Source organism: Bacillus sp. CGMCC 1.60114, from assembly GCF_042676365.1.
Lineage (GTDB): Bacteria > Bacillota > Bacilli > Bacillales > Bacillaceae_G > Bacillus_A > Bacillus_A rhizoplanae_A.
In genome coordinates this window covers 1-211,840 of sequence record NZ_JBHTHG010000108.1, presented here as the reverse complement: position 1 = coordinate 211,840, position 211,840 = coordinate 1, and the positions used below count along the sequence as shown (strand labels likewise).

Below are 211,840 nucleotides of genomic sequence, written 5' to 3'. Positions count from 1 at the left end.
CTTCTTGTACATCCAATTCTTCCGTCTCTAAAGATAACTCGATTTCTCCTGTTTCCTTAGATTCTTCAGCTTCAAATGTTTCTTCTTGCATAACAGCTTCTTCTATCTCTGAAAATCCTTCTACTACTTCTATTTCCTCAGGCGCTTCTTGTGCTTCTTCTTGTGCTTCTTCTTGTGCTTCTTCTTGTACATCCAATTCTTCTGTCTCTGAAGATAACTCTACTACTTCTATTTCCTGAGGCTCTTCAACTTCTTCTGTTTCTTCTTGTACATCCAATTCTTCTGTCTCTGAAAATAACTTGATTTCTTCTATTTCCTGAGACACTTCTGTTTCTTCTTGTACATTCGATTCTTTCGTCTCTGAAGATAACTCGATTTCTTCTATTTCCTGAGACACTTCCACTGCTTCTGTTTCTTCTTGTACATCCAATTCTTCCGTCTCTAAAGATAACTCGATTTCTCCTGTTTCCTTAGATTCTTCAGCTTCAAATGTTTCTTCTTGCATAACAGCTTCTTCTTGTACATCCAATTCTTCTGTCCCTGAAGATAACTCTACTACTTCTATTTCCTGAGGCTCTTCAACTTCTTCTGTTTCCTCTTGTACATTCGATTCTTCCGTCTCTGAAGATAACTCGATTTCTTCTATTTCCTGGGACACTTCTGCTTCTTCTGTTTCTTCTTGTACATTCGATTCTTCCGTCTCTGAAGATAACTCGATTTCTTCTATTTCCTGAGACGCTTCAGCTTCTTGTACTTCTTCTTGCATAACAGACTCTTCTATTCTCTCAACTTCTTCTTTCATTTCAAATTCTGACTCTACAGCAATAGATTCATGTAATTCATTTTCACCTTGAGCCACAACTGCTTCACTTTCAAATAAATAGATTTGCTGACTAGAATCTTCCTTTAACACCACAGCATCTTGAGACGTATTCGCATGTTCTGCATCATGATTATGTAGCACTGTTTCATCGAATGTTGCTTCATTTTGCACAGGTATAAGTTCTGCTTCATTTTTCTCTAACCATGTATCAACAACAGACTTCTTAACTTCCGCTTCAATTCGTGTAGACTCTACTTGATTTTGTCCTGGTAGAACATCTTGTGATGAATCATAAAACGCATAGCCATTCTTCTCAAACCATACATCAACAACTGCTTTTCCTTCTATTGATATCTCAATATCTTCTCGTTGTTGTTTCTTACTTTCAGTATGTTCTTGTCCCCCTACTTCCGGGCGTTTATACCCAAAAATCGGAGAAACTACTTCTGTTGGACGAAACGGTCTTCGGTGACTTTCTTCTACAGAAGTAGGCTTTGCTTCCCTTACCTCTTGAATAATCGGTTCAATCTGTGTCTCTTTTTGTATTTCTTCTACTCGTCTTGATTGTCGTCTTTCTCGAATTGGTATTTCTTGTATAGCACGCTCCTCTATACGAGGCGATTTCATTGTGTTCTCCTCAAATCCTCCGTCAGGAATTAATGGAAAACGAAAATTCCTGCTCGCATGCTGCTTAGACACTTGCAGCTCATCTTCTCGTTTTTTAGAGTAGTAGTTTACACGAGGAGTGTGCGAAGTAACCTTTTTCTCTACAGGAGTCTCTATTTCTCCCAATGCTGTTGCTTCATTTTCTTCCTCTTTTTTAAAAAGCTTTTTCATCCAATCTAGCATGCTTACCACTCTTTCTACTAAATAGTAACACCCTTTATTGTATCAGTATTCGGCAAAAAGTGCAGATGAAATTGCTTTCAAATTATTTACAGAAAAATAAAAAAGATTACAAAATGAAAACAGTTTCATATGATATGGATCAAAAAAAATTCACCCCGCATTAACGGTGGATGAAGAACCCCCCCACTGATGGAAGTTTCACTCTATCCCTTACTTACCCGGTAACCCTCAACACTATCTGCTACACTTTGCAATAAAGAACGTAAATAATTCTCATCCGATAATTTTTTGTCTTCTTCCGGATTCGACATGAAGCCTAACTCTAATAAAACTCCCGGCACTTCCGCCCAGTTAAATCCAGACAAATCATCACGAAATTTAATTCCGTTTACTTGTGCGTTACTGTTTTCCTTCACTTTATTCACAATGAACTCGGAAGCGGTTAAACTCTCTTGATAAATGTTTTTTGTAAAAGCATTCTCTTTTGACGGTGTTAACACTGCAAAGCCTTTTTGCGCTTCATTTTCCGAACCATCTGCATGAATTCGTATAAATAAATTCGCATGATGTTCATTGGCGATTGCCGCCCTTTCTTTATTGCTTATATTCACATCATGTGTCGTTCTTGTCATGACCACTTCAATACCTTTTGCCTCTAACATTTCTTTTAATAACAAAGAGGCTTCTAAATTCAGTTCGTACTCTCGTTTTTTTGTCACAACACCTGTTGTTCCATCTGTTACTTTATATTTTTGTGTCGTTGCTCCTGGACCAATCGGCTCTAACTCTAGATTCGCTTTTCGCTGATGGCCTGGATCAATGCACACAATAAATTTTGGTTTCTCTGGTACGGTTGCTGGCGCAGGCTCTTCTTTCAGTTGCTGCGCTTTCGTTTCATCGTTTTGTACAGGAGTAGATGAATGCGTTTCATCTACTTTTTTTTCTTCCTGAGAAGATTGCTCTGCTTCTTTCTTAGGTGATGTTTTTCCAGTCTCCTTCGTGCACCCTATCATAGAGAATACAGCTACTATTATGATAGAAACAATTCTTATGTACTTCATACCATTCCCCTTATCATATTTTTCTAGATTTTAACTAATCTGCTTTATAAATACAATTGTTTTCAAAACTCATCTAAAAAAAGATAGCCTCATCATACGATGAGGCTATCTTCCTTCTTAATCCGGTTCTAACGGATAATATGTTTAAAATTTAAACTCTTGTCCAACTTCATAGCTGTCTTCTAGTACAAGAATTCCTTTTTCTTGTGGAGCATCTGGAAGCTCTAATTCACGTGCTGAGCAAATCATTCCTGAAGATGGAATACCGCGAAGCTCTGCTGGTTTAATTAACATACCGCTTGGCATTACTGCACCGATTTTCGCAACAACTACTTTTTGGCCTGCGTCAACGTTTGGTGCACCGCATACGATTTGTAATGTTTCTGTACCAACTTCAACTTTACATACATTTAATTTATCTGCGTTTGGATGTTTTTCTTTTTCAGCTACGTAACCAACAACAAATTTTGGTGAAAGATCTGCTTCTACTTTTTCTGTAAAATCGTTCTTTGCTAAAATTTCATTAATCTTTTCAACAAGCTCTTTTGTTAATGTAAGATTACCTGTTTCTGTTACTTCCATATAAGAAGAAGCATTAAAAATGTTGAAGCCTGCTGTTACATTGCTTTCACGATCGAAAACGCGCGCTACATCTCCTTTACGCTCAAATGTACGGTTTTCTAATGTAATATCTTGCAGGGCAACAATTAATGTATCCCCAATACCTTCAAGGTTATAAAAAACGTTCACTTTGTTCATCCTTTCTCTTTTTCACTTCGTTCCTTCCGATTTTTCGCCAAAATAAAGATTGGTTCGAAATTACCATCCTCATATACGAATGAAAGTGATGTAATCGGAACATGACCTTCTGCAAAAAACTTCATTGTCATTTGTGCAATAATATCATAACCGATTTTGTTCTCGATATCAGCAACAATTAATACATCTTGGTGTGGAACTGCAATAACCATATCACCTGAAATTTGTTTACGCATCTCTCGTAATAACGCATCGTTTAAAATACGGCTCGCGTCATACCCGTCATTTGTATTTAAGAAATAAAACGTATTGCCAGCGACTTCATCTCGCTTAAAATCAGCGCGTAAAGAACGAACGTTGAACAATGCCATTTCACGCACTTGTTCTTCTGTCATCCCAAGTTTTTGTAACAAGTGCTGATCAATAAGGCGATATGTTTTATCTGAATCTAGTGCATAGTAAATACGCGTTTCTGCTGTATGCTCTGTCATGACAAACGGATTTCCTTTTTCCGCTTCTTTCGGAAAGGACGTTGAACGAATGACCGGCAAAATTTTCGCCGTACTTTTTACTTCTTTATGCATTGCAACGAGCGCTTCTTCTACGTAATATACAACTTCATCAATTGCCTTCTCTTTCTTTACCTCCCACTTCGCTACGATACCCGGAAGAGAAACCGTAATTCCCTTTTTCGTATCTGTCTGTTCAATGCGAAGTGTCTCTTTTTCACTATCGTACTGAAAATTCCACTCTGCTCTTTCAAGGCGCTTTATGAGCTCGTCTTTCATCTTTTTACTCGTCATTTTCATATGATGTACCTCCCTTCCGAAAAAAACAACCTCCACATGTGAAGACAGAGGTTGTTTTTCGCATTGTAATTGGCTGGAAACGTCTTATCCCGCTATTCTTTGGCAGTAAGATCCCTCGAGGAAAATCGGGGATAACTGTCCGTAAAAGCCCGATTGGTGAAAGCTTTCCATCAGCGGGGGAACCTCCCTCCACTGATGGAAGTTTCACTTTATTTTAAGCCTTCAATAAACTCTTCAATTTGCTCTTGTGTTTTACGATCTTTATTTACGTAACGACCAATTTCTTCTCCCTTATTGTAAGCGACAAAGCTTGGGATACCAAATACGTCTAATTTGATGCATAGGTCGATATACTCATCACGATCTACATAATAGAAAGAGAACTCGCTATATTTTTCTTCTACTTCCGGCATAAATGGATCGATAAAACGGCAATCTGGGCACCAGTCTGCTGAGAATAAAAAGATCACTTTCTCCTCGTTTTTCAATTCTTGAAATTGTTCCATGCTTTCTAATGATTTCATCTATAATTCCTCCCTAAAAAAGAAGTGTGTATTTACTTATCTAATCTTCCTTTATACTACCATACATGAAATACGGTGCAAGGTTTATGCTTCATTTCTGTCATACATATATTGTCCAACTAATAGCTTCACAACATGCACAAACAAATCAGTACGATCTACGTAATTGTTTGTAAAAATGCCGATTGCTCCTTCATGGCTGCGAATATCATGCCGCTTTGTATAGTCTTCCATCACTTCACTTAATTCTTTTCCTTCTTCAAGAGGCTGAATAAATTCATCTGGCAGTCTCATACGCGCTCCGCCTGCGGTAAATAGCTTGCCTTCTTTCGTTGCTAAAGCACCCCAATTACACATAAACAAACCGTGTTCCGTGTGCATCACACCGCCTTCTAAACCAATTCCAATATCCACTTTTCCTTCTGCTAATGCTAATTTTGCCCGGTTACTTGCCCCTTGCAGCGTTTCTTCATCAGAAAACGGCTGCGCTGACACATGAGATGGTACAGACAATGAAATCATTTCAGCATCTGGTAGCACTTGCTGAACAGCATTTACTTTTGTTTGATTTTTTGATCCGACTGCTACTCTCACTGTTAAACCTCCTAATTTAAAAAGAAAAGGCCGCATTTGGCCTTTTCCACATTATACATTTTGCTTAATTGTTTCAAACGTTGTTTTATCTGTTGCTTTTACTAAATGAATCAGCAATTCTTTCGCTGCTGCGTAATCATCAACATGTAAAATCGAAGCATGTGTATGAATGTAACGTGCGCATACACCGATAACAGCTGATGGCACGCCAGAATTGCTTGTATGTACGCGTCCTGCATCTGTACCGCCTTGTGATACAAAGTACTGATACGGAATGTTATGCGTTTCTGCTGTATCTAAAATAAATTCACGAATTCCGCGGTGTGTTACCATAGAACGATCATACAAACGAAGCACAGCACCTTTTCCGATTTGACCAAACTGCGTTTTATCTCCTGATGCATCGTTTGCTGGTCCTGCATCTAACGCATAGAAAATATCTGGTTGAATCATATTCGCTGCTGTTTGTGCACCGCGAAGGCCGACTTCTTCTTGTACAGTTGCACCAGAATATAGCGTGTTTGGTAATTTTTCATCTTTTAACTCTTTTAACAATTCAATCGCAAGGCCGCAGCCATAACGGTTATCCCAAGCTTTCGCCATAATTTTCTTTGGGTTTGCCATTGGTGTAAACGGGCAAATTGGCACAATTTGTTGGCCAGGTTTCACGCCAATTTCATCTGCTTCTTCGCGGCTATCTACACCGATATCAATTAACATATTTTTTATATCCATTGGTCTCGCGCGTTGTTCGTCACTTAATAAGTGAGGAGGAACAGAACCTACTACACCGATAATCGGTCCATTATCTGTCATAATTTGTACGCGCTGCGCTAGTAACACTTGGCTCCACCAGCCGCCTAATGTTTGAAAACGAACCATTCCGTTTCTCGTAATTTGTGTTACCATAAAGCCAACTTCATCCATATGACCAGCTACAAGAACGCGCGGTCCATTTTCGTCACCCTTTTTTAAACCGAAGATACTTCCTAAACGATCTTGCACAATTTCATCGGAGTATTTGCTCAGTTCTTGCTTCATAAAACGACGCACATTATGCTCAAATCCAGAAGCGCCTTGCAGTTCTGTTAACGTACGAAATAGCTCCACTGTCTCTTTATTCATCGCGTTATCCTTCCTTCAATTCAATAATAGAATCACTCTTTTCATTGTAACGAAATTTTCGAAATCTTTCTAGTTTCTTCTTTTTTCTTCAGAATTGCATTATACTTATGTATGATAAACTATTTTTAGGATAGAGGTGAATACATGAACTGGAAAAGCTTACTAGCTGGTGTTGGTATAGGGTTTGCCGCTGGATATGTTGTTGCGAATAAAGTACAAGAACAAGCACACATTTCTTCTGAAAAAGCATTAAAAATGGTAAAACAAGCATTAAGTCATAAAGGTGAAATTACAGGTTCTTGGGTCCATATGGTCCCAGAGACGTTTGAAAAATATGATGTTACTTATGATGTATACCGTGGTGGTATTACAACGTTATTACACGATGTACAAGAACGATTTGAATTTTTAGTAGATGCAAAAACAGGTACAATTTTAGAAGTAAAAATTGCTTAATTTCAAGTCAGACTTTCATAAAAAGGGTGCAGAAATAAATCTGCACCTTTTGTTATATTCTTTCAATAATTGTTGCCGTTGACATCCCGTGTCCGATACAAATCGTAAGCAACCCGTATCTTCCATTTCTTCTTTCTAGTTCATGAAGAAGGGAAGTCATTAATTTCACACCTGTTGCTCCAAGCGGATGCCCTAATGCAATAGCACCGCCATTTACATTTACTTTATGTAAATCTGCCTCCATTTCTTTCTGCCACGCTAGAACAACGGAAGCAAATGCTTCATTAATTTCTACTAAGTCCATATCATGAATCGTTAAGTTTGATTTTTGCAGTACTTTTTTCGTTGCCGGAATAACTCCAGTAAGTCCCATTGTAGGATCTGAGCCAACGACAACTTGATTCACAATTCGCGCACGTGCTTTATATCCTAACTCTTTCGCTTTTTCACTATCCATTAAAAGAATCGCCGCTGCTCCGTCACTAATTTGACTTGCATTGCCTGCTGTAATCGATCCATCCTCCTTGAACACGGCCTTTAAATTTGCCAATGCTTCAGGAGATGTATTCGCTCTCGGTCCTTCATCATTTGAAACGAGTATTGCATTTCCTTCCTTATCGATCCCATTTACTGGTACAATTTCTCGCTTAAAGTAGCCTGCTTCTATTGCCTGTAGTGCGCGCTGATGACTCTCAAAGGCATAGCTATCTAAGTGCTCCCTTGTAATTCCATATTTTTCAGCAATCATTTCTGCTGATACACCTTGATGTACAATTTCATATTTTGCATGAAGACTGCTCGGAATTGTATTTGCATTGCCATCGCTTAAAATTGGCACTTTCGTCATATGCTCAACACCAGCAGCAATGGTAATATCCATGTCACCAGATTTAATTTCTTGTGCCGCAAAATGGATCGCTTGTTGCCCTGAACCGCAAAGCCTATTAATCGTTACAGCAGGAACTGTAATCGGAAAATTCGCTTCTAGTGCGGCAAGTCTACCAATATTAAAGGCTTGCTCAGCAATCGTCGTCACACATCCCATTACAATATCTTCTACAATTCCTTTTTCGATATTTGCACGTTTTGTAACTTCATTCAGCGCCACCGCTGCAAGTTGCACTGGATGTAGTTCACGAAAAGCACCATTTCTTTTTCCAACTGGAGTGCGTACTGCTTCAACAATAACGACTTCTCGACTCATATTTTCTCTCCCACTTTCCCCTTTTGATAATCATAAAATCCTTTTCCCGTTTTACGGCCAAGATGTCCTGCCTCTACAAGTTTTACAAGTGTTTGCGGAGCGCGGAATCTATCACCAAACGCTTCGCTTAAACCTTGACTTGCAAATAACAATGTATCTAATCCAACATAATCTGCTAACTCAAATGGACCCATTGGATAGTTCAGGCCGAGTTTAATTGCTTTATCGATTTCCTCTTTACTTCCTACACCTTCTTCATACATACGCATACACTCTAACAAATGCACTGCAATTGCTCTTGAAGTAACAAATCCTTGCATGTCTTTCACAACAACTGTTTCTTTTCCAATCTCTTCTGCTAATTCTTTTACTGCTTGTATTGTATGTTCCTCTGTATCAACCCCTTTCACAATTTCAATAAGTTTCATAATAGGCGCTGGATTAAACCAATGCATCCCCACCACTTTTTCAGAGCGGTTTGTTGCGCTTGCAATCGCAGTTACACTTAATTCAGATGTATTTGTTGCAAGAATCGTAGACTTAGAGGTATAAGTATCTAATTGTTTAAAAATCTCTTTTTTCAGCTGCAAATTTTCAGGTGCGGCTTCAATTACAAGCTCTACCTCTTTACATGCTTCCTCTAAGGTAATGGTAGAAACAATGTTAGCGAGAACTTGATCTTTGTCTTCTTCGCTCATACGCCCGGCTTTCACAAAACGTTCTAGGCTTGCTGTAATCACCTTGTATGCTTTTTGTAAACTTTCTTCCGATACATCATACATTTTCACACACTTTCCGCCCATTGCTAATGATTGGACAATACCGCTTCCCATGATTCCAGCACCGATTACTGCAATATTTTGAATCATCATTTTCCCCCTTCTTCTTTCATGACAACCCCATATTTTTTGCGATAATACTTTTCATAATTTCGTTTGTCCCGGCGTAAATGGCGCTTACTGGAATATCACGGTACCGCCTTGCAATCTCGTATTCTTCCATATATCCATATCCACCGTGTAGTTGCATGCACTCTGCCGCGACTTTTTTCGCAAGATCTGTTAACCACCACTTCGCCATCGATACCTTAGTCACGATGCTTTCACCATGCATATGTGCTCTAATACATTCATCAATAAATGTGCGGCCAATTTCAATTTCTGTATACATTTCGGCAAGCCTGAATTGAACAGTTTGAAAATCACTTATACTCTTCCCAAATGCTTTTCGCCCTTTTACATACTCCTTTGTTAAACGCAGCATCACTTCTGCTGCAGTTATGGCAGCAATCGCGACAATGAGACGTTCTTGCTGCAACTTATCCATTAAATAATAGAAACCCTTTCCTTCTTCTCCTAACAAATTAGAGGCAGGAACTTTCACATCTTCAAAAATAAGTTCCGATGTATCTTGGCTATGTAATCCAACCTTCTCTAGCTTTTTCCCTCTCTTAAATCCTTCCATTCCTCTCTCTAAAACGAGTAAACTCATTCCTTTATACGCTGGCTTTACAGAAGAATCCGTCTTACAAACAACAACGACTAAATCTGCATGAATGCCATTTGTAATGAATGTTTTTTCTCCATTTACAACATAATGATCTCCTTCTTTTCGTGCCGTTGTACGAATACCAGCTAAATCAGAACCCGCTCCCGGTTCCGTCATCGCAATGGCGGTAATATATTCACCGCTCACACATTTTGGGAGCCAACGTTGCTTTTGCTCTTCTGTTCCATATGCCGTTAAATAAGGAACGACAATATCATTATGGAGACCAATTCCCACTAAGCTCGAACCAACCTTTTCTAACTCTTCATTTATCACAACTGAATATCCAAAATCTGCTCCAGCTCCGCCGTATTTCTCCTCAACCATCGGACAAAGAAAGCCGTTTTGGCCCATTTTCTCCCATAAGGACCTCGGAATAATACCGTCTTTCTCCCATTGGTTATAGTGCGGATACGCTTCCTTTTCTAAAAATTTACGGAAGGCATCACGAAAAATGTGATGCTCCTCCTCCAAATATGCATGCTTCATCGTCTTCTCCCCTTATTCTTTCACCTCTGTCCCTTCACTACGTAAAATAAACTTTTGAATTTTCCCGCTCGCATTTCTCGGCAGTTGCTCCGTAAATACATATCGGCGCGGGCGTTTATAATCAGCGAGTTTATCGCTTTTTTTACAATATTCATCTAATATTTCTTCTGTAAGAGACTCATCTTTCAAAACGACATACGCCACGACACGCTGCCCCCACAACTCATCCTTCTCCCCAAGCACCGCAACGTCTAACACACTTGCATGCGTATACAAAAAGTCCTCTACTTCACGCGGATAAATATTCTCACCGCCGCTCACGACCATATCATCAACACGGTCTGCAACGTATAAATACCCGTCTCTATCTACATAACCTAAATCGCCTGAATGATACCACCCTTTATATAATGCCTTTTCTGTTGCTTCTTTATTGTTGTGGTACCCCGCCATTACGCATGAACCTCTCATAATAATTTCTCCAATTTCATATGGAGGTAACACATCATCCGGATCAGACGGTCCATCATCGTTCGGACGAACAATGCGAATTTCATGGTTATATCCAGCCTTTCCTGCCGAACCCACTTTTGAAAGTTGCTCATACTCACGCAAAAATGTAACGGCCGGTCCCATTTCCGTCATTCCGTAAGCCTGTACTAACGAAACATTCAACTTTTCATCGCAAGCTGTTACGAGCGCAGGTGCCATCGAAGCCGCTCCGTATAAACCGTATTGAAGTGAGGATAAATCATACTGTGATAAGTCTTCTTGCAGCAACATATTCCACATTGTAGGTGCCGCAAACATAACCGTCACCTTTTCACTTTGAATCGTCTCCAAGACAAGCTTTGCATCAAAATGATGAAGAATGATGTTTGTTGCACCGCTATGTACTCTTGGAATAAAGCAACAATGAAGCTCTGCGCAGTGAAACATCGGCGCTGTTACAAGACCGCGGCTTTTTTCCTTGTAATGTAAATAAGCAACGCCCATCAAGCTTTGATCAATAATTTCCCTGTGACGATGAAGCACACCTTTTGGATGACCAGTTGTTCCGCTTGTATACATAATGGAACAAATATCATCTTCTTTTACTTCTACTTTTTCAAAATGCGGCGTGGCACTACATACTTTTTCTTCATAAGAAATAGAAAACGTCGGCTGATCTTGATCAATATACCAAAACTGAATGTGAGGAAATTGTGTATGAATACTTTGTACTTGAGAGGATAATTGCTGTTCAAAAAGTACGATTTTAGGAGAAGCATCTTCTAATATGTAAGCAAGTTCTTGCGGTTTTAACCGAAAATTAATTGGGTTGAATACAGCCCCAATTTTTGCACAGGCAAAACATGTTGTTGCCAGCGCACTACTATTAAAAAGAAATGTCGAAACGCGGTCACCCTTTCGTATCCCGCTTTGTTGAAGTGCATGGGCAAGTTTGTTTACCTGCTCATTCCACTCTGCATACGTCCAGCGAATCTGTTTTTCGGGCTCAACAATTGCTTCCTTATCCGAATAGCTTCCAACCGTTAATTCCAGCAGTTTCCCAATGGTCATATACACGATACATTTCCCCTCTCCATTCGTTAAAACGCTTTCATTTTTTCGTTATCTTCTTTTAAAAAACGGACTAGCTTGGGGCTATTATAACAATTTTCAGAATGTTTTAGAGACGAACATTTCGACAAATAGTTACAATAAAACGTTAGACAGCTACCTTCTAAGAAAAAGGAGAGCATTCTTTGCTCTCCTTTTCCTACACCTATTCATATTATTGAATAATCCGTACTATTAGTTTAAGCGAACAAATTTATCTTCCGCTAATCTTCTTTCTTTTTTCGGAGAATAACTAATTCCTACAAACACTAGCAAAATTCCAAGAAGTTGATAGACATCAGGACGGTAATTCAAAATAGTAACATCCAGTAAGATTGCAACAATTGGATCAATAAAGACTAAAATAGCAATTGTTTGAGCCTTTAATTCTCGCAAACTACTAAAAAACAAATAAAACACGAATCCCGTATGAATAAATCCTGTAACAATGATATAGAGCCAATTTTCAGTGGTAAGATGCGTAAACTTTGACCAATCTACGAATGGAATCAATAATAAAACACCCAAACCCGTTTGAATAACGGTCGTTAACAACGGACTAAGTGTTTGAATTCCTTTTCCGGTGATTGAAGTAAGAGCATAGAAGAGTGCTGCTGCAAACGCCCATAAAACGCCTGTAGATAAAAATCCAGCAACGGTTGTATGTTGATGAATCCCTCCGACTAACAGTGTTCCTGCAAAACAAATAAAGAAGAATATCAATCCTGTTCCTGTTATTTTTTCTTTAAAGATAAAAGAACCTAATAAAAGCACAATAACAGGTGCTAAATGATAAATGGATATTGCCACAGTAATGGGCATTACTTCAATAGAGCGAAAGAAAAAGACCCAGTTTATAATAAGAAACACACCACATAATAAAGCAAGTAAGTACTCTCGGCGCGGAATAAAACTTTTATGCTGCTGTTTTGTTGTTAATGTGTGAAACCCCCATATTGCTCCTAAAAGAATACTTGCACAGAGGCAACGTACAAAAACCAATTCAATCGATGGGAGGCCTGTTTTTATCGAAAATAAACCGATTGAACCAAAGATAGCCATAGAGGCGGCAAATTTTAGTTTTGCATACATCTAATTCCCCTCCAAAGTCGTTATAATTATAACGACTCTTGTTTTATGATAAAAAACAGCCCTATACTAAGCTGTTTTTTCCTGTCATGACATGAATTAAATCTTCCCTTGTCTTCCATAGCCCCTCTAACTTTTCAGGACCGTATGCAGTTGTAATCTCTTCTACCATAATGTCGTGCCTAATATATTCAGTAGCAATCAGAACAAGAGCAGGATCAGTTGACTTTACAGCCCATTCTGAACCTCTATCGCTAAACTTAGCAATTAACGCTTCTTCTTCATCCCGAATGAGAATAGTCAAATACCCGCCCATACGTTTACTCACAATGTCTGGTGCCATGTAATTATGATGATACGTGTGCCCCAGCGTCTTATCTTTAGCTCCGAATAAAACCGTAAAAATGGGAATCGTCCCTTCTTTTTCTCGAACAGCTTTTTCAATGTCTTTCACAATAGGAGACCAAATCGATAACCAAAGTTCTTTTTTTGCAGATCGAATCATCGAAATCATTTCTTGAACAATATGTTCATACTGAACAATTCTAGTCACAACGTCCACTTTCTGATCACTTTCTAACGTTGTGAGAGAAGATTCTAGCACTTCTAATGATGTATTCATCTCTTCTTTCAACCTAGCAAGCAATTGCTTCGGCTCAACTGGTTTATAAACAATTGGATCAGAGGGAACAGTTTGAATTGCTCCTTTATCAAGTAATTTTCCTAATACCTCATAAATCATTGAGCGCGGGACGCCAGAACGCTTACTTAATTCATAGCCAGTGATGGCTGGTGATTTCAATAAACCTATATAGGCCTTACACTCGTATTTTGAAAATCCATGTTTTTGCAATTCAATAATTGCTTTCTCTTCCATAAGCCCTCCTAATAGTAGTTATTGTATTAACTACTATAAATCATCCACTATAAATTGTCTATAATTTCAGATAATTAATACATGAAAAAGTATCGATCAGTATAGACCGATACTTTTATTCATATGAGCTATCTTTTCCTTTATATATCGGCTTCATATTAATGTTCGCAAATCGGAATTTATCCACATGTATCGCCGCTTTCTTTTCTTCAACTGCTATATCATGCTTTTTCTGCTGGATAGGAATAATTCTTGTATTATACTGTTCTTTTATTCCTTGAATCATGAAATTTAAAACAAAAATTGATATTGTAAAAGCTACTAGCGGCGCCAATATAATCCATGGTGCTGTTAATAATTCATTTTTATTTAATCCGATTAATCCCGACCACTCATTTGTAAGGGAAAATGTAGCGGAACCACTCTCATCCTGCACCACTTTTCTTCCACCAATTAATACTTTAAAAAAGCCCATATGTATGAGCAGTGTAAATAACTGAACAGCTTGTTGAAGAAAAAGAATCACAAGAATTTCTTTCAAATACAGCCAAATATGCTTTCGAAACACATGCATTTTTCTAGCACCGAGCACAATGGAACTTGTAATATATTCTTTTCTCATAAAAAGGTTTATTTCCTGGCTAATGTAAAGAATGAGATTTGGCAATGTGACGATAGAAAGAATGAGAAATTGTTTAATGACAATAGCTTCCTTAAAACCTGTCTGCTCGCTTTCCACCATCAACGGCAACATAAACAAAATAACTAAAATAACTGTCGGAACATAGAAATATACCTTACATACTTTTTCAATGAACTTTTGCACTGGAGATGGTGTATATGCTAGTAAACTACCCAATAATGTTCCTAATACTAGCTGAATAAAACAGATTCCAAATACAAATAAAATGGTGAACTTTGCGCCAATAATGAGTTTAAAGAATAAGTTATATCCGCTTCGATCTGATCCAAACGGAGGCATCAGCAACGGATTAAACGGTGCGCTTTGCGAAACATTACCGTTAACATCTTTCATTAACAATTGTGTCTGAGAATACAAATCTTTTCCGTACCATGTGAATAAAAAACTAGCTAACACAAGTCCACCGAAAAAAGAAAGGCCTATCCAAAAACGTTTAGAATGGAACATACTATTTTTCATTCACAAGCCCTCCTGTTGTACGCTTTACTTGGAAATGAGCAATTGTAAACACGACATAAAATGGAATAAATAATAAAAAGATCCACCGTGCTACCGTTACAGGATTTAAAGCAAATGGCTTTAAAATAAATGACATATATCCATTAATATTGAAAGCAGCCTCCACAAGCAGAAGACTTGAAATTATAAATAGAAATGTAGATTGCAAATGATTGAATAAATGATAAATTACATTTCGAAACAAATGAACCAATAAAATATATCTTCTACTCAAGCCCTTTGCACGGGCAAGTTCTACATACGGCTTATTCTGTTCATCTAATAAAAATAAAACCATAATACGGAAAAAGTGAAGAGCAGGTACAATGCTCATCGTAACAATCGGTAAAAAATAGGCTTGTTTACTACCATATGCGTAAATATTTACAAAATTTATCCCTGTTTGTTTAAATACCCAAACAAAAAATATTTGTAGCATAAAAATTAATAACAAATCAGGAATAGATTCAATCAACACTAAACATCGCTCAATTGCTTTTTTCACTCTCAAAGAAGAGAGTACATAACAAAAGGAAAGACACGTCGCAATTAAAACTGTTAAACAAGTAGATGCTAGTAGAATAATACCCGAATATATATACGGCTCCCGAATCATATCCCAAAAAGAAATTTGGCGCATAGCCATAGGATTTACAGCATCTTCCGGAATAAATAACTTTTGTAAAAAGGTAGTAAAACTAAGTGTATTGCTCTCTATAAAGACAAACGGTACGTAACTAATCACAGCAATCACAATGATACAAATACAAAATTCCATACATTTCTCAATGAAAAACCCTTTCATTGAGAATCCCCTTGCGTCATTATTTCCAAAATCAAATAAGTTACATAATCGTTAGCCATTAAGCTATCACCTAATGACTAACAATCTTTCATTACACTTCGCTTGGTACTTCTACTTCTTCGCGTTCTAATTTTTCTACCATATGCCCTTCTTCATCCCATTTCACAGCGCGGTAATATGCATCGTGGTAGAACGTAAACCATGCTTTCTGCTCTGTTCCGTATTTCATCCATTTTTGTTTATTCTCAATTGACGTCATTGGATAATCATCATACGCCATGACCCACAATACATTTTGATGCGCATGCGTTGGCATTAGGTCTGCTAAATGCAGGAATGTTTCATTTTGACTTTGTGCAACGACAACCGCATGTCCATCGCTATGTCCGCCTGTATGAACCATTCGAATTTCATCTGTAACATTTACTTCTTCCGTAAACAGCCGTACTTGATGTACAATTGGCTCCCAATTTTCTTTCCAATATGTATTGCGTGAGCGGATATTCGGATTTCTCATTTCGTCCCATTCTGTTTGTGATACATATATTTTTGCATTGGGAAACGTCGGGATAAGCTTTTCACCTTCCCATTTTGTTAAACCAGATGCATGATCAAAATGAAGATGCGTCATAAGAATATACTGAATATCTTCCGCTTTCAAACCAAGTTGAGTGAGCGATTGTTCAACAGATGACTCTTCAGTCACCCCTTGATTTCGCTTCATTTTCTCATTCATTTTATTGTTGCCTATCCCTGAATCTATGAGCATATTTCCATCTTTCGTTTGCAGCAGCAATGGATCTGTTCGTAAATAAATTTGATTTTTATCGTTATGGCTATATTTGCGTGACCAAAGTGCTTTCGGTACAACGCCAAACATCGCTCCGCCATCTAAATGCGTATTTCCGCCCCGCAGCCACGTTACCTGTATATCTCCAACTTTTAAATGTTCCATTTTTTGTATGCCCCCTTTTCCTTTTATGTTATCATATAATTCAGAAAAGTAGTCTATCGAAGAAAAAAGAGGCATTCCTATGAGACTAACCAACAAACAAGACATTATTCAATTAATAAAAGAAGATACATGGATGATGGACATATTACAAACTGCTAAACAATTAAATCTACCTGACTGGTGGATTTGTGCTGGAGTTATCCGTTCAAAAGTATGGGACACTCTGCACGGATTTGAAGAAAGAACGCCCCTTCCAGATGTTGATGTTATTTATTTTGATGCTGAACATATTGATGAGTTGGAAGAAAAGAAATACGAACAACAACTGCTCAATATGTCTCCAAATGTACCATGGTCTGTTAAAAACGAAGCAAGAATGCACATCATTAATAACATGCCGCCCTACTCTTCTTCTATAAATGCCATCTCTAAATTTCCAGAAACAGCAACCGCTCTAGGTATGAAACTAAATGAAAAGGATGAAATTGTATTGGCTACTCCTTGTGGTGTACAAGATGTACTTAACTTAGAACTTAGACCGACTCCTTATTTTGAAAAAACAGAAGAACTTTCAAAAATTTATGAAGAACGTTTACTTAAGAAGAAGTGGCAAGAGAAATGGAGTAAAGTGCAGGTTTTTTATCATTCAACACTCTATAAATGAGAGAAGTCTTTTATAAGAAGGTATATCATAATTCCTATATTAATTTTTCTGACCCTATTTCTTCTTATCATATTAAATTATAATTTCATTTCACCATCGTGATTTAGTATCACCTTGATTAAAATTATTTCCTTCTTCACTAACAAGTTGTTATGTGCAAGAAAAAAGATGAATGGGGAATTATAATATCGTTTCCTAATATTTCACTATACATCTAAAGAGGAGTTAATCTATGCATAAGCGGAAATATATTATAGTTACTTTTTTAGTTGCTGTTATAATTTATAATTTTACTTCAGCCCCCTCAATTCAAGCGATGGAGAACTCTTCTTCTCCGAATTACAATCATTCAACAAATCATTTACCGCAGCAAGTAAACTGGAAACTAGTTGAGAAAGCAATGGGGCAATCAGGTGTGATGAAGCCAGGTGAAGTCTTTTATATCAGCCTTCCACGTAATGACTTACAAGTAAGTGTAAAGGGAATACCAATCCGGCCTAGTTTAGCCTTGGGAGGCTGGACAGCTTTTAAACAAATGGGTAATCAAACGATGGTTATGGGTGATTTAGTTCTTGCAGAAAATGAAGTTCAACCTGTCATGGATCAACTTTTCCATCAAGGAATTCAAGTTTCTGCACTACATAATCATTTGCTTGGAGAGTCACCGCGTATTATGTACTTGCACGTTAAGGGGTATGGTGATCCAGTTCAATTAGCTAAAGCGATTAGATCCGCAATGGAACTAACAACAATACCATGGAACAATAAATTACCGAATGATTCGCATGCCTTTTCTATTGATAAACAGAGGCTTGATAAAATATTTAGACATAAAGGTACAGTTAGTGGTGGTGTTTATCACGTAAGTATTCCCCGATTAGAAAAAATCATGGAAAATGGCATGGAAATTCCTCCTGCTATGGGGGTAGCAACAGCAATCAATTTTCAGCCGACGAAAAATGGGAAAGCAGCCATAACTGGTGATTTTGTGCTTACTGCTGAAGAAGTACATCCTGTTGCAAGTACGTTACGTAAACACGGTATTGAAGTAACTGCTATACATAATCACATGTTAACCGAGAATCCCCGACTATTTTTTATGCATTTTTGGGCAAATGACGATCCAATCAAATTAGCTAAAGCACTGCGTGAAGCCATAGACAAAACTCATAGTATGTAGACTGTTTCGTTCGAATGATAAGTGGGATTTCAATTAAAAAACAGATAAAGTGAAACTTTCATCAGTGGGGGCTTACTGCCCGTTAATGCAGGATAAATTCATAAAAAACGCTATTCTCTCCGTATGTTTCCACAAAAGAATAGCGTTTTTTCTTTATATAAATACAAACTCGTTTTAAACTATTAAATCAAAGTATGCCCACCTTCAACATGAAGAACCGTCCCCGTAACAAAACCATTCTGCATTGCATATAGTACAGCTTGTGCCACATCTTCAGCTTGACCTACTCGCCTTGCAGGAAGTTTGTTTCCTAAGTCAGTATAGAATTTGTTGCGCGCCTCTTCTGCCATTTTACTGCGTGACGGTGTATCAATAATTCCTGGAGAAACAACATTCACCCGAATAGGAGCTAACTCTAACGCTAACGTTTGGCCAAGATTGGAAACGGCCGCATTAACTGCACCGAGCGTTGCAGACCCAATCATGGATTTATAAGCAACAACTCCGGAAAATAAAGTAATAGAGCCATTCTCAGCAATCTTTGGTGCACCATATTTCGCGGAATAAAATTGCCCCCAAAATTTGTTTTCAAATAACTGGCGTGCTGCGGCTGTATCTGTGTCAATAAAAGAACCCCCTGATGTTTCTGCCGCTGTAACAACCAAATGATCAATTGTACCTACTTGTTCAAAAAAGGACTGAACTTGTTGTTCTTGCGTCGTATCAAGGGTATAAGCAGTTATGTTCCCTCCTAACTGATCCTTCGCTCTCTGCAACTTTTCCTCTGAACGACTAGCAATGATAACTTCAGCTCCTTGCAAGAGTGCTAGTCTCGCTGTTTCTAAACCAATACCAGAACTTCCGCCAATAATTACAATTTTTTTATTGTTTAACATGTTCATTTCCCCCAGTTTTTCTTGTTTTGTTTTGCTGAGGTTATTGTATTTCCAAAACTTTCTTTTTGGAAGTAGTGATATTTAATTCACATAGTTACATTTTAGAAAGTTTCTTTTTTGACAAGAAATGTACGCATAAAAAAATTGTCTTTCATAATAAAAAAGACCATGAAGGCCTTTTTATTTGCTTTTAAATCATTTTATAAAGTTAACCCAAATCTCTTTAATTCAATGAAAATATGTTCTAAACGTTTTCCTTTGTCTGTTAATGTGTATTCAACACGCGGAGGAACTTCTGGATATACCTTTCTTTCCACGATCCCTTGCGCTTCAAGTTCCTTCAGACGGAGAGAGAGGGTCTTCGGACTAATTCCATCCATCGATTTTTGTAAATCACTAAATCGCATCGTTCCTTCAATAAGAAGATCGCGAATAATTAAAAAAGTCCATTTTGTCCCGATTACATCTAGTGTTTTCGCAATAGGACAAATTTGTCCTGGTGTTCCTTTTGTTAATTTAATTGGCTCCATATTCTCCATTGAAACACGCTCCTGAAAAATTTTTTTACATTATTTTTCTTTATGCTATCACAATTCTATCCTTATGGTAACTATATGAAATAAATATCACTACTTCCCAAAAGGAATCAACTGTACATACAATATTAATAGCGACTAGACGCTATTTCTAAACTAAGGAGGCGATAAAATGAGTACAGAACACCGAAAAAGTAAACGGCCACCGGCACTGATTTCTCTCTTAATAAGTATCTTCGGGATCACGATTCTGATGACCGCGTGTAATACGCAAACATCAGAATACAAGACTGCTGCACCAGCAAAGAAAGATATTCAACTGTTGAAGGATTTTCCTCAACCTAAATCAATGACCATAGATCCTTCATTAGATCAAAAGAAAGCTACAGAGATGGTTCATGCTGCGCAGCGCTTTTATGCATTTTGGAACAGCGGCAACGAAACTCTGATCCCGCAAACTGTTACAACAAATTTCGTTGATAACACGTTACCAAAGGGACGCCCTCAAGGACCAAAAGGCTTAGCATTTGCATCAAGCAATTTTCGTAAAGCCGTGCCGGACTTACAATGTAACATCGAGGACTTATTAGTAACTGGGGACAAAGTAACAGCTCGGCTATCATTCACTGGAACACATAAAGGGGATTTTGGAGAGAAAAAACCAACTGGTAAAGCTGTTAACTTCTTTGCGATTGATATTTTACGAATTAAAGATGGAAAGATTGTTGAAGATTGGCACTTAGAAGATAATCTAACTCTTATGCAACAGCTCGGCGTCATACCTGAAAATTAATCTTTAGAACCCATAACACATTTATAAAATAAAGGGGATAAATAAAATGAAAAATATACTAATTATCAATGGTCATCAAACATACAGATCAGCGGAAGGAAAACTAAACAAAACATTAACAGACAACATGGTGAATATATTAAATCCTGAGAATCATGTACAAACAACAGTCATTCAAAACGGATATGATATCGAAGAAGAACAAAACAAGTTTTTATGGGCTGATATTGTCATCTACCAAACGCCTATTTATTGGTTCAATGTGCCAGGATCACTGAAAACATATATGGATAAAGTATATGCTTACGGGTTATTTTTCAAAGGATCCGAGCAATACGGCAGAGGCGGTTTATTAACTGACAAACATTATATGTTTTCAACTACATGGAATGCTCCTGAAAAAGCATTTAACGATCCAGCACAGTTCTTTGGAGGAAAAAGCTTAGAAGACGCACTCAGTCATTTACACCGAACACAAGAATTTATCGGTATGAAACCTTTAAAGAGCTTTGCTTGCTATGATGTAATAAAGAACCCAGACATTGATAAATTTATATCTGAACTGAATACTCACCTAGAAGAAATATTACCGCTGTAATTCACTTTCAAATTAGAAAAGCCCCCTTCAGAAAAAACTGAAGGGGGCTTGCAAATTAAAATCAGTTTTAATACGTACCCCATCTAAATTCCTGTTACTTAATCGTTCCCATTCCTGCAACTGTTACACTTACCTTGACATTTACATCTCCCTTTGCAAATGCCTTCCCCCATTGATTTTGGACCTTTTTCCACTCTGGATATGTGTAAGATCTCGCATATTTGCCAAATCCAAAAGGATCGATTTCGGCGTCTTGTATTTTCTTTATTAAGTGCTTGAAATCAGCTTCCAGCTTAGTTTCAATCGCTTTTTGCAGCTTCTCTGCATCCTTTCTAGTATTGAATGAAAAAAGCCGTTCTGTAATGACGATTCTCATCTTTACATCTGTATTAAATATAAAATGCCCGTCATATTTTGCCTTTGTCTTTACCTTGATGTTTTGAGCAGAGAAGCTTATCCAATCTTTATTATGATCATCCGATTTTGACTTGATTGCAATTGTAAATGGAAATTCACCTTTATTTTCGTTCTGTAAAATACGTAACAGCATACTTTCATCCGGTGTTAACGTTAATTTATATCTTCCTTTTGCATCCAACAAGGCTGTTCCTGTCAACCATACTCTCTTCTTTTTTTTCATCTCGGTGATACTTGCTGTCATCCCTTTTTCTTTCGTTTGTTCACGCAATTCTTGAAGAGTTGTTCTTACCGCGATATTTCTTATAGAAGCGGTATCAACTAATTTTGCTAAATATAAGGGAAGTCGAGGTTTATCTTTTGGATTATAAAACATTACATCCGAAACAGGTCCATCTACAGCAACAACCCGCGCAGTAACTGTATTTTTTGGATCTCGATAAAATGGGTCAAGGTACTCTTGCCAGTTTTTTCGTTTCAGCAGCCGCTTCCCAACTAAGAAGACTTGCGTTTTGCTTCCCGATGTTAGCGCCATAACCGTAGCATCAAATTTCTCTCTAGATTTTCGAACTGTAACAGATTTCACAGCAGCATTTTCCTCTTTCTGCTTTGCTTCTTTATTAAAAACAGGACTTGACATGTATACCAATAAATTATCATTATCATCTAAATCAATACCTAATGTAAGAGTAAGGGAAACATCTTCAACACTTGTTTGATCAAAACATCCCGCCATCATGAACGTTAATAGCAGAACACAACATAGTACCTTCCTTCTCAACGTATTCCCCCCTGATGATACTTCTCATATACCCAGCTGTATATCCATAAAATAACAGGTGCCATATACGTCAATGCTAATCCGGCATTTGATACTGCCTGTTGCCAAACCTCTGATTCATTCCAAGTAGGATGCTTCCAAAATATGAAGCCAATAATGAACAATAATAGAACAATAACATCAGAGCTATGGTCTTGTTTTCCACGTAATTGACTAGAACAAAATACAGCGCAGTATGTGCAAGGAATCCACGCTTTGGAAACAACCATTAAGTAAATAGCCAATAAAACCATGTCAAAACGTTCTAAAAAACGAAATTCAATTACCTTAAGCAAGTTCAATACTGGTTGGTTAAATTCTGTAATGCTATCAGGACTAAAATAGGCAAAGCAAATAAGAGTGGTAAAGAGATAAAATAACGTCGACAAAATATTCGCAATCACAATTCCATGGACGGCGTATTGCTTTTTTTGTAGAAAAGGATATAAAAAGAATGCAATATCAAATCCTAAAAAGGTAAAAACAGTAGTCGGCACAGCCTTTAATACTGATCCCCACCCGTCTTTCAGTAACGGAAAGAAATGGAGCCAATTACTACTTTCTCTTAGCGGTATCAAAAAAAACAGTGCAATCCAAAATGTCATATAAAAAACGAGTTCGTTGTATCTTCCTATAATATGAATGCCGTTGCGTGCAACAAAAAAAGTAGGAATTGCGAACAAAAATATAATGATATAGTCAGGTGTTTTCGGCAGAAGCCAGCCTTTAAGATAAAGCATGGCGTTTACAAGAACGATACCGGAATAAAAAATAAAGTATATCATGTAAATAACGACTATGACTTTCCCAGCTATTTTTCCAAATAACCGTATAAGAATGTCGCAAAGCGTGTCATCAGGGTATCTTTGAGATGTTTTAACTATAAATATACCGGCTATTGTAGATAATAATCCCCCAATAAGTATAGCTATCCATCCATCTGTTCCAGCTTTTTCCGCAAGAACTCGTGGAAGCGATAAAACCCCTGTTCCCACCTGCATTCCATTGATTAAAAAAATATATTGCATAAGAGTAATTTCATTGTAAGCATACTTTTTCATAACTTCACCTTTTATTCTGATTTTTCCCTTGGCGAATAGATTGAATAGCTCTAGCACCTTTAGGACGACTTCTCATTGTCCATAAAGGAAAACGTATAAAAGCATCCTTCATATCCGTAAAGCGAAAAGGTGCCAACGGAGTACCATAAGGAGTACCTAACGATTCAAGGCTTATTAAATGCGCAACTAATGTCATCCATCCAATAACGATTCCTACAATTCCAAACATGGCAGCTAATAGCATCATAGGAAATCGCAGTATTCTAATTGCTGAACCCATATCATAATTTGGAATAATAAAAGAAGCGATAGCTGTAACAGCAACGACAATAATCATAATATTGCTTACAACTCCCGCCTGAACAGCGGCCTGCCCAATGATAATTCCGCCTACAATTCCAACTGTTTGACCGATAGGAGTAGGTAACCGCAAAGCCGCTTCCCTCATCATTTCCAAGGTCATTTCCATAAGCAGCGCTTCCATAACAGGTGAAAATGGAACAGTCGCTCTGAATTCGGCAATAGATAAAAAAAGTGGCACAGGAATGACTTCAAAATTAAAAGAAATAAAGGCAACATAACTTGCGGGGAAAAATAGAACGACTATAAAAGCTATGAAACGAAGCATACGGATAAGCGAAGCGACTAACCAACGTGTACCGTAATCATCGACACCATGAAAAAAAGATATAAAATTTACAGGAGCAATCACTACATTGGGAGAACGGTCCACAACAGTCACAAATCTTCCTTGAAGAATGTGAGATACGGCCAAATCCAGCCTTTCAGTGAGCATAAATTGCGGAAACGGTGAATAGGGATTATCTTCAATGAATTCGATAAATTCTCCGGCACTACCGACTGCGTCCACTGTAATATCTTGAATTCTTGTTTCCAGTTCTTTCAGTACGTCTTCAGAAGCTACATCTTTCAAATATAAAATGGAAACCTTTGTTTTTCCTCGCATACCGATTATCATTTCTTTTAACATTAATTCTTCATTAGGAATACATCTCCGAATTAATGCAATATTTTGCCTTGCATCTTCTACAAACGCTTGATGCGCACCTTTTAAAGATATTTCATTCCTAGGATCTTCAATATTTCTTTGCGGCCATCCTTTCGTATCTAATTGATGTGCCGTAGTCTGACCTTGAATAAATAAAATGCTATCTCCTTGCAAAATAGCATTTTCGATTTGTCTCCATGTATCAACGATTTCAACCTGGGCTAATGTAATAGGCAGTTCCGTATTCGAATCACCGGCGCTATGCATCAAAGGACTTAAAACATGGTTTTGAATCGATTGCTTGTCTGTTAATCCGGACAAGTAGACCAAGGCTGCTTCTAATCCGTCTGTGGTCATTTGAAACCGGCGAATCACCAAATCAGGAGATTGATGAAAGAACTGCTGAAGCTGAGCAATATTCTTAGATAGATCAGTTTCGAGAAAGGAGTCCTGTATGTTTTTTTCCTGAAAATCAGTATTGTCGTGTATTGGAAAAGAATTTAAATTGCGTCTACCTTTTAACCGGTTCAGAAAATTAACCATGAATTCCAGCCCTTTCTACATGCGTTCCATATTATTTTTTAGTATGTATTCTTCAAGGAAAAATATTCTAATAACCATTCTGGCTCATCGTTTACGAACTAACAGTCCTCTTAACCAAATCTCCAAAACAAAAAAACACCTCATTTTGGGAATGAGGTGTTTTTTTCGTATGTTGAATATTGTCGACTGGTCGCTATATTGTAAAAAACGCCGATATATTTGTTCTACGCTACCTACTCTATTTCCCACTATATACCTTTGGACATTCATCTCCACTGGGTTCGTAAAAACAATGATTCTTATATTGTCCTGCATGAGGTTGATCCCACCACGTAGGAGGACAACTGCCAACTGGGCGAAAAAACCAAAGAGAATATACACCTGGCCATATACGAGCATAATTTAAACATTTTCTTGCCATTGCTTTGTCGCTCTCTCTTGCCCGTTGATAAAAATACCCTTTCGTCACTGCTTCAAATCCACCTGGCTGCTGATACACCATTTGCTGAATATTTGTAATTTGTTTAAAATCTAAACAATTACACATTACACGATTCACACCAACTGTTCCTACTGCCATCATCCCTTGTTGCCCTTCACCTTCTGCTTCTGCTCTCATAAGACGAGCAAGTAAATCGACATCACTTTCTGTATAGGCAATTCTTGTCACTATTATCCCTCCGTTCTCCCTAACACTATATGCAGCAAGAAGCATTTGTTTTAAAAAGACATGTTCCAAATAAAGTGAAACTTCCATCAGTGGGGATTTTCTTCATCCCCCGCTACCTATCTTCTTTGTTCTCTCAGAACCTTGAGGTGGGAGTCTTACTGCCCCAAAGTAGCGGGATAACAAAAAACCCGAATAGCGACTTGTTAACTTGTCGACTACTCGGGTTACAGTTAATAAATAATCTAATTATTTAACTCTTTGACGAAAGAATAGAATTCCACCTAAAACAAACATTATCAAAACTTAACCGTTTGCTGGAACTCATAATGTCTATATTCAACTACGAGTTCCAGCAAATTGTTTGTTACTCGCAATTTTTATTTTTTAATCCCTTTCATATACGCCGAAATATCAACCTTTAATGCTTGCGCTAAACGCATACCATACTCTCGATCTGCGCGGAAGAAGTTACAAATCGCAAGCAATTTTGTTTGTTCATGTACATCTTTTAAATCATTTGTTAGGTTCGCAATTAAGTTATCTTTTTCTTCTTGAGAGAATGAACGATAACGCTCACCAGCTTGTTGGAAATCATTTGGTTTCTCAATTTTTTCACGAGTTACATAACCTGTAAGTTTCATAGTTGAATCTCGATACGCTGGATCTTCAGTTGGATTTTCAGTATGACGACTTGGTTCATAATTGATTGTAGACGGTTGTTGATTTACTTGCATGAAACCATCACGTTGTTGGTTGTGTACAGCTGCATATGGACAGTTTACAGGTATTTGTAAATAATTTGCACCTAAGCGATAGCGCTGTGTATCCGGATAAGAGAATAATCGTCCTTGTAATAATTTATCCTCAGATGGTTCAATACCAGGCACAGTTGCGCTCGGTGAAAATGCCACTTGCTCTACTTCTGCAAAGAAATTTTTCGGGTTACGATTTAACGTCATTGTACCTACTTCAATTAATGGAAAACGGTCTTCTGGCCACATTTTTGTTGGATCTAGTGGATCAAACTCTAAAGAATCCATTTCATCTAGTTCCATGACTTGTACGTGAAGATCCCATTTTGGATAATTGCCACGCTCAATCGCATCAAATAAATCACGAGTTGCATGGTTAAAATCTTTGCCTTGCATTTGTTCTGCTTCTTTCGCATTAAAGTTACGTACATCTTGTTGTGGCTTCCAATGATATTTTACGTACACAATCTTGCCATCTTCGTTCACCCATTTAAATGCATGAACACCGAAGCCTTCCATTTGACGGTAGTTTGCAGGCGTACCGTAATCAGAGAATACCCATGTTAGCATATGAGTTGATTCTGGTGATAACGTCATGAAATCCCAGTAACGATCTGGTGTTTGAATATTTGTATTAGGTGCTGGTTTTAAAGAATGAACCATATCGGGGAATTTGATTGCATCACGAATGAAAAATACAGGTAAATGATTACCAACAAGATCATAGTTCCCTTCCTCTGTATAGAACTTCACCGCAAAGCCTCTTGGGTCACGAGCTGTTTCTGGAGAACCTTGACCATGAATAACAGTTGAGAAGCGAACAAATACAGGAATTTCTGTTTGTTCTTTCTGTAAAAATGCTGCTTTTGTATATTCTTTCATACTATTTTTTGTTACGAAAATACCATGGGCACCAGCACCACGCGCATGTACAACACGCTCAGGAATACGTTCACGATCAAAATGAGCTAACTTTTCTACTAAATGATAGTCCTCTAATAAGACTGGCCCACGGCGACCTGCTGTACGAGAATTTTGGTTATCCCCTACAGGAGCACCTTGGTTTGTTGTTAAACGATTATTAAGATTCATTTTTGAAATCCTCCTTTTAAATAACAATTATTTATTTAAAATTATTATAATCTAATTATTATTAAAAAGTGACTCCATTGTCAATTATTTATATAAAAATATTTTCACTTTTTTAAAACTATTACTACCAAATAATTACATCTTAGTCATCTCGCATATCTACTCTGTAATGTATAAAATAGCAAAGAAAGAATAGCGAACATACATGACAAACTTTAATTAACTGAATTTTCTGTATTTTTGATATGAAAGGGGAGGGTTTTCGCTATTCTCTCTTTGTGATTATCAGTTTAGCACTAAAAATACAACGCATCAATAAAAACAGTCAATATTCTGACAAATTCGACATTTATTGCGAGTACCATTACATATCTGCATCGATTAAGAGGCGTTAAGAGAAATTAGAACGATACTTGGAATCATTGAACTATCCCCACCTATCATGCTCATTTCTATTTAAAAAAGCTGTCTCAAAAGGTCGTTATTCAACGACCTTTTGAGACAGCTTACATGTACAACTTTATTTTGTTTTCATCAATACAACGCAATTTGCTTACCGGTCTTCCTACCTGTTGATAAACCATTTCATTTTCTAAAACTCCGATTTCAATTAAAAATAGGACATACTTTCGAATGGATACTCTTGAAATTCCAACTAATTGTGCCATTTCATCTGTTGTAAATTCTTTTCCATGAAGCGATTCTATTTGTTTCCAAACTAACTGCAATGTTTGTTTTGTTAACCCTTTTGGAAGTTTTTTACTTACAGGAGGTTCTACTTTTTCTTTTTGTAAAATCAATGCATCTAATTCAGATTGATTAATATTTTGTTGCTCCCTCATAAATCTAAATTTCTCACGATAAGCAGATAACGCTTCTTTAAAACGTTCGAATGTAAATGGTTTAATCAAATAGTCGACAACTCCATATTGCAGCGCTTTTTTTATACTCGCCATATCATGCACCGCTGAAATCATCATTACATCAATTTCTTTTTCCTTATTGCGAATATGCAATAGTAATTCAAATCCTGTATCATCAGGCATAAAGATATCAAGCAATATAAAATCTATACGAGATTTCTCTAGCACTTGTAACGCTTCATTTACAGAGTTAGCTATATGAACAAGTTCAAATCCGCCAATTTGTGCTAAATAATGCTTATTTAACATAGCTACCATTGGATCATCTTCTACAATCAAAACTTTAATCATCTTCCTATCTCATCCCTACTTTTATATGGTGCTTCAATGGTGATTGTCGTTCCCTTTCCTAACACTGAGTCAATATATATATTTCCTTTTAAACGCTCTATACTGTCCTTTACAAGATATAAACCATAACCTCGATTTTCCCCTTTTGTGGAATATCCTTTGATGAAGATTTTATCTATTTCATCTTTTTTGATTCCATGTCCTGTATCTGTAACTTTAACAATCAATTTATCATTATATTGAATGAAAAGATGTACTTGCTTAGACTCACAGTTTGCTATCGCATCTAATGCATTATCAATTAAATTTCCTACAATTGTAATGAGTTCATGATTAATGCTCTCATCAGCTGACTCTGGTAACTGGGAATCTTCGCTTATAATCAGTTCTATCCCCTTTTCTCTCGCATAGCTAAGCTTACCGAGCATAAACCCTGCTAACACAGGATTTTTTATTTTCCGCATCACATCACCAATTTCATATTGATGCTCTGACACCATGCTACTAATATACGTCTCTAATTGTTCATATTCCTTCATATGTGTTAACCCTAATACGACGTGCATCTGGTTCATAAATTCATGCGATTGTGCTCGCAAGGCATCTGCATATAACCGAATCCCCGTTAACTGCTCTGCTAGTTGCCTAATCTCTGTTTTATCACGAAAAGTTGCAATTGCACCAACAATTTCCCCCTTTACGTATAAAGGAACGCGGTTCGTAACAATTGTAATCCCATGTAAATTTTGTTCCTGATGAAGTTGCGCTACCCCCGTTTGTAATACCTCTTTTATACTTGAGTTCGGCATATACTTTACAATATCTTGACCAATAAAATTTTCTTTAATTCCACTTTTTTCAAATAACCGTTTCGCTTCGTTATTGATTAAAGTAACTCTCGCATCCTTATCGATAGCAATAATTCCTTCTTTGACAGATTGCAGCATCGTGTTCCGTTCTTCTAAAATTTTTGAGATTTCAATCGGTTCAAGACCTAATAAAATTTTCTTAATATGTCTAGCTAATAAAATAGCACCTATAATTCCAACTAAAATTCCAACACCTACACCGATGTAAATAATATATCTGCTCTCCTTGACCCTCTCTTTCACATTATCAGCTGAAATTCCGACAGCAACAACCCCTATTTGTTCTTTCGTTTCAGAAAAGATTGGTACAAATACTCGCATAGATTCCCCTAATGTTCCTTTTCCTATTGATACATATTCTTTTCCTTTCAAGGCTATGCGCTCATCGCCTCCAACAAAATGTTGACCGATTTTCCGAGGATCTGGATGAGATTTTCGTATCCCATTCATATCCATCACTACAATAAATTGAACACCTGTATTTTTTAAAAGCCTATTCGTATAAGTTTGGATTTCAGATGTATCTTTTCTTCCCGCTAAAGCATCAATTACGAGCGGTGAATTTGCCACAATACGTGCAATCACTTTTGCTTTTTCTGCTTGATTGTCTTCTGTCGTACGCTCGACATTATGACTAATTAAAATATCTGTTACAAGCAAAGAAAATGCAACAACAGCACATACTAGTACCGTAATCGTTGTACGTAAACCTAACGAATTTTTTCTTTTCCTCATCCCTCTACTATCTCCCTTTGTTCTTCTATATTACACGCGAAACCTATATTATTTAGTCTCTTTAATAAAAATAATATTTAGTATAATTGAGGTCATCTACATTCCTTTACTAGTTCCGATACAAATATACTACAGTTTCAAAAATTCCATACGGATTTCTAGATTCTAATGTAAAAATAAAGTGAAACTTCCAGCAGTATTTTTTCATCCCCCACTGATAGAAAGCCCGCTCAATCGAGCACCTGCCAGCAGTGATCCTCCACCTTTCTTCTTTGCTTTCTCAAAACCTTGAGATGAGAGTCTTACTGCCCGTTAATGCGGGATAAAATTTATTAAAAATCCATTTGACACCAAAGTGAATTATTAATAAAATAGTGTAAAATTACACCATAAAGAGATTTAACACTATGAAACAAAAAAACATGTATATACGATTATCTCTCATACAGTTAGTTCTTTTCGTACTTAACATATTTATTTTTTCCTCAACCATGCGATTTCTACCTTGGTATGTTGAAGATGCTGTAGGTTTTTTCGGGAACCTTATTACTGCTCCCTTACTATTAATTATTAGTTTAATTATGATATATCTTCAAAAAAGTAAAGGGTATGTAATAACAAAAATGAGATACATCATTCCTATTTTTACATCGATTTTTTCAATCTGTATCTTGTTCCTAAATATCACAGACTTATCCATTATAACAGCACTCATCCTTCATTTCGGAATGGTTATTATAACTATCATATTTTTGTTACAAGATTTCTTTAAACTTAGTACAAATTAGAATTTTAAATATAGATTCAAAAAAATGCGAATTAGAAAACTCTATTTCCAAAGATTATATTAGTAGTGTTTTTAAGCGTACAAAAAAGGTATCCATGATTGACAATGGATACCTTTTTAATTTAGCAAACTAAAAAATAACAATTTATAAAGTGAAACTTCCAGCAGTATTTTTTCATTCCTCGCTTTTCTCACAATCTTGAGGTGGGGGGCTTACTGCCCGTTAATACGGGATAAAAAATCCCCGCTGATTAAAGTTTTATTTTATTGTTCAATAGGATAACTTGGCATCGTTGTAATTTGTGCCACTCCTGATTCAATGGCTGCTTTTGCTACCGCAGTCAACAGATGATCTATTAAAGATTGTGACCATTAGAAAAAATCCCTTAACCGTTTTAGAGGCCATTCAAATTGAAATTGCACATTGCAGCAATCATTTAGGACAAATTCTGTATATCGGTAAACAAATGAAAGGTTCAGAATGGAAAATATTAAGCATTCCGAGAGGACAATCTAAAACTTTTATCCCGCATTAACAGGCAGTAAGACCCCTAATGATGGAAGTTTCACTTTATTAAATGAATACTCCTATGAATAATTCAGCACATAAAGGAGGTATAGATATGGACAAACCAATTGTGATTGAGGAGTATACGCCAAATTGGGCATTACAATTTAAAGAAGAACAAAAGATTATAAAAGATATTATAGGTAGTACAGCGCTTGCCATTGAACATATTGGAAGTACATCCGTTGAAGGATTAGGTGCTAAACCTATACTTGATATAATGGTTGGAGTTCGTGATCTTAGTGAAATAGACACATTTATTGAACCATTAGAAAAAATCGGATATGAGCATGTATTCCACCAAGAATTCCCTAATAGGAGATTCTTTAGAAAAGGATTGTGGAGAGCTGGAACGCATCATTTGCACATTTATAGATTCGGTAGTGACGAATGGGATAGTAACCTTTTATTTCGAGACTATTTAAGAAATCATCCTGATGTGCGTCAGCAATATAATCAGCTAAAAAAGGAATTAGCAAATAAACATCATTTTGATAGAGTTGCATATACAAATGCAAAAGCACCATTCATAACAAATATTATCCAAAAAGGAAAATTGTCGAATTAATAAGAAAATTGTCTATTTTTTGTTGCTTTATTTTATTTTTAGTGTTACACTTACAATCACAAAGAGAGAGTAACTAAAACCCTCTGTGTTCCAAGAAGTATAAATATTCACTTTTTCGCTTATTTACTCCTTTTTCACTTGTTTGACATGCGTGTGCATTTATCACTCTTTCTTTGCTGTTCTGTCATAGCAAACCAAATCCCTTGAATTTCTTGAGGTTATTTGGTTTGCTATGCATTTTGTCTAGTATTTAACTAGATTATTAACACAAAGATTTGTATGTTTTTTGCAATAGAAAAAGTCCCTTTAAATTTTCTGAAGGGACTTTTGTAGCGTTCTAGTTATATCGAGTATAAGTAAAAAGTTAAAAACTCAAAATGCGAACTGTTTTCTGCGTTGCATTTAATTCAACCGTCGCTCCAATTGGCATTGTTACAATAGAGTGTGTGTGACAGCAATCAAAATTCGCTAAAATAGGGATATCAAGGTCTCCGATTACTTCGAGTAAAATGTCATATGGTGTTAATCCTGTTCCTTGATCGTCAAACTGTTCATGCTTTCCTAAGATTACGCCGCTAACTTTATCAAAGGTACCATTTATTTTTAAGAAGCTAAAATGCTTTTCAACTAACGCTGCTGTTTTTTTACAGTCTTCGATCATTAAAATATCTCCCCTATTAATAGCAGGCATATACGGACTTCCCCATATACTTAACATTGTTGCTAAATTTCCAGCTATTAACCGACCTGTTGTTACACCTTCTTTTACACAAACCCATTCATTGAGATAACTTTTTTTGGAGCGATTTTGTGTCTGCCAATTTAATTGCTCATCTGTCCAAACAGGATATAACGGGTACTCATATGGAAGTGCTTCACTTTTTATTAGCATATCTTCAAATGACGAAAATGTATTATTCACATACGGAGGAAATTCTCCCAATGACGAAATTAGGGTAGGTCCATAAAATGTTTGAATACCTGTTTTAGCATAAATCCCCAACAAAATTGCTGTAACGTCTGAATATCCAACAAACATTTTAGGATGTTTTTTTATTGCTTCATAATCTAAATAAGGAAGTAAAGAATTTGAATTGCTTCCTCCAACAGACGACATAATACACTTAATTTCTGGATTTCGAATAAGTTCATTCAACTCTTGAGCACGATCCTTTATACTTCCAGATCGATACCCATCATGCTTTCCAGTAAGACTTCCATCAACGATACGAAATCCTTTACTTTCCATAAACTGTTTGGAACGTTTGAATCTATTAGGTGATGTATATGTACCCGGCAATGATGGTGAAAAAACACCTATTTGATCTCCTTTTTTTAACTGAAACAATCCTTTTCACTCCTATGTATTACATGTGATATCCACGTTTAATATGACTTAATAATAGTTTAGATGGTTCTGATGTAAAATGAAACTTCCATTAATCATTTTAAATTTATATATTAAATTGTGAAATAAGACGCTTTTCACATCAATTTACAAAAATGTCGAATTATAAAGAAAATTGTCTATTTTTTGTTGATTTATAATATTTTTAGTGATAAACTTATAACCATAAAGAAAGAGTAGAAAAAACCCTATAGCTTTAAATTTTTCTGAAAATTGAGTTTTTAAACCATTTCACTTTCATCGACAATCTTGTGCTTCTCTAACTCTTTCTTTTTATTTCCAAGAAGCTGTCACAAAGCTAGTACTTTGGGGCGGCTTCTTCACTTTCTCCCACACTACCTATAGGTAGTAAAGGCCCGACTAGGGCAAACTTTCCATCAGTGGTAGCTGAAGCTCCCCCCACTGATGGAAGTTTTATTTTATGTAACTTCCTCAAAAGAAAAAACCTGCGCATTATTGCACAGGTTCCGTACGATATTTTGCTTCAACGCGGTAAATGCGATTTCCCTTGCTTGAGAATTTTTCTTCGTATTCCGTCATAATATTGCCCTCAAAATCACTGTTGTGAAGATCTAAGCTAATAAACGGCAGCAGCATGCCATATTCCGCCATACTTGTAAGAGAGTATTCAAACAAGGTTTGGTTATCTGTTTTAAAGTGAATTTCTCCACCCTTTACAAGTACTGTTTCATAGTTGCGTAAAAACGTTTTATACGTTAAACGGCGTTTTTCATGACGATTCTTTGGCCATGGATCGGAGAAGTTTAAATACACGCGATCAATTTCATTCTCCGCGAAGAATACTGTTAAATCTTCTGCATCTTTATTAATTAATTTTAAATTCGGCACTGCTTCTTCAATTAGTTTATCAAGCGCATCTACAATTACACTTGTAAACTTCTCGATGCCAATGTAGTTTACATCTGGATTTGCTTTTGCCATTTCGTACATGAAGCGGCCGCGGCCTGTTCCAACTTCAATATGAATTGGATTGTCGTTACCAAATAATTCTTTCCATTTCCCGTTATGTTCTTCCGGATTTCCAATTACAAACTGCGAATATTCTTTCGTTCGGTCCATTGCATATGGTTTATGTCTTAAGCGCATAGTTCTCTCCCTCTCTGTGTTTCAAGATGTGTGTATCAAATAAAAAACCAAGTACGTACGAGCACTCGGTCCGTTTCTTTCAAGTATAAGATTTACTATTTTGATGGAAACTACAAAGTGTATTACATACAACTTCCATCAGCTCTTCGCTGACGGTTCATTACGCTCGTTTCATTGTTACGATAACAACTGAAAAGGATGTGTCAAAAATGCCACTTAATCATGAACATCAAATGGCAATCTTAAAAGACATCTTAGTCAATCATCAAAGTGATTGCTGTGGAACGGTTTCTGAGTGTGAACAATTAGAACGTCTCATTCAATCATTACTTGCAAATGACAATGTGAGCAATGAGGTCAAAACGATGTTAAACGATGTATATTACTATAGTCAATCGGGTAAATACTCTCCTGATTTAGACGGCCATATTTCTGGTCATCAAGAACAACTGTCACAATGGATTACAGGAATGGATAGTTTTTCTTAAATTATTCTGAAGCGAGTAGTTGCATTAAATATTGAAGCCAATATTCTGCTTCTACTTGCTTATTTTTTGCTGTGTACCATTGTACAAAAATCATACATTGCAGCGTAACATACCATTTCATACGGCTTAGCAAAGAATCAGTCAGTTCTAATCCGTAATGTTCAAGCCAGTCGTGCCATTCATCTCTTGGAATGTACCAATGAAGTAGCATCCCAATATCAAGAGCTGGATCTGCAATAATTGCTCCATCCCAATCAATCAAGAACAATTCATTATCATCTGTTAATAACCAATTGTTATGATTTACATCGCAATGACAAACAGCAAGATTATCAGATTCTACATGTTGAAGGGACTTTTGTAAATACTGAAGTCCTTTTTGAATGATTTCATTTTGCTTTACATCCTCTTGCAAGGTGAGAAGCACTTCTTCTAATATATCTTGTGCTTGTAGGGGCTGTTTCCCAAGCTTTTGAAGCATATGCACTAACGCTTCAGAAGAATGAATTTTTTTCAGCAAGGCTGCAACTCGCTTAGATTTCATATCTTCTGGCTCTAATCTTTGTCCTGGTAGCCACTTTTGTGCTGAAATAACATCACCATTTGTTAATCGCCTTGTCCAAAGTAGCTTCGGAACAATTCCTTCTGCTGACAATACCGCAAGAAAGGGCGATGAATTACGCTTTAAAAATAGTTTATGTTGTTCATTGTGCGCAATGTAAGCATCCCCTGTCGCCCCTCCGGCTGGTATAACCTTCCATTCTTCTCCTAACAATTGTTCCAACCATTCCATGTTCATTACCCGTTAACAATTCCTTATCTTTTATAGTTACGAAAAGAAACACCACAACATATTTCAAAACATGTTGAAGGTTTCCATCCATTCTGTTTCACTGTATGAAAACGAAAGAAAAGAGAAACAAACAAGCTGTTCACTCTTTTACTTTATTTTACAAAAGCAATATTATACTGGCAACTGATATGAATAGCCACCTTTGTCAATTCTACATTTATTATATTCGCATCGTCAAGGGTCGATTCGTCACATTTTCGCCAATATATAGGTACTAATCGGAGCAATCACAAATGTATCTCCATCAAATGAAGAAATTGGAACCTCTGCTGCCTTTATATCATTTGCAAGCACATGCCATATACCGCTATTTGGTAATGACACAGTTTGCTCCTCTGTTCCGTTATGAAAGAACACGACAATTTCTTTCCACATCCCAAACTGCTGCACATCCTGTAAATAATACCCAACAACAGAAGGAACTGTATTTAAGAAGGATATATACTGCTTAATTAGCTCAGAAGAAGCAAAACGAAATGCTCCGTGTGATTTTCTAATACGAATCATTCCTTTTATATAGGAAACATTTTCTTCTTCTCGCTCCTTTTGATCCCAGTCCATCTGATTAATGCAATCCGGGGCATTATAACTATTTTCATTTCCTTGTTTTGTACGGTAAAACTCTTGACCAGCATGTAAAAACGGAATACCTTGTGCTAATAATGTCATTGTTGTCGCGAGGCGATGACGACGTTTTTGCAACTGTTCCTCTTCTTTACTGCTGCCTGCAATCTTATCCCACATTGTCATGTTATCGTGACATTCTACATAATTAATACTTTGCACAGGTTCTGTAAATAAACTAGACGGCTTTAAATAAGGAATACTTCCTGTAAGTAAATATTGAATATGCTCTTTATTTGCTGTTTCACCAAGAGCGTAGCCTCCTTTTTGCACGTCAAATGTACTTCCCTTAATTCCATCTCGAAACTGATCATTAAACTGAGCAATGCATGGTATTTGGATTGCATTTTGCAACGTTGCTTTCTTATCGGTAGGAAGTGGTGTTTGCAAATCCCATCCTTCTCCTAGTAATATTACATGTTCTTTCACTGCATTTGTTTTTTCACGAATTTCGTTCATCGTGTCAACATCTAAGATACCCATCAAGTCGAAACGAAATCCGTCCACATTATATTCAGTTAACCAATATAATACCGAATCGACAATGAATTTACGTACCATATTACGCTCTGATGCAATATCATTTCCAACACCCGTCCCATTTGACGGCATTCCATTTTCATCGTGCCGAAAATAATACCCTGGTACAAGCTTTTCAAAAGAAGATGTTTCTCTTTCATATACATGGTTATAAACAACATCGATAATAACGCGTAGACCATTTCTATGAAGCGCTTGAATCATTTGTTTACATTCAACAATTCGGTTGTACGGATCAATCGGATTTGTTGCATAACTGCCATTTGGAACGTTGTAATATAACGGATTGTACCCCCAGTTATACGTTGTAAACGGCTGCTCCTCATCTACTCCGGCATAATGATGAATAGGTAATAATTCGATATGTGTAACTCCTAATTCTTTTATATAAGAAAGGGCTGTTAACGTCCCATCTTTTCCTACCGTTCCTTCTTCCGTTAAACCGAGATACTTTCCTTTATTACTCGCACCGCTATTACGATGAACCGTCACATCACGAATGTGTGTCTCATAAATAATGGCATCTGTCATAGAAGTCATTGGCGGTAACGGTTCATAGTCTTGTATATATGTTTTCGCAAGATTTACGACGATTCCATATGTGCCGTTTAAAGAAACTGATTTTGCATATGGATCGACCGCTTCTCGCCAAACTAGATTGACACAGACAAGAAATGTATATTGCGCACCGTCCCAGTCTCCCAGCAATTCATAGCACCAAACGCCTTTTTCTTGTCCATTCATTTCATAATCTGTATACACATCGGCGCTTTCATAAATACGAACTTTTGCTTTAGTGGCTGTTGGTGCCCACACTTTAAACTTCGTTTGATCCTTTGAATAAGAAGCTCCTAAATCATTTCCATCGTACATATATAACTCATCAAACTTCTCTGTTCGAATAACAGCACCCATCTGCAAATCTGTTTCTACACCGCGCTCATCACATATGATATAACACTGATTCAGTGTAATTGGCTCACTCACTTTACATTCATATTTTATTGCATGTGGAAGAGAGGTGATACGTTCGATCATGAGCTCCCATTCATTTGCACCTTGTTTTAAATGGAAGATGCTACTCATTCCGTACGCATGCGGAAGTAAAATTGTGATTTTATCCATTTCATCTAAATATGCTTCAAACGTACGCTGTATGTTTAACATATGTACTCACATCCTCCCAAGAGACATTCCATTTTCTATAGTATATTCAAAAAAACAGAAAACGTTTTCAAGCTTGTGCCTTATGTAAAGATATTTCATAGATTGCCTCGTACTTCGGCGCCTGATCCACATGCGTTTCGTATAATGTTACTGTTTCGACTTCAAATATACGCGGCGATACTAACGGAAGCTGGTTCTTATCAAAATCTTCTTCACCTCTCCATTTACGAGCTACGGTTATATGAGGATGATACGGACGTGTTTCTAATTGAAAACCATTTTGTTCACATATCGCATACACTTGTTTTTGTAAGTCAAATAAAGCCCTTTCTTCTTCCACTCCCACCCAAAAAACACGCGGCTGTTCTTTTCTGCCAAATGTATGAAATCCTTGCAATGTAAGTGAAAAACGTAAAATTTTAGTTAGTTGCTGCAAGTCTTGTTTCAATTTTTTAAGCTGCGTTTCCTCAGCACTTCCTAAAAACGAGAGCGTAATATGATAATCCTCTTTATGTACCCAGGAACGAAACGAGGTAAGTTCTTCTATTGCTTCTTTCCACTCCGCCAGCACATTCTTTATTTCATTTGGTAATTTCACTGCAATAAAATAATGTCTCGCCATCTTTTATAACTCCTTTGCCTGTTATTAAACTGTCTAACAAAATACATCCAAGCAGGACTTTTCACTATTATTAGTGTGAAACGTCTTCTTATTCTCCATACATACAAAAGAAGCCGCTCTCGTTGTAGAGAGCGGTTCATGTATTGTTGCTACTATTTCGCTAATTCATAAATAGCATGCGCATAAATAGCTGTTGCTTTTAGTAAATCTTCAATTTCAATATACTCATCTTTTTGATGCGCCAATTCTTCTTTTCCTGGGAATAGAGGACCGAACGCAACGCCCGCTTCTAATGAACGTGCATATGTACCGCCGCCAATTGCTAATAACTCTGCTTTTTCGCCTGTTTGCTCTTCGTATACACGCTGAAGTGTACGAATTAACACATGATCTTTATCTACGTGATGCGGGCGAGAGTCTGACATATTTGTTATAGCAAAGTTTTTTGCACTCACATAGTTCGTTAATGTTTGCAGCGTTCCTTCTAAGTTTGTTGTAACTGGATAACGAATATTTAATCCCAGTTTACCACCCTCTTCTTTCGTATAAGAAAGAAGACCAACGTTTACTGTTAATGGCCCTGTAATCTCATCTGCATAAGCAATGCCAGCTTTTTTCCCAAGCGTATCATTTGTGAATGTTTCCGCTGCTAGGCTAACAAATGCTGCACCTTGCTCATCTAAAGAAATTGTCGCTAAGAAGTTCGCAAGTGTTAATCCTGCATTTTCTCCTTGCTCAGGCGTAGAGCCGTGTGCAGAAATGCCTTTTACTTGCAGTGTAACTGTATTTCCTCCCACAATTGCTTTTCCATTTTTCTTTGCTTTTTGCACATATTGTTCATACTGACTTGCAAGTTCTGCTGCTTTTTCGCTCGTTACAACAGCTTCTGCAAAATCAGGAACCATATTTAAACGGCGGCCAGATGAAAATGATACTAATACATTCTCTCCTGCTGCATGTTCTTTTTTATTTTGAACAACATATAAATCACAAATTCCTTTTTCTGCATTAATAATTGGGAAATCTGCATCTGGTGCAAATCCCATTGTTGGCATTTCTTCATGTTTGAAATAATGATCCACGCACTTCCAATTACTTTCTTCATCTGTTCCTAAAATCATCCGAACACGTTTAGAAAGCGGCAACCCTAATTCTTTTACAATTTTCATTGCATAGTAAGCTGCCATTGTTGGCCCTTTATCATCAATTGCACCACGTGCAAAAATTTTACCATCGCGAATGTCCGCACTATATGCAGGAGTTGTCCAGCCGTCTCCTTCTGGTACAACATCAACATGACATAAAATACCAAGAAGTTCTTCTCCTTTTCCCATCTCTAAATGACCTGCGTATCCTTCTAAATTTTTAGAAAGAAATCCGTCAGCTTCTCCCTTATCCAGCATGAAAGATAATGCTTTTGCTACACCCTCGCCAAATGGTGCACCTTCTTTTGCCGTCTCTTCTTCCCATACACTTTTAATTTGTAAAAATTGCTGTACATCGTGAATAAGAGTATCTTTTCGTTTCTCTACTTCTTGCATCCAATTTATGTTTGTCATACCTTCACCTTCTTCTCTATTCTCTCTTTCATCATAGCAAACGATTTCTTATTATGCTAGCAAGGAAAGGATTAATACCGAACAATTTAAATATTTCAGATAATTAAAATTGGTTTTTTCTTATTTTTCTCAAAATTTTTTGCAGGAATTTGACGTTTTCCGTAGAAATTTAGTAAGATAGTTGATAAAGAGAAACAAAATATCAACAACTTTCTTTCTACAAACTCTATTACATGTTAAAATTTTGTAAAACTTGAGCAAGTTAGAGCATGATTTTTTTCATATGGAGTACAATGGAAGTAAAGACCTTCTTTCCTGAATGGGTCAAAAAACTTGTAGAGGAGTGGTTTTTTGATAAAACCTACAACTACTCGTATGCTAACACGCATTAAATCTATCTATATGTACATTAATGAGAAAGGCACCGTAACGACGCAAGACCTTGTAGATGAGTTCGGGATCACACCGCGAACGATACAGCGCGATCTGAATGTGTTGCAATTTAATGAACTCGTGTATAGCCCTTGCCGCGGTAAGTGGACAACAACAGGAAAGAAAGTGAGAATGACCTCGTGACAAATTTAACTTGATTTACAATATATCCCCTTTCTATACAGAGAAAGGGGATTCTTTTTCGTTATTGGAATCGGTCTCAGGGTACTATATTAATTCTCTAAACCCTCTGCTTGAGAATGATATGACTTCAGCATTTCTACTTCTTCATCTGTCAGCTCACGATATTGGCCAAGTTCTAATTCTTCATCTAACACTAAAGGTCCCATCTCTGTACGCTTTAAGTACACAACCTTTTTTCCAACTGCTTCAAACATGCGCTTTACTTGATGAAACTTTCCTTCTGTAATGACAAGTTCAATTTCAGAGACATCATCGCTTATTAGAATTGTCAGCTCTCCTGGCTTCGTTTCATATCCATCCTCTAAAATAACACCTTTTTTGAACGCTGCAACATCTTCTTCAGTAACTTTTCCAGCTACTCTCGCAAAATATTTTTTCGGTACGTGCTTTTTCGGAGACAGTAATTGATGTGCTAGCTTTCCATCATTCGTTAATAATAGAAAACCTTCCGTATCAATATCAAGTCTTCCAACTGGAAATGGATCGAAAATCGCATCTTCAATTTCTAATAAATCGACAACCGTTTCATGATTATCATCTTCTGTTGCAGAAATAACGCCTTGCGGTTTATGCATCATTAAGTATACAAACTCTTTATACTCAACTACTTCACCGTGAATCATAACCTCTTGTTCTTCCACATTCACATGATATTTCGCATCTTTCACCGGTACGCCATCTATTTTTACAATGCCGTCTTTTAATAATTTCTTCACTTCTTTTCGGCTACCATAGCCCATGTTTGCTAATAATTTATCTAATCTCATTGTTTCACACCTTCTTTTTATACTCAGAAAAAGAGAGGCGCACAATTACGCCCCTTTCGTTTTCACTTTAATCTTGAATCTACTACCAAGTTTACGCTGAATCTTCTCTAAAAATTCACCGCCAAGTACTCGTTCTATTACGCCTGTACGAAGTGTTAGATAGCCATATACAGCCGCTCCTCCCATTGCGCAAATGCCTACTGTAACCAATGCCGCAAAACGGCTTGTCTCATATGGAAGCATAAAGGAAAGGATCCATAATAATAGCTTTACAACAATCACCATCACAGCTGTTAATACTGCAATTTGAAACGTTCGTTTAAATACAAGTTCAAATGAAAAATGGGCATATTTTCGAATTTGTTTATTTGTATACCAAATGGATGCGAAGAATCCTACACCTGTTGCCACGACCGCACCGATTGTTCCAAAATAACGAATAAACAGCACATTACATAAGAATTTTAAAATAATCCCCATGCCAAGTGCAATAATCGCATGCTTTTGTTGATTAATTCCTTGCAAAATGGCTGATGTGACTGTGAATAATGCAAATAATAATGCGACTGGTGCATACCACATTAATACTTTTCCGCCAAGCGGATCAGCTTCATAAAATGCTGTATAAATCGGATAAGCCAAAGCGGAAATTCCAACGACAGCTGGTAATGTTAAAAACATATTCACTTGAAATGTTTGTGTAATTTGCTGTTTTAAATAACGGAACTTCCCTTCTGTAAACGACTTTGTAATCGCTGGTACAAGCGTTAAGCTAAATGCCGTTGCAAGCGATACTGGAATCATAATTAACTTATGTGTCCACATCGTAAAAATACCAAGAGCACGCTCTGCAATATCACCTTGTCCAATTGCCTGCATAATTGAGTTAAATGTTAACGCATCAATTTGCTGATAAAGCGGGATCGTTAATCCAACTACAACGTAAGGAATCGCATAAGCAAACAGCTCTTTAAATAGGTCAAATGTACGAACTGTTGATTCTGGTACTGTTTGATTCATAATATATTGATCTAAATGATGCTTTCGTTTCATCCAATACCAAATGAGCACAGCTAGTGCCCCGACGGCGGAAACAAACGCTGCAAATGTCGCCACACCAACTGCTGTTGCGACCGAACCCTTCAATACCTTTATTACGATAAAACTACCTGCAAGTAAAAATACGATACGAATAATTTGTTCAATAATTTGTGAAACAGTTGTCGGTCCCATTGATTGGTGACCTTGGAAGTAGCCGCGAATTAAACTCGCTGCTGGGACAACAATAAGTGCAAAGCTAACGAGACGAATAATCATTGTTACATCTTCTAAGCTGTTATGTAAACTCTGTTTCCCTAGCATTGCCTCAGCAAATAACGGCGCTGACATATACAATACGAAAAAGGAAAGAATCCCGCTCACAATCATCATAATCATACCTGAGCGAAACATTCTTCGGCTTGTTTTATAATCTCCAAGCGCATTATACTTCGAAACAAACTTCGAAACTGCAAGCGGCACTCCTGCCGTTGCGATACTTAAAAAAATTGTATACGGAATATATCCATACGTATACAGCGTCCCGCCTTCTGTACCAACTAACGCATGAAACGGAAAGACGTAAATCATACCGAGGAACTTTACTAAAAATGTCCCAAGCGTCACAATAAGCGTTCCGCGTAAAAATTTTGAATCGGACATAAAAAAATCCTCCTCCATTATTCAAAACGCTGAACTTAACTTTTGTATTGTACCACAATTTCTCATGTAAACAGTACCTTCCCTTATTTTTCTTTTCTATGAAAACGTGATATTCTTGAATGCAGCAAAACAAGAAAATGAGGTCGATTTATATGCATTATGATGTAATTGTCATCGGAGGAGGTCCTTCTGGATTAATGGCAGCAATCGGTGCTGCAGAAGAAGGTGCACGCGTCTTACTTCTTGATAAAGGCGATAAATTAGGAAGAAAGCTTGCGATTTCTGGTGGAGGACGCTGCAATGTGACAAACCGTCTCCCGCTTGATGAAATTGTAAAACATATTCCTGGAAATGGTCGTTTCTTATACAGCGCTTTTTCTATTTTTAATAATGAAGATATTATTCAGTTTTTCGAAAACCTTGGCGTGAAATTAAAAGAAGAAGATCACGGCCGCATGTTCCCAGTATCGAATAAAGCACAATCAGTAGTCGATGCTTTATTAACACGCTTAAAGGAACTGCGCGTTACGATTCGTACGAATCTTCCTGTTAAAACAGTAGAGTATGAAAACGGGCAAACAAAAGCGGTTATTCTGCAAAATGGAGAAATTCTTGAAACAAATCATGTTGTAATCGCTGTTGGTGGTAAATCTGTACCGCATACGGGCTCAACTGGTGATGGCTATGCTTGGGCTGAAAAAGCTGGACATACAATTACAGAACTATTCCCAACTGAGGTACCGATCCTTTCTAATGAACCATTTATTCGTGAACGAACATTACAGGGCTTGGCACTGCGTGATGTAGAACTAAGCGTGTTAAATCCAAAAGGAAAAGCTGTTATCTCTCATAAAATGGACATGCTCTTTACCCATTTCGGTATTTCTGGCCCAGCTGCTCTTCGCTGCAGTCAGTTTGTTGTGAAAACGATGAAAAAGTTCAAAACAAACATAGTAACAATGAGCATTGATGCACTGCCAGATGAAAATAGTGAACAACTCTTCCAGCGCATGATGAAACAAATAAAAGAAGAACCGAAAAAAGGATTGAAAAATGTACTGAAAGGTTATGTACCTGAACGTTATTTCTTATTCCTATTAGAAAAAAATGAAATTGACGGCAGTCAGCAATGCGGGCAAATTTCTCACGAAAAAATCCGTGCTCTTGCTACAGACTTTAAAGGCTTTACCTTTACCGTAAATGGAACGCAGCCTCTTGAAAAAGCGTTTGTAACAGGCGGTGGTGTTTCTGTCAAAGAAATTAATCCGAAAGAAATGTCATCAAAACTCATGAACGGCTTATATTTCTGCGGAGAAGTTCTTGATATTCACGGCTATACAGGCGGGTATAATATTACTTCTGCACTTATTACAGGCCGAATTGCTGGAATGACTGCTGGTCAAAATGCTAACATATAATAGTAAAAAATGTCAGATATTGTAAAATCACCGATGTATCAGTATGAAAGAAACAAAGGGGTAAACAGATGAGAAAAAAAGTTATGATATCTTTAATGTTAATGACATTCCTCTCCGCCGTTGAAGGAACAATCGTTAGCACAGCTGTACCTCGCATTACAAGCGAATTATCAGGCGTAGGCCTCGTAAGCTGGGTATATGCGATTTATATGTTAGCAACCGCAGTAACAACACCGATTTATGGGAAGTTAGCAGACTTATTTGGGCGTAAAAAGGTACTATTAATTGGTGCAACTATCTTTTTAATCGGCTCTACATTATGCGGCCTTGCAGCGACAATGGAACAATTAATTCTTTTCCGCGCCCTGCAAGGGTTAGGTGCAGGAGCTGTCATGCCAATTACAATGACTATTATTGGTGACTTATACAGCGAAGCAAAGGACAGAGCAAAAGCACAAGGGTGGCTGAGTGCTGTTTGGGGTGTATCTGGTGTTGTCGGACCATTAGTTGGCGGGTTTTTAGTCGATTCACTCTCTTGGCGTTATATCTTTTTCTTAAACATTCCATTTGGAATCTTTGCTTGTGTGATGATTGCGATTTCTTATAAAGAATCTATCACACCATCAAAACACCATATCGATTATCCAGGTGCTGTTATCTTCTCACTTAGTACGATTGCCTTACTTTATGCATTATTAACGGGAAGTCAGCATCAAAACTGGGGAGACATCACAATTATTGGCCTGCTGCTATTCGCAGTTGTCGCATTCATCATTTTCTTACTCATAGAAAAAAAATCACCAGAACCATTAATTCCATTAGAACTTTTCTCTAATCGAGCTGTATCTATTGTGAACGTATTAACGTTAATTGCTGGTGGTATGATTATTAGTATTACAATGTATCTTCCAATTTGGACCCAAGGTGTATTAGGCAAAAATGCAACAGAAGCCGGTTTGATTCTCATGCCAATTCCAGTCCTTTGGACAGTTGGAGCCATGCTATCTGGTAACTTAGTTGGCCGATTACAAACGAAACAAATTATTTTACTTGGCGGCAGCATTTTATCGGTTGCAACATTCCTATTATTTGCACTATCTACTCATTCGCACCCATCTCTCATTTATATCGCAATGGGTCTGTTTGGTTTAGGAATGGGACTTGTGACACCAATCTTTATGGTGACAATTCAAGCTTCTGTCCCTGCAAATAAACGCGGAACAGCGGTCGGTTTAAATACATTTATTAATACATTTAGCCAAACGCTAGGAGCAGCTGTATTTGGAACGATCTTCAATACAATGATTCACGGTGCAGGAAACGGAAATGTAAACTTAGTAACCTCAGAACACGGAAGTACCGTATCAGGATCGCAAGAAGTGTTAGCTTCTAGTGTTCATATTATCTTTAGCGGCACGTTTATATTAGCTGTTATGAGTTTACTCATTTCATGGTTACTCTTAAAACCGAACCAAGAAAATGCTGAATCACCTAAGCAAAAGGCTGTAAATAAGTAAAAAACTATTCATATCGTGTGTTGTCGAATGATCGATATATCGTAAAAAGCACCGATATATTCATATGAAAACGAGAATACAAAAAAGACGACTTCCCGTCGTCTTTTTTGTACTTTTTCTATTTAACTTCGGTATACAACCATTGCTGAGAAACAATAAATTTGACTCTCTTCATCATTGTTCGAAACCGATACTTGGTATTTAATATCTACAATTTGTTCTTCATCCATCTTCTTTAAAAAGACATTGATCGCCTCTTCTAAATCCTTTTCATGACTTTCATCAAATATCTTTACTCGAATCACATTAACACCATCCTAAGTCACAACCTTCTACTGCTGGACTATTATCTCGGCGCGTATCAATGATGCGATAAAACTTACCATCTTCATACAAATAACCATCTTCTAATACATACTGCTTCTCTTCAGTATAGACATAAAATTTACCAATCATAAATTTATTAGAGTATAATTCCAAATAATCTGTCTTAAATTTCGCTACTACCTTGTCTGTAATATCGATTTTAATTGTGCGACTCATCCCCCACCCCTCCTTTCGAAAAAGAACGGATTTGGTTTATTGTATTAAGAATTTTTTATTTTATGAATGAAATTTAAGAGGATATGCTAAGGAGAAAAGAAGAAACTTGAGGTAAACCTATAAACTATAAACAAAATAATCGTTCTCCGTTTTTAATAAAAATTTATAACAATAAATTTTGTAATATAGAACCCCCGCTCCGTTAATGAGCTTGCATCTTTAATCGCGAGAGCGCAATCCCTCTGTATTCATGAGTACAATTCTCCATCCATCAGGGTCTTCTATTGTAATTCCTTTTTCTTTCCAATAAGGATTTTCCGGCTCAACTTCATCATATCCCATTGTATTTAGTCTATGATGTATTTTTTCGATTTCACTTTTATCAGGAAAATAAAATACAAGTAAGTTATCTTTTGTTGGAGCAGGACATGGACTTCCATTCATATGCCTTGTAAACTCTAAATGATATTCTACACCAGGTAATCCAAACATTACCCCATCATAGTCTTCATGATTATGAAACTCGCCTATGCGTTTTAACCCCAATCCTTCTTCGTAAAACTTAATTACTTCTTCAAGTTTGTCTGTCGGTCTTGCTATTCTAAACTGAATCCATTTTTTCATATAAATTCCTCCCTCTATGAATTCAAGAGCACTTTCATCTACTACTACTATAAAATAGCGATATGCTTCTTAAAATCCCCCATTAGAGTTAGAACGAGGTACGAAAATAGGAGTATAAAACAATCTTTAAGAAATCAGTCTTCTTTTCAAAACAATATACACACTTAACAGCAACATATATCCAAAACTAGCAACCATAATGATAACTGGTATAGGATAAAATTTAGCTGCATATACAAAAAAATCGATTTGCAAGATGTCATGGGAATCTAAAACAGGCCCTTTGAAATAATTCGTAAACTTAGCGGAATATTTCCAGTCAAATGAATCCTCAATTAAATTACTTCCTTCATACCAACTGATAATAGTTGAAACGATGAAGAATATAAGAGCTACTCCGAATTGAACCATGTATCTTATTTTCACAGAACTCTCCTCTTTCTATGTATTGAAACGATAAGTGTTGTTACAATGTAAATAACAGTACTAGCTATTGCAAGAATAGAACCTTTATATTTTTGACATACAAATCCACCTCAACACAAAAATACATAATATCCCATATATTCATAATAGAGGTTGATAGAGTGTGGTTCAATATCCCATTTTATAATGGGGTAACACCACATGCCTATCAAGCCAACATCGATGATTTGAAATTTCATAAAAAAAGAGCTTATAGTAATATAAGCTCTTTTTTTGGTATTTAATTCTCTTAGGTTGATAGCAATATGATGCTATCTCTTAATTTTAAGATAGAAGTCCGAGATCTCTTCTATTATTGCCTAGGTTGTGATTTAACGCTTGTAAGATGAGCATCAAACATATCAATTATTTCAAGGAATCTATCAGCTTCACGGAAAACATGGTCTGCTAATAGTGGATGAATGATACTCTTTATTTTACATTGCTCAATTAAGTCACGTGCCGTTTTCTTAAAATCCCGAAGAGCTGTGACTGACACACGATTTTGATCCAGGAATTGATCTAAAAGAGGAACTGTTTGAGATTGTGGTTTCATAGATTCTAAGTCAATTGCTTGATACATCAATTGATCAAAATCATTGCTGAAATTCCGAGCCATATCTACAAGCTTTCTTTCCGATGGATCAAGAAGATGACCAATAAATTTAGCATGGTCTGCCATAATCCTTAAAAAGAAAACATTTTCTTTAATAATAGCATCAGGAAGAGCATCCAATTTACCTTCATTTAATTCAACTAAACGATTTCTAAAATAATTAGCTTCCCTACTTGTATGATCAACTAACAGTGGAAAATTATTTTGCCCTGGCAATTTACATGTGAGAATTAATCCTAGAATTTTTCGTTTAAATCCGAAAATATTAGTTGCAGCTTGTTGTACTTCTGAATTAAATCTTTTTATTTGTCCAGGATCTGTTTGATTTGTATAGGAATGTGCAATTTGTTCGATCTGTTCAAACAATCGGTAAAATTGATTAGCCTCTTGGATTAGTTGAGTATCCTCACATCTAAACCCCAATCGAAGAAATAAAGAATGCTCTTTCATGATTCTAGACCAAAAACGAATTTCATTTAATGATCGTTCAACAAACATTACAGATGTAACACCCGTATCAGGATGTATCCTATTCATTTTCAATCCCTCCAGTAATTACTATGCTAGTTCTATTCTTATGAATAGATATATAAAAATACCATCAATAAAAGCTCCGTCTGGCTATAAAAATAATCTTATTTTTTTCTATTCATCACAACATAAATAATCATTCTAATTTACTTACCAAACAGACGACTCCAAAGTGATTTCTTCTGTTCTGAAGCTGCTGCTATTAGGCGCTTGCGTTTTAATTATTAAAAACAAAAATAAGACAAAAAAGCTACCATTTAACAGCAAGAGGGATTTTCGTATTAACTTTATTCCGCTACTTTTGGGCAGTAAAACCCCACCTCAAGATTCAGAGAAAAGCAAAGAAGATAAGTGGGGGATAACTGCTGGCATGCGCCCGATTGGTTCAACTAACCATCAGTGAGGGATACCCCTCCACTGATGAAAATTTCACTTTATTTATCACCCGGAGCGGGCTGATCTACGCCCTTAATACGATGTTTATGTCCGTCATCTTCCGTCGTATAAAAATCGTAATAATGTACATGCATCCCATTTCCAACTGGAATTGCTGGTCCTGAGTACGCCTTATAATAGTGCGTATGCCCATCTTCGAACAAAACATATCCTTCTGTATAATGTATATGCCCACCCTCTTGTGTCTTAATAGGCGGAGATATTACATCTAGACATTGATGTACATGTCCTGCATCAACAGATGTATAATCCACTGACCCATGATTATGATGTGATACAAACCCAGAAACAAAATCATTTTTTCTTACCTTTCTCATTCCATCCATTCTCTTCATTCCCCTTATGTATAAAGTTACACTCTATAAACTAGTATGCTTATACTATCGAGATAATTCCTCTCTCATTTATCCTGCTGCTTTTGGAAAAGGGGAGCCTGATTGGTGAGAGCTTTCCATGAACAATCTCTCCTAAAAAATAGGCTCTGTTATAATATTTTGTTGATTTTCTGTAAACGTAAAGTAACTCCAAAATATACAATGAAAGTTAATTTTGGAGTTACTTTTTGTTTACTTCACTTTTTTCGGCACTCTGCATCTAGGTCTTGGCAAAAAAATAACGAATGAAGAAATTGAATTATCTTGTTTTCGAAATGGGATAGTAGAATTCACAGTGAAATGTAACATGATTCAATTTAGGGATTCATTATTTTCCACATCCAAAAAGGTCATAAGAGATTTTGATAGAAAAAAGTGGGATAGTGAAGAGATTGAAGAATTATGGAATTTAATAATTTATTTAGATAAATATCCTATCATTTGATATCTCTTATATAACTAACGAATGCGTTAGTTATACAACATTTAGAGGGTAATCATTTGATTATCCTCTATTTTATTAAAAAGGACTAATTGACTGTAAAAAAGAATAATAAAAAGAAGGTACGTGAAAAGTTTTAAATTTGATGAGAGGTGGAGATTCGTGAAAGTACACGATTGTCCTAATTGTAATACCTATAGTAGAGAATGTATTATTGTCATCCAAAATGCTCCGAACTTTTCGGAAGAGATATTAAAGTGCAGTATTTGTTCCTGGAGCGGTAAGTGGTCGGACATGACAGTGCGGGAGGTTATATTGCCGGCGATTCCAGGCGGGATAGAGATCCCTGGCGTCGAACCAATTACTGATTATTATGTACTTCATTCAGATCAAATTAGAATTACTTATACAGGAGGTTGTTGCCCTCATTGTGGTGGAAGTGACCCTTTATGCTGGTGCATGACTTAATAAACGATTACCATGAGACTCTTACTCGAAGTTGACGATTAGACAGTGCACTTACATTTACCTTAATTGTTTATATACCTTTATATATATCACTAATAGTTTATAACCTTATTGAACTAACGCATGCTTTAGTTCAATAAGATCGTGAAAGGACTGTCAAAATTTTGACAGTCCTTTTTTCAAATATTAAATATCAACATTTTTCTTTAACAGAGCCAAAAAATAAAAAAAAGGTGTCTCCAAAATTGCGACTTGGAAACACCCTCTTCTACTCTTTATCTATGATTTAGCATTGCAAGTAACTTTTCTTGACTATACATCCACACTGTAATAATTAAACAAGCAAGCGCTACTTCTGATAACGCCATAAATCCAATTGCATAGTGTCCTGTTAATTGAAATAGTAACGTTAAAATTAATGGTGGGAAGAAACCGCCAAGTCCCCCAAGTGCCGATACAAGACCGTTTACGATACCAGCTTGTTTCGAGAAATACATTGGTACAAGTTTAAAGATCGTTCCGTTTCCAATACCAGCGCAAAATGCAACTAATAAACAGCCAAATGTATATACGTGCATGCTTGGCATAAAGGATAAAATAATGCCTGATAATGTTAATCCAATAAACACAAAGATTAAAATTTTAAATGGATTAAATTTGTCACCAAGCCAACCCCCAATTGGACGCATGATTGTTGCTAGCACGATAAAACCTGCTGTGCGTAATCCAGCATCTACTTTAGCTAAGCCAAAGTGAGATACAAGAAAGTTCGGTAAATAAACTGTAAATGCGACGAACGAACCGAAAGTTAAGAAATAGAAAATACATAAGAACCAAAGTTTTTCATTTTTATATACACCTTTAATTTGTTCCATTAATGGTGTATTCACTTTTTTCTCGTTACGATCCCCTAACAGAAAATTGAGCAGTGCAAATGCAGCGAGTAAAATTAAGTACATTTGTACAGTCGTTCTCCAGCCAAATGAAGTTGCAAGTACTGGTGCAAGAAACGATGTAACCGCTGTTCCTGCATTTCCTACTCCATAAATTCCGTTTACAAAACCATGCTTTTCTTTCGGATAATATTTTGGAAGAGCTGTTACCCCAACAGAGAATACAGCACCACCAACTCCGGCAAATAAACCACCAATAATTAAATCTAGCATCGATGTTGCTTTACTAATATAGAAAACAGGGAATAATAGAATAATAAAACTAATAAAGAATAATTTTCTTGCTCCGAAACGATTTGTCCAGTAACCAATTGGAATGCGAAGAATAGATCCTAAAATAACTGGTACTGCTGTGACAAGAGAAATCTGTCCTGCTGTTAACGCAATGTCTGCTTTAATAAATGGCATTAAAGAAGATAAAATAACCCATACCATAAAGCCCATTACAAGATTTGAAGTTTGTAATCCTAACTGAAAATTCGGATTTTTCATCAGTCTCTCCTCCAATTTTGTTCAATATTTCACAATTTCTATTGCTTCCCTCCTACCTAATCACGATAGAGCGTGATTAGGCAGGAAAGAATCAGCCTCCACTTACCGGTGGAATCAATGCGACAACATCACCATCTTGAATGATATCATCTTCATTCACATATTCTTCATTAATTGCTACCATTGTGTGCTGTGAAAGGGATACATTGTAGTCTTTCATCACAAGTTCCTTCAATTCTGATACGGCAAGATTTTGTACATCGATTTGTAATCGATGCGCTCCAGCTTCTTCTTGTAAATGAGCAAATAATAATACTGTAATCATTTCATATTCTCCTTTCCTGGTTCTCCCTTTGGATACGACGTTTGTTCTAATTGATCACCAATCCATTTCTCACCGTCTTCCCAAAATTCTTTCTTCCAAATTGGAACAATTTGTTTAATACGCTCCATAATGTACTCATTTGCCTCATATGCCGCTTTTCGATGCGGCGTTGATACCGCAACAACTACGGCAATATCAGAAATTTGCAGTGTGCCAATGCGATGTGTAATCGCCACATGTGTTCCTGGCCATTTTTCTTTCGTTTCCTCACCAATTTTGGCAAGCATCTTTTCAGCCATCGAACGATATGCAGCATATTCTAAGTAAAGTGTACGGCGTCCTTTCGTAAACTCGCGCACTGTGCCAGTGAATGTCGTCACAGCACCGCATTCACGGCGAATGACTTTCTTTGTCACTTCTTCAATGGAAATGGGCGTATCCACTACTTCAAAATACGTATTTGTCATTTTGCATCCCTCATTCTTTGTACGAACCAATCTATATACTCTTCATCTTCTGTTATATGAAAAACTTTATAATTTTCGTGCCATGTTGTCGGTGCCTCATTCCATGTAATAACGGCGATCACATTTCCCACACTTTCTAATAAAGAGGCATCTTCCTCTGACCTAAGTAAAACAACTTTCGGGTATGGTTCTTTTTTATATCCTTCAACGATAATGACTTCTGCTTCAAAACATGTATATAAACGAATGATTTCTTCTAAAGACCAATGGCTCGCAGCAGATAAAGACAATAATCCGTCTCCTTCTACTGCACTGACGATCGCTCCAGCTTGGCGATGGCGTTCGCTATCTTTTTGCAGCGGCAGCTCTGGATATCCTCCGTGTCCATGATGCTTAATCGTCCCTACTCGCACACCTTCATTCGTTAACGCCTTAACCAGTTTCTCTGTCACTGTCGTCTTCCCGCTATTTTGATAACCTACGATTTGTAAGACTGGAACGGTTCTTTCCATGGCCACTCACTTCCTTGCTCTGCTTCTAGTAAAAGGACAGTAACAGTCATCCCCTCTTCAAAGCCGCGCGTACCACCTGGTAAGACGATAAACGCATTCGCATCAGCGAGTGAAGACACAGCACTTGATTTATCCAGTCCAACTGGCACTGCTTGCAGTTGTCCGTTTACTATTTCTACTTTTCCTCTAACAAAACGTGTAAATGGATTTGCTTTTGGAAACCCCTTCGTTAAAATGGCATCGCCGCGATACATATGAGGCTGCTTCCTATGTAGAAATGTCTGAACAATAGGACGCACAAACAATTCAAATCCAACATAGCAAGCAGACGGATTACCTGATAATCCAAATAATAATTTTCCGTTTACTTCCGCTACCGTCGTTACACTTCCTGGCCGCATCGCTACTTTATTGAACAGTACATGCGCTCCAAGCTTCTCATAAATAGCCGGTAAGTAATCATAATCTCCAACTGACACACCGCCTGTTGTAATGAGAATATCGACTTCTTCCATTGTCTTTTTTACCATTTCATAGCAAGTATCGAAGTCATCTGCGAATTGTCCATAATACCGGACAGTGCCGCCCGCTCGCATAATTTGCGCAGCAATCATATAGGAGTTGCTGTTACGAATTTTTCCCGGTTCAAGCGGCTCATGAACTTCTAACAGTTCACTTCCCGTTGTTACAATTCCAATAACGGGACGCCCTGCAACAGTTACTTCACTATAGCCAAACGTTGCAAGAAGCGCTGCCACTCCTGGATTAATCACTGTTCCCTTTTCCACAAGTACATCATGTTGCTTTACATCTTCACCTTTAAATGAAATATTATCGCCTGATTGAAACGGACGATTCAACTTCATATATGTTTTCTCGTCTTTTTGAAATCCTTCTGTAAGCTCAAGCATGACAACCGCATCACAACCAGTTGGAATCGCTGCACCGGTCATAATGCGCACCGCTTGAAATGCCTTCACTTCCTCTGTAAAAACAAAGCCCGCACCAATTTCTCCCACGACTTCAAATTCCACTGGATATTCAGAGCTCGCTTTCTTCGTATCTTCTGCGCGAATGGCAAAACCATCGTACGGAGACCGGTCGAAATGAGGAACATCATGATCCGCTACTACGTCTTCCCCAAGAATTCGTCCATAACTTTCTGTAAGCGGTACTCGCTCTGCGTCGCCATGTTTTGCATATTTCATCACATGTGCCACTGCATCGCTAACTGCAATTGGTATTCGTTTTTCTAGCATCATTTTCACCCCACATTTGCAAAATATCACATCTTCGTTACAATTTTTGTTGTACAATGCTAATCATAATAGCAATTACTTCAAGGAGGAATTTCATGTCTTCATTTACTCATTTTAATGATCAAGGCCGTGCCAAAATGGTCGATATTAGCGATAAGAAGATTACCGTGCGAACAGCTATCGCTCGTTCTAGCATCATAGTGACGAAAGAAATTTATGATAAAATTACCCATAATGAAATCGGAAAAGGCGATGTTCTAGCGGTTGCACAAATCGCTGGTATTATGGCAGCAAAGCGTACTTCTGATATCATTCCGATGTGTCATCCACTCCTTCTAAAAGGTGTTGATATTTCCTTTGACTGGAATATTGCAGATGAACAATATCGTTTACTTATTGAAGTAAAAGTGAAAACAGAGGGCAGCACCGGCGTTGAAATGGAAGCTTTAACTGCAGCTTCCGCTACCGCTCTTACCGTATATGACATGTGCAAAGCTGTCGATAAAGGCATGATCATCGGTGAAACATACTTACTTGAAAAAACAGGCGGCAAAAGCGGCGATTATACAAGAAATCAGTCTTAAACTCTTTCATCGAATCCAAGGGGGCGTCCCCTTGGATTCACCCTATATAACGAGCGTATAATCGCTTTGCCACTTGTATATCATTTGTACCATGAACAAAGGCTCGCCCATCTTGGAATAAAACAAAGCGATATTCATCGACATGAAATGATAATAAGTACGGTGTCCTCTGCATCGTTACGCTCTTTTGTAAGCGCTTTTCTATTTCTTCTAAGTTAAGAAGCTGATTTATGCCTGGGCGAATCTGAACTGTATTTCGACCGCACAGCACTTCTGTTTTCATTTGTGCCTCAAATGTTAAGCTTGGATATGTACGCAATTTACCGCAAGACAGACAATTCTCTTTTTTCTGCCTGTTTACTTTAAATGCCATATACTGATTGTTCCAAAGATCGAATGTTACCATCGTTTCCCGTAATGCTTCAAAATCTCCAACTAGTATTTTTAAAGCTTCTGCAACTTGATAAGCAACGACCATTTGCACAGCTGGTTGAATAATCCCCGCTGTATCACACGTTGCGCCGCTCGTTGGATGCTCCATTAAACATCGAAAACATGGTGTTTTCCCTGGGATAATCGTATACGTTACACCATAACTCCCTACACAACCACCGTATATCCACGGAACGTTATACTTATGTGAAATATCGTTAATAAGAAGACGCGTATCGAAATTATCTGTTGCATCTATGATTACATCCACGTTCTTAACAAGCTGTTCCATTTCTTGCACCGTTACATCTGTTACAACTGGCTCGATATCTACTTCAGAGTTAATCCGACTTAAATGCTGCGCCGCTGCAACTGCTTTCGGTACATAACGATTCGCATCTTCTTCTGTATATAATTGCTGCCTTTGTAAATTGCTCCACTCGACGTAATCACGATCCGCAATCGTCAACTTGCCAATTCCCGCCCGGACAAGCGCCTCGGCATTTGCCGCACCAAGTGCACCAGCGCCGATGATGAGTACGTGTTTTTCACCTAAATTTCGCTGGCCACTTTCACCAATATCAGAAAATAGTATTTGCCTTGAGTACCGCTCTTGCATCTAGACCCCTTCTTTCTTATCCGCCAATATATGACATTTCAATTTTCGGACGGTTATTTGCACTTTCTTCCGTTCGCTCATCTGAATAACGATCACTGCGCTTATTCCACACATCTTGCACGACTTGTAATAGTTTATCGTCGTCTATACCCCCGCGGAGCAGCGTTCGTAAATCTATTCCTGTTGTTGCAAATAAACATGTATAAAATTTACCTTCTGCTGAAATACGTGCTCTCGTACAAGAAGAGCAAAATGACTCAGAAACAGATGTGATAAAGCCGACTTCTGCCTCAGTTCCAACATATCGATAACGCTTTGCCACTTCACCAAAATAATGCGGATCTACTGGCTCAATTGGATACACACGGCCAATCATATCGATTAACTCTTTTTTCGTAATCACTTGTTTGAAATTCCAGCCGTTCGTACTCCCAACATCCATAAATTCGATAAAGCGAAGAGGAATGCACTGCTCTTTACAATAAGCGGCCATCTTCAAAATTTGGTTATCGTTCATTCCTTTTTTCACGACCATATTGATTTTCACTTCTAATCCGGCTGCCCTTGCTGCTTCAATTCCTCGTAATATAGGCTTCGTGCTTACATTGCGGCCGTTAATGCTTCGAAATACATCATCATCTAGTGCATCTAAACTGACGTTTACTCGCCCTAAACCAGCTTCTTTTAAAGCTTTCGCTTGCTTCGTTAAATGAATACCGTTCGTCGTTAGCCCAATATCTGTTAGACCTTCTAATTTTACAAGACGTTCTATGAGCTTTGGTAAATCTTTACGAAGTAACGGTTCGCCGCCAGTTAATCGAATTTTCTTGACACCCATGCGAACAAAAAGCTTAGCTACTCGCTCAATCTCATCAAATGTGAGTAAAAACTCATCTTTTAAAAACGCATAATCTGGTCCAAACACTTCAGCCGGCATACAATATGTGCATCGAAAATTACAACGATCAATAACAGAAATACGTAAATCTTGAAGCGGACGCTGCCATGCATCGAAAATCTTCTCAGTCATCTTCACCCCTCCTTCTTGTTGCATGTATATCTATTTTTATTTTATTTTATTATAATATATTTTTAAACGGGGTGTTTTTACCCAAAACTCTTTATCTTTTTTAACTGCCCTTCATTTGCCTTTATCATAAAAAAGAACGACAATCTATGTTGTGATATTTCTCACATCATATATACCATTCAAAAATTCTTCACAAATCTGTCCGTATTTTGTTCACATTGTATGAAATTCCTGATACCCAACCCATTACAAAAAAAGTGTACAATCTAAGTTGCACACTTTTTACTGCTTTTAATCCACTTATACTTGCGTCCGATATTCCTTCCCCCACTCACACATAAGCGTAATAATTGGCGTAAGGGATCTTCCGAAATTCGTTAAAGAATACTCCACTTTTGGCGGAACTTCTTTATATACCTCCCGATGAATTACACCTGCAGCCTCGAGCTCTCGTAACTGTCTTGTTAACATGCGCTGCGTTATGCCAGGCATTAATCGCAAAAATTGATTAAAACGAATTTCTTTCGCATTCATTAAATGAAACAAAATAACCCCTTTCCATTTCCCCCCAATTACATCTAGTGTTAACTCTACCGGACAACGATATATCTCTTCATTTTTCATTTCATCACTCTCCATTAGTATACAAATTGATACTATATGCTAAAAATGTGCGTACTTACATCATTTATTGTACTACTGTAGAATCTATTTTGTAATCAACTTACTATAAAAAAGCAAATTACGAAAAGGTGGTTATGTAAATGAAACATACAAAAGAAGGAATTTTAAAAGCTTATCACTTTAGACATGCGTGTAAAAAATTCGATGTAAATAAAAAAATCTCTGATGAAGATTTTCATTTCATTTTAGAAACTGGCCGACTTTCTCCAAGTTCATTTGGTTTTGAACCTTGGAAATTTGTTGTCATTCAAAATCAAGAACTTCGCGAAAAACTTCTCCCTGTAGCATGGGGGGCTCAAAAACAATTACCGACAGCAAGCCACTTTGTCGTTATATTAGCTCGTAAAAAAGAAGAAATGCTTTATAATTCTTCCTATATTTCGAATTTCATGAAAAATATTCAGAAGCTTCCAGAAGAAGTCATAGCAATGATGAGTGGCTTTTATAAGAAGTTTCAAGAATCTGATTTTCAATTATTAGAAAGCGATCGTGCAATGTTTGATTGGGCCTCTAAACAAACTTACATCGCTCTCGGTAATATGATGACTGCAGCTGCTCAGATTGGTATCGATTCTTGTCCAATTGAAGGATTCAATCCAGAAAAAGTAAATGCAGTTTTAAAAGAAGAAGGAATTATTTCAGATGATACATTTGGTGTCTCAGTTCTCGTTGCTTTTGGTTATCGCGCGGAAGAACCAAAACATGATAAAACGCGTCAATCAATGAATCAAGTTGTTGAATGGATTAAATAAAGAAAAAAGGTGCCTGCAACAGGCATCTTTTTTCTTTTCTAAAAGTACGCTTACTCACAGATAAAAATTACGATATCTCTTATACTACATTGAAAATATCTCTTGCATTTTCACTATATTTACATTCAAAATAAGAAATAGACTGTTCTGAAAAGAAAGGTGATTGCTGTGGCAAACAGTACGGCATTATCAAATGATTTAAAAGAATTGCTCGCATCTGTCGAATATAAAATGAAAGTAAGCAAAGCTAATTATATTTTCCAAGAAGGTATGGTGGCAAAAGAACTATACATTATTCACTCTGGAAAAGTACAAATTAGTAAAATTAGTGCCGATGGTCAAGAATTGACACTGCGCATTTGTTCGCAAAATGATATTATCGGAGAACTTACATTGTTTACAGAGGATGCCAAATATTTGTTAAATGCAAAAGTGCTTGAGCAGGCAGAAATTGGTGTCATTAAACGAGATGCATTAGAAAAAGCATTGCTGGAAAAACCAGCTCTTGCGTTTGAATTTATGAAGTGGGTTAGTGAGCATTTACGAAGAATGCAAACGAAGTTTCGTGATTTAGTATTGCATGGCAAAAAGGGAGCGCTCTATTCGACTCTCATTCGCATGACGAATAGTTATGGGGTTTTAAAAGAAGATGGTATTCTCATTGATCTTCCATTAACGAATCAAGAGCTTGCAAACTTCTGTGCAACCTCTCGTGAAAGTGTCAATCGCATGTTAAATGATTTAAAAAAACAAGGCATTATCTCCATTCATAAAGGAAAGATTACCATTCATAATTTACACTTTTTAAAATGTGCAATCGCTTGTGAAGATTGCCCTACCTCTATTTGTAGTATTGAGTAGCATCTCATTTAGATGCTGCTCTTTTTTTATTCTACATCTTAAACTTGTTTTGTAATGTGCAAAATGTCACATCTTCTCTTTTTTTCCCTTACACATTCATGAATTTTTGACAATCTGTTGAACTGTGATAGATATCACATCTCTATTTTGCACGCCCTCTTATAGTGAAAGTAAGCAAGAGAGACGCAATAAAGGAGTGAACAGTATGAAAAAGAAACCATCACCATTCATGCAACGTTTAAAATATTTTTCTCCAATAGATCGTTACAACGATAATCATACACAAGAAACATACGAAGACCGCGAATGGGAAAACGCTTATAGAAAGCGATGGCAGCATGATAAGGTGATCCGCTCCACGCATGGCGTAAACTGCACCGGTTCTTGCAGTTGGAACATTTACGTAAAAGATGGAATTGTAACTTGGGAAGGACAAGAGCTAAATTATCCGACTACTGGTCCTGATATGCCAGACTTTGAGCCACGCGGATGTCCGCGCGGAGCAAGCTTTTCTTGGTACATCTATAGCCCGCTTCGTGTGAAATACCCATATGTACGCGGCGTTCTTTGGAATATGTGGCAAGAAGAACTACAAAAACATGAATCACCGTTAGACGCTTGGAAAAGCATTGTTGAAAATCCAGAAAAAGCACGCACATATAAAGGGGCACGCGGAAAAGGCGGCTTCATTCGTGCAAATTGGGATGAGGTATTACAGCTTGTTGCTGCTTCCTTATTATATACAGTAATTAAGTACGGTCCGGATCGAAATGTCGGCTTCTCGCCAATTCCTGCGATGTCAATGTTAAGTCACGCAGCAGGCAGCCGCTTTATGCAGCTTATGGGCGGACCGATGCTTAGCTTCTACGATTGGTACGCTGACTTACCGCCAGCTTCACCGCAAATTTGGGGTGATCAAACAGATGTACCAGAAAGTAGTGATTGGTACAACGCCGGTTACATTATGACATGGGGTTCAAACGTACCAATGACAAGAACACCAGATGCCCACTTCTTAGCGGAAGTGCGCTATAAAGGAACGAAAGTCGTTTCTGTTAGCCCTGATTTTGCCGAATCAACAAAATTCGCTGATGACTGGATCAGTGTAAAACAAGGAACAGACGGTGCACTTGCAATGGCAATGGGGCACGTCATTTTACAAGAGTTTTACGTGGACAAACAAGTGGACTACTTCATAAATTATGCGAAACAATATACAGATTTCCCATTCCTTGTCACGTTAAAGCAACAAGGAGATCAATTTGTTGCAGATCGCTTCTTAAATGCTGCTGATATTGACCGGGAAACGAAGCTTGGCGAATGGAAACCTGTTCTTTGGAACGATAACGGTCATGATTTCGCTACGCCGCACGGCACAATGGGATCACGCTGGGATAACGAGAAGAAGTGGAACTTACGTTTAGAAGATGAACAAACAGGCGAAAAAATTGATCCGCGTCTTTCTTTACTTGGTATGGAGGATGCAATTGGAACTGTACAAATTCCGTACTTTTCTGATGACGGAAATGAAGTATTAGAACGTTCCATTCCAGTGAAAAAGATTACAACACCAAACGGAGATCTTTTCGTAACAACCGTCTATGATTTAACATTAGCAAACTACGGTGTAGACCGCGGTCTTGGCGGCCAAGAACCGAAGAGCTTTGATGAAGATGTTCCATTTACGCCAGCATGGCAAGAAAAAATGACAGGTGTAAAACGAGAACTTATTATTCAAATCGCTCGTGAATTTGCTCAAAATGCAGTTGATACAAATGGACGCTCAATGATTATTGTTGGCGCTGGTATTAACCATTGGTTTAACTCTGATACGATTTACCGCGCTGTGTTAAACCTTGTTCTTCTTGTTGGTGCACAAGGTGTAAACGGCGGCGGCTGGGCTCATTATGTCGGCCAAGAAAAATTACGCCCAGCAGAAGGTTGGCAAACCATCGCAACAGCAAAGGATTGGCAAGGCCCGCCGAAACTGCAAAACGGTACATCCTTCTTCTATTTCGTTACAGATCAGTGGCGCTATGAAGATACACCAGTTGGACATTTAGCATCGCCAGTTGTTGGCAATTCACGCTATCAACATCATGGTGATTACAATGTGTTAGCTGCTCGTCTTGGCTGGCTACCTTCTTATCCAACGTTCGAAAAGAATGGCATTGAACTATATAAAGAAGCGGTCGCTAGTGGCGCAACAACGGGGGAGGAAATCGGGAAATATGTTGCAGAGAAGCTAAAAAACAAAGAGCTCAAATTTGCGATTGAAGACCCAGATAACAAAAATAACTTCCCGCGCAACTTATTCGTATGGCGCGCGAACTTAATTTCAAGCTCTGGTAAAGGACACGAGTATTTCTTAAAACATTTATTAGGTACAACAAACGGATTAATGAACGACGATCATGATTCATTACGACCAGAGGAAATAAAGTGGCATGAAGAAGCACCTGAAGGAAAGCTAGATCTACTTATCAACTTAGATTTCCGCATGGCTGGAACAGCACTATACTCTGACATCGTTCTTCCTGCTTCCACGTGGTATGAAAAGCATGATTTAAGCAGTACAGATATGCATCCGTTCGTGCATCCATTTAACCCAGCAATCGGTTCACCGTGGGAAGCACGCTCTGACTGGGATATTTTCTGCTCCCTTTCAAAAGCAGTCTCTGATCTAGCACAAAAGTTAGACCTTGAGCCAATGAAAGAGATTGTTGCAACACCGCTTCTTCACGATACACCGCAAGAATTAGCGCAGCCGCTTGGACAAATTAAAGATTGGAGCAAAGGGGAATGTGAGCCAATCCCAGGCAAAACAATGCCGCAAATTCATGTTGTAGAACGTGACTATAAAACGATTTATGACAAAATGACCGCACTTGGACCAAACGTTGGAAAACAACCGATTGGTACAAAAGGTATCTCCTGGTCTGCGGAAAAAGAATACGAACAATTAAAGAGTAAATTAGGTGTAATTCGCGCTGATTCGATCGCGAAAGGATGCCCTGACATAACAGAAGCAATCAATGCCGCTGAAGCTGTATTAACCCTTTCTTCAACAACAAACGGTCATATGGCAGTAAAAGCATGGGAAGCGCTTGAAAAACAAACGGACTTACAACTTCGTGATTTAGCAGAAGAACGTGAAGAAGAATGCTTCACATTCGAACAAATTACAGCACAGCCAAAAACAGTTATTACATCCCCTGCTTTTAGTGGTTCAGAAAAAGGAGGACGCCGTTACTCACCGTTTACAACAAACGTAGAACGTCTTATTCCTTGGCGAACAATAACAGGACGTCAATCTTTCTACTTAGATCACGATATGATGAAAGAATTTGGCGAAACAATGGCAACGTTCAAACCAATTTTACAGCATAAACCGTTCCGTAAATCTCGCCCTGAAGTAGAAGGAAAAGAAATTACGCTGAACTATTTAACACCGCATAACAAGTGGTCCATTCATAGTATGTACTTTGATTCACTGCCGATGTTAACACTGTTCCGCGGCGGACCAACAGTATGGATGAATAAAGATGACGCTGCTGAAGCCGGTGTTGCTGATAATGACTGGATTGAATGCTTTAACCGAAACGGTGTCGTTGTTGCACGTGCTGTCGTAACACACCGCATGCCGCGTGGAATGGCCTTTATGCATCATGCACAAGATCGCCATATTAACGTGCCTGGTACGAACTTAACAAGTAACCGCGGAGGAACACATAATAGCCCGACACGTATTCACGTAAAACCAACGCATATGATTGGCGGATACGGCCAATTAAGCTACGGCTTTAACTACTATGGTCCAACAGGAAACCAACGTGACTTAAACGTCGTCATCCGCAAACTGAAGGAGGTAGATTGGCTTGAAGATTAAAGCGCAGGTCGGAATGGTAATGAACCTAGATAAATGCATCGGTTGCCACACTTGTAGCGTAACGTGCAAAAACACCTGGACGAATCGTCCAGGTGCTGAATATATGTACTTTAACAACGTAGAAACAAAACCGGGCATTGGCTATCCAAAACAATGGGAAGATCAAGAAAAATATAAAGGCGGCTGGGAGCTGAAAAATGGAGACCTTCAGTTAAAATCCGGTTCAAAAATGAAACGCCTCATGAACATTTTTCATAACCCGGATCAGCCAACAATTGATGATTACTTTGAGCCTTGGAACTATGATTATGAAACATTAACAAACAGTCCACAGCGAAAACATCAGCCAGTTGCTCACCCAAAATCAGCCATTACAGGTGAATTTATCGATAAAATTGAATGGGGACCAAACTGGGAAGATGATTTGGCGGGCGGACATGTAACAGGCTTACAAGATCCAAATGTCAAGAAAATGGAAGAAGAAATTAAAACGGATTTCGAAAATGTGTTCATGATGTACTTACCGCGTATTTGTGAACATTGCATCAATCCGCCGTGCGTCTCTTCTTGTCCATCTGGCTCTATGTATAAGCGCGATGAAGATGGAATTGTCCTAGTTGATCAAAACGCATGCCGCGCTTGGAGATTTTGTGTCTCTTCTTGTCCGTACAAAAAAGTGTATTTCAACTGGCAAACGAATAAAGCTGAAAAATGTACGATGTGTTTCCCGCGTATTGAAGCCGGTATGCCAACAATTTGTTCGGAAACATGCGTCGGACGCATTCGTTACATCGGGGTTATGTTATATGACGCTGATAAAGTAAAAGAAGCAGCATCTGTACCAGATGAAAAAGACTTATACCATTCTCAGCTTAACGTATTCTTAGATCCAAACGATCCAGAAATAGCCGCTGAAGCAAGGAAACAAGGTATTCCGGAAGAATGGATCAAAGCTGCTCAGCAATCACCTATTTATAAAATGATTATCGATTGGAAAATTGCTCTGCCACTTCATCCAGAGTATCGTACATTGCCAATGGTTTGGTACATCCCGCCATTAAGCCCAATTATGAACATGGTCGAAGGAAAAGGAAGCAACTGGCAAGCGGAAGAGATTTTCCCTGCTATTGATAATATGCGTATTCCGATTCAATATTTAGCAAACTTATTAACTGCAGGCGATGAATCTCATATTCGTCTAACATTGAAAAAAATGGCTGTTATGCGTACTCATATGAGAGCATTGCAAATAAATAAAGAACTAAATGAAGATGTATTAAAAGAACTGAACTTAACAAAAGAAGACATTGAAGATATGTACCGTCTTCTTGCGATTGCGAAATATAAAGATCGTTTCGTCATTCCAACTTCTCACCGCGAGCAAGTGGCAGACCTTTATAACGAGCAAGGAAGCTGCGGTCTTTCCTTTGCTGGTGGCCCCGGCTCTTGTATGACAATCTCTTAAAATAAAGGAGGTAACAACTATGAAACAAAGTTTACAAACAGCTTTTTCTTGTTCTTCCTTTCTTCTCTCCTATCCTGAACAGAGATGGAGAGAAGCACTTCCTTATTTACAGGATGATATTCAAACTATCCAACATGAGGAAATTCGTACTACTCTTACAACATTTATCGAACAAGCGAAGCAAAAAACAAATGACGAATTAATTGAAGCATATGTATATACATTTGATTTTGGTAAAAAAACAAATATGTATCTCACTTACATGAATACTGGTGAACAACGAGAACGAGGAATTGAACTGCTAGAACTAAAACAACACTACCAAAAAGCAGGCTTAGCCGTAACAGATAAAGAACTGCCTGATTATTTACCGCTTATGTTAGAGTTTCTCGCAAATGCCGAGGAAGAAGATAGCGAGCCGATTATGAAAAAATATGAAAATAATATCAAAGCACTGCATCAACAATTAAAAGACGCAAACAATATGTACGAACCAATTGTCCGATGCATCCTTACTGCTATTGGTGCGTGGCAGTATGAAATAAAATAGAAAGGAGTACGGCAAAGATGATGAATCAATTTTTATGGGTACTCTTTCCATATATCATTTTAGTCATTTTCATTGGCGGGCATATTTTTAGATATAACTACGATCAATTTGGTTGGACATCAAAATCTAGTGAACTATTAGAGAAGAAAATGCTCCGAATCGGAAGTTTATTATTTCATTTTGGTATTATGTTCGTAATTGGCGGGCATGTCATGGGAATTTTAATCCCCGAATCCGTCTATAGTTCCCTCGGCATTTCTGAACATACGTATCATATAATGGCAATCGGTTTCGGCCTTCCGGCAGGTATTGCTTCTGTAATCGGATTATTCATTTTAACGTATCGCCGCTTTACCGTAAAACGTATTATCGCAACAAGTACAACAGGAGACTACATTGCTCTCGTCATGTTGCTCATCGTAATGCTCGCAGGACTTTCTTCTACATTTTTAAATATTGATTCAAACGGTTTTGATTATCGAACAACGATTGGACCATGGTTCCGCAGCCTCTTTATTTTCCAACCTAAAGCCGAGTATATGGCAGAGGTACCAACTTGGTTTAAAATTCACATCGCTTCTGCTATGGGACTGTTTGCAACATGGCCATTTACAAGACTCGTTCATGTCTTTAGCGTTCCTGTGAAATATTTACGACGCAGCTATGTTATTTATCGAAAAAGAAAACCGATAGAGTCTAACGAAATAGAATTTTAATCAGCAACCGTTTTACGCGATAAAAAAATAGCACCTATCTCATCTGATTAGGTGCTATTTCATCTTTCATTTTCAATTCATTATTTCGTAAAGCTTTCTTCTTCCGAGTCATAATGATACGTTAAAGTATGCTGACCTGATGGAAGCCCCCATTCACTACTGCCTTCTGGGTTTGTTGAAATATTTAAGTATACTTTATTATCTTTTAATGTAATTTCAATCTTACCAGCATGTCCCCATCCATCATTATCAAAATTTAAGACTGCTTTATTATTTTGGAATGTTACAGTGTCATGAGCTGAAGCAAAGTGTGCAGCTCCTTGGGACATGTAACCTACTGCAACTTCTGCCTCGTTCCCAGATGTGAAATTAATTACTGTACTTAGATTCGTTGGAACTTGCTTCAAATCCTCAATATCTGCTGGCATTTCAACATTACTCCAAGCCCCATGATATTCGGTAAGACCATCTACATACACAGCATTCGGATCCCAAATACCGTCACTTGCTAAGTAGTACCACTTACCATTATCTTGAATCCAACCTGTTTGCATTGCTCCACTTCCATTGAAGTAATACCATGCTCCTCTTACTTGTTGCCAGCTCGTTTGCATTGCTCCACTTCCATTGAAGTAATACCATACGCCGCCTACTTGTTGCCAGCCCGTTTGCATTGCTCCGCTTCCGCTGAAGTAGTACCATGCTCCATTAATTGACTGCCAGCCCGTTTGCATTGCTCCGCTTCCGTTGAAGTAATACCATACTCCATTAATTGACTGCCAGCCTGTTTGCATTGCTCCATTTCCGTTGAAGTAGTACCATGCTCCATTAATTGACTGCCAGCCCGTTTGCATTGCTCCGTTTCCGTTGAAGTAATACCACACACCACTTATTTGTTTCCAACCGGTTTGTTTCACGCCGTTTTCATTGTAGTAATTCCATACAGAACCGTTTTGTTTCCAACCCGTTTGTACTGTTTGAGCTTGTTGCATCGCACCGTTTGCGCCAAGTGTATAACCGTCAATCGTTGTATTTGCTGCCATTTGGCCATTACTATAAAAATAGTACCAAGTACCATTAATAGCCTTCCAACCTGTCGCTTTCGCTCCATCTTTGTCATAGAAATACCATTTTCCATTATCCTGTTTCCAATTATTGTGATAATGATATTCTCCTGTTTCAAGTCCGTATTTCGCACAATTTGTATAACAATGATGTCCTCCGTTTGCATCTAATCCACCAGGACTTGCATATACAGATGTCGTTGATCCCACAATAGCTAGTCCAAATGTCATAGCTAACATTTTCATGCTTTTTTTCATATTTTCCCTTCCCCCTTCTATCTTTCTATGTATCAATCACCATTATATTACATCCAAATAATAGTAATAAAGATTTATTTTACCATAAAATAATATCCTAATAAAAAGAATAATAGATTTTCATTAATCTGTCGGAACTTGTATACACAAATATTGTAGCCATACTTCGCATACCTATCTCATTCTCACTCATCTATAATAAAGTGAAACTTTAATCAGTGGGGGTTTTCTTCATCCTCCACTGATTATCAGCCCTCACCAATCGGGCTTTTACGGGTAGTTTATCTCCCACCTAACTTCTTTAGAAAAGCGGAAGCGGCTCGCTCAGAATCGCAGGGCGTTGGAGCCTCCGACAGAGAGGCGTTTTTTGCCTCGTCCGAGGGGGCGAAACGACCAGAGATTCTAGCCGCTAGAGCTGGACAATGCTTTCACCGAATTTTGAGGTGGGAATATTACTGCCCACGAATAGCGGGATAAATGTTTTACAACAATGAAAAAGCATTCCTTTCATCGGAATGCTTTTTTCCTTATCCTACTATATAGTTGTACTATTCGCATTCAGAGGGGCCTGCAAAGTACCGGCCAGCCCTCTGCTAGTCTGAGCTGTCTGCGAAACATTAGTCATCCCGCTGTTATTCGGAGCTGCCTGCGAAACATTGGTCATCCCGCTGCTATTCTGGGCTGTCTGTGAAGCATTGGTCATCCCGCTGCTATTCTGAGCTGTCTGTGAAGCATTGGTCATCCCGCTGCTATTCTGGGCCCCCGGTAAAGCACCTGTCATCCCACTACTACTTGCAGCAGCACCTGTCAAGGTGCTACCTCGTGTAATAGTTGTTGTAATTGTGTCTCCTGGTCGTAAACAAACTTCATTTGTATTTCCGATAACGACTACAACATCCATACATGTTGGTCCTGTTGATCCGGTAAATGTTTTCGTTGCAACAAACGAAGTATCTCGTAAATTATCTCCTGTGAATATATTCCCAGAATTATTTACAATAACAAATTCTTTAATACAAACCCCCATCTTCATACAACCTTTCTATTTACACTCCTGCTGTTGAACTTATGTCCGCCGCAGTAAATTCAGTATTACCTCGTGGTGCTGTAAATGGCATTAACTTCCCATTTAACAATCTAGCAGAGCTTGATCCACCAGCTCCACTAAATCTCTTCAACGCAATAAACGGAGAAAGATCATAACAATTCCCCATATTGATTGGTCCTGTGTTGTTTATAACTTTAATTTTTCGAATAAGTGGATTCACCCGTAAGCCACCTTCCTTAACAATATCTCGTTCTTTCTACACTGTATGCAAAAGAAAAAAACTTGAAACGGACGCGTTTCAAGTTTTAAAAAATTATTCCTAACAGGGATCCCCCTGATGGAAGTTTCACTTTATTTAGTTTCACCTTCATACTGCATCATGCCGCCAACCATGTTTACTGTTTTATAACCTAGTTCATTTAAATAATGACAAACATTTTCACTGCGCACACCTGATCTACAAATAAAAATGTATTCATTTTCTTTATCAAAGAAGTCTACTTTATGCGGAATATCATTCATTTTAATATGAACCGCTTCTGGAATTTTCCCGTATTCTACTTCTTCATCTTCACGCACATCTACTAAAAATAACGTTTCCCCTTTTTCTAAACGCTCTTGTACTTCTTGTGGCCTAATTGTTTTAATTTCAGACATGGAACTGCCTCCTTCTTTCGATTCATTCTCAATTTTAGCATGCAACAGCTAGAAAACAAGATATGCACCCAAGTCTCATTAGAAAATCTTTGAAATTCGCTGATCCATAAATTGATGTACTTTTTTCGCAAACAAATGCGTCTCTAGTACACCTGCCATATGTCCATATATACTTTCAATCTCATACACTTCTGCAAACTTTCTATTCTTCCTCAATAATTCAACCATTTCATAATTATAACGAGAAGGCTGGAGTACATCTTGCTTACAAGGAATCATAAGAACACTCGCTTCTACTTGATGAAGCGCTTCTTCTAATGAAGAAAAACCGCGTGCAATATCGTGTAATAACGTTGCCTTTGCTGTATACATCCACGAATTCGCATCGACAAATGCAATATTATGTAATGTTACTTCGTTGATCTCTTCTTTAAATGAAGTTAATGTAAAGAAATCTTGATATGGTGCAGATTCTGCATAGCTCCGCGAAAATATCGTCTCATAATAATGCGCATCAAATGCGTTCATAAACATCATTTTAGCTGCTACATGCAGCCCTTTCATCGGCTGCTTCTCACCGTAATTTCCATTATTCCAAGCTGGATCTAATTGAATTGTATCTATTGCGTTTTGCAAGACATTAATAGACGTCACGATCGGATTTTGCGGATTTGTAATGACACCAATCATCCGCTCAAGCATATGCGGATAATGAACCGCCCATTGCTGTGCAATCATGCCTCCAGCTGATGGACCAATCACAGTATGCAATCTAGCAATCCCCATATGCTGTATTAATTCATATTGAATACGAGCCATATCAAGAAACGTGAAGACAGGAAAAGTCATCCCATATTCTGCACCTGTTTCTGGGTTTATCGTCTTTGGCCCTGTTGTCATAACATAAGGATTTTTCACTTGTACGTTACACAGATTGTCCATACAAATAACAAAATATTTATTTGTATCGATTGCCTTTCCTGGTCCGATTAACTCATCCCACCACCCTGGAACCTGGTCTTGCTCTGTATACTTTCCTGCTGCATGGCTCGTTGCACTAAAATAATGACATATTAAAACCGCATTTGACTTCTCACGGTTTAATGTACCGTATGTTTCATAACCAATTTGAATTGGGATGGACGCACCGTTTTCAAATGTGAATTTCTTTAATCTGAATTCTTGTTTTTCTACATACAACACCATTTTGCCCTCCTTACGTAACACTTTTCCCCATTTCTACTAGTACAAACAAAGTGTGATACTGAAGACAGAGCGAAAAAAGCCGCTGCAAATATATCCTTTGTTACAAGAATACACATACGTCATCATTAATTATATTTATTCGTACGATAGGGCATGATTTCCTTCTACCATAACCAAGCCATCTGTTTCACTTTTTTAAATACAAATATGTGCATAATATATAAAAATTCCCACAGACTAAAGTTATCTTATTTGGATAAAGAGGGAATACATATGTTTTTCAAATGGTTTCATAGAAAAAAGAACAGTACAGATACAACAAAGAAGGAACAAATGAAAGGCACGCAACAACCGAAACAGCAACAACCAGAGCAACAACAAGCTCAAGCAAACAAGCAACAGCCAGAACAACAACAAGCTCAAGCAAGTAAACAACAGCCAGAACAACAACAACCTCAAGCAAGTAAACAACAATCAAACAAACAATATTCCAAGCAAAGTAAAAACGGCATTTTCGATTTTAGTAAGCTAGAGCAACAACAAGCTCAAGCAAGTAAGCAACAGCCAGAACAGCAACAAGCTCAAGCAAGTAAGCAACAACCAGAACAACAACAAGCTCAGGCAAGTAAGCAACAGCCAGAACAGCAACAAGCTCAAGCAAGTAAGCAACAGCCAGAACAGCAACAAGCTCAAGCAAGTAAGCAACAACCAGAACAGCAACAAGCTCAAGCAAGTAAGCAACAGCCAGAGCAACAACAAGCCCAAGCAAGTAAGCAACAATCAAACAAACAATATTCCAAGCAAAGTAAAAACAGCATTTTCAATTTTAGTAAGCCAGAGCATGAAACAGCTCATTCACTACAAGAACTTTTTCAAAAATTACAAGAATCAAGCGATTTTGTTCGTTCTCATACTTCTGAAGATCCAGCTAAACCTTATTGGATTTCGTATTTTCGTACGTCAATGGATGGTATGAGATTACAAAATTATTTAATGCCTGCTTTATTACATCACACTGCACCAACACTAGAAGAAATAAAAGAAATGATTCCAATAAGCGGCCTTATCATTACGAGTGACGTAAAAAAAATTGAAGAAATGGTCCTAAAAGGTCACGCCATTATTCAACTGCAAGAGTATGATACGAAATGTCTACTTGCAAACATCGCAATTGAGAAATACAGATTACCGAGCATACCATTAAACGAATCAACCGTTACTGGACCGCAAGAAGGATTTGTAGAGGATATCGATACAAACATTAACCTTGTTCGTAAACGGTTGCCAGTTCTGGAATTAAAAACAAAAGAATTACTAATTGGAGAATTTTCAAAAACAAAGGTTGTAATGATGTATTTGGATAATATAGCAGAAAAAGAAACCATCACATATTTAGAAGATCTCCTGAACAAAATTCAATATGACCAAATTAATGATAGCAATTATATTGCTCATCTAATGGGCGATACATCTATTTTTCCAACTTTTATTACTACAGAACGTGCTGACCGTGTGAGCAGCGGGCTCGTTGACGGAAAAATTGCTATATTTGTCGATGGTGCACCAAATATTTTATTAGCACCTGTATCTCTACTGGATTTCTTCATCTCGCCTGAGGATTACAGTGTGTCATGGTTTTATGCAACCTTTTCTCGCTTATTACGTTTTATAGCAATTATTTTTTCAATTGCCGCAACACCTCTATATGTAGCGGTACTTAATTATCACTACGAATTGATTCCAAGTGACTTGCTGGAGACATTGATTTTATCGCGGGCACAGGTGCCATTCCCACCTTTAATAGAGGCTATTTTTTTAGAGTTAGCTATTGACCTTCTCCGTGAAGCAGGAGCACGTTTACCAATGAAGGTTGGACAAACACTCGGTATTGTAGGCGGTATCGTTATTGGACAAGCATCTGTACAAGCAGGATTAACAAGTAATATTTTGTTAATTATCGTCGCCTTATCAGCACTCGCATCATTTATTACACCGATTTATAAAATGGGCAATGCCGTTCGTGTACTTCGTTTTCCATTTCTAATACTCGCCGAGCTATGGGGACTATTAGGAATTTCAGTAGGATTTATCTTTCTTTTAACGCGACTTTTTCGATTATCGTCCCTTCGAAAGCCGTATGGTTTTTTTTATCCATTTCGGAAACAGTCAATAAAAGACTCACTCATACAACTACCCTTATCTGAAATAGATACGCGTAATATTCAATCAAGGCCGCAACATGTCGGTCGTTATGTAAAAGAAGTGTTTCAAAAACGCATGACAGATTTTGATGAGTAAGAAACGAGGAGAGCATATGAGTACAGTTAAAACAAATTATAAAGTATCTCCCATTTTTGTTTTTTTCTTAATCCATGGTGCTCAATTCGGTGTTGGGGTTCTCGGATTTGCGCGTATTATTGCAAAAGCTGCCGGATATGATGCATGGATGGGTGTAATTATAGCGGGGATAGGCGTTCACATTCTTATGTGGATGATGTATCGTCTATTAAGAAACGCAAATGGAAACTTGCTTACAGTGCATCAAAATATATTTGGAAAATGGCTAGGCAATGCATTCAATCTAATCTTTATGACATATTTCTTTCTAGACAGCGTATCCGTTATACGCACATATGTAGAAATTATTCAAGTTTGGATGTTTCCAACAGCATCTACATGGAAATTAACAATCTTTCTATGCATACTTAGCTATTATGTTATTTCATCTGGCTTTCGGGTTATGACTGGTATTTGTGTTATCTCCGTTGTTGCTACATGCGGATATATCATGATGCTGCTTATAACCACTAAATACGCTAATTTTGGAAACCTACTACCTATATTCTCTCATTCTTTTGGGGATATTTTAAAATCAGCTCAAGCGTCGACTTATACCATGATTGGCTTCGAACTCATTTTGATGATATATCCGTTTATCAAAACTCCGGAAAAATCTCATAAATTTGCGCAATATGGTGTTTTATTTTCTAACTTTTTATTTTTACTAAGTACCATTCTTGCCTTTGCGTTCTTTAGCGAAAAACAATTATCAAAAACAATTTGGTCACAGCTATCCATTTCACAAGTAATTCGTCTTCCTTTCATTGAGCGTCTAGAATATATTGTTATCTCCGGCTACGCAATCATTGCAATTACAAGTTTTATCTTACCATTATGGGGTGCAACAAGAGGATTTTATGAACTATTTCGCATAAAGCAGAAATATATATTAATTTCCTTATTATTTGTAACCGTCATTATTTCACAATTCCTAACGGAACGGCACGATATTAATAACTTTATTACTCATGTCTCAAAGGTAGATTTTTGGATTGTTTATGTGTACATCCCAGTTTTATTCCTTATAATGTGGGTGAAAAACAAATGGAAAACATCAAAAAGCAAGTAGTATTCCTTTTTAGTTTGTGCTTATTTTTTACAACAGCATGTGTGCCCAAAAGCATCGTTGATGATCTCAGTCTTATTCAAGGTTCTGTTTTTGATGTCGCTTCAGATACAGGCTCAAAGAAGGAAAAAGTAAAAGTGACTTACGTTTGTCCTATTCGAAAAAAAGGGAAAACAGTACAAGTACTTCAAGGATATGGAAATACAGTCAAACAAATTAAAGTAACAACTGCTTTAGAATCTGGAGAACCTCTTGCCAGCGGACAAATACGCGTTACTCTTTTTACAGAAAAATTAGCTAAAAAAGGACTCTCCAGCTTATTTGATACACTTATTCGTGATGTAAATATCGGAAACTTAGTATATGTTGGTCTAGTTGAAGGCGGAGGAAATGGAGAAGGTCAAAAACTACTATCAGGCCAATATGAAACAGCTTCTAACGTAGCAATCTACATGACAAAAATACTAGAACATAATATGAAAACAGGTGTATTACCAAAAGATAATTTACACCTTCAAGCTTTTCGCTATTACCGCGAAGGGCAAGATACGTATATGCCTATATTAAAAAAGAAAAAGAAAAGTATTAAAATTACGAGTATAGCTCTTTTCAAACAAGATAAATATGTAGGAAAAGTAGAAGAAAAAGATATGTTTCTTTTTAAAACACTGCTCGAAAAAAGTGAACTGGATTCACATGAATTTAAAACAAAATTAGGCTATACAATCATTAACAACATTCGTTCTTCTCCTTCTTACCATGTATATGTAAAGGGCGGCAAACCTTCCTTTTTTATTCAAGTAAAAATGAAAGCTCGCATTCAAGAGATTTCGGAGAATGTCAACTTAGAAAACCCAAAAAGTGTAGAAAAAATAAAAAAAGACATTGAAACAAACTTAAATAAAGATGGAGTAAAACTAATTAAAAAATTTCAATCGCTTGGTACAGACCCACTCGCTTTAGGAGCCAAATTTAAACAACACTACAGACCTTTTAAGTTAAAAGAGTGGAAAAAAATGTACAAAGATGTTCCTGTAAAAGTTAAATTTACAGTCGATATTACAAATTCAGGCGTTATTGAGTAACATAATTGATCCTCTTTCCTAAGATTAAATTAGATAGAGGATCTTTTTTAGTAAAAACAGAATTTAAGCCTCCCTAGCGTAAATCGTGTTACAATAAAAATCGGCAAAGAACGAGAAAGGATGAAACAACATGACAAACGAAAAAGGTTTAGATAAAGGATATGAGCTTGTTGCGAAAATGCATGAAGTATTCGGCCACCCAGTTGCTGATGCTCCAACAAAATTAACAGAAGAACGCGCAAAGATTCGTGCAAGCTTTATGCAAGAAGAACTAGAAGAATTCTTAGAAGCAAACACAGTAGAAGATCAATATGATGCATTAATTGACTTAATTTACTTTGCATTTGGAACGTTTGCAGAAATGGGTGTACGTCCTGATAAAGGTTTTGAGATCGTGAACAATGCAAACATGGCAAAATTATTCCCAGACGGTAAACCGCGCTTCCGCGAAGGTGATGGCAAGATTTTAAAACCTGAAGGATGGGAAGCACCAGAACCACAACTTCGTGCGGAAATTGAGCGTCAGCGTCAAGAAGCACTTGAAAAAGCAGGAAAATAATAGCGAAATCATGTCACATATCGTCGAAGGGTCTTTCTTTTATGGCGAAACGCCGTTATATCTTAAAAAGCACCGATATATTGATACTTTGAAAAAGAGCCATCTATATAGATGGCTCCTTTTGCATTATTTCTTCTTCGGTGCTGTTTTTTGACTTTGTTTCCCTTTAGAGAAATTAGATGAATCATCGAAGTTCGGTTGTTTTTGTCCAGCGTTATTGCTTCTTCCTTTACCCATATGTATACACCCCCTTTTTCTTTATCATTCCCAAATAAAAAATCTCCTTGCATAGAAGGAGATTTTCTTTAAGGAACTAACGTCCTATTCCATAGTTGTTTAATCTTACATTCTTCTGATATTAGCCTTGATGCGGCATACCTTGATGCGGCATGCCATAATGTTGGCCGTGATGATAACCATGATGAGGATAATAACCATGATGAGGATAATAGCCATGATGAGGATAACCATGATGATATGGATAATGTGGGTGATACCCCACATGATGATAGCCATAAGGATATCCTCCATGTGGATATCCTACTTGCGTTGTAGGGAATCCACCCATACCATATGGACTAATGATTTGTCGTTGTTCATTATAATTCATTTCGTTCACCTCTTCCTCACAATTTACTGTGTCGATGTTATCATATTGCAAAAAGAAAAATAGGTGTTTGTCTGCTCTAAAATTGAGCTCTTCCATCCTAGTTAGAACATAAAAAGAGCACCTAAAAAGGTGCCCTTTTTCATTAATTCGCTACGATATTTACAAGTTTCCCAGGAACAACAATTACTTTACGAACTGTTTTTCCTTCAACTTGCTCTTTAATTGCCTCAAGTGCAAGTTGTTCCATCTCTTCTTTTGATGCGTCTTTTTTCATTGTTAACTTCGCACGTACTTTACCCATGACTTGAACAACGATTTCAACTTCATCTTCTACAAGTTTAGACTCATCAAATGTTGGCCAGCTTACATATGTGATTGTTTCGTTATGTCCAAGCTTGCTCCAAAGCTCTTCCGCAACGTGCGGCGCAACTGGTGCTAACATTTTTACGAAACCTTCTACATATTCTTTCGGAAGGGTTTCTGCTTTATATGCATCGTTAATGAACATCATCATTTGAGAAATCGCAGTGTTAAAGCGAAGTTCTGCGTAGTCTTCTGTTACTTTCTTTACTGTTTGGTGATATACTTTTTCAAGATTTTTGTTTGCTGCATCTGTAATTTTTTCGCTTAGTTCACCATTGTCTTGAACAAATAGACGCCATACGCGATCTAAGAAACGACGAGCTCCATCAAGACCATTTTCAGACCAAGCAATTGAAGCATCTAATGGTCCCATAAACATTTCGTATAGACGAAGTGTATCTGCACCGTGGCTTGCTACGATATCATCAGGGTTTACAACGTTACCTTTTGATTTACTCATCTTCTCATTATTTTCACCTAGAATCATACCTTGGTTAAATAGTTGTTGGAATGGCTCTTTCGTTGGAACCACGCCTACATCATATAATACTTTATGCCAGAAGCGTGCATATAGTAAGTGAAGTACTGCATGCTCTGCACCGCCGATGTAAATATCGACTGGAAGCCATTGTTTAATTTTTTCTGGATCAGCAAGTGCTTCGCTGTTTTTCGGATCGATATAACGTAGGTAATACCAGCAGCTGCCTGCCCATTGCGGCATTGTGTTTGTCTCGCGGCGACCTTTCTTACCAGTCACTGGATCCACAACATTTACCCACTCATCAATGTTTGCAAGTGGAGATTCGCCTGTACCAGACGGACGAATGTTCTCTGTTTTTGGAAGAATTAATGGTAATTCTTCTTCTTTCACAGCTGACATTGTACCATCTTCCCAGTGAATAATTGGAATTGGCTCACCCCAGTAACGTTGACGGCTAAATAACCAATCACGTAAACGGTATGTTACTTTTTGATTTCCTGCACTCGTTACTTCAAGCCATTCAATCATTTTCGCAATTGCTTCTTCTTTATTTAAGCCATCTAAGAATGCAGAATTTACGTGAGCACCATCACCTGTATGTGCTTCTTTCGTAATGTCTCCGCCTTCTACAACTTCTTTCATTGGAAGCTCAAATGTTTTCGCAAACTCGTAATCACGCTCATCGTGTGCTGGAACTGCCATTACTGCACCTGTTCCGTAGCTAGCAAGCACATAGTCAGCGATCCAGATTGGTAATTTCTCACCGTTTACTGGGTTAATCGCATAAGCACCTGTGAATACGCCTGTTTTTTCTTTCGCAAGCTCTGTACGCTCTAAATCACTTTTCGCTTTTACAGAATCAATGTATGCTTCAACTGCTTCTTTTTGATCTGCAGTTGTAATTTCTGCCACAAGCGCGTGTTCTGGAGCAAGCACACAGTACGTTGCACCAAATAATGTATCTGGGCGCGTTGTAAATACAGTAAATTTCTCATCTGTACCGTCGATTTTGAAGTGTACTTCTGCACCTTCAGAACGACCGATCCAGTTGCGCTGCATATCTTTTAAGCTTTCTGGCCAATCAAGCTCATCTAAGTCTTCTAGTAAGCGATCTGCATAAGCTGTAATTTTAAGCATCCATTGTCTCATCGGACGACGCTCAACAGGATGTCCGCCGCGCTCACTCACGCCATCGATTACTTCTTCGTTCGCAAGTACAGTACCAAGTGCCGGGCACCAGTTTACTGGTACTTCATCCACGTAAGCTAAGCCTTTTTCATATAATTTTAGGAAGATCCATTGTGTCCATTTGTAATAGTTTGGATCTGTTGTATTTACTTCACGATCCCAATCATAAGAGAAACCTAATGATTTAATTTGATTGCGGAATGTGTTGATGTTTTTCTCTGTAAACTCTGCTGGGCTGTTTCCAGTATCAAGTGCGTATTGCTCTGCTGGAAGACCGAACGCATCCCATCCCATTGGATGAAGTACGTTATAGCCTTGCATACGTTTCATACGAGATAAAATATCCGTTGCTGTATATCCTTCTGGATGTCCTACGTGCAGCCCTGCACCTGATGGATATGGGAACATATCTAGTGCGTAAAATTTCGGTTTCTCTGTTTCATCTGGCGTACGGAATGTTTTATTCTCTTCCCAATACGCTTGCCACTTCTTCTCAATTTCTTGATGATTGAAGCTCATTAAACACCCTCCATTCAAATTCTATATATTTTCACCGCCAAAAATACAAAAAACCCCTCATCCCAGAAAAGGGACGAGAGGTTATAGATTCCCGCGGTACCACCCTAAATTAATGTCATAAAGGATGTTCAAAACGTCCGGTAAAGATAGCTATCGCATTTCTTCGTTACGTCGCCAGTCCGGTACTCATGTAGTCACTCTACACTCCGTGTCCTCCTGGCTTCCGTGCCTCGAACTGCTCTGCTCTCTTTATCCTCCTTTTTGAACAAGCACTAATATACATTCGCTTAGATCCGTAACGTGGATAGACGGCAAATCGCTACTTTCTTTCACGACTGCAACTCAAAGGCGAGTTCATAACGAAACGTGGATTGACTTGCACCAACCGTCAACTCTCTAAACCAGCTTCTATTACTACTACTCCTTATCACTGTTATTACATATGAGTTATTTAAAATATATTCTAAAACAAGTTACATGTTCCGTCAAACTAAACTGCAATTTTTTCTTCTACTGTTTCTTCAACCTGTACTCTCTTATCATAAATAGTCGTTGCGATAAATGCTACTACAAGCATTACCATTATAGCCATAAACAATACTTCCATATTATATAGGTCTACAATTGCTCCGCCGACAACTGGTCCAAACATTTTCCCAACAGTTGCTGCGCTATTTACAACGCCTTGATAAAAACCAAGCTTATCATTTGGTGCAAGGATATTCGCAATCGTTGGAACAGCTGGCCAAACAAATAATTCACCAATTGTTAAAGTTACCATTGCGACAAGGAACATTGAAAATTGCTGCGCTTGACTTAATACGATAAACGACACTGCGAAAATACCGATTCCGATCATAATTTGTTGTTTTAAAGAGCGTTTCATCGCACGAATAATCATACTTATTAATGGCTGCGCACAAACAATCATCGCCCCATTTATCGTCCATAATAAACTATAATGACGAAGACTAATATTCAACTCCTGCATATGCGTTGCAATCGCTCCTTGCCACTGTACATATGTAACCCAGCATAAAGCATATGCTACACATACAATAAGAAGCGCCTTGAATCCTGGTGTAAGTGACCAACCTTTTTTCGTTTTTTCTTTTACTTCTACACTCTTATCTTCCATACCACGGAATCCAATAAAAGCAATTACGAAGAAAATAAAGTATAAAACAAAGTTTGCTAAGAAAATATAATCAAAACGATAAGAAGCAACTAAACCACCGCACGCTGTTCCAATCGCAATCCCAACGTTTTGTCCAACATACATCGCATTAAATGCTCTCCGTCCGCCTTCTGGCCAAACCGACCCAACCATCGCATACATCGACGGGAAGACCATTCCAGAACCAAATCCAATTAATGCAAGCCATACAACATAAAATGGCCAACCATGGAAGAATACCAATCCTAAAATCGCTAATAATGTAATAACAATACCAACTAGAATGGACTTATATCCGCCCCATTTATCAAATAAAACACCGCCGAGTAAATTACCAATTACTCCTGTTAACGAGTTAATCATTAATACCATTCCGGCCACAGATAATGACTTCCCTAAATGATCATGTAAATAAATTGTATTAAAAGGCCATAAAAAAGAAGCACCCGTGACATTAATAATCATCCCAGCTACTAATAGCCATACTTGCCTTGGCATACCTCTTCCCTCCTATTCTATTATTTTTTCGGTCTTCAATAACAGTAAAATTGTAGTCGTTTTTAGGTAGGAAGGCAAATGATTAATAGTTGGTGAAATTCAGATAATGAGAAGTTAAAGGAAACCCATCTCTATATAGAGATGGGTTTCCTTTAACTTTTTTTCTTTTCTATCCAATAATCTTTATACACTAAAACCGTCACAACAATAAAGCTTATGCTAAAAACATACATCCTTTTTTTAAAATCGAAATAGTTGTTTCTCACGCTTTACAAGATTGGACGCATACAACGATTGAAGCATAATTACTATCGATAGAGTGAATCTGACACTTTAGCCAATTGGTTTAGGCTCCCCCTATAAATCACGTGATTTAAATGTTCGAATCGCTATAAAAATAGCTGCTAACACATATAAAACAGCATAAACAATCATCATGTTACTCGGTGTTGAAACACTCCCGAACACGCCTTGTGAGGCTATTGATAAAGGATTGTCTGCTGAATCAAATAAATAAATTGTCATTTTACGATACATCGTATCAATTGGGAATAAAAGGCTTGCAATTATGCCCATGTTCACAAGTGCTGTTTTGTGTGCCAATGTACCGATTTGTTCAACAAATCCGCCAATAAATCCAGTTCCGTATAAAATAATTAACACAATACCAGCATTTAATGTCGCCATACGCGTGCTTAGTAATATCGCTATGCTAATTAAAATAACGGGCTGCAGCAAGAAAAGAGCCAATGCTTTTATAATCTGTGCGGCCGTGAAGTCTAAATGAAACGCCGTGCCTCCCATTGTTTGATGGATGAGCACGATACTTATAAATAGAAAAGCTGCATACGCAATTAGTAAGCAACATAAGCCGATCCATTTCCCCATTAAAAATGAGAAGCGTGAAATCGGTCTCGTTAACCATGTATCAATTTGATGACTTTCAATTTCATTGGCAATACTGCCAACACTACTTAAAATAGCTAACAACGCCGTAATAAACGAAGAAAAATATAAACCAATGCCAAGAAGTTGTGTAGAAAAGAAACTCTTGCTCATAAAATCTTGAGCTGTCGAAAGACCGCTAGATTCTCCTGGAATGATTTCACTGACGGCGTAATGAATGGCCACTCCATAAAATATTAAAAAGGCAAAAGTCATACATAACGTAATGGTAAAAATACGCTTTAACAGGATTTCTTTAAATGATAACTTGGCGATTGTCCACATGCTGCGTCCCCTCTTTCTTATTTACCCAGTACATAAACACATCTTCCAAATGCGGGTGAACCGGATTTAACTGATATACAGGAATATGTAATGATACAAACGCTTCTAACAATCTAGGAATGTCGTCTTCTTGTTGCAGCGTTATAATCGAACGTTTACGATTTTGCTGTTCTTCTATCTTCCTTACATTTTTAATAAACGAGGGCAGTTGTTTAAAAAATAATTCGCTCTTTTCACCAAGTGTTACTTCGACTTCCGTTTGAATCATCACCAATGAGCGCCAATCTCCTTGTACAATTAACTCTCCCTTATTAATAATCGCCACGTGATCACATAGATGTTCAATTTCATTTAATAGATGGCTGTTTAAAAATACTGTCTTCCCTTGTTCACGAAGCTCTTCCATTAAATGACGTACTTCTTTTCGCCCAATTGGATCAAGTGCTGATGTTGGCTCATCTAAAAAAATCAATTCCGGATCAGAAAGCAGGGCACAAGCAAGTCCGATACGCTGCTGCATTCCTTTTGAATAACCGCGAATCTTTTCTTTTTCCCTTCCCTTTAGACCAACTTTTTCAATAACCTCATTCATTTTTGCTTTCCGCTCTCGAAAAGGAAGATCGCATAATTTCGCATGCGTTTCAAGTAACTGCCATCCAGTCAGCCAATCAGGATAGCGAAATAGTTCAGGTAAATAGCCAATGCGCCGTTTTGATTCAATTGTCCCAATCGGGTGTCCTAACATTTGCGCCGTTCCAGAATCCGAATGAAGTAAGCCTAGCATCGTTCGCACAAACGTACTTTTCCCGGCACCGTTAGGACCGATAAATCCGAATACAGTACCGCGCGGTACCTCTAATGAAATGTTGCGGATACCGCCTTTTCCGTTATATTGTTTTGTTAAGTTCTTCGTTTGAATAATCCAGTCTTGATTCATGTTTTACCTCCGCCCTATACAGGAACAGAGCCGCTCCTTTTTGCGGAGCCGCTCTTGTTCAATCATTATTTTAATTCATTTGCAAGTTTAATAAGATCACTTGCATTCATATCTTTCCCCTGCTCTTTATGTTGCTCGATCATGTGCATTTTCCCGTCTTTCTCCCAAATCAGCACATTTTCATATTCTGTATTATATAAAACGGCCTTTACTCCTTGAACATTTGTCTCTGATACTTTTGCATCTTTTGCTACATAAGGAATCGGCAATGTATGTGTCCAATCTTGAATACCTGCAAGTTGCGTTTTCACATTCCCAGGAATAATTGGAAGCTCTAAAACTGTTTTTTGTAATTTCGTAACATCTACACCTTCTGGAACAGAAATTTTTGGTGCATCAATCACATTATAAGAAAAACCACTTGATGTTCGATTGCCCTCAGTTTCTATTTGTGTACGTACTGATTCCGGAACTGTGATAGAGAATTTCTTACCATTCAAAGCACTTTCAAACTGAGTATTGCTTTGGAGTTGTTTCAACAATTTATTTGCTTTTTCTGTATCGAGTTCAAATTGCATAATAAACGACGGAGTCACATCCACATTCGTTACACGGTATCCATTTGGCACTTTTGGAACAGCATATCCAGCTTCTCTTGCTTGCTGTTCCGACTGAAAATGAGCATCTTTTTTGCTTCCGTTATCTTTGATTCCTATTTTCCCAATTCCTTTAATGGACTTTTCTCCTTCTTCCGTTTTAGAGATCCATCCTTCAATTTCACGTAAGTCCGAATCTGTAAGTTGAACGAGCTGCACATCCTTTACTCGAAAAATCGATAACAAGCTACTTGCTCCTGCTCGTACTTCTGGAACTGTTAAAGACACACACACAACTGCCGCCGCTGCTGCTGCAGTAATCCAACGTTTAGATGATTTCTTCATATTATGCCATCTTCCCTTCTTTTTACTTTCTTCACTATTTCTTTCTTCTGTTTTATGATTTTTGACATTCTGTTCAAAGGTTTCCCAAGCTTGATCAACATCGATATCAATTTCTTGGCTAACGTTTGTATATTCATCATCCACTACAACTTCTACCCATTGATTAAGCTTGCTCATTTCTTCTAACGCCTTTTGACAGGCTTTACATTGATCAAGATGCTGAATATATTGCTTTCTGTCATCGCGGTTTAATTCTCCATCTAAATACGCCTGAATAAATCCAATATCTTGGCATTTCATTTGTCATTCCTCCTTGACCCCTCTATACATCTTCCGAAATTTTGCTTTCGCTCGTGCCAGCATTGTTCCAACCGAGGATACTTCAATGTCAGTAGCATCGGCGATTTCTTTGTATTGAAATCCTGAAAACTTCATTAGCAAGAGGGTACGTTCACGCTCATCCATTTCTTTTAATGTACTTTGTACACGAGTAATTTCTTCTTTTTGAATACATTGTTCTTCTGATGACGGACTGCTAATTGAATGTTTATCATTTGCTTCTTTTTTGATTCTTGCTTGATGCCTTTTTTCAGATCGCAAATAGTTATATGCCGCATAAATGGATGCCTTTGCAAGCCATGCTGATAAACTTTCAATCTGTTTCCATTCTGTATGATATAATTGCAAAAATACTTCTTGCGCTAAATCTTCAGCAATTGCTTGATCTCGCACAATCCTCATAATTTGTCTAACAACGTGAACATAATATTGCTTAAACACATCTTGAAACTGTATATGTGAAACTGAATCTTGTTCATATATATTTAACAATGAAGCTTTCACCCCCACTCTTTTCTTCCTCCTTATTAAGCACTTTCACTATAAAGAAACCACAAATTAGCTATTTGTGACAAAAAAATAAAAAATATTTTCTTGTAACGGTTCAGCCCATGCCCATCAACTTAAGAACGGAAACAAAATGAACTTTCGTTCAAATGAATTAAAAAACTCTTAAAATACTTTTTGTCCTTAAAAATGAGCATGCCAAATAAACCTCAATCAATCAAATTTCAAAAATTATGCAGCTTTCTTTTGTTTTCCAAATCCACTATACTCATAGACAACACCCATAATATCAAAGACTGTTTTCTTCTCATATCGATGAGATTTCCGCCCATTTTTCTGTAATAGGTGGTATAGGCGGATTAGAATTTTTGTTATTTCTTGGGTGTCTTTCTGTATAGCTTGATACAAAAGATATAAATAATCTTGGATCATCCCTATCGCTTTATATTCGCTTAATTCTCTTTTCTTCTTTTGCAAAAGAAGTTGGCGCATTTTAAACATAGTAGAGGTACACAGGAAAATAGCGATTAGCTTTCCATATAATTGGCACTCTAATCGTTCCTGTTTTACATGACGATAATGGTCTATTTTGAAGAGTGATTTCCACGTTTTAAAGACAATCTCTATTTGCCAACGCAAAGTATACAACTCATGTACTTGTTCCATCGGAACCCATTCCCAAGGTGTATTCGTCACGTACACGTTTAACCCCGCTATAATTTTACTTTTCTCTGAGTACGTTCTATTTTTTGATTTTTCTTTTTCAGCAATCTTCGCTCGTCGTTTTTGAAGTTGTTTTTCTGTTAATCGATTAAAAATGACGCGTGCAAACAGTTGTTGTTTATCACCAATATAAGCATTTTTTAATTCAAATGTTTCTCCAGGTTGTAGTTGTTTCAAAATCTGTTTTACATCGATTTGTATGTATTCCGATTGTTTCTTAATTGCACCATTTTTAAAGTATTCTAGGTTTGGATTTTTCACATATACATTCGTGTTTAATTTTAAACGAGAAATATAGTATGTACCTCGTTGATCCATTTGATCTAAGTCTTCCAATGAAAAATAACCTAGATCACGAATACATAAATCTCCTGGTCGTAAGGTATCTAGGCACTCCGTACCAAATGTTTTGTCATTATTTTTTCCAGGTCCAACTTGAAAATTAAGAAATTCCCCACTGTGCAGATCATATTCTAATTGAATTTTGATTCCGGCTGTTTGGGCACATCCTCCAGCGCCTGGATATAACATTCTCTAAAGCATTGGGTACTTGAAATACGGTGGCATCTAGGATGCGAGTTCGTTGGAAATAAGAGAAAAGATGGTTAGAAATTTGCGTTTGTTCACATACTTTTTGTTGTAACAGTAAAGAAAAAATATGTTGTAAAAACAAAACTGCTTTTGTATTTAAGCGTTTATTTAAGCCCTCAGGGCTGAGTAAAGTACCTGTCGCAGCATTAAGCCTACTACATAATCGAACCAAGGGATCACTTGCCACCCGTTGACTTACCCAAATACAAATAGCAGCTAAGTCTGAGCCAGAAAACTTGCGTTTTCGCTTTACAAACCCAAGTTCTCTTGCAAGTTCTTCTAAAAATACAGGTGTAACATATCGCTGTAATTCTTCCGCAAATGGTTGTAGTTCATCTTGAATCGAGAGATTCATAAGAAAACGTCATCCTTTCTAATCTAGCTTGTTTAGAAAGAATAACGTTTTTTAGTACTTAAGAGTATTAAAATCTCTTAAGTTTATGGGCATGTATGGTGATCCCTATAAAGGAAACGCAAAAACATTTCTTATAAAAGAAGAAGCTATTACAGAAATTCTGGCTGTATGTAATCCGGAAGATGCAGTCTTAGTAAAAAGGACAAGAGATGTTCTCATGTACGAAAACACCTCTGTAGTCTACAACTATTTTTAACAGTCTAAGACTTTTTTCTATAGTCTAAAACATTTTTTTAATCAAATCCCCCTAGGGATAGTCACTCTATCTAGAAACCTAGAAAAGTCACTTCAGAAAATCTGAGTTTACTTTTCATTCACATAATCTGTATTATCTGAAGTTAATAAAGTATGTTACAATCTCTTCTGTAAGAACGTTTCCATAATATCCTTCTTGAATCTTTCATAATCCAACTGAAAAGCTACATTATGCGTTTTATAGCCTGGATTAGTCACAAAACGAAAGTCTGCAATACTTTGACCAAATCCTTCTCCTTGATCAGGAATTACTTTAATGGGTACTCTTGAAAGGCTAACAGCCTCTTGATTCAGCAAATACCACACTGTTACAAAATCATGCATAGGACTTCCGCTTATACCGGGATTAGACTTGGAGTAGAAACTATAATAATAGTCTAACATAGGTTTGATGATGAGTCCTGCAAGATCCTGTGTATTCTGATGAAATGCATCGATTTGTTGGACCATTTCGGGTGTAACAATTGCATGTTGAGTTACATTTAACGGGATAATTGTCAAGTTCTTCGCATGCTGCAGAATTAAGTTTGCTGCATAAGGATCGGCGTAAAAGTTAGCTTCAGCTACAGCAGTCACATTACCTGGATAAAAAAAAGCTCCGCCCATGCAAATACATTCCCTTACGTTCCGCATTGTTTCTAAATTTAATACAAAAGTCGTAGCTAACGAAGAAAGTCTTCCCAAATTGATAATTGTAAGATCTTCTAAATTTGAATGTATAACTTGGTAAATATCATTTAAGGGATAAACTGGATAAGAAATTTCAGGAGGAATGATAGGTCCTAATCCGACTTTTCCATGTACCTCGGGGAAATACTGAACCAATATACCTGTCAACGGTACAGAAGCACCAAGGAATACAGGTATCTCTTCTCTTCCTGCAATGTACTTCAAATAGTTAATATTTCTGATAACATTCTCTCTTGATACATTTCCATAATCGGCGACAATCCCTACAAGTTGAATATCTTTACGAAAAAAGGTATACAAAATAGCAAACGCATCATCAATTCCCAAATCTGTAAATAGGAGAACTTTTTTTTGCATATATCTTCCTCCAAAATTTATAGAATCCTATTTTCACTAAGGATGTAGTGAGTAGGATAGGCTTGTACGTATATATTTTATGTATTCCTAAAAAGTGAATTCTATTCATATGTAGTTATCATAAAAACAATTATTGGTATAAAAATGTGACTTACATAGCCAATCATTATCGTAGCAGACAAAAAAGCTCACTTCTTATCTTTTTTCAAATAAGAAGCTAGCTTTGTCGTTTTTGGGGTGACTTGATTTCTTAAGTTGATGGTGATGAATGGTTCAGCCTAGTTTACTAATAAGAAAAAGAACAAATTTGATATTAGTGATAATCTATAGTTTGTTGCTATGCTAATGTTTGTTTTTTCAACTATACATACCACTCGTTAACATAGAAAAAGCTAGGAAAACATTCAATAAAACAAATGAATCTTTTCCTAGCTTTTATTCATAGTACTGTATCTAATTCTTCAACTTTTAAAAATCGATTGTTCCAAATGTTTTCGTGATGTTTAATAATAGTTTGTGCTTCTAATACTGTACTAGTTATCGTACTGTGTGTATTTTTATAAAGAATGTTATTTTGATAACCTAAGCTATAAGCAGCTCGAATTGTAGTATCCAGACAAAATTCTGTTTGAGCTCCTGCAAAAATAATTTGCTCAATTTCTTTCTCTTTTAAGTAGTTTAATAGCTCTGTTTGATAGAATGAATCCCATTTCGTTTTTTGAATAACTTTATCTGAAGGAGTTTTCACTAGCCCCTTATGTAATTGCCACCCATCTTTTCCTTCAAACATTTCATCTGTTTCCCCTGTATCTGTATGTTGAATGAAAATAACTGGGATATTCGTCTCATGAGCTTTTGTGATTAATCTGTTTATATTTGTAACTACCTGTTCCTTGTCGTACAAAAAATTTTGCGGTTCATGAAAAAAGATCTCTTGCATGTCAATAACAACTAAAGCTTGCTTCATTATCGTTTCACATCCTATTCGTTTCTTTGCAATTATAACATTTTATTTCAAAAGGGTTCTACACTTAAAAAGAGACTCCGTAACCCCAGCTCAGTACAAAAAAACATATTGAATCTAATAAAATAAGTAGGCAACTATGAAAGTCCCCTACTTATTACCTTTAGCTATTCTGCTTTATACAGATCAACGCGCTCAACAAAACCATCATAAAAGTATGCATACAAAGTATAGTTTCCACGATGATATGCAAGTGCCTCGCCATCCATACCCACTTCTAGGCCATCTGGTTCGCCAAACCATTCTTTTAATTCTCTTATAGATACATTGACTGGCATCCAGATTCTGCTAACTTCTGTAGGAAACATATCAAGACCGTAACCGTTGTAAATTGCAGTATTAGGTGAATCGCATTCTGTACAACCTGCTTCCCGCCATTCGTCCGGTGCACCAAATTCTCTTTTAACTTCTGAGAAATCTTTTCCAATCACATCAAACCCAAAAGGTCCTAATTTTCCTTCATTTAAAGCAGTTTGTAAAGTACGTTTTATGTCTATTTTGTCTCCTGCAACTTCCGGCTTCATTGCGCCGCTTGAATCAAAATAATAATCTGTTCCGTTAATTGTTTTAAAACCTGTTAGCATAGACCCATTGTCCTTTAAGTAGTACCACTGTCCATTTACTTGTTTCCATCCCGTTTGCATAGATCCATCTGCATTTAAGTAGTACCATTTCCAATCCACTTGTTTCCAGCCAGTTTGCATAGATCCATCTGTATTTAAGTAATACCATTTTCCATTTACTTGTTTCCAGCCTGTTGCCATAGATCCATCTGCATTTAAGTAATACCATTGTCCGTTTACTTGTTTCCAGCCTGTTGCCATAGATCCATCTGTATTTAAGTAATACCATTGTCCGTTTACTTGTTTCCAGCCTGTTTTCATCGCACCGCTATTCTCTAGGTAGTACCATTTTCCATTGAGGTACTTCCAACCCGTTTGCATTGCGCCACTTTGGTCTAAGTAATACCATGAACCATTTATGAACTGCCATCCCGATGTTTTCTGTCCACTTTCGTTATACAAATACCACTTCCCACTTTCTTGCTTCCACGACATTCCATTTTCAGCGGCAAATACGCCTGCTACATTTGCGAACATAGCCAATCCTAAAATACATGCTGCTAATCTCATTTTCATTTCTCTTCCCCTCCCCCTTCCATATCATTTTATCACACAACATTTTCCATATATACCCAAACAGAAATTTATTACCCTCAAATATTAAAATCTATTAATACGAAAAAATACCGAGCATTCTGTGCTCGGTATTTTTCAAATCCTATTCTTCTTTCAGAAGAACAATTTCTTTATACAATTGAGAGACAATTTTATTTTCAATCAAAATTTTTTCAAATAACTATGGTATAAAAACAATTACATCATTGTTATCTCTTCATTTATATTTGACGCTCCATACGCGTTGCACCAATCCAATAAGAAACAGCCAGCATTGCTTAATCACTGTGATGAAAATTCCCCGTTTTTGGAGGGTTTACATATTTGTCGTTCACTTTTACGCCCACTCCCTGGTCATAAACCATTTTTCCGCCAAAGTACCCTACAGAAAGGATAGCAACAGAGCATATTACTGAAAGTAAACAATACACAACAAGTATAGACTTTTGAAACTCCTTTCTTTTAATAATAAAGAAAGTACGAAAAGCAACTACAAGAAACGCCAATATAGTAGTAAAATCCGCTAAGTTTTGATGATACTCGAAAATATTTGTATTTCCTCTCGCATCCTCTTCTGGACCTGTGCCAACCGCAATCCAAGCAAAAATAAAAGCAAGCATCCATAACCAATAACCTTTTCTAGGCGAAAGCTCCCGATGCGTAATAATCCAAAACAAATCGTAACACGTAGCCATAATAATTAATACAATAGGAAAATGTACCATGATGGGGTGAATATGAGAAAACACTTCCTGAAACATCTTTTTTCCTCCTCTAGAAAAAATGTATATCAATAATTCTATTATTTAATTTTTAAAATTTCTTTAAAAATACAATTCATATTTTTGACGAAAATAACTTTTTTAATCATAATGAATCAACTGATCAAAATGTTCTTCTTTTTAATGCCTCACCACATTGCTATCAAGCTAAGTTTTAACAGCTAAAACTATTACTTGCATATCAAACAAAAAGGGTTCCTGACTTAGTATCGAGAACCCTTTTTGTTTTTCCGGAATATATTTCTTTTAAAATTTTAGGAGTATGACTCATAAACAATATGTAATTTTGTTTTTTCGTTTTAATTAAAATCCGATTCGTTGTACCGTATGGTGCACCTATTCGAATTGCATCAGCCTTTTCGCCGCCGTAAGTATCATCTTCGGTAATTTCAATAATTTCTTCCAATGGAATATTGACTGTTGCAAACTGCCACTTAATAATTAATTCTTTTTCCGTTTTTTTAACATCAATCCCTGCCATAAACATATAATCAGAACCTTCCTGTTAATTTCTTTTCAATTTCATTTTAAAGGAAATTCCTTTATTTATCATTATATGTTTTTATTTCCATATTTCTCTTTTGCAATAAAAAAAGCATCTTATCGAATAAGGTGCTTTTTTTGTATTCTTATTTTAGTTTTCCTACTTCAGTTAACACAGCATCTAAATCTTCCGCTGCTTTATTTAGAGTTTGTACATCAAGCGGTTGGACCTTTGCACCTGCTCCAATTGTATCAAGCGGTGTTTCTAATTTCCCATATAAATCAGCATTCTTTTCTTTTACTGTATCTTCAAATGTTTGCCATGTTTTCTCTAATTGTTCTGCATCGTCTTTTACTTTAGCAGCATTGTTTGCCTGTAATTGAGCTTTCAAATCGCTCACGGTTTGTTTCATACTAGCTGCTCCATCAGCAATGGAGATTGTTTTTTTCTCAGACGCCTGCTCCGTAGTTTTCGTACTTTCAGCTTTCTTTTCTCCTTGCGTTCCGCAAGCCCCTAATGCTAGAGAAGTTGCTACTATAACCGGTAAAATTAGTTTACGAGATTTCATATTGTTTCCTCCTATTGAGCCTGTTTTTGTTGTTGTGATTCTAACTTTGTATCTTTTTTCTTATTCCATACTGCAAGTATTACCGCAGCAACAAGAAGAATTACTTGTGGGATCGTACTTTCCCATGATGGATAAATCGCGAAAAAGTCTATAGTTGGGATTGAAAGGTGCGTAGCTGGCAATAATCCAGCAAGTTGCAAGCCATGAATACCCATTCCTGTGAATTTAAAGCACAAGTAAAACATAAGAATACTTGAAACTAAGAAAAATGGACGCATCGGAATTTTCAAGCCTACCTTTAAAATTAAATACGATAGGATGATAAGTGTCACTGCTCCAATCGCAATACCCATTAACAAACTTGATATTTTAATGGAAGATGCCATACCAATGAAAAACAATACAGTTTCTGTTCCTTCACGAAATACCGCAAGGAATGACAAGATCGCTAATGACCATAGACTTCCTGTATTCAATGCTTTTGTACTTTGGGTACGAATATACCGTTGCCATTCTGCAATACTAGATTTACTATGAAGCCAATAACTCATGTACATCAGCATCACTGCAGCAAATACTCCCGTCCATCCAGCAATGAGAAAGTTATTACTTCCAAATGCTCCTGCGGAGAAAAGCATATTTACAATCACACCGAGAATGATACTAACACCAAGCCCTGTTCCAACACCAATCCAAATCCATTTGCTTTTTTCTTCATGTCCGGCCTTTTTCAAGAATCCGAGCAACGCTACAACGACCAATAGCCCTTCCAATCCTTCTCGTAACAGAATAGTAGTTGCATCTAACATGTTGTAGCTCGTCTTCTCAACAAGCGGTGCTAAGTAATTCCGCATGTCTTCAATTGTTCGTTTAGCCCCTGCTATATCAGGAGAATCGGAAGCAAGCATAGCATACGAAGTAACCATATCACGCTCAGCATCTCCGTATATTTTTGAGGACTGCGTCAACACTACGCCCTCTACATCCAACCATGAGGAACGGAATGTCTCAATATCCTTTTTCGCTCCTTCAATGTCATGTTTGTCGATTTTGGAAAGTGAATCATCTAAAAGGGTAATCAAACTAGCCACGTCCGCTTTTTTTGTATTTCCCTCGTCTTTTTGAGTAGATGTAGCAGAGAACTTACCGGCAATAAATTTATCGTTTACGTCCTTTAGTTTTTGAAGTGCTGTCTCTACTTTGTCTTTATTTGCTGGTTGCTGAGCAAACGCAAATTGCACCTGCCCCATTGCATCTTCAATATCGCGATATGCTTCTGAAGATTGTTTTTTGATTCCCTCTTCAATGGAAAGCCATGTCGACCTAAAGGCTTCATATTGTTTGGAAGCTCCATCTATATCTCCTTGTTGTACAAGCTGAAGTGCTTGTGCAACCGGTTTATTTGCTTTTCCTAAATCATCTGCCGCTGTTGCAGCAAACCCACGGAATGGCAAACTTATGAAACCTAATAATACAATTAGTAAAAAGGTATGTACTTTCCACCTCATGTTAATCCCTCATTTCTATATATCAGAAATTTTCCATTAAATGTAACACAAATAATATTGAAAATCATTATCATTTAAATCGCTAACAAAATTATAGGGTTTTATATTTCGAATGTCAATCATATTCTTTGCATTTATCCTCTGCATAAAGTTACCACATGATTAAAGAAAAATATTTCTATTTAAAGCACGCAATTAGAGTGTTTATTCAGTAACCATAAGTCCCTAGATTTACCATAAATAACATAAAAAAATACCGAGCAGTATATGCCCGGTATCTTCCAAATTCTATTCTTCTTTCGGCAAAACAATTCCTTTATACAATTGAACGGTAATGAAATAGTAAATCGCGTAAATGACTACGAAAATGACAAGTGGAAGCCAAATGCGGAAGTACGGATCAAGTAAAATAAAACCGAACATTTTCATCCCAATTAACACGTGTACAATTCCCACAATTGCCGGGAATAAAAATACTAAGAATAACTCTTTATAAATGGACTTCGTTAATAGCTCACGGCGCACGCCGATTTTACGAAGCATGTTATAACGTGTAATATCTTTTGATGCACCAGAAAGGATCTTAAACATTAAACAACTTGCCATCATTGCTAAGAAAGCAATTCCTAGGAAGAAGCCCATAAATACGGTTCCGCTCGCAATGCTGTAAAAACCTGTATACATCGCATATTTCGTTGATAAATCATCAGCTTTTATATCTTTATATTTCGCTAACTCCAATTCATCAAGTTTTTTCCATTCATCTTTATGTGCTATAAAATTATCTGTTTTTCCAATGAAGGCAATTCCTTCTTTTCCTTGCACTTCATTGTACATCTTTTGATCAACAATTTTCATCGTGTGGTCACGGTATAGGTGGAATGGCTGAATATTTCTTAAAGCCTCGTCCCATTCTTCTGGAATTGCCACTGCTTGTTCTGCTTTTTCTTGACCATAGCTAGAAATAGCACCTACAGGAAGCTCTCCCGAAGCACGTTTAAATTTACCAAAGTTTTCTTTCCCTTTACCTTCATGTACTAACGGGGGATTTTTTTCTAAATCCTCTTTTAAATAGTAAACAAATTTATCATCAACTTTATAACGATATTCGTTTTTCTCATTGAATGTAATACCGTCTAAAATTTTCTTCTCTTCTGCTGTTGGATTATGGATAGCTGTATCATAAATCGCAAAGCCATCAACTGTCATCATTACATTATTTTTAAAAGCCATACCGCCAGAAATGGCACCTGCACCGAGAGCAACTAACATTGCTACAGTTGCTAGTACTCTCGTTAAGCTGTTAATACGGAAGTTTAGCTGTGCAAATGTAAATGCGTTAAGCCCTTTTTCGCTTCGTTTTTTATTACTTTTCAGCTTTTTAATAATAAGTGGAAGAACAGAAGCAAATAACATATACGTTCCTGATGTTATTGTAATGAGCGCAATGATGATACCAAATTGTTGTAACTTGTCCATATAAATCATAGAAGCATAGCCGATTGCTAATAAAATAATTGCAAGAAATGCGACAACACCAGTCATTTTTCCTTTTACAGCAACGCGCTCTGCTTGTGCATCTGCATGCACAAGCTGCAATACTGAAATACGTGATAGTTTAATACTATTCAAAATTGCTGATAACACAAATAATGCAAAGAAGAAGATACACGTAACAGTCATGGATGGAACATAAAATCCATGATAGCCGCCTGCAGTAAACTCAAGCTGCTTCATAAGCAGCTGCCCAATTCCTTGCGCCAGTCCTACACCAACTGCAATCCCGATTACAAGAGACGCTACTCCTATTACGATTGTTTCTATAAACATAAGCAATGTAATCTTATGTTTTTTTGCTCCTAACATCATATACATCCCGAACTCTTTTTGGCGAAGAGATAATAAGAAAGAATTTGCATATAAAATATAGAAGAACGTTATAATGGCTAATAAAAATGAACCTGCTTGAAAGACAAACCCAATTGCTGCAATAACAGAGTTTGATTCAAGAAACGCTTTATTCATTGCAAGCGTTTGAAACATATAAAAAATAGAAATTGACATAACAAGACCAACAAGTAAGACAATATAGTCTTTCAGCTTACTTTTCAGTCCCGACATGGAAAGCTTAAATAACATGCTTGAACCTCCTTTCTTATGCTTTTTGTGTGCCTAGATCAGCAAGCACATCTAAAATTTCTTTATAGAATTCTTCACGTGTACCACCGCGGTGAATTTCTTTATATAACTCTCCGTCTTGAATAAATAAAATGCGTCGGCAATAACTTGCACTATACGGGTCATGTGTAACCATCATGATCGAAACACCTTGTTCTTCATTTAAGTTTGTCATCGCATCTAAAAGACTTGTTGCGTTTTTCGAATCAAGCGCTCCTGTTGGCTCATCCCCTAAAATAATTGCTGGTTCATGTACAAGCGCACGTGCTGCTGCTGAACGTTGCTTTTGCCCGCCAGAAACTTCTGAAGGGTATTTTTGAAGAATTGCTGAAATCCCTAACATTTCCGCTACTTTTTCTACTTTTGGACCAATCTTTTTAGAAGGAACGCCTTGCAGAGAAAGCGGCAATGCAATATTTTCATAGATTGATAGATTCTCTAGTAAATTAAAGTCTTGGAATATGAATCCTAGCTTTTGTGAACGGAAATCAGATAGTTCCCCCTGCTTCATTTTCGTAATATCCGTACCTGCAATTTCAACAATGCCATCCGTCGCTTTATCTAAAGTTGAAATGACATTTAATAAAGTGGTTTTACCAGAACCAGATGGCCCCATAATCCCAACAAATTCCCCCTCTTGAATGGAGAATGATACGCCTTTTAATGCATGTGATTGGCTTTCGCCTTTTTTACCATATACTTTTTGAACATTTTTTACGTCAACAACTGGTGCTTTCATATATATCCTCCTGTACTTTGTTTTCCTGTTCCTATTTTGCTCTTTTTGGACACCCTCTGCCATTGATTAAACTTACATTTAACTTACATTTTTGTAAGATATACAAACGGCTCCATATGTTACATGTAAACACGTAGCATATGGAGCCGCTTGTTATTTTAAGATATATATTTTTATTTCACGTAATAAGGTTACATTACAACTGTGTGATTTTTCCAACGCTTGCACTTGGATCTACATGTAATGTACCGCTATATTCAACCTCATCCACATTGCAGTTTGGACCAATTGCTATATGACGGCCAGACACAATTGATACATCTGTTTTACTTAAAGTGATGTCGTTTCCTTTTATCGTTTTACAAACAATTCTTTTCTTGATCCCTGGGATGAAACTTGTAAGAGATAAAAATTTACGAGATGGCTCTAACCTGATTATATCTCCTTCAACATTTTGCAATCCACTAGGTGCTATAAATCCTATTTCAATCTTTTTTGCTTGTAAATTTCCATTTACTCGAACAGCCCCTTGCACTGTGAGTGTTTCAGCACACACATCTTCCTTTATCGATAAAGTACCCGATGAGTGTATATGTTTTGCCTGTATTTTTCCTAATTTACAACTACCGGTGTTTTTTATTTCGTTAATTTGAGATACCCCTTCAATCTTGCATGTACCAGAATTGCTAAAACTTTCAGCAATTAAACTTCCCCGAATTGTGCAGTCCCCGATTATACTAAATTCATTAGCCTGCACATCCTTTTTAAAAGATGCAACACCTTTCACATGGACACTTTCGGCAATAACTGGTTGTGAAAAAGATTTACTTCCAAATACATTGAGTTTCTCCTGTGCATGATTAGCTCTTGTCTCCATAGTATTTTTCATCTCTATTTCCTTCCCTTTATTTTTTCCCGTCGTGTTGTATAAAAGCCTCAAGCATGTAAATATTTCCCTCTACATCAAATATACACATATTACCATTCCGAACGCAAAAAAGACAGCTGAGATCAGCTGCCTTTCTGTTCAAATTTATCTTATTTATTAGCGTTAATTTCTTGTTGTAGTTTCTGATTAGAACTTTGTAATTGTTGATCAAATTTTTCTAATGCGGCATTAATAGCTGTTTTGTCTTTCTTTTGAACAGCTGCTTTCAATTCTTTTTGAATACCACGTTCGCCTTGTTCTTTACCTTTATCATGATCTTTATCTTCGTGTTTTCCAAATATCGCTTCTAATTGCTTATGCGCTTGTTCTTTTGTTAATTTTCCATCTTTTACTTGTTGTTTAATAGAATCAATTTCTTGTTTATGAGCTTCGTAAAAAGCTTTTCGTTGTGTTTTCTCTTGTTCCTCTTGTTTTTGGAAACCAGCTGTTTTGTGCAATTGTTGCTCTAAGTTTTTATGTGTTGCTAAATCTTGTGTAAGTTTCGTTTTCAAATCAGAAGAAGCGTATTGATTAATGATATTCGTAAGCTCCTTCTCATGGTTACCTTTATGGTGGTGTTCTGCTGTTTCATGTGTAGCTGATTTGTTAGATGTATTGAAATGATTTATCACTGCACTTCCAGCTGCTGGAGTCAATATTGTCGCTGCTAAAATAGGTGCAATCAAACTTGATCTTAGTTTCATTTGAAATTCCTCCTAAAATACGTAATGATGTTACAAGTAGAATTATCGGACAGGTTCCTTAACTTTTCCTTAACTTTTAAAAAGTGCAAAAAATAATAGAGGTCCTGACACAAAGTTTTCATTTTTTTATTAATTGGGAGTAAACAAGAAAGACTGACACAATACAAGATGCATTGAACTACCCCAACCTATCGTTTCGCGCTTGAAGTAGGGGTCTTACTGCCCTAAAATAGCGGGATAAAGTGAAACTTCCATCAGTGGGGGTTTTTTTCATCCCCCACTGATGGTTAGTTGAACCAATCGGGCTTTTACGGGCAGTTATCCCTCACCTATCTTCCTCGTTTCTCTCTGAATCTTGAGGTGAGAGTCTTACTGCCCGTTAATGCGGGATAAAAAATAAAACCAGGTCATACTTCGACCTGGCTTACTCTGATTGCTTTGATTTTTGTGGTTGCCCTTTTTTACGATTTCTTTGTTTCGCTTGTACCACTGGATCTAATTCGTTTGAAAACTCGGCATTATGTCCGTTTTGCGTTTTTTGCTCTGGGTTATTTTGATCAGAACGTTTTGCCATTTATTTTTCACTCCTTATTAGTGCGGTGTAACGATCATTTGATGCTGCAGCTGTTGCACCGCAAGACGAGCACGATATAACTGATCGCGCTGCTCAGCATTTGCAAAGTGCTCCATTGTTTCGATTTCTGTATAAGCCTTTTCCAATTGTAGCTGTGCATCTGAATAATTCATCTTATTGTAATGTTCTTGTCTCATGCCCACTTCTAACTGTTGTTTTGCGTATTCCATCGCTTGTTCTGCTTCATTGATGCATCGTTCAATTGCGCTACGCTCTGCCATCATATTTCCTCCTTGCCTTTCATTTCTCCATTAGTCTATCCCTTCCATCTGAAGCTTATGAGTATGTTATAATGATTTTTGCTCATATCATTGAGGAGGCATAACATGAAAGTTCAAAATCCTTTCCCATATTCAAATGACAATAAACGTTATCATACATGGAACTATCACCTGCGCCGACATTTTGGCGAGAAAATCTTTAAGGTTTCCTTAGATGCAGGATTTGATTGTCCAAACCGTGACGGCACAGTCGCATACGGCGGTTGTACATTTTGCAGTGCGGCTGGTTCTGGCGACTTTGCTGGTGACCGCCGTGATGATGTTGTTACGCAATATCATGAAATGAAAGAAAAAATGCATACAAAATGGAAAGATGGCAAATGTATTGCGTATTTCCAAGCTTATACAAATACTCATGCTCCTGTTGAAGTGTTAAAAGAAAAATTCGAACCCCTTTTAAAAGAAGAAGGTGTTGTCGGTTTATCAATCGCAACTCGTCCAGACTGCTTACCAGACGATGTTGTCGAATATTTAGCTGACTTAAATAAGCGTACGTACCTTTGGGTAGAACTTGGCTTACAAACCGTGCATGAACGTACAGCACTTCTTATTAACCGTGCTCATGATTATCCATCTTATGTAGCAGGTGTAAATAAACTTCGTAAGCATAACATTAACGTATGTTCACATATCATTAACGGCCTCCCGCTTGAGGACTATGACATGATGATGGAAACAGCGCGCGAAGTCGCAAAGCTTGATATTCAAGGAATTAAAATTCATTTGCTTCACTTATTAAAAGGAACACCTATGGTGAAGCAATATGAAAAAGGACAATTAGAATTCCTTTCTCTTGAGGATTATGTAAATCTTGTTGTTGATCAACTTGAAATCATTCCATCAGACGTCATCGTACACCGCATTACAGGCGACGGTCCGCCAAATTTAATGATCGGTCCGATGTGGAGCTTAAATAAATGGGAAGTATTAAATGCAATTGATGCTGAATTTGTACACCGCGGCAGTTGGCAAGGCAAATATGCAAATGGGGTGACGGAAGTATGAAATTAGAACGCATCTTACCTTTTGCACGCACACTGCTAGAGCGAGCAGTGAAAGAAGGAGATTATGCCGTTGATGCAACGCTTGGCAACGGTCATGATGCTTATTTTTTAGCTGAACTTGTTGGAGAGAACGGTAAAGTATTTGGCTTCGACATTCAAGAAGAGGCAATCACAAATTCAACCGCGCGTCTACAAGAAAAAGGACTGGCTGAGCGTGCCGTTCTTATTCACGATAGCCACGATACATTAGCAGACGTATTACCTGAAGATGCAAAAGGAAAAGTAACAGGAGCTATCTTTAACTTAGGTTACCTTCCTGGCGGTGATAAAAGCATCGTCACAAAACCGAACTCAACTCTTTCTGCCATACAGCAGTTATTAGAAGTAATGGCACCGGAAGGAATCATCGTTCTCGTCATTTATCACGGACATCCAGAAGGACAAGTCGAACGCGATGCTGTTGTGAAATTTGCAGGAGAGCTGGATCAAAAAGAGGCTCACGTGTTGAAGTACGAATTTATGAACCAACAAAATAACCCGCCGTTTATTATTGCGATTGAAAAACGATAAATAGAAGTAAAAAAGCCACTCTTTATACAACAGTATAAAGAGTGGCTTTTTGCATCACTGCGCTATTTTCTTTCGATACATCTTCCCATTCCAATAGAAAAAGCGCGAAGTAAGACCTCCATATTTCACAATGCGCCGCGCCATCTGCTGCATTTCTTTTTGCTGCGACACTTTTTGGTCTGATAAATATATACCTAGTAATCCGCGGCTAATGAGACGGTGAAATTTCATATGCGGGATTTGTTCCAAACTTTTTTCCGCTTCTTTCACAAAATGTTTCAATCTCTCAAGAGTTGCTTCTTTATTTTCATAATAACTACAAAAATTTAAATCTCCGCCAATACGGTCTTCTTCTTGGTCAATGAAATAATCAAGTAAAATATGCAATCCTTGTACATACGGAAAATATCCTTGCTTAATTTTCATAATATCTTCGTCTGCTAATTCATCGTGGAACGCATACGCTACAAGACAGAAAATACCGAGCGTTGAGCCTGCGCATGCGGAAAATTCAAACCAGCTCATTGGCGGGACTTTTTCACTATGCGCTGCAAACCACGTTTTTAAACGCTCTTCTCTCTCTTCTAGCTTTACATGTTTATGAATTTGCAAATCACAATAATAACAAGCAAGCTCATGAAGAATTGGTGCAATCTTGTTATAATGCTTCGTTTTTGTAAGCACGTCCTGACACGTTTCTACAAGTTCATCTAAATAACCGCCATCATCTTGATCATCACGGTAACGATAATAATTGCTTCCTTCACTTCCTGGCGTTAACGCCGCAAGCATCGATTCATGCAGCGCCGCAAAATCATTCGGATCAAGCGATGTACTACGGTCACATAAATTATCCAAGTAATCACTAATCGTTTGATACGCTACAATAAATCGAATACATTCTTCACGATGTTCATGGGCAAGCAGTGCTAAAATTCCGCCACCCTCACAATGAAACGTTTTATGCTCAATACTCGCTAATGCTTGATTATGAAGTTCATCATTCGGAATATGATAGGCGCGTTCCTTCCACTTTGCGAGCTCATGGTGTACGACCGGAAACACATCTCGGTATACTTTCGCCATGAGCGTTATGGGGTTACTTGGTACTGTCACTTCTTTCTTCATCTCCTCTAATGAATATGGTTAAACATGTTCAAAATGTATTACAAATTTCATCTGATTATTTTTCTTTCTGAATTAAATGTGTTTCTACAAATGATTTTGCATATGCGAAAATGTCATCTTTTTCATACTCATTAAATAGCTCATGATAACAATTCGGCCATTCCTTGTATGTTTTATCACTAATTTTCAGATTATCAAACCATTTGCGGACACGTGTTTTATCTACAAGTTTATCCTCACACGCCTGCATTAGCAAGAGTGGTACATCTGGAAATTCATCGCGTTTTTCATGGGCGACTTCTACAGCTTTAATTAACTCACTATACCAACGAACTGATACTTTGCGCAAGAACAATGAATCATTTTCCATTGCATCACGAATTTCATGATTACGCGTTGCCATTTCAACTGTAATATTCGAATTAAACTGCATTTTCGGCGCAACAACATTCAGCATTTTTATAATGGCCTGAAGCGGTACTTTAGGTCTTAATACAACCCCTAAACACGGTGAAGTTAAAATTACTCCTTGCACCTCCATCTTCGTTTCTTGCAGCACACGAATGACTGTTAAGCCTCCCATACTATGCCCATATAGGAAAATAGGCAAGTAATATTTTCTTGCCTCTTTGATCCATGCCTTTACTTCTTCTATGTATTCATCAAATGAAGTAATATGTCCTCTATTTCTTGAAGTTGTTCCGTGCGCTGGTAAATCACCCATTACCACGTGAAAACCAATATACCGCCACATTTCTGCAAGTGCCTCGTAACGACCATGATGCTCCATCGCACCGTGTACCATAACTATAACAGCTTTCGCCTCTTCTGCTTCATAATTCCACATAAAACTCCTCCGTTTCACTCTCTTTCATAATTTGCTACACTAATATTAGTTTCTAGGAGAGGAAGATTACTTATATGATTTATCCTTACAAAGACAAAAACCCAAAAATTGCTAATAGCGCATTTATCGCTGACTATGTCACAATTACAGGCGATGTCACAATTGGTGAAGAATCAAGCATTTGGTTTAACACTGTCATTCGCGGAGATGTTTCTCCAACCATTATCGGAGACCGGGTCAATGTACAAGATCAATGTACACTTCATCAAAGCCCAGCATACCCGCTTATTTTAGAAGATGATGTAACAATTGGACATCAAGTTATTTTACATAGCTGTACAGTGAAAAAAGATGCGTTAATCGGCATGGGGTCCATTATTTTAGACGGAGCTGAAATTGGTGAAGGTGCATTTATTGGTGCCGGCAGTTTAGTACCGCAAGGAAAGAAAATCCCGCCAAATACACTTACATTCGGCCGCCCTGCAAAAGTAATTCGTGAATTAACGGATGAAGACCTTAAAGATATGGCTCGCATTCGTCGTGAATACGTAGAAAAAGGACAATATTATAAAGGTCTACAAATGAAATAATCTTTTTAGCTGCCTCCATATAAAAGGCAGCTCTTTCTTTGCCAAATTCTACGTTTTCTTTACAAAATCTTAGTATTCCCTCAATAAAATCTTATTAAAATAAAAGTAAATCTTCAAATATATATGTAGTGAGGAGGAGATTTTTGATGAAAACTAGATCCATCAGCTCCTTATATAAAATAGAGTGCTACATCTTCAAAGGAATTAATCGCTATTTTGAGCGCAAAACATTAAACATCTTTTTTCGCGCCATTACACATATAGGCGGTGCTACCTTTACAATTTCTCTCGCTCTATTCTTACTTTTTTTCACAACCGGATCTTTACACAATGCATCAATTGCAAGTGCTATTTCCCTTGCGATTAGCCATATACCTGTGCAAATTCTAAAAAAGTTTTATCCAAGAAAACGTCCGTATTTAACAATTCTTAATGCAAAGTATCCAACAAATCCATTAGTAGATCATTCTTTTCCATCAGGACACACGACTGCTATCTTTTCTGTTATTGCTCCTTTTTTATTATATGAACCAAGTATGACATTCTTGCTGCTTCCACTAGCAATTACCGTGGGAATTTCACGCATTTATCTCGGCTTGCACTACCCATCTGATGTACTTGTTGGCATGTGCCTCGGAACAATATCCGGCATTGTTTCTTATTATCAATTCATTCCACTTTTTATATAAGGTGAAACTTCTAGCAGTTATCCTCCACCTACTTTCTTTATTTTCTTTGCACTTTGAGGTGGGAGTATCACTACCCATTAATGGCGGGATAGAAGAAGGAGGGAATTTGATGAAAATTGCCATCTTTACAGATACGTTTACACCGCAAGTGAACGGCGTTGCGAAAACACTCGATCGCTTTACACAGTATTTGCAAAAGCAAAATATCTCTTACTCTGTGTTTGCCCCGCAACATACGGCGGAAGATAATTTTGTTACGAATGTCAATAAAATGAAAAGCATTCCACTTAAACTACTATATCCAGAGTGCCGATTCGCATTTCCAAATCCACGTTACATCAAAAAAGAACTCTTTCAGTTTCAACCAGATATAATACATGTCGCAACACCATTTAATATGGGACTTTGCGGCATGTATTACGCAAAAAAACTAAACATCCCTCTCGTCGGTTCCTATCACACAGATTTTGATGCGTATTTACAATATTATAAAATTGAGTTCTTCTCTAATATGCTGTGGAACTATTTAAAATGGTTTCATGGCGCCCTGCAAAAAACATTCGTACCTTCTCTCGAAACGATGCAACAACTGCAAAAAAAAGACTTCCAAGACTTATACTTATGGAGCCGCGGGGTAGATTGTAATCTATTTCATCCTCACTATAATCAAGACGTATTTCGAAAAAAATATAACATTACATCACCATACATCCTCTCTTACGTTGGACGTTTAGCCCCTGAAAAAGATATCGAAACATTGCTGGCATTAATCCACAAAACAACGAAAGAACGAAAAAATGATGTTCATTGGCTAATCGTCGGAGATGGTCCTCTCGCTGACGAAGTAAAAGAAACAATTACAGAAAACGTAACATTTACTGGGTATTTAAAAGAAGAAGAGTTAGCTGAAGTATATACTTGTTCAGATGTTATGGTATTCCCTTCTTCAACAGAAACATTCGGAAATGTCGTCTTAGAATCACTTGCATGCGGTACGCCCGTTATCGGCGCAAACGCAGGTGGTGTGAAAAATATTATTACACACGGAACAACAGGCTTTCTTTGTGAGCCGAAACAAACGGACTCCTTTTTATCTTTTATTTACACATTACTTGATCAGAAAGAGCAACGTGAATACATGGGGCAACAAGGTAGAAACTATGCTTTAACACAAAGTTGGGATGAAATTTTCAGTGACCTCGTGATGCATTATGAAGATGTCATTCAAAATCGAAAAGCGGAAATGCTGGCTTAAAGTGAAACTGCTACATTGTACAAAATATAAGAAGAGAGGTCATACTTCGAAGTATGACCTCTCTTTATCTTGTGTTTTTATTTATTTTTCTTTACCTTTTGTTTGAGTTGCATCGAATGTCCAGTTTAATTTCAATGTATCTCCTTGGAATACGTTTTGATCTTCTCCATTATCTACAAATGTGAATTTCACATAGAAAGTGTCATCACTTCCTGGAGCAAGCCCGTTTCCTTCCCAGTTTACGATACCTTTTTGTACAAGATCAGGAAAGTTACCATCAGCAGTAGCTTTTTTCAATTCAGACAAAGTAGTTTCCCATACAGGAACTGTGTTCTTGTCGATGTTCCATAAGAACTCCACTTTGATATGATCACCGAAATCAGCATCTCCGTTATCACCTTTTGCATCTGTTACAGTGTAGTCTGTAAGAAGACGAACGTCCTTTATTTTCAAAGTGCCGTTGTTGATTAAGTGGAAATCGCGTTCCACTTGGTCACCTGGTTTGATTTTGTCAACATCGATGATAACTTGTGGATCAATGCTCAAATCTAATGTACCAGCTGCAAACGTGTTTGCTGATACTTCTTTATCACTGAAGTACGCAAACGTTCCGCCTCCAATTAAAGATAAACCAAGAACTGCAGATGCAACACCCATACCAAGTTTTTTTTTAAGACTCATTTTAATAATCCCCCTAATTTTATAATTTTTAAAAGCCAATAAGTTCATATGAGGTAAAACCGAATCAAAATCGATAAATACTACTAGGATGGCTACAGCTAAGTTCTTAATAAAGAACTTTAAATTTTAAAGCGACATTGCATCAGTATTTGCAGAAAATACAGTAATGATTTCATAGGTTTATGAATGGTGGATAAACCCTATCATTACATTAGGTAAGAAATGTCCAAAAAAACGGAGATTAATCCGATTCCTGTTTATAACAAATAAGAAGAGGAGGAACACTTTGTATTCCTTCTCTTTTCTCAAGATCCCTTGCTAATATTATGTTTATCCCGCTACTTCGGGATAATAAGAGCTCGATTGGTGAGAGCTTTCCATCAGTGAGGGATGAAGAAAATCCCCCACTAATAGAAGTTTCACCTTATTACTTTGATTTCGGCTCCAAACCAATCTGACGCAAGAAGTCTGCCAGACCTTTTTTGCCGATTGTTTCTTTTGGCTTAACCACTTCTGGAACGCCGACTTCTTTTTGTAAGAAGTTTTTCTCAACGAACCGGACATCTGTCTCGTCTACGACACCGTCTTGATTGATGTCTTGCGGCAAGATAGATGCATCCTTCTTGCCATATACTTCAACTACACTTTGCAGATCGCGAATATCAATCAATCTATCACCATTCACGTCCCCTGCAAGATTTTTAACACCTAATCTTACATGTTGCCCGCGCATCTCACCGTTTACAGAATATCCAGGAATGAATTTCTTCATCGCTTTGAGATGTCCCGGGACATCAATAACAACTGTGTATGCTTCAGTAGAAGCTGGGATACCATAAATGGTGTAGAATCCTGTCTTATCAATTGTTCCCTTATATTTTTTACCGCTTGGGGACATCGCATATACTTGAGCACCGATTTTTGTATAATCCGCTTTTCTCAAATACTGAGAATTTCCAGTCCCAATCAAAAATGCTTCCGGTTGGATAGAACCTTGCACTCTCGAATGCGTTGGAATAAGGTTAAAATCTGCCGTGTTGAAATAAGGAATAGCAGTAGCTGCTGTTTGTCCCGCTTTCATATAAGACGCCTGTTGTACATCAAATCCGATAACATTATCGAAATATGCATCACTTACTACTTTGAACGTTACATCAATGAAAGGCATATCTCCGTCCATACCGTTGAATGCATTCCCTTTCATAGTTGCGCCGACTTTCACCGTATTTTTGTAAGTTCCTTCCTTCACGGCAGGTTCTTGCAGCGATACCTCCAAGCCCTTTTCCTTTGCATACTGATTTACCGCATTGTTTAATTTCACATTCTCAAACTTGAACAAATCATTCATGAATTCGACCTGGAATTCCCCGGATACAAGCTGCTTCACATTATTGAGGCTGAGTGTCATGGTAACCGTATCGTCAACTTTCACATCTTTCTTATCGTAACTAGCAGTCGTATATTCCGTACCTTCTTTCACGAAGACATATTTTTGTTTCCCCATTGCCGTTGCAATATCAGACATAGTCAAAGTCAAATTTAAAGGTCCTTTTACAATATCACTTTCCTCAATTCCGAATTTCACATCTCCGTTCGCTTGGATTGGGAAGTATCCATCTATGAATCCAGAATTTGCAGAGTACCCCATTGAGTTAGACGATTGATCATAGTTCAATCCTTTGGATTTTAATAGATCCACTGTTGCATCCTTAGCTGTTCCATGCAGCCATACCGCTTTTTGTCCATCCTCTTCCGTAAACATGGAGTCATTAATCTCAATCACACCCGGTTTTTTGTCCATATTTACTTCTGGTGCTGTATTGTCCACAATAAGTGGATTATCTGCAACATATGATTTCCCTTCCTCATCGTGCGCAATCATTTCCAGTACATAATCGCCTGCTGGAAGCTTCACAGGAAGATCGCCAATTGGCTTGGAAGGATCATTTGTAAATGGATAGACAGTACCGCTAAATGCTCCTATAAGAAAAGTTTCTCTGTCTGTCAGTAATTTACTAGTGTTCGCTGTTCCTACAAAACCTACAGCTTTTCCTGTTTTACTGTCCTTAACAACTATATCGATTGTTTGCATTGGGCTATTCAACTTCATGATTCCGTGAACCGTAGGGTCTAAATACTGCCAGAAAGGTGTCGCATTTGTTACGGATGGTTTAGTCGTTTTTATATATTCAAATCCCTTTTCCGTCACCATGACAGCGAATGGGATTTGATATGCTTCGGCTGGATTGTTCGCATTCGTCACATGAATATATCCTTCATATCTTCCTTTCGCTGCACTAGAAGGAATCGTAATTTTAGGCTGCAGCTCCTGTGATTTTCCACTTGCCACTGTAAGAGATGCCGGCACCTCAACTTGTACACCATTCTTCACTGCATCTTGAATACCTGTACGCTCGCCGTGATACTCCACTTCCAATTTAAAGGATTTTTCTTCTTTACCATTGTTTTGAACAGTCACTTTTTTGCTCGCTTCAATTGGTTTATCACCTTGCTTGAAATGTCTGCCGAACATAATAGAGCCTGTTTGGTCGTCAATTTCGACAATATTTCCGTTCTCAATATTTTTTGTTTTGTCCCATACCTTGATGGATGTATCCGTATGAACAGCTTGATACGCGTCAATTCGCCCCGCACCCACTTCGTATACGGAATTCTTGCCATTCAAATCATCCGATGTATTCATAAGAGCTGCTTTTACATCGAAAGGAGTGTAATCTGGATGCTCCTGCAAAATCAATGCTGCTGTACCTGTCACGTGAGGAGTCGCCATGGAAGTACCTGATAAGCGTATATATGCATTGCTGTAATTCACACCGTCCTGCGGATCATTGATATATTCCGGTGCAGTAGAGAAAATTGATACACCAGGAGCGACTACATCCGGCTTAATATCATAATTTCCGTTTACCGGCCCGCGTGAACTGAAATCTGCCAAGTGATCGCCTTCCGTTTTTGTATTGCTTAACGTTTCGAATTTGAAAGATACTTCACCTAGCGCCTTTAAGCGTTCGCCATCTGCTTTTGACAAGCGGAAAGATGGAATAAGACCTACCCCCTCACCTAAGTAGGCAGATATTTGTCCGTCGACATTGTTATACACAATAACCGCTTTAGCTCCAGCATTTTTTGCATTTTTAATTTTTTCATCAAACGTAATTTCCCCGCGCTGAATTAACGCGATTTTTCCGTTTAAATCTTTCCCTGTAAAATCAGCTGGTTTCCCAAGTCCTGCAAATACAATTGGTAAGGATTGTCCTTGTAAATCTTCTAACTTATCAGGAAAATCTTTACCTAATAACTGCATGTTTTCAAATTTTTCGCTCGCTGCACTTGCACTGAATGTAGGAATGGATATAGAAACATCACTTGCTCCTACTGAAATACCGAGCGCTGCCGTTCCCGGAGAACCAAGGGTTTTTTCGTTCGGTCCAGCGTTACCTGCAGCAACAACTGTCACCACACCTGAAAGCATAGCGTTATTTGTCGCAACCGAAGTGGCATATAACGGATCGTTAGTTTGCGCACCTAGCGACATGTTGATGACATCCATACCGTCTGCAATTGCCTTATCTATCCCAGCAAGGATTCCCGCTGTATTTCCTCCGCCCCAAGGGCCTAATACTCTATAAGCATATAAATCTACGTCAGGTGCGACACCTTTCACCGCATAATCCGCATTGTTTTTCTTTTGGGCTGCAATCGTACCCGCTACATGCGTACCATGCTCTGTGTAATACACATAGCCTGGAGATGTTGGTTTACCAGCTTTTATCCAATCCGCGTATGTTGTTTCCATCGGATCGGCATCGTTATCTATAAAATCATATCCGCCTTTATAAGCACCTTTTAAATCAGGATGATTATAGTCAATACCTGTATCAAGAACACCGACTTTAATCCCTTTACCTGTAATGTTTTCCGCATGAAGCTTGTCCACACCAATTTGCGGAATGCTGTCCGCCATTTTTGGCTGGACTGTTTCTTTTGTTTCTTTCGTTTCTACCGGAGGTTCTACTTTTACCTCGTAATCTTTAAAGACACGTTTTACTACTCCGGATTGAATTAAATCCTGCACCGCCACACTAGGTAAAGTCATCGCTACACCGTTAATCGCGTTCTTGTATTCACGTGTAATCTTCATTTTTTGCGTATCGTACGTGCCAGCATCCTTTTTCGATTTCAAGGATTCGACATGTTGCTTAAACACTTTATGTTCTTCATCCACTTTTGCTTGCGCAGTAGTAGAGGCTATTTTCTTTCCTTTTGCTGCTTGTTTCATCACTTCAATTTTTGCTGGAGCCTGATTGAATTCCACAATAACGTTTACTAATTCAGGACTATTAGAATCAATATCAGGAGAAATCGTAAAATTAGGACTTACATCTAACTGTTCCAACGCTTTTCTTTGATCCGCAGACAGGTCTTTCAAGACTTTCTCCGCATTATCAACTTGATTCAGTTCAACCGGACTTTCTGCCAATACGTTATACGGAATGCCTTGTGATAATAGCATGCCAGCGACTAACGTCCCCGTAAGGACCTTCCCAAATTTCCCTCTCTTCATACAAGTTCCCCCACCTAAATTTATTTTTATTCTGTAGTCATTGTTTAACATAAATTTACGAAGCTATTAGACTACGATTCTACTTCCTTATCTTATTAAATTTAAACTTTTCTGAAAATTATCAAAAAGGAATATTTTTTAAAGGTATTAGTTCTATCCCGTATAGTACAAAAGAACTACTCCGTGCCTATTATTTTGAGTAAAATAATAAAACACAGCGTAGTTCTTTTAAGTACTTTTCATTTAAGAAAATGGAACAAGCTGATTTCGAACAGCATAAATGACAGCTTGCGAACGACTTTTCACATTTAGTTTTTTGAAAATTTTATTGATATGAATTTTAACTGTCTTGTCACTGATATATAGGGCTTCAGCAATTTCCTTATTACTAAGACCTTTGACCAGTTCAAACAATATTTCCTTTTCACGCTCTGTCAGTTCATTTTCATTTGATTCTGATTTCGTTTGCTGATGATATGTAATCAACTTTTTAGTCATGCGCGGGTGAATGACAGAATCTCCTTGTAATACCATTCGGATTGCGGCCACCACTTGTTCGGATGATGAATCCTTCAGTAAATAACCGTCTGCACCTGCCCGAAGAGCAGCCATCAAGTATTCATCATGTTCATACATCGTTAATACGAGAACACGGCAGTTCGGATACTGATCTTTCACGAGTGATGTAGCCTCAATACCATTTTTTCCCGGTAAATTAATATCCATTAAAATACAATCAGGACTACACTCTTCCACTTTCTTTAATACCTCATCCCCAGAAACAGCTTCTCCAACTACTCGCATATCAGATTCGAGTTCCAATATACTTCGAATTCCATCACGCAAAACAGTATGATCATCCACTACTAATATTCGAATCATGATACTCCTCCCCCATTTCTGAATCTGGAATTAACAATGTGATTTCTGTTCCTTTTCCTGCTGAACTATCAATCTGAAGGGCAGCCCCTAGCTGTTCAGCCTGTTCATTCATATGTAATATACCATAATGCGGCTCATGCTTTGCTTTAATCATAGATTCAAAAAGGGAAAAGCCAATTCCATTATCCTTCACTTTCAAAAGTACATGTTCCCGTTGATAACTTAGTAAAATGTCAACTTTATCTGCCTTCGCATGCTTTACAATATTTTGCAAGCTCTCCTGCAAAGTATCGAAGATGACTCGTTCTTTCGTAAAACTAAGTTTTCGAGGACGACCTCTTTCATGATATGTAATGGCTAGATCATATTCTTGTTTTAAGGATTGAATTTTATTTGTAATTGCTTGTTTTAGCCCTAGCCTTTGTGTTGGATATGGCTTTAAAGCATAAATAGAATAACGAACTTCCCCTAAACTTTTCCGTAATTTTTTTATGCTTGTATCTACCACTTGCTGCATGTCCTTTGGTCGATCCGCATACTTTTTCTGAGCTGACTCCATCTGGAATATCACTCCGGCCAATGCTTGTGCAATTCCATCGTGGATTTCACGAGCAATCCGATTTCTTTCTTCTAAAATCGTTCTTTTTTCCTGTTCAGAGACGAGTGTCCGTGTTTTAAGTAAGCTGCCTAATTGATTGGCAAACGTAGCTAAAGTCTGTACATCTTCAGTAATAAAACTTGCACTCCTGCTTTTCCCTGCTACAAACATTCCAACCAATTCATGATTTACTTTAAGAGGTAAATATACAAGAGAGCGCATAGTATTTTCAAACACTTCATCTCCCGGGGCCATACCCGTTTTCCAATCAGTAACAACAACAGTTTCGGATATCTCTTCAAACTTCGTATATAGGTCAGAATAATCAGAAATATCACGACGTACTTTTCCATCCTTTAATAAAAGTGTCCATTTCTCCTCATCTTTTGCCCATAAGACATATGCCTGTATTCCTAAAAATCCTTTCAGTGATTGTTTCATCTGCTGTAAGTTTCCGGCAGATAACCCATGACTTAATTCCGTCGTAATGGAAAAAAGCTTATATAATCGTTCTTTTTCCACCCGTATTTGTCTAACAAAAGAGCTGATGATACAGATTGCCACAAGCGGAAAAAAGAAGAACAGAACCATAATTTCATCCATCACTCCGCGATATCGGTAATCTAAAATATGTATAAGCGAGGAGTAAAATAAACAAAAACTCATACTCAATAATACTAATATATTTTTTTTACGCCACTCTTCTAGCGGATATGGCTGAGGAAGAAGTATGATTAAAAGATCGTAAAAAATGCTGTTAAAAAAACAAAGAAACACGCTGAATAAAAACAAACTTATGAATTTTTCATATAAACCTGGGAGATTCATCCCAGAAATAAAAAGGGAAAAACATTCGCTAGAAAACCATTCTGCTAATATGATACTCAGAGCAAGCTGGGCACAATTAAACAGCGTCCTTTGCATAGGTAAACGGCGAAGCAAATGAATACATAACATCGTACATACACAAGAAACAACAGTGATATGTATTCCAAACTGCCAATTCATTACATAAATGAGCGTAAGACTGAGTGTGATTCCCCCTCTCCAAATACGGATAGGAAAATACTCAGTAATCCCCGTAAACATAACTAACAACAAAAGCAGTATGAGATGAGAAGGCATTTTACTTAAAAACAAAGAAATGATAACAGCAATCACACCAAGAAAGGAAATAGAATAAATATAAAAACTAGCTACTTGTTCTCTCATAGAAGTAAAGTCTATCTTTTTCAAAACGATCCCTCCCCCAAAAACCTATTATCATCATTATCTAACAAAAAACCGGCACTGGCAAAATGAGAAGGTTCCCATTAGCCAATCACCGGCTGTGCGCTGTCCCCTAGAAGGGAAGGTACAATATTAGTATAAAACGAGCCTCCCAATTCGACTATCCATCAAATGTTATAACTGTAAATATATTCTATTCTAATCATATAGAACTAAAGATGTATATGAATCAACTTCATAATTGTTTCTTTACCAGTAAAAGATAATGCCTTCGATCCAATTTATTCATATAATTTGTACTGCTGAAAGTAATTTGGGCCATAAATAAGCTTCATATAAGAATCACACAACATATTCATATTTCAAGTGCGCATAAAAAAAAATGAGGTGATTTTTTCATGAATAATCAGCCAATGTACTTTCCGCATGTAAATTATTATCAACAGCCAGATTATCAACAACCAAGTTATCAACAGCCAGGTTATCAACAACCAAGTTATCAACAGCCAGGTTATCAACAACCAAGTTATCAACCATTCGAGGACACAAGGGAGATCGACGATGACGTCTATCGTCCCGACGATGCTGAAGATGCTCCAACAACTCCACCACCAGCGCAAGCGCCAGCAGCACCAGCAGCATTTTCTTCTCCTATACAAACGTTTCAAATACGATCAGCGATGTGTAATTGCTTAGGTAGATGGGGATTTATTGGTTTAAGAAGACAAGGACCTTTTGGTAGGGATTTTTGGTTTTATCCAACTGAAGTTAGAAAAAACGGAGTAGTTGGATATATTTGGATCACAGGACGCCGCCGAAAAGTGAGTTATCGATATGAACAAATTAGAAACTTTATGTGTATGCCTTAACGTGAATAACAGACCAACTATTTGAAAAGAAGAGGAGGAGTCCTCTTCTTTTTTATATTCATTTCACTTGTAGCATACATAAAATTAACGCTATTCAAATTCAAACATTAATATTATGATGAATTTAACTAATTCGAAAGAAGTTGATAGATATGAAAAACATACATTTAAGGAACGGAAAAGAAGTAATTATAAGAGAGGCTTTACAAAAGGACGCTCAATTTATAATCGATTTTTATAATATAGTCGGTGGGGAAACTGATTTTCTTTCATTCGGAAAAAATGAGTTCAGCATGTCTTTACATGATTATGAAAAATTCATAGAATCTACTAGAACAGATAATAGTTCCATCATCTTACTAGCAACAACGGATGATGAAATCATAAGTATCGCATCCATTAGCTCTAGTCCAAAAGCGAGAACGAGACACGTAGGAACGCTAGGAATCGTAATCTCAGAAGAGCAATGTGGATTCGGTTTAGGTAGAATACTAATGGACGAGCTTATCGAGTGGGCAAGATTAAATGGGACTACTAAGAAAATACATCTTGTGACGAGAGAAGATAATGCTGGAGCAATAGAATTATATAAGAAAGTTGGCTTTAAGGAAGAAGGATTATTACAACAAGATACGTATATAAATGGTGTTTATTATAATACACTTATTATGGGTTTGATGCTGTAAATCTACACCTATATAACAGAGCTTATTTATAAAAGAAAAAGCACTCGAATATGAGTGCTTTTTTATCCTGCATTAAGAGGCAGTAAGACCCCGCTGAATAAAAATAAATGATTCTATATATCTGCTTTCGCACTCCCTAACGACTTCATATTCTCTTTCATCGACTTGATAATACTCTCATAATACGAATGTTCATGAGACACAAAGTTACTTTTATCTACGGTCTTATGGATTAAAACTTTTTCCCCTTCTTCATTCACTTCGAATCCTTCCACTGTAATTTCATTCATTTCTCCTAACCAAAGTTCAGAAAAACTATTAAATTCAGCCTTAACAATCCCCGATACTTCTTCTATTTGCAGCTTATATTCGTCCATTGTTTTTTTATTTTCATATAAAAAAACGTGAGCGAATTCTTTATCAATAAAATCTTCCATTGTAACGCAATAATTGATAATACCTAATGACACGAGTTCATCAAACGAGACATCAATTCCTACTTCTTCCTTTACTTCCCGTATTCCGTCATATATTGTTTCGTGTGCCAATATATGACCAGCAGCTGTGATGTCTAACAGATTCGGATAATCCTTTTTTGTATGACTGCGAATTTGAAAGTGAACATAATCTACCCCATTTTCTCTACTTATAAACCAACACTGAAACGTCTCATGCCAATGCCCCAGTTTATGTACTTCTTCACGAGTTGCTACTCCGATTGGATTTCTATGGTCATCAAATATTCTCAGTAATTCATTCTCCATCATATCTCCCCCCTGTCCCATTCACTTCCTATTATGTAATTGGCTATATTCTTCTTTTGTATTCACATTAAGAAATAACTCTTTCGGCAGTAACGATTCCTCCGCCGGCACATACTGGACATTGCACTGAGATAATAGCCCCTGCATACTCCTCTTACCTTCTTTTAATAACTGTTCTATTTTTCCTTTTATCTTGTGATGATATAGCGCTAAAAGTGGTTGCTTCCGTCCTTCAACTAGTGGAACAATTGCTTCATATGTTTCGTCTGCTCGTTCGCTGAATGTCATCGCCCATGCTCTCGAAATATTTGGTGTGTCACACGGTGCAACAATATACCAATCTGCATCTACAAATTCCATGCCTGTTAATAAACCAGCGAGCGGACCGTTTCCTTTGTATAATTCAATATCTTCTACAACGGGTACATGCAGTATATGCGAGAGCTGGTTTGTAATCGCCGGATGGCTAATCACAACAATATCTGTAACAACTTCTTTTAATGCTTCTACACTATGCTCAATAAATGTTTTTCCTTGCCAAATTGCTAATGCTTTTGGCTCTCCAAAACGACTAGACTGTCCACCGGCTAATACAATTCCCGCAATTTTCATTGACGATGCAACTCAAATGTAATATGTCCAAGCTCTGGTAAAATTAATTTCTTCATCGCAAGGCGAACCGCACCTGTCGATCCTGGCATGGAAAAGACAACTTTCCGTCCAATTGTTCCTCCAATCGCTCTGCTTAACATCGCGGCGCTGCCGATATCTTCTAAATAACTAATCATCCGAAATAGTTCTCCAAAGCCTACAATTTCTTTATCAAGCAATGCTTCTACTGCTTCAATTGTAACATCACGTTTTGTAATTCCTGTACCGCCATTTGTTAACACAACATCTACATCTTCTTGCTGACACCCTGTTAATACAGCTTGTTGAATGCTTTCTTTATCATCCTTTACAATTTCATAAGCTGTTACTTGATGACTTGCTTCTATTAATAACTCTTTTAATAACTGTCCGCTTTTATCTGTCTCTTCTGTACGTGTATCCGAAATCGTTATGATTTTACAACGAACCTGTGCCGGTGCTTGTTTTTTGTGTTCTGTGACGCTCATTGTCATTCGCTCCTTCTTCTGAATTTATCTAAATTTTATCATATATGATGCAGCAACAAAAAAATGTGCGGCATGTCACACATTTTTATAGAAAAAACACCTCACTTCCGTATTTTTCCTTATAATAGAAATATAGGGATTTTCAAAAGGGAGGAATTTCATATGGATACAATGCGAAAATTAACGACACTATTTATCTTACTTTTCGTCGCTTCCATTAGCGCTGGCATGGCACTAAAAGACGCTGTACCTTACGCAGCCATCGGCGGTTTTGGATGTGCAACAATCTTTTTACTTTGCAGTGCATACTGCTTTGGAAAATCCCGTTCACAAGGGGGCAATAATTAATGTTCGGTAAAAAATCAACCGCGTGTACATCATGCGGAAAGGAAATTGCAGTACACGAACGTTCTTGGATTTACATACAATATCCGCCAAGCGGTATAACAAATATTCAAAAATATATTGAGCTCGGTGGGGAAGTGTATTGTACTTCTTGTGTTGGAAAATTAGAAAAACAGGAAAGCAACTAAAATGCTAAAAAGGTGATTGCATGAAAATAAGAAATATTGCTTTCATAATTACACTTGTAATCATTTGTTTTTTGGGCGGTACTTCATTTTATAAAAATCACATAGCTCATAAAGTAGAAGCGTATTTATTCTCACAAGGCGACCAGAAAGATGATTTAAAAAGTCTTGAAGTACGGTACGACTTTAAGTTCGGATATACGGTCGATGTTATGTACAAGGATGAACCACATGTTATCTATACGTATCGCTATCAAAAAATTGGAGATACGGCAAGAAAAGGAGTGCTTGCTTATAATAAAACATTACTTGATGACAAATTAGACCCTAACACTTATTCATACAAACATACACATTTTGGGGAGTATTAGGACTCTCGTTTACAACACTACGTCACCGTATGATTTAAATAAAAAAAGCTTTGCGCACATGCGCAAAGCTTTTTTCTTCCTATATTATAGACCAGCTTGCTCTTTTAAAGCTTCGGCTTTGTCTGTACGCTCCCAAGAAAGGTCTACATCAGTACGTCCGAAGTGGCCGTATGCTGCTGTTTGTTTGTAAATTGGGCGACGTAAGTCTAACATTTTGATGATACCAGCTGGGCGAAGATCGAAGTTGCTGCGAATTAGTTCTACTAATACTTCTTCAGATACTTTTCCAGTGCCGAATGTATCAACAGAGATAGATACTGGTTTCGCTACGCCGATTGCGTATGCAAGTTGTACTTCTGCTTTGTCAGCAAGACCTGCTGCTACGATGTTTTTCGCAACGTAACGAGCTGCGTATGCTGCAGAACGGTCAACTTTTGTTGCATCCTTACCAGAGAATGCACCGCCGCCGTGACGAGCGTATCCACCGTAAGTATCTACGATAATTTTACGACCTGTTAAACCAGCATCCCCTTGTGGTCCACCGATAACGAAGCGGCCAGTTGGGTTAATGAAGAATTTTGTATCTTCATCGATTAATTCAGCTGGTACAACTGGTTGAATTACGAATTCTTTTAAGTTGCGATCGATTTGTTCCCAAGAAATCTCTGGATGATGTTGCGTAGAGATTACAATTGTATCAACGCGAACTGGTTTACCGTTTTCATCATACTCAACTGTTACTTGTGTTTTACCGTCTGGACGTAAGTATGGTAATGTATCATCTTTACGAACTTCAGTTAAACGACGAGCTAATTTATGAGCAAGAGAGATTGGAAGCGGCATTAATTCTTTTGTTTCATTACATGCGAAACCAAACATTAAACCTTGGTCGCCTGCACCGATTGCTTCGATCTCTTCGTCAGTCATTTGACCTTCGCGTGCTTCTAACGCTTTGTCAACACCCATTGCGATGTCAGCAGACTGCTCATCGATAGATGTTAAAACTGCACAAGTTTCTGAATCGAAACCGTATTTTGCACGAGTATAACCAATTCCTTTAATTGTTTCACGAACGATTTTTGGAATATCTACATAAGTAGAAGTCGTAATTTCTCCCGCTACCAATACTAAACCAGTTGTTACTGTTGTTTCACAAGCTACACGTGCATTTGCATCTTTTGCTAAGATTGCATCTAAAATTGAATCAGAAATTTGGTCACTAATTTTATCTGGGTGTCCTTCAGTTACAGACTCAGATGTGAACAGATGACGTTTTTTTGTCATGTGGTAAACCTCCCTACAGTAAATGTATATATTGTACGGAACTCATCCTTAATTTGCCACAAACTGCGACATTCATGTATTCTCCCACAAGCGCAAAAGAAAAACCTTTCCTAATTAATAGAGGAAAGGTTGTATTCGCTACTTGCATACTGCTTTTTGCCCTTCGCTCTTATCGTTCGAGACATTACACCTCGCACAGGTTTAAGCACCTATTCACTTGAACTTGTCGTACATACAAGTGAGGTTGCCGGGCTTCATCGGGCCTGTCCCTCCGCCAGCTCGGGATAAGAGAGTATCCGTCCTCAACTATACTAAAGAAATGCTTTTCATTTGTCAATCCAAATACACATATTCCTATAAGTTTTTAACGACAGAAATTTATGGAAAAAAATAATATAATAACACAAACAAAAATAAATAAATAGTATACATTATTTATATGATTGTGTTATACTCTTGGTGGGGATTACGAGAATATTTATAAATTAAACAAAGGATGGTATCTAAATATGAGTACTGTGAATGTCCAAATTGGATTACATGAACTATTAAACGGAAGCAATGCACAGGTTCAATTGAGCGTTCCGCAATTAACGGAAAAAGTATTAATGAGAAAAGAAGGCAGATTAACTTCTACTGGCGCTGTTTCTGTTTCAACAGGAAAATATACAGGACGTTCTCCGAAAGATAAATTTATTGTAGACGAAGCATCTGTTACGGATAAAATTGCTTGGGGTTCTGTAAACCAACCGATTTCTGAAGAGCATTTTAATAAATTATATACAAAAGTATTAGAATACTTAAAAGACAAAGAAGAGCTATTCGTATTCAAAGGATTTGCAGGAGCAGACCACAGCTACCGTCTTCCTCTTCAAGTTATTAATGAATATGCATGGCATAACTTATTCGCACATCAATTATTCATTCGTCCAACTGAGGAAGAATTAAAAAATCATGATGCACAGTTCACAATTGTATCTGCACCAAACTTTAAAGCAGATCCAGAAGTTGACGGCACAAACTCAGAAACATTTATTATCGTTTCATTTGAAAAGCGTATCGTATTAATCGGAGGTACAGAATACGCTGGAGAAATGAAAAAATCAATTTTCTCTATCATGAACTACTTACTTCCAGAACAAGATATTTTTTCTATGCACTGCTCTGCAAACGTAGGTGAAGAAGGCGATGTTGCTTTATTCTTCGGTTTATCAGGAACAGGTAAAACAACATTATCTGCTGATCCGCACCGCAAATTAATCGGTGATGACGAGCATGGTTGGTCTGATAACGGCGTATTCAATATTGAAGGCGGTTGCTATGCAAAATGTGTGAACTTATCTCGCGAGAAAGAGCCACAAATCTTTGACGCAATTAAATTCGGCTCTGTTTTAGAAAACGTTGTGATTGATGATCATACACGCATTGCAAATTACGATGACACAGCGTTAACAGAAAATACACGCGCTGCTTATCCAATGGAAGCAATCGACAACATTGTATTACCTAGCGTTGCAGGTCATCCAAATACAATCATTTTCTTAACTGCTGATGCATTTGGCGTATTGCCTCCAATCAGCAAATTAACGAAAGAGCAAGCTATGTACCACTTCTTAAGCGGTTTTACTAGTAAACTAGCAGGAACTGAGCGCGGTATTACTTCACCGCAAGTAACATTCTCAACATGCTTCGGTTCTCCATTCCTACCACTTGATGCATCTCGCTATGCAGAAATGCTTGGAGAAAAAATCGAGAAGCACGGTGCTAAAGTATTCTTAGTGAACACTGGCTGGACTGGCGGCGAATACGGCGTTGGAAAACGTATGAACTTAGGTCATACACGCGCAATGGTGCAAGCTGCATTACACGGCGAATTAGATAACGCTGAAACAGTGAAACATAATATCTTTGGTCTTGAAGTACCGCTTCATGTTCCTGGTGTACCTGATGAAGTATTAATGCCAGAACAAACATGGGCTGATAAAGAAGCTTACAAAGCAAAAGCAACTGAGCTTGCGAATAAGTTCAAAGAAAACTTCAAGAAATTTGATAACGTTTCTGAAACAATTGTAAACCTTGGCGGTCCAATCGCTTAAACCCGACTTTACTTTGAAATATCCTAAATCATGTGAATAAGTATATTGTTATTGCAGGAAAACAAGTACTCACCGACAAAGCCCACGTTTTCTTGCAGTAACACATACTTACATATAAAAAGAGGCTTACGAGTAATCTCGCAAGCCTCTTTCCTATTTCTTAGCATCTTTCATACTGTAATATGCTAAATTTATTACAATTAATATATATCCACCCATTATTCCAACAGCAAATGCCCACATCACCATATGATGCTCAATTTCATACATAATGATCGCTCCAAGTATCGCTGCTGCAAATCTATTTATCGTTCCAATAGTAGGTGCTTTCCTGTTTCTTACTACACTCTCTCCAATCTTTTCAATGCGGCGTCCTAAAATCCAAACACAATACATGCTCACAAGAAAACCAAGACCTACTCCTAGAAAATGCGGAGAAAAAGGAGTAAATGCCCAGCCTAGTAGCATAAGTAGTAAAATATAATACATTTGTACTCTAAATGTTTGTAACGACATACTAATCATGTTGCGACTCCCCTGCTGCAAAATTTCTATCTATATAAATCTTCATCCAATTTGTAGTTATCCATATTCAAAATTTTTTCCCTGTACACACAGTAATTATATTAGTAAAACATTTTCAAGAAATAACATTATACAGGATTTCTTTTTCTAGCAGCATTGCTAATTGTGTCACTTCCGCAAACATTTTTGACAAATTCTAAAAAATAAGCTATCAATCTTGAAAAATATGGATATCATATAGTAAGTACACGATAAAGGAGGGACTTCCATTGCTCTTCTTTTTACTTGCTCTAATTCATTTTATAATCCCAGCTCTTGTTGGCTTAACATTATATTGGTACACACCTAAGCATAGTATTTTCTATGCGGTTCTCAGCGTTCTTCTCACAGGTACGATTCTTATTAGCTATTTCCGTGTACCTTTCCTCAACTGGATTCCATTTATTATAGCGATTTTGTATCTTATTTTCTTACCTAAAATAAAAAAATAAGAAAGCAGATTTGATCTGCTTTCTTATTTTGATATATTTTCTTTTACGAGTAATGTTTGATTAGCTTTTTTGGATTTTACAAACCACAAGCCAACAAAAATCACTATTCCACCTATTATTTGTTGTAAAGATAACTGCTCCCTAGCCCATATTGCCGCAAATAGAACTGCTACAAACGGTGTAACGTACATATACACCATCGTATGAGATGCACCAATTTTTTGAATTCCGACGTACCACATGACAAGCCCAAATACAGTAACGAAAAAAATTGAATAGCATAATGAAAGCCATGTACTACCGTGCTGAATCGAAAAAGGCAGCTGAACAATTCGCCAACCGCTTAATATTACAAGAGGCACTGCACCAATGGCCGCCGACCAGGCCGTTACACGCAGAGCTGAATATTTCTTCATAAGCGGCCCTGCTAAGACAGGATACAATCCCCAGCAAACCGAAGTAATCAGTCCGATTGTATTGCCATAAACAGATTGTACAAGTGAGTGTCCTGCAAGTAATACAAGCGCTGCCCCTATACACGCAATAACCGACCCAATGAGTTTACGTGACGAAAGCTGTTCTTCTTTCAAAAATACAGCAAACATTGTTGTAAAAATGGGCGAAATCGAAATTAATAACGACGCATTTGTTGCAGACGTATGTTGAATCGTCTCCATGAACAGCGTTTGATACAGCGTAATTCCCACCATACTCACAAAAATAAGCCTTATAATATCTTTCCATGCAATATAAAGCGATTTTTCTATGTAAAACGCCAACAATAATAAAAGCGGCGCAGCAGTAACCATACGCATTGCTGTAAATTGAATTGCAGTTAATTCTACAAGACCGTATTTTCCGATTGTATAATTGATTCCCCATATGATAACGACACAAAAAAGCAGTAATTCGATCCCCCATCTTTTCATATCTTTCCCCCACTATATCCGATACTTTACTTCATTAAATTTCAAGACATATGCTATAATTCCTTCTTTCCTTCAAACATCCTACTTATCTTTCTATATAGATAAGGTTTTGCACATATAATAAAGGAAGAATATGTAAGAATACAGAAAAAATACTAGGACAGATGGAATAACAATCCTCAAGGTATGCATAAGGTTTTATCATACGAAAGGAGGAATATATGAATACAGACAAAGGACTACCTCAGCAACAACGCACAAAGCAAAAAATCATCATCACAGTCATACTTATTATACTCTTTTTATTTCTCGTTGTTCTTGGAGGCCTTGCTTTCTTCCCCTTTGCAAACGGTGATTCCTCAACCGAAACCGAAACAATTATTCAAGAAGAAGAAATTCCTTAATACGTGCTTATATCATTTAGATAGAAACTCTCGTCGCTGATTCTCTTACAGACTATTTTCCTTCACCTATCTTCCTTGTCTTTCCTAAATCTTAACGTATACAAACAGCAAAATAAAAAAGAAGAAAGCAAGTTTAATCCGCTTTCTTCTTTTTTATGCTATTACTTACACTCGAATATGCAATTTCATGTTCGGATTATAATATTGACTCGGGCTTTTTAATTGAAAGTTTCCTCCTGATTCCTGAAAATCAACAGTCAAGTTATCATCCATAAAAACAAGCTTCGTTCGATCTGCAATAAATTGAAACTTATTTGATGAGATCTCTACGTCGCGCTCATCTTTTTCAGATACAGCAACTAAGTCAATAATCCCACTCATCACACAGCCGCATCCTTCGTTATCATAAAATAATTTTATATAGTTTGTCTCACTTGGAATCATCTCTTTTATTTTTTCATATGCCGCGTCTGTCACTGTAACATTCATTCTTTCTTCCTCCTACATATATAACGATTATCCCATTGTAGCATTCTTTTTGATAAATCGGCTCGATTTATATATACAGAAAATTCATTCAAATGTATAATGAAATTCATATATTTTCCAAAGGGGGATTGCATCATGCCGAGTCTCCAAGACATACAACATAAATTAGATACTTTATTTGCAGTACATAAATATGGAATAGACCCTGGATTTAGCCGTTTTATTCCGTCTGTTTATGATCCACTCTCTTTTCCATGGCAAGATTTCTTTGAGGATGACTTTGTTACATATTTTAATGGGCTCATGCTAAAAGGAGAAGATACTGTTCACAACGTATTTCTAGCTGTTTTTCCAACAGATGAGGTGCTAGATAAGTTTCTTTCTGAAGGAACAGCCGGGGACTTGCTATTTATGCATCATCCTCTTGTCATGGAATGCGGAGACCCGCAAGGCTTACCAGGGCGTGGATTCATTCCTATTCCAGAACATTATTTACGTGCTATAAAAGAAAAAGGATTGTCCGTGTACACATGTCATGTACCAATGGACCGCCACCAAACATACGGTACAAATATCGCAATCGCTAAAGCGCTGCATGCATCAGTCATTGAAAGTTTTGCTGAAGACGATGGGTTGATTTGTGAAATTGCCCCAACACATACAAACGCATTAATTGAAAAAGCAAAAAGCATTTTTGACATTCCGTATGTAGACTTTGAAGGCAAAGAGCGTTCTCATATTTCCAAAATCGCAATCGTTGCTGGCTGTGGTGACAAAGTAAGTATGATGCAAGAAGCAGAAGAAAAAGGCGCACAAGCCTATATTACCGGGGAAGTGCATTGTTATATTGATAACGATTATGGCAAAAAGAAATATGCCATCATGAAAGAGTACATCCCGCATACAAATATGTCGCTCATTGGCGTCTCCCACTCTGCATCAGAATTCTTAGTAAAAAAGACATTAATGTATGATTGGTTTTCGCAAAACTTTCATGTAAATGTTGTGTTACTACCACAGAAAAAATGGTGGTACTAATACAAAAAGCGCTATTCTTTCTGTAAAAAAAGAATAGCGCTTTTTCGTTATAAATATCATCCAGTTCTTCTTATCTATTTATTCAATTTCCCTTTTCCTACTCACTCAAAAAGCACTTTAAAGTCAAAACGAATGTTTTAAGTTACTACTTAATATGCTTTGCTACAAGTGAAGCGTATACCTCTGCCCCTGCTTTCGTCAAATGGACTCCATCTGGTTCAAAATACTCCTGCTTCCCAGCGCTTGCTGAATGCCAATCAACTAGTGTGACATTTGAGAAATTCTTTGCTGCTTCTTTTAACCTTTCATTTACTAATGATTCCCATGGACGCGGTACTCTTGTATTAATTAATATAACTTTACGTTCATTACCTATTGATTGAATCAATGATGTTATTTGCTCAGTAGTAAATGCTCCATTTGTACCTAATCCAATAATAACGTAATCTCCTAAATTACCCTCTTTTTTCATTTTATCTACCGTGGCGGTCGCTTCAGACATTTGTCTTCCAATCTTCGCATCGATCTTAATATTAGGAAAAGTATTTTTCAAATATGGAGATATATCAATCATAATGGAATCTCCAATGGCTGTAACTGTTGGAGGTTCTTTTGGCTTCTCAGAAACAGTTCCTTTTTCTTCTTTATTTTGAGCTGGTTTATCAGCCTGTTCTGTTTGTTGTTTTGCTTCTTTTTGTTCCGTTTGTACTTTTTGCTCTTTTTGTTCTGTTTGTACTGCTTCTATACTAGCTTTTTTAGAATTTGCTTTTGCTTGGCTCCCTGTTACTAAACCGAAACTAGCTGTCATAGAAACCAATACTGCAAATGCTAAAGCTAGTTTACCACTTAACGCTAAGTTTCTTACCCTTAAGTTATGTAAACGAACATTCTTCAATGCACCTTGACGAATTGGATCTTCGATAAATTTCCATGAAAGCTGCGCCATAAATAGAATAAGAAAAAATTGAAGAATAGCCCTCGTAAATTGAAATTCTCCAGTACTTACTTTCGGACTTGTCAATGTGATAATCGGATAATGCCAAAGGTATATCCCGTAGGATCGGACACCAATCCACCGCAAAGGTCTAAACCTTAAAAACGCACTAATTCGACTAGCCGGGTGAGCAAGATTCGCTACTAATAATGCAGTAATAACTGAGAAAAGGAACATTCCTCCCTGGTATAGGAATGGATCATATTGATTCGTCTTCCCAAACATAACGAGAATAGCGATAAGAGCAATTCCTCCAATTACATCAAGAACGAGACGAGCTGACGGGATAATGTTATTAGCAAGCCTACTGCTCGGCCAAATGAAAGCGAGTGCTGCACCAATCAGTAAGGAAAACGCTCTTGTATCGGTACCATAATAAACCCTACTTGGATCAGTGCCCGGTACATATATCATTGCCATTGCAACAGCTGAAGCAATCGCTCCAAGAAAAATAAGCATCGTCATACGTGACTGTTTTTTTATAAAGGAAAATCCTAAACTAATTAGGAGCGGCCAAACTACATAGAACTGCTCCTCAACAGCTAATGACCAAAAATGATTTAGTGGAGAAAGTTGGCTAAAACTATCAAAATATGATAATTTGTGATAAATATACCACCAGTTACTAACATAAAATAAAGCCGCTAACGAATCTCCCCACATTTTTCCAAGTAAAGAACTATGAAAAATTGTAATCCACGCTAGGGTTATAACAAGCATGACAAGCATTCCTGGAAGCAATCTCCTTGCCCTACGCAACCAGAAATTTTTCAAATCAATCCTCTTAGTTTTCTTCCATTCAATAACAAGAAGATCGGTAATTAAATAACCAGAAAGCACAAAAAATACAGTAACGCCCAGGAATCCTCCGGGCAGCCACTTAGGATTGAGATGATACAAAATAACGCCTAGTATGGCTAGGCCTCTTAGACTATCTAATCCGACCATATAACGGCTATTTTTCTTTAATGGTGTAGGCATTCAAAGCCACCTCCCATGTTTCTCTAAGAACTCTATCGATTTTATCGTATAACCAGATTGAACTACCCCCACCTACCGCTTCGCGCTTGAGGTGGGGGTCTTCTCGCCAGGTATGATAAACTACCTATATTTTATGTAATGTTACATTATTAAAATGTATCATTAATAATGTACAGGTTCAACTGAGATTCATGTAGTTTCTAGTACAAAAAATCTACTAAACCTAAACATATTCATTCTATTAAATGAAAATGGATGATTTTAAAAAAATCCTCGTTTATATAACAAATTCCCTTTATCTCTTGTTGTACTATATGTTCTCTCTTTAATCCGTGTACTATCACACTTTATCACACACTGATAAAAGTTTCACTTTATAAAATAAAATTTCCATCAGTGGAGTATCTTCAACTCCCACTGATGGAAATTTCTTGCCAATCGGCCTTACTACCCACAAATAGCGGGATAAAATTCACAAACCGATCATTCTGCAAAAATGGGACTACTTGCAGTAGATTTAGAGATGCACTATGTGTCACATCCTCCGCAAATCCGCGTTCACGTAACTCTCGGCCGCTCCCGCAATCCCAAATAAACTCATTAAGATTGGACTTTGCATATTGAAAAGCACCCATACATAACTGCGCTTCAACCGACTTACTTCCCTGCAACTTCTCTATGATTGCACCTGCTCCTAAATAATCTTCTATTGCTGGCCTCAGTTCATTTTCATCTTCCTTTGGATCTTCCCAATGTTCACCGCAAGGGACAATCTTAATATTTGCGCCAGTTTGTTTTTGGATAAGATTCGCAGCTTCCGCAACAGCTGCAGCGTTCAGTAAACATCCAATGAAAAGAGCAGAAACCTTCGAAGCAATCCATGCACAAGACGCACCGTTTAATGAACATAAAACAAACCTCTTACCTTGATCAGCATGGCTAAATGTTACTGGAGATAAAGAATGCTTGCCCATTTTCGTTGCCTCTGCTCTGCTTAACATAAGCTCTGCATCTAATTGATGTGCATACGCTTTTGCTTTTTCATTTAACGGCGGCGGATATGGAAAGATCTCAGCCCCAACATGTAAAGCCGTGACTACGGTTGAAGAAAAACTAAGAACATCTACAATAATTGTAATATCTCCTCGCTTTGCTGCTTCCCTGGCTCCGCGCCGTCCCCACTCTACACGGCATTGAAATGAAGATTGCTCAAAGACTGACATATAGTGTCCCCCATTCCTTCTTATTACTTTCACTCTCATGTTAGCTGCCTGATACAAAAAGAAATAGACTATTTTTCAGAATTTTGGTAACATATCGAATGAGGTCTACATAAAAAAGCGATGTAATAGCTTACACATTTAGTGAGCTATTACATCGCTTTTTTATCTCCTTACGCAAAACTTAAAAAGTCCACATCTGTATATGGAACCCCTTGCTCAATCCGATACCGTAAATCTTTTAATGTGTAAACTTGCCATACTTCATAAAACAGTGTAAATGAAGACTCCCGCCACTTATCTCCTTTGGATCTTGAAGTGGGGGTTTCTCGTGTATCACTTCAAGAGATCCTTAACACGAGTGGAGTTGACACAGCTGCCTGATGGCACAACCCCTCTATTCCATCGGCAAACGCCTTTGGAACTGCTTTTTTTAAGATGTTATAGGAACCATTCACATCTGCGTTTAGTAATTTGTTCTCTTTCGTACGATACAAGCCACGTGTGATCCGTTTTCCACTGAATACAGGAATGTCTTTCTCACCGTAAGTGGGGATATCATCATTGTCTAGAAAAGATGCCTTGCTTGTATACGATTCTTCCACGACTTGTACAAGAATACCTTTTCGTTTTGCCTTATAGGTGATCATTTCAATGAGTAGATTATGTGGGATATGGCAAAAGGATTGATTCTGTCGGTTTCCCATATCACTGTTTTGTTTCCATGATGTATTTTTCCCAATCACAATCATAGAAATCTCATGTTGAACTGCGAAATGAACAATTTGATAACTGATTTTGTGAAAGAAATCTTTTATTTTGAGAAATCGTTTCTCATGAAGCCTCTCCAAACGCTTTGATGTGTGTGGTCCTTCTTTTGGTTCTTTTCCATGACGAAGAATGCCCAGTAAATAAGCCTTTTGCTTGTTGTAGTATTGATTCATACTTTTAATTACATTGCCCTTTACTAACACAGGAGTAGCCCCTGTATTCGTTATGATAGTTGCAATGTTATTGATCCCTAAGTCAATACTCATATAACGGTTGTTTTCAACACCCTCAGGTGCTGGTTCGGACTGTTCTGTCACAATTTCAACTTTAAACTTCCCGTAAGTAGGAGAAACACGTACCTCTTTGAGATTGCCAATCCGCCCAAACAATTTACCAATATTTAATTTTATGCTTGTTTTTGGAAAACGAATGTATTTATCTTGAAGTTTACATACTTGATTTGTGAATACAATTTCTCTCATAGATGATCTAATATATTTGGGAATGCGAGGTCTACCAGTAAAAGTTGAAGGATGTTTTTGGTATGCCTTGATGGAAGCGAAGAATGATTTCCAGTTTTGATAGAGTTTTTTCATGACCGCTTGATTCGTTTGCGCTGGCAAGTTCATATAATCTTGTTGCTTCATTGTTTTAAACAAGCAATCTAAGAAATGATACGATAGGAACGATTTCTCTTTTGTCGGGAATGTAAACAAGTTACATTTCATTTCTTTTTGTTCTTTAACAGGTTTTTCTTTCTGTTTTTGTACACGTTTTTGATACGCACGAAGTTGATTTTCATTCATGATTTCAATATGTGCATATAATGTATGAAGAACTTCTTGTTGAAGAGGCTGTAACGGTTGATCCGTACGTAAAGCCGTATACACTTGGCGAATGTAGAAGTTTGTTGTATTGTAGAGATTTTTTGCGTTTTGACACACTTCTAGGAAGTAAGAGTATAATTTGTGACCTTTCTTGATCCAAATTTGATAGGTTGCATATTCTTTTTCTTTTGTCATAATTTTCACCTCCTTCTTTCCTTCATGATACTACAAAACACCAAAAAAGAACATACATTCGCATCGATGTGGAAATATTTTTACAAATGCGACGGCAAGGAAACATTCACACCGCCTTCTTGTAAACTACGTATAAAATCTAGTTCACTTTGAATTTGCTTAATCGTTCTACGAGAACTAGACGTAATGCGTAAAATGCGCCTTTCTCCTCCATACGTATACTCGTATACATCATTTTGAAATCCACTAGAGAGCTTAACACAGCTTTCTTCTTTTCCTCCAAAACACTTCAATGCTTGTTTTACTTTCGCGTGCATGTTACATACCCCTTCTCTGCTCTTCTTTTCCTTGTACATTTCCTTCATCTCTTTTGACAAAGTGACACTTCCGTTGTTATGACGAAAAAAGCAAAAACTTCCACAGCATACATACGATAAGAATAAAGAAATAATCGCTAAAATCTAAATTGGGCCCCTTCTTCACATTCATCTCTAACAACATATGAATTAAATTTCCTTCCTTATACTTATGAATACTTTTCACTGCATACCGATGGAACAGAAACTGTAGTACTCCGTAGCCAACTACCAGTGTCAAAAAGAAAAGAAGAAAATCGATCATAGAAAGCCTCCTTATTTCATCTCATTCCCCTCTTACATTTCACTTCTTTCCCACTCAAAAAATTCCTTCTCTGTCCACTCACATATAGGCATTTACCCACATACATTAAAGTAGATGTACTTTTAGGAGGTGTCATAAATTGCGAAAAGTTCTAGCGTGTTTTTTAATTGTTTTCCTTACTGTCTTTACATTTGTCGCGTGTAATAAAAAAGAAGAAAGTACAAAGGTAGAAAAAGTGCGCGTTGGTGAGGTAACACATTCATTATTTTATGCTCCGTTATATGTTGCTATGGAAAAAGGATTTTTTAAGGATGAAGGGTTAGACATTGATTTACAAACAACTGCTGGCGGCGATAAAACGATGACAGCTTTATTATCAAATGGCATCGATATTGCTCTTGTCGGTTCAGAAACATCTATTTATGTTTACGCACAAGGTGCAAAAGATCCTGTCATTAACTTTGCGCAATTAACACAGACAGATGGAACGTTCCTCGTCTCTCGTAAAAAATTGGAGTCCTTTAATTGGAGTGATGTGAAAGGTACGACTTTCCTCGGTCAACGTAAAGGCGGTATGCCGCAAATGGTTGGCGAATACGTACTGAAAAAGCACGGAATTGATCCGCACAAAGATACAAATTTAATTCAAAATATCGAGTTTGCGAATATCGCAAATGCCTTTGCTTCAGGAACAGGTGATTTCGTACAGCTCTTCGAACCAACTGCTAGTATTTTCGAGAAAGAAGGAAAAGGCTACATCGTCGCTTCCTTTGGCGTTGAATCTGGAACTGTTCCGTATACAACCTTTATGGCAAAAGAAAGCTTCTTAAAGAAAGATAAAGCAACTGCAGAAAAATTTACACGCGCTATTTATAAGGCGCAGCAATGGGTCGATACACATAGCCCAGAAGAAATTACAAAAGCCGTTGAACCGCGCTTTAAAGATACATCAAAAGATATTATGGTGAAAGTTATTGATCGTTACAAAACGCAACATTCGTACGCAACGAATCCATTATTAGATGAAGCTGAGTGGAAACAACTGCAAAGTATTATGAAAGAAGCTGGCGAATTACCGAAAGAAGTACCACATGACACATTAGTGAATACTTCCATTGCAGAAAGTGTTATTAAGAAGTAGAGGACCGTGCAATGAAATTACTACAGCTTTCTAACGTATCTCATTGCTTCTTCTCAAAAGAAAACGCCAGCCTCGTCTTATCAAAGATTTCCTTAACAATTGAGGAAGGAGAATTTATCTCCTTCCTTGGCCCAAGCGGCTGCGGCAAAACAACACTGCTTTCTATTATTTCAGGCCTACTGCAGCCAATTGAAGGAACTGTCTTTCTCGACGGAGAATGTGTGACAAAACCAACTTCCTCCATCGGCTATATGCTTCAGCAAGATTACTTGTTTCCGTGGAAAACGATTGAAGAGAACGTCTCAGTCGGCTTACGCATTACAAAAGCATACACATCAAAAACGAAGCAACATGCCTTGCAGTTATTGGAACAAGTCGGACTGCAGGGAGTTGAGAAGCAATATCCGCGTGAATTATCGGGCGGAATGCGCCAGCGCGCTGCTCTCGTTCGGACACTCGCAACAAATCCGAAAATATTACTGCTAGACGAACCATTCTCTGCACTCGATTACCAAACAAAATTAAAATTAGAAGAACTCGTTTTTTCCATTTTAAAAGAATATAAGAAAACATCACTTCTCGTTACACACGACATCGAAGAGGCGATTGCGATGAGCGATCGCATTTACTTACTACAAGCAAAACCAGGCCGCATTGCTAAAGTTTTTTCTGTTCCAGAAAGCATTCGCTCTCTCTCACCATTTGAGGCACGTCAGCATCCCGATTTCCCTTCATTCTTCCAGTTAATATGGAAGGAGTTGGAACACCTTGGATAATATAAAAGAAGTTCATCAAGACTTTCGAAAACGAGAAATAAAGTGGACACTTGCTGTACGAACGTTACAGCTATTCATCCTCATACTCTTTTTCGCATTATGGGAAGTCGCTAGTCGAAATGAGTGGATTGATCCATTATTATTTAGTTCACCGTCTAGCATTCTTAACCTACTTATTACAAAGTGGCAGGACAATTCCCTTTGGCCGCACATATATACAACACTCTTTGAAACGTGCCTTGGATTTATACTCGGAACACTTCTTGGTACGTGCATCGCAACCTTCTTATGGTGGAGTCCTTTCATTGCCCGTGTACTTGATCCATACCTTGTCGTCTTAAACGCAATGCCAAAGGTCGCGCTCGGTCCGATCATTATCGTCATCTTCGGTCCGAATATTTCATCTGCGGTAGCAATGGGTGTCATCATTTCCATCATCGTTACTATCCTCGTCATTTATAGTGCCTTTGAAGAAGTGGACGCCAATTATTTGAAAGTCATGCAAACCTTTGGCGCAAATAAATGGCAATGTTATAAACAAGTCATCTTGCCTTCATCATTTCCAGCCATCATTTCTACATTAAAAGTAAACGTCGGTCTCTCTTGGGTTGGAGTAATTTTTGGTGAACTGCTTATTTCAAAAGAAGGACTTGGCTATTTAATTAGCTACGGCTTTCAAGTCTTTAACTTTACACTCGTATTACTTAGCGTACTTCTTACATGCATTCTCGCAACACTTATGTACGTACTTGTCGCAGCATTTGAAAAGTTCATTACGCGCACAAAAAAAGCAACCTAATAATAGGTTGCTTTTCTTATTAATCACGTACAACTTTTGTTCCTGCAATAAAATCATGAATAGAACGTTTATCTTGTCGTAGTGCTACCATGAACGCACTTACAATAACAGCAAGACCAAATGTAAGTGTATATACAATTCCACCTAATAAGTAGCGTTTTATCGTAGTCCAAATCGTGATATTCTTCCCATCAATACGTACAATTCGAATATCGACTGCTTTCTTACCTACTGTATATCCTCCCCATACGATAGGAACAATTAGGTAGTATAACGTTTCTAAAATACTTACTATATTATCCGATTTCTTCTCAGACACACCTAACACCATAAAAATTACAAGAAACGGAACTAACACTAGTCCATCTAAAATATTTGCTCCAAATCGTCTCCAAAATCCTGCTAATTGTTGATTCATATTCTATTCTCCATTCTCTTATATACCCTAAAAATTTATCAATATATTTACAATGTATTCTAGATTATCTCGTCTTAGACCAAGCACCGTCTGCGCCTACCCAATACTTACCAATCCAAATGTTCGCAGCCATTTTTCCGCTCTGTCCGTAAAAGTAGTACCACTTTCCAGCGATTTCTTTCCAATTCATTGCCATTGCTCCGGTATTCTGTAAATAATACCAACTACCACCTTCGTATAACCAGCCTGTTTTCATCGCACCATTATTCTCAAGGTAATACCATGTCTTTTTATCTAATACCCATCCTGTTGCCATTGCACCACTGTTCGTTAAGTAATACCATGTTCCATTGTCTTGCAGCCATCCCGTTTGCATACGACCATCGTTCGGGTGTAAGTAATACCATTTCCCCCCGTCGTGCAGCCAGCCTGTCATAGGTTCCAAATTAGCATTGAAATAATACCAACTACCATGTCCATAGGTGTCTATGTAATTCCACCCAGCGTTTGGTTCTAATAGTGTAATATTACCACCACTTAAATCTTCCATACTTTCATAAAATGGTAGTTCCATATTTTTATATACGTTAGAGTTATACGCTTTTAATGGCTGCTGCTGAGAGCTAATTGTATCAATCTCCCAAGTTCCAATTTGCTCGAAATTAAAAGCACTCATGAAATAATATTCATACTGCTTTGTTTGGTCGTTATAAGTTAAATAAATCGTATCGTACATTTCTTCTCCCTCTTTATTTAAATACGGAAGAACATACGTTACCTCAATTTTATCGCCCGCTTTTGGCTTCACTTTATCTTCATTAACAACAACGCTAATATTCGCCCTTATATCACGACCAAAAGGAGTTTCACTCGGTGTAACATGAACGCTTTTGATCCAATCAATACGTTCTGTCTCAGCAAACGCAGGTTTACTGAAAAAAGTACTCATAAAGAGCATTGCTACAAGCATCATCGCTTGTATAAAATAGTTTCGCATCTTACCCATATGTAACCTCCTAAAGCTATTCATTCTACTGCAACCACCATAGTATAGCAAACTATAAAAAAATCTTACATTACTTTTTCTTCTCACATCAATATTGTCATTTTAAATGTATATTGCATTAACAATCACTAAGAGAGCTTAACCTCAGAATACACATAGAATAAAGTGAAACTTCCATCAGTGGGAATTTTATTATCCCCCACCTTTCTTCTTCACCTTTCTCTGAATCTTAAGTTGGGGATCTTACTGCTCAAAAATATCAGGATAAAAAAATCGGCTGTTTTGAAAAACAGCCAATTTTTTTATATTCAATCATTTTGTATTTCAGTATTCTCGTTCCCACACTCCGTTATTTCTTCCATTCTCCAAATTCCGTATGAAAGTAAACCTCCAATAAGCACAAACATCGTGATGGCAGTTATTATTAAAGTCATAAACATTGCACTTTCATAGTGAGTTGTTTTTCCAGTTATAATTAAAAAAACTTGATCAAACGGAATATGATTCATATAGCTACCCAACAAGATCAATAGAACTAAACAAATTTGATTGATCATGCTGCCAAGCTTGGACCAGCGATTGCGTAGTAACAGACTTGAATCTTTAAATATTTCTGAAGCATCATAAGCGAATCGATTTAACTTTCTAGATTGCAGTGAAGTGAAAAAACCGATAAAAAAACTGCCTACTACAATCGTCCACGGTATTGTAGTGAGGAGTAAACCACAAACAGAACCAACACTGATGACAGATAAAGGATGATACCGATTAAATCGTTTCACAATCTTACTCCCCATGAATAAAGAGAATATAATCCCTAATCCGTATGGCAGGTAGATTCCATACATCATGAATGTTTTGCTTTTTTGAGATAAAGCATAAAACGTTCCGTAAAGTAAACAAAAGTTAACTGCCATGCCTTGCAGAAAAGAAAAAAAGTAAATATATCTTGGTAGCTGAAGACGGAATTTGAATTTCGTAATTATTAAAGTCAAAACAGCTACTACCGTCAAAGAACCAATTAATAAAAGAACAATAAAAATTTGTATATTCGTTTCACGAGTGGCTTTCATGATGAAAATAAGAACTGTAAACAAGACAAAAATAAGAAAAGATCGTTTACTGAAATCACCGGATGGCTTTACAGATATTTCATATTGCGGCATATGTCTTAATGAGATATAACATACAGAAAGTGCCGCACCATAAATGAAAAAAGCAATACCTGGATAATTAGAATGAGCTGTAAACAAAACGACAAAAACAAGAATGATTGCAGTTAATAATGCGAATACATAGTTCTTTAGTTTCATTTTGCGCTCATAAAAATACTTTTCATGATATTGAATTGTTATATAAAGAGGAAGCAAGATACTCGTTGCAATCCCCATCAAAAGAGCGGATAATTCAATCCAAATCAGTGAAAGAGGTGCTAAAAGCCCGCAAACAGTTGCGAAAATTGCCAGTATAAGAAAACCTAACAACAATTCCCGTGTCTTCACTTTTTGGAGAAACGAATTGATGAGAAACGCCCCCGTATACTTAAAAGTATAAAAGATAATAAGAGGAAACCAACCATGCAAGGGGGTGTTATAAGAATTTCCGATAGTGATAAACAAAAAATACGGTAAAAATATAATTGTATTCATGAGAGCATATGTAAAATAATTAAATTTGATCATATAGCTACCCTCTTTTTATGTCATGTTTTCAAAATAACAATTGTAAAACCTAGTACCTATAGAGCTGTGTAATAAAAAAAGAAATCGCCTGTCCCTATTTCGTGAAACAGCCGATTTCTTCTATATGCTGCATTGTGCGCGCTAATACGTCATCGCGCATAATGAAACTGAAGCGTCTATTCTCTTTAATATTTTCTGGAATATCTGTTAGTAGTACAGATCCTTTCGTTTCTTCATAGTGCGTATGTTGTTCTACTGCACTAATTGTTGCGAAATAAATGTTTTTAATGATTATTTTGTCTTTTCCGGATACTTTATATTGTCCGATATACGTTAAGCTTGATACAACGCCGCCCGTTTCTTCATGAACCTCACGGACTGCCGCTTCTTCCGGTGTTTCCCCAGCTTCTACTTTTCCACCGGGAAATTCAAGACCACGGCGCAAATGATGTGTTAATAACCATTGATCTCCGTACCGGCACACAACCCAAACATGCTTTGGCTCAGGAGAAAATGGGTAACGTTCAAATGATAATTGTACAGTGTTATGATAGTAATCTTTAAATATGTACATGCCCTACTCCCCTATTGATGGTTACAAGTTTCTTACCATAAATTGTAGCACATTCTGACTAGTATGACTAATCTTATCCTATCATAATCCGTTGATAATACCCATCTGTGCAATTAATTCTTTCGCTTCATGATCTCCTAGTTCATAAATCATTCGATATGCTTCTTGCAGTTGCTCATCATACCGATCATTATTTGAATCATGATGATATTCCACAAACGGCACATGTGAGCGCACAAATGTCCCAAGATCTTCACGATACGCATTATCAAAACATTCTCGCAACCTAAGGATTTCCTCATCTGTCGCTTGAATTGCAAAACTATATGTATTGGCTGTTTTCACCTGTGAAATTTCACCGTTTGCAACTGACACATAATATGTGCTCTTATCCATAGAACATCCCTTCTTTCACCCGCTTTATTTTCTATTGTTTTCATTTTCTTACAAAAATATGTAAAAAGGAACAGATACAATGATAAACTGAAGAAAAGGGGGCATTTCTATGATGAACATATTAATTATAGCAGTCATTATTGTAATTGCTGTTTTATTACTCTCCGTCCTAACTATTAACAAAGGATATTCCTATAAACACTCAGTAGATTCTGTAGAGGATAATCCGTATCAAGAAGAAAAGGGCCAATAACATGCTCAAAATATTACGCATTACGTTTCCCATTATCACACTACTTCTAGCGATATTTGGATTTTTTACAGATAACATTCCATTCATTTTACCTTATATGTTCATTTCTTTAGGACTCATGTTTTTCACTTCTAGTATTGCAGAATTTCAAAAACAACAAACAGCAGCTGGGATTTTTCTTTTTCTTACTGGTGCGTTGGCGTTATATGTTTCTATATCAGAGTTACTTCTCTAAACGAAACACTATTCCTATAGTAAGTACTACAAAGAATGATAAGGAGTGCTACGATGCTAAAAACACTTCGCATCCTGTTTAGTACAGTTGCTTTAATCTTAGCTACTTGTTCATTTTTCTCTGAAGGTACTCAGTTACTTCTTTATACACAAACATTCCTAGGTCTTACCTTTCTATTGTGGGGAATTTCTGAAATAAAAGAGCAGCGTAAATTAATGGGGGTTCTATTTCTTGGCCTTGCTATCTTTATATTATTTGCCGTCGTGGTGAAAATATCTCAGTAATATTCTTATATTCCTACTCGCACTCTACTAAATCACTGCTCTTCCACTTCCTTATATCGGTGCTTTAATACAATATAAAGACCCTACAACAACATTCAACATACATCCACCAATAAAAAAAGCTGCCTTTCACAGGCAGCTTTCCCACGTTTTATCCAAATACTTTCTCAAGTTCATCTTTATCTTGGCTTAACCAGAAATTCATTAAGCGTTTCGCGCCTTCTAAGTCATGAAGCTTCGCTTGACCGCACTGCGTTTCGTTTGCCGCAGGAATTTCTGTAATTTTCACCGCATCTTGCAGTGTTAACTCTAATAAATCGATGATTTCGCGTACTGTTGGCGTACCGCTTACGACAAGATAATATCCTGTTTGGCAGCCCATTGGCGAAATATCAATAATATCAAAGTGTGGATAACGATCGATATATTTACGTAAATTAAATGCTAATAAATGTTCTAGCGTATGAATCACATCTGGCTTCATCGCTTGTTTATTTGGTTGGCAAAAACGAATATCAAATTTATTCACGACACCGTCGCTACCTACTTTATGAACGCCACAATGTCTTACGTAAGGCGCTTTTACAATTGTATGATCTAATTCAAAGCTTTCTACTGATGGCATATTCATCTCTCCCGCTTTCATTTTAATTCCGCTATATCCAATATGATATAACGGAATTGCAAATTAGTAAAGTATTATGTACAGTCCATGCTATAATACTTACAGCATATGCATGAAAGGAGATTGTTATGAAACGCATTTTCATCGGTATCATTCGCTTTTACCAAACATTTATTTCTCCAATGACACCGCCAACATGCCGCTTTCACCCAACGTGTTCTCACTACGGATTAGAAGCGATTCAAACTCACGGTGCATTGAAAGGAAGCTGGCTTACAGTGAAACGAATTTTGAAGTGCCATCCGTTTCATCCAGGCGGATTCGACCCTGTACCAGAGAAAAAACAAAAAGAGAATTAACCCTCGTAACCATTCAAAACAACATCTAACTTTCCTGTGTCTGGATGAATAACAAGTCCATGTACAGGCACCTCTGTTGGCATAAGCGGATGGTTGCGAAGTATAGAAACACTGTGCTCTACGCTTTCTTCTACACTAGAGAATCCACGTAAAAACCTCTCTAAATCGATTCCAGAATACCGAAGCGTATCTAGTTTCTCTTCTGAAACACCGCGCTCTTTCATCTTTTCAATTGTGCTGCTCGCTTGAATTTTAGCCATACCGCAATCATGGTGACCAACTACACACACTTCATTTGCACCAAGTTCATAAACCGCAACTAAAATACTACGCATAATACTTCCAAATGGATGTGAAATAACAGCACCGGCTACTTTAATAATTTTCACATCACCGTTACGCATGTTCATCGCTTTTGGCAATAGTTCTACAAGACGTGTGTCCATACATGAAATAATAACCATTTTTTTATTCGGAAATTTTCCCGTTTCGTATTCCTCGTACTTTTTACTTTCAACGAATTCCTTATTATATTGCAAAATTTCTTCTAATGTTTTCATATGTCAGACCCCTCTTTCTTCATATAACTACAAACTAAGTTTATCAAAGAATGAAAAAAACAAAAAACATATTGCTTTATTCTAAAAATGCGATATTTTCAGATAACAGCCTTAATTCTTCCATAATTCTCACACAGTTCTGTAACAACTCACCCATACTTTGCTCATTTTTTCACTATAAACTATTTGTAGATAATGAAAAAAAGGAGTGAATCTTTATTATGTCCGACGTTTTGTTACTGAGTCGTTTTCAGTTTGCTATTACAATCTTTTATCATTTCTTATTTGTACCGTTAACACTCGGACTTGTTATTTTAGTAGCGTGTATGGAAACGCAATATGCACGCACATTAAATCCAACATATCGAAAAATGGCAAATTTCTGGGGTAAGTTATTCACCATTAACTTCGTAATGGGGATCATCACCGGGATTACGATGGAATTCCAATTCGGAACAAACTGGTCTGAGTATTCCAAATACATGGGGGATATTTTCGGTTCTCCACTTGCGATAGAAGCACTTGTTGCCTTCTTCTTAGAATCTACTTTCATGGGAATTTGGTTGTTCGGTAAAGAAAAAATTTCACCAAAGTTCCGTGCATTCTCTATGTGGATGGTGGCACTTGGAACAAATATTTCTGCGCTTTGGATTATCACAGCGGACGGCTTCATGCAAAATCCAGTTGGCTATGTAGTCCGCAATGGTCGTGCTGAATTAACTGACTTTTGGGCACTAGTTACAAATCCATATGCATGGCATATGTTCTTCCATACTGTTATTAGTTGTTATATCGTTGGTGCATTCTTCGTTATGGCGATTAGTGCATATCACTTACTACGTAAAAATGATGTTGCATTCTTTAAAAAATCATTTAAGTACGGTTTAATATTCGGTTTATTTGCAGCAACTGCAACACCTTTCATCGGTCATGAATCCGGTGCTTTCGCAGCAAAAATGCAGCCAGCTAAAGGTGCGGCAATGGAGGCAGTTTGGGATACTGGAGAAGGAAAACCTTTCTCAATTATTCAAATTCCTGATGTAAAAAATGAGAAAAACTTTGAAGCGCTATCAATTCCAAAACTCGGCAGCTTCTTCTATACAAACTCATTTGATGGAAAAATTGTCGGTTTAAAAGATATTCCAAAAGAAGATCGTCCGAACGTAAATCTTGTTTATTACAGTTTCCGTTTAATGGTTGCACTTGGCACATTCTTTATGGCACTAACATGGTTTGGTTTCTATTTAATGCGCAAAGGAAAACTAGAAAACTCAAAACGTTTCTTAAAAATTACAATGTGGTCCGTATTACTTCCATATGTAGCAATTAACGCAGGTTGGATCGTTACAGAAGCAGGACGTCAGCCTTGGACAGTATACAAGCTTATGCGCACAGCAGAAGCAGTTTCACCAATTGCTGTACCGCAAATTTGGTTCTCGTTAATTAGCTTAGTCTTGTTCTACACTTTACTATTAATTGCTGATGTATATCTTATGTTAAAATTTGCGAAAAAGGGACCTGCAGCATTAGAAGAAACTACTCAAGGAGGTGCAGCTCATGTCTCATGATACACTTGCAATTATCTGGTTCGGTTTGTGGGGCGTGATTTGGACAGTTTACTTTATTCTCGATGGCTACGCACTCGGTAACGGAATGATTTTCCCATTCGTTACGAAAGATCGCCAAGAACGCAATCAACTACAAGAAGCAATTGGACCGTTCTGGGGCGGTAATGAAGTATGGTTAATTACAGCTGGGGGAGCAACATTTGCTGCTTTCCCAGTAACATACGCAAACATGTTCAGCTACTTATACACACCGTTATTTTTAGTATTATTCGCTCTGTTCGCTCGTGCAGCAGGATTAGAATTTATGCATAAAGATGATTCACCAGTTTGGCAAACTGTTTGTAAATGGACGTATGCGGTTGGTAGTTTCTTAATTGCTTTCTTATTCGGCGTTACATTCGCTAACCTTTACTACGGACTACAAATTGGCAAACACGGCTATGAAGGAAATTTACTTAGCTTATTACACCCTTACGGTATTTTAGGCGGTCTCTTCTTCACTGCAATCTTTGTCGTATCCGGTGCACTTTGGGTTATGATTAAAACGACTGGTGAAGTATCAGATCGTGCTTATAAAATCGCCAAACCGTTTTCGATGGCAGCAGCAACCATCTTAGCCATCTTCTACGTCGCAACGGCAAACCTTACAAACTTATTCCAAAACTTTACGAAACACCCTGTACTGTTTATTATTCCGTTACTTGCGATGTTAATGAGTATCCTAGCACTCACTATGGTTGTCAAACGTAAAATTGGCTTAGCTTTCACATTTGTTTGCTTAACAATCGCTATGTTTATGGCAACTGGCTTTGCTGGCATGTTCCCAAGAATGCTGCCATCTCGCATTAACGATGCATACAGCACAACATTATTCCAAGCAGCAGGCAGTGAATTAAACTTAAAAATTATGTTCTTTGTTGCAATGGTTATGGTACCAATCGTTATTGGCTATCAATTATGGAGCTACACCATCTTTAAAGAGAAAATTCATAAAGACTCTGCAAAGGGATATCATTAAAATGAAAAAGAAGCCTGTTTTTAGCAGGCTTCTTTTTCATTTTGGCCGTGTTACATTTCCATGTCGATATCCATAAAAAATATAGAGAACTTTTCTTAAATGACGATTAATGTTAATTTATACCAATGGATATGTTAATATTTATTGGAAATAAAGATTTTTCGGGGGTGCAAAAAATAGATAGCAAGACTCGAACAATTATAACTCTTTTAGGTAGTTTTCTATTATTTGCTTTTGGCACATTTAGAATCATTACAGGATCACTATCATCAACATCCTTGTTCGTAGCGTATGTATTCGCCATCACCGGTTTTATTGGCGTAATAGCTAATAGTTCAAAACTGAGAAGAATAAGGTGAAAAAAGAATAACTTTTTCAAAGGAGATGATAATACCTTGAAAGATAATTCCATAACTCTCTTACATTTAATTACAAACCTTGAGATAGATGGTCGATTTATTTTAGGTATAGATGGGTTAAGCCGATCTGGTAAAACAACACTTGTGAAAAAACTTAGCGAGGCTGTAAAAGAAAAGAATATCCCTTTCTATGTCTTTCATATTGATGACCACATTGTCGAGCGTAAAAAACGTTACAATACTGGGCATGCAGAATGGTATGAATATTATCATTTACAGTGGGACACTACTTGGTTACGTGATCATTTTTTCGATAAACTCAGATTTTCGAACGATCTTATTCTACCCTTTTATGATAACGAATCCGATACACAGAGTATGAAGAATATGAAACTTCCTAATACTTGTGTAATCGTAATAGAAGGTGTTTTTCTTCAACGTAAAGAGTGGAGAAACTTCTATGATTATGTAGTGTATTTAGACTGCCCGCGAAATAAGAGATTTCTTCGTGAAAGTGAACATACGCAACAAAACATTTCTAAGTTTCAAAATAGGTATTGGAAAGCAGAAGAATTTTATGTAAATACAGAATTCCCTACAAAAATTGCTGATTTAGTTTTACAGGGATAATATAATATTAAACTACTAAAAAACATAAAAAAACGCATGGATCATTTCTCCATGCGTTTCTATATATTATCTAAGAATCTCTGTACTACTTATTCACTGCCTGCTTCATATCAGGGCTACAAACGTTGGACTCACATGATTTATTAAGAGAACACGCTGCACATTTCCCTTTTTTACTTCTCTTTACAAAGTTAATTAACGTATATCCAGCATATCCAAAAACGACAGCTCCAATTAAAATATTGACTATCATTATGATACATCTCCTTCTAGAATCCCATCATAGATCCAACTTGGTATACAATTAGTGTTAGTACATACGCAACAACAAGCGGATAAACAACAGAGAAAATAGTCCACTTAACAGATCCTGTTTCACGGCGAATGACCCCAACTGTTGCTAAACATGGTACATATAATAAGATAAAGAACATAAATGCATATGCTGATAATGCTGTAAAATGAGTACCGATTATGTTCCCTAATGCATCTTCATTCACAGCATAAATAATCGCCATTGCGGAAACAACAACTTCTTTTGCTAAAAATCCTGTTATTAGTGATGCAGCTGCTTGCCATGTTCCAAAGCCAAGTGGTGCTAGAATTGGAGCCACGACGCCACCAATCATCGCTAGGAAACTATCTCCCATCTTTACACCAAATCCCGATGGGCCAGCGTAGTTTAATAACCAAATAACAACAGAACCACCAAAGATAAATGTACCTGCTTTACGCACAAATCCTTTTCCTTTTTCCCACGTACTGCGCCATAACGTTTTTGCTTGCGGCACGCGATAAGGCGGAAGTTCAATTACAAAAATAGATTTCTCTTCTTTTAAAACCGTAATAGACATAATCTTTGTAACCAATAGCGCAAGGACAATACCAATGACATATAAAGAGAACACAACAATCGCTTGACTATGCGGGAAAAAGACCCCAGCAAATAATGCATATACAGGTAGACGTGCTGAACATGACATAAATGGTGTTACTAAAATCGTAAGCAGTCTCTCTTTCTCCTGTTCAATCGTTCTTGTGGCCATAATGCCTGGTACGTTACAACCAAACCCGATGATCATTGGAATAAACGCTTTTCCATTTAGTCCAAAAAACTCCATAATACGATCCATTACAACGGCAATACGCGCCATATATCCAGAGTCTTCTAATAATGAAATAAAGAAGAACAATACAAAAATTTGTGGAACAAATACGATTACCGCACCGACACCGGCAATTACTCCATCTGTAATGAGCGCTCGAATGAATTCAGATGCTCCCATATTAGTTAGAGCTGTTGTTACCCAATCTGTGAACGGTCCGCCGATAAATGCATCAAGCTGATCAGATAAAGGTGTTCCAATCCACGAAAACGTCACCTGAAAAATGAAATACATGATCCCTAAAAAGATCGGAAGTCCCCAGATTTTATGCGTAATTAATTTATCAATTCGTTCAGAAAAAGGAATGCTTCCTTCTTTCTCATGACGAATGACACTTGTTTTCAACTTTTCAATATACGCTGCACGTGCTCCGTACATATGCTGTTCCAGCGTTACGTCTAGTTCCGCTTCTACTGCAGAGCGAATCGCTACAAGTTCCTGATAAATAGGCAATTGATTTAATTCTTGGTCTACTACTTCATTATTACTTAAAAATTGAAGTGCAAGCCATCTTGGATGCTCATAATTCGCTTGTTGCAATTTATCCATAACTTGCTGGATTCCTGTATCTACCTTTTTACCATAAGAAAGAATAAATGGCTTCTGTTCTCTGTTATCACTTTCATGAAGAGAAGCTAATAATTCCTCACAGCCTTTTCCGCTCCTCGCAATAACCGGTATAACTGTTACACCTAGCATTTCAGCTAGTTTCTTCACATCAATGAGAATTCCACGCTGCCTGGCAACATCTATCATGTTTAAACCAATTGAGAGCGGCTTACCAAATTCTAATAATTGCAAAGTTAAATGCATATTACGTTCGAATTGAGAAGAGTCTACAATGTTTAACATATGATGAAATTCTTCTGTTAATAGAAATTGTGTAACAACCCCTTCATCACGTGACACAGGGTTTAAATTATATACACCTGGTAAGTCTATTAAAGTTCCCTTCTTATCTTTTAACTTACCAATCTTTTTTTCTACAGTTACTCCGCTCCAGTTCCCTACATATTCATAAGAACCAGTTAGCGCATTAAATAATGATGTTTTCCCCGTATTTGGGTTCCCTAGTAAAGCAACCTTACTCACGCTAATTCCACCTTTATCATTTTCGCATCACAATGGCGAATAGAGATTAATTGTCCGCGGCATTCTAATGTACACGGACCATTAAACATTGCCTTTTGTTTTACACAAAGTTCGCATCCTTCAGCAAATCCAAATGAAGCTAAACGACGTTTTAATAATTTATCAAGAGATTGTAAATCTTTCACACGTACTTTTTCATCTATATTCATATCAACTAAGTTCATAATTTCTCCCCCTCAGACGATAACGATAATTATTATCAATATCAATTATAACATGAATTTTATAGGAAAGACTATACAATATTATGTGAATTTTTCACTATTTTGTACGGTGTTATCATTTTTATCTTATATAACATAGCTATGCTAAAATATATTTGTCATTCTTATCCATTTTCGTTTACAATACTATTAATAATCTAAGAATCTCGTTGTCACAGGGGGAGCCGCGTCGCTGAGAGGGAACACATCGTTCCGACCCTTTGAACCTGTTAGTTAATGCTAGCGCAGGAATTGTGCAAACGTATATACATAAATAGTTATTTATAATTTGTATATCTCATGTCCCCTATGATAATGATTCTTTTTTATAACTTGGATGTAGGGGGAAATATAAATGCGCAACACAAATTTACAAGCCATGATAGAGGCCGCGATTCTTGCCGCACTTGCATTAATCATCGACATTTTACCGCTATCTATTAAACTTCCAACAAGCGGTTCTATCTCATTTGCTATGATTCCAATTTTTATTGTCGCTTACCGCTGGGGATTTAAAGCTAGTTTCTTAAGTGGTCTCGTTTGGGGATTACTACAAATTGTCGTAGGAGATGCATACATTTTAACGCCTGTACAAGCGTTTATTGAATACTTCATTGCATTTGCTTTTATCGGTTTTGCTGGATTATTTCATACACCAATCCAACAAGCACTTACCAATAGACAAAAAACAAAAGCAATCATGTATATCATTATCGCTACACTTGTTGGCAGCCTAGCTCGTTACTTCTGGCACTTTATTGCCGGCGTTGTTTTCTTTGGTCAATATGCACCAAAAGGACAATCAGCCGTTTTATATTCCTTCATTATAAACGGCAGCACAATGATTGGTTCTTTCATATTATGTGCGGTTCTACTTGTTATTTTATTTACAACCACACCGCGCCTCATTGCACAGCGCGCTTGATAAAGTGAAACTTCCATCAGTGGGGCTTTCTTCATTCCCCACCTATCTTCTTTAACTTCATAGAATCTTGAGGAAGACTTACTACTCGTTCATGCAGGGTAATAGAAAAAGAGCAGATTGCTTCTATAAGCGGCCTGCTCTTTTTCTGTGCCCTAGTTTTCCAAGTTACTTTCTTAATGTGAATCTGTGTGTCTTACAATTTCAGGAGTTTGAAAATGGAGTGCATTTATCTCTCGGCTGCTCTCTCGTTCATTTTTACCGTTATGTTTATGAATCCAAGATTTCATCTCATTCCATAAAACAACTCTATGCATATCATACCCTATGTGCTGCTTTATATTCTCTTTATAGCACTCATTCCACTTGTACCACACAATTTTATTATGTGAATCTACCCATACTTCTTGCCGATCAACTACAGTTTTATAACCTTCATTATTAGCTAACATAATCATATCATTCTCTAATAATAAAGAAAGAGCCGCCGAGTGCCTCTCCATTCCCCTACTCCTTTCTGTTTTAGTGACTGCCTTATTTCCCTAAAATGTGTGTGCCTTACATATACGTAGTGTATACAAAAAGGGCATTACAAACTATCGATTTACCTTACAAAAAACCTTACAATTTTGTAAGGTTTTATAATTAATTAAAATATAACGTTTATATATTGTATTAATACCTACTTAGCTAAAGGACACCATCATATCACTATCAAACTAACAATTGTTTAGGGTGATTCTAAATGAAATACGTATTACTTTTAGGTAAAAAGCCAGAGACTAATAAAGTGAAACTTCCATCAGTAATCCCCACACTGATGGAAAGCCCGCCCAATCAGGTACATGCCAGCAGTTATCCCCCATCTTCCTTCTTGCTTTTCTCTAAATCTTGAGATGGAGGTCTTACTGCCCAAAAATAGCGGGATAAACCTTACCTCCATTTTACTTTAATATTCTGTAATAAAATGGATTATTTATTACAATAAATCATTTAATGTTACAATATTTAAAAAAATATTTCATTTTCATTACAAAAACTATTGAAAATACATTTGCATTGTAATAGTATAACTGATGTGGAAATTAATTCTAAATTAATTTTCGTAATAATCAAATAAATAGGGGATGAGAGAAATGAAGAAAGCTATTTTACCAGTTTTACTATCTACAATGTTAATCGTTCCAACAATTGCTAAAGCAGAAGAAAATGTAGGCGTGAAAAATAATGCGCCAAAAGAAATGCAAGTTGTGAAAAAAACTGGTTGGGTACAAGAGAATAATCAGTGGTATTACTATGATCAAAACGGTGTGAAGAAAAAGGGTTGGCTTAAAGATGGAGATGCATGGTATCTATTCCCTGATTTTCTTGGTAACGCCATGGCAGCGGGCATGGCTGTTGTAGACGAAGACGATAACACTTACTACTTTTATAATAATGGGAAAATGGCAAAAGGGTGGATCCTTAACCCGGACGGAAACATTTGGTATTACTTTGGTGAAAATGGTGCAGCTAAAACTGGTTGGTTACAAGAAAATGGAAAGTGGTACTATTTAGACTCCTCTGATAAAGGAAGAATGACAGTTGGATTACACACTATTGATGGTAAAACTTATTACTTTCATAAAGACGGGCAAATGGCTACTGGTTGGGTGAAAGTAGAAAAGTCATGGTACTATTTCGATAAGAATGGCGCAGCTAAAAATGGATGGTTACAAGAAAACGGGAAATGGTACTATTTAGATGAGGGACGAATGGTAGATAGTACATATTCTATTGATGGTAACCGTTATTTCTTTGACGAAAATGGCGTTCTGCTTATAAATCAATGGGGACAATATGCAAAAGAGTGGCTCTTTGCAAATAAAGATGGCATAGTGCATACAGGCTGGTTACATTGGAATGACGCTTGGTATTATTTAGAGCAAGATGGAAAAATGGTAACGGGCAAACACTCCATTAATGGAAAATGGCATTCATTCCAAGACAATGGTGTTTGGATAGGTGAAATAAACTAATAAACTAGGAAACTCTCTTGTTTATGACAAGAGAGTTTTTATTCTGGGTGTTCCTTCATCTACAAGTCTTCGCATAATGTATCTACTATTTCAATCTACTATAATTTCTTATTCCTTCTATTTAAAATAAATCCCCCTCTCTTTTTTGACTTTTTCACGTCAATCCTTTACAGTCAAACTGTTCATAAGTTTTACAATGTAGGAGGATTTTGATGGATATTCAAATTAAAGATACTTTACTCTCACAAGAACAGCTGCAAGAAAAAGTAAAAGAGCTTGCTATGCAAATCGAACGTGATTTTGAAGGAGAAGAAATTTTTGTTATTGCTGTATTAAAAGGTTCTTTCGTCTTTGCAGCGGATTTAATTCGTCACATAAAAAACGATGTAACAATCGACTTTATTTCTGCATCTAGCTATGGAAACCAAACAACAACAACTGGAAAAGTGAAATTATTAAAAGACATCGATGTAAATATTACAGGTAAAAATGTAATTGTCGTAGAAGACATTATTGATTCTGGTTTAACACTTCACTTTTTAAAAGACCACTTCTTAATGCATAAACCAAAATCGTTAAAATTCTGTACGCTTCTTGATAAACCAGAACGCCGTAAAGTTGATTTAACAGCTGAATATGTTGGCTTTGTTATTCCAGATGAATTCATCGTCGGTTACGGCATTGACTGCGCTGAAAAATATCGCAACTTACCATACATCGCTTCTGTAGCAACAGATAAATAATACGATACAACCATAATTAGCAAAAACGAGGCTGTTTCAAAAGTGTCACTTTTGGGACAGCCTCGTTTTTTACATATAAATAAGGTGAAACTTCTATCAGCAGGGGTTTTCTTCCCCCACCTACCTTCTTCGATTCTCTCTCAATCTTGAGATTGGGATCTTACCGCTCGCGAATAGCGGGACAAAAAAGAGCAACATTGATAATCTCTATTTCTTAATATACAATTAATCTATAATTAATAGTTTATCCCGCACTAACGGGCAGTAAGACTCCCACCTCAAGGTTCTGAGAAAACAAAGAAGATAGGTGGGAGATAACTGCCCGTAAGAGCCCAATTGGTAAGAGCTTTCCATCAGTGGGGGATGAAGAACCCCCCCACTGATGGAAGTTTCACTTTATTGTATAACTAAGGAGACAAGTACTATGACACTTAATAACGCAAAAAATAGACCGCTGCTTGTTCCGCACTATATGCAACAGTTCTCTTGTATAGGATCAGAGTGTGAAGATTCTTGTTGCATTGGATGGAGAGTGGATGTTGATGAAGATATTTACAAAAAATATCAAAAGTCTCGTGATTTAGAATTAAAGCCACTTTTCAAGAAGAATGTAACAAGACAACGTTCAAACTCCTCTTCTACGTCTTACGCTAAAATTAAAATGGAGAAGGGAGGAAGATGTTCCTTCCTATCTGAAGAGAATCTTTGCAAGGTTCAATTAAATTTAGGAGAAGAGTATTTATCTAATACTTGTACCGTCTATCCTCGCTCTATTAATAGTATTAACGGTGTAATTGAGAAATCAGCGACTATGTCATGTCCTGAAGCCGCACGTTTAGCCCTTTTGAATCCAAATGGAATTGAGTTTGATGAGATTGAAGAACCGGCTAGTACTCGTGGATTCATTGGAAAACATGTAAAAACAGATGCCCTGCAAATCGCTAATAAACCACAAAAACACTTTTGGGAATTACGTATTTTTTCCATTCAGGTTATACAAGACCGATCTTATACTCTAGCGGAGCGTCTTATCATTTTAGGAATGTTCTATCAAAAGGTACAGAAACAAATTGATCAAGGTGATGTTCATGGAATTCCAAATGCCATTGCTCAGTTCACGAATGGGATGTCTAATCAAGGAATGAAAGAGCAGCTTGATAAAATACCTACTCAGTTAGCGTTGCAAATGAAATTGTGTAAAGAATTAGTAGATTATCGTGTTAGCCAATCTATCACAAATCAACGATACCTTGATTGTTTAAAAGAGATGTTAGAAGGTATTCAATATACAGAAGAAGCAACTGTTGAAGAGGTTACAGCGTATTATAAAAAAGCCTATGAAGAATTTTACGAACCATTTATGACAGAACATGAGTACATTTTAGAAAACTACCTAGTCAATTATGTATTTAAAAACTTGTTCCCGCTTGGACACAAAACGCTTTTCAATGATTATGTTATGTTAGTCATTCACTATTCAATGATAAAACTTCATTTAATCGGCATGGCAGGCTTTCATAAAGAATTAACGACAGATTTAGTGATCAAACTCATCCAATCTTTCGCAAAAACAGTTGAACATAACAATGTTTATCTAAAAAGGATATTCGATTTACTGAATGCAAATGAACTTACAACAATGGCTTATATGGCAATTTTAGTGAAGAATTAGACATAAGGTCCGAATAAAGCAGCTAACAAAAGAAGCTGTCTCCAAAAGGTCATTATTCAATGACCTTTTGGGGCAGCCTCTTTTTCTACTACTCCCCGCTCACAATCTTAAAATAAGAACGAACTGTTAAGAAATAATATCCAATATAAATCACACTATATACTCCAATGCTCATTAACAATGGAATCAAAATTTCAAACGGTAATAAGTTAGACAATCCTTTTAGTGCAAATAAGCTATGCAAAATTCCAACGACTAATGGAATGGCAAAGATAAAGCTGATTTGTTTTGCAATTGCTTTCTTCATTTCTTGCTTCGTTACTCCAATTTTACGAAGAACAACGTAACGATCCCGGTCTGCATTTGCTTCTGTTAATTGTTTAAAGTAAATAATAGAACCTGTTGCAAGTAAGAATACAAGACCTAGGAAAATACCGATGAACATCATCATCCCAGTTGCTTCTATTCCGCCTTTAAATCCTGTATAGAAGTCTCTAAATGCTGGTGCAGGTTCAGGCTTTTCGGGCATAATCTTTGCTAATTTTTCCGTTAATGCTTTACTGTCTTTCTCATTTTTTACATCAACATTTTTGACAACTCTAGTTCCGGCTGCCTTTTTCGCTTGTTCGTATACATCATCTGGAACAACAACAACTAATTCTCCTAAGTTCGTAACATTACGACCTTCAACACCTTTAATTGTTAATGCTTTCGTTTCATCTCCAAGAGGAAATACCGCTTTATTTCCTGTATATCCTGTACTAAACTCATGTCCTTCAATATACGTACCATCCAATACGAATGCTTCTCCAGCAGTTAACCTTACCGCATCCATATCCATATTGTTCGCAATTGTATTGAATGCAGATTGTGACACGAGTTGATATTGCTCTGTTACCATATAATGAGGATTCATACTCATATCGGCTTTTTTGCCTTCAAACTTCCCTTTCACCGGCACCATTTCAATCTCAAATTGATCCGTAATCGGGTTATGCTTCTTTTCTTCCTCAAAAATCGCATTCACTTTCTGATCTAAAGCCGCATCCTTTTTCTCATAAGAAAAACTATACGGTGTGTAATCTTTCGCTTGTGTAAATGCGTTGTAATACATCGTGACAGATGTACCAACAGCAGTTAATGTTACTGCACTTAAGATTGCAATTGTTGCAAGAGATTTTGCATTTCCTTTAATTCGATATAACAACTGAGACGTTGTTATCATATTCATTCCATTATAAAAGGAGGATTTATTATTTCTTGTGCGTTTTAAAATGACAACTGTAAAGAACATAAATAACAAATACGTTCCAAGTACAGTTGCAAAGAGAATATAAAATGCAATCATCATGAAGTCTGCATATTTAATTGCTTTCGTAAACGTAAGTGATAAGAAATATCCAGAACCAATTAAGAATACAGCGATACATGCCATAATAATAGATCCTTTTGGCATTTGTTCTCCCTCACGCTCAGCACGGAATAGCTCAATAAGTTTAAATCGATAAATTAAACGATACCCTTGCAGCGATGTGTATAAAATAAGCACAAAGAACACAACTGCTGTATCAATAATCGCCGCCAGCGGTACTTCAAAATGAACTTGTAAATCCAGCCCCATTAAACTTACTAGTAATTCAAGAAATACCTTAGACAATAAGCTGCCAATTACAATACCAATTACTAGGGACATTAACCCCATTAACATATTTTCATAAAATAGCATTTTTCCAATTTGGCATTTCCGAATTCCTAGTAACGAATATAACCCAACCTCTTTTTTTCGTTTACGTGTAAAGAAGCCATTGGAATAAATAATAAACACCGCTACGAAAATAATGAGCATCACACTAGAAACTTGAAATGCACCGCTAATTTTCTTTGATCCTTCTGCGGCTTTTTCCATTTGTGTATTGTACTGAAGCGCTGCAAATGTAAAGTAAATGACGATACTGAAAATCATCGACATAAAATATAAAGCATAATCCTTAAAGTTACGCTTTATATTGCGAAGCGCAATGCTAGATAATGTCATCTACTGCACCTCCGGAGATGATAGACATTACGTCTAGTACTTCTTGGAAAAATTGCTTCCGCGTTAATTCTCCTTTATGCAGTTCTTTATATAACTCACCATCTTTAATGAAAATAACGCGCTGACAATAACTTGCAGCAAATGCATCATGCGTAACCATTAAAATTGTCGCCCGATCATATTCATTTAATGCTTTCAAGCTCTCCAATAAGTCGGTTGCAGACTTAGAATCTAATGCACCTGTTGGCTCATCTCCAAAAATCATACTTGGATTTGTAACAATAGCGCGAGAAGCTGCACAGCGCTGCTTCTGTCCACCAGATACTTGGTATGGATATTGGTCTAAAATATGATCAATACCAAATTTTTTTGCGATTTCAAGAACACGGCGATCAATTTCACCCGCTTTTACTTTTGATAACGCAAGTGGAAGCGCAATATTTTCTTTCACTGTTAATGTATCTAATAAATTATAATCTTGGAAAATAAAACCTAAGTGATCACGGCGAAATAACGCTAATTTATCATCATTCATTTTTACAATATCATTTCCATCAATTAAAATTTCACCGCTTGTTGCGTTATCAATCGTAGAAAGAACATTTAATAACGTTGTTTTCCCCGATCCAGACGGTCCCATAATTCCAACGAACTCGCCTTCTTTCACTTGTAAGTTAATTCCTTTTAACGCTTCATATTTATTTCCGCCGGTGTCATATACTTTTTTAATATTATTTGCTTCTAACATTGTCTTCATATGCTATACTCCTCACTTTATCCCGCATTAATACTGTTGCCTCGATCGAAATTCTCTACACAAACAAGATTGTTATATAAGCCGTAATATCTCTATAAAAACTATATTAGAATTTCTTTTATGAAGTACTTTGTTACTATAACACCGCCAATGCTGACCCACTATCTATTTCTCTTACAGGAACATTACATTTGTGTAAGGTTAGAAAAAAGCCACTCTTCTCAATGGAAGAGTGGCTTTTTTCTTTTTGACCGTTTTCATAAAATATAATAAATAGATTGCTGATATAAGGTCTGTATTATAGGACCATCCTAAAAGAATTATTACAAAATAACGTTTTATCTATATATTAATATGGGCATCTTTTTTCAAAAAAGAACCTTCTTTTTATATTTTCATCTCTTTCTTATAAGCAAGATAAGAATATAACACCGTGATTACTACTCCAATCAAAACGACAGTCAGTACGATATATGATCTCCAATGAGCAGGAGCAAAAATACTTCCGCACATGATAATTCCTAAAACAATAAATACTTTCCCGCCAAAACGATGTGTTTTGCGCCATACTTCTTCATTACTTAATGTCCATGGTGTACGAATGCCAACAAAAAAATTAGGTTTACACTGCGGTAAATAGTTGCCTATTACTAAAAATAAAATGCCAACAATCAACTCTGAAAAACGATTTATTCGTAAATCATAGCCTAATCCAGTCGCAATGATATCCATGTTCCCAATAAACAATACAACGAGGATACTATAAGTGATCATCATAAAACTTTTCGAGAATTTTTTATAATTCTCTTTCTTAGGATCAATCTTTGGAACTACATTGAGTAATATATAAGTTCCAATCATAACCCCAACCATCGACAACATTCCATTTAATTTAGAAGAATAACCATCTACAGTACCGCCACTCCAATGCGTAGCGATTGTATTCGGAAGGTGCGGCCAAGAGATAATCCAAGCAAATATCGCTATGCTGATAAGTATAATGGCAAAAATATGTTTCTTCATTTTGCTTCTTCCCCTTTATTCGTAAATGTAAACACCCATGTTAATAAGTCTTGAAAAACAGTCGTGTTTAATGAATACACCACAAATTGTCCTCTTTTTTCATCTTGAATAAGCTCTGCGTTTTTGAGCGCACTTAGGTGATGCGATATACTCGGCTTTGTCATGTTAAAGTGTTCAGCAATTTCTCCAGCTGTTAAATCGCCTTCTTTTAATAGGTCTAAAATTTTGCGCCTTGTCGGATCTGCCAATGCTTTAAATGCTTGATTCAATGTCTTTCTTCCTTTCATCAATTAGACATTTAGATATTTATCTAAATATTAAATTCACTTCTCCAATTTGTCAATTTCATCCCCTCTGTATAGTATAATAGGTATTTCTGACATAATGAAAACTGAGAAAACACATGTTACACTATACATACACAAAGCTAGAGGAGGAGTTTCCATATGTACAAAATTTTAATCGTTGAGGACGATCCAAATATTTCATCTTTACTTCAATCTCATATTCAAAAATATGGCTATGAAGCCGTTGTAACAGATAACTTTGATGATATTATGATTTCATTTAACAATGTAAAACCACATCTTGTTCTACTAGACGTAAATTTACCGAAGTTTGATGGTTTCTACTGGTGCCGTCAAATTCGTCACGAATCCACTTGCCCAATTGTTTTCATTTCCGCTCGCGCTGGTGAAATGGAACAAATTATGGCAATTGAAAGCGGTGCTGATGATTATATTACAAAGCCATTCCATTATGATGTAGTAATGGCAAAAATTAAAGGACAACTACGCCGCATTTACGGTGACTACGCACCAAGTATGTCAGAACGTATTGTTGAAGTAGAAGGATTAAAATTATATCCCGAGCGACCAGAGCTTCATTTTGGAAATGAGCAAGTATTACTAACAAAGAAAGAAGCCATTCTAGCAGAAATGCTCCTTTCAAAATATCCTCGTACAGCAAACCGAGAAGATTTATTATCTGCACTTTGGGATGATGAAAGCTTTGTCGAAGAAAATACATTAAACGTAAATATTACACGTCTTCGGAAAAAATTCACTGAACTTGGAATTGAAAATGCCATTGAAACAGTACGAGGCTTAGGCTATCGCTTTAACACAACTTGGAGTGAATAAATCATGAAGTTATTTTTACGTGATCACGTTGGTTTTTTCCTCCTTTACATTGTAAACTTTATCATCATCTTCGCTTTGTATGATGCCGTTGATGGATTTCAAAATAATAAATTTTATTTTATTGTGCTAAGTCTGTATCTGTTTATCTGCTTTCTTGCTTATCGCTACGTTCGGAATCGTAGATTATATAGAAGATTAAGTGAACCGCCTGAAAAAATAGAAGATGTGTTCATCGAACGAGCAACTGCTCCTATGCCGCATAGCGTAAATGAACTTGTTCGCACACAATACCGTCTATTTCAGAAGGAATTGCAAACATATGAAGTCAAACAGCAAGAACATCAAATGTTTATTAACCAATGGGTTCATCAAATGAAAACGCCTGTTTCTATTATGCAGCTGATGGCGCTTGAAATGGAAGACGAACATCTTATTCCAAAGTTTAAAAAAGAGCTAGAGAGATTAAATCAAGGACTGGATATGGCATTATATATGGCACGGTTAACAAACTTCCATGAAGATTTCCACGTGGAAACCATTTCATTAAAAGATGCGGTAACGAAAAATATAAACAATTTAAAAGAACTGTTTATTAGAAACGGGGTCTTTCCTGTTTTAGAAGTACATTCTGATTTAATGGTTGCTTCTGATGCAAAATGGTTAAAATTCATTATTTATCAGTTAATGACAAATGCTGTGCGTTATTCAGGAGAAAGAGGAAAAAAAGTATACTTATCTGCGGCTCAAAGCGGGAAAGATATTATTCTTGAAGTTCGCGATGAAGGTGTTGGTATTCCACAAGAGGATATTCGCCGTGTGTTTGAACCGTTTTATACAGGAAAAAATGGACGAACATTTGGAGAGTCTACTGGCATGGGATTATATATTGTTAGCAAAATCTGTTCTTATTTAGGTCATTCTATCAAGTTAGACTCGGAAGTTGGAAAAGGTACAAGTATCAAAATTATTTTCCATAACGCTGTCACCCATAAAACGGAAGAACATGAAAATGAACTTACAGAAATTCTATAGAAAAGTGTATGAGAAATCATTTTCTCATACACTTTTGCAACATATAAGAATGATTTTAAGACTGAGAGGATCCAAACATGACATTTTGGCAATTTGCATTTAAGAACGTAACACGTAACTCCCGTGCTTATTTTGCCTACTTTCTAAGCAGTTCCCTTTCTATTGCAATTTTCTTTTCATTTGCCGTGTATTTATTTCATCCTCATTTGCAAGGTGCTAATGTACCTTCCGGCATCGACACCTTAATGGGAGTATCTGAGGCTGTTATTGTGTTCTTTTCATTTTTCTTTTTACTATATTCCACTGGTACGTTTTTACAAGTTCGAAAAAAACAATTTGGCGTTTTAACTGTTTTAGGTATATCGAAGAAGCAATTAAAACGACTCATTTTCATTGAAAATATGTTAATTGGACTTCTTTCTATTTTTATTGGAATTCAAGTTGGCATTGTATTTTCACAATTTTTCTTATTGGTTACAGCAAAAATTACGCATATGCCAGGATTGTACTTATATTTTCCAAAAGTCGCGATTTTGTTAACAACGGCAATCTTTCTTGGACTTTTTATGTTCGTATCATCTTTCACCCCTATTTTAATTCGAACGAGAAAAGCTGCACGTCTCTTAAAAGAAGAAAAGATACATCAAAAAGAAAAGAAACCATCTATACTTATTTCCTTATTTGGAATTTCATGCTTACTTTCCGGATACATACTAGCAGCATATCCAAACTACTTTATGTCTCTAGATGATACCCTTGGTGTACTATACCTTGTCTCTAGTATTTTTGTCATTCCAACACTTGTAACAATTGGGACATACTTTTTCTTTTCACAAACTAGCTTTCTGCTCATTCATATGTTAAAAAGAAAACGGAAATTTTATATGAAACGAATTAATATGTTGTGGATTTCTGATTTAGCAAGCCGTATTCGCACAAATATTAATATGCTCTTTGTTGTAGCAATGTTGTCCACTGTCGCCTTTACCATGATTACCTTCATATATGGTTTTGGGAAATTTACAAAGACACAAATTGTGAAAGATAATCCATTTCCATTTACTTATCTTTCCTATGATGATAATCCACTCGTTTCGCAACATATAAATTGGTTAGAACAACAGCTAAAAGGTAGGAAATTTGAATACAACACAATAAAAGTCGACTTGTATGGTGTAACGTTACAAAAAAGTTCAGATTTACTCTATCGAGATGACGTGTATGTATTGAAACAAAGTGATTATAATCAATTAGCTACTGCACTACATCATAAAAAGATTTTCTTAAAAGATGATGAAACATATGTACTACCCGGATACTCTTATGAAATTATGTTTGGTAAATGGAACCCGTCGTACGAAAAACAGCCGATTATCCTTTCTCCAAATTCCTTGAAATTACACGTACAAAGTATTGGTGATAAAAATGTGATACCCAATGGAATTGTTTCAAATGTACTCATCTTATCCGACAATACGGTACAATCGCTATCACATTCCATGAAGCATATGACGTTGTACAATTTTCAAGTACAGAATTGGGAAAATACAAATACAATAGCAGCAGCATTTATTAAAAAGCTTTACGCAGATCGTGAGAAAATTCACTCTGAAAAACCTTTATATGAAGCTTTTGAAAGAGGCAATCAACTATATGAAACGAAATTACAAGGTGCTTCCTTTTTCTTTATTGGCACGTTTCTTGGTATTATCTTCTTTATCGGTGCTGGAAGCGTACTTTACTTCCGCATGTATACGGATTTAACGAATGAGCAAGACAAGTATATTGCGATTACAAAAATTGGCTTAACAAAATCAGAAATGATACGTTCAGCTACCATTCAGCTTGCTATCTTATTTTTTGTGCCATATATAATGGCTTCCATCCATACACTGTTTGCTGCAAAAATGTTACAAGAAGTAATCAAGATATCCTTATTTGCTGAAGTTATAGTTGTTCTTACGATTTTTGGAACGATTGAAATTCTCTTTTTCCTATTAATTCGTTCACTCTATATTCAAAAACTATCGCAGCATATTAAACTATAAGAAAAGATAAGCATAGTTAGAAAGGTGATATATATGGATGAAGTACTACACATTAAAAATGTATCGAAAGTATATGAGGGAAAAGTTCCTCATACTGCTCTAAAAAATATTAACTTGCATGTGGATAAAGGCGAATTTGTTGCCATTATGGGTCCGTCGGGGAGCGGCAAATCCACTTTATTAAATGTCATTTCGACAATTGATTCTCCTACATCAGGAGAGGTCTTTATTAATGGAAAACAACCGCATACGTTTCGTAATGAAAAATTAGCTGTGTTTCGCCGGCAAGAGTTAGGATTTGTGTTTCAAAGCTTTAATTTATTAGATACGTTAACAATTGGGGAAAACATCGTTTTGCCCTTAACATTAGATAATGTCCCTCTTTCTGAAATGGATGAAAAGCTAGATACGGTTTCAAATAAACTCGGAATTGATCACATTTTAAATAAACGAATTTTTGAAGTTTCCGGAGGACAAGCACAGCGTACGGCAGTGGCCCGGGCTGTTATTCATCAGCCATCTCTACTGCTTGCTGACGAACCAACAGGAAACTTAGATTCTAAAGCAGCTATCGATGTAATGGAGCTATTTACGAAGTTAAATAAAGAGGAACAAGCTACCATTTTAGTGGTGACACACGATCCGTTTGCAGCTAGTTATTGCAATCGTGTTATTTTTATTAAAGATGGTGAACTTTACAATGAACTGCACCGCGGTCTACGTCGTGAAAAGTTCTATCAAGAAATATTAGATGTATTAGCATTGCTAGGAGGAAGACGTGGATGAAGTTTTGGCAATTTGCTTTAAGAAATGTCGTCCGCAATTCAAGAGCTTATTTTGCTTATTTTCTAAGCAGTTCTTTTTCCATTACAGTCTTCTTTTCATTTGCTGTGTACCGATATCATCCGCGCCTGCAAAATATACAAGACTATAAAGATACCGGACCTCTTATGAATTTAGTTGGCTTTACCCAATTTGTAATTGTAATGTTTTCTTTTTTCTTTTTGTTGTACTCTATCGGAACATTTTTAAAAGTACGCAATAAGCAGTTTGGCATTTTAACGATTTTAGGTATTTCAAACAAACAACTGAAACGACTTATTTTTTTAGAAAATATGATGATTGGATTGCTTTCTATTTTTATAGGCATTCAAATTGGCCTTGTATTTTCTAACTTTTTCTTATTAATCACCTCAAAAATTTCAGGTGCTAATGGCCTTTATTTATATTGGCCATCAAAAGCAATTTGGACAACTGTAACGACATTTCTCATACTTTTTATTATTGTATCAGTCTTTACACCTACTTTAATTCGAACACGGAAAGTAGTTCGTCTTCTAAAAGGAGGAACTCGTACAAAGAAGGAGAAACGGCCTTCCATTGTCATTTCAATTTTTAGTTTACTGTGTATACTTTCAGGTTATATTTTTGCTGCTTACCCACAAAGTTATATAACAGAAAAAAGCTTAACAAATGGAAGTGGTCTACTCATCATTTTAACCATTATTCCTCTTGTTATAGTTGGGACATATTTTTTCTTTTCACAAGCTAGTTTCCTGTTCATTTGGATATTAAAAAAGAGACGACGCTTTTATATGAAGAAAACAAATATGCTTTGGATATCTGATTTGGCATCACGAGTTCGTGTTAATATTAATATGCTTTTCATTGTAACCGTGTTATCTGCAATTGCTTTTACCATTATTACACCATTATACGCCCTTAATAAAAACACAAAGGCTTCTATAATTGAAACATTTCCTTTTCCATTTACTTATGAATCTGACGAAGGAAATCCATTTGAAACGAAGCATATTACAACACTAGAAAATGAATTAATGAACGGCAAATTTACATATCAAAAGCATACATCGGTTGTATATAAAGATACGGCAGCTAACGAAGATATTTGGATTATGAAGCAAAGCGACTATAATATTCTTGCTAAATTTCTAAATCGTTCCCAAATTCAACTAGCTAACAACGAAGCATATATTATTCCAAAATATTCGCCTGTAACATTAGAATTGCTAACAAATCCTTTTCTTAAGCAAGAAAATATTACGTTACAATCTAATAAAAAACAATTTCACATAAAAGAAATAGCAAACAAGCCAATTATACCGCAGCATGCTTGGGTATATCTTATCGTACTGTCAGATGAGGCTGTAGACAACGAAATTCCACACCTCGAACCAATTACGCTTTATAATTTCCAAGTGGATAATTGGGAAAATACTCTTCCGCTCACAAAGCGCATTTTACGTATGACCACTGCCGATGCACATAGTTTACATCCAAATCAGCAAGAAATGAATGATAAGAAAACTCCTTTTGCTATTTATACAGCTAGCGATGAATTATATGCAACGAAGCGATGGAATGTTGCTTATCTCTTCACCGGTACATTTCTTGGCATTATTTTCTTTATCGGAGCAGGAAGCGTTCTGTACTTCCGTATGTATACTGATTTAACGAGAGAAGCAGAAAAATATAAGACGATTACAAAAATCGGATTAACAAAATCTGAAATGATACGCTCGGCAACAATTCAATTAGCAATACTATTTTTCGTTCCTTATATTATTGCTTCTATCCATACAATATTTGCAATTAAATTTATACAGAGTACACTCTCTTTCTCTTTAACAAAAGAAGCCATGTTAGTATTAAGCCTCTTTGGAATAATCGAAATCATTTCCTTTTTCCTAATTCGCTCATTTTACATTCAAAAATTATCACAACATATTAAACTGTGAATACAATAGCCTTGTGCAATGCACAAGGCTATTTTCAATAGTTTTTAACTTATTAGCAACCAAAACCGCCATAACCACCATAGCCACCGTAGCCAAAGCCGCCGCCAAAGCCACCGCCGCCACAGAAGCAGCTAGCACCAATGATGATTAATAAAATAAACAATACGATTAAAAGCGCAAATCCACTACCGTGACGATGATGCCCATGCACATGTCCATCACAACTACTATCACCCATTACTCTATTCCTCCTTTAATAAAAATCCTCTTCATTTATAGGATCCTTTCAATTGGATTCCATTTATCCTATGTTTGGAACGGAAATAAGAAGCTTGTTCTTTTTAAAAACAGGCTTGTTTCCAAACGAGATTGATTTTCTAATCTATCCTGCATAAAGTGAAACTTCCATCAGTGCTTTTTTCATCCCCCACCTATCTTACCCGCCTTTGAGGCGAGGTCTTACTGCCCGTTAATACAGGATAAAATGCAAAAAAGCTAATCATCTACTTATATCCTGTAAATGATTAGCTTTCTACTCTTTTAAAAAGCAATATATTTATTTTGTTTTTAATTGTTTCAACAGCTCTTTAATTTCCGTTAATTCGCTTTCTATATGGTGTAATCGGCTTTGCATATTATCAATCTCTTGCTCTGCTTTATAATTGATTGCAAAGTCAATAACGGATTCATGTTTGTCACGCGCAGCTTGACGGTTTTGACTCATCATAATAACAGGAGCTTGAAATGCTGCTATAAAAGATAAACATAAGTTCAATAAAATGAATGGCGGCGCATCAAAGTGGGCTCCTTTTGTTATAGATAAGCTATTCCAAATAATCCATCCAACAAGAAAACATGCAAACCAGATGATGAATCGCCAACTACCTCCAAACTGTGCAATTTTATCAGCTATTCGGTCTGCCCACTTTGTTCGTTGTGTGTATGCACTATCAAGTTGGTGAAGTATTTCTGACTCGTAGCGATCTACAAGTCGGTCAATACGTGTTAAGCTTTCTTGATTTAAGTCAATATCAAAACCTTGGATTTTCGTAGCTTCTTGTTTTTGTCCTTTAATTTGCTTCCAGATTTTTTGTACCATTGTACAAACCTCCTCTCTTATAGAGGAAGTCATCTTTCCAAAGTTTATATAAAGCGGCAACTCTTTTTACGCAGTAATCCGCTTCGGATATTCAGTTGTATGACTTCCTCTGACGCCGGCGTCCGGCTCTCCTATGCTTGGATTACTCATAAAACAGTTCCACCTCACTTTTTTTTCTTAAAATCCTTTATCATTATATGCTATCGTATTCCTTATGACTATGCGATTGTTGAGAAAATACACTTCATTATCTTACATTTTTATATAAAAATGTATCCCGCTATTTGCGAGCAGTAGGCCCCTACCTCAAAATTAAAAGAAAAGGGAGGAAGATAGGCTTGGCATGTGCCCGGTTGGGCAAAACTTCCATCATTTTAGGATGAAGCTCCCCCAATGATGGAAGTTTCACTTTATACTAGCATTTCATTAACATAACCCAGGTCATAAGTCGTTTATAATAACTTCAATCTTGCTTTGTATGAGTATCCTTAGCATTCAATAAATGAAGCATACATTGATGATAATCTGTTATTAACATACTTAACTTCTCTTTATGCCTATCTTTTAGATGTCTACCTAATTTCCAAGGTACTTTTTCTTTAGATTTTGGGTCTTCCGTAGAATCTGCTTGCTGTAGTTCTTTAAACTGCATATTATCTTTGTTCATTATTAAAATTCTCCCTTATTATAAAATTCAAATGAACAAATTCTAATGTTACTGTATTCAAAACAGCTCAATTCACACCTTTTGTAATATTTTTTGATAGGGTACTTATATAATTTTTTCTTTTACAAAAATTTAAGAAGTGAAATCCCTTCCATATATCATATGCATGTATGTTTTACATAGTTATCAAAAGTAAATGAAAAAGCTCATCCCTTACATACAAAGGAGAGCCTTTTTCTCTTTCAAGATCTTTATGCTTAATGCTTTATCCCGCTATTCGCAGGCAGTAAGATCCCCACTGATGGAAGTTTCACTTTATATACGCTGCGCAAACAATTTTCCTTCTCGTAAAATATGACGCTTCAGTTCGCTATTCGACAATGTATTCAAATGAACAATATCTACTTTCCCTGCTCCGTCCAGCTCTTCCATCAATTGAAACCAAAGCCATTGAAACTCACCTGCTGAAATATGTGTTGTCTCAATAGCTATATCATAATCAGAGGAAGATGTTGCTTCTTTTCTTGCATGAGATCCGAAGATGTACGCCACTTTTACAAATGGTGTTTCCAATAAACGATTTTGTATATGACGCAGCACCTTTTCATGCTTTTGCATATGCTCACCTCTCACATACAATGCATTGTTTCGTTATCTCTTCTAGTCTTGCCCTCTTTATGTCATAGCCAAACCCAGCTTGCTGCGGAATAACAATTTTTCCATTTTGCAGCGTTACTTCTGGCGAGATAATATCCTGCTCCCAATGCCTGTTCGAGGCTGAAATATCGCCTGGAATTGTGAAGTTTGGAAGAGATGCGAGCGCAATATTTTGTGCACGTGAAATTCCCATTTCTACCATACCTCCGCACCAAACAGGAACACTGTGCTGCTGACAATAATCATGAATGCGAATCGATTCTGTTAATCCGCCCACTCGTCCAGGTTTTATGTTAATGATACGGCAGCTTCCAAGTGTAATCGCCACTCTTGCATCTTCTAAGCAATGAATACTTTCATCTAAACAAATCGGTGTTTCCATTTGCTTTTGCAAACGGGCATGATCAAGAAAATCGTTATCTGCTAGCGGCTGTTCGATCATCATTAAATCAAACTCATCCAATCGCTGTAATTGCTTCATATCATCTAACGTATACGCAGAATTCGCATCTACCATTAATGGAATAGTAGGAAACACTCTTCGTATTTCATGAAGCATCGCATAATCATTATCTGGTTTAATTTTCACTTTAAAACGTTTATACCCTTCCTCAGCGTATGCTTCAATACGTTTTAGCATATTAGGAATTGTATCAAGGCCAATGACAACACCAACCTCGATCTCTCGTTTTACACCGCCAAGCAGCGCAGCAAGTGATTGATTCTCACGCTTTGCATACAAATCCCATAATGCACCCTCTATTCCTGCTTTCGCCATATTATTACGTTTTATATGCTGAAAAAGAGATGTGACATCAGCAGGGTGTGATAGCTTCTGTTCAAGTAGCACTGGCAACAAAAAGTCTTGCAGCATATGAAATGCTGTTACAACTGTTTCTTCTGTATACCATGGCTCGGAAAAAGCAACCACTTCTCCCCATCCGTTTCGTCCTTCTTCATCTATTAGTTCAATTACAATACTTTCACGTTTTTCATACGTTCCGTAACTTGCTGAAAATGGAATAACAAGCGGCATTTCTGTTACATAAAGTATTGCCTTTGTAATATGCATTTACATTTCCTCCAACAGTTGACGCAATTCGCGGCGCAGTAATTTCTTTGAAGCATTGCGCGGCAGTTCAGAAAGAAAATGAATGCCTTTTGGCACTTTATACCGTGCAAGTTTATCTTCACAAAAAGCGAGCAGTTCTTCTGCTGTTATCTCTTCTGATTTTACAACGAACGCCACAGGAACTTGTCCCCATCTCTCATCATTTGCTCCAACTATTCCTACTTCCAAAACAGCGGAATGTGCAAGCAATACTTCCTCAATTTGTGCTGGATATATGTTCTCTCCGCCAGAAATGATTAAATCGCTGCGGCGATCTAGCACATAAAGAAAGCCATCTTCATCGAAATAACCAATATCACCAGTATGCAGCCATCCATCTTGAATACTCTCTCTCGTTGCCTCTTCACGCTTAAAGTAACCGCCTGTTACATTCGGTCCCTTCACAACAATTTCGCCGGCAGTTCCTACCGCGGCTTCCCTTCCATCTTGTTCAATGCGAAGCTGACATGGAAATAATGGTTTTCCAGCCGAGCCAACTTTCGTTAACATATAATCAGCAGCCAATGTACAAACTTGCGAAGATGTTTCTGTCATACCGTAGGTTTGATACACTGGGATTTCTTTTGCAACGCACGTTTCTAACAAAGGCCTTGGAGCTGGCCCCCCGCCAAGTAATACGCACCGAAGAGACTGTGGATATGTCCCCTCTTGGAGCCTTTCTAATAAATCTGTAAGCATTTTAGATACGACTGAAATCATCGTTACTCCTCTTGTTTGCAGCGCTTCATGAATAAAATCCGGATTATACTTTGGAACAAGTAACACCCTCATACCGTACATAATATTCTTCATTAAAAGCGATAACCCGCCTACATGGAAAAGCGGCAAACACGCTAACCAACAATCATCATCACGAAGACCTAAATTGAGTGAAGAACCAACTGCACTCCACCAATGATTTCCGTACGTAAGCATCACGCCTTTTGGCTTTCCTGTTGTACCTGACGTATAAATAATTGTCATTGTATCTTCCAAAGCAAATTCATTCTGCACAGTTGCTGTTTGTTTTGGCAACGCTGCAACTTCTGTAAATAAGTATACGGGTACTCGCTCTCCCTCGAAATCTTCATCCGTAAGCAAACAAGAAACTTCTGCATCCTCCATTTGCCAAAGTAGCTCTTCTCTTGAAAGACGTGTATTCAGTAAAACGGCTACTGCCCCCATATAAGAAAGGGCATGAATCGTTATTACCATCTCCATACTATTTTTCATCAGAACAGCCACTTTTGTACCTTTTTGCACTTGTAAATAAGCAAGATGTTCGCAAAGTGAAAGAACTTTCTCATGAAGCTGCAAAAACGTATATGTACTCTCTTTCATCTCAATTGCAGTGCGCTCTGGTGTTAAAAACGCACGTTGCATAAGCCAATTGGGCATTCTCTCCATATCATATTCTCCTTTCACAGAATAGAAGACTAACATAGCTTCTTTTACTTCTGACCTATTTCTTTACTTGTAACTCGTGTTACTTTATTTCCATCTTATCTATCTCTAGCACCTATAGCAAATCTTTGCATATCAATGAACATAAAAAAGATGGCTGCAGTATAATACTAGAGCCATCTTCTCTATAATTAAAACTCTCAAAAATGTACGATTGAATAAATACGTTCAATATTTTATTTCCATTAGTAATAATGCCACATTACTATCAAACTAAATTGAACTACTCTCACCTAAAATCCTCGCTTCTCTCTGAATCTTGAGTTAAAAGTCTTACTGACCATTAATGCGGGATGCATGTATAAAATTGTCGAAAAAACAAAAAAATTCAGTTTTTTTGTTGTTTTTTTATAATTTTACTGTTATTATAAAAATAATCATATAGATGTTGGGAATGTTGCTCCTAAAATAGACTGAATTTTCAGACCTCTATACCGACATTGTGTGATTGTATACTCCCTCCCCGTTTTGTTTTATGCCCGACAAAAAGAACCTTTTTAAGGTTCTTTTTGTAATTAGATTAAAAAAGCAAATTCTAAAATGATTTCTATTGATGAAATAAAGTGAAACTTCCACCAATCGGGCTTATACGGGCAGTTATCCCTCACCTATCTCTTTATCAATTCTATTTGCGTACATGTTTTCATTTTACTAATCTATTTCGCAATCCTTATATGTTATCGGTATCCATACCTCTTCTTTTGCGTTTACATCGTCTGGACGATAATGATCATCCATAATTTCAAAATGCTCCCTGACGTCTAAACTATATTTGGAATTCGGTAACCATTCTTGAAAAATATATTGGAATGTGCTCATATCAGATGCCGTTCCTTGATGGATAAAAACAGCATATAAGCCGCCTGTTAAAGTATGCGTGGACAATTCCGAAGAAGTCTCCGTTTCAAAATCTTCAACTTCAACAGCAGCCCACTTTTCATAAGCATAGTTTATATCATTCATATTTAAAGGAGTATTTAGCACCTTTACAGAAAGGAAACAAGTATTACTTCTATGAGGAATACGATTTCTTAATGGCATAAATGTTTTCCATATTTCTCTTGTGACTTCGGGATCTGTTGCAAAAGTTGTTTCTCTCTTAATCCCAACAATTTTTTTTGCTGGAATGTTTACTATTTTAGGTTCCATTCTTTTAGTTCCTCTCCTCATTAATATTCAACATGAATCACTTCAGTTTAAATTCGAAATTCTATATATGATATTCATAAAGTAGTTTTATATATTTCTAATTAAAACGGTTACTGGTACTCAACCACCTGTACTTCCCATATAAATAATTGAAATACACTATGTATAGAGGTGAGATTATGAATTCTTCTTCGTTTTACTCTATTGTGATCATAGTTGCTGCGTTGGTCTTATGGCGTAGAACTAGGGCAATGTATCGTCCGATTAAAGGAAACGGCACCCGTCTTCTCTTACCCATATTATTTCTACTATTACCTAGTGTTTTCATAATCCTGAATCCAAATGTACATGCCGCTGCCTGGGAATGGATTTGTGCAGCTATCTTTGGGTTCCTTTTGTCAATTCCACTTATTTGGGCCACTAACTATGAACTCCGATCCGATCAGCATATTTATGCTGTAAGAAACAAGAGCTTTATCATTGCCTTTCTCATCGTATTTATTATCCGATTTTTACTTCGTGATTATTTAAAATGGCTAGGTCCAGAGACAGAGGCATCACTATTTATAACTGTAGCGCTGGGATATATCTTACCTTGGAGGATTATTTCTTTCATCAAATTTCGTCAACTATACAAAAGTCGAATCCGAACTAACGACAACATTGACTTCCGATAACATTGATTATGTGAATGGAAAGTTCCTTCAGCTCTTCTGAAGGAACTTTTAAAGGTTTTGTGATACATTGATTTTATGTTAACAAAAGGTGCTTTCATATACAGAAAACACCTTTTTAGTCTACAACTATTTATTAGTAGTCTGATACTTTTTCCTATAGTCTAAAACATTTTTTAACAGAACACCAGAGCCATCTTCTCTACTTTGCATTTACTGGAACGGAATTAAGAGAATATCTTGAATAGCCCCTATCGCTTCATCCCTCACTGATGGTTAGTTGAACCAATCGGGCGCATGCCAGCAGTTATCCCTTACCCATCCCCCGGCTTAGCTGGGTACGCAACAAAAAGAAGCTAATCGACTATATAGTAGAAGATTAGCTTCTTTTCTTTAAATGGACTTTTTTAGTGCCATTAGATTTATAGGATTCCTTTGTTATTTTGGCCTTATTAACATGGTAACTATAGTTTCATAGATAAACTAAGAATAGAGCAAGAGGAGCATTTTTTAATATTCAATATTGAATTAACCCTTTTTACTTTTTCTAATAAACACAAAATATAGCAATAACATTGATATTAGGCCTATTCCACCACCTAATACACCTTCATATTCTTTCAGGTATATACAAAGAAATATAGCAACAATAAAACCTGGTATTCCCAAGATAACGATCCATTTCCCTAGAAACTCTGCTACTTTATATAGGATTACAAAGATAAACATAATCCCGACAATGATAGGTGCTATTATACTTTCAAAAAAACCTTTTTCTGTTTTTACAGTTTTGGAATCTTTATTCAAGGCATTACATTCCTCTCTCTACAGGTTAACTCATGAATAATGTTTTCACTCTATCTTCAAAAATTGTATTAGATAATTGAGATAAACTAAATGTATCGTGATTGTCTAGTTAGGATAATGTCCATTGTATATGTACTGATTCAATAGTAAAGAAACCCTTATTAGAAATGACTTCTCCATTTTCCACATTTAAAGATAAAAAAACGAGCGAATCTCTAAATCTAGTTTCGACATGTTAGTGGTTTGTATTCCGACTAAATTTCGTTATCTACTTTTAGATTTATATTTTTTATTTTTCTTTCGGTATCTTTGAATTTTTCTTTGATGTTCCTCCCACGATATGTTAAAGGAAGGAAATTTAAATCTACAATACACTAATAGCTGAAACTCCGCTGCACCGATGGCTATCGTATACATTAAAAAAGTCCCTATTATATATCCAAAGAAAGTATCAAACGCGTAATCATTATGAAAATAAATCAAAATAAGAAGAATTAGTGCGTATATTGCAGCCCACTTCATCGTAGTTCCTTTTGTATTACTAAAAAATGAAGCGAATCTTTCATCCATGCTAAACGCACCTTCACTTGCTTGTTTAAACGTATCAATCGTTGTCACAATATGAACAATCACTGCTCCCAAAAATAAGAAACCTACATATACTAATGTAATTCGGTCAATTGAATAATCAGACATTCCGGGAAGAATCAGAGCCGTGAATAATATCGTACCTAATTGAAATGCATATAATAATACGACAAGCGTTTGTAACTTTTGAAATTTAAAACGAGCTCTTGGAAATGAATATAGAATTAAAAAAATTATTTGCAAGCTATATAGCACAAGTTCAATCTTAACGATTGTTTTCTCAAAGAAAGTAGTATAATAATCCCAACCAAACGTTACTAAAGTACCAATGAGAAAAAACATCATTACCGAAACAAACACTATTGTTCCTATCATAAATCCTAAAGCACCTTCAGGACTTAAACGACTTCTACATGTCATTCTAAATTCATCTAAATCTTCCTCTTGTATTTTCCACATCTAATTGTCCCACCTTTGACTACATTCTCTTAAATCATGTAGATTAAAAATAAAAACCTCCTCATTTTAACGAAAAGGGAAGGTTTTCTTACTGTTATACGTTCTTATCATATTCAAGACTATCTCTCTTGGAGTAACTCATTATGTTTTGACATTTGATTACATAACTTTTTAAATTCTAGCATCCACTCTGATATTTTTTCTATCTCTTGATCAGTGGATTTTTTCTTATATAAAAAACAATTACTTTAATATCAGAAAACGATAAGCCCCTTTCTCCATATAGACAGAGGAAGGCTTATGGTTATTATTCCTTCGTTTCAGCTAACTGGTCTTCCTGTTCTGTTTTCTTTTTTTCAATTACCTTTTCAACAAACTCATTACGCCATATTTTAAATTTAGCTGCAAATTGACCTTCAATTTTGTTGCGGTATCCTTCAAATTGGACTTGTACAATATCTGAATGGTTAAAGAGTTTATATGTTTCTCCCGTCAAACCTACTGGATGTAACACTCCTCCATAATCGTAGAATGTTGTATCGTCCAATAATACACCTCTTGTTGTAATAACATAATCTGCATCTTTATCAGAACTTAATCTTACTACACTTCCTAATGGTAACACCGTCTCCATATAATCTTTCATATTAATTAACCGTCCCTTTTAATGCGTTAATTTTCTCTTCTATCCTTTGCCGTTTTCTTTCTAACTGACGAATCCGATCCATGAATGCATCTCGTGTTTTCCCATTCATATGTGTATCAATACTGCTCTCTAAACTTCGAATATCTGCTGTTAAAGAAGCTGCCGCCTTTTCAAGTTGTTTAACTACATTCAATATTTGATCCCGTCCACCGTTATCTGAAAATGTACTATGAACTCTACTCATAATTAAATGTAAATTCATTATGATTCTCCTTACTTCTATAATCTACCAATATACAAAAATTCCAGTTACATATTACTAATACGTTACCATACTTAATTCTTCATCTTTTGCCATCATGGAAACAACCGCAGATGAAACATCTTCATTTAATTGCTTGAGATCTTTTGAGAGTTCTTTCACATCTTTAGAAATTTCGCCTAACAAGGAACGATCGATTCCTTTTCTACTATCAGCCATAAAGAGATTCAATAATGACTGACGATGGTTTCTTATATGTTCTCCAACGATTGCAGTGACATTTGTATCAATGACAAAATCACCGTGAAACATTTCTAAAATATCGTCTACAAGAGAGGATGCTACTTCTTTGGCAATCGTCATGATTTCACCTGGTGATAAATACACCATGATACATCCTACTAAAAAATCTACTGCTGCATTGAATACTGCTTCTAATACCTCTAGTACCTTTTCTTTACATGTAGCTAAAGATTTTTCAATCCAGTCTATTGCTGCATCAATTGTACTTTTAATTTCTATACTAGCTGCCATACTAAATTTAATAGCTTCTATTGTAATTTGGGATTTTATTCCTTCATACTTTTTATTTAATCTTGAAATACCTTCTTCTACTTTGGCTTTTATCTTCTTATATTCTATTCCAGTTTGTACAAAATCCGAATACACCAATAAAGTCCCTATTGGTAAAGCACCTATTATAAGATTTACTACTTCGCCTCCCACGCTTTCCTCTACCAAAGAAACCTTTCTTTTAAATACATCATGTATAGTTCCTGTATAAAGAGCTCCTGTCGATTTGGAAAGCTCTAGGAATCCAGGAATCACATCCCATCCCGTATCATTATCACTTGCTAGTTTATCAATCCATATTAAATGACCATTTTTATCATAGTCTTCCGCTTTAAAAGCGTAAGAATGACCTGCTTGGTTCGGAATTTTATACATTCTTCCAGGAAGAGTAAAATCAGCCGCTTTTATTCCAATATGTAAGGGATCATTTTCATTAATAATATTCCGAACGTTTTTCATATTAAATCCGTCACCATATTTTTCTACATCTCGGTTCAACACAGGTGCTGGATTCAGAGCTAAAACATCAATATCATCTTTTTGATGTCTCAATGCCACTGTATTTGCTATACCACCACCTAACGAATGGCCTGTTATGCTAATTTTTTTACCCTTATTTTCGTTCTTAACTTTCTCATAAAATGCATCACCTTGATCGTACTGCTTTACCGTAAAATCATGTTCCCAAATGTTACCGAATGCTATTTTATTTGCATTCATTATATTGTGACCACCAATTTCGGCATCTATTACTGCATCCGTTCCATCTTCTGTTCCTACATATGATATTACAATTTCTCCTGTTTTCTTATCTTCAAAAGCATATGCTGCAAATCCTGTCTCTTTATCTACTTCATGATATCCAAGCTTTGCATTAAAATTTGCTTCTAATTTCTCTTCATTTTTTTCGTTTGATTGGTTATAAGGATATTCCCCCTTGTTAAAAGCATAGATATCCTTACCCGCTAGCTCCAACTTTCCCCAATCAGAAGCTACCTGTAACTTTTTATTATTTTCCATATCATTACTCATATGACCTCATCTCCTTTCCTGATCATTTATTATTTTTATACCGTGCTTTATAATCTACATATTCTTTTTTTGCATCTTGATTATTACCTTTTTGGCTATTAAAGTACGTGTGTATCTGTAAAGCATATTCTACTAACTTTCCCTCTTCATTCTTTTTCTTGTAGTCTATATTAATACTGACTTCCAGTATCTGCATTGGCCCTTTTGCGGAGTCAAAATGAATTACAATTGTCGATCCATCATATTGGTCATATTGTATTTTTAGCTTGTCATTAATAATATTTTGAAATTCTGATTCAGTTAGGCTATATCCAACTGTATTAGGCTGATCAAATTTTTTTGTGTCATCGCCTGGCTTCATCTTTAATTTCCCTATTCCTTTTAAACGATCCACAATTAGGTTAACGTAAGAAACATCAAGATTAGAATTCGGACTTTGTACCAGCCCATTTTTATACATAATATTTGTACTATAAACGACTTCTTCCTTATAATTTTTATTTGTCCATTTTTCTTTTTTATTATCTATATCAGTAGTAATTTCTTGTGTTGTATCTCCATATAAGCTTTTATCTTTCGTATTATATATACCTTCCGTAGTTTGGTAGATTGTTTTACTGTGCCTTCCATCTTCTTTTTCCTCGTAGGTACTATATATACCTCTTTGTTTCACATACGCATACCCATCATCACTCGCAGACATAACCTTAGCCATATCCCCTTCATCCAAAGCCTTTACAAACGTTTCATAGTTAATCTTCGTTTCTCCTAAACCACATCCACCCAATAAAGCCGCTACTATCGTCATAATAATCATCCCCTTAACTTTCTTCTTCATTTTCATACCGTCACCTCATTCGTTACTCTTGGCATTTTAAGTTTGATTATGCTTCCTTTTACATAATAGTACACTTCATCTTTTCCTAATGTTGGTTCGTTACTTATATACTTGATGTTGAAAATGCTTTGGTCGTTTAAAGCCATTGCGATGATTCCTGCTGTTAATTTACTTCGCATCTTCATTGGCAATGCATCTCTATTTCGATCGATATAGTCGTGATGTCCAGCCAAGATAAAATAAATACCTACTGTACGAGATAAATCTATTAAAGTTGTAGCTTCGTCTTCTTCAATATAAACAAGTCGATTCAATTCTTCGACGTTCGCTATGATAATGAGTTGTTTCGTAAATGTTGGTACTTCTCTACCTTCTTGTCTTGCTTGTGATAGTTCATTAGAACGCTCACGAATAATCTCCATCCAATGCTTGAGATGCATATTTGTATCATTCTCTCCTACAACGTAATGAGTTACATCCTCTTTATATTCAACAAAGCTGTAGTCGGCTGTATCTACTAACGTTACACTTTCAAAATAGTCTTTATTAATTTGAGAAACGATACTTGATACGACTTGTTGTCTTATACTATCGTCTACACCATACACCATTAAATGATCATTTAACGCACTATCATGAGCAACAACTTCTACTTCTTTAAAGTCAAGACCAATTGGTATTTGTCCAGATTGTAATGCCTGTTTCACCTGTTTATGATTACGGTATGTCATTAAGTCAATTACTTCTGGCATCATTGGAATTGCTTTTGGACGATCTCCTTGCCATGCTTCATCCATTTCATGTGCTTCTTGTTGTAACAACTGAATTTGTTGCAATTCGTCTTCTGCTGTTGTCGGTAATGCAGTTTGGAATAATGTAGGATTTTCTAGTTTTATCAGTGCACGGCCTGTAATTTCTTCTACTTTAATATCAGATCGTCCTACAATACTTGTTACTTCACTATGATCAATCATGTACAGACAAGGTTGTAACTTAATATTGTTGTATAGTTGAATGCGCAGTGCACTTTGTCTTCCAGCACTAATCAACGCATGAATTCCTACACTTGCACCTTCTCTGACAATTTGCATCATGAGCATTTCAAAGTCTTCATAAAATCGAGCTTCTCTCACTGCATCATAATTATCAATTGTAACAATAATATTTGGCATTTCTTTTCCACTAGCTTTTTCATACATCTCTAAGCTGGCTACATCATATTGACTTAACAAGCGTTTACGATTTTTCATTTCTTGCTGTAATCGCTCAACTAGTTTCAAGCATTTTTCTGTTTCATCAATTGTCACCGTATCCGCCACATGAGGTAATCCTTTTAATGGCAAGAGACCATTTGTACCAAGATCGATTAAATACACATGCAAATGCTCTGGACTATGCTGACGCGCCACATCCATAATGACTGATTGCAAGAAAGTTGATTTTCCATAGCCTGGACTTGAGAAGACTGCAACGTGACCGTCTTTGCTGATGTCTAATGTGAGCGGTGTTTGCGCTTGTAGTTCAGGCTGATCTAGTAAACCAACTGTTGCTTGTAACGGTTTCTTTTCCTGTTTCCACGCTTCTTTAAAGTTCACTGGATGTAAGTCTTGCAGGAATACTTTCTCCGGAAGCGGCGGTAACCACGGTCTTGGTAATGCTTCAATTTGTTTTTCTTCTGCGTAATCATGGATATAATCAATTACTGCATCGAGTTCTGTCGGTACAGTAGCGATGTCTTTACTGCTGCTAAGTCCACTCAAATCCTCACTCAAAATCTCATACTGTCCTAAATCATTAATCGCATAAATTGTTGCATCTAAATGCTCTTGATCATCTTTGTTCTCTATGTAATCAGCGCCGCTCCATGCGGATTGGAATAATTCATAGATTTCGTTATTTCCGACTTGTAAGTAAGCTCGTCCTGGCAGCGTGATTTCTGCGGCGTCTGGTGTTTTTAAAATTTCGTTACTGTCGGATGTGTTTTGTACTTTTAGTGCTAATTTAAATTTCGAGTTACTCCAAATTTGATCGTCGACAACCCCGCTTGGTTTTTGCGTTGCGAGAATTAAGTGAATTCCTAGAGAACGACCGATACGCGCTGTTGATACTAACTCTTTCATAAAGTCAGGCTGCTCTGCCTTTAACTCTGCGAATTCATCACTAATTAAGAACAAGTGCGGCATTGCTTCTTTTGCTTTTCCCTGTTTGTATAGCTTTTGATACTGGTTAATATGGTTTACATCGTGTTCCCCAAATAAGCGCTGACGCTTTTGTAATTCCGCTTTAATCGATGCTAGTGCACGCATGCTTTGTGCACCGTCTAAGTTCGTAATCGTTCCTAGTAAGTGCGGTAAGTCCTTGAATAAGTTCGCCATTCCGCCGCCCTTATAGTCAATAAGCAAGAATGCTACTTCATACGGATGGAAATTGACCGCAAGAGATAAAATGTATGATTGAATAATCTCTGACTTACCGGAACCTGTCGTACCTGCGATTAATCCGTGTGGTCCATGTGCTTTTTCATGTAAGTTTAGATTTACAATATCTTCTTTACCGCGTAAGCCAAGTGGTACAGCTAACGATTTGTGAGCTGCATTTTTTTCCCATCTTGCTGTAATGTTTAATTCTTGAATTTTCTCTACACCATACATTTCTAAGAAAGTTACACTTTCTGGAATACTATTTTTCAAGTTTTGTAGGTGATTTAACGGCGCTAATGCACGAGATACATCTTCTAAGTTAAAATCTTTCGGAAAATGATCGAGTGCGAATTGACAGTTAACAAGTTCACCTTTTTCTAAGATCATATTCCCTTTTTTCGAATCTCTTATGTCAATGACTGTCTTCACATGTTCTGGTAGACTTTGCATGACATCCTGTACGAAGACAAGTGATACTCCTAATTCCGTTGGGTCTTCATTAAAGAATTCCATTACAATGTGATCTAAGATCAGTTTTTCATCTGTAATGAGTACAACATAGTGCGGGGCAAAATATAATTTTTCATGAGAAGAACCTTTTTCTTCTATTTTCATTTTGCGGTCTTTTAATATTTGATACAGACTGTTTAGTACTTGGTCACGGCTGCGTTCATGGTACACAAAACCACGTACGTTAATATCGCGTACACTTGCATGTGGCAGCCAGCGCATCCAATCCCATTTCTTCTTTTCTTCTTCAGGGAACAATGTAATAAACTGCAAATCATAGTAACTATGAAATAGTGAAGTTTGCATAACTAAAAGTTGCAGTTGTTCTAACACTAAAGAGCGTTGTCCAATATATCCAACTGGTCCATTCATTAAATCGGTCACGACTGGAACATCTTGTAGTGAGAGATATTGTTGTCTTAGTTCACGTGCTGTCTCAATTAATTCATCTTTCTTTTGACTAAATTCTTCTTCATTAAATTGAATTTCAAAACTAGTATTTTCCTGACCTGTTCCAACACGATATGTTAAGAAATCATGATGAAGCATCGTTTTTTCATATATGCGTGAGTTTACCTGCATAGCCATGTTGCGAATTTCTGCAACATCTGGATAATGATAGTGAAGTGCATGACGTTGCTTTTCAGTTTCTTCATACAAATCTTTCGTCTTTTGTTTTAAATACTCCCTATAACTTTTTTCACGCTCTGCAATATCTATTTTGTATTGCTTTACACTTTTAATATAAGATGTGACCGATATAATGACTGTTGCTAAAGTCATCGCTAATGAAGCTAATATATATAAGCCGTTTGACATAAAGATTGCCAATAGTACAGTGACCACAATCATAACAAGGGACGGAGCGATCATTCGCACTAAATGTTCTGTTGGTTTTGATGGTTCACTTGGCGGCTTTGCAATTGTCATTTTATCAACTGGCTCGCGATAAATAATGCGTGGTGAACGATGGTAATCTGGATATTCATCGCGTAAATAACTATCTGCTTCAAGTAAACGAGGTAATGTTGATCGTACCTTGTCTTTGGCTGCTACAAATTGAATATCTTCATGTCCAATTTGAATTATTACACCATCAAAAAATAATTGATCTCCACTTTCTAAAATAGCACTACCTTCTAATTTTTGATGGTTATGAAATACACGTCCTTCGTATACGTTAACTTTGAATGATTCATCTAATGAATCACGAATGAATACGAGGTCTACACCCGTTCCATCAATGGCAATATCATCACCTTCACGTTCACTAAGCGCAACGGAATACTTCGTTGCTATATCATATACAGCAGCCTCTTCAACGTATGTAATCCACATATGGATAGATTTATGATTTTTCAGTTCAATTCTATTCCCCTTGTTAACATGGATCGTTCTATCTTCTATTTTCCATACACGATTCTCAAGGTCCCAATTCATCGTAAGCGATTCTTCTAAATCAAGATTCGTAATTGTATTTGACCGCTCATTCCCAATTGTCACAACGGGACGCTCAGATGGATTTAGGCGGCATTTATATAATTTATCGCCATAGCTCACTGCTAGAAGTTGTTGCTTCATCCTTCTCCACTACTCCTTTGTTAGCTTCTATAGTTAAAAAACACGCGTTCTGTTTCTCTTAAAGATAGTAAAACTCCCACCTAGCTTCTTTTCTTTACGTTTTGAGGTGAGAGTTTTACTATCCATTAGAGCTGGATACATGAAGTAAAAGAAATTTCATTCTTTTAACGTTCTTCGTTTGTTTATTTGTTCGTATTCGATAAATCTTTTTCATTAGATGTATCACTATATTTCTTTTTATACTCATCTAGCTGTTGCTGATATGTTGCTAACTTCTCATCTCGATCTTTCCCCGACAATTTCGGATTATTTTTCACAGCCTCTATTTGTTTAATTAAGCCATACATAATTAATTGTGGATCATCAATACGTTTTGCTATATCTAGAGATTTGTTAAAATCTCCTTTACCGTTATAAATCCAATACAGCAAATAGTTTTCATCACTCTTTAAACTGATGTTCTTCATAATAGATGCTTTTTGCTTTTCCCCTAATTTCTCACCCTTAACATAAGAATATGCCAGCTCATATTTAGAAGCTAAAGGTAGTCCTTCCGTATCTTCATCCTGTAAATTACTGATGACTTGATCATAATCAGTAGCTAGAAAGTTTTTATTCGCTTCTAACAATGTATTTTGATAAGGTACTTTCATAAACATGTAATACGCTAATGGTGCTACTAAAATAACCGTAGCTGCCGCAAAAGAATATGCCATATATTTAAACCTTTTAAAATTTTTCTTAGGAACAATTTGCATATTCTTTTCCGTTTTTATTTGTTCTTTTTCAAAGCTATCTTCAATAAATTGGATTAATTCGTCTAAACTGTTCATACTAACAACATTTTGCTCAAATGTTGTTTCTTTTGCATTTTTCAAGACGCCACTATACAATTCATCATAGCTATATTTCTTAGAAAACAATGCAATAATTAAACATTTATATTGTAATAAGAATTTTTCTTCTGTAATAGGGGCTGGCGGGACAATCTCTCGAATCCCACGATGAACAATAAAAGGTAAATAGTTAGCATCAAATACTAGATTTTCCGGGTGTAAAAAGAACGTTATTCTTCTATGTAAATACTCTTTAAAACGAGCGACATTTCGAAGCAATCGTAATTTTTCATTTCTCTCTAAATCTTTTATATCGTCCCATTTCTTTAGTTTCTTACTAATTTCGTATGAAAAGACAAAGGCATCCTCTGTTTCTTCTACTGCTACCGGAACAAAGATTGCTGACTTCTCCATTAATAAGTCAAATTGACGAAAATCTTTTACTCGAGTTTGTGACTGGGCAAGTTCTAATTTCCAAGTCTCTTTGCCTATTTCAAATCGATAATTCATCGAATCAATCTGAATCGTTTTCTCCACCATGTTCTTCTCCTTTTGATCGTATACACAAATTTCTACATATTAAACTATTTATCCAAGTAGTTATAGTACTTGTAAAATGTCTCCATCAGTTACTTCATAATCTATTAACCGATCATTGTCTGTTAGTAATAACGACTTATTAACAATTTTTATGACATAATGTGACCCATCATGATTTTTGATTTTTAAAGTTTCTATTAAATTCTTCAACAAATATTTAATAGATTGATGATTAGGAATGCGTAAATCATATGTTTTCCCATTCCATCTACTAAAATCTACGGTGACATTAATATGTGTTTGAACAGCCATTCATATTTCTCCTTATACCCCAGTTTTTCGAATAATGGCATAAATACCACTACAAATGAATAGAACTCCACCGATGAGTAGTACCGTTATCGTTGTATTAATTGGTGTTCCCTTTGTGGATTGATCATTATTTGTGTCACTTGCATTCATTTGCACCACATAGTTTTTCTGGAATAAACTTTCTTTTGTATCTTTAATATCATCATTTGTTGTTGTATTGAGAAATAAGGATTCCCTTAATTCTTGCATCTGTTTCTTTTCTTTCTTTTGTTTTTTTGCAATTTCTTTTTCTACTTCTGGATTAAATAATTCTATTTCTGCCTTATCTAATTCCGTTTTTTGTTCCCCTGTATTCGCTTTCTCTGCATCTGTTTGTTCTATTCGTTCTACTTTAAATTCCATTTTCCCATTATCATTGAGGTAGCTCTCTGCCGCGCTCCTCATCGGAAACGCGGCAAAGGAGCCAAGGAAAAGAAATAATGATAAATTAACTAATACTTTCCGTGATTTGATCATCTAACTCTTGTTCCTCTCCTCTTCTTCTATGCCATACAAAGAGATTGATAATAAATCCAAAAATAGCTAGGCCAAAAATAAATCCAAAAATAGCAGGCTCACTATTTTTACCACTTATAAAGTTATTTAAAAATGTTTCAATATACTGAAGTGGTGAGAATTCACGTATTTTTCCAAAGTACGACATTTTCTCTATATTCATTCCTACTGCATTCGTTAAGAACAAATACATACTAAAGAACGTTAATAATACAAACATCCCAATCATTTTTACCTGACGTAATAAGTATGTGGAAATCAGAATTAAAGCAGCCATAATCATTGTAATAGAACCAATCCACATTAAATTACGTGTCTGATCAAATTCTAGTAAATGCCCTGAAACAATACCAATCGTTATTCCTTCTGCAATTGCAATTCCTAAAGTAATTGCAGTAATTGGTACATTTGAAAGCATTGTAGATAATTCTTCTTCAAAATCATCTTTTTGACTGCGTCTTTTCTCTTGATGTGCGATTGCATATGAAGTAAATAAAGCAACAATAAAGCATACCAATACCATTAAGTATGGTATAAACACATCCCCAGCTGTAATCGTACCATCATTTTGCTTCTGAACTGGATTTGCTAAAAATTGATATAAGTTTTCATTTTGACGCTCTCCAACACGGCTATTTGACAGTACTTTCGCAAAGTTTTTGGAGAAATCCTTGTCATCTGATACTTTTTCATTAAAATCATCTAGTAATGTATTCGCCTTCGAAACAATCGTTACACCACTATCTTGAATTCCTTTTGCCTGATTATTAATTTCATCAAACGTTTTATACACGTTATCTGACGCTAATAGATTTCCTTTAGATGCCTCATCTAAAGATTGGCTTTGGGTTAATAATGATTTAAACTCGGAATCTAATGCTAACACAGCTGTTTGTTCACCATCACGATTCGTCGCCACTACTTTTTGTTCATTTATTAATTTCAAGCTATTTTCACGCCATGTTGCTACATCTTTTAAGTAATCGCTTAAAGTCGTATTCATAGTCTTAGCTTGTTCTGTTGTTTGTTTTAATACTTCTGCCAAGTGCTCTGAATTTTTATCTGCATTATCTACTAATTGCATATACGTATCGACTTTTTGTTTTAAATCATTTGTTTCTGCCGTTATTTCAGCAGTAATCTCATTTGCAATAAAGTTTGCCATTACATCTACTATGTTCTGCTTATTTAAAATGTAATAAAGAGAACTTTCTGTCGCTTGATCACTTAATGTTCCCTCTTCTAACTTGGCTGATAAATCTTCAGCTTTCATATCAAAGCCATAATACAATTCATACAAACTTAACAATTGCTGATAAGTTTGCACTGTTTGAACAGAATCTCTAATTAATACCTTCGTCGAATCTGGATATAAATACTCTGCCTTTTGATGTGAGATTCGGTCATTCGTGCGTTCAATTGTTTCTACCTTAGTAGTATCTTTATTAGGCTTATCTGGATTTGTTCCGTCACCTTTATTAGGATCACCTGGATTCGTTCCATCACCTTTATTAGGTTTATCTGGACTCGTTCCATCACCCTTATTAGGATCACCTGGGTTCGTTCCATTACCTTCCGGAGTCGTACCATTGCCCGCGTTAGGATTATTTGCATTTGTATCCGTAGTTTGTTCTGTTTTCGTTACTTTTTGTGTGGTTGCACCTATCGCTTTATTACCGGTTTTTCCTACATTTTCTTTTCCATTAGGATCGGAGGGCTTCCCTGTTTCGGTAGTTGTCTTCTTCTCATACTTATGATCTAAATTCCACTGCCACTTTACTGGGGTAAACACATCTATATTTGCATTTGGATCTAGTAATTTAACATGTATACGAACATCTAAATTTCCTTCTCCTCGCGCTGGTAAAGTAACTGTGCCTTTACTTAAAAATTCTCCTGTATAATCTTGGCCATTAATTAATAATGACTGAAGACCAAACCCACTCGGAATATTTAAAGTGAACGTTTGAGCAGCATCCATCCTCGGCACTTTTTCGACACTGTTAAAGATGACTCCATTTGTTGCAAGACCATCTTTAATGGTTTTTATTGTATTTCCTAAAGAGGTTTGACCTTGACCTTCAGGATTAAATTGATTCTCTGTATTGTACTTTCCAGTAACTTGAATAACATTTTTTAACTCTCGTTTTGTTTCATCCGGTAAAGAAAGCTGATCTATTTCTTCTATATTCACGCTCGGTAAGTGATTAATTAGCTTTTCAATTTTCTTCTTAATTTCATCGTTCGGTTGCTGCATAAGGGTATTTACGTATACCGCTTTTTGATCCCCATCTGAAAGGTCTTTCTGTAACTTCTCACGAGTCGTTGCTTGAATATCCGACTTTAATTTTTCTGTTAAATCTGCATCGTAGCTGCGAATTTTACCATTAATATCTTTTAAGTAGTCTTGAATAGCAGCTGAATCTGATAAAATATTAGCTTCTTTATCTGCACTAGTGAATTGATTAGCTATCGCTTTGTTGGTTGACTCCAAAGTTTCTAGTCTTTTTAATACGTCCTCTGTACTTAAATCACTGTTGAATTGATTGAGCTGGTCGGAGAACTTATTTGCAACTAAGCCATTTTCTCCTTGTGCTTTTTGGAAATTACCAAAACTATTTTGGAAAGCTACATTAGTTTTTAAGGTCCCATCAATATTTTGTTCAAACCCATTCAAGACGCCTTGAAATCCTTTAAATGTATCTATTGAAACTCCTGTATAATCTTGTACTGTTTTAAACTGTTGTGTATAGTTTGCTAAAGGACTATGTATATCAGTCGTATACGCATTGACTTGGGATTGTTCTTTATTAATAATTGCCTGTATATTATCTTGTGCACCTTGTAATTTCCCAATAATGCTAGCAAAATAAACATCTACTATATGCTTATTAAATTCTTCTAAAATAGCAGCTGCAGTATTTTCTGCCTCTGCCTTCAAATCTTTATTACCAGTAGCATTAATTTTGTAACTTATCGTTACTTTTTCTGGCGAATCCGAATTAATAGCAACCGCTTTCTTAGAAAAATCATTTGGAATAACAATCATCATGTTATAGTTATTATTTTTCAAACCATTTTCCGCTATTCCGCGGCTTACCACATACCATTGTTGTTTATCATTTTTACTAATGTTTTTTATAAACTGATCTCCAAAGCTTATTTTCTGTCCTTCAAACATCGTTCCTTGATCTTCGTTTACTACGGCAACTGCCATTTTTTTAGCACTAGTTTCATTCTTTTTTTCAACCTTATGATTTAATGCTAAATAGGAAGTTCCCGTTGCTAGTACAAGAGCTAAAACAATAAACAACAAAATCCTCCATTGAATTTTTTTCACTACTTACCACTCCTGTGAATATGAAATAATTTATCCATTGTTAGAATGCAGCTTATTTTTGTCTTTCAAATGTATAACCTTAAACTGCATCAACATAATTGCAATGGAGAGAATACTTATTATTAAAATTTCAAAGTTAAACCACTTATATATAAATCAGCCATACAACAAAAGTCGCATGGCTCATTTATCAATCTTCTACTATTCAAGCTTTCTTATTTCAAGCCAAAATTACGTGATAACTGCTCATCATGTTCAGCAACAGCTTGTGCAGTTCTGTCTAATTGAACATTAATGTCATGTAATAATCTAGCAAAACTGTCTACTTTCGGTTTTAATTCATTAAATTGTGCATCAAACCCTTGGAAAGCACGGCCTTCCCATTCACCTCTTAATTCATTTTGTAACCCTTCCAACTTGCGTAAAATACTTTCAATTTCTTGAGAGCTTCTACCATATAGAGCTGCTTTAGTTTTGAGTTCTTGAGGACTCATACGAATTTGTCCAGACATAAATATTCCTCCTATCAATCTGCGAAAATTGTAAAATTAACCATCTTAATTTTACCTTTTCTATTATAACAATAATGATAAAATTATGAGAAGGAAAATTTACCTTTTTGTATATAAATATCCAATATTGGTAACATTTATTATTTTTTATATATACATAAATAAATAATAAATTATTATACAGGAATAACTATAAGCTAATACTGATTTTTGGAAACCATGTTAGAAAACTGGCTAAACATACAAAAAAGAGACTTGAGGAATTTTCCTCAAGTCTCTTTTTTTGCTCCCATCTTATCCAACTTAGCCGACGGGTCTAAACAGTCAGCTTCGCTTTCATCACGGGAATCGAGGGAATTGTCCAAAGTCCGGACGGCGTTTTTCTTTAAACGCATCGCGGCCTTCTTTTGCTTCGTCTGTTGTATAGTATAGTAGCGTTGCATCGCCAGCTAGTTGCTGAATACCTGCAAGACCATCTGTGTCTGCATTAAATGCAGCTTTTAAGAAGCGAAGTGCCATTGGGCTGTTTGCTAAAATTTCTTCTGCCCATTTCACAGTTTCTTCTTCTAGCTGTTCTAATGGTACAACTGTGTTAATTAAGCCCATATCAAGTGCTTCTTGCGCGTTGTATTGACGGCATAAGTACCAAATTTCACGAGCTTTCTTATGGCCAACCATACGAGCTAAATAGCCAGCACCGTATCCACCATCAAAGCTACCTACTTTTGGACCAGTTTGGCCAAATACTGCGTTATCTGCTGCGATTGTTAAATCACATACGATGTGCAGAACATGTCCACCACCGATTGCATAACCTGCTACCATTGCGATAACTGGTTTTGGAATTGCACGAATTAAACGTTGTAAGTCTAATACGTTTAGGCGTGGGATTTGGTCTTCCCCAACATATCCGCCATGACCGCGAACCTTTTGGTCACCGCCAGAACAGAACGCACGGCCACCTTCACCTGTTAAAATGATAACGCCAACATTTTGATCATCTCTTGCATGTGCAAAAGCATCGATTAACTCCATTACCGTTTTTGGACGGAATGCATTATGTACTTCAGGACGGTTAATCGAAATTTTTGCGATTCCATTGTATGTGGAGTAAATAATATCTTCGTAATTGCCTTCTTTTACCCATTCAATCGTCATTTTGTCTCTACCTCCTTTTATGTTTTGCAAAAAGCCCCTTACTATTGTATCAAACTTTTGCGGTTGTTCCACATGAATTGCATGGCCTGCTCCAATAATTTGTACAAATTCAGCATGAGGGATATGTTTTTTCATCTTTTTTAAGATGTGAAAGAACTTTTCATCATATTCTCCGCTCATGAGTAAGACTGGCATTTGTAAGTGTTTCAATTCATTCCACCAAGATGGCTGCGTTCCTGTTCCCATGCCTCGCAAGCTATTCGCAAGTCCCTCAGGATTATTAGCTAATCTTTCTTCACGTACAAGAGCCTGCACATGAAGCGGTAACTTTTTTTGCGTGGCAAAGAGCGGAATATTCCCCCACTTTTCAACAAAAGCAGAAACACCTTCTCGTTCAATCTTTTCAGCAAGCTGTTCATCCTTCTGCCTGCGCTCTTCACGTTCTGCTTCCGTTATGAGTCCCGCTGTACAGTTTTCTAACAAAAGAGACAGGGCGCGCTCTGGATACAAACAAGCAAACGTAAGCGCAAGGCGTCCGCCCATAGAATATCCTAACACATGTGCTTTCTCGATTTGCAAATGATCGAGCAATGCAATAAGATGCGCAGCTACCGTTTCGATATTATAATGCCGGATTTCCTTTGGACTTTCTGTTTTACCGTGTCCGATAAGATCCACTACAATTACTTGAAATTGCTCGCTCCATGCAGGAACAAACGAACGCCATGTTTCCATGCTGCCTGTAAAGCCATGAAGGACAAGAAGCGGCTCACCGCTTCCGATTACTTCATATTCATAAGAAACGCCATGTACGTTTACTTTCATTCCCCTTCACCTTGCAATGCGTCTGAAACAACAGCTGTTGCCTCTGCCATAATGTCACGATGAAGCTGCAAATTCTCTTCCCGGTCTGTTTGTATTTCAATCACATGCAGTCCATCTTCTCGTGTGCCTTTGTCCACTTCATTACGAAACGCTTCCCATGTTTTTACGCGCTGGAATGAACCATTATACATCTTGACTACATGTTCATAATCAAGCCCAAGCGGCGTACCAAATAACGCCTCAAAATGTTCTTTCTGCTCATACTGCGGTAAAAATGAGAAAATACCGCCGCCATCATTGTTCACGACAACAATGGTTGCATTTAAATCATGTAGCTTTGCCGCTAACAATCCATTTAAATCATGGTAGAACGATAAATCCCCCACAACTAATACGAGCGGATCGCGAGCTACACTGACCCCAAGCGCTGTCGAAATAATGCCATCAATGCCATTTACACCGCGATTTGCTAGTACTTCAATATTCTTATCATTTGAGAAGAAAAACGTATCCGTATCACGAATTGGCATACTGTTACTTACAAATAAAGTTGCACCATTTGGCAGAATATCTACAAGTTCTGTAATCACTTTTCCTTCAAATGCATGCTCATACGATTCAACTTGGACGAGTTTCTCTTTCGTTAAGGCATTCATTTGTTGCCACATATGAAGCCAGTCATGATTGTTTTGCTGCTCAGCACCATTTACAAGCTGCTCACAAAATTTAGCGTCATTAGCATACACAACTTCTGTAGACATAAACGCCGGATCACGCCAATTTCCAGATTCATCAACAACAATGTGCAATGCCCCCGTTTGCTTTTTCAAATATTGCATAAGCGCTTTGGAAACTGGCATACCGCCGAAGCGGATAATCACATCTGGCTTCCAACGATCGCGAAGTTGTTCATTTCGTAAAAATGTATCATAGCAATCCACAACTGTCTCTTTATCGTGAAGACCGCTGCGAAGACCAGAAAGCGGATCTGCAAGAATTGGATAACCGTATGCTTTTGAAAAAGCCACGACAGCTTCTGCAATATTAGGATGACTATCATCCCCACACACAATAAGCCCCTTTTTCATATGCGAAAGGCGCTCTCGTAAAGATGCTGCATATTCATCCGTCACCGCTGTTTTCCCTTGATGAACGGTTGCTTCGTATTCTCCGCGTCCTTTTTCCCATAAATTTTCTAAAGAGAAATTCGGAATTAACGGCTCGCGAAGCGGAAAGTTTACATGAACAGGTCCTTTCGGCGTTTGTAATGCCGCTGCCACTCCTCGTCCCGCTGTCATCCGTGCATATCGATACATTGGTTCTGCAGCTTCAGGAAGTGCCATTTCAATAAATTGTTTCACAAATGAACCGAACAAATGAAATTGATTCATTGCTTGCGGTGCACCAACATCTCGCAATTCATGCGGACGATCCGCTGTCAGTACAAGAAGCGGGACGCGCGAATGAAATGCTTCACATATAGCTGGATAATAGTTTGCTGCCGCTGTGCCTGATGTACATAATAAGGCAACGGGGCTTTTTTTTGCCTTCGCAATGCCAAGAGCAAAAAAGGCCGCTGATCTTTCATCCACGTGTAAATATGTGCGGATTTGTTCATGCTGTGCCATTAATAAGGCAAGCGGCGTTGACCGCGAGCCAGGGCTAATGACAACATCCTGCACATGCAGGCGCGCTAATTCATCAACAAACGCGCCTAAATAATATGATAATGCTTCTATATGATTGCTCATCTAGATAGTCCCTCCAAAGCAGAAAGCATCGGCTTAAATTTCAATCTTGTTTCTTCATACTCTAAATGTGGCTTCGAATCAATAACAATACCGCAGCCAGCAAATAACGAAGCTTGTTTACCAGATAATAATCCACAGCGAAGTGCTACCGCAAATTCACCGTTTCCTACTTCATCGATCCAGCCAATTGGCGCTCCATATAACCCTCGATCTAATAGCTCTACTTCACGAATCAGTTTCAGCGCTTCTTCTCGCGGCGTGCCCCCAAGAGCTGGTGTTGGATGAAGTTCTTCAATCATCGATAATAAATCACCATTTCCATTCGCTTGTACTGGTGTATATAGATGAAGTAAGTTTTTCGTCTGCAATAGTTGCGGTTCATATGGAATATCAACCGTTTTACAATGCTTTGTTAACACACTGCGAATCATGTTTACTACATAATCATGCTCTGCTAAATTTTTCTCATCATGCAAAAGTTCATATCCATTCTCTTTCGTTTCCTCTTCTGAAGCACCTCGTCCAATCGAACCGGCAAGACACATGGATGTATATGTTTCTCCCTCTTTACGAAGAAGTCTTTCTGGCGTTGCTCCTAAGAAACACGTTCCTTTATAATCAAACGCAAATACATAACAATCCGGTTGTCCTATGCGAAGTGCTGCCAAAACAGAAGTCGAATCAACATCTTTATCCATAACAAGTTGCATCTCACGAGCTAACACAACTTTTTGGACAGCTCCTCGCTTCATTTCTTCCTGCACTTGTTCAATTGCTTGCAACCATTTCTCAGGCTCTATCTCCACTTTCGAAAGAATAGTCACATTCTCTTCTACGAAGGAATGCTTGCTTTGCTGCAACAATTGCTCCTCAGCTTTTTGTAATTCCTCATAAATCTTTTCTGCACAATCATTTCCAGAAACAAAACGGTTCACTGTTAACCATGCCTTTTCATTCTTTACCGTTAACAAGAAGGCTGGTAATTGCAGTGTTGTATCCTGAAATGACTTCCATAAATCTGTTCTTTCTTTTCGTGGATCAAAGGAAAAACCACCAAATAAAAGCGGCCCTGTTCCAAATTCGTACGTATCACGATGAATGACCGCTTCGTCTTTCAATTGTTCCCACTCTTGACGAGCATTTTGAAAGCGCTTATTAGAAGAATTTGCTATAGTAAAGGCAGAACCTACTCCAGCGAAGATAACGTGCTGCGATGGATCTGCAAAATAACATCTGTCTCTATATCCAAATTGTGTTCCTGCTGCATAAAAAAGGAGTGGATCAATCCATTCCACTTGCTTCACAAAACTAACGAGTACTTGCCCGTCAGCCGCGCGCTGAATCGCAGTAAGAATCACATCTTTTACATCATGTTGTTTCGTTTGAATCACACAGTCTCCCCCCTATGGGCGAAAAATAGTCATAAATACGCTTGATTTTAAGATACACCTCAAACGAAAGGTGTGTCAATGTTTAGCATTTCTGAGAAAATCCGAGCATATTCCTAGAAAATAAACGTTGACACTATATGATGCTTTTCCTACACTTAATTGTGTTGTTTATTTTCCCCTGCTCTTACGGGCAATAAGGACTTATTTTATTTTATACAATAGATAGGAGGATTCCATATGGAAGTAAAAGCTGAAACGAATTCCTCTTCCATGCAGCCAAAGCCAAGTAAACAAACAGGCTGGCGTATTTGGTGGAGTTTATTACGTCCCCATACATTAACTGCAGCTTTTGTTCCCGTCTTTATTGGAACAACTTACGCTATGCAGGTTGAAGGTATTAGCAAAATAAATCTTCCTCTTTTCCTTAGCATGCTTCTTGCTTGCCTTCTCATTCAGGCAGCAACAAACATGTTTAACGAATACTTCGATTATAAAAGAGGGCTTGATCATGAAGGATCCGTTGGGATTGGCGGTGCAATCGTTCGCGATGGTATTCAGCCAAAAACAGTATTAAACTTAGCGTTCGGATTCTTTGGTATTGCGATTTTATTAGGAGTTTACATTTGTATGAGCTCCAGCTGGTGGCTTGCGGCAATCGGTCTTATTTGTATGGCTGTTGCCTACTTATATACAGGCGGCCCAATTCCAATTGCCTATACACCTTTTGGAGAATTAACAGCAGGATTATTTATGGGTGTTATTATTATTGGAATTTCATTCTTTATTCAAACTGGAACGGTAACGTCAGAAGTTGTATTACTCTCCATTCCAAATGCAATTTTAATCGGCGCTATTTTACTTTCTAATAACATTCGTGACTTAGATGGAGACAAAGAAAACGGTCGTAACACGTTAGCAATTATCGTTGGACGTGAAAACGCAGTTGGTGTTCTTGCCTCCATGTTTATCGTTTCCTATATTTGGACGATTGCATTAATCATTGTCGGAATCGTATCTCCATGGATGCTTATCGTTTTCCTAAGTGCACCAAAAGCATTTAAAGCAACAAAAGGATTTATCGGAAAGAGCATCCCAATGGAAATGGCACCTGCGATGGTTGCCACAGCAAAAACGAATACAATTTTCGGATTTTTAATGGGAATTGGGCTATTACTTGGATATTTCCTATAAGAAAAACGCAGGTGTGGAAGCACTTGCGTTTTTTTATGGTACATTCATGTTATATGCTGTCGAATCGCCTTTATCCCGCATGAACGGGCAGTAAATGTTGAATTGGAATAAGGTTTAACAAAAAGAAGTTGCTAAATATAAATCACGGATTTATCTCAAGATATTGTGTCATTTTTATCAAACTTTATTTTAAATCCACACATATGATTGTTTTTATTAACTATCTTCCTTTAAATAATGGTTGGGTCTTTTCTAAAAATGATTTAGTTCCTTCTCTGAAGTCCTCGGTGGACGCTATCAAACCGAAATAATCTGCACCGAGAAGTGCGGACTCTTCTAAAGTTAAATTACCTCCCCGATGAATTGCCTCCCAAGTCATTTTTACTGCGATAGGAGACTGAGACAGAATTTCTAAAATAAGCGTTTCTACTTCTGTTAGTAATTTATCGGGTTCAACAACCCTATTAATCAGTCCTATTCTATAAGCTTCGTCTGCGCTTATCACGTTTCCGGTGAGCAACAGTTCTGCAGCACGCCCCTTACCTATAAGTCTAGGCAGTCTCGTAGTTCCTCCAAAACCGGCAACAGCTCCAATACGGACTTCAGGATGTCCTAACCTAGCATGGTTAGCACAAACACGGAGCGTACAGGATTCAGCTAACTCAAGTCCGCCTCCTAGTGCGAAGCCGTTGATGGCAGCAACAACTACTTTCCCTAATGACTCAATTTTATTAGTAACTGTAACAGCTAACTGAGCTAAATCTCGCACTTCTAGCGGAGTGGCTTTATTGAGAAACTGAATGTCAGCACCTGCGGAAAATGCCTTTTCTCCAGCACCGATGATTATCACTGCCTTTACACCTGAATCAGTTTTAATCCTGTCCAAGACGGACGAAAGTTGTTCAAGAACATCTCGGTTTAACGCATTTAGTGCTTCCGGTCTGTTTAGTGTAATTCTTGCGATACCATTTTCTTCAGTGTAGAGGACGATATTTTTATTTAACATCTTAATCCCTCCAATAGTTTAGTGTACCGACACAAAAGGTTGCCTTCCTTGAAACACCTTTCAATATTAGACATTCTTACACAAAAACCCTCTTCAGAAAAAATATGTAAATGGGAAAAATTCCGCAATTTTTTTATGTCGCGACTTTATTTGAAATATCGCATCTATTTTATAAACATCGTGACTTTATTTTAATCCCACAGTAAGACCCCTACTGATGGGAGTTTCACTCTATATTATGTTGAACCGCCGATATATTAACGTATTATTTTTCATAATTCCTGCAATTGAGCTCATACTACTTAAAGAAACCGAATTGTAGGAAGGTGGATTTTATGCTAACTCCACAACAAATGGATCATTTTCAATCTGTACTACAAAAGCAAAAACAAGAGCTTGAACAAACGCTGCAAAATCATGAAAATCGAGGGCAAGCTTCGGAACGTGATTCAGTTGGCGAACTCTCTGCGTATGATAATCATCCCGGAGATATGGGAACGGAATTGTATGAACGTGAAAAAGACTTAGGATTAGTCGAATTTTGGCATAAACAACTTACAGATATCAAGCATGCCCTACAAAAAATAGAAGATGGCACATACGGGACTTGCGAAGTATCAGGTGAACCAATTCCACTTGAACGTTTAGAAGCAATGCCGACTGCAACAACTTGTATCGAACATACACATAATAAACTAATCCTTGGTGCACGTCCTATTGAGGAAGAACTTATTGAGCCTCCTTTTGGTAAATATGATATAGATAGTGCCGTAGGATATGATGCTGAAGATGCTTGGCAAGATGTTGCTTTATACGGAACATCAGAAACTCCTGCTGATTTGGAGCGCCGCGACTCTAAAAATTTTAATGAGATGTATGTAGATGCAGAGGAACCGCAGGGATATGTTGAAGACTTTGAAAACTTCATCGGAACAGATATGTATGGGAAAAATGTACAAGTATATGCTACAGAAGAACACGAAGAGTATGAACAAATGTTAGATGACTACGAAGAAAGAACTTTTAAAAGAGAACTTTCTTCAGATGAGTCAAGTTCAAGGCCATAAAAAAAGAAACATTCCTTATTCAGGAATGTTTCTTTTGCCTTCATTACTTTTTAGTAACGTTAGCAGCTTGAGGTCCGCGGTTACCTTCAACGATTTCGAAAGAAACTTCTTGACCTTCTTCTAAAGTTTTGAAGCCTTCGCCTTGAATTGCAGAGAAATGTACGAATACATCTTCGCCACCTTCAACTTCGATGAAACCGAAACCTTTTTCGCCGTTAAACCATTTTACTTTTCCTGTTTGCATTGCATGTACCTCCTAAATAAAAAAAGAAATCTATCTATTGGAAACTACATACAAAGGTCGAGATAAACATCATGATTTCCTCACAAGCTAATGCTTTGAAATAAACACGCTTTATTTCCGTACCACATTATGCAGCTCAATAGTTCTTTAACTATATCATGCCCGAAATAAAACGTCAAACAAAACAAAAATACTTTTTTTGAAAATTAACAAAACTTGTATATTCTATTTAAAAAAGTTTGGTACAATATAAAGTGAAACTTCCATCAGTGACGCTTTTCTCACTGATGGTTAGTTGAACCAATCGGGCTCTTACGGGCAATTTTCTTCCCCGATCTTCCCAAACCTTTACTGCCCGTTAGTGCGGGATAAATGGATATACATATTTATACTTGAGGTGAAACCATGAAAGCACATGAAATCGAATACAAATTATATGGCGATGATATGCAATTTGTTGAAATTGAGTTAGATCCGCAAGAAAGTGTAGTTGCTGAAGCCGGTGCTATGATGATGATGGAAGACAATATTGAAATGGAAACAGTATTTGGTGACGGTTCTGCACAAACAGGTGGATTTTTCGGCAAGCTTGTCGGTGCTGGGAAACGCCTTGTGACAGGTGAAAGCCTGTTTATGACTGTATTTACAAATACAGGATACGAAAAACGTCATGTCTCATTTGCCGCTCCGTACCCAGGAAAAATTATTCCTGTTGATTTAACAGAATATCAAGGAAAGGTAATCTGTCAAAAGGATTCCTTTCTATGTGCTGCAAAAGGTGTTTCTGTCGGCATTGAATTTACAAAAAAACTTGGCAGCGGATTTTTCGGCGGTGAAGGATTTATTATGCAAAAGCTTGAAGGTGACGGCCTTGCTTTCATGCATGCCGGCGGGACGGTTTATAAGCGTGAATTAAAGCCAGGAGAAAGATTAAAAATTGATACAGGTTGCCTTGTTGCCATGACACAAGATGTTGACTATGATATTCAATTTGTTGGTAATGTAAAAAGTGCCATCTTTGGCGGTGAAGGCTTATTCTTCGCAACATTACAAGGACCGGGAACGGTTTGGGTTCAATCTTTAACATTAAGCCGCTTAGCACAACGCATCGCTGGTCCAGGAGCAAAAAATTCTGGAGAAGGAAGTATTCTCGGTGGACTTGGACGCATTCTTGATGGCGACGAGTAAACCTATCTTTTGAATAAGTAAAAGAATGAAACCCTAATCCTCCTCATATATTGAATTATATTTTATCATGAGGAGGATTTTTCTATGCCAACTTCTGTATCCTTCCATAAGGATACCGCTGTATTGTTAGCTACATGCTGCGAATTAACATATGAGCAATATAAGCAAAATGGCATTTTCCCCATTCCTGAAGGTTTTCGATATATACAAGGCTTTCAAGCAAAAGCCATTCAAACAACAACATGGTTTGGATTTATTTTAGAATCAGAGGATCAAATTATTGTAGCCTTTCGCGGGACACAATCCGACCGTGATTGGATGGCCGATTCCATGGTCCAACAAAAACCATATCCATTTACTGCAAATAGCGGCAATGTTCATAGTGGCTTTCTTTCTATTTATGAATCATGCCGAGACACAATAATGGACACCCTCGTTTCCTTACCTTCTCATAAAACACTTTTCGTTACTGGACATAGTTTAGGAGGAGCTCTTGCTACCCTGCACATACTAGATGCCCGTGTAAACACTTCATTCTCTCATTACACTCTCTACAATTTCGCCTCCCCGAAAGTCGGAGATATTGCCTTTCGAAATTATTATAAAATGCAAGTGGCCAACAGCTTTCGCTTCGTGAATTTATTTGATGTTGTCCCACTTCTTCCTCCTCGTAAAGTAAAATTTGAAGAAAATGAATTGGAGTATTCCCATATCCATCGTAGTATGACCTTTACGAAAAATATGAATTCAATTACAAAAAACCATCACATTACAACATATAAAACGTCAATTGCCGCCCTCTCCTAAAAGGTATATATTGGAAATTTTATAATAATATTCTATAATAATAAAGTGAAACTTCCATCAATGGGGTCTTACTGCCCGCAAATAGCGGAATAAAAGAAGAGATTTTTTGATAAGGGGACCTAGCATGGGGAAATCTGCCACTACATTTGTTCTAGTTATGCTTATGGTCTTTACAGGTTTCTTTGTATTTTCTTATTTTGCTACAGCAGAATAAGAAGGACACGGTATATTATATACACAGTTCTATCCTACTTCTGTCACAAAGTAAAACGACTTGGAATGTTTCCAAGCCGTTTTTTTATTTTCCTTTAGTAAACAATAGAACCATGCAGATGAAACTCTACTTTCTCTATCTCGCTCGCATACCCTCTGCGATTCTCCAAATATCACGACTGTACTGTAAGATTGTTCGATCACTTGCAAAATGACCAGATTTCGCAATATTAATAGTACTCATTTCAAGCCATTTTTTTCGATTTTCATATATTCTTCCAACTTTTTCTTGCACATCTGCATATGGTGCAAAATCCCGAAGAACAAAATATTCATCATTTTGAATAAGAAGGGAATCGAAAATAGCTTCAAATTCATCACCCGCATCCTCAAAAAATCCATTTGTCAGCTGATTGACAACTTTTTGAATGCGTATATCATGATGATAATAATCACTAGCACGATACCCGCCATTTTGATAATAATGCTGTACTTCCTCTGCAGTTAAACCAAAAATAAAAATAGCCTCATTTCCAACAGCTTCTTTTATTTCAACGTTAGCACCATCGAGCGTACCTACCGTTACTGCACCATTCATCATAAATTTCATATTTCCGGTTCCTGATGCTTCTTTGCTTGCAGTTGAAATTTGTTCACTCACATCTGCCGCTGGAAAAATATCTTCAGCAAGTGAAACTCGATAGTTTTCTAGAAAAATAACTTTCATATATTGATTTACATACGGATCATCATTCACTTTTCGTGCCAATTCATTTATAAGTTTAATAATCTTTTTCGCATAATAATAACCTGGCGATGCCTTTGCACCAAAAATAAATGTACGCGGATAAAAAGAAAAACTAGAATCTTCTTTTAAACGATTGTACAAATATAAAATATGCAGTACATTTAATAATTGCCGCTTGTATGCATGCAGTCGCTTTACTTGCACGTCAAAAATAGAATACGGATCGACAACTATACCCGTTTGCTTTTCAATCCGCTTCATTAACAATTCTTTTCGTACCTGTTTTACATTGTGAAGCGCATCTTGAAATGCTGCATCATACTTATAATTTCCTAAAGCTTGCAGCTGCTCTGGCTCCTTCATCCAATCTGTGCCGATTGTTTCACATATTAATTTCGACAGCTGCGGATTTGCTTTTAATAACCAGCGCCGATGAGTAATTCCATTTGTCTTATTGTTGAACTTCTCTGGATAAAACTCATAAAACAATCGCATTTCTCGTTGTTTTAATATTTCCGTATGAATGTTAGCAACACCGTTTACACTATGACTGCCAACGATCGCTAAATGTGCCATCTTCACAAGCCCATGAGCGATAATCGCCATATTTTCAATGCGATCCCAATCATATGAATACCTTTCCCATAAATCACGACAAAAGCGTTCATTAATTTCTTGGACAATCATATAAATACGCGGTAATAGCGGCTCAAAAATATGAATCGGCCACTTTTCTAATGCTTCAGATAAAGTTGTATGGTTTGTATAGGAAATCGTATGTGTTGTAATGTACCATGCATCCTCCCAGCTCATCTTTTCCTCATCAAGCAAAATGCGCATTAATTCAGGAATTGCTAAAACTGGATGCGTATCATTAATATGAATGGCAATTTTCTCATGCAGATTACGAAGCGTACCATTCCGTTCACGATGTAAGCGAACGATATTTTGTAAGCTAGCAGACACAAGAAAATATTGTTGTTTCAAACGAAGTATTTTCCCTTCATCATGCGTATCATCTGGATATAAAAACTCTGACACCGCTTCTGTTTCTCTTTTATATTTCAATACATCCTTACAGTTTGGCGGAAATGGAACTGGTTCTGCACTCCAAAGACGCAGTGTATTTACAGTACTTGTCTGATAACCAACAACCGGTACATCATACGGTACAGCCATAATTGTTTCCGCATTTATATGACGAAATTCAAGACGATCATTTGACTGAAATGTATCAACTTGTCCCCAAAAACTAACTTCCACAGCTTGATCATGCCTTCTTACTTCCCAAACATTCCCATGACGCAACCATTGCTCTGGCAACTCGATTTGATAACCATCCACAATTTTTTGATCAAACAAACCGTGCTTATAGCGAATACCGCACCCGTGTCCTGGCAAATTTAATGAAGCTAATGAATCAAGAAAACAGGCCGCCAAACGACCAAGACCGCCATTTCCAAGTCCAGCATCCGCTTCAATTTCCTCGAGGTCTTGTAAGTAAATCCCAAGCTCTTCTAATCCTCTCTCACATACATCACGTATTCCCAAGTTTAATAAATTACTCCCTAATAAACGCCCTAATAAAAACTCAATCGATAAGTAGTACATTTGCTTTTGATTGTCTGTCCGGTAACGTTCATTCGTCCCAATCCAGCGCTGACTAATATATTCACGTACCATATGACCGAGCGTATTATATTGATCTTGTACAGTCGAATCTTTAAAACTTTTGCCATACATCGTTTCTAACTTTTCTAAAAAAGCAGCTTTAAAACTCCCTGTATTTGAAAACATCTCTCTCACCTCTTCAAAAGTGAAACTACCAGCAGTGGTTTTCCCCCTGCTGGTTAGCCCTTCCAATCCATTCAGTGAAACATGTATCAATTACGCTTTCCTACTGGTGATGAACAAAAAGAATCGGTTGCTTATCATCAATCTTCTTTTGTTCATCATGAAATTGTTGTTCCTTATTCGACTCGAACAAACTTTCATAAAGTTCCTTATACTTACGCGCGGACTGCTTCCAGCTATAATCCTCTGTCATCGCACGTTTCACAAGGGATTGCCATACCTTTTTATCATGATAATAGTACAATGCACGCTGCACCGTATGCAGCATATCGTGAGCATTGAAGTTCGTAAAACTAAAACCATTTCCTTCATTTGTAGCTTCGTTGTACGATTGAACCGTATCATTTAAGCCGCCTGTTTCCCGCACAATTGGAATTGCTCCGTATGCAAGGGCAATTAACTGTCCAAGACCGCATGGCTCAAATAAAGATGGCATTAGAAACAAATCTGCGCCGGCATACACTTGATGTGCCAGCTCTTCATGAAATCCGATATACACTTTCACTTTATCTGGATATTCATATGCCATTTGTTCAAAAAATTGCTCATATTCTTTATCGCCCGATCCAAGTACAATAAATTGCACATCTTCTTGCATCATTTCATGAAAAACATGGCGCACTAAATCTAATCCTTTTTGCTGTGTTAAACGTGTAACCATTGCAATAACAGGTGCCTCTTCTTTTTCTGGCAATCCAAAATAACGCTGCAATGCACGTTTATTATCTCTTTTTTTATGAAGTGAATTCGCATTATACATTGCCGCTATCGTTTTATCATTTTTCGGATTGTACAAAATATCGTCGATTCCATTTACAATTCCAACAAGTTTATCGTTATACTTACGCAATAAACCATCTAACTTCTCTCCGAAAAATGAATATTGAATTTCTTCTTTATATGTCGGGCTTACCGCTGTAATGCTATCAGAAGCGATAATTCCACCTTTCATAAAATTGATGTTTCCATAAAACTCAAGCTGTTCACTCTGAAAATACTCATTACCAAGCTCCAATAAGTCATCCATAACGATGCGCGGAAACACGCCTTGAAACTGCAAGTTATGAATTGTAAAGACTGTCTTTATATTTTCGTATAATGGCTGCTCACAATATTTTTCACGTAATAAAAAATTTGCCATCGCTGTATGCCAGTCATGACAATGCAGAACATCTACTTCAAAATCTAAATGCGGAATGCATTCTAATACCGCCTTTGAGAAAAATGAAAAACGTTCGCCATCATCATAATGGCCATATAGTGAATCTCTTTTAAAATAGTATTCATTGTCGATAAAGTAATACGTAACCCCTTCATGCTCCATTTTCAAAATACCGCAATATTGATTACGCCAGCCAAGCTTAACTGTAATCACTTTATGAAGCACACATTCTTTTCGTACATGCTCTGGAATTAAACTATAGTATGGAAGCATAACGCGTACGTTCATTCCAAGTTTTTGTAATGCCTTTGGAAGTGCTCCAGCTACATCTGCTAATCCACCCGATTTAATAAATGGTACGCACTCTGATACTGCAAATAAAATATTCACTGCGATTGTTTCTCTGCAGCAGCAAGCATAGGCAAGCTAGGCTTACCTATGCCGTACATGCAGATTCCTCCTCTCAATTCTTAAATAGATAGCTTAGTAAATGGTTACGTTACTGCTTTGTGTTTTCCCTTTCTCTACAACAAATGGAGAATGGGCTCCGCCTGTTAACGTCGTTCCATCTTCAATTTTTACATCCTTATCAATAATTACACCATCTAGTATACAATTCTCTCCAATTTGGCTCTTTTGCATAATAATACTGTTACGAACAATCGAACCTTTTCCAATCTTTACAGAACGAAAAACAACGCTATTTTCTACTTCTCCCTCAATAATGCTGCCGTTCGCAATCATCGTATTATGTACACTTGCGTCTTTTCCATACCTTGTCGGCGGCTCATCCTTTACTTTCGTAAAAATTGGCGTTTCTTTCTTAAACACTTGCTTCCAAATATGCGGCTGCAGTATTTCCAAACTATGTTTATAGTAACTTTCAATTGAATCTATTACTGCCACATAGCCAGTATGCTCGTAACTTTCAATATGCAATGATGTATTACGTTTTTCTTTTACAACATCAATTAATCTATAATACCCCATGTCTTGATACGTCTCAAACAAATGTAATAATAACTCCTTCTTTAATACATATGTCTGAAGCGACTCACCTTGGTGACATACTTCAGTAATATCTGCTCCTGTATATAAGTGACGCTCTAATACATCTTGGAAATCAAGCGCTGTTACAACATGACTGTTTGTAATCACAACATACTGCTGTTTACTACGTAAAAAGTAATCAATATGTCTTCTAAAATGAGCAAACGAACCAAACTCATCTTGAGCACATTGGCAATTTGGAGGAAATAAAAATAAGCCATCGCGTTTTCGATCTAAATCCCACTGTTTCCCAGAACCGAGATGATCCATGAGTGAACGGTTTTTATGACTTGTGAAAATAGCTACGCTATGAATATGAGAATTCACCATATTTGAAAGCATAAAATCAATTAAACGGTAGCGCCCCGCAAACGGCAATACCGCTAATGATCGATGATTTGTTACTTGCTGTAGTGATGGAAAACTCCCTGTTGCATTAATAATTCCTAACATTGATTCTCTCACTCATCTCATCCCCTTTTCGTCACGCTCTATCAGGCAGTAAAATTATCATCGTAACCTTCCATAAAATCAAAGAAGATAGGAATAGAATCACTATCCATCAAAGCTTCGATTATTTCTACTAACTATGTGTGAAAAGATTAAGCTCCCCTTGCTAATCGTTAGTTTTACTTGTATTAATTTTCTTCTGCAATTAATACAACGTCTTCAATATTTCGTTCCGGACGAATAATTGTTCCATCTTCAATGACCATTCCTGGACCAACAATCGCACGCTCAATCACAACATTCTTTCCAATTCTGGCATCTGGCATAATAACTGAATCTATAACCTTGCTGCCTTCCTCCACAATTACCCCTTGAAACAATACAGAATGCTGCACATCACCTTCTACAACGCACCCTTCATTAATTAACGATTCTTCCACTTTAGCTGATGGTGCAATATATTGAGGCGGCTGATTCGGGTTAACAGAACAAATTCGCCAATCACGGTCATACAAATTGAGTGATGAATCTTCGCGAAGCAAATCCATATTTGCTTCCCATAAGCTCTTCACTGTTCCAACGTCTTTCCAATACCCGCTAAATGGATACGCAACAAGCTTTTTCCCTTCATCCAATAAAAGCGGAATCACATCTTTTCCAAAATCATTACTAGATTCTGGATTTCTTGCATCCATTTCTAAATACTCTTTTAAAATAGCCCAATTAAAAATATAAATGCCCATTGAAGCTAGATTGCTTTTTGGAAACTGCGGTTTTTCTTCAAACTCAACAATTTCCATCGCTTCATTCGTATTCATAATGCCAAAGCGGCTTGCTTCATCCCACGGTACTTCAATAACAGAAATAGAGACATCTGCTTCTCGTTCCATATGATGATCGAGCATTTTTGCATAATCCATCTTATAAATATGATCGCCAGATAAAATGAGAACATATTCCGGATCATACTGCTTTAAATAATTCAAATTTTGATAAATGGCGCTTGCTGTTCCTGTATACCATTTCACTCCAGAAGACTCTGCATAAGGAGGGAGTACAGTAACCCCTCCATTTACACGGTCTAAATCCCATGCATCTCCAATACCGATATAACTATGCAATTCTAACGGCTGATATTGTGTTAAAATCCCCACTGTTTCAATACCAGAATTCGCACAGTTACTTAATGTAAAATCAATAATGCGATATTTACCGCCAAATGGAACAGCTGGCTTCGCTAGATTTTTTGTTAAGGCACTTAAACGGCTACCTTTTCCCCCTGCTAATAACATTGCTACGCACGTCTGCTTTTGTACCATCTTGTTTACTACTCCCCTTTCGTGTTTTCACCGGCCGTAAAATTGAAATTCCAAATGGTGGTATTGTCATTTCAACATGAGCAAGCTGATTATGATAAGGTTCCATAATCGCTTTTAATCGCTTCTTATTGATTTGTCCTGAACCGCCGTATGCAGAACTATCACTATTTAAAATTTCGTTATAATAGCGAAATGCTGGTACGCCAACTTTATAGTTTTCATACACCGCATTTGTAAAGTTACAAACGATAACGAGAACATCCTCTTCTCTCTCCCCTTGGCGAATAAACGAAAAAATACTTTGCTCACGGTTATCCGCATCAATCCACTGAAAACCCTTTTCTGTGTGATCAAGCTGCCAAAGCGGCTTAGAGCGCTTATACAATGCTATGAGCTCCTTAAAGTAATCATGCGTACGATCATGCATTTCAAAATCATGTAAACCCCAATCTAAATCCTCAAGGTCTTTCCATTCGTCATATTGCCCAAACTCGCCGCCCATAAAAAGCAGCTTCTTACCTGGATGTGTAAATAAATAGCCATACAATAAACGAAGCTGAGCAAACTTGGACCAATAATCACCCGGCATTTTATTTAATAGCGACTTTTTCCCGTGTACTACTTCATCATGTGATAACGGTAAAATAAAATTCTCAGAATACGCGTAAAGCAGTGAAAATGTTACTTTGTCATGAATATATTTCCGATACTCCGGTGCACATTCCATATATTTTAAAATGTCATTCATCCAGCCCATATTCCATTTATAATTAAAACCGAGTCCACCTTCGTATGTCGGTGCAGTTACGAGCGGCCATGCTGTTGAATCTTCCGCAGTCATTAAGAAAGTTGGATCTTCCGCAAATACTGCTTCATTCAGCTGTTGCAGGAATAATACAGCATGTTCATTACTTTCCTGCCCCCCATTTCGCTCCCAATATAGCATGTTAGCAACCGCATCAACGCGAAAGCCGTCGATATGATAATACTTCATCCAAAACAATGCATTCGAAATGAGAAAATTTCGTACTTCTTGTTTTCCTAAATCAAAGTTCACAGTTCCCCATACGTGATTTTCTTGTACATCAAGATCTCTATATTCATACGTTGGTTCTCCATCAAATAAGTAAAGACCATGAGCATCTTTACAAAAATGCCCTGGTACCCAATCTAAAATGACACCGATCCCATATTTGTGACATTCATCGACAAAATACATAAAATCCTGCGGTGTTCCGTATCTACTTGTCGGCGCATAATATCCAGTCCCTTGATATCCCCAAGAACGATCATACGGGTGTTCAATAAGCGGCATAATTTCAATATGAGTAAATTGATGCTCCACTACATACGGAATAAGCTCATCTGCCATTTCTCTGTAAGAGTAAAAAGACTCATCTTCTTTCTTTTTCCATGAACCAAAGTGAAGCTCATAAATTGCTAACGGTTCATTGTAAATTGGTTTTCGTTTCTTTTTTTGAAACCACTTCTGATCTTTCCATTTATATCCTTTTATATCATAAACAATGGATGCCGTATTTGGTCTCACTTCAGCATACATTGCATACGGATCAGCTTTTAAAATTGTATGACCGTTTGAGGCTTCGATTGCATATTTGTACAATTCTAGCTGAGCTACATTTGGTATAAATAAAGACCAAATTCCTTCCTCTGTCACTCGCATCATTTCATGCATTTGATTATTCCATTCATTAAAATCCCCTACAATACTCACAGCTTGTGCATGAGGAGCCCATACGGAAAAGCGTGTTCCTTGCACCCCATCTTCCTTAGTTAGATGAGCCCCAAGTATTTCGTAGCTATTGTAAAATTTCTCTTTATGAAACAATAGCATGTTTTCCTCATTACAATTTGTTACAATCACTATGTTCACCTCACAAGATGACAGAATTTTTAATATGTTATTACTATTCTTCGGTAAATAGAAATATCCTTGCGATTTTCTAAAAAAACATACGTTTTTTTCGCGGAAATTCATGGTAATTCCGTAAATTTCAGCTGAAAATATCGAATTTTGACGAATATTCCTTGTAAGCGTTTTATTTTAGAATAATTTTTAAAGTAAAAAAGAGGGAGGAGTTTACAGTTATTCTGTTATTACTGTCTACTTAAAGTAAAATATAAAAAAACCCTTTCCGGCAAAAGGGGGATGTACAGGGGCTTGCCGGAAAGGGTTATATACAATTTGGATTATAGTACTGGTGCCATAGTTTCTTTTAGCACTTTTACAGAATGATCAAATTTCAATTCTTCTTCTGCGTTCAATTCAAGCTCTACAACTTCTCGAATACCTTGACGGTTGATAACTGCTGGAACACCTACGTAAACATCTTGTTGTCCGTATTGTCCTTCAAGGTATGCAGATACTGTCAATACGCTGTTTTCATTGTTTAAAATCGCTTTAGTTACACGTAATAGTGACATACCGATACCATAGTAAGTTGCACCTTTGCGTTGAATAATATGATAAGCAGCATCTCGTACATTCACAAAGATTTCATCTAAATCGCTTTGATTGTACTTTTCATTGTTTGCTAAAATTGTTTCTAGTTTTTGTACACCAACAGTTGTATGGCTCCATACTGGAAGCTCTGTGTCACCATGTTCACCAATAATATATGCGTGAACGTTACGTGGATCCACATTTAAATATTCACCTAACATGTAACGGAAACGAGCAGAGTCTAAAGTTGTACCAGAACCAATTACACGTTCTTTTGGTAATCCAGATTCTTTCCAAGTTACATAAGTTAAAATATCAACTGGGTTAGTTGCGATTAAGAAGATACCATCAAATCCGCTATCCATGATGCCGCGAACGATTTGTTTAAAGATTTTTGTGTTCTTCTCAACTAAATCTAAGCGAGTTTCACCTGGCTTTTGTGGCAATCCAGCAGTAATAACAACAAGATCTGCATCTTTACAATCTGCATAACTACCTTTCCAAACCTTTGTTGGAGCTGGAGCAAATGGAACAGCATGGCTTAAATCCATTGCTTCCCCTTCTGCTTTTGCTTCGTTTACGTCAACAAGAACAAACTCTTCAGCTACACCTTGGTTAATCATAGAATATGCATAGCTGCAACCTACAGCTCCTGTTCCTACTAATACTACGCGATTAATACCTTTTTTCATGGTAAAATCCCCTCTCTATCTTTCATTTCATTATTATCATTGTCATTTAAGTAAATAATTAAAATACTGATTTTATATTGTTTAACTTCCTTACACACATATTGTAGCACGTTTCTTTGTGAATACATTCACAATTTATGGCCTATTTGTGAACTTTTTCACAGATAGGATAAAGTTATAACGGTACATGTGGAATCCATTTCAATCTACCATATACATATTCTAAATTCACATACTGTTTTCCTTCATATTTGTTAAGTATGCTTGATAAAAAGAAAAATAAGGATTCTTATCCGTACTATGAAGAAAGAACTCTAAAAACAACATTTCGATATTTTTTAGGCACATTCTTTTTTTAACAATGTAAAAAAAGCGGTCAAAAATTGACCGCTTTTCTTATTTATTTACAGGCTTTTTCCAAATCCCAAGCATAACTGCTGTTACAACTGCTCCTATTACGATAGCTAATAAATAAAGTATCGGTTTATTCACAAGAGGGATAACGAACAAGCCACCGTGCGGTGCAGGAAGAGTAATATGAAACCCCATAGTCAGAGCACCTGCAATCGCAGACCCTATAACACAGCTTACAATTACACGTAATGGATCAGCTGCTGCAAATGGAATAGCACCCTCTGTAATAAAAGAAAGACCCATAATATAATTTGTAATACCAGATTTGCGCTCTGCCTCTGTAAATTTTCCTTTAAAGAAAGTTGTTGCTAATGCAACTCCAAGCGGCGGAACCATACCGCCAGCCATAACTGCAGCATGCGGTCCGAAATTATGTGCAGCAATTGCCGCTAATCCGAATGTAAAGGCAGCTTTGTTGATAGGCCCTCCCATATCCACGGCCATCATACCACCAAGAATGATACCTAATAAAATAGCATTTCCTCCGCTTAATCCATTTAACCAATGTGTTAAACCTTTATTCATTGCTACTACAGGATCATTTACAACAAGAATCATAATCAAACCAGTAATCATAATACCAAACAACGGATACAAAAGAACAGGTTTAATTCCTTCAAGTTGTGCCGGTAATACTTGAAAAGCTTTTTTCAAGAGAACGATCACATAACCTGCCAGAAATCCTGCGATTAAACCACCGAGAAATCCAGCCCCAGCTTGTGCTGCTAAATAACCTCCAACCATACCAGGTGCAAAACCAGGCCGATCTGCGATACTACTTGCAATAAATCCTGCTAATACTGGAACGATAAAGAAAAATGCTCCGTTTCCGCCACCAATTGCCATTAATGTAGAAGCAATCGGCCCTTTTGCATGAATGCCGCCAAAAGCGAATGCCAGTGCGATTAAAATCCCGCCACCAACAACGAATGGAAGCATGTTGGATACACCATTCATTAAATGCTTATAAAATCCTGTGCGTTTTTCTTTTACTTCGCCCTTTACAGTTTCCCCTGTTCCTTGATAGATAGGTCCATCCTGTTTAAGCGCACGGTTAATAAGTTCCTCAGATTTACGAATTCCAGCTGCAACTGGTACCTCAATAACATGCTTTCCTTTAAAACGATCCATCTCAACTTGTTTATCTGCAGCAATAATAATTGCCACTGCATCATGAATCTCTTCTGCAGTCAATTCATTTTTTACTCCTGTAGAACCATTTGTTTCTACTTTTATATCAACACCCATTTCCTTTGCTTTTGATTTTAAAGCATCTGCTGCCATATACGTATGAGCAATTCCTGTAGGACAAGCAGTAACTGCTAAAATTTTCCCCTTTGAACTTGACTGTACAGTATTTTCTTCTTTATTAACTTCTTTCTCTTTCGCATCAATAAGGTGCAGTAGCTCGTCTTCTGTTTGCGCTTTCATAAGTTTCCCGCGAAATTCCGCATCCATAAGTAATGTAGATAAGCGAGAAAGAGTTTCCAAATGAGCATTATTTGCTCCTTCACTTGCTGCAATCATAAAGAATAAATGAGCTGGTTGACCATCGAGAGATTCATAGTCTATACCGCTATCTGATTTCGCAAAACAAATAGCAGGTGTCTTAACCGCAGCCGTTTTTGCATGAGGAATTGCAATCCCTTCTCCAATGCCAGTAGTACTTTGTGCTTCACGAGTTAAAATTGCCTCTTTAAATTGAATCTCATCATGTAATCGGCCTGCTTGTGCAAGCTTACTTACCATTTCATCAATCGTTTCTTGCTTAGAAGATGTTTGTAATTGTAGAAGAATTGTGTCTTTTTTTAGTAATTCTGTAATTTTCATATAGATCCTTCTCTCCTATAAAGTGAAACTTCCATCCGTGAAGATTTTCTTCATTTCCCCTATCTTCTTCGCTTCGCTCTCAATCTTAAGATGGGTGGCTTACTGCCCGTTAATGTAGGATAAAGATTGTACTTCTACTTGCAACAATAGTTCCTCAATTTTTTCTTTTTCAGCAAGATCAGAAGAAAATGCTGTTGCGCTTCCAGTAGCAACGCCAAATCGAAATGCTTCTTTTAAATCTCCAGTTTTTTCATATGTTCCTAGAAAACCGGCCACAAGCGAATCACCAGCTCCAACAGAATTTACAACTTGCCCTTTCGGCACATTAGCAAAATATGCATGCTCCTTCGCAAGAAAGAGTGCACCATCCCCAGCCATTGATACAACAACATGCTCTGCGCCCATTTCAAGAAGCTTCTTACCGTATAATGCCGCATCTTGAATACTTTGAATTTCTACATCAAATAGTTCGCCTAACTCGTGATGGTTTGGCTTTATAAAGAATGGACGGTGCTTTACAACATCAATCAATGCCTTTCCGCTCGCATCAACAGCTACTTTCACGCCGCGCGCACTGCATTCCTTTGTGATTTCTTTATATAACGATTCTGGTAAAGACGGTGGAATACTGCCTGCCAATAATAGAACATCACCTTCTTGTAAATTGCCTACTTGCTGTATTAAACGTTCTAATTGTTCACTTAAAATAACAGGACCTCTTCCATTTATTTCAGTTTCTTGTCCTGTTTTCAATTTAATGTTAATCCGCGAATCACCATCTACTTCAATAAAATCGGTTGCAATACCCTCTTCTTCTAATTTTTCTTGAATAAAGCGACCAGTAAATCCCCCTATGAATCCAAGCGCTTTTGAAGAAACATCAATTCTTTTTAGAACACGGGATACATTAATTCCTTTTCCGCCTGGATACTTCACTTCTTTTTCCATGCGATTTAGCGAATGTAGTGCAAAATTATTTACTTGCACTACATAATCTACAGAAGGATTCAATGTTACAGTGTAAATCATACTGTCACGACCTTTATTAATGTTTTTTTAGCATAAGGAGCTACTTCGTTCTCTCCAATATTAGTTGCAATAATATTTGCTGCTTCGAGCTCTTCAATTTTCGCAAATGATATCTCTGAAAATTTACTGCCATCCGCCAGAACATAACACGAGTTAGAAAGTTGCAGAGCTGTTTTCTTCAGCAAAGCTTCCTCAGGGTCTGGCGTTGTATAACCGTAAACAGGATGAACAGCATTTGCCCCTAAAAAACAAAAATCGAATCGATAGCGAAGTAAGCTTTCAAGGGCAGCGCTTCCAATTAACGCTCTTGTATTGCTTTTCATCATGCCACCAAGTAAATAAGCCCGAATATTGGCTTGAAACAATGCCTCAATATGCATAAGTCCATTTGTCACGACAGTTATATCTTTTCCCTCCAAAAATGGAATCATTTCAAACGTCGTACTTCCGGCATCTAAATAAATACAATGCCCGTCTTCCACAAGAGATGCTGCATATTGACCAATCGACTTTTTTTCCTGAAGATTTTTGAAGGATTTTTCATTCATACTCGGTTCTTTTCCTTTTGATTGTAACGGTGAAGCTCCGCCATGAACACGCTTTATATAGTTTTTCTCTTCTAAATAAATCAAATCTCTTCGAATCGTCGATTCCGATGAGTTAGTTGCAGCAACTAACTCTTGAAGCTTTACAATTCCTTTATTTTTCACCAAATCCAAAATAATTTGGTGACGCTCAGGTGTTAACATGCCGCCACCTCCTTCTTACATTCATCATAACGAAAACCCTTTCAAAAATCAATCAAAATCATTCAAAAACAATCATAAATATCATAAATAAACCAAAAACAATCATAAAACTTTAACATTACACTTAACAGTCGTCATATGCCCACTTACTCATGATCGAGCATATATGTTTGGAAAAAAGGTAGTTGCAATGGGTGAACAACAATGGAAGAGTCAAAAAAGAACTATCACTTACATTGATACAGTTGTAGGAAGGGGCTTTGCAATCGCACTTAAAATTGGTACACGAGGTAACCAACATTCCTATATATCAACACAAAGATTGTATTTCTTGCACGGAGCATTCAAGTGTATTCTGCGCCAGAATTCAACAAATATTTGTTTGGAGACTTTTTAGGAAAGATTACTAATGTTTTTTGTGGTTGTTTAATAATTGCTTGAATTTTAATTTTGATGTGGGAACTACAAGTAGCTGCTAAATCATAGAATTATAGAATGGAAGAGTTTCAACAACATAAAAAAAAGAGATAGCATAATATGCTATCTCTTTTAATATGACCCGTACGGGATTCGAACCCGTGTTACCGCCGTGAAAGGGCGGTGTCTTAACCACTTGACCAACGGGCCAATTTCTGGCAGAGAAGAAGGGATTCGAACCCTCGCACCGCGTAAGCGATCTACTCCCTTAGCAGGGGAGCCCCTTGAGCCACTTGGGTACTTCTCTATATTATATGGCTCCGCAGGTAGGACTCGAACCTACGACCGATCGGTTAACAGCCGATAGCTCTACCACTGAGCTACTGCGGAATATGGTGGGCCTAAATGGACTCGAACCATCGACCTCACGCTTATCAGGCGTGCGCTCTAACCAGCTGAGCTATAGGCCCATAAAAAAAGCGGGTGAAGAGAATCGAACTCTCGACCAGAGCTTGGAAGGCTCTTGTTTTACCACTAAACTACACCCGCATAAAAATGGTGAGCCATGAAGGACTCGAACCTTCGACCCTCTGATTAAAAGTCAGATGCTCTACCAACTGAGCTAATGGCTCATTTTGAAATGGTGCCGGCTAGAGGACTTGAACCCCCAACCTACTGATTACAAGTCAGTTGCTCTACCAATTGAGCTAAGCCGGCTTGCATATTTCAAAATGGTGGCTCGGGACGGAATCGAACCGCCGACACGAGGATTTTCAGTCCTCTGCTCTACCGACTGAGCTACCGAGCCTTTATGTAAATGGCGGTCCCGACCGGGGTCGAACCGGCGATCTCCTGCGTGACAGGCAGGCATGTTAACCACTACACCACGGGACCATTGGTTGCGGGGACAGGATTTGAACCTGCGACCTTCGGGTTATGAGCCCGACGAGCTACCAGACTGCTCCACCCCGCGACGATATAATATTTTTTTTAAAAAATGGAGGAGGTAGAGGGATTCGAACCCCCGCGCGACTCTCGCCGCCTGTCGGTTTTCAAGACCGATCCCTTCAGCCAGACTTGGGTATACCTCCATATATATAAAACTTGAGTGGTGGACCTTGTAGGACTCGAACCTACGACCGGACGGTTATGAGCCGTCTGCTCTAACCAGCTGAGCTAAAGGTCCTTTATGGTAGCGGCGGAGGGGATCGAACCCCCGACCTCACGGGTATGAACCGTACGCTCTAGCCAGCTGAGCTACACCGCCATAAAAGATATATAAGTGGAGCCTAGCGGGATCGAACCGCTGACCTCCTGCGTGCAAGGCAGGCGCTCTCCCAGCTGAGCTAAGGCCCCAAGATTTTAAAACTATCGGGAAGACAGGATTCGAACCTGCGACCCCCTGGTCCCAAACCAGGTGCTCTACCAAGCTGAGCCACTTCCCGTTAATAAGCGCGCCCGAGAGGACTCGAACCCCTAACCTTTTGATCCGTAGTCAAACGCTCTATCCAATTGAGCTACGGGCGCATATGGTGCCGAGGGCGGGGGTCGAACCCGCACGGTGGTCACCCACCGCAGGATTTTAAGTCCTGTGCGTCTGCCTGTTCCGCCACCCCGGCATGTCATATTGAAAATTGGAGCGGAAGACGGGATTCGAACCCGCGACCCCAACCTTGGCAAGGTTGTATTCTACCACTGAACTACTTCCGCAAGACATATATGACTTATTCAATTAAAAGTGCGGGTGAAGGGAGTCGAACCCCCACGCCAAAGGCGCCAGATCCTAAGTCTGGTGCGTCTGCCAATTCCGCCACACCCGCATATTATTTTTTAAAAATGGGGCGACTGATGGGAATCGAACCCACGAGTGTCGGAGCCACAATCCGATGCGTTAACCACTTCGCCACAGCCGCCATAATCCTGGTGCCGGCTAGAGGACTTGAACCCCCAACCTACTGATTACAAGTCAGTTGCTCTACCAATTGAGCTAAGCCGGCATTTATATGGTGGAGGATGACGGGATCGAACCGCCGACCCCCTGCTTGTAAGGCAGGTGCTCTCCCAGCTGAGCTAATCCTCCATTTGCCTGGCAACGTCCTACTCTCACAGGGACAAAGTCCCAACTACCATCGGCGCTAGAGAGCTTAACTTCCGTGTTCGGTATGGGAACGGGTGTGACCTCTCTGCCATCATTACCAGACTATATTCACTTGAGACAATCATTATTATACTTGATTCACTAAAAAAGTCAACAAGTTTTTTTATATTCTCTCAAAACTAGATAACATCAATGCAGTATTCATATTATATGGTTAAGTCCTCGATCTATTAGTATTCGTCAGCTCCACATGTCACCATGCTTCCACCTCGAACCTATCAACCTGATCATCTTTCAGGGATCT

The 211,840-nt window shown here is 37.1% G+C and carries 195 protein-coding genes, 22 tRNA genes, 2 rRNA genes, 8 pseudogenes, 2 riboswitches and 1 other annotated feature; of the genes and pseudogenes, 61 read left to right on the top strand and 166 right to left on the bottom strand.

The features are described 5' to 3' along the window. The 7 genes and pseudogenes from ACFQZ1_RS17440 to ACFQZ1_RS17410 form a co-directional block, all read right to left on the bottom strand. A pseudogene (locus ACFQZ1_RS17440) lies at positions 1–1,672 on the bottom strand (hypothetical protein); the annotation flags it as partial. A 203-nt stretch (positions 1,673–1,875) separates the two neighbouring features. Continuing rightward, a complete protein-coding gene (locus ACFQZ1_RS17435; RefSeq protein ID WP_377883461.1) occupies positions 1,876–2,733 on the bottom strand; it encodes an N-acetylmuramoyl-L-alanine amidase in 858 nt (285 codons plus the stop codon). Positions 2,734–2,877: 144 nt separating this feature from the next. Beyond that, complete coding sequence (gene ytpR, locus ACFQZ1_RS17430; protein WP_154711143.1) at positions 2,878–3,492, bottom strand: YtpR family tRNA-binding protein; 615 nt, start codon at positions 3,490–3,492, stop codon at positions 2,878–2,880. Next, positions 3,489–4,301, bottom strand: coding sequence for a DUF1444 domain-containing protein (locus ACFQZ1_RS17425; protein WP_377883460.1), 813 nt, complete (start codon positions 4,299–4,301; stop codon positions 3,489–3,491). Before ACFQZ1_RS17425 ends, ytpR begins: the two co-directional genes overlap by 4 nt. 209 nt (positions 4,302–4,510) lie before the next feature. Continuing rightward, a complete protein-coding gene (locus tag ACFQZ1_RS17420) occupies positions 4,511–4,825 on the bottom strand; it encodes a thioredoxin family protein (protein ID WP_090918897.1) in 315 nt (104 codons plus the stop codon). Between the two features lie 84 nt (positions 4,826–4,909). Further along, the gene (locus tag ACFQZ1_RS17415) at positions 4,910–5,419 is read right to left on the bottom strand and encodes a DUF84 family protein (protein WP_377883459.1); all 510 of its coding nucleotides are present in this window, start codon (positions 5,417–5,419) and stop codon (positions 4,910–4,912) included. A gap of 51 nt (positions 5,420–5,470) precedes the next feature. Beyond that, complete coding sequence (locus tag ACFQZ1_RS17410) at positions 5,471–6,544, bottom strand: M42 family metallopeptidase (RefSeq protein ID WP_377883458.1); 1,074 nt, start codon at positions 6,542–6,544, stop codon at positions 5,471–5,473. 144 nt (positions 6,545–6,688) lie between these two features. On the opposite strand from ACFQZ1_RS17410, the gene ACFQZ1_RS17405 reads away from it, so the two are divergent. Then, on the top strand, positions 6,689–7,000 hold the full coding sequence (locus ACFQZ1_RS17405) for a PepSY domain-containing protein (protein WP_377883457.1): 312 nt from the start codon (positions 6,689–6,691) through the stop codon (positions 6,998–7,000). A 52-nt stretch (positions 7,001–7,052) separates the two neighbouring features. On the opposite strand, the gene ACFQZ1_RS17400 is transcribed toward ACFQZ1_RS17405, so the two are convergent. The 9 genes from ACFQZ1_RS17400 to ACFQZ1_RS17360 all read right to left on the bottom strand — a co-directional run bounded on the left by ACFQZ1_RS17400 (position 7,053) and on the right by ACFQZ1_RS17360 (position 16,770). Beyond that, positions 7,053–8,204 (bottom strand): thiolase family protein, encoded by a 1,152-nt coding sequence (locus ACFQZ1_RS17400; protein WP_377883456.1) that lies wholly within the window; start codon positions 8,202–8,204, stop codon positions 7,053–7,055. After that, on the bottom strand, positions 8,201–9,073 hold the full coding sequence (locus tag ACFQZ1_RS17395) for a 3-hydroxyacyl-CoA dehydrogenase family protein (RefSeq protein ID WP_377883455.1): 873 nt from the start codon (positions 9,071–9,073) through the stop codon (positions 8,201–8,203). Before ACFQZ1_RS17395 ends, ACFQZ1_RS17400 begins: the two co-directional genes overlap by 4 nt. Before the next feature lie 19 nt (positions 9,074–9,092). Beyond that, positions 9,093–10,241, bottom strand: a complete 1,149-nt coding sequence (locus tag ACFQZ1_RS17390; protein WP_377883454.1) for an acyl-CoA dehydrogenase family protein — start codon at positions 10,239–10,241, stop codon at positions 9,093–9,095. A gap of 12 nt (positions 10,242–10,253) precedes the next feature. Beyond that, on the bottom strand, positions 10,254–11,810 hold the full coding sequence (locus ACFQZ1_RS17385) for a fatty acid--CoA ligase (protein ID WP_377883453.1): 1,557 nt from the start codon (positions 11,808–11,810) through the stop codon (positions 10,254–10,256). 228 nt (positions 11,811–12,038) lie between these two features. Next, the gene (locus ACFQZ1_RS17380; protein WP_377883452.1) at positions 12,039–12,935 is read right to left on the bottom strand and encodes a DMT family transporter; all 897 of its coding nucleotides are present in this window, start codon (positions 12,933–12,935) and stop codon (positions 12,039–12,041) included. A 61-nt stretch (positions 12,936–12,996) separates the two neighbouring features. Then, a complete protein-coding gene (locus tag ACFQZ1_RS17375) occupies positions 12,997–13,809 on the bottom strand; it encodes a TrmB family transcriptional regulator (RefSeq protein WP_377883451.1) in 813 nt (270 codons plus the stop codon). Positions 13,810–13,924: 115 nt separating this feature from the next. Further along, positions 13,925–14,971, bottom strand: a complete 1,047-nt coding sequence (locus ACFQZ1_RS17370) for an ABC transporter permease subunit (protein WP_377883450.1) — start codon at positions 14,969–14,971, stop codon at positions 13,925–13,927. Further along, positions 14,961–15,815 (bottom strand): ABC transporter permease subunit, encoded by an 855-nt coding sequence (locus ACFQZ1_RS17365; protein WP_377883449.1) that lies wholly within the window; start codon positions 15,813–15,815, stop codon positions 14,961–14,963. The genes ACFQZ1_RS17370 and ACFQZ1_RS17365 overlap by 11 nt, the downstream gene beginning before the upstream one ends. 91 nt (positions 15,816–15,906) lie before the next feature. After that, the gene (locus tag ACFQZ1_RS17360) at positions 15,907–16,770 is read right to left on the bottom strand and encodes a YtnP family quorum-quenching lactonase (protein ID WP_377883448.1); all 864 of its coding nucleotides are present in this window, start codon (positions 16,768–16,770) and stop codon (positions 15,907–15,909) included. 79 nt (positions 16,771–16,849) lie between these two features. Between ACFQZ1_RS17360 and ACFQZ1_RS17355 the strand changes: the two genes are divergently transcribed. Both ACFQZ1_RS17355 and ACFQZ1_RS17350 read left to right on the top strand, forming a co-directional pair. After that, complete coding sequence (locus ACFQZ1_RS17355) at positions 16,850–17,434, top strand: nucleotidyltransferase family protein (RefSeq protein WP_377883447.1); 585 nt, start codon at positions 16,850–16,852, stop codon at positions 17,432–17,434. A 232-nt stretch (positions 17,435–17,666) separates the two neighbouring features. Further along, on the top strand, positions 17,667–18,614 hold the full coding sequence (locus tag ACFQZ1_RS17350) for a DUF1259 domain-containing protein (RefSeq protein ID WP_377883446.1): 948 nt from the start codon (positions 17,667–17,669) through the stop codon (positions 18,612–18,614). A gap of 182 nt (positions 18,615–18,796) precedes the next feature. On the opposite strand, the gene ACFQZ1_RS17345 is transcribed toward ACFQZ1_RS17350, so the two are convergent. Together ACFQZ1_RS17345 and ACFQZ1_RS17340 are read right to left on the bottom strand one after the other, a co-directional pair. Beyond that, positions 18,797–19,510 carry an SDR family oxidoreductase gene (locus ACFQZ1_RS17345; protein WP_377883445.1) on the bottom strand — a complete coding sequence of 238 codons (714 nt, stop codon included), beginning with the start codon at positions 19,508–19,510 and terminating at the stop codon, positions 18,797–18,799. 200 nt (positions 19,511–19,710) lie between these two features. Further along, a complete protein-coding gene (locus ACFQZ1_RS17340) occupies positions 19,711–20,049 on the bottom strand; it encodes a winged helix-turn-helix transcriptional regulator (protein WP_377883444.1) in 339 nt (112 codons plus the stop codon). A 169-nt stretch (positions 20,050–20,218) separates the two neighbouring features. On the opposite strand from ACFQZ1_RS17340, the gene ACFQZ1_RS17335 reads away from it, so the two are divergent. Together ACFQZ1_RS17335 and ACFQZ1_RS17330 are read left to right on the top strand one after the other, a co-directional pair. Further along, on the top strand, positions 20,219–20,839 hold the full coding sequence (locus ACFQZ1_RS17335; RefSeq protein ID WP_377883443.1) for an ester cyclase: 621 nt from the start codon (positions 20,219–20,221) through the stop codon (positions 20,837–20,839). Between the two features lie 46 nt (positions 20,840–20,885). After that, the gene (locus ACFQZ1_RS17330; RefSeq protein ID WP_377883442.1) at positions 20,886–21,437 is read left to right on the top strand and encodes an NAD(P)H-dependent oxidoreductase; all 552 of its coding nucleotides are present in this window, start codon (positions 20,886–20,888) and stop codon (positions 21,435–21,437) included. 94 nt (positions 21,438–21,531) lie between these two features. Here ACFQZ1_RS17330 and ACFQZ1_RS17325 read toward each other — a convergent pair whose 3' ends face one another. The 7 genes from ACFQZ1_RS17325 to ACFQZ1_RS17295 form a co-directional block, all read right to left on the bottom strand. Further along, entirely contained in the window at positions 21,532–22,635 is a 1,104-nt protein-coding gene (locus ACFQZ1_RS17325) for a Ger(x)C family spore germination protein (protein ID WP_377883441.1), read from the bottom strand. After that, positions 22,632–23,735 (bottom strand): GerAB/ArcD/ProY family transporter, encoded by a 1,104-nt coding sequence (locus ACFQZ1_RS17320; protein ID WP_377883440.1) that lies wholly within the window; start codon positions 23,733–23,735, stop codon positions 22,632–22,634. Before ACFQZ1_RS17320 ends, ACFQZ1_RS17325 begins: the two co-directional genes overlap by 4 nt. 4 nt (positions 23,736–23,739) lie before the next feature. Further along, the gene (locus ACFQZ1_RS17315; RefSeq protein WP_377883439.1) at positions 23,740–25,287 is read right to left on the bottom strand and encodes a spore germination protein; all 1,548 of its coding nucleotides are present in this window, start codon (positions 25,285–25,287) and stop codon (positions 23,740–23,742) included. A 238-nt stretch (positions 25,288–25,525) separates the two neighbouring features. Further along, entirely contained in the window at positions 25,526–26,002 is a 477-nt protein-coding gene (locus ACFQZ1_RS17310; protein ID WP_377883540.1) for a cell wall hydrolase, read from the bottom strand. A gap of 332 nt (positions 26,003–26,334) precedes the next feature. Beyond that, entirely contained in the window at positions 26,335–27,801 is a 1,467-nt protein-coding gene (locus ACFQZ1_RS17305) for a catalase (protein WP_377883438.1), read from the bottom strand. Positions 27,802–28,307: 506 nt separating this feature from the next. Continuing rightward, on the bottom strand, positions 28,308–29,015 hold the full coding sequence (locus tag ACFQZ1_RS17300) for a response regulator (protein WP_377883437.1): 708 nt from the start codon (positions 29,013–29,015) through the stop codon (positions 28,308–28,310). After that, positions 29,012–30,619 carry a sensor histidine kinase gene (locus tag ACFQZ1_RS17295; RefSeq protein ID WP_377883436.1) on the bottom strand — a complete coding sequence of 536 codons (1,608 nt, stop codon included), beginning with the start codon at positions 30,617–30,619 and terminating at the stop codon, positions 29,012–29,014. Before ACFQZ1_RS17295 ends, ACFQZ1_RS17300 begins: the two co-directional genes overlap by 4 nt. A 1,089-nt stretch (positions 30,620–31,708) precedes the next feature. On the opposite strand from ACFQZ1_RS17295, the gene ACFQZ1_RS17290 reads away from it, so the two are divergent. Further along, positions 31,709–31,942, top strand: coding sequence for a DUF1572 family protein (locus ACFQZ1_RS17290; protein ID WP_377883435.1), 234 nt, complete (start codon positions 31,709–31,711; stop codon positions 31,940–31,942). 87 nt (positions 31,943–32,029) lie between these two features. Then, positions 32,030–32,542 carry a GrpB family protein gene (locus ACFQZ1_RS17285; protein WP_377883434.1) on the top strand — a complete coding sequence of 171 codons (513 nt, stop codon included), beginning with the start codon at positions 32,030–32,032 and terminating at the stop codon, positions 32,540–32,542. A 364-nt stretch (positions 32,543–32,906) separates the two neighbouring features. Here ACFQZ1_RS17285 and ACFQZ1_RS17280 read toward each other — a convergent pair whose 3' ends face one another. Both ACFQZ1_RS17280 and trmB read right to left on the bottom strand, forming a co-directional pair. Further along, complete coding sequence (locus ACFQZ1_RS17280; protein WP_377883433.1) at positions 32,907–33,890, bottom strand: S66 family peptidase; 984 nt, start codon at positions 33,888–33,890, stop codon at positions 32,907–32,909. 513 nt (positions 33,891–34,403) lie between these two features. Continuing rightward, positions 34,404–35,057, bottom strand: coding sequence for a tRNA (guanosine(46)-N7)-methyltransferase TrmB (gene trmB / locus ACFQZ1_RS17275; protein WP_377883432.1), 654 nt, complete (start codon positions 35,055–35,057; stop codon positions 34,404–34,406). A gap of 209 nt (positions 35,058–35,266) precedes the next feature. On the opposite strand from trmB, the gene ACFQZ1_RS17270 reads away from it, so the two are divergent. Beyond that, positions 35,267–35,545: a YtzH-like family protein gene (locus tag ACFQZ1_RS17270; protein ID WP_377883431.1), complete on the top strand. Its 279-nt coding sequence runs from the start codon at positions 35,267–35,269 to the stop codon at positions 35,543–35,545. Between the two features lies 1 nt (position 35,546). Here ACFQZ1_RS17270 and ACFQZ1_RS17265 read toward each other — a convergent pair whose 3' ends face one another. From ACFQZ1_RS17265 to pepV, 4 genes are all read right to left on the bottom strand, one after another. Continuing rightward, on the bottom strand, positions 35,547–36,344 hold the full coding sequence (locus tag ACFQZ1_RS17265) for a phosphotransferase (RefSeq protein WP_377883430.1): 798 nt from the start codon (positions 36,342–36,344) through the stop codon (positions 35,547–35,549). A 243-nt stretch (positions 36,345–36,587) separates the two neighbouring features. Then, positions 36,588–38,729: a type I pullulanase gene (gene pulA / locus ACFQZ1_RS17260; protein WP_377883429.1), complete on the bottom strand. Its 2,142-nt coding sequence runs from the start codon at positions 38,727–38,729 to the stop codon at positions 36,588–36,590. A 67-nt stretch (positions 38,730–38,796) separates the two neighbouring features. Beyond that, positions 38,797–39,351 (bottom strand): RNA 2',3'-cyclic phosphodiesterase, encoded by a 555-nt coding sequence (thpR, locus tag ACFQZ1_RS17255; protein WP_377883428.1) that lies wholly within the window; start codon positions 39,349–39,351, stop codon positions 38,797–38,799. A 152-nt stretch (positions 39,352–39,503) separates the two neighbouring features. Next, positions 39,504–40,910 carry a dipeptidase PepV gene (gene pepV, locus ACFQZ1_RS17250; protein WP_377883427.1) on the bottom strand — a complete coding sequence of 469 codons (1,407 nt, stop codon included), beginning with the start codon at positions 40,908–40,910 and terminating at the stop codon, positions 39,504–39,506. Positions 40,911–41,264: 354 nt separating this feature from the next. Between pepV and ACFQZ1_RS17245 the strand changes: the two genes are divergently transcribed. Continuing rightward, positions 41,265–41,486, top strand: coding sequence for a DeoR family transcriptional regulator (locus tag ACFQZ1_RS17245; protein ID WP_035436379.1), 222 nt, complete (start codon positions 41,265–41,267; stop codon positions 41,484–41,486). A gap of 89 nt (positions 41,487–41,575) precedes the next feature. On the opposite strand, the gene ACFQZ1_RS17240 is transcribed toward ACFQZ1_RS17245, so the two are convergent. Both ACFQZ1_RS17240 and ACFQZ1_RS17235 read right to left on the bottom strand, forming a co-directional pair. Continuing rightward, positions 41,576–42,313, bottom strand: a complete 738-nt coding sequence (locus ACFQZ1_RS17240; protein ID WP_377883426.1) for a pseudouridine synthase — start codon at positions 42,311–42,313, stop codon at positions 41,576–41,578. 45 nt (positions 42,314–42,358) lie between these two features. Continuing rightward, positions 42,359–44,014, bottom strand: coding sequence for a putative polysaccharide biosynthesis protein (locus ACFQZ1_RS17235; RefSeq protein WP_377883425.1), 1,656 nt, complete (start codon positions 44,012–44,014; stop codon positions 42,359–42,361). Between the two features lie 152 nt (positions 44,015–44,166). Here ACFQZ1_RS17235 and ACFQZ1_RS17230 point away from each other — a divergent pair, with 152 nt between their 5' ends. Together ACFQZ1_RS17230 and ACFQZ1_RS17225 are read left to right on the top strand one after the other, a co-directional pair. Next, entirely contained in the window at positions 44,167–45,432 is a 1,266-nt protein-coding gene (locus tag ACFQZ1_RS17230; RefSeq protein ID WP_377883424.1) for a BaiN/RdsA family NAD(P)/FAD-dependent oxidoreductase, read from the top strand. A 68-nt stretch (positions 45,433–45,500) separates the two neighbouring features. Beyond that, complete coding sequence (locus ACFQZ1_RS17225; protein WP_377883423.1) at positions 45,501–46,949, top strand: MDR family MFS transporter; 1,449 nt, start codon at positions 45,501–45,503, stop codon at positions 46,947–46,949. A gap of 122 nt (positions 46,950–47,071) precedes the next feature. Here ACFQZ1_RS17225 and ACFQZ1_RS17220 read toward each other — a convergent pair whose 3' ends face one another. From ACFQZ1_RS17220 to ACFQZ1_RS17195, 6 genes are all read right to left on the bottom strand, one after another. Then, positions 47,072–47,254 carry a sporulation protein Cse60 gene (locus ACFQZ1_RS17220; protein ID WP_020060291.1) on the bottom strand — a complete coding sequence of 61 codons (183 nt, stop codon included), beginning with the start codon at positions 47,252–47,254 and terminating at the stop codon, positions 47,072–47,074. Between the two features lies 1 nt (position 47,255). Then, on the bottom strand, positions 47,256–47,492 hold the full coding sequence (locus ACFQZ1_RS17215) for a DUF2553 family protein (protein WP_090918724.1): 237 nt from the start codon (positions 47,490–47,492) through the stop codon (positions 47,256–47,258). 219 nt (positions 47,493–47,711) lie between these two features. Further along, on the bottom strand, positions 47,712–48,116 hold the full coding sequence (locus ACFQZ1_RS17210) for a VOC family protein (RefSeq protein ID WP_377883422.1): 405 nt from the start codon (positions 48,114–48,116) through the stop codon (positions 47,712–47,714). Positions 48,117–48,242: 126 nt separating this feature from the next. After that, positions 48,243–48,542, bottom strand: coding sequence for a YjdJ family protein (locus tag ACFQZ1_RS17205; protein ID WP_377883421.1), 300 nt, complete (start codon positions 48,540–48,542; stop codon positions 48,243–48,245). Between the two features lie 352 nt (positions 48,543–48,894). Continuing rightward, positions 48,895–49,734 carry a DUF2935 domain-containing protein gene (locus ACFQZ1_RS17200; protein ID WP_377883420.1) on the bottom strand — a complete coding sequence of 280 codons (840 nt, stop codon included), beginning with the start codon at positions 49,732–49,734 and terminating at the stop codon, positions 48,895–48,897. Positions 49,735–50,162: 428 nt separating this feature from the next. Continuing rightward, positions 50,163–50,501, bottom strand: coding sequence for a YmaF family protein (locus tag ACFQZ1_RS17195; RefSeq protein ID WP_377883539.1), 339 nt, complete (start codon positions 50,499–50,501; stop codon positions 50,163–50,165). A 793-nt stretch (positions 50,502–51,294) separates the two neighbouring features. Between ACFQZ1_RS17195 and ACFQZ1_RS17190 the strand changes: the two genes are divergently transcribed. Further along, a complete protein-coding gene (locus ACFQZ1_RS17190) occupies positions 51,295–51,468 on the top strand; it encodes a hypothetical protein (protein ID WP_377883419.1) in 174 nt (57 codons plus the stop codon). Positions 51,469–51,743: 275 nt separating this feature from the next. Here the strand turns inward: ACFQZ1_RS17190 and ACFQZ1_RS17185 are convergent, their stop codons facing one another. The 5 genes from ACFQZ1_RS17185 to ACFQZ1_RS17165 all read right to left on the bottom strand — a co-directional run bounded on the left by ACFQZ1_RS17185 (position 51,744) and on the right by ACFQZ1_RS17165 (position 55,476). Further along, positions 51,744–52,913, bottom strand: coding sequence for a nitrate/nitrite transporter (locus tag ACFQZ1_RS17185; RefSeq protein WP_377883418.1), 1,170 nt, complete (start codon positions 52,911–52,913; stop codon positions 51,744–51,746). A 91-nt stretch (positions 52,914–53,004) separates the two neighbouring features. Further along, the gene (gene moaD, locus ACFQZ1_RS17180) at positions 53,005–53,238 is read right to left on the bottom strand and encodes a molybdopterin converting factor subunit 1 (RefSeq protein ID WP_377883417.1); all 234 of its coding nucleotides are present in this window, start codon (positions 53,236–53,238) and stop codon (positions 53,005–53,007) included. Continuing rightward, the gene (locus ACFQZ1_RS17175; protein ID WP_377883416.1) at positions 53,235–53,705 is read right to left on the bottom strand and encodes a molybdenum cofactor biosynthesis protein MoaE; all 471 of its coding nucleotides are present in this window, start codon (positions 53,703–53,705) and stop codon (positions 53,235–53,237) included. Before ACFQZ1_RS17175 ends, moaD begins: the two co-directional genes overlap by 4 nt. Beyond that, a complete protein-coding gene (gene mobB, locus ACFQZ1_RS17170) occupies positions 53,702–54,223 on the bottom strand; it encodes a molybdopterin-guanine dinucleotide biosynthesis protein B (RefSeq protein WP_377883415.1) in 522 nt (173 codons plus the stop codon). Before mobB ends, ACFQZ1_RS17175 begins: the two co-directional genes overlap by 4 nt. Beyond that, the gene (locus tag ACFQZ1_RS17165; protein WP_377883414.1) at positions 54,184–55,476 is read right to left on the bottom strand and encodes a molybdopterin molybdotransferase MoeA; all 1,293 of its coding nucleotides are present in this window, start codon (positions 55,474–55,476) and stop codon (positions 54,184–54,186) included. Before ACFQZ1_RS17165 ends, mobB begins: the two co-directional genes overlap by 40 nt. A gap of 95 nt (positions 55,477–55,571) precedes the next feature. On the opposite strand from ACFQZ1_RS17165, the gene moaC reads away from it, so the two are divergent. Continuing rightward, the gene (gene moaC / locus ACFQZ1_RS17160) at positions 55,572–56,060 is read left to right on the top strand and encodes a cyclic pyranopterin monophosphate synthase MoaC (protein ID WP_377883413.1); all 489 of its coding nucleotides are present in this window, start codon (positions 55,572–55,574) and stop codon (positions 56,058–56,060) included. Positions 56,061–56,097: 37 nt separating this feature from the next. Here the strand turns inward: moaC and ACFQZ1_RS17155 are convergent, their stop codons facing one another. The 3 genes from ACFQZ1_RS17155 to ACFQZ1_RS17145 form a co-directional block, all read right to left on the bottom strand. Next, positions 56,098–57,111 carry a molybdopterin-synthase adenylyltransferase MoeB gene (locus ACFQZ1_RS17155; RefSeq protein WP_377883412.1) on the bottom strand — a complete coding sequence of 338 codons (1,014 nt, stop codon included), beginning with the start codon at positions 57,109–57,111 and terminating at the stop codon, positions 56,098–56,100. A 16-nt stretch (positions 57,112–57,127) separates the two neighbouring features. Further along, positions 57,128–58,141 (bottom strand): GTP 3',8-cyclase MoaA, encoded by a 1,014-nt coding sequence (moaA, locus tag ACFQZ1_RS17150; protein ID WP_377883411.1) that lies wholly within the window; start codon positions 58,139–58,141, stop codon positions 57,128–57,130. A 300-nt stretch (positions 58,142–58,441) separates the two neighbouring features. Beyond that, on the bottom strand, positions 58,442–58,780 hold the full coding sequence (locus ACFQZ1_RS17145; protein WP_377883410.1) for a winged helix-turn-helix transcriptional regulator: 339 nt from the start codon (positions 58,778–58,780) through the stop codon (positions 58,442–58,444). A gap of 125 nt (positions 58,781–58,905) precedes the next feature. On the opposite strand from ACFQZ1_RS17145, the gene ACFQZ1_RS17140 reads away from it, so the two are divergent. From ACFQZ1_RS17140 to narI, 6 genes are all read left to right on the top strand, one after another. After that, the gene (locus ACFQZ1_RS17140; RefSeq protein ID WP_377883409.1) at positions 58,906–59,577 is read left to right on the top strand and encodes an NAD(P)H-dependent oxidoreductase; all 672 of its coding nucleotides are present in this window, start codon (positions 58,906–58,908) and stop codon (positions 59,575–59,577) included. A gap of 168 nt (positions 59,578–59,745) precedes the next feature. Then, a complete protein-coding gene (locus ACFQZ1_RS17135; RefSeq protein ID WP_377883408.1) occupies positions 59,746–60,438 on the top strand; it encodes a Crp/Fnr family transcriptional regulator in 693 nt (230 codons plus the stop codon). Positions 60,439–60,643: 205 nt separating this feature from the next. Further along, complete coding sequence (locus ACFQZ1_RS17130) at positions 60,644–64,327, top strand: nitrate reductase subunit alpha (RefSeq protein ID WP_377883407.1); 3,684 nt, start codon at positions 60,644–60,646, stop codon at positions 64,325–64,327. Continuing rightward, positions 64,317–65,792, top strand: a complete 1,476-nt coding sequence (narH, locus tag ACFQZ1_RS17125) for a nitrate reductase subunit beta (protein ID WP_377883406.1) — start codon at positions 64,317–64,319, stop codon at positions 65,790–65,792. The genes ACFQZ1_RS17130 and narH overlap by 11 nt, the downstream gene beginning before the upstream one ends. Positions 65,793–65,811: 19 nt before the next feature. Continuing rightward, positions 65,812–66,342 carry a nitrate reductase molybdenum cofactor assembly chaperone gene (gene narJ, locus ACFQZ1_RS17120; RefSeq protein ID WP_377883405.1) on the top strand — a complete coding sequence of 177 codons (531 nt, stop codon included), beginning with the start codon at positions 65,812–65,814 and terminating at the stop codon, positions 66,340–66,342. 17 nt (positions 66,343–66,359) lie between these two features. Further along, positions 66,360–67,058 (top strand): respiratory nitrate reductase subunit gamma, encoded by a 699-nt coding sequence (narI, locus tag ACFQZ1_RS17115; protein WP_377883404.1) that lies wholly within the window; start codon positions 66,360–66,362, stop codon positions 67,056–67,058. A gap of 80 nt (positions 67,059–67,138) precedes the next feature. Here the strand turns inward: narI and ACFQZ1_RS17110 are convergent. From ACFQZ1_RS17110 to ACFQZ1_RS17080, 6 genes and pseudogenes are all read right to left on the bottom strand, one after another. Beyond that, positions 67,139–68,215 (bottom strand): annotated as a pseudogene (locus tag ACFQZ1_RS17110) (hypothetical protein); the annotation flags it as partial. A 9-nt stretch (positions 68,216–68,224) separates the two neighbouring features. After that, a pseudogene (locus tag ACFQZ1_RS17100) lies at positions 68,225–68,353 on the bottom strand (YHYH domain-containing protein); the annotation flags it as partial. Positions 68,354–69,107: 754 nt separating this feature from the next. Beyond that, positions 69,108–69,407, bottom strand: a pseudogene (locus tag ACFQZ1_RS17095) (hypothetical protein); the annotation flags it as partial. A gap of 19 nt (positions 69,408–69,426) precedes the next feature. Next, positions 69,427–69,648, bottom strand: coding sequence for a spore germination protein (locus ACFQZ1_RS17090; RefSeq protein WP_377883403.1), 222 nt, complete (start codon positions 69,646–69,648; stop codon positions 69,427–69,429). A 131-nt stretch (positions 69,649–69,779) separates the two neighbouring features. Then, positions 69,780–70,085: a rhodanese-like domain-containing protein gene (locus ACFQZ1_RS17085; protein ID WP_377883402.1), complete on the bottom strand. Its 306-nt coding sequence runs from the start codon at positions 70,083–70,085 to the stop codon at positions 69,780–69,782. Positions 70,086–70,163: 78 nt separating this feature from the next. After that, a complete protein-coding gene (locus tag ACFQZ1_RS17080; protein ID WP_377883401.1) occupies positions 70,164–71,291 on the bottom strand; it encodes an alpha/beta fold hydrolase in 1,128 nt (375 codons plus the stop codon). A gap of 273 nt (positions 71,292–71,564) precedes the next feature. On the opposite strand from ACFQZ1_RS17080, the gene ACFQZ1_RS17075 reads away from it, so the two are divergent. The 4 genes from ACFQZ1_RS17075 (at position 71,565) to ACFQZ1_RS17060 (ending at position 76,341) form a co-directional block, all read left to right on the top strand. Further along, complete coding sequence (locus ACFQZ1_RS17075) at positions 71,565–73,589, top strand: spore germination protein (RefSeq protein ID WP_377883400.1); 2,025 nt, start codon at positions 71,565–71,567, stop codon at positions 73,587–73,589. 16 nt (positions 73,590–73,605) lie between these two features. Then, positions 73,606–74,700, top strand: coding sequence for a spore germination protein (locus tag ACFQZ1_RS17070; RefSeq protein ID WP_377883399.1), 1,095 nt, complete (start codon positions 73,606–73,608; stop codon positions 74,698–74,700). After that, a complete protein-coding gene (locus ACFQZ1_RS17065) occupies positions 74,676–75,782 on the top strand; it encodes a Ger(x)C family spore germination protein (RefSeq protein ID WP_377883398.1) in 1,107 nt (368 codons plus the stop codon). The genes ACFQZ1_RS17070 and ACFQZ1_RS17065 overlap by 25 nt, the downstream gene beginning before the upstream one ends. A 130-nt stretch (positions 75,783–75,912) precedes the next feature. Further along, entirely contained in the window at positions 75,913–76,341 is a 429-nt protein-coding gene (locus ACFQZ1_RS17060; RefSeq protein WP_377883397.1) for a pyrophosphohydrolase domain-containing protein, read from the top strand. Between the two features lie 358 nt (positions 76,342–76,699). Here ACFQZ1_RS17060 and ACFQZ1_RS17055 read toward each other — a convergent pair whose 3' ends face one another. The 22 genes and pseudogenes from ACFQZ1_RS17055 to ACFQZ1_RS16950 all read right to left on the bottom strand — a co-directional run bounded on the left by ACFQZ1_RS17055 (position 76,700) and on the right by ACFQZ1_RS16950 (position 99,110). Then, the gene (locus tag ACFQZ1_RS17055) at positions 76,700–76,951 is read right to left on the bottom strand and encodes a hypothetical protein (RefSeq protein ID WP_377883396.1); all 252 of its coding nucleotides are present in this window, start codon (positions 76,949–76,951) and stop codon (positions 76,700–76,702) included. A 142-nt stretch (positions 76,952–77,093) separates the two neighbouring features. Beyond that, positions 77,094–79,502 carry a leucine--tRNA ligase gene (gene leuS, locus ACFQZ1_RS17050; protein WP_377883395.1) on the bottom strand — a complete coding sequence of 803 codons (2,409 nt, stop codon included), beginning with the start codon at positions 79,500–79,502 and terminating at the stop codon, positions 77,094–77,096. Between the two features lie 66 nt (positions 79,503–79,568). Further along, positions 79,569–79,942, bottom strand: a binding site (T-box leader). Between the two features lie 50 nt (positions 79,943–79,992). After that, the gene (locus tag ACFQZ1_RS17045) at positions 79,993–81,177 is read right to left on the bottom strand and encodes an MDR family MFS transporter (RefSeq protein WP_377883394.1); all 1,185 of its coding nucleotides are present in this window, start codon (positions 81,175–81,177) and stop codon (positions 79,993–79,995) included. A 357-nt stretch (positions 81,178–81,534) separates the two neighbouring features. Further along, entirely contained in the window at positions 81,535–82,407 is an 873-nt protein-coding gene (locus ACFQZ1_RS17040) for an ABC transporter permease (protein ID WP_377883393.1), read from the bottom strand. Further along, positions 82,379–83,344, bottom strand: coding sequence for an ABC transporter ATP-binding protein (locus ACFQZ1_RS17035; RefSeq protein WP_377883392.1), 966 nt, complete (start codon positions 83,342–83,344; stop codon positions 82,379–82,381). The genes ACFQZ1_RS17040 and ACFQZ1_RS17035 overlap by 29 nt, the downstream gene beginning before the upstream one ends. A gap of 65 nt (positions 83,345–83,409) precedes the next feature. Further along, the gene (locus tag ACFQZ1_RS17030; RefSeq protein WP_377883391.1) at positions 83,410–84,585 is read right to left on the bottom strand and encodes an anti-sigma factor family protein; all 1,176 of its coding nucleotides are present in this window, start codon (positions 84,583–84,585) and stop codon (positions 83,410–83,412) included. Between the two features lie 3 nt (positions 84,586–84,588). Next, positions 84,589–85,134, bottom strand: coding sequence for an RNA polymerase sigma factor SigX (locus tag ACFQZ1_RS17025; protein ID WP_377883390.1), 546 nt, complete (start codon positions 85,132–85,134; stop codon positions 84,589–84,591). Positions 85,135–85,362: 228 nt separating this feature from the next. After that, positions 85,363–86,800: pseudogene (locus ACFQZ1_RS17020) on the bottom strand (IS4 family transposase). Between the two features lie 411 nt (positions 86,801–87,211). Beyond that, complete coding sequence (locus ACFQZ1_RS17015) at positions 87,212–88,162, bottom strand: nucleoside hydrolase (RefSeq protein WP_377883389.1); 951 nt, start codon at positions 88,160–88,162, stop codon at positions 87,212–87,214. A 439-nt stretch (positions 88,163–88,601) separates the two neighbouring features. Continuing rightward, entirely contained in the window at positions 88,602–89,129 is a 528-nt protein-coding gene (locus ACFQZ1_RS17010) for a cysteine hydrolase family protein (RefSeq protein ID WP_377883388.1), read from the bottom strand. Positions 89,130–89,293: 164 nt separating this feature from the next. Then, a pseudogene (locus ACFQZ1_RS17005) lies at positions 89,294–89,764 on the bottom strand (S-layer protein); the annotation flags it as partial. A gap of 3 nt (positions 89,765–89,767) precedes the next feature. Beyond that, positions 89,768–90,244: pseudogene (locus tag ACFQZ1_RS17000) on the bottom strand (hypothetical protein); the annotation flags it as partial. Between the two features lie 398 nt (positions 90,245–90,642). Then, a complete protein-coding gene (locus tag ACFQZ1_RS16995; RefSeq protein ID WP_377883387.1) occupies positions 90,643–91,125 on the bottom strand; it encodes a DUF2231 domain-containing protein in 483 nt (160 codons plus the stop codon). 202 nt (positions 91,126–91,327) lie between these two features. Next, on the bottom strand, positions 91,328–91,627 hold the full coding sequence (locus ACFQZ1_RS16990) for a SunI/YnzG family protein (protein WP_377883537.1): 300 nt from the start codon (positions 91,625–91,627) through the stop codon (positions 91,328–91,330). Between the two features lie 148 nt (positions 91,628–91,775). Next, positions 91,776–92,198 (bottom strand): hypothetical protein, encoded by a 423-nt coding sequence (locus ACFQZ1_RS16985; protein WP_377883386.1) that lies wholly within the window; start codon positions 92,196–92,198, stop codon positions 91,776–91,778. Between the two features lie 11 nt (positions 92,199–92,209). Next, a complete protein-coding gene (locus ACFQZ1_RS16980) occupies positions 92,210–93,706 on the bottom strand; it encodes an FTR1 family iron permease (RefSeq protein WP_377883385.1) in 1,497 nt (498 codons plus the stop codon). A 288-nt stretch (positions 93,707–93,994) separates the two neighbouring features. Beyond that, a complete protein-coding gene (locus tag ACFQZ1_RS16975) occupies positions 93,995–95,845 on the bottom strand; it encodes an FtsX-like permease family protein (protein ID WP_377883384.1) in 1,851 nt (616 codons plus the stop codon). Positions 95,846–95,861: 16 nt separating this feature from the next. Next, on the bottom strand, positions 95,862–96,623 hold the full coding sequence (locus ACFQZ1_RS16970; RefSeq protein WP_377883383.1) for an ABC transporter ATP-binding protein: 762 nt from the start codon (positions 96,621–96,623) through the stop codon (positions 95,862–95,864). A 196-nt stretch (positions 96,624–96,819) separates the two neighbouring features. Next, a complete protein-coding gene (locus ACFQZ1_RS16965) occupies positions 96,820–97,512 on the bottom strand; it encodes a hypothetical protein (RefSeq protein ID WP_377883382.1) in 693 nt (230 codons plus the stop codon). 149 nt (positions 97,513–97,661) lie between these two features. Then, the gene (locus ACFQZ1_RS16960; protein ID WP_377883381.1) at positions 97,662–98,255 is read right to left on the bottom strand and encodes a hypothetical protein; all 594 of its coding nucleotides are present in this window, start codon (positions 98,253–98,255) and stop codon (positions 97,662–97,664) included. 424 nt (positions 98,256–98,679) lie between these two features. Continuing rightward, positions 98,680–98,829, bottom strand: coding sequence for a hypothetical protein (locus ACFQZ1_RS16955; RefSeq protein WP_003208774.1), 150 nt, complete (start codon positions 98,827–98,829; stop codon positions 98,680–98,682). A 17-nt stretch (positions 98,830–98,846) separates the two neighbouring features. Then, positions 98,847–99,110, bottom strand: coding sequence for a YtzC family protein (locus tag ACFQZ1_RS16950; protein WP_377883380.1), 264 nt, complete (start codon positions 99,108–99,110; stop codon positions 98,847–98,849). A gap of 105 nt (positions 99,111–99,215) precedes the next feature. Between ACFQZ1_RS16950 and mnmL the strand changes: the two genes are divergently transcribed. Next, on the top strand, positions 99,216–100,175 hold the full coding sequence (gene mnmL, locus ACFQZ1_RS16945; protein ID WP_377883379.1) for a tRNA modification radical SAM protein MnmL/YtqA: 960 nt from the start codon (positions 99,216–99,218) through the stop codon (positions 100,173–100,175). Beyond that, positions 100,172–100,744, top strand: a complete 573-nt coding sequence (mnmM, locus tag ACFQZ1_RS16940) for a tRNA 5-(aminomethyl)-2-thiouridylate-methyltransferase MnmM (protein WP_377883378.1) — start codon at positions 100,172–100,174, stop codon at positions 100,742–100,744. The genes mnmL and mnmM overlap by 4 nt, the downstream gene beginning before the upstream one ends. A 54-nt stretch (positions 100,745–100,798) precedes the next feature. Here mnmM and ACFQZ1_RS16935 read toward each other — a convergent pair whose 3' ends face one another. Then, entirely contained in the window at positions 100,799–101,860 is a 1,062-nt protein-coding gene (locus ACFQZ1_RS16935; RefSeq protein WP_377883377.1) for a tetraprenyl-beta-curcumene synthase family protein, read from the bottom strand. Between the two features lie 67 nt (positions 101,861–101,927). Then, positions 101,928–102,719, bottom strand: a complete 792-nt coding sequence (locus ACFQZ1_RS16930; RefSeq protein WP_377883376.1) for an alpha/beta hydrolase — start codon at positions 102,717–102,719, stop codon at positions 101,928–101,930. 74 nt (positions 102,720–102,793) lie between these two features. Between ACFQZ1_RS16930 and ACFQZ1_RS16925 the strand changes: the two genes are divergently transcribed. The 3 genes from ACFQZ1_RS16925 to ACFQZ1_RS16915 all read left to right on the top strand — a co-directional run bounded on the left by ACFQZ1_RS16925 (position 102,794) and on the right by ACFQZ1_RS16915 (position 105,253). Further along, positions 102,794–103,309 carry a gamma carbonic anhydrase gene (locus tag ACFQZ1_RS16925; protein ID WP_377883375.1) on the top strand — a complete coding sequence of 172 codons (516 nt, stop codon included), beginning with the start codon at positions 102,794–102,796 and terminating at the stop codon, positions 103,307–103,309. A gap of 146 nt (positions 103,310–103,455) precedes the next feature. Beyond that, on the top strand, positions 103,456–103,998 hold the full coding sequence (locus ACFQZ1_RS16920; RefSeq protein WP_377883374.1) for a phosphatase PAP2 family protein: 543 nt from the start codon (positions 103,456–103,458) through the stop codon (positions 103,996–103,998). A gap of 109 nt (positions 103,999–104,107) precedes the next feature. Further along, entirely contained in the window at positions 104,108–105,253 is a 1,146-nt protein-coding gene (locus tag ACFQZ1_RS16915) for a glycosyltransferase family 4 protein (RefSeq protein WP_377883373.1), read from the top strand. Between the two features lie 81 nt (positions 105,254–105,334). Here ACFQZ1_RS16915 and ACFQZ1_RS16910 read toward each other — a convergent pair whose 3' ends face one another. The 4 genes from ACFQZ1_RS16910 to ACFQZ1_RS16895 all read right to left on the bottom strand — a co-directional run bounded on the left by ACFQZ1_RS16910 (position 105,335) and on the right by ACFQZ1_RS16895 (position 113,235). After that, positions 105,335–105,934 carry a TasA family protein gene (locus ACFQZ1_RS16910; protein WP_377883372.1) on the bottom strand — a complete coding sequence of 200 codons (600 nt, stop codon included), beginning with the start codon at positions 105,932–105,934 and terminating at the stop codon, positions 105,335–105,337. A 427-nt stretch (positions 105,935–106,361) separates the two neighbouring features. Further along, on the bottom strand, positions 106,362–110,519 hold the full coding sequence (locus ACFQZ1_RS16905; RefSeq protein WP_377883371.1) for a S8 family serine peptidase: 4,158 nt from the start codon (positions 110,517–110,519) through the stop codon (positions 106,362–106,364). A gap of 243 nt (positions 110,520–110,762) precedes the next feature. Next, positions 110,763–111,401 carry a response regulator gene (locus ACFQZ1_RS16900; RefSeq protein WP_377883370.1) on the bottom strand — a complete coding sequence of 213 codons (639 nt, stop codon included), beginning with the start codon at positions 111,399–111,401 and terminating at the stop codon, positions 110,763–110,765. After that, positions 111,376–113,235, bottom strand: coding sequence for a GAF domain-containing sensor histidine kinase (locus ACFQZ1_RS16895; protein ID WP_377883369.1), 1,860 nt, complete (start codon positions 113,233–113,235; stop codon positions 111,376–111,378). Before ACFQZ1_RS16895 ends, ACFQZ1_RS16900 begins: the two co-directional genes overlap by 26 nt. 407 nt (positions 113,236–113,642) lie before the next feature. Between ACFQZ1_RS16895 and ACFQZ1_RS16890 the strand changes: the two genes are divergently transcribed. Beyond that, the gene (locus tag ACFQZ1_RS16890; RefSeq protein ID WP_377883536.1) at positions 113,643–114,098 is read left to right on the top strand and encodes a hypothetical protein; all 456 of its coding nucleotides are present in this window, start codon (positions 113,643–113,645) and stop codon (positions 114,096–114,098) included. A 152-nt stretch (positions 114,099–114,250) separates the two neighbouring features. Beyond that, entirely contained in the window at positions 114,251–114,784 is a 534-nt protein-coding gene (locus tag ACFQZ1_RS16885; protein ID WP_377883368.1) for a GNAT family N-acetyltransferase, read from the top strand. 113 nt (positions 114,785–114,897) lie between these two features. Here the strand turns inward: ACFQZ1_RS16885 and ACFQZ1_RS16880 are convergent, their stop codons facing one another. The 3 genes from ACFQZ1_RS16880 to ACFQZ1_RS16870 are packed head-to-tail and all read right to left on the bottom strand — an operon-like array spanning position 114,898 to position 116,666. Continuing rightward, positions 114,898–115,548, bottom strand: coding sequence for an NUDIX hydrolase (locus ACFQZ1_RS16880; protein ID WP_377883367.1), 651 nt, complete (start codon positions 115,546–115,548; stop codon positions 114,898–114,900). Between the two features lie 21 nt (positions 115,549–115,569). Beyond that, positions 115,570–116,160, bottom strand: coding sequence for a molybdenum cofactor guanylyltransferase (gene mobA, locus ACFQZ1_RS16875; protein ID WP_377883366.1), 591 nt, complete (start codon positions 116,158–116,160; stop codon positions 115,570–115,572). After that, on the bottom strand, positions 116,157–116,666 hold the full coding sequence (locus ACFQZ1_RS16870) for a MogA/MoaB family molybdenum cofactor biosynthesis protein (protein WP_377883365.1): 510 nt from the start codon (positions 116,664–116,666) through the stop codon (positions 116,157–116,159). The genes mobA and ACFQZ1_RS16870 overlap by 4 nt, the downstream gene beginning before the upstream one ends. Positions 116,667–116,828: 162 nt before the next feature. Here ACFQZ1_RS16870 and ACFQZ1_RS16865 point away from each other — a divergent pair, with 162 nt between their 5' ends. The 3 genes from ACFQZ1_RS16865 to ACFQZ1_RS16855 are packed head-to-tail and all read left to right on the top strand — an operon-like array spanning position 116,829 to position 117,567. Next, positions 116,829–117,014, top strand: coding sequence for a hypothetical protein (locus tag ACFQZ1_RS16865; RefSeq protein WP_377883364.1), 186 nt, complete (start codon positions 116,829–116,831; stop codon positions 117,012–117,014). Then, a complete protein-coding gene (locus ACFQZ1_RS16860) occupies positions 117,014–117,199 on the top strand; it encodes a hypothetical protein (RefSeq protein WP_377883363.1) in 186 nt (61 codons plus the stop codon). The genes ACFQZ1_RS16865 and ACFQZ1_RS16860 overlap by 1 nt, the downstream gene beginning before the upstream one ends. A 20-nt stretch (positions 117,200–117,219) precedes the next feature. Further along, a complete protein-coding gene (locus ACFQZ1_RS16855; protein ID WP_377883362.1) occupies positions 117,220–117,567 on the top strand; it encodes a DUF3139 domain-containing protein in 348 nt (115 codons plus the stop codon). A gap of 84 nt (positions 117,568–117,651) precedes the next feature. Here ACFQZ1_RS16855 and metK read toward each other — a convergent pair whose 3' ends face one another. Beyond that, a complete protein-coding gene (metK, locus tag ACFQZ1_RS16850) occupies positions 117,652–118,851 on the bottom strand; it encodes a methionine adenosyltransferase (protein WP_377883361.1) in 1,200 nt (399 codons plus the stop codon). A 166-nt stretch (positions 118,852–119,017) separates the two neighbouring features. Next, positions 119,018–119,142, bottom strand: a riboswitch (SAM riboswitch). A 218-nt stretch (positions 119,143–119,360) separates the two neighbouring features. Here metK and pckA point away from each other — a divergent pair. Beyond that, positions 119,361–120,947 carry a phosphoenolpyruvate carboxykinase (ATP) gene (gene pckA / locus ACFQZ1_RS16845; RefSeq protein WP_377883360.1) on the top strand — a complete coding sequence of 529 codons (1,587 nt, stop codon included), beginning with the start codon at positions 119,361–119,363 and terminating at the stop codon, positions 120,945–120,947. 153 nt (positions 120,948–121,100) lie between these two features. Here the strand turns inward: pckA and ACFQZ1_RS16840 are convergent, their stop codons facing one another. Further along, on the bottom strand, positions 121,101–121,472 hold the full coding sequence (locus tag ACFQZ1_RS16840) for an ATP synthase subunit I (protein ID WP_377883359.1): 372 nt from the start codon (positions 121,470–121,472) through the stop codon (positions 121,101–121,103). 269 nt (positions 121,473–121,741) lie between these two features. Here ACFQZ1_RS16840 and ACFQZ1_RS16835 point away from each other — a divergent pair, with 269 nt between their 5' ends. Continuing rightward, entirely contained in the window at positions 121,742–121,963 is a 222-nt protein-coding gene (locus tag ACFQZ1_RS16835) for a hypothetical protein (RefSeq protein WP_377883358.1), read from the top strand. 23 nt (positions 121,964–121,986) lie between these two features. On the opposite strand, the gene ACFQZ1_RS16830 is transcribed toward ACFQZ1_RS16835, so the two are convergent. Beyond that, a complete protein-coding gene (locus ACFQZ1_RS16830) occupies positions 121,987–122,892 on the bottom strand; it encodes a DMT family transporter (RefSeq protein WP_377883357.1) in 906 nt (301 codons plus the stop codon). A gap of 221 nt (positions 122,893–123,113) precedes the next feature. On the opposite strand from ACFQZ1_RS16830, the gene ACFQZ1_RS16825 reads away from it, so the two are divergent. Next, the gene (locus tag ACFQZ1_RS16825) at positions 123,114–123,296 is read left to right on the top strand and encodes a hypothetical protein (RefSeq protein ID WP_377883356.1); all 183 of its coding nucleotides are present in this window, start codon (positions 123,114–123,116) and stop codon (positions 123,294–123,296) included. A 165-nt stretch (positions 123,297–123,461) separates the two neighbouring features. On the opposite strand, the gene ACFQZ1_RS16820 is transcribed toward ACFQZ1_RS16825, so the two are convergent. Next, entirely contained in the window at positions 123,462–123,785 is a 324-nt protein-coding gene (locus ACFQZ1_RS16820) for an iron-sulfur cluster biosynthesis family protein (RefSeq protein WP_377883355.1), read from the bottom strand. Positions 123,786–123,920: 135 nt separating this feature from the next. On the opposite strand from ACFQZ1_RS16820, the gene ACFQZ1_RS16815 reads away from it, so the two are divergent. Further along, on the top strand, positions 123,921–124,823 hold the full coding sequence (locus ACFQZ1_RS16815) for a Nif3-like dinuclear metal center hexameric protein (protein WP_377883354.1): 903 nt from the start codon (positions 123,921–123,923) through the stop codon (positions 124,821–124,823). A gap of 145 nt (positions 124,824–124,968) precedes the next feature. On the opposite strand, the gene ACFQZ1_RS16810 is transcribed toward ACFQZ1_RS16815, so the two are convergent. The 5 genes from ACFQZ1_RS16810 to ACFQZ1_RS16790 form a co-directional block, all read right to left on the bottom strand. Next, a complete protein-coding gene (locus tag ACFQZ1_RS16810; RefSeq protein ID WP_377883353.1) occupies positions 124,969–126,798 on the bottom strand; it encodes an acyltransferase family protein in 1,830 nt (609 codons plus the stop codon). A 407-nt stretch (positions 126,799–127,205) separates the two neighbouring features. Next, entirely contained in the window at positions 127,206–128,021 is an 816-nt protein-coding gene (locus ACFQZ1_RS16805) for a 2-phosphosulfolactate phosphatase (protein WP_377883352.1), read from the bottom strand. 338 nt (positions 128,022–128,359) lie between these two features. Continuing rightward, positions 128,360–129,811, bottom strand: a complete 1,452-nt coding sequence (locus tag ACFQZ1_RS16800) for an RNA-guided endonuclease InsQ/TnpB family protein (RefSeq protein WP_377883351.1) — start codon at positions 129,809–129,811, stop codon at positions 128,360–128,362. A gap of 80 nt (positions 129,812–129,891) precedes the next feature. Next, positions 129,892–130,128 carry a hypothetical protein gene (locus tag ACFQZ1_RS16795; protein ID WP_377883350.1) on the bottom strand — a complete coding sequence of 79 codons (237 nt, stop codon included), beginning with the start codon at positions 130,126–130,128 and terminating at the stop codon, positions 129,892–129,894. Positions 130,129–130,204: 76 nt separating this feature from the next. Beyond that, the gene (locus ACFQZ1_RS16790) at positions 130,205–130,432 is read right to left on the bottom strand and encodes a hypothetical protein (protein WP_377883349.1); all 228 of its coding nucleotides are present in this window, start codon (positions 130,430–130,432) and stop codon (positions 130,205–130,207) included. 139 nt (positions 130,433–130,571) lie between these two features. On the opposite strand from ACFQZ1_RS16790, the gene ACFQZ1_RS16785 reads away from it, so the two are divergent. From ACFQZ1_RS16785 to ACFQZ1_RS16775, 3 genes are read left to right on the top strand one after another with little or no spacing between them, the layout of a single operon-like run. Then, positions 130,572–131,573, top strand: coding sequence for an ABC transporter substrate-binding protein (locus tag ACFQZ1_RS16785; protein ID WP_377883348.1), 1,002 nt, complete (start codon positions 130,572–130,574; stop codon positions 131,571–131,573). Between the two features lie 11 nt (positions 131,574–131,584). Next, positions 131,585–132,349, top strand: coding sequence for an ABC transporter ATP-binding protein (locus ACFQZ1_RS16780; RefSeq protein WP_377883347.1), 765 nt, complete (start codon positions 131,585–131,587; stop codon positions 132,347–132,349). After that, a complete protein-coding gene (locus ACFQZ1_RS16775) occupies positions 132,342–133,148 on the top strand; it encodes an ABC transporter permease (protein ID WP_377883346.1) in 807 nt (268 codons plus the stop codon). The genes ACFQZ1_RS16780 and ACFQZ1_RS16775 overlap by 8 nt, the downstream gene beginning before the upstream one ends. A 19-nt stretch (positions 133,149–133,167) precedes the next feature. Here ACFQZ1_RS16775 and ACFQZ1_RS16770 read toward each other — a convergent pair whose 3' ends face one another. The 5 genes from ACFQZ1_RS16770 to ACFQZ1_RS16750 all read right to left on the bottom strand — a co-directional run bounded on the left by ACFQZ1_RS16770 (position 133,168) and on the right by ACFQZ1_RS16750 (position 137,224). Then, positions 133,168–133,566 carry an RDD family protein gene (locus ACFQZ1_RS16770; RefSeq protein ID WP_377883345.1) on the bottom strand — a complete coding sequence of 133 codons (399 nt, stop codon included), beginning with the start codon at positions 133,564–133,566 and terminating at the stop codon, positions 133,168–133,170. A 64-nt stretch (positions 133,567–133,630) separates the two neighbouring features. Then, positions 133,631–134,572, bottom strand: a complete 942-nt coding sequence (locus ACFQZ1_RS16765; RefSeq protein WP_377883344.1) for a PspC-like choline-binding domain-containing protein — start codon at positions 134,570–134,572, stop codon at positions 133,631–133,633. Between the two features lie 308 nt (positions 134,573–134,880). Next, positions 134,881–136,254: a hypothetical protein gene (locus tag ACFQZ1_RS16760; protein WP_377883343.1), complete on the bottom strand. Its 1,374-nt coding sequence runs from the start codon at positions 136,252–136,254 to the stop codon at positions 134,881–134,883. A 94-nt stretch (positions 136,255–136,348) separates the two neighbouring features. Continuing rightward, positions 136,349–136,828 carry an RNA deprotection pyrophosphohydrolase gene (gene ytkD / locus ACFQZ1_RS16755; protein ID WP_377883342.1) on the bottom strand — a complete coding sequence of 160 codons (480 nt, stop codon included), beginning with the start codon at positions 136,826–136,828 and terminating at the stop codon, positions 136,349–136,351. Between the two features lie 81 nt (positions 136,829–136,909). Beyond that, positions 136,910–137,224 (bottom strand): hydrolase, encoded by a 315-nt coding sequence (locus tag ACFQZ1_RS16750; RefSeq protein ID WP_377883341.1) that lies wholly within the window; start codon positions 137,222–137,224, stop codon positions 136,910–136,912. Between the two features lie 109 nt (positions 137,225–137,333). Here ACFQZ1_RS16750 and ytzI point away from each other — a divergent pair, with 109 nt between their 5' ends. From ytzI to ACFQZ1_RS16735, 3 genes are read left to right on the top strand one after another with little or no spacing between them, the layout of a single operon-like run. Then, complete coding sequence (gene ytzI, locus ACFQZ1_RS16745; protein WP_377883340.1) at positions 137,334–137,477, top strand: YtzI protein; 144 nt, start codon at positions 137,334–137,336, stop codon at positions 137,475–137,477. A 1-nt stretch (position 137,478) separates the two neighbouring features. Continuing rightward, positions 137,479–137,712: a DUF3953 domain-containing protein gene (locus tag ACFQZ1_RS16740; protein ID WP_377883339.1), complete on the top strand. Its 234-nt coding sequence runs from the start codon at positions 137,479–137,481 to the stop codon at positions 137,710–137,712. A 53-nt stretch (positions 137,713–137,765) separates the two neighbouring features. Further along, the gene (locus ACFQZ1_RS16735) at positions 137,766–137,996 is read left to right on the top strand and encodes a DUF3953 domain-containing protein (RefSeq protein ID WP_377883338.1); all 231 of its coding nucleotides are present in this window, start codon (positions 137,766–137,768) and stop codon (positions 137,994–137,996) included. Positions 137,997–138,147: 151 nt separating this feature from the next. Here ACFQZ1_RS16735 and luxS read toward each other — a convergent pair whose 3' ends face one another. Next, positions 138,148–138,621, bottom strand: coding sequence for an S-ribosylhomocysteine lyase LuxS (luxS, locus tag ACFQZ1_RS16730; RefSeq protein WP_230576081.1), 474 nt, complete (start codon positions 138,619–138,621; stop codon positions 138,148–138,150). Between the two features lie 128 nt (positions 138,622–138,749). On the opposite strand from luxS, the gene yidD reads away from it, so the two are divergent. Beyond that, positions 138,750–138,980, top strand: coding sequence for a membrane protein insertion efficiency factor YidD (gene yidD, locus ACFQZ1_RS16725; protein WP_230576080.1), 231 nt, complete (start codon positions 138,750–138,752; stop codon positions 138,978–138,980). On the opposite strand, the gene ACFQZ1_RS16720 is transcribed toward yidD, so the two are convergent. Further along, positions 138,977–139,540 (bottom strand): beta-class carbonic anhydrase, encoded by a 564-nt coding sequence (locus ACFQZ1_RS16720; RefSeq protein ID WP_377883337.1) that lies wholly within the window; start codon positions 139,538–139,540, stop codon positions 138,977–138,979. The two genes, yidD and ACFQZ1_RS16720, sit on opposite strands and share 4 nt — an antisense overlap. Positions 139,541–139,761: 221 nt before the next feature. Between ACFQZ1_RS16720 and ACFQZ1_RS16715 the strand changes: the two genes are divergently transcribed. The 3 genes from ACFQZ1_RS16715 to ACFQZ1_RS16705 all read left to right on the top strand — a co-directional run bounded on the left by ACFQZ1_RS16715 (position 139,762) and on the right by ACFQZ1_RS16705 (position 143,115). Beyond that, on the top strand, positions 139,762–141,108 hold the full coding sequence (locus ACFQZ1_RS16715) for a cytochrome ubiquinol oxidase subunit I (RefSeq protein ID WP_377883336.1): 1,347 nt from the start codon (positions 139,762–139,764) through the stop codon (positions 141,106–141,108). Continuing rightward, entirely contained in the window at positions 141,098–142,126 is a 1,029-nt protein-coding gene (gene cydB / locus ACFQZ1_RS16710) for a cytochrome d ubiquinol oxidase subunit II (protein WP_377883335.1), read from the top strand. The genes ACFQZ1_RS16715 and cydB overlap by 11 nt, the downstream gene beginning before the upstream one ends. 395 nt (positions 142,127–142,521) lie before the next feature. Next, a complete protein-coding gene (locus ACFQZ1_RS16705; protein ID WP_377883334.1) occupies positions 142,522–143,115 on the top strand; it encodes a kinase in 594 nt (197 codons plus the stop codon). An 85-nt stretch (positions 143,116–143,200) separates the two neighbouring features. Here the strand turns inward: ACFQZ1_RS16705 and ACFQZ1_RS16700 are convergent, their stop codons facing one another. Genes ACFQZ1_RS16700 through ACFQZ1_RS16690 form a run of 3 tightly spaced genes read right to left on the bottom strand, consistent with a single transcriptional unit; the run spans position 143,201 to position 145,597 of the window. Continuing rightward, complete coding sequence (locus ACFQZ1_RS16700) at positions 143,201–143,368, bottom strand: FeoB-associated Cys-rich membrane protein (protein ID WP_377883333.1); 168 nt, start codon at positions 143,366–143,368, stop codon at positions 143,201–143,203. Positions 143,369–143,384: 16 nt separating this feature from the next. After that, positions 143,385–145,373: a ferrous iron transport protein B gene (feoB, locus tag ACFQZ1_RS16695; RefSeq protein ID WP_377883332.1), complete on the bottom strand. Its 1,989-nt coding sequence runs from the start codon at positions 145,371–145,373 to the stop codon at positions 143,385–143,387. Then, a complete protein-coding gene (locus ACFQZ1_RS16690; protein ID WP_154710773.1) occupies positions 145,370–145,597 on the bottom strand; it encodes a FeoA family protein in 228 nt (75 codons plus the stop codon). Before ACFQZ1_RS16690 ends, feoB begins: the two co-directional genes overlap by 4 nt. 207 nt (positions 145,598–145,804) lie before the next feature. Next, positions 145,805–145,906, top strand: a riboswitch (TPP riboswitch). A gap of 85 nt (positions 145,907–145,991) precedes the next feature. On the opposite strand from ACFQZ1_RS16690, the gene thiT reads away from it, so the two are divergent. Beyond that, complete coding sequence (gene thiT, locus ACFQZ1_RS16685) at positions 145,992–146,561, top strand: energy-coupled thiamine transporter ThiT (RefSeq protein WP_377883331.1); 570 nt, start codon at positions 145,992–145,994, stop codon at positions 146,559–146,561. A gap of 173 nt (positions 146,562–146,734) precedes the next feature. On the opposite strand, the gene ACFQZ1_RS16680 is transcribed toward thiT, so the two are convergent. Further along, positions 146,735–147,061 carry a hypothetical protein gene (locus ACFQZ1_RS16680; RefSeq protein ID WP_377883330.1) on the bottom strand — a complete coding sequence of 109 codons (327 nt, stop codon included), beginning with the start codon at positions 147,059–147,061 and terminating at the stop codon, positions 146,735–146,737. Between the two features lie 633 nt (positions 147,062–147,694). On the opposite strand from ACFQZ1_RS16680, the gene ACFQZ1_RS16675 reads away from it, so the two are divergent. The 3 genes from ACFQZ1_RS16675 (at position 147,695) to fliB (ending at position 150,991) form a co-directional block, all read left to right on the top strand. Beyond that, on the top strand, positions 147,695–148,576 hold the full coding sequence (locus tag ACFQZ1_RS16675) for a nucleoside triphosphate hydrolase (RefSeq protein WP_377883329.1): 882 nt from the start codon (positions 147,695–147,697) through the stop codon (positions 148,574–148,576). Positions 148,577–148,788: 212 nt separating this feature from the next. After that, a complete protein-coding gene (hpt, locus tag ACFQZ1_RS16670; RefSeq protein WP_377883328.1) occupies positions 148,789–149,319 on the top strand; it encodes a hypoxanthine phosphoribosyltransferase in 531 nt (176 codons plus the stop codon). Positions 149,320–149,743: 424 nt separating this feature from the next. Then, a complete protein-coding gene (gene fliB / locus ACFQZ1_RS16665) occupies positions 149,744–150,991 on the top strand; it encodes a flagellin lysine-N-methylase (RefSeq protein ID WP_377883327.1) in 1,248 nt (415 codons plus the stop codon). Between the two features lie 88 nt (positions 150,992–151,079). Here the strand turns inward: fliB and ACFQZ1_RS16660 are convergent, their stop codons facing one another. From ACFQZ1_RS16660 to ACFQZ1_RS16645, 4 genes are all read right to left on the bottom strand, one after another. Beyond that, the gene (locus tag ACFQZ1_RS16660; protein WP_377883326.1) at positions 151,080–153,026 is read right to left on the bottom strand and encodes an ABC transporter permease; all 1,947 of its coding nucleotides are present in this window, start codon (positions 153,024–153,026) and stop codon (positions 151,080–151,082) included. Next, positions 153,013–153,783, bottom strand: a complete 771-nt coding sequence (locus ACFQZ1_RS16655) for an ABC transporter ATP-binding protein (RefSeq protein WP_377883325.1) — start codon at positions 153,781–153,783, stop codon at positions 153,013–153,015. The genes ACFQZ1_RS16660 and ACFQZ1_RS16655 overlap by 14 nt, the downstream gene beginning before the upstream one ends. A gap of 387 nt (positions 153,784–154,170) precedes the next feature. Beyond that, entirely contained in the window at positions 154,171–154,806 is a 636-nt protein-coding gene (locus tag ACFQZ1_RS16650; RefSeq protein WP_377883324.1) for an SdpI family protein, read from the bottom strand. Next, entirely contained in the window at positions 154,803–155,075 is a 273-nt protein-coding gene (locus ACFQZ1_RS16645; RefSeq protein ID WP_377883323.1) for an autorepressor SdpR family transcription factor, read from the bottom strand. Before ACFQZ1_RS16645 ends, ACFQZ1_RS16650 begins: the two co-directional genes overlap by 4 nt. Before the next feature lie 177 nt (positions 155,076–155,252). Between ACFQZ1_RS16645 and ACFQZ1_RS16640 the strand changes: the two genes are divergently transcribed. The 5 genes from ACFQZ1_RS16640 (at position 155,253) to ACFQZ1_RS16620 (ending at position 161,787) form a co-directional block, all read left to right on the top strand. Beyond that, positions 155,253–155,948: a response regulator transcription factor gene (locus ACFQZ1_RS16640; protein WP_377883322.1), complete on the top strand. Its 696-nt coding sequence runs from the start codon at positions 155,253–155,255 to the stop codon at positions 155,946–155,948. Positions 155,949–155,951: 3 nt separating this feature from the next. Then, positions 155,952–156,980 (top strand): sensor histidine kinase, encoded by a 1,029-nt coding sequence (locus ACFQZ1_RS16635; protein WP_377883321.1) that lies wholly within the window; start codon positions 155,952–155,954, stop codon positions 156,978–156,980. A gap of 77 nt (positions 156,981–157,057) precedes the next feature. Then, on the top strand, positions 157,058–159,028 hold the full coding sequence (locus ACFQZ1_RS16630; RefSeq protein WP_377883320.1) for an FtsX-like permease family protein: 1,971 nt from the start codon (positions 157,058–157,060) through the stop codon (positions 159,026–159,028). 33 nt (positions 159,029–159,061) lie between these two features. After that, positions 159,062–159,814: an ABC transporter ATP-binding protein gene (locus ACFQZ1_RS16625; RefSeq protein ID WP_377883319.1), complete on the top strand. Its 753-nt coding sequence runs from the start codon at positions 159,062–159,064 to the stop codon at positions 159,812–159,814. Beyond that, on the top strand, positions 159,811–161,787 hold the full coding sequence (locus ACFQZ1_RS16620; protein ID WP_377883318.1) for an FtsX-like permease family protein: 1,977 nt from the start codon (positions 159,811–159,813) through the stop codon (positions 161,785–161,787). Before ACFQZ1_RS16625 ends, ACFQZ1_RS16620 begins: the two co-directional genes overlap by 4 nt. A gap of 52 nt (positions 161,788–161,839) precedes the next feature. Here the strand turns inward: ACFQZ1_RS16620 and ACFQZ1_RS16615 are convergent, their stop codons facing one another. From ACFQZ1_RS16615 to ACFQZ1_RS16585, 7 genes are all read right to left on the bottom strand, one after another. Continuing rightward, entirely contained in the window at positions 161,840–162,025 is a 186-nt protein-coding gene (locus ACFQZ1_RS16615) for a YjcZ family sporulation protein (RefSeq protein WP_377883317.1), read from the bottom strand. Positions 162,026–162,343: 318 nt separating this feature from the next. Beyond that, entirely contained in the window at positions 162,344–162,886 is a 543-nt protein-coding gene (locus ACFQZ1_RS16610; protein WP_377883316.1) for a DUF1003 domain-containing protein, read from the bottom strand. A 463-nt stretch (positions 162,887–163,349) separates the two neighbouring features. Next, complete coding sequence (locus ACFQZ1_RS16605) at positions 163,350–163,553, bottom strand: hypothetical protein (RefSeq protein WP_377883315.1); 204 nt, start codon at positions 163,551–163,553, stop codon at positions 163,350–163,352. Positions 163,554–163,868: 315 nt separating this feature from the next. Next, complete coding sequence (locus ACFQZ1_RS16600; protein WP_377883314.1) at positions 163,869–164,171, bottom strand: nucleotidyltransferase family protein; 303 nt, start codon at positions 164,169–164,171, stop codon at positions 163,869–163,871. A gap of 4 nt (positions 164,172–164,175) precedes the next feature. After that, the gene (gene menC, locus ACFQZ1_RS16595) at positions 164,176–165,282 is read right to left on the bottom strand and encodes an o-succinylbenzoate synthase (protein ID WP_377883313.1); all 1,107 of its coding nucleotides are present in this window, start codon (positions 165,280–165,282) and stop codon (positions 164,176–164,178) included. Then, entirely contained in the window at positions 165,283–166,728 is a 1,446-nt protein-coding gene (locus tag ACFQZ1_RS16590; protein WP_377883312.1) for an o-succinylbenzoate--CoA ligase, read from the bottom strand. A 708-nt stretch (positions 166,729–167,436) separates the two neighbouring features. Next, a complete protein-coding gene (locus tag ACFQZ1_RS16585) occupies positions 167,437–167,934 on the bottom strand; it encodes a GyrI-like domain-containing protein (protein WP_377883311.1) in 498 nt (165 codons plus the stop codon). Between the two features lie 179 nt (positions 167,935–168,113). Here ACFQZ1_RS16585 and ACFQZ1_RS16580 point away from each other — a divergent pair, with 179 nt between their 5' ends. Then, complete coding sequence (locus ACFQZ1_RS16580; protein WP_377883310.1) at positions 168,114–168,611, top strand: CcdC protein domain-containing protein; 498 nt, start codon at positions 168,114–168,116, stop codon at positions 168,609–168,611. Between the two features lie 525 nt (positions 168,612–169,136). Here ACFQZ1_RS16580 and ACFQZ1_RS16575 read toward each other — a convergent pair. The 16 genes and pseudogenes from ACFQZ1_RS16575 to ACFQZ1_RS16500 all read right to left on the bottom strand — a co-directional run bounded on the left by ACFQZ1_RS16575 (position 169,137) and on the right by ACFQZ1_RS16500 (position 189,544). Continuing rightward, complete coding sequence (locus ACFQZ1_RS16575) at positions 169,137–169,415, bottom strand: hypothetical protein (RefSeq protein ID WP_377883309.1); 279 nt, start codon at positions 169,413–169,415, stop codon at positions 169,137–169,139. Between the two features lie 264 nt (positions 169,416–169,679). Continuing rightward, on the bottom strand, positions 169,680–170,462 hold the full coding sequence (locus tag ACFQZ1_RS16570; RefSeq protein WP_377883308.1) for a hypothetical protein: 783 nt from the start codon (positions 170,460–170,462) through the stop codon (positions 169,680–169,682). A 307-nt stretch (positions 170,463–170,769) separates the two neighbouring features. After that, complete coding sequence (locus tag ACFQZ1_RS16565) at positions 170,770–171,108, bottom strand: DUF4176 domain-containing protein (protein WP_377883307.1); 339 nt, start codon at positions 171,106–171,108, stop codon at positions 170,770–170,772. Between the two features lies 1 nt (position 171,109). Then, positions 171,110–171,370 (bottom strand): hypothetical protein, encoded by a 261-nt coding sequence (locus tag ACFQZ1_RS16560; protein WP_377883306.1) that lies wholly within the window; start codon positions 171,368–171,370, stop codon positions 171,110–171,112. Positions 171,371–171,427: 57 nt separating this feature from the next. Continuing rightward, on the bottom strand, positions 171,428–172,963 hold the full coding sequence (locus ACFQZ1_RS16555) for a lipase family protein (RefSeq protein ID WP_377883305.1): 1,536 nt from the start codon (positions 172,961–172,963) through the stop codon (positions 171,428–171,430). A gap of 34 nt (positions 172,964–172,997) precedes the next feature. After that, positions 172,998–173,819 carry a DUF3952 domain-containing protein gene (locus tag ACFQZ1_RS16550; RefSeq protein ID WP_377883304.1) on the bottom strand — a complete coding sequence of 274 codons (822 nt, stop codon included), beginning with the start codon at positions 173,817–173,819 and terminating at the stop codon, positions 172,998–173,000. Continuing rightward, positions 173,816–178,324, bottom strand: coding sequence for a type VII secretion protein EssC (gene essC, locus ACFQZ1_RS16545; protein WP_377883303.1), 4,509 nt, complete (start codon positions 178,322–178,324; stop codon positions 173,816–173,818). Before essC ends, ACFQZ1_RS16550 begins: the two co-directional genes overlap by 4 nt. 182 nt (positions 178,325–178,506) lie before the next feature. Beyond that, the gene (gene essB, locus ACFQZ1_RS16540) at positions 178,507–179,700 is read right to left on the bottom strand and encodes a type VII secretion protein EssB (protein WP_377883302.1); all 1,194 of its coding nucleotides are present in this window, start codon (positions 179,698–179,700) and stop codon (positions 178,507–178,509) included. 60 nt (positions 179,701–179,760) lie between these two features. Next, positions 179,761–180,012 carry an EsaB/YukD family protein gene (locus ACFQZ1_RS16535; protein ID WP_377883301.1) on the bottom strand — a complete coding sequence of 84 codons (252 nt, stop codon included), beginning with the start codon at positions 180,010–180,012 and terminating at the stop codon, positions 179,761–179,763. A gap of 12 nt (positions 180,013–180,024) precedes the next feature. Then, on the bottom strand, positions 180,025–180,528 hold the full coding sequence (gene essA / locus ACFQZ1_RS16530; protein ID WP_377883300.1) for a type VII secretion protein EssA: 504 nt from the start codon (positions 180,526–180,528) through the stop codon (positions 180,025–180,027). Beyond that, positions 180,500–183,907, bottom strand: a complete 3,408-nt coding sequence (gene esaA / locus ACFQZ1_RS16525) for a type VII secretion protein EsaA (protein WP_377883299.1) — start codon at positions 183,905–183,907, stop codon at positions 180,500–180,502. Before esaA ends, essA begins: the two co-directional genes overlap by 29 nt. 215 nt (positions 183,908–184,122) lie before the next feature. Next, on the bottom strand, positions 184,123–184,419 hold the full coding sequence (locus ACFQZ1_RS16520; RefSeq protein ID WP_377883298.1) for a WXG100 family type VII secretion target: 297 nt from the start codon (positions 184,417–184,419) through the stop codon (positions 184,123–184,125). A gap of 339 nt (positions 184,420–184,758) precedes the next feature. Continuing rightward, positions 184,759–185,577, bottom strand: coding sequence for a 1,4-dihydroxy-2-naphthoyl-CoA synthase (gene menB, locus ACFQZ1_RS16515; protein ID WP_336484269.1), 819 nt, complete (start codon positions 185,575–185,577; stop codon positions 184,759–184,761). Positions 185,578–185,613: 36 nt separating this feature from the next. Then, positions 185,614–186,402, bottom strand: a pseudogene (gene menH, locus ACFQZ1_RS16510) (2-succinyl-6-hydroxy-2,4-cyclohexadiene-1-carboxylate synthase); the annotation flags it as partial. Beyond that, a complete protein-coding gene (gene menD / locus ACFQZ1_RS16505; RefSeq protein WP_377883297.1) occupies positions 186,399–188,153 on the bottom strand; it encodes a 2-succinyl-5-enolpyruvyl-6-hydroxy-3-cyclohexene-1-carboxylic-acid synthase in 1,755 nt (584 codons plus the stop codon). The pseudogene menH and the gene menD, both read right to left, overlap by 4 nt. Then, positions 188,150–189,544 carry an isochorismate synthase gene (locus ACFQZ1_RS16500; RefSeq protein WP_377883296.1) on the bottom strand — a complete coding sequence of 465 codons (1,395 nt, stop codon included), beginning with the start codon at positions 189,542–189,544 and terminating at the stop codon, positions 188,150–188,152. The genes menD and ACFQZ1_RS16500 overlap by 4 nt, the downstream gene beginning before the upstream one ends. A 237-nt stretch (positions 189,545–189,781) precedes the next feature. Here ACFQZ1_RS16500 and ACFQZ1_RS16495 point away from each other — a divergent pair, with 237 nt between their 5' ends. Next, positions 189,782–190,735, top strand: coding sequence for a 1,4-dihydroxy-2-naphthoate polyprenyltransferase (locus tag ACFQZ1_RS16495; protein WP_377883295.1), 954 nt, complete (start codon positions 189,782–189,784; stop codon positions 190,733–190,735). A 220-nt stretch (positions 190,736–190,955) separates the two neighbouring features. On the opposite strand, the gene ACFQZ1_RS16490 is transcribed toward ACFQZ1_RS16495, so the two are convergent. Then, complete coding sequence (locus ACFQZ1_RS16490) at positions 190,956–191,741, bottom strand: enoyl-CoA hydratase/isomerase family protein (RefSeq protein WP_377883294.1); 786 nt, start codon at positions 191,739–191,741, stop codon at positions 190,956–190,958. Between the two features lie 335 nt (positions 191,742–192,076). Between ACFQZ1_RS16490 and ACFQZ1_RS16485 the strand changes: the two genes are divergently transcribed. Continuing rightward, positions 192,077–192,808 (top strand): yteA family sporulation protein, encoded by a 732-nt coding sequence (locus tag ACFQZ1_RS16485; RefSeq protein ID WP_377883293.1) that lies wholly within the window; start codon positions 192,077–192,079, stop codon positions 192,806–192,808. A gap of 43 nt (positions 192,809–192,851) precedes the next feature. On the opposite strand, the gene cspD is transcribed toward ACFQZ1_RS16485, so the two are convergent. Next, positions 192,852–193,052, bottom strand: coding sequence for a cold-shock protein CspD (gene cspD / locus ACFQZ1_RS16480; protein WP_035432508.1), 201 nt, complete (start codon positions 193,050–193,052; stop codon positions 192,852–192,854). Between the two features lie 405 nt (positions 193,053–193,457). Here cspD and ACFQZ1_RS16475 point away from each other — a divergent pair, with 405 nt between their 5' ends. Then, positions 193,458–194,240 (top strand): TIGR00266 family protein, encoded by a 783-nt coding sequence (locus ACFQZ1_RS16475; RefSeq protein WP_336484251.1) that lies wholly within the window; start codon positions 193,458–193,460, stop codon positions 194,238–194,240. Positions 194,241–194,324: 84 nt separating this feature from the next. Continuing rightward, positions 194,325–195,047: a lipase family protein gene (locus ACFQZ1_RS16470; protein ID WP_377883292.1), complete on the top strand. Its 723-nt coding sequence runs from the start codon at positions 194,325–194,327 to the stop codon at positions 195,045–195,047. A gap of 349 nt (positions 195,048–195,396) precedes the next feature. On the opposite strand, the gene ACFQZ1_RS16465 is transcribed toward ACFQZ1_RS16470, so the two are convergent. The 33 genes from ACFQZ1_RS16465 to ACFQZ1_RS16305 all read right to left on the bottom strand — a co-directional run. Further along, a complete protein-coding gene (locus tag ACFQZ1_RS16465; protein WP_377883291.1) occupies positions 195,397–197,805 on the bottom strand; it encodes a glycogen/starch/alpha-glucan phosphorylase in 2,409 nt (802 codons plus the stop codon). Positions 197,806–197,905: 100 nt separating this feature from the next. Then, positions 197,906–199,414, bottom strand: coding sequence for a glycogen synthase GlgA (gene glgA / locus ACFQZ1_RS16460; RefSeq protein ID WP_377883290.1), 1,509 nt, complete (start codon positions 199,412–199,414; stop codon positions 197,906–197,908). 93 nt (positions 199,415–199,507) lie between these two features. Beyond that, positions 199,508–200,539 (bottom strand): GlgC family sugar phosphate nucleotidyltransferase, encoded by a 1,032-nt coding sequence (locus ACFQZ1_RS16455; protein WP_377883289.1) that lies wholly within the window; start codon positions 200,537–200,539, stop codon positions 199,508–199,510. A 173-nt stretch (positions 200,540–200,712) separates the two neighbouring features. Next, complete coding sequence (locus ACFQZ1_RS16450) at positions 200,713–201,843, bottom strand: glucose-1-phosphate adenylyltransferase (RefSeq protein ID WP_377883288.1); 1,131 nt, start codon at positions 201,841–201,843, stop codon at positions 200,713–200,715. Then, entirely contained in the window at positions 201,791–203,728 is a 1,938-nt protein-coding gene (gene glgB / locus ACFQZ1_RS16445) for a 1,4-alpha-glucan branching protein GlgB (protein ID WP_377883287.1), read from the bottom strand. Before glgB ends, ACFQZ1_RS16450 begins: the two co-directional genes overlap by 53 nt. Before the next feature lie 326 nt (positions 203,729–204,054). Then, positions 204,055–204,999: an L-lactate dehydrogenase gene (locus tag ACFQZ1_RS16440; RefSeq protein ID WP_377883286.1), complete on the bottom strand. Its 945-nt coding sequence runs from the start codon at positions 204,997–204,999 to the stop codon at positions 204,055–204,057. A gap of 396 nt (positions 205,000–205,395) precedes the next feature. Continuing rightward, positions 205,396–207,243: a PTS fructose transporter subunit IIABC gene (locus tag ACFQZ1_RS16435; RefSeq protein WP_377883285.1), complete on the bottom strand. Its 1,848-nt coding sequence runs from the start codon at positions 207,241–207,243 to the stop codon at positions 205,396–205,398. 99 nt (positions 207,244–207,342) lie between these two features. After that, complete coding sequence (gene pfkB, locus ACFQZ1_RS16430; RefSeq protein ID WP_377883284.1) at positions 207,343–208,272, bottom strand: 1-phosphofructokinase; 930 nt, start codon at positions 208,270–208,272, stop codon at positions 207,343–207,345. Next, positions 208,269–209,021 carry a DeoR/GlpR family DNA-binding transcription regulator gene (locus ACFQZ1_RS16425; protein ID WP_377883283.1) on the bottom strand — a complete coding sequence of 251 codons (753 nt, stop codon included), beginning with the start codon at positions 209,019–209,021 and terminating at the stop codon, positions 208,269–208,271. The genes pfkB and ACFQZ1_RS16425 overlap by 4 nt, the downstream gene beginning before the upstream one ends. A 555-nt stretch (positions 209,022–209,576) precedes the next feature. Further along, positions 209,577–209,648: transfer RNA gene (locus ACFQZ1_RS16420), tRNA-Glu, on the bottom strand. Between the two features lie 6 nt (positions 209,649–209,654). Next, a tRNA-Ser gene (locus ACFQZ1_RS16415) sits at positions 209,655–209,745 on the bottom strand. Positions 209,746–209,753: 8 nt separating this feature from the next. Then, a tRNA-Asn gene (locus ACFQZ1_RS16410) sits at positions 209,754–209,828 on the bottom strand. 3 nt (positions 209,829–209,831) lie between these two features. Further along, a tRNA-Ile gene (locus ACFQZ1_RS16405) sits at positions 209,832–209,908 on the bottom strand. Positions 209,909–209,916: 8 nt separating this feature from the next. Then, positions 209,917–209,987: transfer RNA gene (locus ACFQZ1_RS16400), tRNA-Gly, on the bottom strand. Between the two features lie 7 nt (positions 209,988–209,994). Beyond that, positions 209,995–210,070 (bottom strand) — tRNA-Lys (locus ACFQZ1_RS16395). Between the two features lie 9 nt (positions 210,071–210,079). After that, positions 210,080–210,155 (bottom strand) — tRNA-Thr (locus tag ACFQZ1_RS16390). Between the two features lie 15 nt (positions 210,156–210,170). Next, positions 210,171–210,246: transfer RNA gene (locus ACFQZ1_RS16385), tRNA-Phe, on the bottom strand. Positions 210,247–210,256: 10 nt separating this feature from the next. Then, positions 210,257–210,332, bottom strand: a tRNA-Asp gene (locus tag ACFQZ1_RS16380). 2 nt (positions 210,333–210,334) lie between these two features. Then, a tRNA-Met gene (locus tag ACFQZ1_RS16375) sits at positions 210,335–210,411 on the bottom strand. A gap of 25 nt (positions 210,412–210,436) precedes the next feature. Beyond that, positions 210,437–210,529: transfer RNA gene (locus ACFQZ1_RS16370), tRNA-Ser, on the bottom strand. Between the two features lie 18 nt (positions 210,530–210,547). Then, positions 210,548–210,624: transfer RNA gene (locus ACFQZ1_RS16365), tRNA-Ile, on the bottom strand. A 4-nt stretch (positions 210,625–210,628) separates the two neighbouring features. Then, positions 210,629–210,705: transfer RNA gene (locus ACFQZ1_RS16360), tRNA-Met, on the bottom strand. Positions 210,706–210,721: 16 nt separating this feature from the next. Beyond that, positions 210,722–210,794 (bottom strand) — tRNA-Ala (locus tag ACFQZ1_RS16355). A 15-nt stretch (positions 210,795–210,809) separates the two neighbouring features. Next, positions 210,810–210,883 (bottom strand) — tRNA-Pro (locus ACFQZ1_RS16350). Positions 210,884–210,891: 8 nt separating this feature from the next. Continuing rightward, positions 210,892–210,965: transfer RNA gene (locus ACFQZ1_RS16345), tRNA-Arg, on the bottom strand. 3 nt (positions 210,966–210,968) lie between these two features. After that, a tRNA-Leu gene (locus ACFQZ1_RS16340) sits at positions 210,969–211,057 on the bottom strand. Between the two features lie 16 nt (positions 211,058–211,073). Continuing rightward, positions 211,074–211,148: transfer RNA gene (locus ACFQZ1_RS16335), tRNA-Gly, on the bottom strand. Between the two features lie 29 nt (positions 211,149–211,177). Continuing rightward, positions 211,178–211,258 (bottom strand) — tRNA-Leu (locus ACFQZ1_RS16330). Positions 211,259–211,275: 17 nt separating this feature from the next. Further along, a tRNA-His gene (locus ACFQZ1_RS16325) sits at positions 211,276–211,351 on the bottom strand. Between the two features lie 8 nt (positions 211,352–211,359). Beyond that, positions 211,360–211,435, bottom strand: a tRNA-Thr gene (locus ACFQZ1_RS16320). A gap of 7 nt (positions 211,436–211,442) precedes the next feature. Further along, positions 211,443–211,518: transfer RNA gene (locus tag ACFQZ1_RS16315), tRNA-Val, on the bottom strand. A gap of 4 nt (positions 211,519–211,522) precedes the next feature. After that, positions 211,523–211,638: ribosomal RNA gene (gene rrf, locus ACFQZ1_RS16310) — 5S ribosomal RNA — on the bottom strand. 108 nt (positions 211,639–211,746) lie between these two features. Beyond that, positions 211,747–211,840: ribosomal RNA gene (locus ACFQZ1_RS16305) — 23S ribosomal RNA — on the bottom strand; the annotation flags it as partial.

What these genes read in the sequence shown, in the direction of transcription:
- ACFQZ1_RS17405 (WP_377883457.1), top strand. Translation starts at nt 6,689, where the DNA reads ATGAACTGGAAAAGCTTACTAGCTGGTGTTGGTATAGGGTTTGCCGCT.
- ACFQZ1_RS16615 (WP_377883317.1), bottom strand. Translation starts at nt 162,025, where the DNA reads ATGGGTGATAGTAGTTGTGATGGACATGTGCATGGGCATCATCGTCAC.
- menB (WP_336484269.1), bottom strand. Translation starts at nt 185,577, where the DNA reads ATGACGATTGAATGGGTAAAAGAAGGCAATTACGAAGATATTATTTAC.
- ACFQZ1_RS17055 (WP_377883396.1), bottom strand. Translation starts at nt 76,951, where the DNA reads ATGAATTATAATGAACAACGACAAATCATTAGTCCATATGGTATGGGT.
- ACFQZ1_RS16635 (WP_377883321.1), top strand. Translation starts at nt 155,952, where the DNA reads ATGAAGTTATTTTTACGTGATCACGTTGGTTTTTTCCTCCTTTACATT.
- ACFQZ1_RS17165 (WP_377883414.1), bottom strand. Translation starts at nt 55,476, where the DNA reads ATGCTAGAAAAACGAATACCAATTGCAGTTAGCGATGCAGTGGCACAT.
- ACFQZ1_RS16720 (WP_377883337.1), bottom strand. Translation starts at nt 139,540, where the DNA reads ATGAAAACATTAGAAGAAATTTTGCAATATAATAAGGAATTCGTTGAA.
- ACFQZ1_RS17235 (WP_377883425.1), bottom strand. Translation starts at nt 44,014, where the DNA reads ATGTCCGATTCAAAATTTTTACGCGGAACGCTTATTGTGACGCTTGGG.
- ACFQZ1_RS16765 (WP_377883344.1), bottom strand. Translation starts at nt 134,572, where the DNA reads ATGGGTAAGATGCGAAACTATTTTATACAAGCGATGATGCTTGTAGCA.
- ACFQZ1_RS17030 (WP_377883391.1), bottom strand. Translation starts at nt 84,585, where the DNA reads ATGAAATGCCAAGATATTGGATTTATTCAGGCGTATTTAGATGGAGAA.
- thpR (WP_377883428.1), bottom strand. Translation starts at nt 39,351, where the DNA reads ATGGCGAGACATTATTTTATTGCAGTGAAATTACCAAATGAAATAAAG.
- narJ (WP_377883405.1), top strand. Translation starts at nt 65,812, where the DNA reads ATGAAACAAAGTTTACAAACAGCTTTTTCTTGTTCTTCCTTTCTTCTC.
- ACFQZ1_RS16840 (WP_377883359.1), bottom strand. Translation starts at nt 121,472, where the DNA reads ATGATTAGTATGTCGTTACAAACATTTAGAGTACAAATGTATTATATT.
- ACFQZ1_RS16860 (WP_377883363.1), top strand. Translation starts at nt 117,014, where the DNA reads ATGTTCGGTAAAAAATCAACCGCGTGTACATCATGCGGAAAGGAAATT.
- ACFQZ1_RS16965 (WP_377883382.1), bottom strand. Translation starts at nt 97,512, where the DNA reads ATGAAAAATACTATGGAGACAAGAGCTAATCATGCACAGGAGAAACTC.
- ACFQZ1_RS16920 (WP_377883374.1), top strand. Translation starts at nt 103,456, where the DNA reads ATGAAAACTAGATCCATCAGCTCCTTATATAAAATAGAGTGCTACATC.
- ACFQZ1_RS17370 (WP_377883450.1), bottom strand. Translation starts at nt 14,971, where the DNA reads ATGAAAAATAGTATGTTCCATTCTAAACGTTTTTGGATAGGCCTTTCT.
- ACFQZ1_RS16825 (WP_377883356.1), top strand. Translation starts at nt 123,114, where the DNA reads ATGAATACAGACAAAGGACTACCTCAGCAACAACGCACAAAGCAAAAA.
- ACFQZ1_RS16630 (WP_377883320.1), top strand. Translation starts at nt 157,058, where the DNA reads ATGACATTTTGGCAATTTGCATTTAAGAACGTAACACGTAACTCCCGT.
- ACFQZ1_RS16690 (WP_154710773.1), bottom strand. Translation starts at nt 145,597, where the DNA reads ATGAACTTAGTTGATATGAATATAGATGAAAAAGTACGTGTGAAAGAT.
- ACFQZ1_RS16760 (WP_377883343.1), bottom strand. Translation starts at nt 136,254, where the DNA reads ATGATCAAATTTAATTATTTTACATATGCTCTCATGAATACAATTATA.
- ACFQZ1_RS16750 (WP_377883341.1), bottom strand. Translation starts at nt 137,224, where the DNA reads ATGGATAAGAGCACATATTATGTGTCAGTTGCAAACGGTGAAATTTCA.
- ACFQZ1_RS16580 (WP_377883310.1), top strand. Translation starts at nt 168,114, where the DNA reads ATGAATTCTTCTTCGTTTTACTCTATTGTGATCATAGTTGCTGCGTTG.
- ACFQZ1_RS17410 (WP_377883458.1), bottom strand. Translation starts at nt 6,544, where the DNA reads ATGAATAAAGAGACAGTGGAGCTATTTCGTACGTTAACAGAACTGCAA.
- ACFQZ1_RS16980 (WP_377883385.1), bottom strand. Translation starts at nt 93,706, where the DNA reads ATGAGGTGGAAAGTACATACCTTTTTACTAATTGTATTATTAGGTTTC.
- ACFQZ1_RS17080 (WP_377883401.1), bottom strand. Translation starts at nt 71,291, where the DNA reads ATGGTGTTGTATGTAGAAAAACAAGAATTCAGATTAAAGAAATTCACA.
- ACFQZ1_RS16475 (WP_336484251.1), top strand. Translation starts at nt 193,458, where the DNA reads ATGAAAGCACATGAAATCGAATACAAATTATATGGCGATGATATGCAA.
- ACFQZ1_RS16610 (WP_377883316.1), bottom strand. Translation starts at nt 162,886, where the DNA reads ATGGTACAAAAAATCTGGAAGCAAATTAAAGGACAAAAACAAGAAGCT.
- ACFQZ1_RS16995 (WP_377883387.1), bottom strand. Translation starts at nt 91,125, where the DNA reads ATGTTTCAGGAAGTGTTTTCTCATATTCACCCCATCATGGTACATTTT.
- ACFQZ1_RS17185 (WP_377883418.1), bottom strand. Translation starts at nt 52,913, where the DNA reads ATGAAAAATCCGAATTTTCAGTTAGGATTACAAACTTCAAATCTTGTA.
- ACFQZ1_RS16905 (WP_377883371.1), bottom strand. Translation starts at nt 110,519, where the DNA reads ATGAAGAGAGGGAAATTTGGGAAGGTCCTTACGGGGACGTTAGTCGCT.
- mnmM (WP_377883378.1), top strand. Translation starts at nt 100,172, where the DNA reads ATGAAATTAGAACGCATCTTACCTTTTGCACGCACACTGCTAGAGCGA.
- ACFQZ1_RS17315 (WP_377883439.1), bottom strand. Translation starts at nt 25,287, where the DNA reads ATGGTTAATTTTCTGAACCGGTTAAAAGGTAGACGCAATTTAAATTCT.
- ACFQZ1_RS17330 (WP_377883442.1), top strand. Translation starts at nt 20,886, where the DNA reads ATGAAAAATATACTAATTATCAATGGTCATCAAACATACAGATCAGCG.
- mobA (WP_377883366.1), bottom strand. Translation starts at nt 116,160, where the DNA reads ATGAAAATTGCGGGAATTGTATTAGCCGGTGGACAGTCTAGTCGTTTT.
- ACFQZ1_RS16915 (WP_377883373.1), top strand. Translation starts at nt 104,108, where the DNA reads ATGAAAATTGCCATCTTTACAGATACGTTTACACCGCAAGTGAACGGC.
- ACFQZ1_RS16535 (WP_377883301.1), bottom strand. Translation starts at nt 180,012, where the DNA reads ATGGCTGTTCAAACACATATTAATGTCACCGTAGATTTTAGTAGATGG.
- ACFQZ1_RS16880 (WP_377883367.1), bottom strand. Translation starts at nt 115,548, where the DNA reads ATGGAGAATGAATTACTGAGAATATTTGATGACCATAGAAATCCAATC.
- menC (WP_377883313.1), bottom strand. Translation starts at nt 165,282, where the DNA reads ATGCATATTACAAAGGCAATACTTTATGTAACAGAAATGCCGCTTGTT.
- ACFQZ1_RS17085 (WP_377883402.1), bottom strand. Translation starts at nt 70,085, where the DNA reads ATGTCTGAAATTAAAACAATTAGGCCACAAGAAGTACAAGAGCGTTTA.
- ACFQZ1_RS16660 (WP_377883326.1), bottom strand. Translation starts at nt 153,026, where the DNA reads ATGACATTATCTAGCATTGCGCTTCGCAATATAAAGCGTAACTTTAAG.
- ACFQZ1_RS17425 (WP_377883460.1), bottom strand. Translation starts at nt 4,301, where the DNA reads ATGAAAATGACGAGTAAAAAGATGAAAGACGAGCTCATAAAGCGCCTT.
- ACFQZ1_RS16810 (WP_377883353.1), bottom strand. Translation starts at nt 126,798, where the DNA reads ATGCCTACACCATTAAAGAAAAATAGCCGTTATATGGTCGGATTAGAT.
- ACFQZ1_RS17015 (WP_377883389.1), bottom strand. Translation starts at nt 88,162, where the DNA reads ATGCAAAAAAAAGTTCTCCTATTTACAGATTTGGGAATTGATGATGCG.
- ACFQZ1_RS16620 (WP_377883318.1), top strand. Translation starts at nt 159,811, where the DNA reads ATGAAGTTTTGGCAATTTGCTTTAAGAAATGTCGTCCGCAATTCAAGA.
- ACFQZ1_RS16910 (WP_377883372.1), bottom strand. Translation starts at nt 105,934, where the DNA reads ATGAGTCTTAAAAAAAAACTTGGTATGGGTGTTGCATCTGCAGTTCTT.
- ACFQZ1_RS17270 (WP_377883431.1), top strand. Translation starts at nt 35,267, where the DNA reads ATGCCACTTAATCATGAACATCAAATGGCAATCTTAAAAGACATCTTA.
- essB (WP_377883302.1), bottom strand. Translation starts at nt 179,700, where the DNA reads ATGGTGGAGAAAACGATTCAGATTGATTCGATGAATTATCGATTTGAA.
- ACFQZ1_RS17360 (WP_377883448.1), bottom strand. Translation starts at nt 16,770, where the DNA reads ATGGAACATTTAAAAGTTGGAGATATACAGGTAACGTGGCTGCGGGGC.
- ACFQZ1_RS17240 (WP_377883426.1), bottom strand. Translation starts at nt 42,313, where the DNA reads ATGAGATTAGATAAATTATTAGCAAACATGGGCTATGGTAGCCGAAAA.
- fliB (WP_377883327.1), top strand. Translation starts at nt 149,744, where the DNA reads ATGACACTTAATAACGCAAAAAATAGACCGCTGCTTGTTCCGCACTAT.
- ACFQZ1_RS16735 (WP_377883338.1), top strand. Translation starts at nt 137,766, where the DNA reads ATGCTAAAAACACTTCGCATCCTGTTTAGTACAGTTGCTTTAATCTTA.
- ACFQZ1_RS17345 (WP_377883445.1), bottom strand. Translation starts at nt 19,510, where the DNA reads ATGTTAAACAATAAAAAAATTGTAATTATTGGCGGAAGTTCTGGTATT.
- ACFQZ1_RS16815 (WP_377883354.1), top strand. Translation starts at nt 123,921, where the DNA reads ATGCCGAGTCTCCAAGACATACAACATAAATTAGATACTTTATTTGCA.
- ACFQZ1_RS17215 (WP_090918724.1), bottom strand. Translation starts at nt 47,492, where the DNA reads ATGAGTCGCACAATTAAAATCGATATTACAGACAAGGTAGTAGCGAAA.
- menD (WP_377883297.1), bottom strand. Translation starts at nt 188,153, where the DNA reads ATGAGCAATCATATAGAAGCATTATCATATTATTTAGGCGCGTTTGTT.
- moaC (WP_377883413.1), top strand. Translation starts at nt 55,572, where the DNA reads ATGTCTTCATTTACTCATTTTAATGATCAAGGCCGTGCCAAAATGGTC.
- ACFQZ1_RS16805 (WP_377883352.1), bottom strand. Translation starts at nt 128,021, where the DNA reads ATGTCAGTCTTTGAGCAATCTTCATTTCAATGCCGTGTAGAGTGGGGA.
- ACFQZ1_RS17390 (WP_377883454.1), bottom strand. Translation starts at nt 10,241, where the DNA reads ATGAAGCATGCATATTTGGAGGAGGAGCATCACATTTTTCGTGATGCC.
- ACFQZ1_RS16680 (WP_377883330.1), bottom strand. Translation starts at nt 147,061, where the DNA reads ATGGAGAGGCACTCGGCGGCTCTTTCTTTATTATTAGAGAATGATATG.
- ACFQZ1_RS16425 (WP_377883283.1), bottom strand. Translation starts at nt 209,021, where the DNA reads ATGTTAACACCTGAGCGTCACCAAATTATTTTGGATTTGGTGAAAAAT.
- ACFQZ1_RS16900 (WP_377883370.1), bottom strand. Translation starts at nt 111,401, where the DNA reads ATGATTCGAATATTAGTAGTGGATGATCATACTGTTTTGCGTGATGGA.
- pulA (WP_377883429.1), bottom strand. Translation starts at nt 38,729, where the DNA reads ATGTTAAACATACAGCGTACGTTTGAAGCATATTTAGATGAAATGGAT.
- ACFQZ1_RS17365 (WP_377883449.1), bottom strand. Translation starts at nt 15,815, where the DNA reads ATGAAAGGGTTTTTCATTGAGAAATGTATGGAATTTTGTATTTGTATC.
- ACFQZ1_RS16625 (WP_377883319.1), top strand. Translation starts at nt 159,062, where the DNA reads ATGGATGAAGTACTACACATTAAAAATGTATCGAAAGTATATGAGGGA.
- ACFQZ1_RS16565 (WP_377883307.1), bottom strand. Translation starts at nt 171,108, where the DNA reads ATGAAAGATTATATGGAGACGGTGTTACCATTAGGAAGTGTAGTAAGA.
- cspD (WP_035432508.1), bottom strand. Translation starts at nt 193,052, where the DNA reads ATGCAAACAGGAAAAGTAAAATGGTTTAACGGCGAAAAAGGTTTCGGT.
- cydB (WP_377883335.1), top strand. Translation starts at nt 141,098, where the DNA reads ATGTCTCATGATACACTTGCAATTATCTGGTTCGGTTTGTGGGGCGTG.
- ACFQZ1_RS16435 (WP_377883285.1), bottom strand. Translation starts at nt 207,243, where the DNA reads ATGAAAATTACAGAATTACTAAAAAAAGACACAATTCTTCTACAATTA.
- ACFQZ1_RS17295 (WP_377883436.1), bottom strand. Translation starts at nt 30,619, where the DNA reads ATGAGGAAAAGAAAAAATTCGTTAGGTTTACGTACAACGATTACGGTA.
- ACFQZ1_RS17300 (WP_377883437.1), bottom strand. Translation starts at nt 29,015, where the DNA reads ATGATTAAAGTTTTGATTGTAGAAGATGATCCAATGGTAGCTATGTTA.
- ACFQZ1_RS17210 (WP_377883422.1), bottom strand. Translation starts at nt 48,116, where the DNA reads ATGAAAAAATGGATTCAGTTTAGAATAGCAAGACCGACAGACAAACTT.
- ACFQZ1_RS17130 (WP_377883407.1), top strand. Translation starts at nt 60,644, where the DNA reads ATGAAAAAGAAACCATCACCATTCATGCAACGTTTAAAATATTTTTCT.
- luxS (WP_230576081.1), bottom strand. Translation starts at nt 138,621, where the DNA reads ATGCCATCAGTAGAAAGCTTTGAATTAGATCATACAATTGTAAAAGCG.
- ACFQZ1_RS16655 (WP_377883325.1), bottom strand. Translation starts at nt 153,783, where the DNA reads ATGAAGACAATGTTAGAAGCAAATAATATTAAAAAAGTATATGACACC.
- ACFQZ1_RS16925 (WP_377883375.1), top strand. Translation starts at nt 102,794, where the DNA reads ATGATTTATCCTTACAAAGACAAAAACCCAAAAATTGCTAATAGCGCA.
- ACFQZ1_RS16790 (WP_377883349.1), bottom strand. Translation starts at nt 130,432, where the DNA reads ATGATCGATTTTCTTCTTTTCTTTTTGACACTGGTAGTTGGCTACGGA.
- ACFQZ1_RS16715 (WP_377883336.1), top strand. Translation starts at nt 139,762, where the DNA reads ATGTCCGACGTTTTGTTACTGAGTCGTTTTCAGTTTGCTATTACAATC.
- ACFQZ1_RS16550 (WP_377883304.1), bottom strand. Translation starts at nt 173,819, where the DNA reads ATGAAAATGAAGAAGAAAGTTAAGGGGATGATTATTATGACGATAGTA.
- ACFQZ1_RS16975 (WP_377883384.1), bottom strand. Translation starts at nt 95,845, where the DNA reads ATGTTATTTAAGCTTTCCATGTCGGGACTGAAAAGTAAGCTGAAAGAC.
- ACFQZ1_RS16855 (WP_377883362.1), top strand. Translation starts at nt 117,220, where the DNA reads ATGAAAATAAGAAATATTGCTTTCATAATTACACTTGTAATCATTTGT.
- pckA (WP_377883360.1), top strand. Translation starts at nt 119,361, where the DNA reads ATGAGTACTGTGAATGTCCAAATTGGATTACATGAACTATTAAACGGA.
- ACFQZ1_RS17340 (WP_377883444.1), bottom strand. Translation starts at nt 20,049, where the DNA reads ATGGAGAATATGGAGCCAATTAAATTAACAAAAGGAACACCAGGACAA.
- ACFQZ1_RS16600 (WP_377883314.1), bottom strand. Translation starts at nt 164,171, where the DNA reads ATGCAAAAGCATGAAAAGGTGCTGCGTCATATACAAAATCGTTTATTG.
- leuS (WP_377883395.1), bottom strand. Translation starts at nt 79,502, where the DNA reads ATGAGCTTCAATCATCAAGAAATTGAGAAGAAGTGGCAAGCGTATTGG.
- ACFQZ1_RS17335 (WP_377883443.1), top strand. Translation starts at nt 20,219, where the DNA reads ATGAGTACAGAACACCGAAAAAGTAAACGGCCACCGGCACTGATTTCT.
- ACFQZ1_RS16865 (WP_377883364.1), top strand. Translation starts at nt 116,829, where the DNA reads ATGGATACAATGCGAAAATTAACGACACTATTTATCTTACTTTTCGTC.
- ACFQZ1_RS16675 (WP_377883329.1), top strand. Translation starts at nt 147,695, where the DNA reads ATGAAGAAAGCTATTTTACCAGTTTTACTATCTACAATGTTAATCGTT.
- ACFQZ1_RS17435 (WP_377883461.1), bottom strand. Translation starts at nt 2,733, where the DNA reads ATGAAGTACATAAGAATTGTTTCTATCATAATAGTAGCTGTATTCTCT.
- ACFQZ1_RS16700 (WP_377883333.1), bottom strand. Translation starts at nt 143,368, where the DNA reads ATGATAGTCAATATTTTAATTGGAGCTGTCGTTTTTGGATATGCTGGA.
- ACFQZ1_RS17200 (WP_377883420.1), bottom strand. Translation starts at nt 49,734, where the DNA reads ATGAATAGGATACATCCTGATACGGGTGTTACATCTGTAATGTTTGTT.
- ACFQZ1_RS17070 (WP_377883399.1), top strand. Translation starts at nt 73,606, where the DNA reads ATGAGTACAGTTAAAACAAATTATAAAGTATCTCCCATTTTTGTTTTT.
- thiT (WP_377883331.1), top strand. Translation starts at nt 145,992, where the DNA reads ATGCGCAACACAAATTTACAAGCCATGATAGAGGCCGCGATTCTTGCC.
- ACFQZ1_RS16555 (WP_377883305.1), bottom strand. Translation starts at nt 172,963, where the DNA reads ATGGAAAATAATAAAAAGTTACAGGTAGCTTCTGATTGGGGAAAGTTG.
- ACFQZ1_RS16490 (WP_377883294.1), bottom strand. Translation starts at nt 191,741, where the DNA reads ATGTTAAATAAAAATATCGTCCTCTACACTGAAGAAAATGGTATCGCA.
- ACFQZ1_RS17230 (WP_377883424.1), top strand. Translation starts at nt 44,167, where the DNA reads ATGCATTATGATGTAATTGTCATCGGAGGAGGTCCTTCTGGATTAATG.
- ACFQZ1_RS16800 (WP_377883351.1), bottom strand. Translation starts at nt 129,811, where the DNA reads ATGACAAAAGAAAAAGAATATGCAACCTATCAAATTTGGATCAAGAAA.
- ACFQZ1_RS16465 (WP_377883291.1), bottom strand. Translation starts at nt 197,805, where the DNA reads ATGTTTTCAAATACAGGGAGTTTTAAAGCTGCTTTTTTAGAAAAGTTA.
- ACFQZ1_RS17040 (WP_377883393.1), bottom strand. Translation starts at nt 82,407, where the DNA reads ATGTGGACAATCGCCAAGTTATCATTTAAAGAAATCCTGTTAAAGCGT.
- ytkD (WP_377883342.1), bottom strand. Translation starts at nt 136,828, where the DNA reads ATGTACATATTTAAAGATTACTATCATAACACTGTACAATTATCATTT.
- ACFQZ1_RS17225 (WP_377883423.1), top strand. Translation starts at nt 45,501, where the DNA reads ATGAGAAAAAAAGTTATGATATCTTTAATGTTAATGACATTCCTCTCC.
- ACFQZ1_RS17285 (WP_377883434.1), top strand. Translation starts at nt 32,030, where the DNA reads ATGGACAAACCAATTGTGATTGAGGAGTATACGCCAAATTGGGCATTA.
- ACFQZ1_RS16970 (WP_377883383.1), bottom strand. Translation starts at nt 96,623, where the DNA reads ATGAAAGCACCAGTTGTTGACGTAAAAAATGTTCAAAAAGTATATGGT.
- ytzI (WP_377883340.1), top strand. Translation starts at nt 137,334, where the DNA reads ATGATGAACATATTAATTATAGCAGTCATTATTGTAATTGCTGTTTTA.
- moaA (WP_377883411.1), bottom strand. Translation starts at nt 58,141, where the DNA reads ATGACTGAGAAGATTTTCGATGCATGGCAGCGTCCGCTTCAAGATTTA.
- ACFQZ1_RS17305 (WP_377883438.1), bottom strand. Translation starts at nt 27,801, where the DNA reads ATGAATCTTAATAATCGTTTAACAACAAACCAAGGTGCTCCTGTAGGG.
- ACFQZ1_RS17310 (WP_377883540.1), bottom strand. Translation starts at nt 26,002, where the DNA reads ATGCTTCTTGCTGCATATAGTGTTAGGGAGAACGGAGGGATAATAGTG.
- ACFQZ1_RS17380 (WP_377883452.1), bottom strand. Translation starts at nt 12,935, where the DNA reads ATGTATGCAAAACTAAAATTTGCCGCCTCTATGGCTATCTTTGGTTCA.
- ACFQZ1_RS17355 (WP_377883447.1), top strand. Translation starts at nt 16,850, where the DNA reads ATGAGACTAACCAACAAACAAGACATTATTCAATTAATAAAAGAAGAT.
- ACFQZ1_RS17045 (WP_377883394.1), bottom strand. Translation starts at nt 81,177, where the DNA reads ATGCCAAGGCAAGTATGGCTATTAGTAGCTGGGATGATTATTAATGTC.
- ACFQZ1_RS16830 (WP_377883357.1), bottom strand. Translation starts at nt 122,892, where the DNA reads ATGAAAAGATGGGGGATCGAATTACTGCTTTTTTGTGTCGTTATCATA.
- ACFQZ1_RS17145 (WP_377883410.1), bottom strand. Translation starts at nt 58,780, where the DNA reads ATGGAGAGTGATGAAATGAAAAATGAAGAGATATATCGTTGTCCGGTA.
- ACFQZ1_RS16890 (WP_377883536.1), top strand. Translation starts at nt 113,643, where the DNA reads ATGTACTTTCCGCATGTAAATTATTATCAACAGCCAGATTATCAACAA.
- moaD (WP_377883417.1), bottom strand. Translation starts at nt 53,238, where the DNA reads ATGATTACAGTATTATTATTTGCTCATTTACAAGAAGAAGCTGGAGCG.
- ACFQZ1_RS16780 (WP_377883347.1), top strand. Translation starts at nt 131,585, where the DNA reads ATGAAATTACTACAGCTTTCTAACGTATCTCATTGCTTCTTCTCAAAA.
- ACFQZ1_RS17400 (WP_377883456.1), bottom strand. Translation starts at nt 8,204, where the DNA reads ATGAGTCGAGAAGTCGTTATTGTTGAAGCAGTACGCACTCCAGTTGGA.
- ACFQZ1_RS16885 (WP_377883368.1), top strand. Translation starts at nt 114,251, where the DNA reads ATGAAAAACATACATTTAAGGAACGGAAAAGAAGTAATTATAAGAGAG.
- pfkB (WP_377883284.1), bottom strand. Translation starts at nt 208,272, where the DNA reads ATGATTTACACTGTAACATTGAATCCTTCTGTAGATTATGTAGTGCAA.
- ACFQZ1_RS16520 (WP_377883298.1), bottom strand. Translation starts at nt 184,419, where the DNA reads ATGTCTGGACAAATTCGTATGAGTCCTCAAGAACTCAAAACTAAAGCA.
- ACFQZ1_RS17175 (WP_377883416.1), bottom strand. Translation starts at nt 53,705, where the DNA reads ATGACAAATACGTATTTTGAAGTAGTGGATACGCCCATTTCCATTGAA.
- ACFQZ1_RS16955 (WP_003208774.1), bottom strand. Translation starts at nt 98,829, where the DNA reads ATGGCAAAACGTTCTGATCAAAATAACCCAGAGCAAAAAACGCAAAAC.
- pepV (WP_377883427.1), bottom strand. Translation starts at nt 40,910, where the DNA reads ATGACAAACATAAATTGGATGCAAGAAGTAGAGAAACGAAAAGATACT.
- ACFQZ1_RS17420 (WP_090918897.1), bottom strand. Translation starts at nt 4,825, where the DNA reads ATGAAATCATTAGAAAGCATGGAACAATTTCAAGAATTGAAAAACGAG.
- ACFQZ1_RS16820 (WP_377883355.1), bottom strand. Translation starts at nt 123,785, where the DNA reads ATGAATGTTACAGTGACAGACGCGGCATATGAAAAAATAAAAGAGATG.
- ACFQZ1_RS16440 (WP_377883286.1), bottom strand. Translation starts at nt 204,999, where the DNA reads ATGAAAAAAGGTATTAATCGCGTAGTATTAGTAGGAACAGGAGCTGTA.
- ACFQZ1_RS16870 (WP_377883365.1), bottom strand. Translation starts at nt 116,666, where the DNA reads ATGAGCGTCACAGAACACAAAAAACAAGCACCGGCACAGGTTCGTTGT.
- ACFQZ1_RS16560 (WP_377883306.1), bottom strand. Translation starts at nt 171,370, where the DNA reads ATGAATTTACATTTAATTATGAGTAGAGTTCATAGTACATTTTCAGAT.
- ACFQZ1_RS16795 (WP_377883350.1), bottom strand. Translation starts at nt 130,128, where the DNA reads ATGCACGCGAAAGTAAAACAAGCATTGAAGTGTTTTGGAGGAAAAGAA.
- essA (WP_377883300.1), bottom strand. Translation starts at nt 180,528, where the DNA reads ATGATCAAATCACGGAAAGTATTAGTTAATTTATCATTATTTCTTTTC.
- ACFQZ1_RS16450 (WP_377883288.1), bottom strand. Translation starts at nt 201,843, where the DNA reads ATGGTACAAAAGCAGACGTGCGTAGCAATGTTATTAGCAGGGGGAAAA.
- ACFQZ1_RS17065 (WP_377883398.1), top strand. Translation starts at nt 74,676, where the DNA reads ATGGAAAACATCAAAAAGCAAGTAGTATTCCTTTTTAGTTTGTGCTTA.
- ACFQZ1_RS16985 (WP_377883386.1), bottom strand. Translation starts at nt 92,198, where the DNA reads ATGAAATCTCGTAAACTAATTTTACCGGTTATAGTAGCAACTTCTCTA.
- ACFQZ1_RS17075 (WP_377883400.1), top strand. Translation starts at nt 71,565, where the DNA reads ATGTTTTTCAAATGGTTTCATAGAAAAAAGAACAGTACAGATACAACA.
- ACFQZ1_RS17035 (WP_377883392.1), bottom strand. Translation starts at nt 83,344, where the DNA reads ATGAATCAAGACTGGATTATTCAAACGAAGAACTTAACAAAACAATAT.
- ACFQZ1_RS16570 (WP_377883308.1), bottom strand. Translation starts at nt 170,462, where the DNA reads ATGTGGAAAATACAAGAGGAAGATTTAGATGAATTTAGAATGACATGT.
- ACFQZ1_RS16960 (WP_377883381.1), bottom strand. Translation starts at nt 98,255, where the DNA reads ATGAAACTAAGATCAAGTTTGATTGCACCTATTTTAGCAGCGACAATA.
- ACFQZ1_RS17265 (WP_377883430.1), bottom strand. Translation starts at nt 36,344, where the DNA reads ATGAACATGGAATGGTTGGAACAATTGTTAGGAGAAGAATGGAAGGTT.
- ACFQZ1_RS17060 (WP_377883397.1), top strand. Translation starts at nt 75,913, where the DNA reads ATGACAAACGAAAAAGGTTTAGATAAAGGATATGAGCTTGTTGCGAAA.
- ACFQZ1_RS16585 (WP_377883311.1), bottom strand. Translation starts at nt 167,934, where the DNA reads ATGGAACCTAAAATAGTAAACATTCCAGCAAAAAAAATTGTTGGGATT.
- ACFQZ1_RS17375 (WP_377883451.1), bottom strand. Translation starts at nt 13,809, where the DNA reads ATGGAAGAGAAAGCAATTATTGAATTGCAAAAACATGGATTTTCAAAA.
- ACFQZ1_RS16740 (WP_377883339.1), top strand. Translation starts at nt 137,479, where the DNA reads ATGCTCAAAATATTACGCATTACGTTTCCCATTATCACACTACTTCTA.
- ytpR (WP_154711143.1), bottom strand. Translation starts at nt 3,492, where the DNA reads ATGAACAAAGTGAACGTTTTTTATAACCTTGAAGGTATTGGGGATACA.
- ACFQZ1_RS17190 (WP_377883419.1), top strand. Translation starts at nt 51,295, where the DNA reads ATGACAGTGCGGGAGGTTATATTGCCGGCGATTCCAGGCGGGATAGAG.
- ACFQZ1_RS16950 (WP_377883380.1), bottom strand. Translation starts at nt 99,110, where the DNA reads ATGGCAGAGCGTAGCGCAATTGAACGATGCATCAATGAAGCAGAACAA.
- yidD (WP_230576080.1), top strand. Translation starts at nt 138,750, where the DNA reads ATGAAACGCATTTTCATCGGTATCATTCGCTTTTACCAAACATTTATT.
- ACFQZ1_RS16990 (WP_377883537.1), bottom strand. Translation starts at nt 91,627, where the DNA reads ATGGCAGGGATTGATGTTAAAAAAACGGAAAAAGAATTAATTATTAAG.
- ACFQZ1_RS16470 (WP_377883292.1), top strand. Translation starts at nt 194,325, where the DNA reads ATGCCAACTTCTGTATCCTTCCATAAGGATACCGCTGTATTGTTAGCT.
- ACFQZ1_RS17140 (WP_377883409.1), top strand. Translation starts at nt 58,906, where the DNA reads ATGAAACATACAAAAGAAGGAATTTTAAAAGCTTATCACTTTAGACAT.
- ACFQZ1_RS16590 (WP_377883312.1), bottom strand. Translation starts at nt 166,728, where the DNA reads ATGGAGAGAATGCCCAATTGGCTTATGCAACGTGCGTTTTTAACACCA.
- essC (WP_377883303.1), bottom strand. Translation starts at nt 178,324, where the DNA reads ATGAAGCAACAACTTCTAGCAGTGAGCTATGGCGATAAATTATATAAA.
- ACFQZ1_RS17320 (WP_377883440.1), bottom strand. Translation starts at nt 23,735, where the DNA reads ATGAAAAAGTATGCTTACAATGAAATTACTCTTATGCAATATATTTTT.
- ACFQZ1_RS16650 (WP_377883324.1), bottom strand. Translation starts at nt 154,806, where the DNA reads ATGAAGAAACATATTTTTGCCATTATACTTATCAGCATAGCGATATTT.
- hpt (WP_377883328.1), top strand. Translation starts at nt 148,789, where the DNA reads ATGGATATTCAAATTAAAGATACTTTACTCTCACAAGAACAGCTGCAA.
- ACFQZ1_RS16640 (WP_377883322.1), top strand. Translation starts at nt 155,253, where the DNA reads ATGTACAAAATTTTAATCGTTGAGGACGATCCAAATATTTCATCTTTA.
- mnmL (WP_377883379.1), top strand. Translation starts at nt 99,216, where the DNA reads ATGAAAGTTCAAAATCCTTTCCCATATTCAAATGACAATAAACGTTAT.
- ACFQZ1_RS16930 (WP_377883376.1), bottom strand. Translation starts at nt 102,719, where the DNA reads ATGTGGAATTATGAAGCAGAAGAGGCGAAAGCTGTTATAGTTATGGTA.
- ACFQZ1_RS17395 (WP_377883455.1), bottom strand. Translation starts at nt 9,073, where the DNA reads ATGATTCAAAATATTGCAGTAATCGGTGCTGGAATCATGGGAAGCGGT.
- ACFQZ1_RS16485 (WP_377883293.1), top strand. Translation starts at nt 192,077, where the DNA reads ATGCTAACTCCACAACAAATGGATCATTTTCAATCTGTACTACAAAAG.
- ACFQZ1_RS17010 (WP_377883388.1), bottom strand. Translation starts at nt 89,129, where the DNA reads ATGAAGCAAGCTTTAGTTGTTATTGACATGCAAGAGATCTTTTTTCAT.
- trmB (WP_377883432.1), bottom strand. Translation starts at nt 35,057, where the DNA reads ATGCGCTTAAGACATAAACCATATGCAATGGACCGAACGAAAGAATAT.
- ACFQZ1_RS17350 (WP_377883446.1), top strand. Translation starts at nt 17,667, where the DNA reads ATGCATAAGCGGAAATATATTATAGTTACTTTTTTAGTTGCTGTTATA.
- ACFQZ1_RS16770 (WP_377883345.1), bottom strand. Translation starts at nt 133,566, where the DNA reads ATGAATCAACAATTAGCAGGATTTTGGAGACGATTTGGAGCAAATATT.
- metK (WP_377883361.1), bottom strand. Translation starts at nt 118,851, where the DNA reads ATGACAAAAAAACGTCATCTGTTCACATCTGAGTCTGTAACTGAAGGA.
- narI (WP_377883404.1), top strand. Translation starts at nt 66,360, where the DNA reads ATGATGAATCAATTTTTATGGGTACTCTTTCCATATATCATTTTAGTC.
- ACFQZ1_RS17195 (WP_377883539.1), bottom strand. Translation starts at nt 50,501, where the DNA reads ATGAGAAAGGTAAGAAAAAATGATTTTGTTTCTGGGTTTGTATCACAT.
- ACFQZ1_RS16605 (WP_377883315.1), bottom strand. Translation starts at nt 163,553, where the DNA reads ATGAACAAAGATAATATGCAGTTTAAAGAACTACAGCAAGCAGATTCT.
- ACFQZ1_RS17155 (WP_377883412.1), bottom strand. Translation starts at nt 57,111, where the DNA reads ATGCAAGAGCGGTACTCAAGGCAAATACTATTTTCTGATATTGGTGAA.
- ACFQZ1_RS16495 (WP_377883295.1), top strand. Translation starts at nt 189,782, where the DNA reads ATGGAAGTAAAAGCTGAAACGAATTCCTCTTCCATGCAGCCAAAGCCA.